Here is a 230686-nt window from a genome sequence, read left to right as displayed (position 1 = left end):
ACAGATATTGAACGTGAACGACTCAAAGCATTAAATATTTTGCTTGTCGATGATTCCTCTATTGCAAGAAAACAACTCGCTGATGCTCTTGATAGCATTAATATTTCCTATCAAATACGAAACAATGGCATTGAAGCACTTGAACTGATGAAAGAGGAAGCAGAGCGTGGGCAGCCTATTCAGCTATTAGTGAGCGATATTGAAATGCCGGGACTAGACGGTTACGAGTTGGCCTTTGAAACCCAAAGTGAGCAGCAACTGAGTAACGCTTACATCATTCTTCATACCTCACTATCGAGCGAGATCTGTGTGGACAGAGCACGCCAAGTCGGCGCACATGAAGCCCTTGAAAAGTTTAATGCTGGGGATTTAATCAAAGCTATGCTGAGAGGTGCTGCCAAGCTTGAGTCCGGAAACCCAACAGAGCGAATCGAAGTAGAAGTTTAACCTACTGGAAGTTTAGGTTTGATGAGTTTCACTGAATTCGACTTATCAAATCTATTAAATATTCGAATTTTATTGCCATTAACTCAAGCATCTCAGAAACAAATCCGCTAATCTTAAGTTAATTGGTAGTTAACGCAGAATGCTAATAAACAGATGACCGACGATTTTAAAAAATCAACCGCTAATTTAAAAAAAGCTGTCCCACTCATGATGCAAAATCACGTAGCCGCAACACCTGCTAACTACGCGCTATGGTACACCTACGTCGAAAATGCCATTCCTCAGATGAACCGTGAGCTTGAAAACATCATCGAGAATTACGGAGTATGCCCCCCGCAGCTGGTGAAATGCTCTACAACAATTATGTTGCGAGCAGAGCGGAAACAGACATAAACGACTTGCGCGCAAACATTGAAGTGCTAGTGAGTCAAGTCGCATCCTCCATGACGGATACTCTCGCGGATACCTCTCACTTTTCTCAGGTAATCGATAAAAGCTTTGAGAACCTAGAAAAAGTCGATGACGAAGCGATGTCCATTGATGAAGTGATGAAAGTAATTCGTCAACTGGTTGCGGAATCTAAAGATATTCGCCATTCGACAAACTTTCTTAACAACCAACTTGAAACAGCAACCAAAGAAATAAAGAACCTAAAAACTCAGCTAGCCGAAGTCCAACAGGATGCTCTGTTTGATGGATTAACCAGTTTGTACAATCGGCGTGCCTTCGATAATGATTTAGATACCCTCTGTCGCTCAGAGCAAAAAATTTGTTTAATTCTGACTGATATCGACCACTTCAAAAATTACAACGATACTTACGGCCATCTTTTTGGCGATGCGGTTATCAAAGGCATCGCCAAACGCCTTCAGATCAGCAGTCGGGATGGTATTCATGCTTACCGATTTGGCGGTGAAGAATTTGCTTTGATTATGCCAAATAAACAACTAAGAATTGCTCGCCAATTTGCAGAGAGTTTACGGCGCTCAATCGAAAAATTATCAGTGAAAGACCGTCGTTCTGGCAAGCAGGTGGGAAATATCACCGCATCCTTTGGGGTTGCTGAATTACAACCCGGTGAAATGCCACACTCAATCATCGAGCGAGCGGACAAACTTCTTTATGAAGCGAAGCAGCTCGGCCGCAACCGAGTAATGCCAATTTAACTTTCTGAACCACGTAAAAAGGAGCCCCATTAAATCAAGGGCTCCTTTTGGGTTGGGATGAATTTATCCATCGGAAGTGATCGCTTGAATCAACTCTTTTTGCACAGCATCCGCTTTATCATTATCAATCTGGCAAGTTCCAGCGGCCTTATGTCCACCCCCGCCATACTTTAGCATTAGCTCACCCACATTCGTTTTTGAGCTTCTGTCAAATATCGATTTACCCGTAGCAAATACAATATTCTGTTTTTGAAATCCCCACATTTTATGAATTGAGATATTACACTGAGGGTATAAGGCATATATCATGAATCGATTACCAGCGAAGATTGTTTCTTCTCCAGTAAGATCGAGAAACACTAAATTGTCATACACTGTGGCACAACGCTGGATCTGCTCTTTGAATAAGTTCTCGTGCTCTTTATAAAGATCAATACGTTCTTTGACATCAGGATGCTCAAGGATTTCTTCTATCGAGTGAGAAGTACAATACTCAATCAAATCCATCATCAGGTTGTAGTTTGAAATTCTGAAATTTCTAAAGCGCCCTAAACCTGTTCTAGCATCCATCAAAAAATTAAGTAGATTCCAACCTGTTGAGTCGAGAACTTCATCTCGGCTAAACTGCGCCGAATCACCTTTATCAACTGCCTCCATCATTGCTAGCCAGTCAGAGGGAAAAGTCTCTTCTCCACCATAGTACTCCCAAACAACACGAGCCGCGGAGGGGGCATTTGGGTCAATAATATGATTTGATCGATCTCCTTGATTGCGAATCATTTCCGACAGGTGATGGTCAAACACAAGGTGAGCCTGCTCAACATAGGGAAGATTCGTGACAATATCTTGAGGGGTAATATCTATAATGCCATCTTGCATGTCTTTTGGATGAACAAACTTAATATCATCAATAAGGTCAAGTTGCTTAAGAAGTACGGCACACACTAGTCCGTCAAAATCACTTCGTGTCACTAAACGATGTTTCTGTTTCGACATCTTAATATCCTTATCTTTTAACAGCACAAAGTACTTCATCTGAATAACTGGTACTGTTACTTCAACAGTCGTTTCATAGATAGGCGCTATGAGTACATTTTTAATTTTAGACACCTTCGATCTTTTAACAAACTTAAGGCAATGTTTTTTATCTACTCTTCTAAACTAAGTGCGCCACTAACTGATTATGATGGGAAAATAAAATGAAGGAAGTCACTTGGGGTCTGATATTAACCGCTATCATCACACTTGCAGGTTGTGCTGCTGAACCGGACAAATATGAGGTAAAAGGTTACACCTCTATCGCTAACCCTGCGTCAGTCTACTGCGTTCAGCAAGGTGGAAAGCTAGAAACAGTGAGCGAAAACGAGCAACGTATCACGTATTGTGTCCTTAGCTCAGAGAAGCGAGTCGAGGAATGGGAATACTATCGCCAGAACCATCATTCACCTGCATCTTGATTCTCTAAGTTGACTGCATGGCGGCCATTTCTGGGTCCAAATGCCTATTTAGCCAAGTAAGGTTATGATGAAAGCGAGCCAATGATGAACGTAATGTTGCTCCATCCACGTCGGAGGTTGTACTGAGTACAATCTCTTTCAAGATAGTTAACTTTTCCTGCACCTCGTCTGAAAGTTTAAGTGCATCTAATTGCGAAAGTGAGCGAAGCGCTAACTCCGCCGGTAAACATCGAACTCCTTCTAGAGGTCTTCGAAAAGCATTGTTGGTCGCCCCCTCTAAATACACTCGATAGGTCGTCAGTTCATCGACCAGCAGAAATGCTTCAGCATTGCCTTCTCGGTGCGGGTACTCGACACTACAATGGTGACGAATATCCATATCTATCTTTATGTCCAATCCCGCACTATTGCAGCGCTGTTTAAGTGCGCGAAGTAGCCCTTGCTCATCCATTAATTGCTGAACTTCAAAGATACGCTTCAAATGATAATCGTTAGACACCAAGGTAATGTCGATTGGCTGACGATTCAGCCCCATTTGCTGTAGTTTCAGCGCGACATTGTGAATATTTTGTACTGTGTTTTGCGATTCACTTTCCAAAATAATATGGCTTTCTTTCAGACGAATCTGAGATGCGCTTTGGTGGTTAAAATACTCTCTCATTGCCACAGCTTCAGAAACGGTTTGTCCTGGGGTTACACCACCACAAAATACTAAGGCAGTTTCATCAGCGTTAAGAGAACTGAGTAATGCGGGCAATGCTTCAACACGAGAGCGGCCTTCTTTTGTGAGTGTGTCGTCCACCAGCCGCTTACCAAGAACAATAACCACATTACGAATGTTCATTATTTACTCACTTCTCAATTATTAATACTAACTTGCCGAAGTCCTGTACAAACATCTTCTTTATAGATAGCGTTAGCAAGGTTAATGTTTTGTTAACTATATTTAAGTAGAGTCTGACCCACAGGCCATATCACAGGAAGTTAGTTTATGCTGTCGATTTTCGATATTTTCAAAGTCGGAGTTGGGCCATCCAGTTCCCACACCAACGGGCCAATGCTGGCCGGTTATCATTTCACGCGCTTGCTCAGTGATTCCTTATCCAAAGTGGATCGGATACAGGTTGATTTGTATGGTTCGCTATCCTTAACCGGCATAGGTCACCATACGGATCGTGCTGTGATCTTAGGACTTATGGGTAATAGGCCTGACACAATAAAAATTACCAGTGCCAAGCAAGCTTTACAACAGACACTGGATAATGAATTGTTGCTGCTGGCAGGCGCCCATACCTTAGCATTCCGCTATGAGAGTGACATTATATTTCACAGCGACAATCTACCGTTACATGAAAATGGCATGACAATTACCGCCTATGATAGCTTTGGGGCACAGCTCGCATTTGAAACTTACTATTCTATCGGAGGTGGGTTTATTGCCACAGCCGCCGAGTTGGAAAATGGCAGCAGTGAGCAGCCCGTCGATGTGCCCTATCCATTTACTTCTGCTGACGAAATGCTAAACATGGCAGAAGAGAATGGCTTCAGCCTTGGCGGCATGATTTTACAAAACGAGGTCTGCTTCTTTGACAGTGATGAAATCGATCGTAAAGCAGAACAGATCTGGAAAGTAATGACCCTTTGCATGCAACGTGGCTTTGACACTGAAGGCATTTTGGAAGGTGGACTCAATGTCACACGACGTGCACCTAACTTATTGAAAAAGCTTGAAGCTAACGAAGCGATTGAAAATGATCCTATGGAAATCATGGACTGGATTAACCTCTTCGCCTTCGCTGTCAGTGAAGAGAATGCGGCAGGTGGCCAAGTAGTTACCTCTCCAACGAATGGCGCGGCAGGGGTTATTCCCGCTGTACTCATGTATTACCATCGCTTTATTAAAGAACTCGACCTTAAACAAATCAAAGACTTTTTAGCTGTCGCTGGCGCAATTGGTATTTTGTACAAAACAAATGCGTCGATATCTGGCGCTGAAGTAGGCTGTCAGGGCGAAGTCGGTGTTTCGTCATCAATGGCCGCAGCTGGCTTAACCGCACTCAGAGGTGGCAGTAACGAACAGATCTGTATCGCAGCTGAGATTGCAATGGAGCATTCGTTAGGCATGACTTGTGATCCCATTGGTGGGCTTGTTCAAGTGCCATGTATCGAACGTAATGCAATGGGGGCGATGAAGGCCATCAATGCCTCACGAATGGCACTAAAAAGAACCAGCAAATGTCTTATTTCTTTAGATAAAGTTATCGCAACTATGTATCAAACAGGTAAAGACATGAATAAAAAATACCGTGAAACATCTCTTGGCGGGCTGGCGGTCATTCACATGGCTCCACCCTGTGAATAATCCAAGCTACTTGTTATCCAATTGGAAAATTGGGTAGCAAGCGGATTACTCGGGTCGTGTTGAAGTAAATAGTGCCCATCTCGACTGGGCACTATTTTATCACTGATTCTCACTAAACTGCCCTGAATAAGATGCTCCTCTACTAGTAGCTCTTTGACCAGCAAAATACCTAGCCCTGATACTGCCGCTTCAATTGAGAGAAGCGAATGATCAAATTGTATTGCAGGCTCCACAATACGACCTGTGAAATGATGATAATCGAACCAGTACTGCCAGTTTTCCTGATAACCCGTAGTGGCTATTTTCTCACTATTCGCTAGCTCATCTAGTGTCTGTATGGAGTTGGATACCACCAATCTTGGTGCTGCAACCAGTACCCAGTTTTCTTCTGTTAAAGCAACGACATCTCCCTCACCCATGGGCTTCGGGCCATTAATGATTTCAATATCCGCAACTTTACTGCCATTGGGATAAGCATTTGACGAAGTAGATATCTTTAGCTCGATATTCGGGTGGTCACGGCGAAAGTCTTCAAGGCGGGGGATTAACCACTGAAAGCAAAAACTTTGCGCAATACTCAAGTTCAACCTGTGACGCTTTTTCCGTTGAAACAGCTGCTCTGTTCCAACAGAGAGTGACTCAAACATTTGAGTCAGCAAAGGTAAGTAGTACTGCGCGTCTTCAGTTAGTTGGAGCTTCGACCCTCTACGTTCAAATAAAGTAGCCTCTAGATAGCTTTCAAGCTGTTTAACGTGTTGACTCACTGCGGCACGAGTGACATTGAGTTCATCCGCCGCCTTGGTCAAACTTTGTAATCGGGCAGCGGATTCAAAAGCTTTTAAAGCATTAAGAGGAGGTATAAAACGCATAGATTGGCAAGTTAATGTTAAAGCGACAAGCATGGCAATTCTGTGTGACAGAGATATTACTTCACCTTGTCTGCTTTACCGGCGGCACCAGCAAGCTTTGATAGCCATTTATCCCAAAAAATTGGTGATTGCTCGTTATCTTCCGCTTCTTCTTTTCGTCTCACTGCATTTCTGACTAACATTGCACCTATCCAACGAATAGGTTCCGAAGGGAACAGACCAAGTGGTCCTTGCGCTAAACCACTTCGTGTCCAATCATTGTTTTCTCCAAGTACAAGCGAAGATAAAATTTTTCCTCCTATCCGAGTTTGAGCAACACCGTTACCGGAATAGCCAAAACCGTAGAAGATGTTTGCTTGACCTTCTAATCGACCAAAGAAAGGTAAACCTGTCACAGACCGATCAGATCCCCCCGTCCAGTTATACGCGAACTTAACCCCTTTGAACTGAGGAAATAACCGAGCGAATGATCGTGCCAATAAAGGCAAATATCGAGTTGGTTGATTGAACATCTTATCCACTTGATTGGCATAAGAAAAACGATTCCCCCCCTTGCCTAGCATCAACCTCCCTTCTTGGGTATCACGATAGTAATGGACGAAAATACGTGAATCGACCACCGCAGCCCCTCTGTCAATTCCACATTCATTAAGTTGCGATTCGATAGGGTCCGTAATGACCATGTCAGAGGAAACCACGACAATACTGCGTTTCAACTGTTTAAAGTGCTTAACCATCCAAGCATTAAGCCCTAATACCACTTTATCTGCTGTGATAGTCCCATTAGGCGTCTCTATCAGGGCTGGATGACCAAAATTAAGTACTTTCATGGGTGTATTTTCAAAGACTTGGACCCCCATTTCTATCGCGACTCGCCTTAGCCCCCTTACCAATAAAGCTGGTTGCACACTGCCAGCAGCAGGTGAATAGAAGCCTTCCAAGTGTCGATGTGAGCCCGCTAATCTCGCAATATCTTCAGGACAACATGACTGCCAGCTATTGATATTTAATCGGCTCAACTCTTCCACTATGGGACTCATCGAGTCTTTTTGAGCAGTATTGGTTGCCGTGTAGTAAGCACCATGACGACGAAGCTCGGCATCAATATGATGTTGATGGCAAAACGCTTCAATCTCATATATCGCTGCTTCGGATTCTTTGACTAACCTTTTAGCTTCATCCTCCCCAAACAACCGCTTCATCGTTGGGAATTTCGTTGACCAAGTCAACATACAGCCACCATTCGCGCCTGAAGCTCCACTACCGCACAGACCTTTATCAATCACTGCAATAGATAATTTAGGCTGCTGCTCTTTAAGGATGATGGCCGTCCAAAGGCCTGTATAACCACCACCAACAATAGCAACATCCACTTGAATATCATCCATTAAGGTAGTGGTATTCAGCGGCTGTTCTCGCTCCAAAGCTTGCTTAAACCAAAATGAGGGATGTTGTGACATGATTGAATACCTGTTGTTTTCGATATTCAAAATGTAATCGGATCCGTTTGATGTACATAGCGAGGATATCTGACGCTTAGCGTCAACATAACTAACGCAATGAAAAAAGCGCAGACTATTCTGCGCTTCTTGTACTTGAGCTCACTCTGGTTATATTTTATCTGACACCGCCAGAATAGCGGACAAGGTGTCCTCACCGAATTTCACACTTCTTTCCGGCGACCAGCCATAAAGTGGATCTGGATAATCATTGTTGTCCTTAAACGGCATTTCAACAGTGTAAGACAAGCACTTAAATTGCTCCGCTACCCAGTTAGAGCCGACTGTTAGATTAGCCTTGCCTGGTTCATCTTTGTCATAACCAAACTCATCTTGGAACTCAGGTGTCACTGTGTGTAGCGCCTGTTTAAATGCAACTTCCAGTGAAGCCAGTCGCTCGTCATAAGAAGGGATGCCCTCTGAACCAGCAACAAAGTTGTAAGGAATAGCTTCATCACCGTGTATATCAAGGAACATATCCACGCCAATTTCAAGCATCTTATCTCTTACAAGAAGGACTTCAGGGCTCTTCTCCATACTTGGAGATTGCCATTCACGATTCAGGTTTACACCCACCGCATTGCAGCGTAAATGCCCGCGAATACTACCATCAGGGTTCATATTTGGCACAACGTACAGCACCGCTTTTTCCAGCAAAGCACGCGCTGCCGTATCTTCGTCATCAATAAGGCGTTGGATCATACCCTCCATAAACCATTCAGCCATGGTTTCACCCGGGTGCTGTCTCGCAATCACCCATATCTTTTTCTTACCATCACTAGGCTCACCAAAAGTCAGCAAACTCATATCATTACCATCAAGAGTATGACCTAATGTTTCTAAGTTGCAGTGATGGGCACTTTGGGCAGCATGCAGTAAATCTTGATGGCGATCGTAGCTATAAGGTGCAAAGTAGGCAAAATAGACAGATCCGTGCTCCGGAATCAGCGTAAAGCTCAGCGTATCACCATCAAATTCTGCTGGAATACGAAACCACTCTTCTCGGTCATACGACGCAACAACATCATAGTCTTTCCAACCTTCTGGATAAGCGGAGTTTTTCAGGTCAACAATCTGAATCGAGTGTGACTGCTCTGCTTCGGTTTCCAAACGAAAATGGAACCACTGATAAAACTCAGACTGATTATCATTAGGAATCTTAAGCTGAATTGCGTCTTTATTATCCGCGTTGACGACTTCAATACTACCACTTTCGAAATTGCTGAAGATCTTCATTGAGTTACTTTCCTTATCAATAAAAACAACTTTATAAACAGGCTAACACAAAGGTTAGTACGCAAAAATGAAATTGCAGACTCCTGACAAAAGGCTTGCAAATCGTGCTTATCCAGCGCAAACGTTTTAGATCAATTTCATTATAAAAAGTTATGCGAAATTTAGAAAAAATCGTGCATGGATTATGTTTTCTGCGATAATTGTTTCAATTTATAACAAACCAAAAATGATATAATTATCAGACATTAATTCTATATCACACAATTATGCGAGACTATTATGTGGAACAAACTCAATAAATCAATGATGTTCTGCCAAGCAATGTTTGGCTTATCATTCTACGGTGTGATGGTTATCTTGACCCGATTCTTCTTAGAAGATCTAGGGTACAGTGAAGCCGACACCATGATGGTTGTCGGGGCTTTCTCTTCTATTGGCCCACTTTTCGCCATTGCGGGTGGGTTCATAGCGGATAAATTCCTCGGCGCCTATCGTTCGTTGACCATTGCTTACGGTACATTCGCAATAGGATACACCTTACTCGTTTTAGGTGCTTCCACCACGAATGTTCCGATGAGCTTAATCGGTATTGCCTTGGCTAGCTATGCCCGTGGGTTGATGTCTCCTTCTTATCCCAGTCTTTACAAGCGCACTTTTTCAACAGAAGAAGACTTCGAAAACGGCTACCCAGTCAACTATTCTGTTAACAATGTAGGCGCTCTGCTCGGTCAATATCTATTCCCTATGTTTGTGTTAGCGATAGGTTTCCACGGTAGCTTTATGCTCTCAGCAGTAATGGCTGGCTTTGCTTTTATCATCTTAGTTATCTTCAACAAACAATTAGTTGGCGTGGGTGCCGATATTGACCAGACCCCTGTCAGCATAAAAAATTGGCTCTCTTTCTTTGCGTTATCTGCCTCGATGGTTGGCTTGGTGTTTTTCATGTTCTCGAACATGGCTATCGGTAAAAACATCGTTTACGCCATTGGCGCAGCCGCGATTCTGTACTTCATTACTCTCATGATTAAGTCTGGCAAGTCGGACGCACTGAAAATGGGCACGATTCTGATCATGACAGTGCTGACAACCTGTTTCTTTGTTTACTATGGCCAGATGATGACATCGATGACGATGGTCACCATCAATACGATGCGTGGTGATTTGTTCAATATCATCCCTATTGCCCCTGAAGCCTCAATGGCAATGAACCCGCTTTGGTGTATCGTCGCAGGCCCGGTGATTGCCATGGCATTCTCTTCACTCGAGAAAAAAGGGATTAACTTCTCTACCGCGACAAAGATTGGTTTTGCCTTTATCTTCACTGCTATTGCCTTTGGTATCTTAACGATGGCGGTAATGAATATCGGTGAAGACGTAGTGATCCGCCCTGAAATCTTCCTGGCAATTCACTTCTTCCAAGCGTTTGCAGAAGTCATCGTCGGTAGCTTAGTCGTTGCCTTTATTCTATCGGTGGCTCCTAAACATATTGAAGGCTTCTCGGTGTCTTTGTTTTCCGTCGCAATGGCACTGAGTGGAATTGTTGGTGCGGTTTTCTCTACTTCTATAGCGCTCGAAAAAGGCCAAGAACTGACCCAAGAGATTGTTCAAACGGTTTACGGTGATTACTTCCAACTGCTGACTGTATTAGCTGTCTTAATGGTCGTCATCGCACTAGTCTCTTCATTCATTATTCGCAAGATGCTCGATGCGGCGCATGCTGACGAGCAACCCACAATGGTGGAAGTGGAAAGCTAATAATCCAGAAATACATATAAAAAGCCCCAGCGAGGAAATCATTGGGGCTTTTACTCGCTGCAGGCTAGAGGTTTAGCTCTCATCGATTTTCGTCGTAAAGAGAATAATACAAAGCATGTTGATTAGCGCAATTAGGCTACCGTCAAAACCAATCCAACTAAAATCAATATTGTTCCTATCAGTCGGGTCATTAAGAATTTTTCTGATAGCCAAATGATCCCAAAAACCATACCGAACACAATACTCAGTTGACGCAAGGCAACAACATAACTGACGTTTTCTGTCATTGTCATGGCATATAGCACTAACCCATAAGTTGTTGACATCATTGTGCCAGCTAATGCTGAAGGCTTTTTAATCGCCCAGGCCTGTTTAAAATCGTCACCCTTTCGTGCAATAAGCAAATAGAGGGTGATGCAAAGCGCAATAGACCAAAACTGTATACCAAGATAGAAAATAGCAGAACTTCTGTCACTAACCACGTTTTGAAATGTACTGGCTAAAAGCAGCAAGGCTTCTTTATCAAGAATGGAATAACCTGTGGTTCCAAAAGCGGCAATCAATGCCCATAGAACCCCCACGTTGAGATAATCTCTAATATTGAACTGACTAAATGACTCTAAAGGCACAAATAAACAGCCAAGAGTGATCAACGTAAAGCCAATCCAGCTGTTGATGCTCAGCTCATAGCCCAATACAACGGTTACTAATCCAACCATCAAAACAGGCAGTGCTCGTGCGATAGGATAAATCACGCCGATATCCGCCTGCTTGTAAGCAAAACCAAGTCCCAGCAGATAAATCATCTGCGCAATACCGCTGACAATCAGGATTAGCCAAAACGTCGTCGGAAAGAAAGTCATATCAACTTGGTTAAGATACCAAATCACATAAGGAGTCAGTAGTATTGCGGCGGCTGAACTACTGGCGAGAAAAAATGCGGGCCCTGAAGCCTTGTTGCTTTTACTAAGCAGATTCCAACCAGCGTGAAGGAAAGCGGAGATCACGACCAGTGTGATGGCCCAAAGTGACATAGAAAATCCTTGTGAAAAAAGGCTTCCTGTCGGAAGCCCATCCATAGTAAAGAGCAGGTTAACGGTTTAGCTCAGCAAGGGATTCAATACTGATAGCATCATGACGCCAGTATTCAATGTCACAATCAATAAGCTCTCCATGCTGGTTATAGTTAATACGCTCAACCACCATTGCAGGCGTACCTGAGGTCGCTCTCAATGCTTGTGCGGTATCGCCAAGCAAACTGCTGGTACTGATTCGGTATCTGATCTTTTGATACACCATGCCAAAGTGATCACGATAAATATCCGTGAGTGACTGAGACAAGTCAAAATCGAGTAGGTTCGGAAAACATTCAGGGCGAATGTAGTTAGTCACAAACACGACTGGGCGACCTTCTAAGTAACGCACTCTATCTACCTTGTATACATCGGAAAAAGGCTGAAGCCCAAGTAAACTCGCTGCCTGCTTATTAGCCAAAATGCCTTTGGCGGCAACCAGCTCCGTCAGAGGTGTTCGCTTCTGTGATAAGGCCATATTAGTAAAGTTCAGTGTTTGCGTCGGATCGTATCTAAGTGGCTCTGGAGATATAAACCAACCTCGACGATCTTCTCGGTAAATACGACCTTCTGATTCCAGTAGTGACAGCGCCTCGCGTAAAGTCACACGGGTTGTATCAAAGGATTCTGCTAACTTGCGCTCTGCGGGTAATTTTTGTCTAGGTGACAAAAGACCTGATTCTATTTGTTCAACAATGGAATCTTTAATTTTTACGTACTGCACTCGTTGTCCTTACCTTCTGCGCCACGCTTGCGTTCTATTTTCCAACCATTTCCCTAACGTCATGTGCACCAATTTTGCCACAGCAGCAGAAATCATAATCATGACTGCCATCGCAGCAGCTGCGCCTGTTTGCCCAGCATCATCCATATTTAGTACAGATACTGAAGCAGGAATGGTTTCAGTTGAATAAATGAATACTACCGCAGAAGTGGTCGTTAATGCATTAATAAACAGATAGGTAGCGATATCTAACGTTGCAGGAACACACACTGGCAAAGTCACTTTGAAGAACAATTTGTACTGAGGCAGCTTCACCGAGGCCGCCGTGGCTTCAATCTCTGCAGGGATTTGCTTTAGTGCCGTCAAGGCAGTCATATGCCCGACCGTGTAGTAATGCACAACCGTATTAATCACCAAAAATGCCATCGTACCGTAAAGAAAACTCAGAGGATTGTTGGAGTCATTAAAATAGAAGATGTAACCCAAGCCGAGCACCATACCAGGAACCGCCATAGGTACCACACTTAACATTTGCATTGCCTGCCGAATAGGTGCAAACGCTCGACCTTTTTCGATGCAGTAAGCTCCGACAAAAATCAGTGCAGTACCAATAATCGCAGCCCATGTAGCCAAAGACAATGAGTTAAAATAAGGTTGCCATCCGTAAGTACTCATCTCGGCAAAATTATAGTTATTTAACGTCAATGCTTTATTCCATGGCCAGAAGGTAACTAATGATCCATACACCGCCATACCAAGCACGGCAAGCACAGCTAATGAAATGACTGAGCAATAAACAAAACAAGCGCCATCGCGCAGAGTGTTTGGCTCCGGCTGATAAGGCACAGAGCGAGTATCAAACAAACTCTTTTGCTTCTTCTGTACCCAACGGTCAGCAACAAACGCTAATAAAGCAGGGATTAACAACAAGATGCTGGTCACCGCCCCCATCGAAAAGTTCTGCTGTCCTACCACTTGCTTAAAAATATCAGTCGCAAGGACGTTGTAACTCCCTCCAATGACTTTCGGCACACCGAAATCGCAAACCACCAAAGTAAATACAACGATAAGCGTGCTTATCAAACCATATTTGGCAGCAGGTAATGTCACCACAAAAAAGGTTTTCAGTGGCGATGTTTTAAGCGCCCGCGCGGCTTCATAAAGACGCGCGTCAGACGTTCTGAGTGAGGTGGTTAATATCATCAGCGCATGAGGAAACGTCCAGAAGATCAAGCCTAGAGAGATACCAATCAAACCATAAACCGAGTGCCCACCGAGGATTTCTTTGGCAATACCTTGATTACCAAACAAGAAGATCAAACTAATTGCAGGTAATAACGACGGAGCAAGAATCGGCGCCGCCCCCAACACATGAAACATGGCTTTAAATGGCATACAGGAGCGTGTCAACGCATAGGCATAGCCAAATGCCAATATCCCGACAACGCCAGTCACCAGAATGCCGACTGTGAACGTATTACCCAAAGACTGCCACAAACTTGCTTGGGAAAAATAATTAGCAAAATTGGCTAAACCAACAAACTCCCCTTCCGCACCTTGAACGCTTTTTTCCAGCATTGCCCACAAGGGCATGACGATAAAAAGCACCAATAGTGTGAAAAGAAAAGCAAGTAAACCAAATAAGACGACATTGTCGCGGCTTACTCGTTTTAACAGGCCAGCGGGCCGAGCTTTAAGGGCATTCATCGTCGGGCTATTCATTGTGTTACTTTCCATTAATCTATCCCTAAGCCGCAATCGCTTTATCACCCGTAGGGCTCATCACTGGGTAGGCTCTTGCCCCATGCTCAGCAAATTGAATGTAGCGAATATCACCAATTCGAAGTTTCATGTTTTGCGCTTGCTCCCCAGACACATCAATAAAGATGGGCTGTGCATGTTTGTCATGCTGCAACTCACACTCATATCGCCAGAAAGCCCCTAGAAATTCATAGGTACGAATACGCACCGGCAACGCATTTTTAACCTCATCAGAGAAGCGAATATTCTCTGGACGGATAGCTAAATCAAAGTGATCACCACGAACCAAATCACGATTTTCCAATATCGGCGCTTCAATCAATGACTCTGCAATTCTAAGCTGGCTGTCAGTTGCAACGGAAGCGTTGATAAAGTTCATGCTACCAACAAACTCCGCGACAAATCTGGTGGCTGGCTGTTGATAGATCTCTTGTGGCGTTCCAACTTGTTCAATAACACCATGATTCATAACAACAATACGATCAGCCATGGTTAGCGCCTCATCCTGATCATGGGTCACCATAATCGTGGTAATTCCCAGCTTACGTTGGAGCTTGCAAATCTCATCGCGAAGGTGCACTCGAACCTTAGCATCCAAAGCTGATAAAGGTTCATCAAGAAGCAGCAATCCTGGAGATAAAGCCAATGCACGAGCAAGCGCAACACGCTGCTGCTGTCCTCCAGAAAGTTGGTTTGGGTACTTTTGTCCTGATGTTGCTAGCCCTATCATATCAAGCCAGCAATCCACTTTTTCTAAGGCTTCCTGATTCGTCATCCCCTGATTCTTCAAACCAATGGCAATATTTTCTTGGACGGTTAAATTGGGGAATAAGGCATAGGATTGGAAAACGATACCAAAGTCGCGCTTCTCTGGGGGGAGAAAAGTCGTCTCCTCACCATGTTGAGATATGGAGCCAGAAGTCGGTAAATCGAGACCAGCAATGGCTCTTAGTAAGGTCGTTTTTCCACAACCGGATGGCCCAAGGAAACAAACAAACTCACCTTTTTCAATGGATAGCGAAATTTGTTTTAGTGCTGTGAACTGTCCGAATTGCTTCACAACATTTTCAATCTGTAGATAAGGTTGGTTAGTTGGCATAACACACACTCCAAATGGTATATACCAACTGTAAATATGGTTTATTTCAGGCACATTACAAATTTATAGAGCAAAGATGACAAAAAAATGAATAAGAGATTCATATATCCAACACCGCTAGTGCTATTGGATACCAGCCTCTTGTGTAACTTTTTATCTGCTCACGCCAATATTGATAAAAATACCTTTAGCTGATTAGAAAACAAAAGGGAGAACCTAAGTTCTCCCTATGGATTAACCAAATTGTGTATCACTAATTACGATTTTGGCTCAGACTTTGCGTCAAATTTCGCAGACCAAGTAGCCAAGATATCAGCTCGCTTGCTACCCATTTGCGCAAAATCCATCTCCGCCATATTTTCTTGTACATTCGGGAAGTTGGACACTGTTGCTTTCACTTCTTTATGACCAACCACTGGGTACATTTCTACGTACAGTTCATTAGCACTCTTAGAAATGGACCAGTCAACCACACGTTTCGCTGCGTCAGACTCTTTTACCAAACCAACCGCTTCTGATTCCCAACCAATACCTTTAGGCGTAATCACCGCAAGTGGCGCACCTTGAGTTTTCAGCTTAGCGCCACGACTTGCCATTGAGATACCAATCGCCACTTCTCCCATACCTGCTTGAACACAAGGTTTAGAGCCTGAATGCGTGTAATGAGCAATATTTTTATCCAGTGCTTTCATGTAATTCCAGCCCTGGTCCTCACCCATGCTTTGAAGCCACGCTGACACCTGCATATATCCAGTACCAGATGACGCTGGGTTTGGCATTGCAATATGGCCTTTGTAAACCGGATCCGTCAGATCTTCCCATGACGATGGTTTAGGTAGGTTCAACTGTTTTGCCACAGCTTCATTGAAACAAACTGCATTGAAATATGCGTCATTACCGAACCAAGCTTGATTCGACTGAGGGTCGTTGAGGTTGGCATGTAGAGACTCAGCACCTTTTGGTGTATATGGCTTAAGCAAGCCTTGCTCTTTCAGCAATGCCATTGAAGAGCCCGCAAGGCCCCATACGACTTCCGCCCGCGGGTTGTTTTTTTCAGCAAGGAGTTTTGCTGTCATTATACCCGTAGAGTCACGGACCCACTTAATTGTGATGTCTGGGTTTTCTTTTTCAAATGCCGATTTATATTTTGCAAGAATGTCAGTTTCAAAAGCGGTATAAACCGTCACTTCCTCAGCGGCCATCACATTAGTCGCTAGAACAGAGACAAGCGCAGCCAGCGATCCTTTCATCAAACGGTTCTTCATCATTTTCTCCAGTTAAGACTCTATCGTTTGAGACCAATTCACTTCCCTTTGGGCAAAATACATTGGTCTGTACCAGTTAATGACATACACCCTAAATTGGCTTTGTGACGATTCTATGAATAAAAAATGGCACTTTTTATAAACCTGTTCAAAAAATTCTCCTTCATCACGGACCTAATATTTTCGATATGAAAGTTTTATGAATTTCAGTTTTTGTCTATTTACTCATCGTTTCCTCGCTTGCTAGAGTAAGCTTAAATTCTGGTGTATACCAAAAAAACAAAATGGATATTAGGATGAATAACGAATACCTACTGCTTACTCCTGGACCTCTATCAACTTCTGCTACTGTTCGTCAAGCCATGCTCAAAGACTGGTGTACTTGGGATAATGATTACAACAGAGATATCGTCGAAGTGATTCGAGCGCAACTGGTGAAGTTAGCCACTCATCACAGCGGCTATACAAGCGTATTGATGCAAGGCAGTGGCACGGCGTCTGTCGAAGCAACAATAGGCAGCGTTATTAGCAAAAAAGGCAAGTTGCTGGTCATCGATAATGGAGCATATGGTGCTCGAATCGCACAAATCGCACAATATTTGGACATCCATTGCCATGTCGTTTCCCCTGGCGAAACATCACAGCCAAACTTGAACGAGGTGGAAACGGCATTGGCAACGGATCCCGATATCACACACGTTGCTGTCGTTCATTGTGAAACGACAACCGGCATGCTTAACCCAATTCAACCCCTGACTAAACTCGCGAAACAATATGGCAAAGTCGTCATCCTAGATGCAATGTCGAGTTTCGGGGGTATCCCAATGGATATTGGTGACATGGGTATCGACTTCATGATCAGCTCAGCCAATAAATGCATTCAAGGCGTACCTGGTTTTGGCTTTGTCATCGCTAAGAAGGAAGAGTTGGAAAAATGTCAGGGTCGTGCACGTTCTCTTAGCTTAGACCTCTATGACCAGTGGCACTGCATGGAAAAGAATCACGGTAAATGGCGTTTCACGTCACCAACTCATACTGTGCGTGCTTTCTACCAAGCTCTACTAGAGCTGGAACAAGAAGGTGGGATCGAAGCGAGGCACCTGCGCTACCACACCAATCAGACCACGCTGGTCGCTGGTATGCGCTCTCTTGGTTTTGAGCCTTTGCTCAACGACGAGCTTCACTCGCCAATCATTACTTCCTTCTACTCACCCACCCACGAAGATTATCAGTTTAAGACCTTTTATGAACGTCTTAAAGAACAAGGGTTTGTGATCTATCCAGGTAAAGTATCGGATGCAGATTGTTTCCGAATTGGCAACATCGGCGAAGTCTACCCACAAGACATTGAACGCCTGATTGGGGCGATAAAAAACGCCATGTACTGGCAAGAAACAGCAACGGTAGCTTAATGCCATGAGTCAATCAGTCAAACCCACTCACTTTCGTAGCGAAGGGGACGTGAACACCACCTCTGCACGACAAGCTTGGAGCGCTTCTTTGAAAGATGAGCAAACGCAAAGCTTACTTCAACGCGATAGTGATGTGTTCGTGCATCAGGCAATGTCGACCCCTTGTTTAGACGCGCTTGAAAGTGCTGAAGGCATTTATCTGCAAGACGCATCGGGCAAGAAATACATGGATTTCCATGGTAACAATGTCCACCAGTTAGGTTACGGCCACCCTCATATCATTAAAAAAGTCACGGAGCAAATAGCAAGCTTGCCATTTTCTCCTCGTCGATTCACCAATGAAACGGCCATCAAATGTGCAGAAAAGCTCACTCAAATCTGTGGCGGAGAGCTAAATCGAGTGCTCTTTGCCCCCGGTGGCACTTCGGCCATAGGAATGGCACTCAAATTAGCTCGCCATGTCACGGGAAACTTCAAGGTGGTATCACTTTGGGACTCGTTTCATGGAGCCTCGCTTGATGCCATTTCCGTTGGAGGCGAAGCTTGCTTCCGAGAAGGTATGGGGCCTTTAATGGCTGGTGTAGAACGCATTCCACCTGCTGTTTCTTATCGGGGGGCATTTCCCAATACCTCTGATGATGTTCACTACGCCGATTATCTAGAGTATGTCATCGAGAAAGAAGGCGGTATTGGTGCATTTATTGCCGAGGCAGTACGAAACACCGATGTTCAAGTCCCGAGCAAAGCCTATTGGAAACGTGTACGTGAGATTTGTGACAAACACAATGTCATGTTGATCATCGACGATATTCCTAACGGTATGGGGCGTAGCGGTGAATGGTTTACTTATCAAGCTTACGATATAGAACCGGACATTTTATGTATTGGTAAAGGCTTTGGCGGAGGCCTGGTTCCAATTGCAGCTATGGTCACCAAAGACAAATACAACACCGCTGAGCAGATCTCTATGGGTCATTACACCCATGAGAAGAGTCCAATAGGTTGCGCCGCCGCTCTCGCGACCATGGAAGCTATTGAGCAAGAAGGTTTGCTGGAAAAAGTAAAAGACGATAGCAAATTTGTACGTAAAAAATTGCTGGAAATGAAAGAGAAATACCCAGTAATTGGAGACATTCGTGGCATTGGCCTGCTCTGGGGAATAGAGCTCGTTACCGATAAACAAACAAAACAGCGAGCGTACGATGAAGCAGAGTCAGTACTTTACCAATGCCTCAACAATGGGCTGAGCTTTAAAGTCTCCCAAGGTAATGTGATTCAGTTGAGTCCTCCACTGATCATTTCACGCCAACAACTGACCGAAGCACTAGCGATCTTTGAAGAAGCAATCGCTAATGTGTGTAATGAATACAACTATTGATAACAAGGTATCAATTATGACTAATTCACCAATCCAAGCCGTTATCTTTGACTGGGCTGGGACCATAGTAGATTTTGGTTCATTTGCTCCAACCAGTATTTTCGTTGAAGCCTTCAAACAAGGTTTCGATTTCGACATAAACCTTGCAGAAGCCCGAGAGCCGATGGGACTGGGTAAATGGGATCACATCCAAGCGGTAGGCCAGCTGCCATCTGTCGATAAACGCTGGAACGAACAATTTGGTCGTTCAATGAACAGTGACGATATTGACCGTATTTACGCAGCCTTTATGCCGCTGCAAAAAGCCAAAGTGGCCGACCACGCAGAACCAATTCTCAATGCCATTGAAGTGGTCGATAATCTAAAAGCTCAAGGTATCAAAATTGGATCCTGTTCAGGTTATCCTCGTGAAGTCATGGATGTGCTTATTCCTGTCGCAGCCGACTATGGCTACAAACCAGACTATGTCGTAGCAACGGATGACCTTCCTCAAGGTGGTCGCCCTGCCCCCTACATGGCACTAAAAAATGTTATCGAACTCAGTGTGACGGATGTTAAGGCATGCATCAAAGTTGATGACGCTGCCCCAGGAATTGACGAAGGGCACAATGCGGGTATGTGGACTGTTGGACTGCTACTATCCGGTAATGAAGCCGGGTTAACTTTCGAAGAATATCAATCTGCAGATGAAGATACGTTGAATCAAGCACGTGAGAAGGCCAAAGCAAAACTCATCAAAAGCGCCCCTCATTACCTCATCGATACGATTTCTGAGCTACCAGACGTGATTAAAGATGTCGAGCGCCGATTAGCAGCCGGAGAGCGCCCATAAACGGTGACAGCTACAGCGAGTATCAGCCAGCTACCACAAAGTAGCTGGCTGCTTTTTAAAACAAAAGCATCACTTGCAACTGAGACAAAAACTCTAAGGTTGTCATCATTCCCTCTTCTGTTAGCGTCCAGCAAAACAGAGTAAAGTTTGCTAGTAGTGTCACCCAAAATAGACTTTTAAAGCCTATATCACTGTATTTATGATGCAGAACAGACTGAGCCAACAACGCTCCGGGCCAGCCACCAAAAACATTGATGATATGAAAAGTGACCGATGGTACTCGCCAACCACCAGTATGAAGCGCATGTTTATCTAGTGCGTACACCATATATGCAATGGTACTTAGCGTAATGTAGAGAACAAAAGAAAGCGGTGGATAATCAAGCAGAAAAACACTCGCCACAAGAGTGCTGAAAAACCAAATGGCTATTGAAAGCGTAAAATTTAAGACTACCTGACGCTCTATATTAACAGCACGTATCCCTCCATGCGCATCCTTAGCTAAGCGAAATTGCACTCGTTCACTGATGCGAGGAGGATGACCATACGCTTCCAAATCAAATAGATGGAACTTAATCTGTGCTTCCTGATCATCAACCGAAATATATCCGTAGCCTTTACTATCATGCCACTCACTAATGGTGCCTTGAATAGCCATAATGATCCCTCACTTCCTTGAACGTCCTACTCAAGGATACCTAGCCCAACCAGTCTATTATTTATTTGCACTGCTACGAATAGTTTAGCCCATAAACAACAAGTTGCTTAATAACATTATAATAATGCTTCAAGTAACCCCAGTTTGGACTCAACATCATTACTGACAGTTTCTGACACTCCACTGCCATACACTCACTTTGAACTTAAAACAAAGTCAAAAGGAGTAACACAATGGAAAACGTTATTGAAATGGTTAGCTTTAAACTATTATCAGGTACAACACCGGATGAATTGGTAGAAGCAGCCAATCAAAGCCAGAAGTTCGTCGCCAATTTAAAAGGCTTTCAATATCGTTCCTTGAGCCATAACGAGGAGAACAACACATGGACAGATGTCGTGTATTGGGACTCAATGGAAGATGCTAAAGCCGCTGGTGAGCAGTTTGTTAACTGTGCTGACTGTCAACCTCTAATGGCACTGATTGACTCCGAATCGGTGAACATGCAACATCAGATTCTCCGAATGAGCGATCTAGCAGCTAAGTACCAGTAATATTGATTTAACGCCTCGCTAAGGAGAACATTTCGATGTTCTCCTTTTAATCAACAAGGAAAGAAATGAGTAAATCGGAAAGATTGTTTGAGCTACTAACCTTGCTGCGTTCAAAGCGCTATGCGGTGACAGCAGCAGAGTTAGCTCAGTCAATGGAAGTCAGTGAACGAACCATTTATCGTGACATTCAGTCGCTGATGAACTCCGGTGTCCCGATTCAGGGGGAAGCTGGTGTGGGCTATGTCCTACAAGCTGGTTCGCATTTACCTCCCTTAATGTTTTCTGAACGGGAAATGATGGCTCTCGAGCTAGGTATGAGGATGGTACGCGCTTGGTCCGACAGCGAACTCGCTGATGCTTCCACAACAGCGTCTACAAAAATTCTTTCCGTATTACCAGACAAACGAAAGCAACAAGTTGAAAGTTTCCCCATTCTAGTCCCAGATTTTTACACGCAAACAGAGTCTGCCCGACATGGACAAATGCTGCGCCATGCGATTGATGTAAAACTGAAAATAGATATTGATTACACCGCAGAAAGTGGCGCTAGAACGCAACGAAGGCTGCAACCACTTGGACAAATGTTCTGGGGAAAAGTGTGGACGCTGGTCGCGTGGTGTGAACTCAGAAATGCCTATCGACATTTCCGGTTAGATAGAATAGAAACACTGAGCATATTGGATCAACAGTTTGAAACTACAGCAGATAAATGCCTAGAGCATTACATCACGATATATGCTCCGAAGGACTAATCGACAGTTAAAAATGTCGGACAGATGTTGGTTGCCATTTTGCATCCATTCATGTCACACAACACATCAAACTCCACATGTTCAGTCACAAAAGGAGGTCCTTCATCACGGCTCATATCTCCAATATGAAAGAAAATGTGCTGAGTGGGTGAATTTTGTGACGATATCAAACCATAGCCATGTTTTGCATTCCATTTTACGATGACTCCTAACATGCGCTAACCCTCATTCATAATCTTGAAGATTGTACTGACAGGTATCGCAATAAGATCACCTTCAAGCCAATAATATTTCTTTCAATTCAAATAAAGAACTGACGGTGTGATTCGGGACAATGCCTTCCACGTCATCCAGTTTGGCACAATTCAACCAACAGGTTTCAATACCAAAGTTGATACCGCCTAAAATATCGGAATGTGGATTATCGCCCACCATCAGGATTTTACTTTTACATGGGCTGCCCATTTTCTCCAACGCATGAGTGAAAATACCCACATCTGGTTTAGCAATACCTACTTCTTCTGAAATGATCACATGCTCAAAATAATTGGTCATTCCGGTACGCTCTAAGCGGATCGCCTGTAGCTCAGTAAAACCATTAGTGATAATCCCCAGCTTCGCTTTTCCCTGTAACGCGTCCATTAGCTCTTTTGCCCCCGGCAGCAAGGTACAAATATCTGCCATTGCATCAAGAAACGCGCTGTTTAGCTCTGAGGTCGTCGTTTCAAGCTTTGCTGCCCACTCTTCAAAACGAGTGTGCTTCAATTCATGGGCGGAGATGGCACCGTTCTGATAATCAACCCACAGTGGCTTGTTCACTTTTTGGTAGTGGTTGTAGTCATCCTGTGTAAACTCAACCCCTTTACGAGAGAACATCAACTGCATCCCTTGAAAGGCATCGAAGTGGAACAGGGTTTCGTCAGCATCAAATAAGATCCAATCGTACTTCATTTTTCTCTCCTCAAAATTCGCTGCCAGTGTAGATTGTTTTCCTTAAGATGATAATCTACCAATCAAGAAACTTATTGTTTACTATTACTCAACCAATGCAAGCATACTCGTCCATACCTATTTTTGTTGCCGTCGTAGAGAGCGGAAGCTTCTCAACAGCGGCAGAGAAGCTCCATATAACAAAATCAGCCGTCAGCAAGCGAATTAACCAGCTAGAAGATGAACTGGGGATTCGATTGTTGAACCGCACGACTCGAAAGCTCAGCCTCACGGAAGCCGGACAACGCTACTATGATTACGTAGCTCAATCACTTAGCTTGGCCCAACAAGGGATTGATGCTGTAACAGAACTGCAAGGAAAGCCAACTGGGAAGCTAAAGATCACTGCTCCAATGTCTTTTGGTGTTCTGCATATTGCCCCTCTAGTGGCTGAGTTTTTGAATCTATATCCTGATCTAGAAATTGACTTGCAGCTTGAAGATCAGATGGTTGATCTCGTCCAAGGTGGTTTTGACCTGGGAATCAGAATCGGTCACTTACCTCTTTCCAACTTAGTTGCGAAAAGACTCGCAACATGTCGCAGCATCTTATGTGCCTCTCAGCAGTATCTCGATGCATTTGGAGAGCCCGAAAAACCCAGCGATCTTAGTCATCATAATTGTTTACGCTACGCCTATTTTCGTGGTGGAAGTGAATGGACATTTGAAAGTGCTGCAGGATCTTTCAGTGTGGTACCAAAAGGAAAATTAGTCGTCAATAACAGCGAAGCCATTCGACGCGCTTTACTTGAAGGGCTTGGCATCGGCCAACTGCCGACTTTCATTGTCGCTAAAGATATTGCCGCAGGTAACCTCAAACCTGTACTGTCAAACTATGACCTACCTATTCATGCCGTATATGCCGTATTCCCAGAAAGAAAACATCTACCACTGAAAGTTCGAGCTTTTGTTGACTTTATCGCCGAAAAATTTGGCTCCGATATCCCCTACTGGGACTCGATTTAAACAAGTGAACGTCATCACCATAAAAACGTGACTGTGTCCTCACTACCAAACTATCGGACAATTTCGAGGTCAATTTCATGATGTAAGACAAAAGTTAATCAACTTATCAAGACCACAATTAGACCAATCCCAACGCGATGAATCTAGAGGTTTTATGAAACGATTTTTCCCCTCGAGTGTGATGCTCACTCCTTTTGTCGTCAAATATTATTCTGAGCCAGAACAAGATGATAGTGACATTGATACTGATGATGACTCGAACGCCGTGTCTCAAACTGATGAGAAAGAATGCGACTCACTTCCGGTCTAAAGTATTTATTTTCATCTACCCTATGCAACGTCAGTTTGATAAGGAAATAAGTAATGAAGAAAATCGCAGTTATCCTCAGTGGCTCAGGTGTATTTGATGGCGCAGAAATTCATGAATCAGTTCTCGCCTTGCACGCGATTGAAAAGCAAGGAGCCAGTTGGCACTGCTTCGCTCCAGATATTGATCAGCTCCATGTGATTAATCACATCACCGGAGAAGAGATGCCGGAAAATCGAAATGTCTTGATCGAAGCGGCTCGTATCGCACGCGGTAATATTGAAGATGTGGCGAAACTAAATGCTGAGGAATTTGACGCACTCGTTCTGCCTGGTGGTTTTGGTGCCGCAAAAAACCTGACGGACTTTGCTATTAATGGCGCAGAATGCAGTATCAATACACATGTCGCTTCAGCGTGTCGAGCTTTCGCCCAAGCAAGAAAACCAGCCGGCTATCTGTGCATTGCACCAGCCATCATTCCGATGATTTACGGCAATGGCGTCAAGGGTACAATCGGCAATGATGAAGCCACTGCTTCTGCATTCAGTGCATTGGGAGGTGAACATATCAATTGTGAGGTGGGCGACATCGTCTTCGACGAAGAGCACAAAGTACTTTCAACACCTGCATATATGTTAGCGGGCAGTATTTCTCAGGCAGCCAGCGGCATCGATAGACTAGTGAGAAAACTAGTAGAAATTGCTTAATTTCCCGATTCGACACCACAGCTCTCTGCTCAATCAGAGGGCTATTTTTTCATTTTCACACAAAACCATCGCTGAACAACATTACGACGATCACGGTTCCTGTTGAATAAACGGTTGCGGTAACCCACTAATATTTAACATTATTATCAGGCAAACTCGGCCTCTCTGACCAAGCTCACAAATCTAGAGCATATATACCACTTTTGGGTAGGCAAATTGTTTGAGATCAAAATTACAAGGCCTCTGTATGTGCCAATCTATTTGTAGTTTTTATTCTAAATATATTCGGAGCAAGTCGATGACAAGTGCATTTTTTATCCCTACTGTAAACTTAATGGGTGCTGGCTGTTTAAAGGATGCAGCAGACAGTGTGCAGTCTCAGGGCTTCAAAAAAGGTCTTATCGTTACAGACAAGATTCTTAACCAAATCGGTGTAGTAAAGCAGGTTCAAGATCTGCTAACAGAACGCGACGTCCAAACTGTAGTGTTTGACGGCACTCAACCTAATCCAACAATAGGAAACGTAAACGACGGCCTGGCTCTACTCGCCGACAACGAATGTGATTTTGTTATTTCTCTAGGCGGCGGGTCTCCACATGATTGCGCAAAAGGAATTGCGCTTGTCGCTTCAAACGGTGGCAAGATCGGCGATTACGAAGGCGTTGATCAATCAGCCAAACCCATGTTACCTCTGATTGCAATCAACACCACTGCTGGAACGGCATCTGAAATGACCCGATTCTGCATCATTACTGATGAAGAACGCCACATTAAGATGGCTATTGTTGACAAGCACACCACTCCGCTAATTTCAGTCAATGATCCAGAACTGATGCTAGCAAAACCTGCATCATTGACAGCGGCAACAGGTATGGATGCCCTTACACACGCTATTGAAGCGTATGTTTCTATCGCTGCAACTCCTATCACCGACGCCGTCGCCATCAAAGCTATTGAGCTTATTCAGGCTCATCTGCGCACCGCTGTCGAAAACGGTGAAGATATCGAAGCTCGCGAACAAATGGCTTACGCGCAATTTATGGCCGGTATGGCGTTCAATAACGCTTCTCTGGGTTATGTCCACGCTATGGCTCATCAGCTGGGCGGCTTCTATGATCTACCACACGGGGTGTGTAACGCCATTCTGCTTCCACATGTACAACGATACAACGCGCAGGTGTGCCCTGAACGTTTACGTGATGTTGCGAAAGCGATGGGAGTAGATATTGAAGGTATGACAGCGGAGCAAGGCGCAGAAGCAGCAATCGATGCCATAGTGACACTGGCGAAAGATGTGGGCATTCCTGCGGGCATCAAAGAACTAGGTGCGAAATCAGAAGACATTCCGACACTCGCAGATAACGCACTGAAAGATGCGTGTGGCTTTACCAACCCGAAACAAGCAACTCACGAGGAAATTTCTTCCATCTTCGAAGCCGCTATGTAATTCCGTTTTTCTTTTCCTAACTCAAGCCTCTTTCGGGAGGCTTTTTTCATAGCAGCAATCTAGTAAGAACGAGTGATCAAGCCTAGTATCGAAGCATCGGTTTCGCCAAAATATAACGTCACTGACTTGGTTTTACCTTGAGCAAAGCTGCCGTCTTGCTCAATTTTAGTAGGGGTTAACGTACTTTCATTAATGAGTGAGGATTTCATTGAGAAGTTTACAAGGTGGGCTTCGCCCTAGACGCATTGTTCCAGGAATTCAGAAATGAAAATGCCAGTAACCTTAGTTACTGACATTGTGCTCAATCAATTAATACAAGTGGTTTAGTTTACTGTGATGAAGCGCTATCAGTCACAACAAAAGGCTCAAACTGATGCACGTTGATCAATTCATTCACACCTGCCATCTTAACCTCAGTGATCGTTAACTCTGCTGATTGTTCTGCACCTTGTGGAAGTTTCAAGCTGATCGAGCCTAATTTAAGCTCTCCTTCTTCTGTCACACCATGGAAGAGCTCACCAGGGGTATCACTTTTGGCGTAGAGCAATACGTACCCTTCATTCTCACCAGTCCAAACGATACCATTCTGGCTACCTTCGCTATCTAAAGGTTCAAACTTCCCGACCCCATCTACGTATGAGCCAGCTTCATCTATAGTCCCTTCAACGTTGAAAGCAATTTTAGCATTGAGTAGACCACTATGATTAGGCATGGTAAACGCGAACGTAGCAAAACTGTCTACATTCCCTGATGTATCTGCTGATGTTGTTATACCTTCAGAGGCAATGGCAAAGACTTGCTCAGTGAGCCCTTCAACCACCAGTGTTGATTCAGCTGTGTGGCCATTGTCACTACTCGCTACAACTTTTGCTGTACCGTAATCCAGCGCCTTTAACTTGATAGAAGACCCGTCTTGACTTACTGAAGAAATCTCTAAGATTGACTCATTACTTACCGACCAAGTGATTGGCCCTTCTTCGCCCGTGTTAACTGCTGAAATATCGTACGTCATGTTTTTCTCAGCATCCCATAACTCTTCAACATTTAAAGAAAGGTTTCCTTGTGACGCATCATCTGATGAACCAAGGTTACAGCCAACTAAACTCAAACAAACGGTGACTAGTGCGGCTTTGAACAAAGTGTTGTTATTTAGCATATTCATATTCTCGTATTGTGTTACTTATGCATATCGAGCTTGTTGTAAACAGACATAAAGTCTTTCATATCAATAACCTGAGCACCGCTATCATTAGGTATATCAACGAGATTGGCATTCCCTGCGTTCCAACGAATATGGTGCCAATATGGATCGCTAGGTGCGTTTGTGGAATGCATATAACGCTGTACCATTGCCAAATCAGCTAAGTTAATTTTAGTGTCACTAATAAATTCACCGGCTGTCGGATCGCCCGCAATATCCCCTTCAGGGTAGACTGCTTTAAACGCGATACGATCTTTAGTCATCATTGCATGTGTCGCAGTTTGCCCAGAGCCAGTGACGTCTAAACGGGTGATTTCAAATTCCGTGTAAGCGTCATCTTTACTTGCTTTACCTGTTGAAACTTCTGCATTAGTTGCAAACTTAACATTCACTACCTGCTCTGTTTCGCCTGTACCTGAAGAACAACCACCTTTCATGACACACTCTAGTACTACGGTCACCTCGACTTGAGCACCAGGCATAGGCTCTCCACTTTCATCGAACAGAGGTTCATACGTATACTGGGCCCCATCTTGGTCTACAACCTTGAAGCCTCCCTTGCCTTCGATAATCCCAGTATCGATATACACGCTATCGGTCACTTCAACCTTATCGTCTTCGATGGTCTGGGTATGCATGGTAAATTTAAGTTCGATTTGTTCAATGTCATCCAACGCTGACATATCAACTCCAAACTCGACCATTTCCCCTTCTTCAGCAAACGCAACATTGTCTTCATTAACAATATCCAACGCGTATACATTGTTCACCGCTTCCGTCACTTCTACAGTAATGGGGTTAGACCACTGTTCAGCAGATCGCACACGGATCTCGGTTTCACCCGGAGCAATGGCGGTCAAAACGGCTTTACGTGTGGTGGAGTCAACATCAAGCTTTGCTACGCTGTCATCGGCAACGATCCATTCCAAGTCTTTTTGATTGTTGATCTCAACTTCCGGTGATGCCTTAGCATAAATGGTTTCATAAGTGCCCGCTGGGAGTGACGTTTCTGTCTTGGTCAGCCACTCATTACCGCCATAATTGTCTGGATCGTCGTACTCTATTCTTATGTCGATCTTCTCAATGGTTTGAGGGGCTTCTTGGGCGAATCTAGTGCTAAAGTTAATGTAATCATCATAGTGATTCCATTTATCAGTGAAGTAACCTTCAGTGCCAACGGTATAGTCCCCATCCCCCTCTAGCTCATCAATATGCGGTGAATATGAACGGTGGGAAATCTTGTTGTTGTCAAAATCAATATCAAGAATTCTCAGGTAACCTTTACCACTCTTTTCACCACAGTTTTCTGGGTACACATCACTACAAGTTTCGTCGTCTTCATAAAGATTTTGATAATCGACAAGCACCTGATTTACCGGCAATCCATTGTCGTTAGTACGAACAATGTTATAAGCGCCGTTAGTTGGCGCAGGAGAAGAGTGACCATTGATCGTCAAAAAGATTTGATCTTCTTTGCTAATAAACTCGTCCCACATTTGAATCGGGTCATGAGTCAAAAAGCCTGAAAATACATTGTTAGTAAAGCCAATGTCTCCGTTTTCCCCTACCAGTCGATGGGTAACAAGAATCGTAGGGACATTCGGATGATCATCCAATACCTTACGTCCCCAGTCCAAATCTTCATCCGTCGGATCAATCACCATGTTGAGCACGATTATTTCCTGCTCATTTAACTGATATTTGAACGCTGTAGAAAGACCGTTTGGGGAACTTGCGATAAAGTTTGGCATATTCTCAAAGCGTTCAGGTCCATAATGTTTAAGATAATTCACTGCATTGACCAGCTCCCATGATGATGCCGATTTATCTACATCATGGTTACCTAACGTTGTGCTGTACGGGATATTTGCGTCATCAAGTATCGCCATTGCACCATTAGCATGATCCCATTCCCAGTCGTTTTGACCTTTTTGGACAATATCCCCCACATGGATGACAAACTGAATATTTTCATTATCAACATTCTCTGCGAGCCAGCGGGTTTGCTTCTCGTAAATTTCTGGGTAATTAAATGTCAAATATTGTGTATCAGGTAATATCGCTATTTTGATATTCTCGCCAAGATCGATACTTCCATCATCTCCCGTGGCAAAGGCTGTTTGCACAGACAAGCCTAAAAGAGATAAGACCAGCCCCTGCTTAGCCGTGTTTCTTGCGCCCATTATTTACATTACTCCTAGTTTTTATGGTATTTCCATTGAGGCGCTAGGTTATAAAATGACTTTATTACATTTTTAAAAAGGTAACATTTCAGTCGTATTTCATTTTTATTTAAAACCTTAAACTCGATCAACACAACAATCAAGCTATTGATAATAAAGTAAAAATAAAAAAGCACAACTAAATAAAGAACGAGCTATAATAATAAATAATCACATAAAAAATAGATAATTAACAAAGACAAATAACCAATAGTAATGATTTCAATTAAGATATAAAAAGCCAAAAGAAACATAACTCACTTAAATTAAACTGCATTTACAATAATTTGACTATTAATTATTTATAAGTAGCCATCACTATAGTTAACTTTAAGGAATATAATATATTTACATTATGATAGAAGAATGGATATCAAAGAAAAATATAAGATAGAATACCTTTTCAGCATTTAAATTAAAGCCTCAATATTGGTAATCCATCTTGGTAAATGTAGGTTGAACCAGTCGATATACTTGCAGAGTTGGGGCTTTTTACGCTTATAAAGAAGGTTGGTTACTTCAATGACCAGCCATGCTTTCGCAATAATAAGCTGTTTCAGCAACGCTTCTCGCGACATAGGCTGATGCACACTCAGATATGTATCAACAATACGTAACATATCGCTTTTATCCCCTAGCCCTTTAACCAAAGGTGCTAAGTCAATTGCTGGGCTACCCGTGCTAAAGCGTTCCCAATCGAATAATACCCATTCACCGTTTTCTCTTCTGCCCCAATTGCCGTCATTGGTATCACCAGACAGTAGAGTGGGGTTTTCAAATATCACGTCACTCTGTGAGTGTAACTTACCAAGAAATTTTTCATGCTCCGCAGTAAGAGAGAGCATAGCCAGCGATGTCTCCATCGCATTATCACTCCAACAGTGCGACTTAAGTTGCCAATCAGGACAGACTGGCGTTTGATGTATAGCGGCTATCTGCTTAAATGGTTCACTCGCATTAACCAACTCTTCCAGCGTTACCGAATGAGGCACATATTCGATGACAATCGAGTCCTCGTCGGCGGTGATAAGACGTGGTGACTTAACACCTTGTTGACTTAGAACCTCAGCGGCGCTTAGGTAGAAGCTTCTCTCAATAGCGTTTACCCCTTGTTTTCGAATGTATTGTTGTCCTTGCTTTTCAATCAAATGCACCTTAGCTGCGCCCATTTGCGCCATTTCTTGCTCTGTTTTCATGCATCCTCCACCATAGCCAATCTCAGTCAACACCATAAGCTAGCGGAGTTTTGGTGTGAAGAGAACAAAAAAAATGCCCTATAACTTGGTTACAGGGCATAAGCTAAGGTTATGATGCGGAGTTATGGCGCAGAGTCAACTTCAACAGGTAAGTAATGCTTAGGCTCCAGCTTTAGCCACTCCGGCAATACCGTCCCTATCGATATCGAAGACCAAGTACCAGAAAGAATGCCGATAAACATTGCAATCGCAAACCCTTCAAGCGCATTGCCCCCCATGATCCATAGTGCTGATACTGTGAGTAGCGTGGTGCCGGACGTAACCATGGTTCTGGAGAATGTTGCAATAACTGCTTGATCGTTTATCTCATCAGTAGGTGTAGTCTGTTTGGCCACTAGCAGTTCACGAATGCGGTCTGCAATAATGATAGAATCATTTAACGAGTAACCTAATATTGCCAGAATAGCGGCGAATACAGTTAAATTGAACTCCATCTGAGTAGCAGCAAAGAAACCCAGTACCAAGACTACATCATGAATAAGGGCCAGCAATGAGCCACTTGCCAATCGCCACTCAAAACGGAAGCACAGATAGCCCAGAATGCACATCATCGAGATCAGCAACGCCAATCCACCTTGGTCAACCAAATCCTGTCCGACCTGAGACCCTACCATGCTGTTACTCACTATATTCACTTGATGTGATAACCCAGACAATACTGATGGAATATCAGGTGTGCTTTCCCCTTCATCTGGGATTGGGTAACGAATTATCCAACGCCCCTCTTGATCAGAATGCGTCACAGACGTGAACTCTCCCAGCGAAGGCTGTAGAGCTTCGAGCAAATCGCTGTTGTTCAGGGTTTTATCTACCTGAACTTCTGTCACCATACCACCAGTGAAGTCTAGGCCCATATTTAAGCCTTTTACACCGAAGGCAATCAGTGAGATGGCCATCAATCCAACCGAAACAAAACTTGTGATATATCGGATTCGACGGATATTTTGTTTTAGATACTCAACCATAATTAAACCCTTACATCACGACGGCTATCGCGTCCCCAAACTAAATTAATAATTGCGCGTGAAGCGAAAACGCCACTGAACATACTAGTTAACAACCCGAGGCCTAACGTCAGAGCAAAACCTTGGATCGGACCGTTACCGATAGAGTAAAGGACCACCGCCGTGATCATAGTGGTAATATTGGCATCCAGAATGGTACTCAATGCACTGCCAAAACCTAAATCAATTGACTGAGCAAAAGTTCGCCCCTCTGCCAACTTATCTTTTATTCTTTCAAATATCAGAACATTCGTGTCCACCGCCATACCGACAGTCAATACAAGCCCTGCAATGCCCGGCAGTGTTAAAACCGCCCCCGGTAATAACGCGATTAGGCCCAGCAAGCTAATCATGTTGACGACAAGTGCCACATTGGCAACCCATCCTAAGCGTCGATACCAAAGCGACATAAAAATCAATGTCATCGCCATACCAAGCGCTAGTGCCGCAAAACCATTTTCAATGTTTTCGGCTCCGAGTGAGGCACCAATGGTACGTTCTTCAACGATAGTGACGGGCGCAGTTAGTGAACCAGCACGAAGCAGTAACGCTAAATTTTGAGCTTCATCCAAAGTACCTGCTCCAGTAATGCGGAACTGACTACCAAGTTGCGACTGAATAGTGGCAACACTGATGACCTTTTCACTGCGCTCGGTTTCGCCGTTAGCATTGGTCGTGTACTCACGGTATACCGTCGCCATTGGCTTACCAATGTGTTTGCCGGAAAAATCACTCATTGTTTTACCACCAGAGTGATCCAGTGAAATATTCACCTCGGAAAAGCCCATTTTGTCGACACCAGCGCGAGCATTAACGATGTGCTCCCCCGTTAAGACCGGACGTTTTGACAGCACTACATCACGGCCATCATTGTCCTTCAGAACAATGTCACCATAGGAAACTCCTTCAGATGGCGATTTTGCTTCATGAAACGCAAGTGTGGCTGTTGCACCTATGACATTCTTTGCTTGTGAAGGATCTTGCACCCCAGGTAGCTCGATCCGAATGCTGTGCTCTCCCTGTCGTTGTACCAGCGCCTCTGTAATCCCAAGCTCTTCGATACGATCGCGCATGATCTTAAGGTTTTGCTTTATCGTGACGGTTTGGAAATCTGATTTGTTCTGCGCTGTTGGTTTCACTGCTAAATAGTCAGAATGACGCTTAATCTCCCAACCCGAATAATTTTGATAGATATAGTTCGCAGACTGAGTTAACGCTTCTCCTGAGTTACTTTTCAGATCAAAACCATCCACGCCAACTTGGGCAAATTTAACCCCGCGAATATGCTCCCGACGCAACATATCTCGCATTTCATCCACAATGGTATTTCTTTGTTCTTCAAATGCTTTGTCTACATCTACATTAAGCAAGAATTGCACACCGCCTCGAAGATCCAGCCCAAGTTTAATTGGGCTAAAGCCCATGTCAGTCAACCACTTGGGTGCAACAGACACGTACGAAAAAGTAATCGAGTCTTGTTTACCTAACAAATCATTCAGCACTTCACGCGCTTGGGTTTGAGCGGTTTCGTTATCAAACACCAAAATGGTGGTGTTATCTTCCTGAGTAATCTCATTCGCGTGGATATTTCGTTGTTCCAAGTAGCGATTCAGTTGCAAGGGATTATCAAGAACTTCATTTTTTTGTGACGTCGTCACTTGAATGGAGGGCAGCTCCCCATACCAAGTTGGGATGGCACTGAGTGCAAGAACGACCACTGTTACAAGCAGCACAACATATTGCCATGCCGAGTAACGGTTCATCACTCTCGCATGTTTTTTATTAGGTGTATTTTTCTTCATATATTTATCTTTTACATGCAATACCTAGTCACGGCTGTAGCCTGATAGGTATAGAAAGTCGTCTGAACCTCAAAGAGGTCAGTCTTAAACTTGTTGATAGAATCTGAAGTGGGACAACAGTGACGTATCGTCCATTTATGCAGCGAATTTACGCTACATTAAGCGCCATCAACAGATTACAGGAAGGCGTTCAAGCGAACTGGCTATTGAGTGCAACGTACAGGGCATTGGACTCTTTCCAGCCCGAGATACGGTGGTTTGAGGAAAACGAATGTGTAACCCAATAGCCTTGACTGGCTAAGGGGTAAAGATAAAGCGAATGAAGAGGAAGCTGTGCTTGACCGGAATAATGGCCATCACTGGCCCCAGGCGCTTCTCTTTCCTCAGTGTGGCGATCAGATAAGCTCCAACGACTGAGTGGGAGAATCGCCACCACATCAACACCAACTTCAGACTGAGATATGGGTTGTTGGGGCGTATCTTCCTGCTGGGACTCTTCAAACAGAGTCTGATAGCCCGCTTGGCACTGAGGTAAGATCTGGGTCGTATGGCGGCTTAAGCGTGCGCTTGCATCATTTTCTGCTTGCGTGAAATACGCCATTGCCTGCGTTGGAAGAACCATCGCAAGCAATAAAAACCAGAAAAAGTGGATAAAACGTTGAGCCATTCACAACACCAATACAAAAAGACAGCTGGATGTTAAGTCCAAGCCTATCTATAAACAACTAAAATTATCTAAAAGCTAATATTCCACATTTGAACAGTAAACAATGTCAGATAAAACCAGTAAAAACCTGAGTCTTCACTGGCTATCGATAGAAGATCTCTCCCGACTGCACATCGAGGTAAACTTTGTTGGCTTGCTTAATTCCTCCACAATAGACAAAGTACACGTCCCTTTGCTCAAACGTCAGTGACCGAATCCAACCACTGGTTTCTTCAAAATCTTCAGGCACACAGGTCTTCTCCTTGAGTAGTTGATCGGTTTTCTGTACAAACATCTCAAAGTGAAGTTTAAAGTCATCAGATTCTTCTATGTAACTGCTGACTGTTTCTACACGTTCTTCTTTAGTAATGGTTGGCGCTACTTCTAGTAAGGCTTCCATTGGCACCCATTCGGCCACTTCTTCCCCTCCTTCCTCGTAAACATAATAAGGAGAGATACGCCCCCACCCATTTTTCTTCTCCAGAATATGCAGTTTGTCGCCACGGTAAACAACGCTTTCCACGAACGCTTCATATTGGGGATATTCTCTAACGCCGAGTTTCGCGGGGCTAACGTAAAAATCTGTCACTTCTGGCTTAGGCGGTGGTGCTTTCTCTTCTTTCACTGGCGGGGGCGGCGGCTCCTTATTCGCCTCCATCATCGCCGCTGCTGCTTCTGCATCTTGCTGCGGCTTTAAGTAGAAGATGTAGTAGCCACCACCAGCACAAGCTATACCGAGTAACAGCAAAACAACCATGATTATCTTTTTCATATTGAGTCAGCGTCTTTTCTATACTTAAGCCATCTTTCATGAACAATATAGCTAATATGAAATGGCACGGGCTATATGTCACTGTAACGGCATTTATATTGATCACTTTACCAATTAAAGGTTTTGGTGAGCATTGCCGTGCAGATACGTGGAATAAAGCCCTCAAATCTCAGCAAAAAGTTGAAGACTGGTATAATACCAAAGCCGAACGTTTCAATCAGTTACTCAAGCTACACCACCAACAGACATTTCTACACAAAGCCTTCTCTGAACAAGAGATCACCAGTTTTTGGAAACCGGAAAAGCACGCTTTACATTACAAGATGAATCAGCAGATACGTGCTGCCAACACGGTGGTCCAATCACTCAATCAAGAAGTGGATGCACTCACTAGTGAATCTGCCATCATTGATAACGCAATCTCAATGTGGGAAGGTATTCACCGCCACTGTAAAGTTGCCCAGTACAAGCTTAATAGCTTTTCTAGCCTGACATACATACAGCTTAATCAGACGTTAAGAAATGACACTCAAATCTTGCTTAGAAAAATAGAGCGGGTCCGACGTATTTATCAGCAAGAAATCGAGGCCCTGGAAAAGAACAAACCATAAACCCCAATCTCCACATTTTGCTAGCGATGCAGTTGCTGTTCGATGGCAATAGCTAAAGCGACAGTCGCTCCCACCATCGGATTATTACCCATTCCAATAAAACCCATCATCGCAACGTGAGCTGGCACAGAAGAGCTGCCTGCAAACTGAGCATCGGCATGCATTCTTCCCATGGTATCTGTCATCCCATAGGACGCAGGGCCGGCGGCAACATTGTCAGGATGCAAGGTTCGCCCAGTGCCACCTCCTGACGCCACTGAAAAATAGTGTTTACCTAATGCGTTACATTCTGACTTGTAGATACCTGCGACCGGATGCTGAAATCGCGTTGGATTGGTTGAATTCCCTGTAATACTGACATCGACTGATTCTTTATGCATGATAGCAACGCCTTCACGTACCTCATCAGCACCGTAACACAAGATATCGCCTCGTGCGCCTCCAGAGAACCGCTTGCGTTCGACTTCGATCAGTTGATTGGTCTGGTAATCAAATTCTGTTCGAATATAGGTAAAACCATTAATGCGCGAAATAAGATATGCCGCATCTTTACCCAAGCCATTTAAAATGACCTTAAGAGGTATTTGACGAGACTTGTTGGCATTAAGCGCTATTTTAATCGCCCCTTCAGCAGCAGCGAACGACTCATGACCAGCCAGAAATGCAAAGCATTGGGTTTCTTCACTAAGCAAACGAGCAGCAAGAGCCCCGTGGCCTAAACCGACTTCTCGCTGCGCGGCCACACTGCCCAGTTTACAATATGCCTGCAAGCCTTCACCGATGATATTCGCCGCATCTACTGCAGTCTGAGCTTTTCGATTAATGGCGAGTGCAGAGCCCAACGTATAAGCATCACAGGCATTGTCAAAGGCTATGGGCTGAGTCTCCAGTACTACTTTTTTAGGATCAATACCGAAACTCATACAGTATTCATGAGCTTGCTCGATAGTGGATAAGTTCATCTCTTGGAGTAATTGAGTCATTGATTCATTCATAACGGCAGCCTCCTACGCATTACGGGGGTTGATGACTGTACTGGCTTCGTCAAATCGGCCATAGCAGCCCGTTGCGCGCACCATTGCTTCATTCGCATCCATACCTTGATCAAGGTCCGCCATCATCTTGCCCAAGTTCAAATATTGATACCCTATCACTTCGCTGAATTCATCTAAGGCAAGCTTGGTCACATAGCCTTCTGTTAACTCCATATAACGTACGCCTTTTGCTATGGTTGAATAACTCGTTCCTACCTGGCTGCGTTGTGATTTCCCTAAGTCTTCGAGTGCTGCACCAATTTCTAACCCTCCTTCAGAGAAAGCCGACTGTGTCCGCCCGTAAACAAACTGTAGAAAGATTTCGCGCATCGCTACATTAATGGCATCGCAGACTAAATCAGTATTCAGTGCCTCCAAAATGGTTTTACCTGTGAGGATTTCCGCCGCCATTGAGGCAGAGTGAGTCATGCCCGAGCATCCAATAGTCTCAATCAAGGCTTCTTCGATAACACCTTGCTTCACATTGAGCGTAAGCTTTGCTGCACCTTGTTGTGGAGCACAAGTCCCAACTCCGTGGCTCAAGCCCGAAATAGCGATGACTTCTTTTGGACGTATCATTTGGCCTTCAACAGGGATAGGTGAAGAAGGGTGTAATTCTCCACGCTGAATCGGACACATGGATTCAATTTCACAAGAGTATTGCATGGTGTTTTCCTCTTATCGGAAAACAAGTGGAAGTGGGTCGTGGATTTTCACTACTACAGAACCAACAACCTGATTTGATCAGATTACCTTTCGACGAATCACTTGTTTTCGTATTCTGTAGGAGTCATCAGCCACAGTGGCGGTTAAATAGGTGGAACCCCATCACCTGCGTAATTAGAGTAGATCCAAGTCGCACATAATAACAAGACCTCTTTTAGAACGATTATGTATTAAAAGAAACTACGTTAGATCAACTCAAACCATCATAAAAAGAAAGACTGCATTAAATGCAGTCTTTAGAATTATACGCATCGCTTACTTGAAACCGTCACAGGCGCGTCTTTAATCCCTGCATAAAATACAATGATTTCAGCGGGCTCATTACCTTCGTTACGACCATAATGACAAGTGTTAACCACTTCAACTAGTGAATCTCCCGCCTTCATTTCTAACACCTTTTTGCCCTTTACCTCATCTTGAGTAATGACTGTTAACTGACCTTTAGTCAAAACACCAGCGTTGATTGCAGGGTGCTCATGCAAAGGAAGCTGTGCCTTAGGTGGAATAGTAATTTTCAGGACGGTGATTTCCGGTATGCCTTGGCCGTAGCTTGGGAGTTCAGAACCTTCCCAGCTTCGAGAAGATTTCGCTAACTGTTCCACTTTAGGTGTCATTTTATCACCTAAACTTTGCTCTTCATTAGCAAACGACTGACCTGATAAAGAAACGGTAAGGCATGCCGCTATAAATAGTCTGTTCATCATATATCCTGTAGTTCTGTTATTTGAATGGTTGTGAATTTAAAGTGGTATTAAATTTAAAAAATAAATGTATTTACAACCACTATACCTGTCAAACCTCTAAGATAAATCTTACTAATATTTAATTTAAATTAACTTAGATTGTCAGTTAAAGTAAAATAATAATTAATACTTACTCATCGTAACGGAGAGTTGAAAATCATATAAATGACAACACCTTTAAAAAACATTAATATCACTAATAGAAATTATTCAGCATTGCTACTCTCAGTTTATTTAAATAAATCAAATTATGATTTAGGATTAATTAACCACTTACTGATGGAAAATCCATTAAATGATAATGGTAAATCGATATAGGATAAGGGCGACAATAAAGGTGGGATATGTTCAGTGAGATAAAACGGCCTGAAGCAAAACAGAGGAAAGCTTCAGGCCTTTGTGGTTAATCTTTCAATTTATCGCATTTCGCTGCACAGATGAAATCGTTACGGTGCAGGCCTTGGATTGAGTGGCTCCACCATGTAATAGTTACTTTACCCCATTCCAATAGTATCGAAGGGTGGTGAAACTCATCTTCAGCCAATTCGGCAATCTTATTAGCAAATGCCCACGCTAACTTAAAGTTCTTAAATTTGTATTCCTTCTCTAGCTGAGGAATACCATCTCGCTCTATTAGCATCCAATCGTTAAGCTCTGTAAGCAGCAATCTTTGCTCTTCTTTGTTCAGTGCAATCGCATCACTGCTGCAGGCTTCACATCGTAATTCATTAAGCATGGGTGATTTCCTTTGGTTCAAATAGCGGAGGTAGCAATCCCGCGTTCATTGCCTGATGTACATGAGACATCAGATCCGTTTTACTTAGCTTGTATAACTGCCTAATATCTTCGAGCAGAAAATATATTGGTTGCATAATATCAATGCGATATGGCGTCCTCAGTACAGTATGAAGATCAAACCCTTCTCTCAACGGGCGCTCGTCATCTAAGGCATACAGTGTTTCTCCAGGAGACGATAAAATCCCTCCCCCATAAATTTTGCATTCTTGGCCTTCTTTCACCAAACCAAACTCTACAGTAAACCAGTAAAGCCTAGCTAAATACACCCGTTCTTTACTTGTCGCGTCTTTACCAAGTTGACCGTAAATATGCGTGAACTCAGCAAATTCCGGATTAGTGAGCATTGCACAATGGCCAAAAATTTCATGAAAGAAATCGGGTTCTTGTAAGTAGTCAAACTCTTCACGTGAGCGTAAGAAGGTGGCCACCGGAAATTTCTTATTTGCCAGTAGAGCGAAAAAACGATCAAAGTTTATCAATGCAGGAACAGGCTCGACTTGCCACCCGGTTTCTCTTTGTAAGACTTGATTAATTTCAGGCAGTTGAGGGACTCTATCGAGCGGTAGATTGAGTAACTCAAGACCACGAAGATATTCCTTACAAGCACGCTGATTAACTAAATCTAACTGACGTGAGACAAGATCATGCCAGATCTGATCTTCTTCGCTGCTCCAGTCGACAAATCCTTGTTTATTAACAGGTTTAGATACGTACTGAGTCATCACATTTCCTTTTAACAACTCTTTTACATTAAGCCTATCCCCTCACGAAATCGGTGACAATTCGTCCACTTACATCACCGCCACGACCACTGTAACATTTATTTTACATTTTCATTTTTTTTGCTTATTTATCAGCGATATGTTTATTGGCGGATTGTTTGACATTGGCTATTTTTGCAACAAAACTTAGCCATAGTTATGGAAAAGTGTGTAAGACGAGGAAGTCATGTCCACTCAAAAGTCAGTTGAGCCACTCCCACTTTGGGAGCCTAGCCAAGAAAGAATGGCCGCATCCAATCTGTATCAATTTATCCAGCATATCAACATGCAGGGAGAGGCCATTGAAAATTATAGTGATTTACACCGATGGTCTGTAGAAAATAAAAAACATTTCTGGATGGAGATTTGGCACTTTTGCGATGTAATCGGATTCAAAGGTGATTGCATTCATGGCGAAGGAATAGCGCGTTGGGAAAAGTTCTTATCCAATCGCGACACTATCTGGTTCCCACAGTCTCAGCTAAACTACGCTGAAAACCTTCTCTCCTATGCATTTCAAGAGCCTGAAGGCGTGGCTATCTGGTTTAAAAATGAGCGCGGCCAAAGCCGTAAGCTCACTTGGCAACAACTGTGCGATCAGGTGTCTATTGTTCAGCAATGGTTAAAACAAAACGGTGTAGAAAAAGGTGACGTGGTCGCCGGATACCTACCCCATATGCCAGAAACGGTCGTCGCTATGCTTGCGACAACCAGTTTAGGCGCCATATGGACATCCACTTCCCCTGATTTTGGGGTGGAGAGTGTCAAAGAAAGATTTGGACAGGTTCAACCTAAGATTTTGTTTTGCTGCAACGGTTATAGCTTCAACGGTAAAACATTCAACATGGATGAAAAAAACAACCAAATTGTGAAGGCTATATCCAGCATTCAAAACACCTGTCACATTGATTATTTGCAGATTGGGCAAGAAGGACCTCACAGCAATGAAAAGTTTTCTGACTGGGAGTCGATTTTAGCCAGCTACATCCCTCGTGGAGTGCGATACCAACGCGTCGGATTCAATGACCCACTGTTTGTCCTCTACTCCTCCGGCACAACCGGCAAGCCTAAGTGTATCGTCCATTCCGTCGGTGGCACGATACTTAACCATTTGAAAGAGCATCAACTACATTGTGATATTCAGCCAAGTGATCGCGTGTTTTATTACACTACCTGTGGTTGGATGATGTGGAACTGGCACGTTTCAGCCCTCGCTAGTGGTGCGACTCTCGTCATTTTCGACGGCAGCCCTATGTATCCAATGCCAAGTGTTTTATGGGAATTGGCCGAAGAAGCACAAGTCAGTTTATTTGGCACATCAGCTAAGTATCTCGAAGCACTGCAAAAAGCAGAGTTCAACCCGAGTCATTACTACCGCCTAGAAAGCCTTAAAACTCTTTGTTCAACTGGTTCCGTACTCTACCCACAGCAGTATGACTACGTCTATAGCTGCATCAAGGCAGATGTTCACTTGGCTTCTATCTCCGGTGGCACTGATATTTGTGGCTGTTTTGTTCTCGGAAACCCAATTTCTCCGGTATATCGCGGTGAATGTCAGGCGGCGGGACTGGGGTTAGATGTCCGAGTATTCAATGAGCGAGGACAGCCCGTCGAGAATCAGCGCGGTGAACTCGTTTGTCTTAACAGCTTCCCGAATCAACCCGTCGGCTTTTGGCATGACAATGGTGAACGCTACCACAACGCTTATTGGGATAAGTACCACAACACATGGCACCATGGTGATGATGTGGAAATAACAGACAACGGGGGAATGGTTTTCTATGGCCGTAGTGATGCCACCCTCAACCCCGGGGGCGTTCGGATAGGCACAGCGGAGATCTACCAGCAGGTTAACCAGCTTGAAGAAGTCAAGGATTCTATCGCTGTTGGTCGGGTCACAGACGGTGATGAGAAAGTGGTGCTGTTCGTTCAGTTAAATGACAACCGTACACTTAACGATGAACTCATTTCAACCATCAAGTTACAGCTAAAAACTCAATGCTCACCTAGGCATGTACCCGCTGAAATCTACCCCATTAGCGAAGTACCAAAAACCAAATCTGGTAAGTTAGTGGAGCTGGCCGTCAAACAGGTCTTACACAGTAAAGAAGTCCTGAACAAAGGGGCAATAGCTAACCCTCACGTATTGGATGAAATTGCTCAATACGCGACTCAAGCGGTGTCTTAAACAAAAAGCCCGAACAACAATCGTTCGGGCTTACAAAATTTTGAAGTTGGCGTTATTTCTTTGCTATCGCCATCAGTACTGTCAACTTACCTTGCGGCGTGTCTATACTAAACGGCGTTGTGACTTCGACCTCATCAAACCCAACACTGCTCAATACCTGCAAAACATGTGTTGGGGTCATTCCACCTTCTTCGTCTTTCTCAGATAACCAGTCCCAGTGAACAAAGTGGTTTCCTTTATTAAGCAAGCTATAGACAATATCGACAATATCAGAGTAGTTAGGTAGAAAACTGCAAACAGACGATGCGACAACGAGATCAAACTGATTGCGAAACGCTGGATGCATTGCGACCAAACCACGAGACAAGTAGTCAACAACAGGTTCAACATTATTCAGCTCTTTCATGTCCAGTTGCTCAATCATGGCTTCTGAACTGTCTAGCGCGACAATATCTTTCGCGAGAGGAGAAAGTTTCTGGCTTAGTAATCCTGTACCACAACCAAAATCGAGAATACGCTTCCCTTGGACATCGACAATTTCTTGCAGAGAGTCGAATGCTTTCTGTGCATACAAGACTGCTGAAGGTTCGCTTTCCCACTCTGCTGCGTAATCATCCCAATTTGTAGCCATCATGATCTCCCTGTTACCTCATTCATTTGGCGTCCAGTAAGAGTATCAAAACTGCATAAAATTCATAGCTTTTGCCACCAGAAAACAGACAAGCGTAATGTATTCTTATAACATTAGCTTATATAAACACCAATGACGTGAATTACTCAGATGAACCTATCGCAGATTGAAGCCTTTTGTACTGTTGCTGATACTGGGTCAGTATCCGAGGCCGCCAGGCAACTCGAATGCAATCGCACCAAGCTGAGCATGTCCATTAAAGCACTTGAAAAAGACCTTAATATTGAACTATTTGTGCGTACAGGTAATCATGTATCTCTATCTGAGGCTGGCAAAGCCATCTATAAAGATTGCCAGAATTTACTGGTAACGGTTTCCCGTATTCGTCAGACCTGCGCGCAAGTTTCAGGCGAATTCAACGCCGAGGTCTGGATAGCACGTGATGACTCACTACCAGACGACATGTGGCAAGAACTTTCTCACCGATTGAACAATAAGTTTCCAGCGACCTCATTCAACATTGTGCTGGCATCCAGTGGAGATTTAGCCAATTTAGTCACGACACAGCAAGTCGACTTTGCCTTTGGTATCGACTACGAGCGTATTGACGATCCACACATCAGCTATCACCCTTTAGGTAAAATAAGGCTGATGTCTGTCTGTAAGGCCGATCATCGTCTTAGCCAACTTCGACGTGTTTCAGACGAAGAGCTTCGCAACGCAAATCAAGCGGTGATGGTGTATTTGAATGAAAAAGATAATCCAGAATTGCAACCTTTTTCTCTGCGCCATATTGGCTTTTCCAGCTTTGATTACATACTCAAAACCATTCTTACAGAAGACGCCTGGGGAGTGCTCCCTGAACCCCTCATACGCCATCACTTGCGCAAGCAAGAACTGGCGGTCATTAAACATACCTATGGCCTGACTCAAGAGGACTACTGCATGTTTACCGCCGCAGGCATGGCAGAACACCCCGGCATGTCCTGGTTAGCTGACAAACTTAACGAATATCTGTTTGATTTTTAACTGCCGCCTCGATTTAAAAACCAAGCCCTAGCTTTAAAATGATAGATTCCGTTTACAACACGACAGTCAGTGCCAATTTAACTGACACCAGAAATGACAACTAATCCATTGATTTAAAAGCACTTTAATTTAAAGCAAAGAACATTGTCTATTTTAAAGTCAGATCGAGTTTGTCAAATTCTCTCAGTATGAGAAGAATAAAGGTATGTATAGCGAAGAGAAAACTCTATGTGTGCCAGGACAAGCTTAAATGAAAAACGAATACTGACTTTCTCAGCCCTTTTAGCTTCAGGCTTTGCAGTAGGCGGATTGGTACTCGGGCTGCTTGTTGGTTCATTAGTCATTGTCTTTGATGGGGTTTATTCTTCAGTTAGTCTGCTGCTAACTTTATTGTCGCTCGCTGTATCTAAGTACATTCAAAGCCCATCCCGGAGTCACTTCCCCTTTGGTAAAGCAGTCTTAGAGCCTGTTGTTATCGCAACTAAAGGTAGTGTCATCCTTCTTATTGTTGCGTACTCACTTTATTCTGCCATTATCGCAGTGTTCAATGGTGGACGTGAAGTCGATGCCTCTATCGCTACCTTGTTTGGTGTAGTCAATGTTCTAGGCTGTGGTTACGCGTGGTGGCACATTGCTCAAAAGTCCAAGCGTTTTTCATCTGGTTTAATCGAAGCGGAAGTCAAACAATGGCAAATGGACACATTATTAAGTGTTGCCGTCACTTTAGGCTTTATAGCTGCATGGGTAGTTGCCTTATCTCCACTTGCTGAATATTCGGTTTACGCTGATCCTATGATGATGATTCTGATGTCATTTTACTTTATCAAAGTACCCTATGAGATGCTTAAAGAAGCGGTTCGTGAACTCCTGATGATGCCTCCTAGTGATGAGATCTGTGACGCAGTTGATCAAGGTGTATCGGCACTGGTTAAAGAAGTAAAACAACAAATTGAGTTAACGGCTGTCACTAAAGTGGGTCGTGAGCTTAGAGTGAACCTTGATGTCCATTCAACAGAGAAACAGGTGGCTATCGCAGATATTGAGAAAACACGTCGCATTTTGAAAGATAAACTCTCTAAGCTACCGCTCGACCTCAGACTTAATTTGCATATTGCGGGTTAATTAACCCATTGTTAAAACATTAGAAATCTCCCTCTGAAGAGGGAGATTTTGTTATTAATCCTACCAAATGCGCCAGCTCGTTCTATTATTATGTATATAATTTCATAAAAGACATCTCCAATCTCAAAATGGAGAGGCAGTAACACGAGCACATCAAGGTTGGCGCCTATGAAGAACCCGTTTACGTCATTACTGGCAGACAAACAGCCAAAGAAAGCATTACCACAACGTGATGACAGCATTAAAACCAGCATTTTAGATCTGCTATCTGATGGTATGGTGATATTTGATGGCCAAGTAGGCTCCAATGCCATTTTCTATGCCAACCCTGCTTTTCTCAAATACTACCAACTCCCTTCTAACCAAGTCATTGGCCGTAATATCATTGAGTTTTTCTCACATTATCTCAGTGACGATCATATCGCTGGTCTTCATAGCGCAGTCCATGCAGCCACATCCCACACCAGTGAAATTTGTATCAATCAAGAAAAAAAGCAAGGTTGGCTACGTATCAACTTGGAAGCAATGAGAAAAAAAGGAGGCGGTAACCACTACCTCATTCTCAGCCAAACTGACATCAGCCAAATGAAACAAGTTCGTCAAGAGCTCAAAAAGTCCAATCGTAAACTTCAACAGTTGGTCTCTAACCAAAATCAGCGTATCAATGAGCAAGAAGTCCAAATGGGGGTCATGTTCGAACAGGCCGTCGATAATATGCTGCTGCTCAACTCTGAATTGAGAATACTCGACGTCAATGACTCGGCACTCTCTCTTTTTGAGCATGACAAAACCGCTCTGCTCGGCTTGAACCTCACCTCGCTCCTTTATGAGTTTTCAGAAAACAGCATCGAAAGTAAGCTTTCCAGTGTGGAAATGTACCAAGAAGTGCCACTAGATGACGTCATAAAAGTCAATCGAACTAATGACGTTCTCAGCATGCTCGGTTCTGTTCGATACATAACAATGAAATCGCAAAAGTACATCGTTTTGGTTTTACGTGACATCAGTAAAGAGCAAATAGCTCAGAATGAACTCAGAAAAAGCCAAAGTGAGCTTGAGGAGGTAGTAAGGAGCCTAAATTTAGCAACTCAAGCTGGGGGGATAGGAATATGGAGCTGGGACTTTAAAAGCAATGAGCTCTCATGGGATGAACGTATGTACGAGATATATGGCGTAGACCCTGACAACTGTAAGAACAACTACGCTATGTGGCAAGAACGAGTATTAGAAGAAGATGTATACAGCGCGGAGGAAGCCCTTAACAAAGCCCGAGAAAACCTCACTCAATTTAACTCTGAATTCAGAATACAATTACCTGACGGGAATATACGCTGGGTTAAAGCCGCTGCAGATGTTCTCTTTGATCAGGATGGAACCACCCCTATTGGTATGGGTGGTGTTAACATTGACATCACGAAAGAAAAAAAGGCACAAGCTAACCTCAGGCAAGAAAGTGAAATCGCATTAGCCGCCAGTGAAGCAAAATCTATGTTCCTAGCGAACATGAGTCATGAAATACGAACTCCGATGAACGGTGTTGTCGGAATGTTGAGCCTTTTGAGTGAGTCAGAGCTTAACGGTGAGCAAAAAAGTATGGTCACCACCATCAAAGATTCCGCTCTTACCCTACTTCATATTATTAACGACATTCTAGATTTTTCTAAGATAGAAGCTGGTCAAATGTCTTTGGAAAGTGTCCCTGTTGAGCTGCAAAAACTCATCGAAAGGACACTAGATGTTCTCTGCTTACAGGCAAACAATAAGGGAATTGAGCTTTATCTCACCTATGATGCCAGCCTACCGAAAGTCATCATGAGTGATAGTGTTAGGCTCAGTCAGGTGTTACTCAACCTAGTTGGTAATGCCGTCAAATTCACCGATAGCACGGATGAAATGAAAGGTAAGGTGTGGGTGTCTGCAACTCTTAACCAGCATGAAATCGCGCCCTACGTCGAAATCATCATTGAAGACAATGGAATTGGTATGACTGAGGAGCAGGTTGAAAAACTATTCAAAGCCTTTAGTCAGGCAGACACCAGTACTACTCGACTCTATGGTGGAACGGGGTTAGGCCTCTCTATCACCCGCTCCCTATTAGAAATGATGGGAGGCGATATCAAGGTAGACAGCAGGTTTGGTGTGGGTAGCCGGTTCTCTGTTGAACTCCCTTTCATAGAAGTAGAAGAAAGCCCTCAAGACCCAACGCCAAACTATGTTAATGGCTCCAGAATCCTTTTCGTCACCAATGATCAAAACATTTCTACCTTCTGTGATATCAATCTTGCAAACTTTCGTTGTAAAACCAATTGCGTTGCCACCATTCAAAGAGCGATTTCCGTACTCGACTACGCAAGTAATGCCGGTGCGACCATCGATCTCATTATCATTGGCCCTGATCTCTATCATTATTACGAAGAAAAACCACTGTCTGAGTTCAGATCTCCTCTGCTGGATAAACAAAAATTCATCTTTCTGACTCGTAATCCAACCGCAGAATCCGGCTTAACCAAACCTAACAGCTATGTAATGCCATATACGCCTTTTAAGCCAAGCGAGCTCACTACCGCTATCGGTGTCATGCGAGGCCTTATCAGTTGTGAAAAAAACATCAAACAACTTGAGAATGACACCAGTAAAGGCATTCCCAAAAGCAAAACAGGCATCATTTTAGTTGTCGATGATCAACCCACCAACCGAGATGTTATTCAAAGACAGCTCAGTCACCTCGGTTACCAATGTGAAATGGCCGTGCATGGACAAGAAGCCCTCCACAAGTGGAAGCATGGACAATTTGATTTGATATTGACGGATTGCCACATGCCGGTAATGGATGGTTATGAACTGGCGAATCAAATCAGGAACATAGAACGTCAAGACAAGAATCGAGGCCATACGCCAATCGTCGCCATTACCGCCAACGCGATGGTTGAGGCTTCGGAGCAATGTATCGCATCAGGGATGGACGATTATTTGACCAAACCAGTTGAGCTAAAAACTCTCGATCAAGCAATAGAGAACTGGATGAAGCTCTCCCCTATCCCACTGGGGGATAAATCTGCCAATCAACCTGAGACTGCGCCAGAAAATACCGAAATCCCCGTAGAAAAATCAGAGCAAGCCCCTATCAGTATGTCTACTTTGGAGCAGCTTTTAGGCACTAAAGAGATAGCGGTTGTTGGCCCTTTACTAGAAGGCTACTGGGAGTCCGTTAATGAAGATATAGAAAAAGTAGAGCTTGCAGTGACTGAGCAAAGCGATAAAGAACTTCAACAAATTGCCCATGCTGCAAAGGGAGCCGCCCGCTCTGCGGGAGCTGATGAACTCGCCAATACATTTGAGATCTTACAAAAAACCGCACATCAAAAAAACTGGTTAGAACTATCGAACACTTTAAACGACGCCAAAGCAGAACTGATACGCTTAAAGAACTACCTAATTGAGCATTCAATCATCGAAGATACGGAAGTGATTTATGAGTAACTATGACCCAGCCGATTTTACGATTCTTATCGTTGAAGATCACAAGTTCTCTCGCCAAACGCTCGTAGGGATGCTAGTGAGAGGTGGTTACGAAAACTTACTCTGCGCTAAAGACGGCATGCAAGCCATGAAAAAATGCGCAGAGAACAAAATTGATTTAATTATCACAGACATCAACATGCCCAATATTAATGGACTGGAGTTGATTAAAACCATAAGAACCAACCAAGCCCAAATTGCCTGTGACACACGAATTATCGCTGTCACAACCCTGTCTGATACCTCCACTATTTCAGCTTGTATGGCGATGGAAGTCGATGCTTTTCTAGTCAAACCCATCAATATAAAGTCGGCACAAGAAAAAATTCAAAGTGCAATATCAGAACCTAAGCGTTTATATCAACAACACTTTTACCAAGAGGTCGACACCCACATTGACTTAACTCCTCAAGAAAATCCGCAAGAAACAACACAGCGTATCCGGTCTATAGACAGTCGTGTACGCGAACTGTCACAGCTTTCGGAACTCAAAGAAGGTATGACCCTAGTTTATGATATTAATGCCGTCTCGGGTGGTTGCTTGCTTCGGGCTGGCACTGTGCTCAACAAAAAGCTCATTTTACGCTTATTTGAGCTCAGTAAAATTGTTGATACAAATAGCATCGTGGTTAGAGAAGACAAAACACAGATGGCTGTCTAAGCCACTTTCTCAGATTAAGAATCAAACTGAGAACACCTCAAACTTTCCAATATTGAGAGACAAATTAGGGTTCAATTCTAGCATCCAACATATTCAATCAGTAAACATATCATTGATTTAAAACAAAAATAATCAGATGAACTGGAATAGCCAGTTATTGGTTCGATATTTGCAGAACTCGTATAATTCGAGCAACGCTACTCTCACATAGTTACAAGGAGAGGTTTATGACAACATTCGAACCTAGAACATTTACCATTCTTGTTGTAGAAGACAATAACTTGTCTCGCAAATCACTCATAGGCATGCTGTTTAAAAGTGGTTACGAAAACATTCTGAGCGCAGCAGACGGCCAAAGTGCAATAGAAAAAATAGCACAAAGCCATATTGATTTAGTCATCACAGATATCAATATGCCTCATATTAACGGATTAGAATTGATTAAAGCTATTCGTATGGGGAATACTAAAACCCCGCCAGAAACCAGTATTATCGCTGTTACAGCGCTCTCGGACACCAAAACAATATCAACCTGCATGCGTTTCGAAATCGACGCATTTCTGTCAAAACCGATCAAAGTCAAAGACACCCGAGAGCAAATCGAGCAAGCGATCACCGCACACTCAGAATTGTATCAACAGCATCAATACCATGATGTCGTAACCGACATTAATCGAGAGTCCTCGAATGCGACAACACCTCATGCTACAACGAATTCCAACCAATTTATTACACTCGCGAGCCTGGCTGAGCTACAAGCAGGAATGACGTTAGCAGGCGATATATTTGCAAATAATGGCGGGTGTTTATTGAAAGCGGGAACATTACTCGATAGCCGCCTAGTGAATCGGCTCAAAGAGCTCAGCTTAATCATTGACAAGCACCCAATTCGAGTTCAATTGGAAGATATGCAACCGGAAGGTGTCTGAATCTAGCAGACATCTATCCACTCGCAAAACCCTACTAACAGGACTGCTTTTTTTGTTGCACCAGAAAAAAACCATCAGTATATTCAATCGCGATTTGACGATTATCAATTAGTATCACTCATATGACTAACCAATGTAACTTAGCAAACCAGCGAGCATTCTCAACAACAGATGCTGAAATCGCACTAGAAACTGCATTTGCTCTCCAAGCAAAAGCACTTTCTCACCCTGCCCGCGTTAGAATTCTTAAGATTTTAGTAACATTGGATAACCTTGGAGGCTGCCTAAACTGTGATCTGGTATCGCAGTTAGAACTGGCACAATCAACCGTATCTGAGCATTTACGTATTCTAAAACAAGCTGAGTTTATTATTGCAGAGCCGAATCCCCCTAAGGTGTGTTATAGAATCAATCGCCATGCTATCGCAGATTTTGAGCATGTATTTAATCATCTCTTTAATTGAATGCCTTAGCGATTAAGCGCTCAGCTCATGCAAACTTTTCATACTGATCATCAATCGGGCGCTACCGACTTCTTTTCTTTCTGCGTTCTGCACAACGTACTAGCACAGCGCGTTTTTCCTCATCCGTATAAGAGCGCCACTCCAATATCTCATTGAGCGTTCGAAAACACCCTAAGCAAATGTCATCACCATCAAGGCAGCAATTTCTCACACAAGGGATGGGCACCTTTTCAACGACAGTCTTCATCTTCACCCTCTCATGTTAACACTAGCGGTTGAAGATAGAGCTGTCGAATAGAAGCGTTTTAGGCACAAAAAAGAGAGCCTCAGCTCTCTTTCTCCTCGTCTTTCTTTGGCGGGAACCTCTCTTCATAGAGTTCCATAAAGTCTTTTCTGATTTCCTGCTCTAGATGAGTCGCCTTATCAGTCGGGCAAAAAATCATGAAATGAACCACTTGCTCCCCTGTCGCGCCGCTATTGATATGAATATGAGGTTCTGCCCCCGGCAAATCAACACCAGCGTGCTTCTCGATCATGGCGTTATAACGTGTTGCAACATCGCTGAAATAATGGCAATGCTCTTCGATTTTCTCGATCATTATCGGCACTAGTGGGTACAAATTGACAAACTCAGCCAAAACAATCGAAAAATTATGATAAACATAACGTTTCATGAAGTTGAGGTTTTTCACCGGATAAGTAAAAAACATACTATTGGGGAGGGTCGCGGTTTTCCCCGTGTAGTGGTACTGGCCATGGTGGAGGTCGATTTCCTGAATGACAGTAGCCATCATGTTGTGCTCAATCACTTCACCACAAAGCTTACCAACTTCAATCCAATCACCAACTCGAAATGAACGAGAACTGGCTCTTTGAATCGAGCCGGTAAAACATAAAATAATTTCTTTAGATGCCACAACTATCGCCACGGCAATCGCCGTTACCGAAAGAGCGAATTCATTGATCTCAGACTTCCACAGAATGAAAAGTAGCAGAACGGTCACGGCAAATGCACCATTCTTGGTGCGTGACATCCAGTTACGTTGTTTCTCAGACACAAAGGCAACATCGCCACGTATCTTCGATAAAATGATGCGGCGGATTACGACTACACATACCATAATCAGCGCTGTGAAAATGAATTTATGAGTCAGAAGAAAATCGATGACAACTTGCACTTTCTCCATTCTCGGCTCCTGTTTTTGTTATATAAGAAAGGGGCAAACGCCCCTCATACAAATCTATACATGCTCAATAATAACTTCCCATACTTGTTGAGAAGGATCCAGTTTACATTGCTATAAATACAGGCTATGTGCTGTGAGACACTATTTAAAACGCGCAGAGGTGATAAATTCACCAAAGGTTTCACACCAAACTATCACCGTATTATATTCTGCTAAACTCACATCACTCGGTAAATCGAGAGTAAAACGGTCAAATGTCTTCACGTCACCGACTTTCACCATGGTCTGTTTTTGTTGATTAAAGTCAGCTTCGGTTTCGACAAACTGTGGCGATAAATAAAGCTTATAATCCGGCCCCGGAGCTAATTCACCAACAAAAGCGATTTTGTCCTGACTGATAGACACTGATCCTTCGCCCCAATGCAAAAAATCACTGTCTTTCCTATCACGCTGGAAGGTCGCCGTATAAACGGCATTGTTAGTGACATTCTCTACTGAGCTCATCGAAGGCGAATCAGGCTGGATGAGTATAGGTAAGGCATAGATGCCAATTGCAAAACCAACACCACCACACATAAGATGTGTAAACAGTAAAAAAATCCTTTTCATCCCTGAAACCTCTGTTTATCGAGCATACTCTAATAAATGTACACGATAATCAATGAGATAACAGGAATATATCAAGATTTTATCTATAGCTCAGTGCGGTTCTTTCTGACAAGGTCATAATGACTTTAACAGCCTGCTCCATAGCCTCAATACTGATAAACTCATGAATTCCATGAAAATTATAGCCACCAGTGAAGAGATTAGGACAAGGTAACCCCATGAATGATAACCTTGCACCGTCGGTACCACCGCGAATTGGCTTAACGTTTGGTTCGATATCACAGGCGATCATCGCTTGTTTTGCTAGCTCTATGATATGAGGGTGCGGCTCAACCATCTCCTTCATATTGAAGTAGCTGTCTGTCAGTTTAAGCTCTACTCGACCTTTGGTTAGCGTTTCATTGAGCTCGTTCACTTTGCTCTGCATAAAAGCCTTGCGTTGCTCAAGTCCATCACGTTCAAAATCCCGAATGATATAACCTAACTCGCAACGTGCAACGGTCATTTCCGCAGATTTCAAATGGTAGAAGCCTTGATATCCTTCCGTTGCCTCTGGCGTTTCATCAGTAGGCATCAACAACTGGAACTGAGCTGCAATGTTCATGGCATTCACCATTTTATTTTTTGCCGTTCCTGGGTGTACGTTGACACCATGGCAAATGACATCGGCACTGGCTGCGTTAAAGTTCTCATACTCCAGTTCACCGGCAGGACCACCATCAATCGTATATGCCCATTGCGCGCCGAATTTCTTCACATCAAACAAGTCTGCTCCACGACCAATTTCTTCATCTGGTGTAAACCCAATACAAATATCACCATGTGGAATACTTGGGTTCGCTTGCAATTCAGCGATAGCGGAAATAATTTCAGCGATGCCCGCTTTGTTATCCGCACCGAGAAGCGTTGTACCATCTGTGGTGATAAGGTTATGCCCATGAAGTCGGTGCAGCTCGGGGTACTGAATAGGAGAAAGCACTTCATCCCCCTTACCAAGTGCAATATCCCCCCCCTGATAATCCTCAACAATCTGAGGCTTGACATTTTTTCCTGACGCATCAGGTGCGGTATCCATATGAGCGACAAAACCTATCGCAGGGACATCATAATCGACATTACTTGGCAGTTTCGCCATCAAATACCCATTTTCATCAAGCGAAACATCACTTAACCCCAGTTCTATTAACTCTTGTTGCAAAAACTGGGCGAACGTTCTCTGTCCTTCACTACTTGGACATTTGGAACTTGAAGGATTGGATTGTGTGTTAAAAGTTACGTAGCGCAAAAAACGTTGAATCAGCTCATTCATAGCGGTATCTCTTATTATTGTTGGAAATCTCCCAGACGGGATGCTCCCATCCTACGCCTACAACAAATCGAAACGTTGCTATAAATCAGTTTTGGCTCAAATAGATAAGTAAAGCCCAGCTTCATAAACTGGGCTTTGTACTTCTTTTATAGATTTTAGAATCTAGCGATGGGTTAAAGCAGAATGAAAATCCCCGCTAGGCATGCACTCATTAGGTTCGCCAGTGTACCAGCAAGTACTGCTTTTATGCCTAAATTAGCCACTTCAGAGCGGCGCTCTGGCGCAATCACACCAATAGAGCCAAGCTGAATAGCAATCGAACCTATGTTGGCAAAGCCACACAGTGCAAATGTGACGATCACTTGGGTGTGTTCAGAGAGTAGCGCTTTGTGCTCGACAAAGTCGATGAAAGCCACAAACTCATTCATGACAATTTTCTGGCCAATGTAAGAGCCCGCCATCAGCATTTCATTTGCCGGCACGCCAATCACCCATGCCAGAGGAGAAAACAGGTAACCAAACAGCGTTTGCAGCGTCAATCCGCTAAAGCCCGCCACGTCACCCAAACTTTCCAGGCCCGTGTTGACCATGGCAATCACGCTCACGAACGCAATCAACATGGTACCGACAGCAACGGCGACCTTCATACCATTCATTGCACCACTTGCTAGGGCATCAATCACATTGCTGTCTTGCGCTTTGTCCATCTCAATATCAGATTGGTCGCTTGGTGTTTCACGCTCAGGCACAATGATCTTTGCCATCATCAAACTACCCGGCGCGGCCATAAAGCTCGCGGCAATTAAGTACTTCAGCTCAACGCCCAACCCAGCATATCCACCCAGCACACTACCGGCTACAGAAGCCATACCACCGGCCATCACAGCGAACAGTTCAGAGCGAGTCATACGCGAAAGGAAAGGTCGAACAAGAAGTGGAGACTCACCTTGAGATAGGAAGATGTTACCGGTAGCAACCAAAGACTCAGCTTTACTCGTCCCTAGGAACTTTTGGATACCACCACCGATAAACTCGATAACCTTTTGCATAATACCAAGGTAATAAAGTGCAGAAATTAGCGCACTAAAGAAAATAATGATAGGAAGAACACGAACCGCAAAGATAAATCCTGTATTGGCTAAATCACCAAATAAGAACCCAATGCCTTCATCAGCAAAGCCTAATAGACTAGAAACACCATTACTTAAACTGGTGAGTGCGGTTTGTCCCCAAGGGAAGTACAAGACTAAAGCGGCAAAACCGACCTGAAGTAACAAAGCGCGAGAGACTGTTTTCCAGTTGATTGCTTTGCGACTCTCTGACAACAACACAGCACACAATAATAGTGTCGCAACACCGATTAATCCGAATAGGACATTCATTAAAGATAACCTCTACAAGCATTGAAAAATAGCTGGTCCGGTCCGTGGGGTCATTCACCATTCCATGTGACGGCTTGTATTGGTAGAGCTGTCGCTCTTAACCGGGCGGTAAGTATAGCGAACATAATGAGAGATTCATCACATATTTTCACGCAAACGTTCAAGCGCTCAATCTATAAGCAATACTTTCACCCCTGATAAGATTGACCAGGGAAACTAGGAGCAAGTGTATAAATTGTGCATTTTGTTGCTATGAAATAATGAACCAAGATCACAATAACTAATATGTAACCAAATTCATTTACGCAAAAAGTTTGGCAATTCACGATTTGCCATCTAGGTTTATAAAAGTATCAACTAACGTACTAGTGGCAAAAGAATTCTCTAACAACGTCAGCAAGCTAATAACGCAAACACAACTGCATATTGCCCCACCGTTTGGTGGGGCTATTTTATTTGGAGCAATTTAGAGCGCTGATTGGGAACTTCATGCTAAGCAGTAACTCAATTAGAGCTAGATTTATGCCACTAGCGGTATAGAATAATCGCCCCTTTAACAGATGCCAGAGATCACCATGCAACGCGATTACACCCTCTCATCCCTACAAGCTACCCCAAGAGAAGAGCTGGAAGAACTGAGTCTACGAATGATCCACCGCCTGATCGCAGAAGAATCGATGACGGAGCTGTTTACGTTCGATGCCGATGAGACGGAATCCAAAGACAAACTGCAAGAGGCGCAGTTTGATGCCATGTTAAGGATGAGTGCGATCGCTCTGAGTGAACTGCCAGCCCTTTTCAGCGAATCAGACAATCAACAGCAAAACACGCTACGCATGCAACGTTTACTGCTTTGGCATTTCTATTCGGTTTCGTTTCACCTTGAACAGGCAATACCTCTTGAAGTCCATTGTCAACATGTGGAAGTGCTGCTTAAACAAGCCCCAACCAACGCATTAGAGTGGGTCACAACGTTAACCGACTTACTGCGCCAATACGCGGCCATTAGCCAAAGTCGCTAATTCGAACTCGGTAGAACTGCGATCGCCCAACCTCACATCATTGTGAGAATCGCCACTCGGATACTGAGTGTGAAAGGTAAGCAAAAACCAGACTAAGGTATGTCAGTGCTGCTTCACAGCCGCTGAAAAGGCCGGGATGTCCCGGCCTGATTATTTTAATCGTTAGTGAGAACGACACGAGCATTCTGTTTTTGAATTGGGCGGTTGTTGTTACCCATCACCATCTGCATTTGTTTTGCCTGTTCCGTCGTTAAGGTTTGCGCAGATTTAAGCACAAACCAGCGTACGCCTTCAGAACAAGGTGGCGTCGTCAGAGAGCCATTAAAGCGGTAGTACTCTCCCGTTGCAGGCAACATATCTTTTACCGCAAACGGCGTTTGTAGCCTCACGGTTTGACCGGGTTCAGGCATGGTCGCCGTCAACTGTGTGATCTGGTTGTTTTCCCCTGGTGCTGCGTTATACATCACAGCAACAACCGCTAGGTTGCCATCTTTATCCGCATTGACAAAGTGCGCTTCCAAGGGAAAGTGTTGACCACGAATATGGTTTTCTGAAGGCGTATGGAAGTGGAACTGCGCCAGATTAAACTCAACTCCATCTACTGTCACGGCGTTATTCCCCTCAACAACCGCTTGAAGTGTATGTCCGTTATTCGTCAGCCCAGTCACCATCCCCTGATATTCAATGTTGAGTGGCATCAGCTCCGCGTCAACTACATCCTTGATATCAATCGGGCTTTGGTTTTTGCCAGTGGCACACTCTTTGGCAACATCTCCCCAATGTTCAGGCCCTTTATCCCCTTTGTAACCCCATTCCGAGGCCTGAACCGTTCCCGCCATCGCAATCATCAAACTTGCGGCAATCAATGTGTTTTTCATGTTATTTCCTTATTATCGTCACCAACGGAAGATCGGCCACCATCATAAGTCGATGACCAAATTCATGAGTAGTAGGAAAACTTTGATTACCTGCGAATTTTGGAACCGGATACAAAAAAGTGAAAGTTTCTTTTTTGTCAATTTCACTGGAGGCTGTCGGTGTTTGACTAACATTGCCAGTTTGATCTTGCCCTACAAAAAAGGCGACAGTTTAACCTGTCGCCTTTTACTATTCAGAATCTAGATTCCATTATTCCCAGTCGAGAATCACTTTACCTGATTGGCCGCTACGCATTGCGTCAAAGCCTTTCTGGAAGTCATCAACCTTAAAGTGGTGAGTGATGATTGGCGTCAAGTCTAAGCCCGATTGAATCAATGATGCCATCTTGTACCAAGTTTCGAACATCTCGCGGCCGTAGATACCTTTAATCACCAGACCTTTGAAGATCACTTGGTTCCAGTCGATACCCATGTCTGATGGCGGAATACCTAGCAGTGCAATTCGGCCGCCGTGGTTCATTGTCTTCAGCATGGTGCTGAATGCTGCCTGAACACCCGACATTTCAAGGCCAACATCAAAGCCTTCCGTCATACCCAGCTCTTCCATTACGTCTTCAAGCTTCTGTTCCGCAACGTTAACTGCACGGGTCACGCCCATTTTACGTGCAAGATCAAGACGGTATTCGTTCACGTCTGTAATCACAACGTGACGAGCACCTACATGCTTAGCGACTGCCGCCGCCATGATACCGATTGGGCCAGCACCTGTGATCAGTACGTCTTCACCCACAAGGTCGAAAGACAGTGCCGTGTGTACAGCATTGCCGAAAGGGTCAAAGATTGATGCTAGATCGTCTGAGATACCTTCAGGGATCTTGAACGCGTTAAACGCTGGAATCACTAGGTATTCAGCGAATGCACCTTCACGGTTTACACCCACACCAATGGTATTACGACACAGGTGAGTGCGGCCGCCACGACAGTTACGACAGTGACCACAAGTGATGTGACCTTCGCCAGAGACACGGTCACCGATTTCAAATCCGCGAACTTCCTGACCAATGGCAACCACTTCACCCACGTATTCATGACCAACGACCATAGGAACAGGAATCGTGTTCTGAGACCACTCATCCCAGTTGTAGATATGAACGTCTGTACCACAAATCGCGGTTTTCTTAATTTTGATCAGAATGTCGTTATGGCCAACTTTCGGTTTTTCAACCTCAGTCATCCAGATGCCTTCTTCAGGCTTTAACTTAGATAGCGCTTTAATTTTCATTACTTAATGATCTCCATGTCACGACCCACTTCGATGAAGGCATCGATGGCGCGATCAAGTTGCTCGCGCGAGTGTGCCGCCGACATTTGTGTACGAATACGTGCTTGGCCTTTTGGTACGACTGGGAAAGAGAAGCCAATAACGTAAATGCCTTTTTCTAGGGCGCGCTCTGCAAACTCAGCCGCGACTTTTGCATCGCCAAGCATGATTGGAATGATCGCGTGGTCAGCGCCACCCATAGTGAAACCAGCGGCTTCCATACGAGTGCGGAAATGTGCTGCGTTTTCCCATAGACGGTCACGTAGGTCACCACTTTGCTCAAGAAGATCAAGAACTCGGATAGAAGCATTAACGATCGCTGGTGCTACCGAGTTTGAGAACAGATATGGACGAGAACGCTGACGTAGCCAATCAATCACTTCTGCTTTACCTGAAGTATAGCCGCCTGATGCACCGCCCATGGCTTTACCTAACGTGCCTGTGATGATGTCGATACGATCAACCACATCGTGGTACTCGTGAGTACCTGCGCCTGTTTTACCCATGAAACCCACCGCGTGAGAGTCATCGACCATAGTCAGTGCGCCGTACTTATCAGCAAGGTCACAAATAGCTGGCAGGTTAGCGACTACACCATCCATTGAGAATACGCCGTCTGTGACGATAAGGATGTTACGAGCGCCCGCTTCTTTAGCTGCGATTAGCTGCTGCTCAAGCTCTTCCATGTTGTTATTTGCGTAACGGAAGCGCATCGCTTTACACAGACGAACACCATCGATGATTGAAGCGTGGTTAAGTGCATCAGAGATGATCGCGTCTTCTTTGCCCAGAATCGTTTCGAACAAACCAGCATTAGCGTCAAAACAAGAGGTGTATAGAATTGTATCTTCTTTACCAAGGAACGTAGAAAGTTTTTGCTCCAGCTCTTTGTGAATGTCTTGAGTACCACAAATGAAACGAACAGACGCCATACCAAAGCCGTGCTTATCCATACCCGCTTTACCCGCTTCAATCAGCTCAGGGTGGTTAGCTAGGCCAAGGTAGTTGTTAGCACAGAAGTTAAGTACTTCTTCACCTGTAGAGATTTTGACAGCCGCTTGCTGTTGAGAAGTGATAACGCGCTCTGACTTGTAAAGACCTTCAGCCTTTACTTCTTCAATCTGTTGTTTGATCTGTTCGTAGAATGCAGAAGACATTTCAAATTCCTTCCTAGTTATTATGTTAAGCACATTGCTTATTCATCACCTTCGTTTTTTCGAAGGCGTAAAAAGTTGCCTTAAGTGTAATTCAAGCACGTTACTTTCATTATCCCATCAGGTGGAAAAACATTCGTGAATCACAGGCACAAATAAGGTTTTTTTATGATAAAAGTCACAGTCCATCTTTCCGATTAGATATAAAATTGCTGTCTAACAGTAATCAAGATTAGACACTTATGGATGTATAGGTGGATAAATATAGTGTGCTGTGTAGCTATGGGAATGCATTAAAGACTGTAAGAAACAAAAACAGGCGTTGGTTGCTTTGACCTACCCGCCTGTTTTGATGACATAAATGTACACGCGTGTTACTTTTCTAACACTAAGGTGACTATGGTGAGCAATACGACTGCGAATGCGGCCAGCAAGATATCTTGCATCATTGATCCCAAGTCAAGAAGAAAACCTGGTTCTTGCACTTTGAGTACCTCTTGCTGTTTAACATTTGACCACCTTATCGATACAACAAATTATTAACAACCGATTTAATTCTCAATTTAAAGACATATCACGGTTTCAACTTGGTTAATTCAAAACTTATCGCTTTGCTCCCAGATCTTGCATCCTTCATTTTGATCGTTGATGAAGGTAGCTTTACAGCCGCTGCCAAAAAGCTCGAAGTGACCCCTTCAGCACTGAGTAAATTGATCACTCGGCTTGAGTTTGCACTATCTGCAAAGTTGTTCGAGCGTACCACCCGAAAACTGGTGATCACGCCGACAGGACAGCAGGTATACGATCAAGCGATCGTGATGGTAAACGCCGCCCAGCAAGCTTGGGAACTTTCAACCACTGATCACAAACAAGCAACAGGCTCTCTTACCATTGCAGCGCCAGAGGCCTTTCTCAACTCTGTTTTGCAGCCTTTTGTCGTGCCTTTCTTAAAACAGTACCCAGACATTCAGCTCAAATTGCGGGTGGCTGATGGTGAGATCGATCTACTCAGAGACGGGATCGATGTCGCCTTCAAACTCACCGATAGACCCGATGAAAACTTGGTGCTTAAAGAAATTGGTAAAACGAATCTGGTGCTTTGTGCAAGTCCCGCATACATCGAACGGCGCGGGATGCCCTTACACCCTACCGACCTACAACAGCATGATTGTCTATATCTAGCTGAAACAGAACGAGATAACATCTGGGACTTCTTCAAAGATGACGAATTCCATTCAATGACGGTGTCAGGTCGCTATGCAGTAAACCACTCTCAAATGAGACTCACTGGAGTAAAAAACGCACTAGGGATCGGCATATTTCACGACTTTGTTATTGCAGAAGCCGTTGAAAAACAACAGGTTGTGCCTGTACTCCCTGATTGGACCATCAAAAGTAATTACCATGGTGCCATCGCCATGCAGTACCCGCAAACCAAATACATGCCCGCTCGTCTGCGTGTTTTTATCGACTACATTAGCCAAGCGTTAGGCGATAAACTCGCCAGCCATTAACGAGAACTCCTATGTTTAATACAATTCATCACGTAGCGATTATTTGCTCTGATTACCCAGTGTCTAAGCAGTTTTATACTGAGGTGTTGGGGCTGAAGGTCTTGGCAGAAAATTATCGAGAGGAGAGATCTTCTTACAAACTCGATTTAGAGCTCCCAGACGGCTCGCAAATTGAGTTGTTCAGCTTTCCCAGTGCACCGAAAAGGCCGAGTTTCCCAGAAGCAAAAGGCCTACGTCATTTAGCTTTTGCGGTAGATAGCGTTGAAGAAGTCAAAACATACTTAGAAGGTAGAGGGGTTGCCGTCGAAGCCGTACGTATTGATGAGTTCACCGGCAAGGCCTTTACCTTCTTTCAGGATCCAGATGGTTTACCACTGGAAATTTATCAGACTGAGTAAATCCTTGTTATCGCCGATTAGTCATGATGAATCCACGGAACCTTTGCTCAAGAGACCAGATAAACACTTTCTCAAGCAAACTGCGTCGTACTCGCTTTTTAATCGGCTTAGTATCACTCATTCTGCGCTTCTCCCCTAGCTTTTGGTGGCTGTACGACTTTTTTACTGCGTTGATACCAATCTACCTTTCTGGTGATAACCATAACGAAAGCCAGGATCACAAAGCACAATACTGTCCCCATCAGGAGTGCGTAACTTTCTGCCTCAAGTAACCCGAAGAGTAATCCGTATAGACACAATAAACTCGCACCAAATACTGCCCCCTGCCTGGTGTTGTCTAGCATACCGCTGACGTAGACACTCAAGAGGCTGGTCGAAGCCAAAACAGAAATGACGTAAGCCCAGTTAAAACCAGTATGTTCACTGAGTGAGATCAGTAATAGATAGAACAACGCCAAAGCAAGGCCAACAAAACCATATTGAACAGGGTGAACAGGGCGAGCCTGAAACAATTCAAGCAAGAAGAAGCTGGCAAATACTAAGGTGATGACAAGAAGAGAGTAATTAATAGCACGGTGTGATTTAAGGTAATGATCAACCGGGTCAATGAGGTCAACCCCCATTTGACGTTGCTCTAACTCATCACAAGACGAGGCTTCTTCCATGCAGTTCTTAAACAGTTGCGTAATATTGGATGAAAAGTTGCTGCTAGCCCATTTTGCACTAAAGCCAGATTCTGACACATCCGACGCTACTGGCAGATAGTCACCGATAAAACTCGGGTGTGGCCATTTTGATGACAGCGTTACTGAGGTGGTATTCCCAATTGGTGTGACTTGAAGTTTCCCCATCCCCTGTAATAAAAAACTCAGATTAAAATCAAGAGATTGGTTAGGATCTAAATGAACCAAATCAAGTGAAGTATGAAAACCTTGAGCCAGTTGTTTAATACCTGTACCCGGCACTACATTAAATGTCTTACTGCCCAGCTTCATTGCATCTAACTTAACTAAACCTCGGCTATCTTTAATACCAACTACCATAGTTACTTTTTTGATCTGATGTTGCTTAAGCTTATTTAGCAACGAAAGATCGAACGATCCTTTGAGCGCACTTTGCGCTTTGTATAAGCGAGCTTTGTAGATGCCTCTATATTTCTCGAAGCTGTCTAAATGAGCTGTCATATCAAAAATATCTGGCAAAATGTAAGCCTGCCGCTCAACCGTATAAGTCCGTTCTTCACTGCTAACCGTTTCGGTGAAGTCTACCGCAATGAATGGACCTATAATACGTTGCTCACCACTGCTACTGCGTGCGATTTCCTCTCTCACTTCTTGCTGACGGTAAGCGCGCTCGGAAACAAGGCCACTCACCATAGAAACCGGGATTTGTAATAAGACAAACAAAAGCAGCACAAAGCCAAACTTCATGCCAAGCTGATTATTAAAGATTTTTTTCATCTGTTTTCTCCTTAACTGATGTGGCTAATGTAAAACAGCCACTTGGAGAAGAGATGGAGCGTTTATGGAGTTTTTATGGAGAAGGAAAGCTCAAAGTGACTTTAACACCTTGGTCGACATTCTCAATCAGCAATAAACCCTTATGCAGTTTGGCAACTTGCTCAACAAAATTCAGCCCAAGCCCAGTACTTTTCACGCCATTTTGGCGAGCAAGAGAATAAAATCGCTCTGTAAGCCTTGGCATCGCGTAATCTGGAATACGTGGCCCGTCATTAGATATCGACAAAGCAACTCGATCACCTGATTGTGAGTAACACCAACGAATCGCGCCATTGCAATCCACAAAATCCAGTGCATTATCCATAAGGTTGAACAGGGCCTGCTGGAACATAAAGCGATCACCAACGATCTCAAAATCAGACTCTATAACGACTTCACATGTGACTCCTTTAGCATTGAGTCGAGCATCGGAGGCCGCTAAAATCTCATTAAGCATAGTGTTGATGTTGATCGGTTCCTGCTTATCCAAATGTGGTTGCTTCTCCAGTCGAGCCAACTCCAATAGTTTGTCGACCAAAGACTGCATCCTATCGCTCTCGCGCTCGATGTTTGTCGCAAAACGCGCTACTTTTTCATCGGATAACGGCATCTGTAATATTTCGCTTGCTCCCTTAATCGCTGAAAGCGGGCTTTTGAGTTCATGCGTCAATGTTTGCACATACTCTTCGACATACTGCTTACCATCGAGTTGATTACGCATGTTTTCTAATGCGTTACTCAAAGTCCCATATTCATAAAACACGCGAAAGCTTGGTTTAGTGACCTTCTCTCCTTGGCCCATTTTTACCGCGTAATTTTCCAACTTATTCAGCGCCGAGTGAATACGCCATGCGAACAAAGCCCCAGCCAGCAATACTAACCCGCTCATCCACACCATCCAAAACAAGACATTTCGCTTCGACAGGTCAATAAATGGCTGAACCGAACGGTTGGATTTAGCCACCGTCACGCTGCCAATAATTTCACCCTTATGATAAATAGGGGCTGCGACATGCATCACTGTTGATAGAGGATCATCTGGATCTTCAGCAGTACTTCTCGCCCCGTATTGGCCACGTAACGTGAGATAGACATCGTTCCATCTCGAATAATCTTCTCCGACATCCTGTTGCCACGAGTCCGCAATCACAACCCCATTTTTGTCTGTGATGTAAATGCGATGATTGATCGCTTTCTTACCGATTTCCCAGATACGAGCTTTGGGCTCTCTTAAGCCATATGCAGTAAGAAGTGTTGAGAATCGACTCTCTGAAATTTGGCCATTCGCCACGTCTTCTTCCGCAAGCACAGCCAAGAGGTTGGCCATATCCACCAGCGTTTCTTCGGTCGTTTGTCGAACCGTCGGTTTAAGCTCCTGAATCACCGTAGTGCTCACGGTATAGGCCGTCAGACCGACAAGAACAAAATATAAAAAGAACAGTCTTAATCCGAGTGGGATCTTAGGCCATTGCATCGTTACTCATCCGTTTGTTCGTAGTAGTAACCGAAACCACGCTTAGTGCAAATACGATCATTCATGGCAAAGGGCTTGAGCTTGTTGCGTATCGCTTTAATGTGGGAATCGATATTACGCTCATAAGACGTATGCGGTGTCATATCAGCCGCTTGCATCAATTGCTCACGGCTTAAAACACGACTGGATACAGCAATAAGTTTGCTTAAGATCTTAAACTCAACGGCAGTCAAACCTAATGATTGGTCACCAACGCTGTAATCAAAGTTGTCCGCTTTTAACTCACTCTCATGTTCTTTCGGCGGTTGGTCTAAGGTGAAGCGTGATTTGATACGCAGCTTGATTCGTGCCAGCATTTCTCTTGGGCTAAAAGGTTTAGTGACGTAGTCATCGGCACCAATCTCCAACCCCACCACACGATCGATTTCCTCATGTCTCGCAGTCAGAAAAATAATCGGCACATCAGAAAACTCTCGAATGGATTTACAAAGTTCAAATCCATTCCCATCCGGTAAGCCAACATCAAGCACCACTAACGCTGGTTCGCTCTGCTTGATGAAGGCCAACCCTTCTCTCGCGGTTGAAAACCATGCAGTCTGATAGCCATCCATTTCGATAACATGAATTAAGTTTTCGGCAATGGCTGGTTCATCCTCAATGATGACGATCGTTGTTTTATCGCTCAATGTGCTAACTCCGTACAACCGTATTTCTGTTATATGACGAATATATAATTACAGACAATCATTGATGGGAATAGCTTAAAGGCCAAAGAAGCGCATAGGCCAAGTCACTTGGCCCATTTCAATCAAGTCATAAATGGTGAAAAACACAGCACAGATAACCGCCAACTTCAAAAGACGATAAACGATGAACATAAACACTTCCTCAAGCGTGGAAAAAGCCGCCAATGCGGCTTACAAAGCAACTAGAAACAAGGCTACGTTATACCTTTTACTTATTGAGATTTCGAGCATTAAGCTCAAAACATTTTCTACTCGAGTTAGATTACATTTCACCACTAACCATGATATGCATCAAGATTAATAAACTTACTCCATCCAAGACAACTTGGTTTCGTCCGTTTTAACCGTTTTTTAACCCTCGCCTTCCTAGTATCCCATCTATTACTGCACACAAGGAAGAAAGCGATGAAAAAGCAAGCGTGTTTATTCGCCCTGACGTTGGGGCTAGCATCCCAAACAATGGCGATCCCTATCCCCGATGATCTGGATACAGAACTACGTAAACTGATTGAGCAACACAGCCTGACTGGGGAGCCCAACAAAGGTTTTGAGATACCCAGTGTGGATTCAGAAGAAGTAAAACTAGGCAAACTGTTATTTTTCTCCAAAGCACTGAGTGGCAATAAAGACGTCGCTTGTGCCAGCTGTCATCACCCCTACCTTGGTGGTGGAGACGGGTTATCACTTCCAGTCGGTACACTGGCTGAGAATGAAGATGTACTGGGTCCAGGCCGAAAAACGACGACTGGCCAATTCTACGTAGCACGCAACACTCCAACGATCTTCAATGCAGGTTTATACAAACGCAGTCTGTTTCGCGATGCACGCGTAGAGTTTGTTGATTGGCTTGATCCCTCAAAAGGGATCAGCACCCCCGATGTGGCGTTTGGTGAAGCTGACCCAAACGCAGGTGATACCTTGTTAGCAGCTCAAGCTCGCTTTCCACCGGTCACAGCCTCAGAAATGCGCGGTTTTGATTTCATGCAGGATGCCTCTAATCAAGCTGTAAGAGCACATCTCACGGCAAGAGTTGGCGACTATGGTGACGCGAAAGGCGAATTGTTTCGCAATCACTGGGTAGAAAAATTTTCATCCGTTTACGGGGAAGACAAATCACCTCAAGAGCTTGTGACGTTTGCCAACATTACCCGAGCACTCTCTGCGTACCAACAATCAATGAATTTTACCGACAATGCTTGGAACCGATACGTAAAAGGGGATTTATCTGCGCTCACCCTTTCACAAAAGCGCGGTGCATACCTATATCTCTACATGCCGCCCCCTCCGTCTGATGGTGGTAATGAGCCAGACTTCTTACCCACCCAATGTATTGGTTGCCATAACACGGACACCTTTAGCCAAACAAAAGATTCAAACTATCATCGCCTTGCCTTCCCACAAATTGGCCCCGGAACTGGAGAACCAGGAATGGAAACCAATGACTTAGGCCGTGCCCATCGTAATGAAAGTGAAGACGACATTTATAGCTTTCGCTCTGGTACGCTATTAAACATCGAAGTCACCGGACCATTCGGCCATGCTGGAAGTTACGACACACTCGAACAAGTAATTGATCATTATGATGATTATCATCAGATACTCGATCAGTACATCGATGAGCTAGGCTGGTGTGAACAACCGCAGTTTAAAGACATTGAACATTGCAATAGTCTGTTCCCAGAGACAAGAGAGAATACAAATAAAGCCGCCAAGATCATTGATGATGAAATTGCCGACGGTGCCCCTGTGCTACAAAAACTCAACTTGTCAGATCAATCGAAAACCGATTTGGTTAACTTTATGAAAGCACTCACCGACCCTTGTGTGAAAAGCGCAGAGTGCCTGCAAGCTTGGCTTCCTCAGCCGGAGGAGTCAGATCCAGATGGGCTTCAACTGCAAGCAATCAACTATCAGGGGGTACCTCTTTACCTGCCTTCCAAGTGTTCGGAGGGTGAAACCCTACAATCCGGTGAAAAGCTAACAAGAGATCAAGGCGAGTGTATCACTGGTTTAACTGAGCACTTTTATTTTGATGTTCAGAGAAATAACACCACTGTCTACCTGAGCAGTCGCGATGGTCAGGGTGATCTTAAACTCTACTATCACCCAACAACTTGGGCATCTGAGGAAAATGCGCTAGCTGAATCAGTGGGAGAAGGCACAGAACAAGTCCTGATCATCACCCTAAATCGGGGACGCCACTACCTAAGTGCCATCTCACAACAGGGATACCAAGGGGTATCTATCGCATTGGGCGAACACCAAGCAAATAAAGAACCTGGAGAGCAGCCTAAAGTCATCTCAGACCAGTGTGCTGTTTCTGCTCCTATCTCCTTTAGCGAATTGCAGAGTGGTTCTCCCGTCTGTACTGCACAAGGTGACAACTATTATTTCATCAAGGTCACCCAACACAACAGTACTCTGGAAGTTAGAACACAACACGGTAGCGGTAATACGGATTTGTATGTCAGTCCTTATTGGCCAAGTATCAACCAATTTGAGTTTTCCTCTCAAAACCTTGGTAGTAGTGAGTACATCAGAATTGACTCTCCACCTCCCGGTTGGTACTTCATCCTAGCGGCTGGCGATGGAATCAATCATGGTACATCGATACAACTTGATGTCTCCAAACAAAGATAACTCGCTTTCTCAAGAAAAGGGAACATTGTTGCCAAGCCATCACTGGCTTGGCTTTACTTCTATTGGATTTCACTAAGGTGCCCATGATCCACACAATATTGGTTGAAGACGATACTCGGCTAGCAGGCAATATCATAGATTTTCTTGAACTGGAAAACATTACATGTGATTTCGCCAGTAATGGTATTACAGCCCTCAACCTGATAGAAAATAATGATTATCAGGTTATTATTCTGGATATAAATCTCCCACGACTTGATGGCTTTAGCGTTTGCGAACAGCTTCGCTCTCAAGGAATCGGGGTTCCAATTATTATGTTAACTGCCCGAAGTCAACTTGAAGACAAGCTGACAGGATTTAAGGTTGGCACTGATGACTATCTCGTAAAGCCCTTTGCAATGGCAGAATTAGTGGCAAGAACGAAAGCACTGGTGAATAGAAAAAGCGGCCAACTCACTCAGTTCAAGGCGGGAAACATAATGTTTAACTCGCAAGAAAAACAAGCGTATGTTGATAATCAACCGCTCAAGCTCACGCCGACAAGCTTGACTATCTTAGAGCAATTAATGCGTGCTTACCCGCACTCAGTCACTCGTCAATCTCTTAATTTGGCGATCTGGGATGACCGATTGCCCAACAGTGACTCCCTTAAAGTCCACATACATCACCTGCGTAAGGCATTAGCTTGTCATAACAGTTCGGCCTCCATCATTTCTATCAATCGACAAGGCTTCAAGTTACAAATTACAGAGTTGGTGACCCCATGATCAGCGAGATACCAAGCTTAAAACGTTATACTCTAATCGTGCTTCTCACCTCCGCTGTTATATTGGTAACACTGATGTCTGCTCTCTGGATGCTTCATTTTTTTAGAAGTCAAGACAACATGATTAAGGGCGCTCTACTCGAAGTAGCCCATAGGAGCGAATCAGACCATCTTGAGGCAAATTATCGATTCTTAAAAGCCAGCAATTGGCATGACCTACCTATCGAGATTCGCCGTCATTTCACTCGTGAACAACTCATCCCAGATCAACTCTATCAAAAGTCAGATCGAGACAGCCTGTTCTCTAGGCCGACCGAATCCGTGTTTTTGCTCTCCCTAGCAAGGCCCAATGGAGAAATCCATTATGCTGCCCATCATTTCAAAGAGCCTCCGAACATCCCCGCCCCACACTGGTTCACATCACCTGAAGTTCAAGCAGTTTTTCTTGGACTTTGCGCATTGAGTTTCTTTTTCATGGTATTGCTAATGTTTATGAACTCAGTCACTAAACCGATTAAAGAACTGTATGGCTGGGCTAGAGAGCTGGATGCCCAAAATTTAAGTGCCGCACCGCCAGGGTTCCGATACAAAGAGCTGAATACACTCGCTCAAATTATCCTCGATAGCGTACGTAAAACGAATGCCTCACTTGAGCGAGAACAGGAGTTTGTTCAGTATGCCAGCCATGAGCTACGTACACCGATTGCCGTTATTCGTAGTAGTTTGGAACTAATGGAAAAAGTCGAACAGCGATGGGAGGTCAAGAGTCATCGCGCAATGCAGAGAATTAAGTATGCCAGCCATTGCATGGCTGAACTCTGCAATACGTTGTTATGGCTAAATAAAGCCGAAGATTCTCAGCTATCCACTCAACCCGTGGATCTATCATCGCTACTGCATTCAGAAATGGAGAACCTGAGCTATCTGACACAAGGAAAAAGCATTGAAGTGCAAATCCGTACTGACAGTTATGAGGTCAACCTACCCTACGCGGCTGTACAAATGATAATCGCTAACCTATTGCGTAATGCCGTGCAACACACACATGAAGGTATGATTACTATTGATCAGCGTCAGGGAACCGTTCAGATCATTAACCGAGAACGGCAGGAAGATCATGAATATTGTGCGGAGCACTCAGGTTTTGGGCTAGGTCTCATACTGGTGAGGCGTTTATGTCAGCAACTGGGGTGGAGTTTCAGTTTTGAAAAGAGGCACGATCAATGCTGTGCCTCTTTATTTATTGAAAAGCCGAACTTTAGACTAGCTAACAGATAAGCAATTAGAGCGCCTGAAGGCTAAACAAGGCCGGTACACTGATAAAAGTCCCCTTACGCGTTCACACCCTTCATGCCTTCAGGGGTGTAACGCTCACCTACTGGCTTAAAACCATCGATGGCTTTTTCCAGGATAGCCTCGTCCTGAGGTGTTAGCCTCACGTTCACCGAACCAAGATTATCTTCCAAGTATTTCAGTTGTTTAGTACCTGGAATAGGCACAATATCGTCCCCTTGCGCGAGTAACCAAGCTAAGGCGATCTGTGCGGGCGAACACGCCTTCTCCATCGCTAAGTGCTTCACCGCATCGGATAAAGGTTGATTAGCCTTTAAGTTTTCAGACGTGAAGCGTGGCAGCGCTTTACGAGCATCGTTGTGGGAGAAATCCTTTTCTGACTGGATACGTCCAGTCAGAAAACCACGCCCTAACGGTGAATATGGTTGTCTATACACTCAGATTTCGAGAACTCAAGATAAATAACAGTAGTCGCTGAATTCTTGAGCGAGTTAGTTTGGACTAATCAGAAGTGGTTGCAACTTGGGGAATAATAAGCAATACATATAAGGTAACCAATGTAATACTCAGCACATATACTCTCATTTAGTTAAAACAACCACGTTTTTGGGCATATTTTTATAGTACTAACCTTTATCATTCTCACAGAGAACTACTGTGAGTCACAATAACTATGAGTAACAAAAAAAGTATATTTCCAAAACATCGATGGCATATGAAGCAGAACAAAAGTCAACATCTGTTATATACAGATGCTGATGAAAATACTTTTTCCCTAATACATCGATCGCTTATGAAAATGAAGTTAAATCAACTCGAGTTACACCTGGTGTTGGGAAAGGCTTCCTACCCCCATTAAAAAAATCAAATCACTTCCAAGCCTCGGCAAAACAAGCGAACACAGCAAACATTACGCCTGATAAAATGTACTGGCCTCCGTACAACTTTACAGCAGGTGAGTATATAAATACTAAAGAGTTCCCAGACAATGTTCTGAGAAGCCAATTAGAAAACAACCACAAAGAAGTCATGTTTCTTACCTTAGAGGAAGCATTTAGAGTACTTCAAGGCTGGGGGTGGAAAAACACTCAGGATACTTGGAAATCAATCACAGTATCAACCGGGGCCCAATTAATGATTAATTATGGAGTTAACGATAAAGATGTTGTCACTACTTCCATGATAATCGCACAGTTTAATATCCATGGGATAAAGGCAACCAAGCTAGGGTTAAAAGCCACATTTGGTATGCGTATGTCCACCGAGTTTAATAAAATTGGGACTGAGATGATTAAACTAACTGGTCATTCAGGACTTAGACGAATATTAACTGCTTCATATTATAGGTTGGATAACCCCAAAATTGTACAGCTAGGTATAGGCAAATATGGCTTAGCTAACTCTATAAAATCCGGTACTGTGCTAACAATTTATATCGCTGCTGGTTTTAGGATTCTAGATTACGCTCTGAATGATGAAGTATTTTTGACTGACTTAATTGGTTATTTAGCAACTGACCTAGTTAAAATTGGCCTTTCCTCAGCTGTCGCAGCTGTTGTTGGCACCGCTGCCTTATCAATAACTTCTCTTGTTGCTGCACATTTAGCAGTAGTTGTTGTAGCTGGCCTAATAACCTCAGCGGTGTTAAATGAACTAGATGCTCACTACGGAATAACTCCAAAAGTAATTGATTTTCTTGAAAGATCCCAGCAGGAAGCTGTTGAAAAAGGACGCGAATTGCAGAAAGATATCTCTGAGAGTATTTTGGATCTCACAGAAATGTTCCTAGAAAATGCACTTGAAACGGGTAAAGAAGTAATAGAATCTGAGATAAAACGTTTCGTCAAAAAGTCAATTAACGAGCTAGTCCTAAAACCATTATGAAATTAACCTCATTAGTAAATCAAATTAAGCGAGCCTACATACTCGCGTTAGGTACAATACTTTTCGCCACTCTTGCTATTATTTCTTTTTACTTGGGCTGGAACAATGTTCTAGAATTTACAAAACCTGTTGGAGAGGTCGCGACATATTCTCGGTTCAACTTTGCTTTAGTGCCAATGGGTATTACCATGACTTTAGTTTTTCTATTAAGTACGTACTTTATAATTACAGGGCAGCGTTGGGAAGACAAGCATGGCTTAGGATTATCCTACTCCGTAGTTGGTTCGTTTATCTTAGCTATTCTGGTAACACTGATTACGCCATCTATTTATGAGTCTAAATATGAAAAAGCAGGGCTTAAGCAATGTAGCGGAATACATGTTAGTTACCTGCCTTTGTTTGGGAAGAAATTTGCTGTCGACCCATCTCTTTGTAGACGAAAATAGTCTGAATATTCCATTTATTGCTTAACAATAAAAATGTAAGAAGCCACCAAGAAGGAGGCTTTTCTTTAACAAAAGCAGCCAGTTCCAAATACTAATGCACTGGCTTATCGGTTTTCGAATAAAACTTACCGAAGTACTGCTCTAGGATCTCTGGTGTTAGCTCACCAGCTTCTTCGAGTTTTTTTAGCTCTGCTGCGATAGCTTTTTGCTCTTCAAGTGATGGAAGCGCTACTTCAGGCTCATCACTCATTTCCTGAGACATTTGCTCTAGCTCTTTTTCAAAATCACTCATGCTATTTACTTACCTAATCAATATAAAAACTGGGGCTAAGTTTACCTACTTAGCCCCAGTTATTCTAGCTTACGGACAGTTTTATAGCTTAAAGCTACCTACCATACGATCTAGACGTTCCGACAGCTCTTTTAGATCAGAGCTGGCGGCCGCCAGTTCCTCGGCAGTACTGGTTGTCACTTCATTAATGGCGTTAATTTCTTCGATATTTTGGTTGATAGTATGCACAACCGTTGACTGCTCTTCCGTCGCCGTTGCCACCTGAGTGTTACGGTCAGAAATGTCGTGGATGCGTTCGGAAATGTTCACCAACACTTCTACCGCTTCATCTGACGATGATACGCCTTCATGCGTTACAGACTTACCAGCTTCCATCGCCGTTACAGCATCTTTTGCATCACTTTGAAGCTGGTTGATCATTTTCTGGATCTCTTCCGTCGAATCAGCCGTTCGACTGGCCAAGTTTCTTACTTCATCTGCGACCACAGCGAAGCCACGTCCCTGTTCACCCGCACGTGCAGCCTCAATTGCTGCGTTCAATGCAAGTAAGTTGGTTTGCTCGGAGATATCACGGATAACATCCAGAATAGAGCCAATTTCTTGCGTTGTAGATGCCAGTTGCTCAACCACTTGACCTGTGTTTTCTATGTCCATCGCCAAACGACTGATCGCGTCCTTAGCTTTGTTGACGACGCTCTGGCCGACCTGAGTGTTGTCTGAAGCTTGGTTCGCGGTTTCCGCTGCGGTGGCCGCATTCGAAGCAATTTCGCTGATCGTCGCGCCCATCTCGTTAATCGCGGTCACCACTTGAATGGTTTGGTCACGTTGAATCTGACTATTGTCATGAGTCGTGTTAGCTTTGTGAGACACACTGTCAGCGGCCGTTTGCAACGCACCACTGGTTGACGCTACTTCTTTCATTGACTCGTGTATTTTCTCAATAAAGCCGTTAAAACCTTCAGAAAGCTGGCCAATCTCATCGCTACTCTGAACTTCGATACGTTGTGAAAGGTCGCCATCGCCTCGGCCAAGGTCGGTAAAGCGAGCAGCGATCGACTTAATAGGGCGTGTGATGCTATTAGCTAAGAATAGACCCATGAAGATAAACAGAGCAGCAACCACAATCGTCGTAAAGGTCATTTGCTTGGCAACATGGTTAAGGTCAGCAAACACTTCATCAACCGGGGCTACACCAATAACAAACCAATCCATAGAAGGAATATACAGGCTTGAAACAAACACCTGTTCACCTTCATAGTTCGCTTCTATCAAATTAAAACCCGATTTATTAAGAAGTTGAGAGGCTTCCCCACCATAGAGCTGTGATAACGTCGAACGTGCTTTGTCTTTCTGACGGTGAATTTGAACTTGACCTTGTGCATCGGTCAGAAATACAAAGCCGGTGTCTTCGATTTGAAAGCCATTCAACAACCTAACCATATCATCCATTGATTTAGACAGGCCAGACATACTTAACCCATTAACAAACTGGAAGTTGGCGAACATTTTTACTTCACCCGTCGACTCTTGGAACATGCTTACCATGGTCGGCTGACCAGATTGGGTAAAGCCAAAGAACCAGCCATCTTGTTGTTGGTTCAACTGGCGCAAAAAGCCATTTTGGTTCCAATAGTAAGCCGTTTCACGGTTCGCAACAGAAGCATCATTCAAACTGTATTGGTTACGAACGTTGTTAAGCTCTTTAATCAGCTTAGCTTCAACCTGAGGGTCAATATTGGTCGTGCTAATCGCATCTTTAATAAATTCATTATTTGCTATCTGCTCTGCTGCTCGCAGTAGCTGAGTCACATCGTAGTCAATTTGTCCCTTGATCTGGTCTAGCATGGAAGGCGGTTCAATATCTACCAGCCTATGCTCCAGAACTTCGCGTGCCTGACGCTGTGCCATGACTCCAACAATAATTGTTGAAGCGAGAACAGCAAAGGTAATACCCGCAACAACCTTTTGCTTAATACTGATCGCGTTTAGTTTCATCATTCGAGTTGCCTTTTAGCGCTTTGTCATTATGAAAATTCATCATCACCACTGATTTACTAGCTCCAGAAAGGGGCGAGCCAAGCTAAATTGTGACGCATCTTTTTATATCGGATGTAAATTACATTTCTTTACTGAATAAGTCATCAATTTAACCCTGATTTGCAAACCAATTTTTCGATATTGAGCACTTGCATGAGGAACGAAAATCCCCATATTGTAAACAACTGAAATAATAGCACTTATGTTGTACTGCTGCGTTGAGTAGTAAATAAGCAGCCGAACGACAATAAAGTCAAAATGGATGAACTTTTTCATAGCTCAAACCACTAAGTGAAAAAGTGAGGAGATAGACACTGATGAACTCTCAGTCATTGCACCACCTACAGCAATATTTAGAAGGTCAGGTTATTGGCCAACAAGAACTCGTCAAGCAGCTTTTAGTTGCCTTACTGGCCGACGGACATATTTTGGTTGAAGGCCCTCCGGGGTTGGCCAAAACACGAGCTGTGAAATCATTGGCTGACTGTATTGAAGGCGATTTCCACCGCATTCAGTTCACTCCTGACCTACTGCCTGCAGACTTAACTGGCACCGATATTTTTCGTCCAGAAACAGGCGAATTTACTTTCCAACCGGGGCCGATTTTTAACTCACTGATTCTGGCCGATGAAATCAACCGTGCTCCTGCTAAAGTGCAAGCAGCAATGCTTGAAGCGATGGCAGAAAAGCAAATTACGGCCGGTCGACAAACCTACCCATTGCCCGATTTGTTTTTGGTCATGGCAACACAGAACCCCATTGAGCAGGAAGGTACCTACCCACTGCCTGAAGCTCAGTTAGATCGCTTTCTACTGCATCTCAATGTTGACTACCCAAATGCGGAAAGTGAACTGGAAATTTTGCGTCTTAACCGCGGCGAAGCCAAAGGGGTAGAAAAAGTCACACCACCAGTTCTCTCTCAACAAGATATTTTTTCTGCTCGTCAGGAAGTGTTGAACATTCATATGGCCGAAGGGGTTGAGAATTATATTATTCGTCTTGTCATGGCGACGCGTCAGCCCGCTCAATACGATGATACATTGAGTAGTTGGATAGAAATGGGAGTAAGTCCACGTGCCACAATCGCTTTGGATCGCTGTGCTCGAGCACACGCTTGGCTGTCTGGTCGCGATTATGTTTCTCCAGAAGATGTACAAGCCATGGCCTTCCCCGTTCTCAGACACCGCATTCTGCTTAGTTATCAGGCGCAAGCCGAAGGCATCTGTGCTAATCAGGTAGTGAACCGTCTTCTGTCTTTGGTGGGCAGCGCGTAAGGGTTACAGATGGATAAACAATTATCCCCATACTCTGACGGTGTAAACCTGTGTCTTGATGAACTGCTTTACTATAAGCAACAAGCGATAAAGTGGTTACCTCCTGCTAAGAGTTTGTGGTCTCAAACGCTGGGACAGCATCAGAGTAAGCAACTAGGGCGTGGTATGGACTTTGCTGAAGTCCGCCAGTATCAAGCTGGAGATGATGTTCGCAGCATCGATTGGCGTGTAACCGCTCGAACCGGCAAACCTCATACGAAACTTTTCACTGAAGAACGAGAAAAACCCATCATAGTGTACGTGGATTTCAGTGCCAGCATGATGTTTGGTTCTCAGCTGATGTTTAAATCGGTCTTAGCCGCACACATAGCAAGCCTGATTGCTTGGCTATCTGTCGCGCAGCGCGATCGCATCGGTGCAATTATCGATACTGGCGATCAGCTGACCGAGTTAAAGCCGACTAGCCGTAATCAAGGACCGTTAGCATTCATTCAGCATATGGTGAAGCTTCATCAGGACAAACTGCGCTCTGCACCCACGCAAGCATCACCTGATATGATGAACGGGTTACAAGCTCTTAATCGACTTTGTCCCAAAGGCAGTGAAGTTGTTATTATCAGTGACTTCCTGCGCTTTTCAGAGTCCAACCAGTCATTACTCACTAGGTTGCGTTCCCACAACCGAGTTAGGCTGGTGCATATTTCCGATCCTTTGGAAGCCGGTATCACCAATTATCGTGGCGTCGAGCAAGTTTCCGACAAACGTCAAACTTTGTGGATGGACTTTTCTTCACGAAAAGCGCGCGATCAGATCAAGTCGGTTTTTGAACAAAAACAGCAAGATCTGAAAGACTTATCTATTAAACACGGCTTGAGTTTTACCCGTCTCTCCACCCAAGAGTCACTACTACAACAATTATCTGGACGTACTCAATGAGCACCAATAATAAGGATTCATTACTCCCACTCAACCCTATGCATTTACCGGAAGTACCTTCGTGGTTTCCATTAGCATGGGGCTGGTGGGCAACCGCAGGAGCAATGGTGTTCGGCGCATTGGTCATTTGGTTAGTCTATCGCTGGAACAAAAAGCGCTTGGCCCCCAAGAAAACCGCGTTGAAACTCATTCAAGCAGGTGAAAAGCCTGCGGAAGCCATTGAATTACTTCGTCAAGCTGCCCTGTGCTACTACCCAAGAGAAGAAGTTGCACAGCTTACAGGTAAAGAGTGGTACGCCTTTCTTGATACTCAGGTTAAATCCCCTGTATTTCTAGACAATTACGAACTCTGGCAAGAAGCTTTGTATTCGAAAGAGCCTATCGGAAACGCAGCCGAATTGGTAACACATTGCTCACGATGGGTAGACGAAGCACTTCCGCCAAAAAGAAGGAGAGCCAAAGTTGGCTAACATCGAATTTGTATGGTGGTGGGCATTTTTGCTACTGCCGCTACCCATACTGATTTATTTTTTACTGCCGCCAGTTAAGCAGTCATCTCCTGTTTATATGCCTTACCTGCCTGACTCTGCGGCAGGTAGCGCACCAAGGAATTTATTGGCTAAAATTCTGGCTGGTCTGATTTGGGTTTGTCTGGTTACCGCAGTCGCAAGACCGGTTTGGTATGGCGACCCGGTCACGACACAACCGAAGCACAGAGACATGATGCTGGTTGTCGACTTGTCTTACTCGATGAGTAAAGAAGACATGCAATTTAACGGTGACTATATCGACCGTTTAAGTGCAGTAAAACAGGTCTTATCAGACTTTATTGCCAAACGTCAGGGAGACCGACTCGGCCTAGTGCTGTTTGCCGATCACGCTTATCTGCAAACACCATTAACGCTTGATAGGAATACTGTTGCCGAGCAACTCAATCAAACAGTGCTGAGATTGATTGGTACCAAAACCGCCATAGGTGAAGGTATAGGACTGGCGACGAAGACCTTTGTCGATAGTGATGCTCCACAACGTGTCATGATTTTACTCAGTGACGGCAGCAATACTGCTGGTGTACTTGACCCGATAGAAGCCGCCAAAATTGCTAAAAAGTACAATGCGACCATATACACCGTCGGTGTTGGTGCGGGTGAGATGATGGTCAAAGAGTTTTTCATGACGCGCAAAGTCAATACGGCACAGGATCTGGATGAGAAGTCACTGATGGAAATTGCCAAGCTGACAGGAGGACAATACTTCCGTGCCCGTGACAGTAAAGAACTGGCGACCATCTATGACACCATAAATAGCCTAGAGCCTGTGAGTCAAGCGACTCAAACTTGGCGACCACAGCAAGAGTGGTTCGGGTTTCCGCTGGCAATATCACTAGTAGGCTTCTTTGCCCTTATCATCATTAGGAGGAATCATGTCTGATTTTCGCTTCCTCTACCCAGAGTGGTTATGGGTGGTTATTCCACTCTTAGGGATAGTTTTCTGGCTCTCGAAACGTAGTCGTAACCAAACATTGATCGCACCTCATTTAGCAAAAGCAATGGGCATTAAGCATCAATCAGCACGAACCGCGATAACCAGTATCATCGCTTTCAGTGGCTTTATTGCTATTATCGCCCTTTCTGGGCCGAGCTTCACCAGTTCTGAACGACCGAGCTTTAGCAATGACAATGCGCGAGTGCTTATCATGGATATGTCGATGTCAATGTACGCCACCGACATCAAACCGAATCGGCTCACTCAAGCTAAGTACAAAGCCACTGATCTGCTCAAGAAATGGAGTGAAGGGACGACCGCCCTGCTCGCATACTCTGGCGATGCATATACCGTGAGCCCGATGACTTCTGATACGCGGACTATTCAAAACCTGATACCAAACCTCTCACCTGAGTTGATGCCCTACCCCGGGGCCGATGCAGTTAAAGCGGTTAAGTTGGCCATCGAGATGATGAAAAATAGCGGGTTATCCCGCGGTGACATCGTCCTTTTCAGCGATGACTTAGATGATGAAGAAAGCCAAGGCATTCAGGATCTTATTGCTAACACACAATGGCGTCTATCCATACTTGGGATCGGAACTCGATCTGGTGCACCAATCCGGCTCAGTGACGGGACCCTACTCAAAGATGCAGGGCAAACCGTCGTTGCGAAATCGAACTTCAGAAATATGAATCGCCTTTCCAACTCTGTTGGTGGCTTCTTCACGCCTATTCAACTTAATAACAGCGATATCGACGCGATTGCCAATCGCACTAGCAAAATTGATCACACAGGAAAACTCAATCAATCACAACAAATCAGTGATCGTGTCAACAGTGGTATTTGGTTATTACCACTTTTGATTATTCCTGCACTTTTACTGTTCCGTCGCGGCTTTTTGTTTGCTTTAGTAGCCTTAACTTACCCGCTACTTTCCCCCGAACCCGCATTGGCCTCCGCTTTTCTAAACAGTGATCAACAAGCCAAACAACTCTACGACGTGGGGCAGTATAAAGCCGCCGCTGAGCTGTTTGAGAATAGAGAATGGCAAGGTATTGCGCACTATCAAGCGGGCAACTTCCCTGCCGCCATTGAAGCCCTTAAAGAGTCTCAAACACTCCACGGAAAATACAACCTTGCTAACGCCTACGCTCAAAACCGAGAGTTGGAGCAAGCTATTGAGCTTTACGAGGACGTGCTTAAACAAGATCCGAATAACGAAGATGCCAAAAAAAACTTGGAGATAGTCAGACAGCAACAGCAACAGCAACAGCAACAGCAACAGCAACAGCAACAGCAACAGCAACAGCAACAGCAACAAAAGTCTGAACAGGATTCGTCATCAGAGCAAGAGCGCTCCTCTCAATCTGAACAAAACTCTGGTTCAGACAAACAGCCCTCTGACAAGCAACCAGAGTCTCAGCAGTCTCAGCAGTCTCAGCAGTCTCAGCAGTCTCAGCAGTCTCAGCAGTCTCAGCAGTCTCAGCAGTCTCAGCAAAATGAGAGTGAAAGCGAGCAGCCAAATCAACAAGCTTCCCACTCCCAAGCTGAGCAAAAAGACCAGCAAGAGGAACCATCGCAAAGCACTTCAAAAGCAGAGCAAGTGCCTCAGCAGGAGAACCAAATTTCAGAACAGCCACAAGGTGAAGCACAACAGGAGCAAAACCTAGAACAGATAGATCCTGCGCTTCGCAAGCTAGAACAAGTTGAGAGTGCACGCGATCCTAGCCGTTTACTCAAAGCTCAGATGATGTTGCAAGCTCAGCAAAAACAACCACCGCAGAATACAGGTAAGAAGTGGTAACTATGAACCGACAAATAATAAAACTGATTAGCTTACTGGCGCTGGCTTTTACTTTTGTTAGCCCATCGGCATTGGCAGCCAATGTTTGGGCTACCGTTAGCAAAAATAAAGTCGTTAAAAATGAAGTATTTCAGCTTCGCGTTGTGGTTGACGAAAAAGTCTCTTCCGATGCTATAGATTTCAGTGCACTGGAAAAGGATTTCTATGTGGGAAGGCCTAGCTTTGGCTCTTCAATTAACATCGTCAATGGTGATCGCAGCACACGCAGCGAGTGGAACTTAACACTCGCTGCTCAAACCCTAGGGGTTGCCAAGATCCCCGCATTTACTATCAATGGCGCCAGTTCAAAACCCATTGCTATTCAAGTCACAACTGATAATGATGAACCTCAAATCTCTGATCTCGTTGAGCTGCAAAGCTCACTCGATAAAACAACGCTTTACCCAAATGAAAGTGCCTCACTACGAACTCGCCTGGTCATTAAAGCGGATCCAAGGCGCCTGCAGAGCCCTAACGTTATTCCGCCTCGCGTTGAAGGGCTAACATTAGCTCAGATTGGTGAACCAAATCAGTACCAAAGTGTACTTGATGGGGTAGAGGTAACAGTGCTTGATCAAAGCTATCGCGTTACCGCCAATCAGCCCGGTGACTACACACTGACTGGCGCTGCGTTTAAAGGTTCTGTTGTCTATGGCAACGATCGTACGGGCACCACTAAACTCATTTCCGTTGACACCCCAGCTAAAACTTTTGAGATTAAAGTAGAAGATAAGCCCGAAGGCTACACCGGCGTCTGGTTGCCAACTTCCCAACTTAAATTAACTCAAACTTGGACAGCAGCCAACGGTGAGAAGATAACCTCTTCTTCAGTTCATGACACCAAAGTCGGAGACTCAATTACACGAGAAATTACTCTTGATATTGAGGGGCTTTCTTCCGATCGCTTCCCTAATATCAAGATCACCTACCCTCAAGGCATTCGTGTCTATGCAGAAAAGCCTCAGTTCACGCAACTGAACAATGGCTTGACCCGCATGACATTGAAACAGGTGCTCATTCCCCAACAAACCGGTGATGTTGAGCTATCAGAAGTGAATCTAAATTGGTGGGATAGCCAGAATAAACAGCAGAAAGCCGCTCATCTTGATGGTTTAGCACTGAATGTTAGCCCCGGTGAGAGCTTGAATATTCCGGTTCCAGCCTCTCAATATACAGCCCCCGCAGAAGTCGAAACGATCACCGTCAACGACCCAGGGTTCTGGCCTTATTTAACTGGACTCTTTGCATGTCTTTGGATCGCCACAACCATTTTGTGGCTAAAGAAACGCACTCCGATTGAAGCGCCAAATCACCATGATGCCAAAACACCAATAAAATCAAGTGACAGTTTGATCGCTGCGCTAAAGGCTGGCGATCATTTTAAAGCGCAGCACTGTGCTTCAAAATGGCTTCAGGAGGCACAAATCAGTGATAAATCTCTTCTCTCTGACATCCAAAATGAACTGGATGATATGCAAAAGTCACGTTTTTCTCAGCAAGAAACTAGCTGGAACGCATCAAAATTGCTTAAACTGATTAAAAAGGTGGACAAGATGCCTCGGACAAAAGATAAGCCGAATGAAACTTTAGCGAAGCTTTAATACATAGAGGCATTGGTCGCGTCCACGTTGGTGTACCAATGAATAACTGGAGGAATGATGTCGGCAATAGAAAAGCCAGATCCCAGTACTCATTATGTGATCCTCTATTTTGACGGCTCTCAAATGGCTTCATTTGAAGTCGATGCAAAAAGTCGTTATGAGGCGATAGAGGCGTTTAAAGATCTGGGTTTTGCGGAGTGTGATATTTTCTCTATTTCTCCCTGATGAAACCGCCTAAACTCGAAAGGTAGCTTTGCAGCTACCTTTCTGTTTTTTAAGCGAGCTGAAAGCAATGATTGAGATTGCAATTCGAGTAACCCTCATACTAAGCACAATAATTTTCGTCTGTAGCGCCAATGCATCCGTCGACTTGGTCACCGTCGACAAGTCCAAACGTCGTATGTACCTCATCGACGATGGTGAGGTGGTTAGAGAATTTCGCATTGCACTTGGCAAACACCCACGAGGGCATAAAACTCAAGAGGGTGATAACCGCACACCAGAAGGCCGTTACTTCCTAGACTTTGTCATCAACGATTCAGAGTTCTACCGTTCGATTCATATCAGTTACCCAAACCCTCAAGACATTGCATACGCAGCAAAGCTTCGGGTTAATCCTGGAGGAAATATTAAGATTCATGGCTTAAGGAACGGGGAAAAGCGCCCAGCAAATTTCGTACAGAGCTTTGACTGGACCAATGGATGCATTGCCATCACTAATGAAGAAATGGATGAGCTGCTCACTCTAGTGAAATCTGGTACACCCATTGATATACGCTGGTAATGATTAATCATTACATGTTTGAGGCTCCGCTGGCTCAGCCTTTTTCTCTCTTGTTACCCACCAGCACAGTAATGAACCGACTGTCACTAGCGCAACACCTTGTAAAAAGGTATCGGTGAGCACAAGGCCAAGGATCACGGAAGAGATAATCGTTGAAAGAACGGGAGTAAAGTAAGACAAAGTGGCTAAAAGCACCATATTCCCGCCTATGATCGCGTAGTTCCAAAGCGCATAACCACTGCCCATTGCAATCCCCGTAATGAGTAACAATCCACCAGATTCAAGATTTAAGCTCAAACCTGTTTCATTGCTGATGGCATACTTCATCCATAGAGTTACCGCCGTCATGATGAAGAACAGCGTGATCGGGTTTTGCCCTTTAGATATTCGCTTAGTCAGATTGCAATATATTGCCCACAGGAAGGCGCCGACAAAAGCCATAGTGTACGTCAGCGGGTTCGTTGCGACATTCGCAGCAATCTGAGAGAAAGAAAGCCCTTGTTCTCCGGTAATACTCCACGCGACACCAAAGAAAGCTATCGCTATCGCAGGGTAAACGAGGATATTGGTTTTCTTCGGGCTGAACATTACAGCCAACAAGACGGTTAGAGCGGGCCATAAATAGTTAATCACCAACATTTCTACAGCTTGCTGACGAGAGTTTGCCATCGCTAATGCCAGAGCCAAACAGATTTCGTAAGCGACGAATAGCCCGCCCCCGAACAGCACATAAGTCATTGAATAACTTCGAACCTTAGGCAGCCCCATGACCATAACTAAAAACAGAGAAGCAACGCTATAGATTGATGCTGCACCGCCAATAGGGCCTAAAAACTCGGTGACCGTACGAGCTAACCCCATAACACTGCTCCAAAGCAGGATGGCTAGTACACCGCACAAAGTAAATTTATGTTGGCTCACACTATTCTCTCAAATTGACAATAAAAGAGCTTAAGCTAGCGTTAACTGTTATTCTCTGTCAAATGTCTTATCAAAGTCGCTGGGGTGCCACCATATAGGCTGTCAGGCAGTACATCTCGTGTCACCACCGAGTTAGCCGCAATCACACTGCGTGCACCTATGGTCACACCTTGATTGATGACCACATTACCACCAATCCAAACATCATCCTCAACCGTGATTGGCAAGCAAGTCGTTTCCCAACCTCGTCGACAACGGTAATCCAAAGCATGGCCTGCAGTGTAGAATTGAGTGTTAGGGCCGATAAGCACATGATTGCCTATCTTAATCTCAGCTCCATCCAACATGGTCACGTTCATGTTAATGAATGTGTTATCCCCTATCGATATGGTTTGACCAAATTCACAGAGAAATGGTGAACGAATCATGCTTGACTCACCAACATGATTAAGCAATTGGCGGCAGATGTCTACACGCTGCCCATCGCTGGTATTGTGATTCAATTCTTGCAAGAGGCGAGTGGCTTGCTCACGAATACGATTGATGCTGCCATCTGACCCATCAAACAACTGGCCAGCGATCATTTTTTCAAACTCTGTCATAACGCCCTCCCATTAACGGCTTGAATAAAAAAGATAAAGTAGCGCGAATAGAGAATTGTAAAAAGGGAAAGCTGACAGAGGATCATTTCCGTAATTGACAAAAAAAGCCGAGTTGTAAACCTAATGCCGATCGTTTTAGAGACTTGAACGATCCTGAGATCGTATGATAATCCCCACTAACAAAGTTAGTGGGGATTTTTTATGTTTGCTCAAGAGCTGCTTTTGGCACATGAGACTATCGAGGATGGTAAAAACTATGAGTCTGTAGTTAATGCCATTCAGCTTGAATGGATAGAACAAGCTTTGCTTGATACGTCTAAAGCAAGCATTAGAAGGCGACGCTTACCAGCGCAACAAGCCGTCTGGCTCGTCATTTGGATGGGATTGCAACGGAATAAATCAATCAAAGAAGTATGCAGTTCTCTTGACCTAGCTCTCCAACCTAAGCCTCAGGATTCTTGGTCTCGTGTTGCACCTAGCGTACTTACTGACTCTAGGCGACGTTTGGACGAAGCTCCTCTCGCTGCTTTGTTTAAAACCTCTATGGCGGCATGGGAGAGCGACGCGCTAGTAAAGGATAAGGCGCTAGGGCTAAACATTATGGCCGTGGATGGTACCACTTTTCGTTGCCAAGATTCAGAAGACAATGCGCAAGCGTTTGGATTCATTTCTCAAAAACATAAACCTTATCCTCAACTGCGCTTGGTCGGTCTGATGGCTACCGAGACACGTTTTATGGTAGGGGCTGCATTCGATGCTTGTCAGGTCGGTGAGACAACACTGGCACGCCGATTATTAGGAGACGTGCCAGCAAACTCACTCACATTGTTTGATCGTTGCTACTTTTCTGCCGACCTATTGATATCGTGGAATGCTGCTGCCTCCAATAGCCACTGGCTAACCCCTGTGAAACGCAAAGTAAGATATGAAGTTTTGGAGCGTTTTGCTGAAAACGACATGCTTATCTCTATGCCTGTTTCACAGCAAGCTCAGCGCAATAACCCTAATTTGCCGACTCATTGGCAAGCACGCCTCATCCTCTACAAAGACCCAAAAGGTGAAATTGAAGGCTTTATAACTTCACTGGTTGATCCTGAGAAATACTCATTAGAAGACTTATTGACTGTCTATTGGCAACGCTGGGAAATAGAAGAAGGTTACGGTGAGATAAAACAAACTCAGTTACAAAATGAAGTCACCTTGAGAAGTCGTTTTGCTGCTGGTGTTAGACAAGAGCTCTGGGGAATATTGCTGGCGTACAATTTGGTGCGCTTAGAGATGGTTCATATTGCTAAAGACGCTGAGGTAAGGCCAACTAGAGTGAGCTTTACAGCGGCAATAAATTTGATAGATACCCAGCTACGTTGGCTAGCGCTTAGCCCTGACGGAACTCTACCGAGCAAACTCAAGCAAATGAGGGAGAACATAAGTCACTTCATTTTACCGGATAAAAGGAAGGACCGAACGTATCCACGTTCAGTCCTTTTTGTCCCACCCAAATACCCATTTAGGTATAAGCGTTAATGCTTATCCGAACGGCATTAGAGTTGTAAACCCGGCTTTCCACGTTTTATAGTAAGCTATACTATGTCCCAACTGTGGGTCATTTCTACGCCTTCACCTAGCATCAGGCACACGGAACAATACTTTTCTAGAGAGTCTGCTGTTACTTTTGCGACAACCTCGGCATCCAAATTTTCACCAGACACCTCAAAATGAATATTTACTTTGGTGAAAATTCTAGGCGCGGTTTCACGACGCTCAGTCGACAGTTTTGCCGTGCAACTTGTTACCTTTTGCGCCGCTTCTTTTAGCCCGTCAACAACATCGACTGAGCTGCAGCCACCCGCCGCCATCAGAACCATCTCCATTGGGCTTGGTGCTGTTGCACCGCCATTACCATCCATGACCACAGAGTGACCAGATTGAGAGTGACCAAGAAACTTAAACTCTTCAATCCACTTAACTTCAGCTTGCATATCTTTCTCTCTTATACGTCTGCCGGGAATATTACGCCCGTTTGTTTACGAATTTCTGTCAGCAATTTAGCCACAATCAGCGAGCGCTTCATACAGTCTTCGTCCATTTTGTTCGTTTCAAATTGCTTAGCAAAAACCAAGGCTTCGTAATACATTGGGTTCGGATCTTGTTTCACACTCAAATCTACTCCAACACTGCCTTTTGTAATCTTGGTCAGCTTTTTACCCGTAGAAATCATCTCCATCAAAAGCGCGCCCTCTTCGCCTTGAATTTCGCTTGGTAAATAGGAGTCACTGGTTTTAGAGTGCTGAAGCACGACTTCAAAGCCATCATAACCCAAAATCACACTTCCACTGCCATCCACACCACTGTCCAGCAGCTGGGCGTGAGCTTTCACACTGAGTGGTTCGCCAAATAACTCTACCGCAGCGCCTACACAATAGTAGCCAATATCCATAATTGAGCCGTTTGCAAAAGCAGGATTAAACGTATTTGGGTTTTCACCCGCCAGATACTTAGGATAACGCGATGAATACTGACAGTAAGTAATCAATGCTTTACGAATTTTACCGATGTGGCGGCTATGCTCTTTCAATAATTTAAAGTTGGGAGTATGTGGTGACATAAATGCTTCAAACAGCACAACATCATTTGCTAATGCCGTCTGATACATCTGTTGCGCTAACGTCTCATTGGCAGCCAGCGGCTTTTCACAGATCACATGTTTCCCTGCTTCTAGTAGCTTTATCGCTTGTGGGGCATGCAGTGAATTCGGGCTGGCAATGTAAACCACATCAATCTCTGTTGAAGTGGCCAATTCGTCAAAATCATCGAACAGAGCTGGTGAATCATATTTCTCGGCAAACGCTTTCGCTTTTTCAATAGAACGGGAATACACGCCTGCTAAAAGATACAGATCGGTTTTTAATGCGGCCTCAATGAATTGGTCTGTGATCCAGTTTGTTCCGATAACAGCAAGTCTAATCATCCTTTCTTCTCCAATCATGACAAAAGGAGCCAAGGGCTCCTTTGTTATCTATTCTCATATGTATTGAGTATCTTACACTGTCATGACGACTCGCACCGCTAAAAAAATCAACACGGCACCTGACAAACGATCAATCAATTGTGCTCTGGAGCGAATTTTGTCTAGCAAACGGGGGCTAGAGAGTAAAAAAGTAATCAGGGTGTACCACAGACCATCGACAACGAAAGGGGTTAATACAATCAGAGCTTTGGCTGCCAAGCTATCTCCAACGGCCACAAATTGGCTGAACAACGCGATAAAGAACAAGGCAATTTTCGGACTCAAGATGGAGATAAGAAAGCCCTCTTTTGCCGACTGCCAAGCCGTTGTGTGCTCTCCTGATTCTAACTTCGCTGCCACGCCACCTTTTGAGCGCAGAGCGTTGTAGCCAAGATAAGCCAAATACGCCGCCCCCGAATAACTGATTGCTTTGAATAGCAGTGGGGACTGTTGCAGGACAACGGCAAGACCAATCAGGGTAATAAAAGCATATATACCGATACCAAATGCATGCGCCCATGCCGTTGCCAAACCATTTCTACGACCACCAGCCAAACTATGCTTGGCCACCATCGCTAGGCTTGGTCCGGGTGACATCGCCCCTAAAATGCAGATCGTGAAAAGTGATAGCCAGATTGTGAGTGTCATTATTTTTTCCTGAAACTAGAGTCATACCATTAAGTTATCGCAGCGAAATAATGATTTGAAATCAAAGTTTATTATATTAGCTATGACTTCAAATCATACTAATAGAATACCTTGAGGTGCGGATCGCATGAAGCACCCTCTCACGCATCCACTGATGGGCTTTATCTTGATCATACTTAGGGTGCCACATAAGCCAATACTGATGCGCTTCCGTGTCAAACGGTAGCGGGCGATATTCCAGATCGTGATTGGCGGATAAGTTCAACGCAATGTGTTCAGGCACTACCATTAAATAATCACTAGAAACTAGCGCATTCACGGCAGCAAAGAAGAAAGGCACTTTCAGCGCTACCCGCCTTTCATAACCTAAATTTTTCAATACCGTGTCAGTGCTGGAATCTTTGTCTCCCCCTCCGGTGACTTTCAAGTGCGGATAAGCGATTAAATCTTCTACCGTCAGTGTGCGTTTAGACGATAATGGATGAGAGCGATGCATAAGGCAAACTGACTTGTCTTCCCCGAGCTTCACACTGGTTACATTAGCAGGTTTCTCTGGCTGCATGGTTGACGCTAAGTGGATACCCGTTTCGCCAAACTGCTGAAGATAATCAGGCTGCCAAAGTCGATAAGCCAAGTTGACGTTAGGGGCTTGCTCCACCATTACCGCAACAACATCTGGCACTATGTACTGAGCAACATAATCACTGGAAGACAAAACGAACTCCTGCTTCCAAGTTTTAGGATCGAATGGTTTGTCATGCAGCAGCTGTTCAAACTCGCCCAAAAGCAAATTGAGTTTTGTCTGCATTGCGAGCGCTCTTGGGGTCGGAACCAAAGCATTACCGTCACGCACCAATAACGGGTCACCACATAAGTTTCTTAATTGGGCGAGCTGGCGACTCACTGCAGATTGGGTGATGTTAAGTCGTTCTGCAGCCTTACTGACATGACATTCCTCTAGCAGTACCTGCAACGAGCGCAATAAATTGAGATTGATATGATTAAGAGACATGACGGGTATTAAAAAACTCCGTGAGTACAGTGTGGGTCATTAGGTGACGTAACTCCGGAATCGTTTGTAATTCATCGCGAACTGCATTAAGCCTAGCCATGCTAGGCGCTTCAACAAACAACATCATATCCGTCTCCCCTGTAATGGCGTGACACCACTTCACTCCCTCGATCTTATAGATCTTCGCAGCGTACGACTCACAATAATGTGACGACGCAGACATATCGAATTTTAAGGCAATGTAGGCCTGTATCGACTCCGGCTCGTCTTGGGCAATATTGGCGTGATAACCAAGAATCACTTTCTCTTGTTCCAGTTTTTGAATTCTTGCAGTAACAGCTGAACGTGACAAATTGACCTGTCGAGCAATATCACTGACCGATGCTCTGGCGTGGTGTCTTAAAATATCGAGAATTTGATTATCGAACTTATCCATATTACTTCCTGTCATACCTCAACTTATCCTGTTGATTTCAGGTAATGTGACACAAAAAGCCGTTGGGCGAAAGAGTGCAATCTGCCTATTTACCTCCCTCAGTTCCGCCAAAGTGACATATAAATCCGACAAATTGTTTGCTGTGTTTCTCTTAATGTTTGAGTAAGCTATCAAAAAAAATTACGGGAAAGGAACCATGGGGCAGCTAAAACAAGAAATCACATTATTATCAGGCGTTGGGCAACTCTCAACGACCTTGCTGGGTACTGGCCTTTTTATGGTCCCCGCTATTGCAGCTGGCATCGCTGGTTCACTTTCTCTTTGGGCGTGGCTCATTCTATTTATTGCGATATGTCCGATTGCGCTGACCTTTGCTCAGTTAGGTAAGCGTTACCCGAACGCAGGTGGAACCGCGTATTTTGTACGTCAAGCATTTGATAAGCGCCTTGAAAAAAGCGTGGCTTGGTTATTTGTCAGTGTAATTCCCGTCGGTGTACCTGCCGCGGTGGCACTCGCCGCCGGATTCTTACAGCAGTTACTGCCTAAAGCGCTGGACTCATCTATTTTCGCTCAACTTCTAACGGTGTTTCTTCTAATAATTGTCAATTTGGCCGGAACGAAATCATCCGGACGGCTACAGACATTTATCGCGCTAAGTATTTTCACTCTGGTTGCTGCCTTCTGGTGGAAAGGCGATATTGGCGGGCAAGATCTGACGATGCCGGCACTCACCTCCGAATCAACCTGGAGTATTGGGGCTGCACTAGCCGTTATGTTTTGGTGTTTTGTCGGGATAGAGGCTTTCGCACACATGGGAGAAGAGTTTAAAAATCCGCAAAGAGATTTCCCCATTGCGATCATTATCGGTTGTTTTGTCGCTGGAGCCGCTTACTGGGCCTGCTCCGTCGTTATTTTAAAGTTTGGTGCCTATGGCAGCAGCGAATTCGACAGCGCTTCCATACCTTGGTTATCAGAAATGCTGTTTGGTGAACAGTTTAAACTGCTCATCAGCGCCCTTGGGTTTGCTGCCTGTTTTGCTAGCGTCAATCTATACACACAGAGTCTCTCAAGAATGGTCTGGGCGCAGGCACGCGAATATAAACCTAAAAGCGCCTTAGCCAGAGTCTCCATTCGCGGCGTTCCGGCCAACGCAACTTTGGTAGTCGGCGTGGTGCTAGTGCTTTCATGTTTGGTCGGGGAAATTTCAGGCCTAGATCTTGAGTTTTTTCTAAAGCTGGCCAATGGCATTTTCGTTCTGGTTTACCTTTTGGCCATGCTTTCAGCCTATAAGCTCCTGACAGGTACAAGTAAATGGATGGCTGGCGTGGCATTGTTTATATGTACTGGCGTATTTATCTGCTTAGGTTGGTCAATGCTATATGCCGTCACTATTTTCGCCGTTCTTTCTCTCCCATGGGGAAAGCGACGCTCTCTCAATCAAAGTCGGGCTAAATAGCATGATAGGTTACGGCGTCACCCTTTATAGACAAAATACTTTGCGCAGAGACTTTTCTCCAATCAGCGCTTTTTTCCAACGGCTCTGATGCCAGAGCAATGTTTGCGCCATCTTGTAGAATGAAGACGGTTGGCGCATCATTCGCTGAGCTATAACGCACGACCCAAAATTGCTCACCATCCGAAATACAAATCGATGCTTTCAATGGTTCTTCTATTCCTCTCGATGTCGCCAGCTGGCCTATATCCTTGAGAGTTGTACGAATCGCTTCAACAGGCTGCTCACGTAGGCCATTTTGTAACATTAAAAGAAAGATAAGCTCGCTATCCGTTGTGCCCATGCGCTGGAGGAACAACGGCTCCGATAACTTCTTATGTAACTCATATTTTATTTGTTCAAAGCCCCCAATCTGACCATTATGCAAAAACATCCAATTATCGATGATAAACGGATGACAATTAGAACGAGAAACCTGAGTCCCTGTGGAAGAGCGAACATGGGCCATAAATCGATGGGAACGAATGTGGTGAGTTAATGAGCGCAGGTTTTCATCTCCCCAAGCCGGTAAGACTTCGTGGAACTGCCCCGGAGTATTTCGCTCGGTATACCAGCCGAGCCCAAAACCGTCGGCATTCACGCGCGTGACTGCTTTTCTTGCATCAAGACTTTGGTGCACCAAGGAGTGCTCAGGCTCATAGACTAATTCGTCTAAATAAATGGGTTCTCCTTGATAGGCTAACCAGCGGCACATAAGCTTCCCTCAATTGATGATATTTCATTCAATACAATCACGATTCAAACAATCGGGCAAGCACTCGTATTCTCGGTTCTAGCTCTGACAAGGGCGTATTACCAAAACCAAGCACAACAGATCGCCAAGTGCGGTGACTTGCCGCGGTATGCTCGTAGTAGCTCAACGGGCGCAGTACTATGCCTTGCTTTTCGGCCCTTGCCACCCACTCTTGCTCATCTATTCCGCCGTTCCATTTGAGCGTGACATGCAATCCTGCCGCTTGGCTGATGATTTCCACCCTTCCATGAAAATAGTCGACAATGGCTTGGCTGACTATTTCATGTTTCTGTTTGTACAACCGGCGCATTTTCCGAATATGACGAATGAGATGACCTTCAGCAATAAAGTCAGCCAAAGCCTCTTGTGTATGAGAAGGAGAATCCCCGCTCATGGCATCTTTGATTTCAAGACAGCTCTCAATTAAACTATCCGGCACCACCATATAACCTAACCTTAAGCCGTTAAACATCACTTTACTCAATGAGCCAATATAGATCACGTGCTCATCTAGCCCCATTTGTCCTGCTAATCCCTGTAGACTGGTATAAGGCCGGTGCGCAAACTGAAACTCACTGTCATAATCATCTTCAATGATCCATCCTTGATTACTCGCCGCCCATTCAATCAACTTCAGGCGATTTTCAGTGTTGATGGTCGTTCCCATTGGATATTGGTTACTCGGGGTGATGTATAGCGCTCGTGCCGTACTTTTCAGGACATCATTCAACTCAAAGCCTGTTTCTTGATGCACCGTCAAAGGTTCCAGCTGATATTGGTTGAGTTCAAGCACCTTGGTCATTTGGGCATACCCAGGCTGCTCCATTAGAACTTTTTCACCTTGTGCCAGAGTCGCCGCCATCGCAATGGTCAAAGCCTGTTGAGCACCAGAAGTCACAATGATTCTCTGTGCCGAGCAGTGAACGGAGCGGCTTGAAGACAAGTAATCAGACAGCGCCGCTCTAAGCGCTTCACTGCCCTGAATATTTTGATTTCCCAGTAACACTGGGCGTAGAACATGCCTTTGCAACAATCGCTGCCATTTACCAAGTGGAAACTGTGAAAGATCTGGAACGCCAGGTGCAAATGACGAATTGATATCAAAGCAGTTGGACTCGACCGAAGACGTACCCTGAGTCACGGTCGCTGGCACATATTTATCCGGTAACTCAACCGCAACGTAGAACCCCGAACCTTGCTTACTTTCTATGTAGCCTTCCGCCAACAGCTGCTCATAAGCAGCCGTCACTGTATTACGACTTACATTGAGTTCACTGGCGAGCTTGCGCGTCGAAGGCAACTTACCCTGCAATGGCCACAAGCTTTTCACTATTTTTGCTCGAATCGCATGAAATAACTGCTGTTGTAAGGTGCTCGCCCCACCTGAGAGAGTCAGATCTCCAATATCAATCAACGCCATTAACTGGACCTATAACTTTGTCAAAACTGGCTCTCAATAACATACCAGTTAAACATTAGATTGGAACCATAAATTACAAGCCAATGGAGAAACGCAATGCTATCAAACACAGAAAGGACCCAAATAAAAAAAGGCGCACACAAAGCCGTGTTCGAGGACAAGCATCTTGCACAAATAATTGATGAATCATTAATCGCCCATATCTCGATTAATGACGCTAATGGCCCTATTGTGATTCCTATGTTGGCATGGCGTGTTGATGAACATGTGTATATACATGGTGCGAACAACAGCCGATTGCTGCGCTCATTAAAACAAGGCCACCAGACCTGCCTGACATTCACACTATTCGATGGCTGGGTTCTAGCGAGATCGGCTTTTCACCACAGCGCGCACTATCGCTCAGCAGTCGTGTTTGGCCAATTTGAAGTAGTTGAAGAGAAGCAGGAAAAAGATCGTCTGCTCAATCATTTTATTGAGCAAATTGCCCCCGGAAGAACGGAGCAGGTCAGATTAAGTAGTGACAGAGAACTCGCCGCGACAATGGTGCTTAAGATGCCTTTAAGCGAAGCGTCAGTCAAAATCAGTCGTTTTGGTGTCAACGATGATGAATCCGATTTGGACATTCCAGTGTGGGCTGGCGTCTTACCCTATCGGACGACAGTTGGCCCACTTGAGCCAGTAGAAGCATCCACACATTTGGAAGAACCCGATTACAGCAGTGCTTATGGTGAACGCTGGTACAGACCAGTGAACTAACACTCGATAAAAACCTTAAAACGAGCCCCACCCAATTCGCTCTCATCTATTGAAATACAACAGATGAGTCGTTTGGCGGATTCTGAAACAATAGTCAGCCCTAACCCCAAGCCGTCGCTATGGCGGCTTTTATCAAGCCTAGAGAATGCTAGAAAGATCTCATCGTATTTATCTTTGGGGATACCAGCACCGTCATCTTCGATATCAATCACTAATGTGTTGTCAAAACCGATTAAAGTGATCGCGACCGCAGCATCTGCATAGCGGAATGCGTTTTGAAGCAGATTATCAATCACCAAATTAGCTAAAGTTTCCAATACATCCAAAGCTGGGGTGGGCTCAGTCAAAGAGGCGTGAAAGCTGATTTGTTTGTTATAATGCTCTTGCCTGTCAATACGCTGCTTAAGCCAGTGCTCAGGGAGAAGGTTTTGTGTATCGAGCAATTCGCTTTCCGTCAAACCTCCTACCCGGGAAATTTGTACCACGCTGGCAGTCAGCGCGGAGATATCGTCAACATATCGGTCAATATCATCAAAAAACGGTTCTTGCTCCTCAACAGCATTGCGCCTAGCCATATCGCTGGCTAACTGAATTCGACTGAGCGGCGTTCTGACTTCATGAGGAATAGCCTGCGTGTAGATCTGACTCTGCTTTACATGGCCTTCAATGTCATCTGCCATGTAGTTGAAGCTTTCCGCCAGTTCTTTGAGGGGAAGTCGGAAGTTGTCACTGTCAATACGTGCACTAAACTCTCCGCGTCCAAAGCGACGAGACGCACGGTTAAGCTGATTAATTTGGTTGTGTAGATGGCGAATAGGGACATAAACAAATACGCCTAAGCTGACAAATATCCAAGCAACAAGGCCAATGACAAACATTACTTCGGAGTCTTCGTACCATTCAAATTGAGGTTCGAAAAAATCTCGGTTCTCACTGAACATGAGACTTTTCGCCGAGTTCGGTAACGGAAACACCGCCACATACAAGTTATCTTCAACTAGATAAATGGGAATCGACTTCAATCGATACAGCTCGCGACAATCTGAGCATGGCAGCGTCTCAGGTTTTACGTTAACCAATGATAGATTAAAGATGTAAAACTGCTGCTTCCCCGTGTTGGTCAACTCTTTATAAAGGGAGTTAGGCTGACCACGTTGTTCGATGTATTGATTAACGAAAAACTGCCCATCATTGAGGAATATCTCGACTTCAGTTTTTCGCATAAAGTCAGAACCCAAAGTGAGAAATGCAACAACAGTGATTACAAGCCCTGTTGCCAGACTAATGTATGCTTTGGTAAAAGTGGAACGAACCATATCCGATTATGCCACTGTGAGCATATAACCCTGATTGCGAATGGTTTTTATCTGAGCGTTGTTCACATCCGCTCGGGCTAATTTTCGTCGTAAGCCCGAAATACGCATATCAATGGAGCGATCATTGAAGGTGTATTCTATCCCACGGGATGATTGGCAACAGAGATCTCTTGATACCGCTTTGTCGGGAGATTGAACCAGCAAAAGAAGAATGTCGAACTCCGCCTGAGTTAAGTCAATGTTTTTGCTGCGATAAAAAGCCACTTTACGTAAAGGGCACAACTTAAACCCATAAGCTTCGTAGTTGTGCGTCGATGGCTCCTGCCCCGCTGCCGCATAACGACGTAAATGAGCTTCAAGACGAGCAACCAAGATATGACCACGAATTGGTTTAGTCAGATAATCATCGGCGCCCAATTTTAGTAAACTGACTTCACTCAGCTCCTCTTGAACTGCTGTTTGTACAATCACAACACCCTGATAGAAGGTTCGTAGCTTTTTAAGAACCGTCGCACCATCTTCCCCCGGTAACATGAGATCCAATAGCACAACGTCAGGCTGGTAGCGCGTCACCGCATCTACCGCTTTATCACCTGAATACACCACCTCAACACCATATCCTTCGGCTTCAAGGTACATTTGAGTCAGTCTTGCGATTTCCTTATCGTCTTCAACAAGAAGCACTCTGTAATTCACAATCTACTTTCGCAACCATTTATAAATTGACGCAAATTATATATTAGACGATTACTTGCTCAAGCGAGGAAATTGAGATTGCGCTCCCTGCCACACTGGATTTTGTAAGAGTCTACTTACAATCAATTACAATATCCGCTTTACCCACTCGATTAGATGCCGTTAATAGCCTCATTCTAGTGTTCGTATCGTGGACATACTGTGTTCTCAAGGCACATTTTTCTGAGCTGAGTGTTTATGCTCTTACAAATCGCAGTGGACCTATTCGACAATCTAGTTACTCTCTTTATTATTCACCAAAGTTATCATTCAATAAGTAAATAATGAAATGAATCCTAACCGCTCTCTTCTTCTCTCGACGTTCACCGTCGCTTTACTATCTGGCTGTAACAGTGATGATACGAATCCAACATCAACAACGGCCAATGCCGTTAATGTCTACAGCTCAGCACCCAACTGCAATGTCCAGACTGGCGCAAATGCTTGCCAGTTCGATAAAGGCGTTTATGTCCTTAGCATTGGGCCAAATGTTTCTGAAACGCAGCGTGCTCGGGTACAAACCCAAATTAACAACCTGACTAACTGGGCGCACAGTGATGTGCAAAAACAATTCGCTCAAAAAACCTTGGTCATTGGCGTCATAGAAAAAGAGCCAACGGGCAGTGCTGATTATGAAACCTTCGTCCTTAATTTGGCTCAACAGGTCAACACCTCCTCTGGTATTGACGGTATTGAGCTTGTTTACACCAATAACGGCGGTGGTGACGAAACACTAAAAAACACCTCATACCAAAAGATGCTGCAGCTTTACGACTACTATGTCGATGAAGACGTGTTAACCACACAAGGCGCCGAAGTCACCAGTGCCTATCAAGAATTCCAGCGCCTTCTGTCATTGCAAACTGGCGCGACTAAGCTTGAATACGACCCATGTAACTACGGAAACGGTCAGCTCGCCGCCAATACATGCCCTGCCCCAGATGACAAAGGGGACGAAGACCCGATCCACACGGTCAGCAAGGATCTTAACCCAGGCGCTCTATTGGGTTCGATGTATGAATACAAAGTTGACCCAAGCCTAGGCACCTATCCCGGTGAGCTGAAACCTTCATTTACAGCAACCGGGGATGTGGCTAGCCAAGATTCAAACGCAACAGATAACCCTCTTAACTGGACGCATAGAGCGTTTGCGCCACTGAACAACTTCCTCAATAGCTGGTTTTTCGTCAATAAGAAGTAAATAGATATGAACAAACACCTACTCGTTAGCGCTATGGCGCTTGCCCTTACCGCTTGTGGTAGCACCGCTATCATGGATAAATCGGCCGCTGTCAAAGCTCAGCCAGAGATCAACATAAAGACCGACAATAATTTATGGAAGCTCGGTCGAGAAGGCACTTTTGATATCGCTGGTATGTATAAAGGTAAGTACTCTCGCAGCGCCTCTTCATCAACGTGGTTCAACAAACTGTCTTTTAAAGATGGAGAAATGGCGGCAGAAGTGACTCGTACCAGTGATGGAAAAACATGGGTGTTGACCTGCACAGGTGGCGGTGTCTCATACAACTACATGGGCGTAGAGTTCGGTGGCAACGATCCTTATACCTGCACTATCAGCTCAGATGAGAAAAGCGTTGGTGAGTACAAAATTGAGCCTGATGCAGGTGTACTGGATATCGGCTTCGATAAAACAGAGAAAGGCTTGGTAAGAATTGGCACCACCCACTTTAATGTGAAAACTATTCATACTGGTGAAGGCCTACTTGTGCCAATCGACACACCGCTTGGCTACAGTTTTGAGCGTGGAACACAAGAAGTCGCAGCAGTGCAAACTAATGGCGCACTCACAATCCAGATGCTTGACTCACTGAACGATGATGAACGAGACACTTTAGTGGTTGGCGCAATTGCTAGCGCGCTCGGTTGGCGCCCTGAAGAGTAGCGGACTGAAAAGCGCCATTACGGCGCTTTTTTTGTTCTCTGCGCCTAAAGGTAGTAACGCTGTACGTATTGGTTTGGCGTTAGACCCCGATGTTTTTTAAACATGCGATTAAAGCTAGCGATATTCTGATATCCAAGGCGTTGAGCAATATCGTCAATCTCGATACCATGACGCATCATCTCTACCGCAATGTTACTCAGAACATAACCACTCACAGTGGTGAAGTTCATTCCTAGATTACGCAACCGACGTTGAAATTGCTGCACTGAGAGCCCGAGTAAGCTAGAAACATTTTCTACCGTTGGCAGCCCATAATGGCGGCTGTAGTTTAGAATTTCATAAATCACTTTCACTTCATCTTCTGGGTCAGGCATATTAAGCAATTCGTCCAAGTCAGCAAAATTCATCGCTAGTCGCCCTTTCTGCAGCCTCGCTTGCTGCTTGGTAGCTAAACGCAGCTCCGAATGAAACCATATCTCCGTGGACGAGTGACTCCATTCTACCTCACAGCCAAAATATGCTTCATATTTAGCTGTACTCTCGCGAGAACCAGACAGTTGTACTCTGAGTGGAGAAAAATCCTGACCAAGATAAGTACGTAAAACCTTAGTGAGTGCCATCGCCATACGAACACTGTCGTGAACTTTACATTCAGGTTCGATCATCGGGTTCCGATACGCCCATTTGATCAATGAGCCACTCAGGGAAGCAGACAGAAACGCCCCACTTTGCAGACTGCTAAATCCATAATTCACACGTCGAATGGTCGATGCGAGATCACTACCAGAAAGAAGCCAGTGAGAAATAACACCTATCTGCCCAACATCAACATCACGGTTGATATCAAGAATCACATCGGGATTATCAGTAACGTCCTCTAATTTTTCAAACCAGCGATTCACTTCAACCATTGGGATCAGCGTCATCGGATTGCGAAACGCGGATTCTGGAATCACCAGTTCGCCATCATCAATTTGGTAGCGCGACCTCGCTTCCTGATGAATATGTCGAATTCCCAACACACGCATAAAGCGCACTTTATCCATATGCAGATCACATCAATTGGCTATTTAATATGAATCAATCTGTCACATACTAAGCTAATTTTCAAATCCGAAACACAATACTGATCCTTATTAATAAAGGAGCCTTGAATGAGTTTATTAAGTGTCCCGTTCGTTGGAACCGGTGCAGACACCGCATTACATGTCGTCGCAACTATTGTCTTGATTGCGACTGTCGGCGCTGCTCTGTTTGGATTCTGGAAGTTTCACGAACTACCAATCAACAAAGCCCATAGTAAAGACCATCATCAAATAGGACTAATAACGGCGTTGACATGGATTGGTTTCATCTGGCACTGGGTTTGGGTTGTCGCAGTCATTGTCGCTTTTGTCGATATGGACAAAGCCATTGTCAACCTACGCGACACTTGGCGTCACGCACCCAACACAAAAGATAAACAGGAGGAGGCTTAATGTTAGAAGGTTTAGCTGTCTGGGCGCTTTTTATTTATCTGCTAAGACTGGTGGGTATGCCCTGGAATACCGCGACCAAGTCATTCGCCTATTTAGGTGGCGTTTCTTGGCTGATGTTTGTTTGGGTCGGTTTGATCAACTATACGCCAATGGATCTATCTGGCGGTTCGGTGGTGCAATCCCCTCATATCCAGTTACGCCCCGATTCTCCTAACGTAACAGGTAAAGTCGACAAGATTTACATTGAACCCAACCAAAAGGTAAAGAAAGGCCAACTGATTTACGAGATCGACCCGACTCAATACCAAATCGCCTATAACCAAGCGAAAGTAGAAGAAGAGTCCGCGATGGTGGAGCTTGAAGTGGCATTTGAGGATGTTTCAATTTCACAAGCAACGTACGAGTCAATGGTTCAGGATTTGGAGACTACAGAAAGCCAACTTGCTGCTGCCAAAGCCGATTACAGTTTGCAGAACAAAATGTTAAAGCGTTACAGAGAGCAAAACCGTGTCGTGAATAACACCATCACTGCGAGCGATATTGATAAGCAGGAAACAGCCGTCACTAAGGCACGACACAACGTCTCAACCATAGAATCAAAGCTAAAAGCAAAACAGGTGGACACTGAAAAAGCCAAACTTGCTATCGCGAAATCAGAATTAGCGGTTAAATCTAAACATGCTGATTGGAAAAAGTCACAAGAGAAACTCGCAAAAGCAAAATGGGAGCTGAACAGCACCAAAGTTTATGCACCTGCAGATGGCTTTGTGACCAACTTCATCTTGCGCGAGGGGCAGCGTGTCTCAATGTTACCTAGGCTGCAAATGTACACAGATGAGAAATACGTGCTAATGCGTGTCAATCATCAGGCGATTCGCAATGTTAAACTAGGACACAGTGCTGAATTTTCTTCTTCAGTCTACCCAGGTAAGATCTTTTCTGCTCAAGTTGAGGGGATAGTTGAAGCCACGGGAGAATCACAAAGCAACTTATTGGGCTTGGACGAATCGGTAAGAGTAACGACAGGAAAAAATGTACAAAATAAGCATCACTTCGTGCGCTTGAAAATAGAAGAAGCCGAGGGCTATGACATCCCCGTCGGTTCTGTTGGGCTCGCTTGGGTTAGCGGAGACAAACCAATCGGCTTTATGGCCTTCCTCGATGTTATCCGTGGCATCATCATTCGTATGAAGTCCCAGCTCTACTACTTCTATTCTATTTAGCCCATACTACCTACAGCCCGGTGAATCCGGGCTTTTGCTTTTCACTAACATAACCATAAAACGATCGCATTCGCTGTCAATTTCTATAGCTTTATCATACATGTCACTCAGCACAGCTATTTCAGCCAATATATTGAAATAGTAAACATAAAAAAGCCAACATTCTCATCGTGCTAGCACTTTTCATTTCTTTGTTATCTCCAGTACGAATGAAACAGAAACTCAATCTCAAATATAGTGTTACTCTGAGCTTAGCAAGGTTTTCTAAACAAGAATAATAGGAAAGTGATGTAATGAAAGTCTTAAAGTGTGTGAAATATCATTAGCAATAACGTTTTAATTCGCAAAATGCAAATGCACATTGCAATTGAAAGTCGAAAAAATGCTATATTGCGCCCAAATGCTAGGCAATTACGCTCTATAAAAGTTGGCACATATACTGCATTTATTAAGGTGACCCTTCTTAAGCCGAGGGTCACCTAGCCAACTGACGTTGTTAGTGAACCAAATTTGTTCACACTTATTTAAGCCAATCTTACTTATTGAGGTTGGCTTTTTTTCTGTCTACTGCCAACACATCTATCATGGTTCGTCATTGCTACATTGGTGTGTCAGTTCAATGATCATCACATGGCACTGATACGCTCAATAATTGCACGCTTTCTCTTTTATCTTGTCTATTAAATTTCTTACGATTTAATGTGATAAATAACCACTATAGACTTTCTTCATTGCCAACGCCTCAAAATCAGACATTAGTTGATGCTTCCACACCAAAAATACTCAAAATCACGTCAACAGACGTTTGAAACAGAAACTTGGTGAAGCCAACGTATAAAGCCATTCTTACAGACACGCATTCATAACAAACTTATTTAAATCTATTGGACTTACCTCTAAAAGTATCATTTAGAAACCGATTACATCATCTTTAATGTTTTTTTTATTAAATTCATAATAAAACTATCTTTTTGTTTTATAAAAAATTAATTACAACCAATACCAAGCAAACGTTAAACCTTATGGATTTAGATTGACCAAGTGATATTTATCACCATAATAACGGCCGTTTATCTATAATTTACTCACTTAAGTTTGTTTTATCTATTTGTGGAGGTGATAGATGTCCGAAGATAACAACTACAGTCTGGGACCCGTTCCAACAACAGCCAGAAAAGGCGTCATCTCACTCACGATGGTGATGTTAGGCTTAACCTTTTTCTCCGCAAGCATGTGGACAGGAGGCTCACTCGGTACCGGCCTTTCATTTAATGACTTTATTCTCGCAGTCCTAATTGGCAATCTTATCCTCGGTATTTACACTTCTTTCCTCGGCTACATCGGGTCTTCTACTGGTCTCTCCACTCACCTTCTCGCTCGATTCTCATTTGGAACTAAAGGCTCATGGCTTCCTTCAGCTTTACTTGGTGGCACACAGGTCGGTTGGTTTGGTGTAGGTGTTGCGATGTTCGCTATACCCGTTCAAAAAGCGACAGGCATTGATACCAATACATTGATCATTGTGTCCGGTCTTCTAATGACAGCGACGGTTTACTTTGGCATTAAAGCGCTGATGGTGCTTTCAGCGATTGCTGTTCCTGCTATTGCGATACTAGGCAGCTATTCAGTATCCATGGCCGTCGATAGCGTGGGTGGATTTGAACAACTCAAGCTTATTCAGCCAGAAACGCCTATGGATTTCTCTGTCGCACTAGCAATGGTCGTAGGCTCATTTGTCAGCGCAGGTACACTCACCGCAGATTTTGTTCGCTTTGGTAAAAAACCAGCTGGCGCCGTGCTGGTCACTATGATCGCCTTCTTTATCGGTAACTCACTAATGTTTGTCTTCGGCGCCTCAGGGGCAGCAGCGACGGGTATGGCAGATATTTCGGACGTCATGATTGCTCAAGGCCTACTACTACCTGCCATCATCGTACTTGGGCTCAATATCTGGACCACCAATGAAAATGCTTTATACGCTTCAGGGTTAGGCTTTTCTAACATCACCGGACGCTCAAGTACTATGATGTCTATTATCAACGGTATCGTGGGCACCATCTTCGCATTGTGGCTGTATAACAACTTTGTTGGCTGGCTAACGTTCCTATCGACTGCCATTCCGCCGATTGGTGGCGTCATCATTGCGGATTTCTTGATGAATAGAAAACGATACCAAAATTTCACTACGACAGAATTCAAAGACGTGAATTGGGCTGGTATTGTAGCAGTGGCAGTAGGTGTTGCAGCAGGTAAGTTTATACCTGGAGTTGTACCAATCAATGCCGTATTGGGAGGCGCACTGTGTTACGTCGTGCTCAACCCACTTTTAAACAAGAAAACACTCGACACGCAATCCGCGTAAGGACGCATAATGACTAAGATATTGATCAAAAATGCAAAACTACAAGATCAAGAAGGATTGAAACAGATCCTGATTGAAAATGGTCAATTTCAACAGATCCTAGATAACGACATTGCTGTTAATCACTCTGGTGACATTTTAGATGCAGAAGGTGGACTCGCCGTTGCGCCATTTTGCGAGCCTCACATCCACTTGGACACAACTCAGACAGCGGGAGAGCCGAGCTGGAATATTTCCGGTACACTGTTCGAAGGCATTGAACGCTGGGCTGAGCGCAAAGAAATGCTGTCTGTGGAAGACGTTAAAGCTCGTGCAAAACAGACTCTTAAATGGCAAATTGCCAACGGTGTTCAACACGTTCGTACTCACATTGACGTATCGGACCCGACGCTTGTCGCTTTGAAGGCGATGGTTGAAGTGCGTGAAGAGATGAAGGAATGGGTCGAGATTCAGATCGTCGCGTTCCCACAGGAAGGTATTCTCTCCTACCCTAATGGTAAAGAATTACTCGAAGAAGCGGTAAGGCTTGGCGCTGATGTTATTGGTGCGATTCCACATTTCGAATTTACACGAGAATATGGTGTTGAATCTCTACACTATGTTTTCGAACTGGCAAGAAAATATAACCGCTTGATTGATGTGCACTGTGACGAAATTGACGACGAACAATCTCGCTTTGTCGAGACCCTCGCCGCCCTCGCGCACAAATATGAAATGGGAGATAAAGTAACAGCTAGTCACACAACAGCGATGGGGTCCTACAACGGCGCTTATGCGTCGAGGCTTTTCCGCTTGCTAAGAATGTCAGGCATTAACTTCGTCGCTAACCCACTCGTCAATATCCACTTACAAGGACGCTTCGATGAGTATCCAAAACGGCGCGGAGTCACTCGAGTTAAAGAAATGCTCAACGCTAATATCAACGTGTGTTTCGGCCATGATGATGTGTTTGATCCTTGGTATCCATTAGGCACCGCAAATATGCTTCAAGTGCTTCATATGGGACTGCACGTATGCCAAGTAATGGGCTATGATCAAATCAACAACTCCCTTGATTTGATCAGTACCAACTCAGCTCGTACTTTGAATATCCAAGATAGATACGGTGTCGAAGAAGGTAAGCCAGGAAACTTATTAATTCTACCCGCTGAAAACGGCTTTGATGCCGTTCGCCGTCAAGTTCCAGTCCGTTACTCAGTACGTCACGGAAAAGTCATCGCACAAACTCAACCTGCGGTTACGTCGATCCATTTGGAGAGTGAAGAAAGCATAACTTTCCGTCGTTAGCATCAACTGAATGAATAAAGGGAAGCACTGCTTCCCTTTCTATTTATGACCTAACGGTTTCTGCTTTGAGCTTAAATGGCCGAATCCGTTTTATTCGAACCGATTGCTTTTTCTTGAGTCGGATATGACACAGTTCTAATACTAAGCCAAACGCCATTGCAAAATAGACGTATCCCTTATTCACGTGGATAGCAAAACCTTCTGCCATCAACAATCCGCCAAGCAGCACTAAAAATAATAATGCCAATGTTTTAAACCCAGGGTATCGGCTCACAAGGTGATTTATCTTCTCTGCTGTTAACACCATAATCACCGCCGAAGATAAAATAGCCGCTACCATAATTGGGACTTCACTCGTCAAACCAACCGCCGTGATGACAGAGTCCATAGAGAACACCGCGTCAACAGCAACAATCTGTAATAGTACGACTGCTAACCCAGTTCGAACGTGGGTAGAATGCGTTGCCTCGCTATGTACAAGCCAAGACCACAGCTCTTTTGCACTTTTCAATAATAGGAAGGCGCCGCCAGCAATCATAATGATGTCACGTCCAGTAAAGCTCGTAGACATTATTTCCAAGACTGGATGTGTCAACGACATAACCCACGATATAGAGAAGACCAGCACGATTCTCGCGGCCACTGCTAGGGTTATACCTAGGTTGCGAGCAAGCTTTCTCTGATGTGCAGGAAGTCGTTCACAAAGAACGGAAATAAACACAACATTATCGACGCCGAGTACCACCTCTAGTGCGAATAACGTTGCGAAAATAACCCAGGTTTCGGGTTGCATGAAAAGTTCTAACATAAAAAAGCCTCCTCGGATGAAGAAGCCGGAGAATGAATCAGTCGACTAAAGGGGTCGTCCATTTTAAGTTATTTACCTCTGTTACTTAGAAGCGGCCAGTTAATCATTCAATGAAATCATGCGCAAAGCTCTATTTGTAACAATTAGTAAAAAAGAAAACCCCACCAAGCTCTCACTTAGTGGGGTTTATTCTTACTCGCAGCAATCCGGCTACTATAGGTGCTCCCTGCATCTATTCCATGATAGTTCGCTGATTCCTTCAGCACTGTCCTTATCATCGCCTTCCTAGCGGTGTCCTCGGCAATCCAGCCCGTTAGCTATCCTCGCTAACTCTCATCACTTTATCCTTAAGCGGTGTCCCTGAATCTATCATCCTGATAGAAATTGCCTTAGTCCTTTAAGCGTCCATTAACCTTCCTTGATGTAACCATCCTAGTTACTAGCCTCCAGCTAATGTCCTTCGCTTTCCTTGCCGACTGTTCATCCTGAGCAATCGAATCTTCGTCCTGAAGATGACCTGTCCATGGGTCTTTCCTGTTCCGTGTCCGCATCCTGCTGACCACTTAAGATTATGCCCCTCAGGTATTTTAACAATGGTTAATTTCTCACATTGAAAGCGAAGCTGACGGGCAAAATCCAAAAAAAACTTAAAATACAGTCACTTAAAATAAAAATTCTACAATTATCGCACCGCTTATAGTCATTAAACTTACGCATTTGTAAGAGATCTCGCACAGAATCCCGAGCCATTAGTACCAAAGCCACCCCTAATTCGACTGATAATATGTGATGCGAATCACTATAAAAAGCCAAAGGACACACCTACAGAGGCTAACGCTCAGAATTTTACTGGACTATCTATACCGAAATTAGGATATTATTACCTGATCTCTATCACACTACTTTTTCCCCTATACAGGGTTTGCTTCCTAGAGGAATGACTGAATGATTTCTAAATGGGCACAACGCTTTTACCAAATGGCTGTTCTTGTCGGCTCATGGAGTAAAGATCCTTCCACTCAGGTCGGTGCTGTCATCACAAAACAAAATCGTATCGTTTCTGTTGGATTTAATGGCTATCCACATGGCATTTCTGATAGTGCCATGACCGATGACAGAGAGATGAAATACCTCAAAACGCTACACGCAGAAGAAAATGCAATCCTATTCGCTAAACGCGACTTAGACGGCTGTGAAATTTGGGTGACACACTTCCCTTGCCCTAATTGCGCTGCCAAAATTATCCAGACTGGCATCTCCGCGGTTCATTGCCCAGAGCAAACAGATGATTTCCTATCTCGCTGGGGTGACAAGATCAAAATCAGCCAAGAAATGTTTCTCCAAGCCGGTGTGAAAGTAAACTGGTTACCGCTGGAAGATTTAAAGGACAACCTGTAGTCGTTCAAACGTATCGAATAGCTGCTGAGACTTATAAGGTTTAGGTAAGTAAGCATCCATCCCGGCGGCAAAGCAGCTATCTATTTCTTCAGGTAGGACACTGGCCGTTAAAGCAATGATCGGTGTTCTGCTTCTTCCCTGCTCTATCTCCCACGCACGAATATTCCGTGTTGCTGTCAGTCCATCCATAACTGGCATCATGCAATCCATCAATATTGCGGTGTACTGCTGCCCAGACTGAAACATATTGACTGCCTCTGCACCATTACTGGCAATCTGGTAGTTCATTCCAATCTTGCTGAGGAAGAAACTCGCTATTTTTTGGTTCATCAAATTATCTTCTACGATCAACACACAACGGCTTTCATTTGAGCGAAGCGATTGATTTTGTATTGGTTCAGCATGATTGCTATTCAGTTGAATAGAGTTGAGAGCTTTCGTAACCGCAGTTTCAAATCTGCTGCCGAGGAAGGGAAGCGTCAAATTAGATGATACCAGTGCTTCAGAATCTGGCAGCATAAACAGATGGTGCTGTAAACCAATGATTTCCGAGAAATTAAATCGTGCTCTAAGTGAGGCCAGATCTCTACGCGAACTGTGATGCGCATGATAACAATAAAAAATCAAATCGAATTGCTCATCTAGCTTTATACCTTCATTGGCATTTTCTAAAGTCGTTACCATCAAACCAAAGCGTTGTGATTCGCTCTCGATCAACGAGGTGTATCGACTGTTATTGGTGATAAGCAACGCTTTGCCTTTGACTTTGTCCCTGCTTGACTCAACGACAGAGTTCGCAGGAATAGAAACGCGAAAACAACTTCCTAACCCCAGAGTAGAGCTGGCCGTGATACGTCCTCCCATCAATTCTGTAATCTGACGACAAATTGCTAGTCCTAACCCAGTCCCACCATATCTTCGAGTAATACTGCCATCTTCCTGAGTAAATGGCTGGAAAATCTCCTCCAGTTTTTCTTCATTAATGCCCACGCCGGTATCCGTGACACAGCAATCTAAATATGCTTGTTGTCCTTCATTGAGCATGGTGATCGTGACCGAGACTGTGCCATCTTGAGTAAATTTCACCGCATTGCTGAGTAAATTCATCAAAATTTGTTTAAATCGAAACTCATCAATATACAAACTATCTGGAATATTGTCAGAAAGCGTTGCTATGAGTTCTACCTGCTGTTTAAGTGCTTTAGTGCTGACCATATTCATTGCTTCAAAAGCGGATTCACGAATATCAGAATGACTTGGCGATAGGGTTAGATTTCCAGATTCAATCTTCGATAAATCGAGAATATCGTTGATCAGAATAAGCAGTGCATGTGAAGACACATCGATATCGCTAAGAATATCTTTTTGCGAAGAAGTTAGATGGCTGTCGGACAAGATCTCCGTCATACCTATGATACCGTTTAAGGGCGTGCGGATTTCATGAGACATATTAGCTAAGAATAAGCTTTTTGCTTGATTCGCCGCTTCTGCATTTTCTTTCGCAATGACGAGCTCTTGCTCATACTGTTTTTGCGTCTTAATCACGTAATTCACACTGTGAGCAAACTTAGAAAATTCATCTTTACCATCTACGGGGATCAGTTCTACACTGCCACTATTTCGCATACTCCCCATCACAGAAAGTATGTGCGCCAATTTAGAATTGATTCTGTATAAGGTACTGGTCCCCCAAAAAAACATTCCCGCAAAGAGCGTGAATCCCCCGATGGCTATCGCCAATAATGTATGTTCACTTCTCTTAATACTTATTTGAAGTTCTTCATGAAGTTTGTCTGAAAACACACCTAGCTGTTTTTCTACTAGAACATTACGTTGCTCAATAGCAGAGGCAAAGCCTTCTAATTTATCTCGCTGACTGTCACTAAACAGCATGTGTTGCTTGTAGTAGCTCCCGCGTTGAAAATCTCGACTAGCAAAAACATTCAGTAACGTAGTGACTTGCTCAGAATCCGCTCCTAAATTGACAAATTGGTCTAGGTAGAACTGCTGCCTTTCACTGATCTTAAAGTACTCACTGGCGTATTCCGCATATGAGAGACCCATAGCTTTGATTTCCTGCGCAATCCAAGCTTCTTGTTCCATCCAAAAATACAACCAACTCAAATCACTTAATACGAGATCCAGTTTATGTACTTTTAGCTCTGCACTATGACTCTCTATCGATTGAACGTCACTATAGAGATCGTATAAGACTGTGTAGATAAGACGACCTAATTCTAAGCTTCCATCGGAACTGACTGTAGCGAGCTCGGGGATAAGCTCATTAAGCTCCTCAATGTAGCTTAATGTATGATTAGAATCTCTAATGCCGTGATGTACATGCTCTTCGGTATGCGCTACCTCCGCGGCTAAATTCAATGATTGCTGGGCCATATCCAGAACTAAAGCCGCATTCTGTCCTTCCATGCGATGGTTAAGCGCTTGATACACATACTTAGAAAATGCAGACAAATGCCTGAGTGTTTGGTTTTTTTCGCTAATGACAGCGTAGCTGTGAAGTCTGTCCTGAATGCGAGTGACCGCATTGGCGCTAAACAGAATTATGACTAATGTAGGTATAAGGCATAAAATCAGCAACCGACTTTTTATAGATATATTAGTGAGTAGCATTGAGACTCGTTCCTTCGAATCATTTTTTAACCACTAGACCTATAATATTAGTTCATATTAACTTTGCTTCTTATTAACAAGGCTAAAATTAAGGTAATTTTTTGGGCTTCAAGGGGTATTCTTGCTTAAGCATCTGACAACCTTAACATTGCAACTTTTCTGTTTTCAGTCGCTGGCATGCAACTTTGCTATCGTGACCCTGAATACAGATATTCAAGCACTGCGATCCAACCAAGTAAAAATGCTCTATCGAGGCCGAATATCGAGTATCGAAGGGTACCCAATCAGGTTAATGGACCTGCCAAAACATTCAGAATATCGCCAAGACTTTTATCATTCCCTATTGAACAAAAGCCCAACTCAAATGAACGCAATCTGGGCACGTCAAACCTTCTCAGGAAAAGCGCCTGCACCGAGTGAAATTACTCAAGTATCAATAAAAGATATTACTTGGTGGCTAGATAATCACCCAAATGGCATAGCTTATGTTCCGATCAACTTAATTCCAGAACAAGCTCATGTCCTCTTTAAACTCTGTAATAAAGGCTAGGATTATGGAGATTCAACAAAGATCCTTACTGATAATCGCACTGATAAGCCCCCCTACCATAGCCCAAGTGCAACTCACTAATGAGTTAAGCCTGAGCGGCTTTGGTACCTTTTCTGCAGCCAAGAGTGACAACAATACTCCCGTGTTTTATGGCCGAGATATTACGCATGACTGGTGTTTTGACTGCGATAGCACACTAGGTTTACAGTTAGATTGGCAACTGCTTCCAAACCTACGATCCGTACTACAAGGCCTCAAACGTCCCCAAGATGCTTTCTCTTCGCCAACACTCGAAAGGGCCTTTCTCGAGTACTCCGCGGCAGATCATCGAATCAAGGTAGGTCGACTCCGTTCCCCCATGTTTATCATGTCTGAGTATTACTATGTTTCAAGCACTTACCCTTGGTTACGTCTTCCCGTAGATGTGTATGGTGGGCAGCTTGGCATTACCCATTTTGAAGGCACGTCTGTTGAACTAAATTACGAGTTTCTTAATCAATTTTATCTCAGCCTGACACCATTTTATGCATTAGCTAACGAGGAGGAATATGAACTATATGGGCAGTCTTTCACCTTGGATGTTAAAAGTGCTTATGGCCTTGGTGCCGACTTCTACTTTGAAGACAGCCAACTTCATCTGTCCTATACCGATGTCGAAGCACAACAAACATTTACTAACCAACATGAAATTTTCTTCAACATACACCTCTTTAGTTTAGGGGTTAGCCATACAATCAATGCTTGGCATTTTCAGGCTGAAACCCTGCTGTCTAATGAGCTCTATTCAAACTGGTATGCAGGAGTCGATTACCGCCTCTCAAAGTGGACACCCTATATCCAATACGGACAGTCCCGAAAATCCAAAATGAGCAACAGCTATCTATTCGGTGTTAGGTATGATTTCACGCCTCAAATTAATACATCTCTAGAATGTCAAAGGATAGAGGGTCAAAAAAACGTGATCAGTGGACAATTCACTCAACCACAAAACTCGAGTGATACGTTTGCTTCTAAGGTCGACCTGATATCCATAGGTTTATCGTTTACTTTTTAAGTAGTAATAGTGATAAAAATTACATTACAAAGCAAAACATAAACATAAATTACACTAATTTTGTGTTGTGAGTATTTTTTGTCGAAAAAAAAGTTAGGTAAATAAAAAATGTCAATAGGTCATATTGACAGAATATTTCCCATTCTAGTGGGCCATATCAGCGAGTTACTCTACAATTATTTTTTCTAGCAGAATAAGATATTAAGCATTACAATCCTGCCGCATAAAAATTACATAATTAAAACACTTTATTATCTCTACTCGCTCCCCCTACACAGTGAAGTAGAGTCAGTCCTCAAAACGTGAAAGGTCCAAACAAACAATGAGTCCAGAGAAACACCTTCTTGACTGGCAAACTAGCCAAACGATTGCGGAAACTATCTCTCCCCTACTAGGTCAACTTTATCGCGAAAAAGGCGTAGAAGTTCTACTGTTCGGTAAAACTCTGGTTAATGCAGCGACCATTGATATCATAAAGACTCACCGTCTTGCTCGCCGCTACACTGGAACACCTCTTTCAGCGGAACAAACACTGCCACTCATCAAAGCGCTGTCTGAAATGGAGCTATCGCCATGCCGTATTGATGTAGGCCAATTGGCGCACCAATTCTGGAAAGGTCGCGATGACGATCACGGTGTGAAAGACTTCCTGCATTCTTCTCTCATGGGCGCAATGAATGGTGAAACGGTCACTGAACCTCGTGATGTCGTACTTTACGGTTTTGGCCGAATTGGCCGCTTGCTAACTCGCTTATTAGTCGAGAAAAGTGGCCCAGGCTACCCACTGCGCCTTCGGGCTGTTGTAGTACGTGGTGGTAAAAAAGGTGACCTAGAAAAACGTGCTAGCTTACTTCGTCGTGACTCAGTACACGGCCAGTTCAATGGAAGCATCATCGTAGATGAAGAACGTAAGGCTATCATTGCAAACGGTAATTACATTCAGTTTATCTACGCCAATAAACCAGAAGAAGTGGATTACACTAGCTACGGTATTAACAACGCGCTTGTTGTCGATAATACCGGTGTATGGCGTGATGCTGAAGGGCTGAGCCAGCACTTAGAATGTAGCGGTGCCGAAAAAGTCCTCCTAACCGCTCCGGGCAAAGGCGATATCAAGAACGTTGTATTTGGTGTCAATGACAATGTGATTGATGCAGAAGACACCATTATTTCTGCGGCAAGTTGTACAACTAATGCCATAACGCCAATTCTGAAAGCAATGAACGACAAGTATGGCGTTGTTTCTGGCCATATTGAGACCGTGCATTCGTTTACTAATGACCAAAATCTGATCGATAACTTCCACTCTGGTGAACGCCGTGGTCGTAGCGCTTCCCTCAACATGGTTCTCACTGAAACGGGTGCAGCGAAAGCAGTTGCAAAAGCGCTTCCTGAACTTGCTGGTAAGCTTACAGGTAACGCAATCCGAGTTCCTACTCCAAATGTCTCAATGGCGATTGCTAACCTCAACCTAGAAAAAGGGACAGACAAAGATGAGCTAAACGCTTACTTACGTGAAATGGCGTTGGCGTCTGAACTATCGGCACAAATTGACTATACAGAGTCAACAGAAGTGGTTTCTACGGACCTAGTCGGTTCACGTTTTGCTGGTGTAGTCGATGGGGCCGCAACCATCGCTCAAGATAACCGCTGTGTTCTATATATTTGGTATGACAACGAATTCGGCTACAGCTGCCAAGTCGTCCACTGTATGGAACAAATGATGGGTGTTCGTTACAAAACTTACCCGTCAAAGTAACCAAATATCGCCCCTGAAAACGCTCAGGGGTAAACCTCCACAACACAACTATAAAGATACACCCCCGTACTTGCCGTTTTCATTCGAAAGCGGCTTTTTTGTTGATACAGGTTTTATTCATCTTTGATTCATTTCCTTTCGTTTAATATTCGTATTAAAAGAGAGGTATGAGTTATGAATAGAATGATTTCGAGCGCACTTGCGCTGTTTATTGGATTCTTTACCATTATTTTTGGCCTGATCCTCGCGATTCCCCTAACAATCGTGGCTCTGATTACCGGCAAAAAAATTGAGAAAGCGATAAAGAAAAACGCTACTGCGTATCAACAACCATCAAAAGGCTCTGTGTTGGAGGGAGAGTATGAAGACGTGTCAAAATCAAAGTAAAAGAGAAAAACTTGAATACATGATGCGTAAAAAAACAGCTTTGGTCTTTTATTTTGCAGCCGCTGTGACGGCAGGTCTAGTTGGCTGCAGTACTCCTTCTAAAGACCCCGCCTATGACAAAGCTGACATACTACCAAACTATCAACAAAGTAGTTTTGAAAGCTACCTAGAAGAGACCAAAGCTTGGTTAGCGGACAACCGTTTGTTCATGACCGATGACCAACAACAGGAGTTGGACCAAGTCCTGCCGCATGAATATATTCCAAATCAGCCAAACGGGCAGGGAGTACTCTTAGTTCATGGTTTGGGTGACTCTCCCTACTCTTTCATTGATGTCGCCACCCACCTCGCAGAACAAGGCTATTTGGTAAGAACAGTCCTACTTCCTGGCCATGCTAGCAAAGTGGGCGATCTGCAGTTATCCACCCTTGCTGATTGGCAAGGCGTTGTAAAACACCATATCGAACTGCTTAAGAAAGACACGGATTCTATTTGGGTTGGGGGCTACTCGACCGGTGCTAATTTAGTCACGTCTGAAGCGTTGAGCGACAAAAGCATCAATGGTGTGCTTCTTTTCTCTCCAGCATTTGAACCGGGCTCTTCCGCTGTCAAATTTGCTGAGTTAGCAAGCTACTTCATTACCTGGGCAGATCAGGATCCTGAAGATAACCCCCTACGTTACAATTCTTTGCCGATGAACGCCGCAGCGATCTACTATCAGACTTCTTCCGATGTCAGAAAAAAACTCGCGTCAGCAAACTATGACAAGCCCGTATTCATGCTTATGAGTGAGGGGGATAGTGTTATCAATACTCAGTATTCTATCGATATGTTCTCGCACCGAATGACAAACCCTAACAATCGTTTAGTTTGGCAAGGGGAACACGATCTGAATGACCCTCGTTCGACACGTTTTAGTATGATATTGCCAGAACAGCGAATTTCAAATGGCTCTCATATGGGGTTACTCTTCTCTCCGGATAATCCCAACTACGGAGTCAATGGCGCTCATCTTATCTGCTCCAATGGTCAAGAGGAAACAGATGCAGCAAAATGCGCTGAGGGTGAAGAAGTATGGTTCTCCGCATGGGGCTATACCGAACCCGGTAAGATTCACGCTCGTTTAACGTACAACCCCTATTTTGAGCAAAGCATGAAAATCATGGACTCGGTCATGACGCCACGTACCTGATCCTATCTGCTTCTTCCGCCTCTGTTCTGGCTGCTTCTGTTTCTGGGGCTAAAGCCATTTTTCGACTAAGCTGGAATTATTGATTGCAGTTTATTGAAGTGTTTGTTAATAGTTTTAACAAACACATAAAAACGAAGGATTGACAGATGAGTAATGGCCAACGCGATATAACACTACGCTTTCTAGCTGAGCCCGGAGATGTCAATTTTGGTGGCAAAGTCCATGGTGGCGCTGTCATGAAATGGATTGACTTAGCAGCGTATGCCAATGCTGCTGCATGGAGTGGCCAATACTGTATCACAGCTTACGCTGGTGGCATCCGATTTGTAGCGCCGATACACGTTGGCAACCTCGTTGAGGTAAGTGCAAAAGTGATATACACGGGAAAAACGTCCATGCACATTGCCATTGACGTTCAAGCCAGTGACCCGAAAGAGCTAAAAAACCGCCTAACAACGCATTGTATTGTCATTATGGTTGCGGTAGATGGAGAAGGTAAGCCTTCTCCAGTCCCTGAATGGATTCCAGAAACCAAAGAAGATATTGAGTTAAGAGACTCAGCGATTCGTTTGATGAACATGCGTAAACAAATAGGCGAAGAAATGGAAGCACATGTAAAGTATTTGAAATAGTCACTATGTCCTACAAAGAGGCTGAAAAGCCTCTTTTTTCAACTTTATTAGTCAGTTTTGAGCAAACGCAACCTCTCTGTCATTTTTCCTTCATCTTAATTTGATTAAATCCGCAATCGATTAGTTAGAAGGAAGGACACGGTTTGAACCTTAGCCACACCACTCTCAGCGAAACCACACTGGCCAACCCCAAAGCCGTAGAGTACCAATGGGTTCGTACGATGTATGTGGAGGGCTATGCCGATGATGAGATTAATCATTACATCCAAACCTGTTTTGGCGGTGATGATACCTTCGCTGATCTATTTCGTAGGGTTGCTCTTTCTCAGGAAAGTATTTACGTGCTACTCCAGTATTTAGGCTGCGCGCCTTCTAATCGCGAATTTTAACCCAAACGACACTGACTATTTAGAAATCCAGAGTTTGTAAAAATCGCTATACCCTGTTGGCCTAATTTGCACGCCACGAACTTGCTGCACTTTCGTTACTTCCTCTTTCCCACAAAAAAGCGCTACACAACGTTTACTCTCATATAGCTCTTGCTCTATTTTCTGTAACTCGACAAGAGGCACGTGTGCACTCACTGCTTGACGAATTCTCTGTTGATGATCTTCCATGTCCCGTTCATTTAATGCAAAACGTAGTCCCGTCGAGATAGATAGCCATTCAAATAGACCGTATTCAAGAGGCGCCTCGACTATCTCTTCGATCAACATCAGATCAGCATGTGCCGTGGCTGCCTCAGGATGACTAATGTCTTCGACAATATGAACGTCAAGTTCTAGCCCCGTTGAACGGATCAGTCTATGTAACCATTTTGCATTACGAATTAAACTAGGAATGGTCCAAATAGGCTCTGCAATCACCACTCGACCTTTAAGTTTTGGAGGTTCAACCGGCAACATATTTTCCGATAATTGTTGGAGGTCTACCCCCTCAACAGCGTTATCTTCATCATAATCGTATTTACTTTGGGCAATGTAGTTAGCTAACGCATCCCAAGTAGCTGGGCTTATCTCACTGTCGGCGCGCTCATGATAGGTGAGATAAGAGAAGGCATTGATTGATTCTACTTCAACTTCGCCCACTTCCTGATTAAAGCTAAGCGCATTTTCAATGATCTCTGTGTTGTGAGACAGCGTCACCTTTTCTATCAAAGCCCGTGCAGCGTAATAATCATTGTGAGCTTTGAGAGAAAGGCTTTCTTCATTCCATCTATCAACCTTATACGGACCGGTTCCGACATGACAGGTATAACCATTACCGAAACATAGTTGATCTCGACAAATAATAGACGCGTAGGGCATTGCCAAAGCGTAAATAAATAATTTATTGGGAAAGTTCAGTGTAATCTCGACTTTATCGGAGGCAGTAATATCTATTGTTTCAATACCACTCACCAGATCTCGAACCGGGCCAGAGTAATCACGTAGGCGCTCCAAGCTCCAAACCACATCCTCTATTGCAAGCAACTCACCATCATGTCGGTAAATCAATGGTCTAAGCCACAAACTGATCACATTGTCATTCTGTTCCCAATGATGGGCTAACCCAGGCATTAGGCTGCCGTCTTGGTCTTGCCTTATCAAAACATCGTAAACACTTTTTATGACTTGCAACTCTGAGGCGCGATAAGTTTGGGCTGGGTCAATGGTATTGACCCAAGGATAGGAGGAAATAAATACTGAGTTAACTTGCTCGTTTCTCTCGTTAAACTCTTCAGCAGCGACACTGAGTGCTCGAATCGCAACTAATCCATAACTTTCAAGCAATTTCGTAATGACTTTAGACTGCGCTTGTTCGAGTTCATAAAGAAAAACAATGGAGAGAACTTGTTGGAGCGATTTTTTTACCTTAAGTTTACTGCTCTTGCCACGCCCTACTGCAGGCTGCCAATACACCCAGCCAATATTCGCTAACTTACCCATAACGGTTGAAACATTGCGTCTTGAGGTACAAAGCACAGTCTCAAGTTCACCAAGACCAACTGAGTAAACCTGATTAAGCTGGTACTTTTTAAGTAGCAACTCAAGGTATCTTATATTCACATCGTTCACGAATACTCCAGAATTCAACGCCCCTGTTTAAGAAGACATAAGGAGCTCTAAAAATAGAGCTCCTTCGTTTCATGGCTAGAAGTGATAACTTAAACCTAGTGACAGAGTGGTAATATCTGACTCTACACTCAAGGTTTCGTTACCAATTTTAACTACCTCAAGCTCAGGCCTAATGTAATCAAGCTCAGCACTCAGCTTGATATTTTTAGAGATTGCAAACTCAGCGCCTGCACCATACATTCCTGTGATAGCCTCATCAGAAACTGTAGCATAGCTCGTTTTGAACTCAGCACCAAAGTAAGCGATCCCCCCTTTCACAAATAGATTGAATCGATCACCAATTGGCAGAATACCTTTAGCTTGTGTTGCCAAAAACGTCATATCACCAATAGACACATAAGAGCCATCGATAGCATCATAGCCACCAAGTGAGCCTTCTATCGCGAAATAATCATTGAACTGATAACCAACAAATAGCTTCGCTGCCGTGCTGTCATCATCTTCCAAGTCTAACTTGTATGAGCCGTTTCCAAATAGAGTGGTGTTGTAAGAAGAGTAAGTGTCTTTAAACTTAGCTTGACCTACTGCCACACCAAGATAAGGGTTTGCGTTTGCAACCGAACATATTCCCGCAAGTGCGATCACTAAAATTGATTTTTTTAACATTGTATCTACTGCCTATCTTATTGAACTTTCAGATTGACACTTCCCTATGTAGCCAATGTTTTCCCTACCATTGGGTTTCGAAACAGAACTGATAATAGAGCTTTGCTTATCAATAAAACACGCAGAATATTTTCGTAAATTTTCTACTTTTTTATTCACTACTCAAAATAAAGGTCACTTTTTATTTCATTTCTGTATGTAATTAAGCAGAGAATGGGCCCCGTTTTCCCTTTAAGAACCAGTGGCACGCCACTGACATACTATTTCTGTAAGTAACTACATTTCATTTAAATTAAACGATAAGTAAGACTGTTGCCGAATGAATACGTAGTGAAAAGATATAAAAAAACCCGAGTAAACTCGGGTCTTGGTTACAAAAACTGTTAGTAGTGAAATAGTAAGGAATCTAAGCTAACAGCCAGCTATGCGTAACGCCAGTTTTGCTCCCTTCTTAACTGATCGGCGGCCAAACCAAAAGTGTTAAGTCGAGAAACAAAATGGGCGACCTCGCAGTCGCCCTTATCTTTCTTATTAGCCTTTCACACCACCGGCGGTTAATCCTCCGACCAACCAGCGCTGCGCAAGTAAGAATACGACAGTAATTGGTAGTGCAGATAATACTGCTGCTGCTGCGAAATCTCCCCACAAATAGTTCTGAGGGTACAGATACTGCTGCATACCAACCGCTAATGTGTATGAGTCTACATCAGAAAGTAGCAAAGATGCCACTGGAACTTCACCCACTACCATAATGAATGACAAAATAAACACCACTGCAAGAATCGGCACCGACAAGGGTAATAGTACCAATCGGAACGCTTGCCATGGGGTTGCACCATCCAATGCTGCCGCTTCTTCTAGAGAGTTATCAATGGTTTCGAAGTAACCTTTTATCGTCCATACGTGCAGTGCGATACCACCTAAGTAAGAGAAAATTAAGCCGCCGTGCGTATTGAGTCCTAAGAATGGAATATACTGACCTAGCTTGTCGAATAGAGCATAAATCGCTACTAGGGCTAGTACGGCTGGGAACATCTGAAAAATCATCATCGCTTTAAGGATGGTGTTTTTACCCTTGAACTTCATACGTGCAAACGCATAAGCAGAAGTTGTCGAAAGCGACACAATAAGAATCGAGCTGATGCCAGCCACTTTAACTGAGTTCCATAACCATGTCAGAACCGGGAATGGAGGTGGGGTCACCGAACCATCCGCATTCGTCACAGAGAAACCTAATGCTAACTTCCAGTGCTCCAGCGATGGATTCTCAGGAATAATACTGCCGGTTGCGAAGTTACCCTCACGGAAGGAAATCGCGATGATCATCAACAATGGGAAGATGATCAGTCCTAGAAACGCCCACATTGCAATATGAGTAGCCCAAACACGGTATTTTAATGACTTGCCTTGTACCATTGCCATTATATTTCTCCTTAATCCTGAGCCACTTTTGTTACACGTAGGTTCAATAGCGCTAGTGCGCCAACCAACAAGAAGATAAGCGTTGCGATTGCACTCGCTAAACCAAAGTCCTGACCGCCTGCACCTTCAAATGCGATGCGGTAAGTGTAGTTAACCAATAGATCGGTATAGCCAGCAGGCTCCGACGTACCAATCATGTTCGGCCCGCCTTGAGTCAGAAGCTGAATCAATACAAAGTTATTGAAGTTAAACGCAAAGCTAGCAATAAGTAGTGGCGTCAATGGTTTAATCATCAGTGGTAGCGTGATACGACGGAAGTTGTCGATAAAGTTCGCACCATCGATAGCAGACGCCTCATAAAGGTCATCAGGAATCGCTTTCAAGAGACCCATACACAGAATCATCATGTAAGGGAAGCCTAACCAAGTGTTCACGATGATGATCATCAGTTTTGCCAAGAACGGGTCAGAGAACCACGTTGGGCTGATGCCAAACATCGCCTCCAAAACCATGTTCACTTCACCAAAGCTCTGGTTGAACAAACCTTTGAAAATAAGAATCGAGATAAAGGCAGGAACAGCATAAGGCAGAATCAGCAGTACACGATAAATTGCTCGCCCTTTCAGCTCTTCCCATTGAACTACGCTTGCCAGAACCAAACCAATCAGAACCGTTAGAGCAACACTGACCGCTGAAAACACAATCGTCCAAATGAAGATGCTAATGAAAGGCTCTTTAATGCCATCGTCTTTCCAGACGCGCTCAAAATTATCAGTACCAATCGTTACAATAAAACCTGGTGAGACAGTTGAACCTACAAATTGACCATTTTCATCAACGGGTTGGTAAAAGCCGACTTCATTGTTAGGACGTAGGTTCTCTTGCGTTTCATTGTTGTAGAGCGTTTCTCCATCTTCCTGCAACGTGTAGAGCGGGACAACTGCCGCAAACTTGCGCAGACCGCTCATGCGGATGTCTTCGCCTGACGGCATGTGTAGGTCTACAGCGCCAAGAACAGATTTGTTCTTGATGATGGCTTTAATTTTTTCTTTTTCACCCTCTACCTGCTCAACAGGAGACAACGACATATCACCCGACAACGTAGCGAGGTTAAATTCTTCCGTTGCCAGCAGTTGGTCGCCTTTCTTCACAGAGATGCGGTGACCATTCTCTGTCTTGATCAGAGAAAACGGGTAGCTATCACCACTCTGATAAGTACGATCAAGCAAAACAGACTGAGCACGTTCAAAAGAAAGCTGATTTTTCGCACTGTAGTTCGTGAAAGCAAGACCAACCGTATACGCCAATGGGAACAGAATGAATAAGATCATGCCTGCGATACCTGGATAGATATAGCGATGCGCGTAAGTCTTTTTACTACCAAAAATATAAAGAGCGAGTGCGGTTACGATAAGAGTAAGAAGTGCGAACGCAATCTCACCCCGTGAATACATTAGAATCGTCGCGTAGCCATTAAGAATACCGACTGAGCCAAGAAGCGCCCACTTTATGAATACATTTTTACTTGAAGGCAAGCTCGTTGTTGGTGATGTCATAGCATCTGTACCTTGAACTGACTGCATAAAAGAACCTGCTAGCGATAATAAAACAAAGAAATGAAGGAGGGGTTACCCCCTCCTTAAAAAGGTCGACAATTATTTTGTCATTTGTTTTTCTGCGTCAGCCAGTGCTGCATCTACAGACTGACGACCATCAACGATGTTGATGATAGCGTTCTTAGCACTGCCCCAGAACGCGTTCATTTGTGGGATGTTTGGCATGATTTCACCATTCATCGCGTTGTCCATTGTCGCTGCAATACGCTTGTCTGCGTCTAGCTCACGCTGGAAAGAGTTTAGAGCAACAGCACCAAGCGGCTTGTCATTGTTCACTTTACGCAGACCATCGTTTGTCAGCAGGTAGTTTTCAATGAATTCAACCGCTAGGTCTTTGTTTGGCGACGCAGTGCTGATACCTGCAGTCAAAACACCAACGAATGGTTTAGAAGATTGGCCATTAAATTTAGGCAGAGTGGTTACACCATAGTTGATACCAGATTTCTCGATGTTGCCCCAAGCCCATGGGCCGTTGATGGTCATCGCTGTTTTGCCTTGGTTGAACGAAGATTCAGAAACAGAGTAATCCATATCAGAAGAGATCACACCCTTGTCTACCAGACCTTTTACGAAACTCATTGCGTCTTTTACGCCATCGTTCGCGATACCCGCATCTTTGATGTCGTAACCTTCAGCACCGTATTTGAACGCGTAACCACCGTCAGCCGCCATTAGTGGCCATGTGAAGTACGGTTCTTTCAGGTTCCACATGATGGCAGACTTGCCTTCTTTCTTCAGCTTGGTGTCGAGTGCTTCAACTTCTTCCCAGCTCTTAGGTGGGTTTGGCACTAGGTCTTTGTTGTAGATAAGAGACAGAGATTCAACCGCGACTGGGTAACCGATGATTTTGCCATTGTATTTAACCGCATCCCATGCAAAGTCTACGATACCTTCTTTGATTTCTTTAGACGGTTTGATTTCACTTAGAAGACCTGCTTCAGCGTAACCACCAAAACGGTCGTGAGCCCAGAACACAATATCAGGACCATCACCGGTCGCTGCAGTTTGAGGGAACTTATCTTGAAGTGCATCAGGGTGAGCAACGGTGACTTTGATACCCGTATCTTCTTCAAACTGTTTACCTACTTCAGCAAGTCCGTTGTAACCTTTATCGCCGTTGATCCAGATAGTTAATTGACCTTCTTCGATAGCAGCATTTGCACCAAATGAGCCAAGAGCAACTAGAGTACCTAGTGCCACTGTGCTTAGGGCGTTTTTCATGTTCATATCCTTTTTATATTTGTGTTGTAGGGCTCCACCGTTCAGAGGTTTCACCGTATTTCGACATACATTTTTAGCTAAACTGTCAATTAGCTCATCCTCCTACTCCCTACGCCCTCGGTATTATGGACTATTTTCGTGATCATCATCCGTCGGCTAGGCGACCAGAATCACAAAATTGACCCTTAACGTGACCAAGTTCACCATCAAACCCCATATTTCTTTGAACTCGATCTAACTCCGTGCAATCAGCCCTACTCTCCCTACTCCCTGCCTACTACCCCTTTAAAAAAGTTCATCGGGAGGATGTAGCAACAGTGCAATAAAGCCAAACTACAGTCATCCGAGAGTGGATGGTAAGAACCCTTTCCAGTACGTTTTGAATTGCTTGGCAATCGAACGAAAAGCTGGTTTGCAATGCCGCAAGGTTCGCTGTAATGAAGTAAATGTTCGTAGTAATTCTGGTGTCATTACCAGTTTGGATTCAACGGGGGAGACAGTTACTTTCATACGGGGGAAGCGAACTTTCATTTGGCTTTGACGGGTGATGCGATTGAATCCATCACCCTTATTTTCTTACACTTCGATTCACCTTACCGAATTCCTACACTTACTGCTCGCGCGATAATTCATATAATGATGGGCAGTAAAACAAAAATATTGATCGAGGACGAGCTAGATGGCGAGTGTCACGTTAAAAAATGTATGTAAAGCTTATGGCGACGTTTTAATTTCAAAGAACGTTGATCTGGACATTCAAGAAGGCGAGTTTGTCGTCTTCGTTGGTCCGTCAGGCTGTGGTAAATCAACTCTGCTACGTTGTATTGCTGGTTTAGAAGACATTACTTCTGGTGATCTTTACATTGGTGAAGAACGCATGAACGAAGTGGAACCTTCTCAGCGCGGTGTAGGTATGGTCTTCCAATCTTACGCGCTATACCCACACTTAAATCTCTATGACAACATGTCATTTGGTCTCAAGTTAGCAAAAGCCGATAAAGGTGAAATCGATAAGCGCGTTGAACACGCAGCTGATATTCTCCAACTTAGTCACTTGCTGGATCGCCAACCTAAAGCCCTATCTGGTGGTCAACGTCAGCGTGTGGCGATTGGTCGTACTCTGGTTTCTCAACCTAATGTTTTCCTTCTTGATGAACCTCTATCAAACCTAGACGCAGCGTTACGTGTTCAGATGCGTTCTGAGATCACTAAGCTTCAGCGTAAACTAGGTTGTACCATGATTTACGTGACTCACGATCAGGTAGAAGCCATGACCATGGCAGATAAGATCGTGGTATTGGACGCAGGCTATGTTGCTCAGGTAGGTAAACCACTTGAGCTATACCATTACCCTCAAAACCGCTTTGTGGCTGGTTTCATCGGCTCACCTAAGATGAACTTTATGAGTGTCTTCATTGAAGCTGTAGAAGACGACCGTGTCATGGTACAGCTAGCAAATGGCACAACTTTCTGGATTCCGGTTGATGGCCGTACTGTAACCCGTGGCGAGCGTATGTCGCTGGGTGTGCGCCCAGAGCACTTGCTTCCTGCCGATCAAGGTGACGCTGCTATTGAAGGTGAAATCAACATCGTAGAGAAGTTGGGTAACGAAACGCAGGTATACATGCACATTGACGCGGCTGACGCGGATATGATCTACCGCCAGCCAGACACGCTAGCGGTCGAAGCCGGCGACAAACTGATGGTAGGTATTCCAGCGCACCGCTGTCACTTATTCCACAGTGACGGTAAAGCTTGTCGCCGCCTATACAAAGAAGCAGGCGTCGATTTCGAAGAGTAATCGACAATCGATTAAAACAGCGCCCGGCTCAATGCCGGGCGTTTTCATTGCCGTTAACTGATACTATTTTGGCATTGGATAGCTTTTACTGACAAACTCAGTTTCAACGACCTGGTGAATCTGGTTAGTATAAGAAGCCAGTGTATACATGACGTTCGCTAACAAATTAGCATATCGAAACAAAATTGGATCCGGTGATTTTTTACCTGCATGTTCAACAGCCACGAGTGCACGTACAACTTTCTTTGCTTGCGTGCGGCACAGATGCAATTCAGCCGAAATAGGATGCCCTCCGGGCAGTACAAAGCCTTTAAAACCTCCGTCTAGCTTTTCACGCAGCGTATTATAATCGCTATAGAGTTCTTGCAGGTTTTCCTCAAAGATTGCCAGTTTCCCTCGTACCGAACCATTCAAATGATAAACATAAGGCTGGATTCGTTGCAGAACATCCCGACTATAATCATCCAGAGCCATCGTCAGAACAAGACCGATCCGTGTGCATAACTCATCCGCTGCTATCTCAAAGTCACACACAGGACTATCTTCATAAATAAAGGGATAACAAATTTCCCCATGATCCTTGCTTACAGGTTTCACGCTTTTCCCTTTCAGATACAACAAAGGGAGCCAGTATAGCTCCCTTATCAGACAGTTTTCGACCTTAATTGAGCAACTTAAGCGCTTTCTACCTGCTTATGCCCTTCTTCAAGGTGGACAAAATCAACCAGATCATCACCCGATACCTGATAAGCCTGACCAAAGCCTTTTACAAACAGACCTTTCTCAGCTTTCAGGTTGAATAGAACAAAGTCTTGCAGTTGGCTCAGGCCATCAATGATTTCACCGAAGCGTTCTTTCATCTGACCCACAATTTGTTGCCATTGTTCAGACTCACGATCAACGACACTTGCTACCGCATCAAATGTCAGACGCTTACGCGCAAACAGCTGCTTTGACGTATCTTCGTCTTCGATCATCATGATGGAAACATTTGGGTTAACCTGAAGGTTACGAGCGTGACGCGCAATTTCCGAGATCAGGATGAAATAACCTTCCTGGTTTTGAACAAATGGCGCATAGCTCACATTCGGTTGACCATCAGCATCAACGGTGGCTAGTTGAAGCGTGCGACGCTCTTGGCGAAACTCTTTGATTTCCGGACCAAGACGACCTTGAAGACGCTCTTGTTTTACTTGTGGATCCATTTTGAACTCCTGACTTTTCAATACTTTTTATTTCTAATAATCCTGGCTTCCGGCATAACCTGTCATGCCGGAGCTCCTATTTATTTACGTAGCTCTTGCTGCCACTGCTTGAATGTTTCTACCTGTTCAGCGATCAGCTCACGCTTTTCGTTGCGTCCTAGATAGATTTTAAAAATGTTATTCCCTTGTTCACAGAAGAAGCCAAAGTAGTGACTCTCACGTCCCATGAACGGTTTGCTAACTAACGCGATATTTTTCACGTTGTCTAACTTAAGGTGACCATGAAGCTCGCCTTCTTTACCCATCAGGTTGTAGTAGCCTCTAGCAACTTTGCCTTTCGGAAATGGAGCCTTCACTTCAAAGATTGAACCGAACGAATGAACAATGGTTGTCACTGGGCCAAAACCGACCAAGTTTTCCAAGACAGACTGAGCCTGCTCTCCCGGAGCCAAAGCAATCATCTCTTCTGGTAGAGCCGCTACTGCTTCGAATTCAGACACCTCTAAACGCTCTGCAATTGCAGCAGGTAGAAGTGTCGGTTCTTGCTCTATCAGTTGAGCGACTTGTTGTTTTAGTGCTTCCATAATAATTCCACTTAGAGTGCCACTTTGTGTGACGCGGTTACTTCACAATGTGTTTTTTGCAATACTTGAATGCAGGCTTGTGCCAGACTGACTGCCCAGAAGCTGCCAGCTAAAGTCAGCACTAGATAATCCCCTTCAATACGGGCTAAGCCTTTGTTCTGCCATACTTCAAACAGCGGCATAAAGAACTCAAACGTATCTTCACCTGCTAATAAAGGTAGTTGACGACGGCTAACGACACCTTTGTCGAAACCAGACTTAATCGCAGCAAACAAAGGCTCCAGCGCATGTTGCTTGGTCATCATCGCGACGACTGAACCACCAGACTTCATCGCGTTCATGTAAGTGTCTAATGTGCGGTGGTTCATCATTCCATAACCACCGATGTTGCCACCAGCGCCACAACCGATAGGTAATACTTCAGCGTATGTTTTTGCTAGGCTGTTGTACTGGCTGCGCTCTCGATTGTCTCTTGCCCAGTGATTAACACTTAGCTGACGCATATGATGTTTGTCCATAAACGCGACGCCAAGTTCATACATTGATGCTTTATCTGGTGTCGTTGCTGGGGGTGGTATCTTGCCTTTTTCAACCAAATTCAGCATCGGCGCGGTTCCACCGACCACAAGCTGATAGAGATCTAACCCGTGAGCGCCTGTCGACATGAAATCATTCAAGTCCTGCTCAAATACATCTAGCGTCTGATACGGAAGACCGTATAGAAGGTCAAGAATGATTGGCGCCTCTTCGGCGGCAGCGAGCTGCGCGACACGCTCCAGTACAACTTCACGATCGTCCAGACGTTTTGCGCTACGGCGGACTTTGGTATCAAAACTCTGAATACCAAAGGAGAAACGGTTAAAGCCACCTTGCAGAGCCCTTTCAAACATTTCGTCGCTGAATCGATTGATTCGCCCTTCTAAGGTGATCTCACAATCTGTAGCAAGCGGGAAGTAATGACGTATGGCTTTACCCAAACGCTCAACCTGCTCCGCCGAGAGATCGGTAGGCGTTCCACCACCAATATAAACCGCATGAAAAACACCGGTCTGTGTCCAAGGCAAAGCGCTCTTCTGCTTGATTTCATTAATCAGTGCTTCGAAGTAGTCATCAACCAGTTTTCGGCTCGCAGCATTTTGGAAGAAATTGCAGAAAGTACATCGGACCCGGCAGAAAGGAATATGAATGTATAGGCAACGCTTTTTGTTACGTTGACCTTGTTGTTCATACAAGGTGTTGAGAAGTGGCACTTTTTGCTCAGGCATGATGGGAGATGCCATACCGTCCGCATGAGCAGAATGCTTTTTGGGGAACGCAAATCGCAACGGATCAGGCGTATCCTCTCCCAAAATTGATTCATCAAATTTATCAATATCTAACATCACATAACATCTCTTAACGCTTATTCCACAAGGGCTCGCGCTAAATCTTTCAAAACTGCCAACGATCATAAAATGGCACAAATGATAATGCAATTGATAATTGATCTTATTTCGATTGTAAGTAATAATCTCATTCCATGTTGTAAAAAATGACTCATTCGTGAGGCTGGTAGTGAACCTAAAAAGATATGCGATAGCAGGAGGCGTTTCCCTTGCTCTTCATACCACAATTCTCTTTGTCGCTGATGAGCCAAAGCTTCATGCGATGCCTGCTGGTGCGCAATCTTCCACGGTCTCTATCAATTTCAAAGCCGTCCCCACTCCACAACCACCAGCGGAACCGGAGCCTGTCGTTGAACAACCCGTAGAAGCACCTGAGCCTCCTAAACCAGTTGAACCGGCGAAAGTCGAACCGCCAGTAAAAAAGCCAGTGGTGAAAGAGAAACCGGTAGTAAAAAAAGGGGCACCTAAACAACAGAAAAAGGTGGTTGAGAAAAAGACTGACCAATCCGTTAAGAAAACAACGCAGAAGAAACCACAAGAACAACCTGTTGCTAAAAAAACTGCAGAGAAGCCAGAAAAGAAAAAAGAGGTTGTGGAACAAACGAAACCTCAACCTGCTGAAGTAAACCAAGGCATTAGCCAAGAACCGGTACTGGTAAACAGACCGAGCTTCTTATCGAAACCGACTCGACCTGTCTATCCAAGACTCGCACAGAAAAGAAAACTTGAAGGCGTAGCTATGTATGAAGTCTGGCTGGACGAAAACGGTGATCAGGTTAAACAAATCTTAATTTCTTCTTCCGGAGCAACCATCTTGGATAACTCAGCTCTGAAAGCCATCAAAAAGTGGAAATTTTCTCCGCACATCGTTAACGGACAAAAAATGGCCCACCGCGTCAGATTACCCGTTCGCTTTAAATTGGATTAACAATGGAACAACTACATCAATTACAAGAACAGCTTGGCCTGATGACATGGCCTTTGATCATTTGTTCAGCATTAACCGTTATGATCATCACCGAACGTTTGTTTCAAGTCATGATCAGTTTGGGCGTGGGTAAGCGCGCTATCCGCAATGAGCTCAACCAAATTTCCCCTTCAGACAAACAGCAACTAGAAGCACTGGCTGAGAAACTCTCTCCGCGCCGGCCGCTGCTATATAAAGGCGTGGCGATGCTGCTAGCTCACCATTCATTTTCCAAAGTTTTACGTGAAGATGCCGCGGGTATGTGGCTTCAGGAAAAGCGTCATCAACTTAATTCTGGCCTTCGCTTGCTGACTCTCATCGGTGTGATCAGCCCTCTTATCGGTCTCTTGGGGACCGTACTTGGCCTTATTGAAATGTTCAAAGGTGTTGCCGCATCAACGGGCAGTATTACACCCAACGATCTTGCAGATGGCCTTGGTTTAGCGATGCGCACAACCGCTGCTGGTCTGCTGATCGCACTCCCTGCCATTGCTGGTGCTCAATTGCTTGGCCTATGGGCCGATAAAGTCATGGCAAAACTAGAACACACACTCAACTACGTTAACTTGTGGTTGGAAGGCATCAGTCTCCAACACGTTTCGCCTCAAGTATCAGCGAAAGCCCCAATACCATTGGCCGAGGCATCATCATGATTAAAGTATCACAAGAGAAGAGTCACTTCGGTCTAACGCCTGATCTTACTCCTCTACTGGATATTATTTTTATTGTCATGGTGTTCCTGATGCTCACCGCCGCCGTCAAGCTCGATTCGCTGGAAGTCGATCTTCCAACAACTGACTCGCAAGCAGTCGCGGAAGTGGATACTAAATCTATTACCGTCAACCTTCTTGCAAATGAGCCTTACTGGGCAATCAATGGCAAAGAATATATTGATTGGGAAAACTTCAAACTTGCTCTTCTGGAGGAGCATAAATCAAACCATCATCCGATAGTGATTGGTGCAGAAAAAACCGCCGACGTGCAGTACCTCGTCAAGCTACTCGCCTTCTTACAAGAAAACGGTATTCAGGCGACACAACTGCTTACGGAAGAATTAAAACAATAGAGTCTATTATGCTTAAGAAAACATTGATCAAAGGAATTGCCGCCCTATCCCTTTCTACGGTTGCTGCAACAGCGATAGCAAATGAACGTATCATCAGTGCGGGTAGCGCGGTGACCGAACTTATCCTCGCCTTAGAGCAGCAAAACCAGCTGGTTGCCGTCGATGTCACCAGCGAACTGCCGCAAAACTTAACCCTCCCGAAGATCGGTTACCATCGTAATTTATCCTCTGAAGGCTTGATGGCACTTAACCCAACACGATTGATTGGTTCCGATGAAATGGGGCCAGAAACGAGCCTGAGTCAACTCAAAACTGCTGGTGTTGAGGTCAATATCGTCAATACCTTACCTACTCCTGAAGGCTTGCTGGAACGTATTGATGAAATCGCAGCGCTAACCGATAGCCAGAAAAATGCTGAAGTGCTCAAAGCGGAAGTAAACCAACAGATTTCGAGCCTTGAGAAAAACAAAGCAAAAACCAAAGAAGCCCCAAAAGTCCTGTTTCTGCTGATTCATGAAGGACGCCCTGCCAACGTTGCTGGCGCTAACACAACACCTAACGCCATCATTGAGTTAGCGGGAGGCATCAATCCCGCAGCAAGTAAGCTGGATTCATACAAGCCACTATCCACCGAAGCTATGCTCGAGATGCAACCTGATGTCATTCTGGTAAGCGGCCGTAGTTATGAAAAAATGGGAGGAGCCGATGCCATTTTAGCCAAAATGCCACTGCTGGCCGCAACGCCTGCGGGTCAGTCAAAAAACATCATCACAGTGGATGGACACGCTCTTGTCGGTGGCTTGGGCCTAAAAAGTCTCTCTGAAGCTGAACGTTTGAGCTTACTACTGACTACCATGGAATAAATTTCGCTCATGTTGTTACGTCGTATCCCTTTATCTGCTGCACTAATGCTGTTTAGCTCCGTTTTAGCGCTGACTGCGTTAGCATCAGTGACCGTAGGTCCAATGAACATCAGTTTTATGGACAGCTTTTATAGTCTCGTTATCCGCTCAAATGAGCTGGCACCTCACATCAATATGGTTATCCATGAGATCCGCTTTCCTCGCACAGTCTTATCTATGCTGGTTGGTGCCATCTTGGCGATGTGTGGCACCGTTATGCAAGGCTTGTTTCGCAACCCACTGGCCGAACCCGGTATTATTGGTGTTTCTGCCGGTGCCTCTTTGGGTGCTGCTTTTGCGATGGTGATGTTTGCAACATTCAGCATCGACTACCCACAGTTGATGAATTTCGCCGCCGTGCCTTTATTCGCCTTTTTCGGCGGGGCATTGACAACCGTGATGGTCTACAAACTCGGTACTAGTAAAATGGGGACGTCAGTCACCATCATGCTACTGGCAGGTGTCGCGTTCAATGCTTTATCTGTCGCAGGCATCGGTTTTATGAGTTTCATCGCCAATGACCAAATGCTTCGTGATTTATCATTATGGCAAATGGGCTCCCTAGCTGGTGCCAACTGGACCAGTATAACCCTATGTGCAGTGACCTTACTCCTTCTAATGATTATTTTTATGCGTAAGGCTATGCCTCTCAACGCATTGTTGCTCGGAGAAGCCGAAGCAAACCATCTTGGGATTCCCGTTCAGAAACTTAAGCGCCAGCTCATCCTCCTAACCGCAGTTGGTGTTGGTGTGACTGTTAGTGTATCAGGCATGATAGGCTTCATTGGTTTGATTATTCCTCATTTGGGGAGAATGCTGTCTGGACCTGATCATCGTAGCCTACTGCCAATTTCAGCACTGATGGGCGCTCTGCTCCTCACCATTGCTGACATGTTCTCTCGAGTCGCTTTCGCTCCAGCTGAGCTCCCTGTAGGTATCGTCACTGCTATCATTGGCGCGCCATTCTTTATCTATTTGCTGTTCAAACAAAAAGGGAAGATTCTGTAATGGGTAACGTTGCACTATCCGGAAAGAACATCTCAATAGACTTTGGCGATCGCAAGGTTCTGGACAAGATCGACATCGAAATAAAGTCAGGGGAAGTGACCGCCCTTCTTGGGCCTAACGGCGCAGGCAAGAGCACATTACTTAAATTGCTATGTGGTGAAATCCCATCCAACAATAACATTCAGTACTTTGGTAAGCATCGAAAAGAGTGGCAAGCAGGCACACTGGCCAAGCACCTTGGAATGCTGCCTCAACACAGCACTTTGAACTTCCCGTTTTTGGCACATGAAGTTGTTGAGCTTGGTGCGATTCCACTTAACTTGCCCAACAAACAAACTCAAACGTTAGCAAAACAATACATGGAGAGGACGGATGTTGCACACCTTACCGAGCGCCTCTACCCTTCTCTATCTGGTGGTGAAAAACAGCGACTGCATCTTGCACGCGTGTTAGTTCAATTGTCTCACTCAGGTGATAATAAGATTTTGATGCTCGATGAGCCGACATCCGCACTCGATCTTGCGCATCAACACAATACGTTGAAGATTGCCCGCCAACTTGCAGACGAGCAAAACACCGCCGTAGTTGTGGTCTTGCATGACCTCAATTTGGCTGCTCAATATTCCGATCGCCTTGTTGTACTGCATGATGGAAGGCTGGTGTGTGACGCCACACCTTGGGAAGCTCTGACATCTGAAATGATTGAATCCGTCTACGGCTATAAGCCTTTGGTAGACAAACATCCATCTCTGGATTTCCCCATGGTTTACCCAGTGGCATAGCCGAAAAGGAGCGCAACCAGCGCTCCTTGCTCATTACCCACCCAACGTGTTCTCCGCAACGAACCGACGATCTTGCATTCTTTTAGTACTATACGAAAACAACACAAGCAGTAATAAAGCAGACACCACAGCCGATAAACAGACATAGAACGCACTGTAATAACTATACATTTCACCAACCAGTCCAACCGCTAAGCTAGCCACTAACATGCTCACATTGAGCAAATTGGAAAAAAGCGTCGATGCCGTTCCCAATCTATCGCGCATCATATCTTGTAAGACGACCATACCTAATGTCGCACAACTACCAATAAAGATACCATTGAATATCTGAGCTAAGATCAACGTGGTTTTATCCACCGCCATCAACATCGTCAGAAAAAACACACATCCACTAAAAAGCCCTACACACATGATACGTACCGCGCTATATCTGGCGGCCAACCTTCCGGCATAGAACATGACTGGTATTTCGCATAAGGCAGCAACTCCAAATAGTACGCCCAACCAGTTCGCTTCGACCTTGACCTCTTGAGATAAGTATAAAGGCATACTAACGATGTATAGGTTGTTGGCTGTAAAAGCGAACACCACGACAAAAGCGTATAACACCGTCAGAACATTCACTGACGAGCCGAGTAACCTGCTATTTCTTTCATTCCCAGAAGCCTTTGTAACACCACTAGGCAGGTAGCGTGTAATGACAACAATCGCAACGCTCACTATGATCGCGGACACAGCAAATGAAGCACTAAATCCAAACTGAGCTTTAAGAACAAAAGCAATAGGAGGCCCGAATACCCATGCGATGGCAATCCCGGCTCTCATGATAGAAAGAAAGCTAGTGCTATCTTCGAATTTACTATCACCGTATTCTCTTCCAAGGGCAAACAGTTGACCAAATGCAGCACCGCTCACGCTACCAAACAAAGTGACAACAAGGATGGCCAACCAGTACTCTCTGATAAAAATAAAACTGACGACCGTAATGAAATAGCAGCTCAGTGAGGTCACCAGAATTCTTTTTCTTTGCCAGCCTTGGTCAGAATATCGAGCGATGATCTGTGACACAATCACTGAACTTGTCACGGCTGTCACCATGTAAGCTGATAACATCATAGGTGAGGCGCCTAATGCTTCAACAATAAACAAACTTGAAAGTGGATAAAAAAAGGCACCGCATAAGCCTGAAACAAAGGCAGTAATAATAAATAATATCGCAGTTTGATCTTTATACATTTATCTACTCTTTATACCTAATGGACGAATTGTGCTCATCTGTGAGATCCGCTCTAGTCTAATCAATCAATGGCGGCTAAATTAATGGTATTCGACCTAACTCTGATACTTTTCCATCAATAATGACATTTTCAATGACAGCTTTTAGCTAGTTTTCTGAATTTAGGATTACTTTAGTAAGGACTTTTCTCTTGAAGCCATTTATCGAAAATATTCGTCATACATCCAATTTCAATTGGCTGGTAAAACACTTTCGCAGCCCAGTACCTAAGCTCGAATACGCCTGTGCTTGGCACTATCATGCAGAGTACGAACTGGTGTTATACCTTGATCCACAACGGGTATTCGAGGGCAATTATTTCGCAGGTGACAGCATTGGTAAAATCAACCATCAATCAATGTTTTTGTATGGCCCAGGGCTACCTCACATGCTCGCTGGTCGTTTATCGGGAGTAGAGGAAAGCGCGCACCACACCGTAGTAATATGGCTTAAACATCAGTGGCTTGAAAGGATACAAGAGCTGATCCCAGAAGCTCGCGAGTTAAAGCGATTGTTAAACGACTCAGCCTACGGGATCGAATTCAGTAAGGAAGTGGCTGAGAAAGTAAGTGTGCTTGTGGATCACTTTGATGATTTACCTCCACAGCGCCAAGTATTAAAGGTAATAGATATAATCATGCTGTTACTCGAAGATGACAACAAGCGTAGGTTGTCGGCGTCTCCTTATTATTTACACCAATTTAAAGATGACAAAGAGTCTTACCTGAGAATAGAAGAAGCTCGTAAGTACATCGAAACCCATTACCATCAGCCCATCAAAGTGTCTGACTTGTGTCAGCTTCTTCACATGAGCGAAAGTTCTATTTACCGTATGTACGAAAAACACTATGGCGTCAGCTTTTCAGAACACTTAAAGCAATATCGCATCGGCAAAGCATGTGAGTTATTAGCAAGCTCGACCAAGCCAGTTTCACTGGTTGCCGAACTAACAGGTTTTCAAAACCTTTCAAACTTTAACCGCCAATTTAGGGCAATGAAAAGCACAACGCCTTCTGCGTTTCGTAAGCAATTTAAGCCAGTCTAAGCCCGCCTCCCCCTTAAGATGAACACTACAAAACACAAAAATGATATGTTATAACATAACCATTTAAATTACAGCTGAATTTACCATGCCAGTTAATCGTCTAGCCCTGATCCTGATTGCTATCACCTGCTTTACCACCGCCGCACTCATCCAAATTGAACACACCGAAACAATGCCCTCCACCACTCAACAAATAACGAAAGTCATGTATCAGTCACTTCCAGGTGCAATCACTCCAGATATCCAGCCAATGAAAGTACATTACATCGTAAAAGTTGGGGATACATTAAGCTCTATCTTCTCTGAATGGGGGTTGCCTTATCAGACATTACAGGAGGTACTGGAAGCGGATTTAACTTCACTTAAGCTAGATACGATAAAACCAGGTGACCACTTAGAATTCGTGATTGATAGGGATAAGCGGAAATTGCTATCTCTGATTTTTCACGAGAGTCTAGTAGAGCAAGCCATTTATGAACAAGACAGCAGTGGCCAGTTCACCTATCGCTTCGATGAACAACCCAGCCAATGGCGCTCAACGCTTTATTCCGGTGAAATCAACGGCAGCTTCTCTATCGCAGCGCATCAACTCGGTTTAACAACCACACAGATTGCAAATATCACGCGTATATTGAGAGATAAAGTCAACTTCGCCCGGGATTTACGTACCGGCGATAGTTTTAACATTCTGGTCAATGAACAGTTTTTGGACACACATAAAACTGGAAATGCAGAAATCGAAGGCATAGCGTTGTCGCTAAGAGGAAGAGAGGTCGCTGCTTTTCTCGCGGAGGATGGGCGCTTCTATGACCGTAAGGGAAATAGCCTAGAGCAAGCATTTGATCGATACCCGATAACCAAAGCCTATCGCCGTATCACCTCGCCTTTTAACCCTAAAAGAAGGCACCCGGTCACAGGCAGAATTTCACCTCATAACGGCACCGATTTCGCAACGCCGGTCGGCACTCCTATCTACTCAACGGGAGATGGAAAAGTGATTGCGATAAGAAACCACCCATATGCTGGTAAGTACCTAGTGATAGAGCACAACAGTGTTTATAAAACACGATACCTACACCTAAGTCGCTTTTTAGTAAAGAAAGGGCAGCAGGTTAAGCGCGGCCAGAAGATAGCTCTATCTGGTGCAACTGGTCGCCTCACTGGACCACATCTTCACTTTGAAGTACTCGTACGAAATCGAGCCGTCGACCCAATGAAAGCGAACTTACCTCTAGCCACATCCATTCCTAAGAGCTTATCAAAAGCATTTGCAGGTAAGGTGGCCAGTTTTGATGAAAAAGTTGCCGCTCGGCAAAACAGTACAGAGAGAGAGGTATAAAGCAACCTTTGGTAAACCGCGCGTTTTATCAAAATGAAAAACGAAAAAGCCGCTGTAAAAACAGCGGCTTAATCTTTGAATGTGGCGGAGAGATAGGGATTTGAACCCTAGATACGCTATTAACGTATGCCGGTTTTCAAGACCGGTGCTTTCAACCACTCAGCCATCTCTCCAATGCGCAGGCAGTTTAGATTTTGGCATGAATTTTGTAAAGAATTAATTTGTAGTCACTGAGTTAAATGACGATAAATCAACCACCTGATTTTGTGTTTTTATCGCTGAAAACGCCAAAAACCAACGCATTTTGAAGTGTAAATACTCTAAAGTGCATTTTCTAATAAAATAATGTTTTATTAGAAAGATACTGATTTTTAAAAGAAATAGCACTTTGAGATAACATATGTACGCCCGAAAATCATTGCGCATAATTGTGAAGTGTTTCAAAATTAGTGGGTTGACCTATATCAATGAGAGATTTCTGAGGTTGTTATGAAAGTCGCAGACCTATTTAAACATCGTGGTGATAAACAGCATTCTGAATTCATGCAGTGGATGTCCCCTGCAGTACGTGAATATTGGGATGAGCTTTTGCACAAAGCCAATAACCGCCACTTGTTTAGTCGCCTCAGAGATCTGCAACGCCCTGCTGTAAACGATGAAGTTCAACCACATGTTGAGCCTACGGTAACAAAGCCAAAGTCTATTGAACTCAAGCCAGAAGCGCAAAAACTGTTTGACGAGCTTCAGGAAAAATTAGGCGAAGTTATTCACACTGGTGATTGGTTGGATATTTCTCAGGAGCGCATCAATCAGTTTGGGCAGGTTACAGAAGACATGCAATGGATCCATACCGATCCAGAGCGTGCTGAAAGTGAATCACCATTTAAAACAACCATAGCACATGGCTTTCTAACACTAGCTCTACTACCTAAGTTAACTGACAGCGTGGATCCCGATCATTCGTTGTTCCCTACAGCCAAAATGGTTGTCAACATTGGTCTTAACCAAGTCCGCTTTCCATATCCAGTCAAAGCTAACAGCCGAGTTCGAGCGGTAAGTAAGCTTTCTAAGGTGACTCCGATTAAGAAAGGATTGGAGATCGAGCGTGAAATTAAAGTTGAAATTGAAGGTGTTCGTCGACCTGGTGCCATTGTGGTTTCGGTTATTCAATTGCATTTCTAGTAGTACATTTATTATCAAGGAGAGCTACTTGAGCTCTCCTTTTTTGTTTCTGCTACTGACTGATTGGCGTATAACCGTATTCGCGGATTAAAGTTTGAGCCTCTTTACCTTGCAGGTATTGAATGAATGACTGGGCATCTTTATCAAGTTCCGCTTTCTTATAAAGTACAAGGAATGGGCGAGACAGTTCATATTTACGTTCAGCAATGGTTTTGCTATTTGCATCTACTCCCTCAAATGTGATGGCTTTAATTGAGCTATCAACAGATCCTGTAGAAATAAATCCAATCGCTTGTTTGTTATGGTTGACGATGGTTTTCACCATGCTGTTACTATTAACCACTAAGTTATCTGGATTGATATCTGAAACCTGACGTCCATTTACAATTTTCGTAAGGCCCAGCAGGCTTTCAAAGCTATAACGTGAGCCGGATGACGCTTCACGTGTCACTACAGCAATTTTTTGATCGGCTCCCCCCAACTCTTTCCAGTTGGTAATTTTACCTTTATAGATATCGAATAGCTGCTCACGACTGACATTTTGGACCGGATTAGATTTATTGACGACAACAGCCAAGCCATCAAATGCCAAAGGGGTGACCGTTAACGTTTCATCCTGCTCACTTTCTGTCAGGTATCGTGAGCTCATACCAATATCTGCTACGCCTTTCTTTAAAAGGGTAATACCTGCAGTTGAACCGATACCTTGTACTGCAATGTAGGTTTCAGGGTGGGCCGTATTAAAGTTTTCAGCCAATACATCCATAACACGTGCCACCGATGTAGAACCGGACACATTAACTTCACTCGCCAGCGCAGGAAAAGTAAGTAAAGAAGAGGACAACATTGCCACCAGCGCAATACGAATCATAATAATCTCCAATCTGATGCGGATAAGTAAACTCGCGCTATCATATTTCGATTACATGACATTTTTGTGAAAACCTATGCAGACTCCTCATATTCTTGTACATACTATGGGTAGGTTAGCGTTAATGATGGAGCCGGTATGGGACTGGTCAGTTTGCTGCAAAAACAAGTAGAAAGCCGCGCGCAGGTAATCTGTGAACAGCGTAATAAAAGCTTACCTGCAGAATTAGGTAAAGCGAGCTATGACGTAACGGATAATGGAGTGATATTCATCAAGCAACATTTTCTGCTTGATTCAGCGCATTGCGATTACATGATGCCTGTTGCCAAGGTGCAATGGAACCAAGAGCGCAGCTCTTGGCTGCTATTTATGCCTGACGAACTCAATGAAGAAAATTGGCTGCCCTATCCTTACCTTGCGCAAAGTCATGATCTGACGGCGATTATGCGCGAAGTAGACAAAGATCCTAAATCCGTATTTTGGCAAGACTAACCGAAAAACAACGCAAATCAGCCTAAATTTCAAGCACAAACTGAGCATTAAACATACTGAAGCTTGTGCTTAGAGATTTATACCTAAGCGATAGTTTTACCCTTAGGGAGTCTTAGCGGTTTGATTCTTAACCGGATTGGCATAGCTTGCCACTAAGTAAGGTTGCGCACCCTCGGGTAACTGGCTCAGCTTGTCGGCCATGATGTCTTTGACTGTTTGATCGACCTTTTCGTTACCTGCAGCCAGCTCATTTATAGGGAACACTTTGTAATTGTCATGGATCTGGCGATCAATCTCTTCTGCTAACGCTTCTGGTGTTTCTAAGTCATCATAAATGACATCACCAAATGCCACATGTATACGACCTTTATCACCTACAATGCCTTGAATGATGCTTTCAATATCTTCAAATTCGCCTTTTTCGTAAGAACCACTGGTGGCTTTTTCAAATAACTCACGGGCTTTAGCGATATCACATGGATCATTTTCATAGGAAATAGAAACCGGGACGATACGCAATGATTTAATGTACTCTGAAAACTCTATTTTCTGCTTACGCCCTTCCACATGGAACATTTTAAGGATCGCCGGATCGGTAAAATCATTACCATCTTTCGCGCGCCCTTCTTTTTGCGCGATCCAGATAGAGTTACCCGTATCGAGCGAATGTTTGATGTAGCTAGACAAAGTGCCTAGCGCTTTCATCATTTCACGTGGGCCTTTCGCCGAACGTTTTACGATGAAACTCTTGTTAAGCTTCATCAGTTCCGTCGCACAAGGCTTTTTCAAGAGGTTATCGCCAATGGCAATACGAACCGTTTTATGATCACTCTGATGAAGGCCGTAGTTCACCAGTGCTGGGTCCATCGCAATGTCACGGTGATTGGACACAAATAAATAAGAGGTTTCTTTATCTAGCTTATCCAGTCCCGAATAAGTCACACCCTTTGTTGTTGTGCTCAAAGTTTGCTCAAGGTATTTTTTTACTTCCATCTGAATGGTTTCGACAGAGTTAAGCTTTGACCACTTCATTTTGAGGTACACTTTGACAATCGGTGACATCAGCGTTTTAAACCAACCGGCATGGTTAGCAAATCGATGCTGTAAAATTGCACTGATAAACTCTTCATCGTTAATCAGGCGGTCGATAGCCGCTGGAATTTCTTCGTCATTATAAGGACGGATTTCAACAAAAGGGTCGTTTTTAGAAGTCATTTCTTATTACATCTGATAAAAAGCTGGCCTATTCTACGCAGAGATTAGGGGATTGACAGCTATACTTCTCTCATAATCAACAAGGTCAGACCAGAATAAAATCACCGATTAAGTGGAAAGTCGGAGTTAAGTTGGTTTTTTCTGCAAGAAACGTTAACCTTATCGCCCCTTGAGTACCCAAGAACATGAGCAATTCAATGCACTACGCTATTTCGCATGACTATCGCGACTTTCAATATCTGACTATGACACCACGTAAAAAGAGCATCAAGCATATGCTACTTAAAGTCGAGCAAGGTCTGACGCTGTTGAAACTCGGTAAAACAGAATATGCGATTGAAGCGGGCCAGGCAGTTTGGGTCCCATTTGATGCCCTGTGCGCACTCACCTTCTTCCCGCAGACACAAGTTCAACAAATTGAAGTATCTTCACGTGTTACTTCATTCCTCCCTAAACAAGGTGGCTTTGTAACTCTCAATGAGCTCACAAACGCTTTATTGAATAGGTTAAAGGTGATGGAAGATCGACACGATGCGAAAAAAAATCTCCTTACTGTTTTACAAGAAGAGCTTTCAAGCTTCAAACCTCAGTTGAAGGAAAGCAAACTGACTCAACAAATAAACCAATGGGCCCCTAACATCGACAGCAAACTATTGGCAGAGCAACAACTCGTTTTGAACGTGCGAGAGGCCTACAAACGAATGCAATCTGGACAATCACGCCGCCAGGTTGTTGCCGAGCTGTTCGAAGGCAATGAAGCAATGTATTCACAAATTGAAAAAACAATTCGAGGTGAAAAGCAGAAAACTTGATTAAGTTACTGGCTGATTGTTCATTTCATAACTATAAATCTATAAATATCCTCTATATTTGTAGATAAAATAGGAAGGCGAATATGAAATTCAGCCATAAAATTGTGGCAGCATCCTCTCTCCTTTTACTGGCCACAGTAACATTGCTTACCCTACAGCAGTACTACACCGTTCAAACAGAAATTAAATCTCAAGTCACTTCCAGTGTCGCCGAGATTGTGGATGGCGTTAGAGATACAACCGCTGCTGAGATAAACAGTAGAAAAGCGATTGCTACCTATGCCACCAGTATGCTTGAGTCCAACCTAGATCTGGATGCGATGGAAACCGTCATTACACGTCCCATCGTTAAAGAAACTTTCCTATTAGCTGGATTAGGGTTTGAGAAAGATGGTTCAAACATCAATAACGATCCGTCTTGGAATCCCGGACCAACATGGGATCCACGTGCGCGCCCTTGGTATATCGACGCTAAAAACGCAGGCAAACTCATTATTACGGCCCCCTATGCTGATTCTGCGACAGGTGAAATTCTGGTTTCCATAGCCACTCCAGTCAAAGACAGCGGCAAGTTTATCGGTGCTATCTTCTACGATGTTAGCCTGGCAGGTCTTGCCGACCTTGTTAACAAGGTGCAATTGTTTGATGCAGGTTACGTGTTTATCGTCGCAGGTGACGGCACAACCATTGCTCACCCTCAAACAGACTTCAATGGTAAACCGATGAAAGATTTCTTGGGTAATACAAATATCCAAGATGACCCTCAACAAGTCTCTATTGACGGTAAAGATTACACTCTCGACTTTTCTAAAGTGCCTGGTGAAGATTGGTATATCGGTGTTGTCCTCGATGAAGAAATTGCTTATCAGTCACTAGCAGACCTACGTAACAGTTCCATCATCTACACTGTCGTGGCCCTAATCATCAGTATTGTTATTCTTCTTGTCTTGATGACGGCTCTAATGAGGCCACTTGTCGCCCTCAACAGTGCCATTCAGGACGTAGCTTCAGGTGAAGGCGACCTTACCCAACGCCTCGACACCAATACCGACCAAGAGTTTTCATCATTGGCAGAAGGATTCAACTCCTTCACCAGTGCGCTTCAACAGCAAATCACTCAATCAAAAGCGATTGGCGAAGAGATTCTACGTGGGTCTGAAATGACTTCGATGGGCTTACAAGAATCAGCGGCGGCCATGCAAGATCAGCTGAGAGAGTTAGAACAGCTCGCTACAGCCATGCACGAAATGGCTACAACCTCCGGTGATGTTGCCAACAATGCACAAGGCGCAGCTTCGGCAGCAAAAGAGGCTGATGAAGCAACTGAAGTCGGTACACGGGTTGTTGGCGATACAACTGGTGCCATCACTGAACTGTCACAACGTATCGATGAAGCAGTTGAAGAAGTGAAAACATTAGAATCTGCTACTGACAACATTGAAACCATTTTGAAAGTTATCAATGACATTGCGGATCAAACCAACCTACTCGCATTGAATGCCGCCATTGAAGCAGCTCGTGCTGGTGAGTCCGGCCGTGGTTTTGCTGTGGTCGCCGATGAGGTGCGCACACTGGCGCAAAGAACTCAGGAGTCTACCACTGAAATTCGAAACATGATTGAGCAATTGCAATCAGGAGCAACCGCAGTCGCCAATGCAATGAATATGAGTAAAGAAACCGCCAGTGGCGCGGTATTAAGAGCAGAAGAAGCGAACGCCGCTCTTAACAGTATTCGTGATGCAATCCAAGCCATCAGTGATATGAACATTCAAATCGCATCTGCAGCAGAAGAACAAAGTTTAGTGGCAGAAGAGATTAACAACAACACAGTGAAAATTAAGGATCTTTCTGTTCAAGTGGCGGATGCCGCAGAAAATGCCAACATAGCCATGCAAGCACAAACTGAAAACATCCGCGAACAAGATGCAATACTCAACAAGTTCAAAGTGTAATATTTTCGGCCCTCCCTCTGGGAGGGCTCTTAACTCTTAACTAACATTAAACTCTCTTCACCAGCCACGGAGATACTCATAGTACCTCGTTGACTAAGGTAATGCTCTTCAGACAGTAAATCCAACCACTTACCACTCACCGCAATCTGTACTCTCTGTGTTCGCTTGGATTTATTGATGATAACGATACCTTCATCACCACGAGCAAATATTAAGAGATCGTCAGATGCTTCCATCACCTGCATAGTTTTACCATGCATGAGATTATAAAAACGAATACGCGATGTCATCCGCTTATCATTCCAAGCATTCAGCCATCGAGGTCGACCATCAGAGCCTTTCAGCCCACAAGTATCAAGATCCGTGTAGATCAATGGCACACCACCATCTCTACCGAGAATATAGCTGTATGCTAACCACTCTGTTTTTTCTGGCATGACCAAATTAGCAAACACATTATTGTTTGGAATGTCATGGGTTATGGCAAACGTAATCGCCCTGCTTTGTGAGAGCGCTTGCCCGAAGCAATATGGGTTAACCAAACTCTTTAAGCTACCTTTAGCTTCTAATGCATCAAACATAGTTTGAAACAACGGGAAGTCATAAGCACCCAAGCGAGTTTCCGCCAAGAACGGCTCAAGGAATAAATCATATTCAAGCTTTGTAGCGCCACCATCGGTGATGATCTCACCAAAGATATGGACGTCTTCACAGATCTCTTTACTCCACACTTTTTGCAAATGTTCTAGTGACATGTGCTTAGCTGCATCAATTCGGAACCCTTTCACACCAAGAGATTTCAGCGAACGCAAATATGCCTGCTGCTGCTTGATAACATGCTCATGAACACGCAAGGTCGGTAAGCCCGGATCGGCAGGACCACCAGTAATTCGTCCATTTTGGACTTGCCATTTATCCTGCCAGTCTTCAATCCCAAATGCTTCGACGAAATCGTTTTCAACAAACAGTGGCTCTGACAAGTCTCCGAACAATTTGATATTTTCATAGTAGTCAGTATCTAACTGATAGGACTCTAGGACGCTTTGATCGGGATACTGAAGGTCTAATCTACTCTGTGATTCATTCGCCATGTGGTTAAAAACCACATCTGCATAAACATAAATTGAACGTTGGTTCAGCGCTTTAACCATGTCTTTAAAGCTTCGTGTATCACCGAGCTGGTTATCAATCACACGATAATCCTGTGGTTGGTAGCGTTGCCACCATTTTGTACCCTGTGCGTGTTTTAAAGACTTCATTGGAGGAGAAACCAGCACAGATTTATAACCCGCCGCTGTAATTTCATCAGCGCGTTGAGCAACCAATGCGTACGGCCAGTCGAAGGCATGAAGAATGACGTTGGCTGTTTTAAAAACGTTCATCTCTTGTTCCTTTATCTCAAATTCCATAATCACCTGACTGATTGCAGGTGAAGGCTGGCTGCCATTATAGACACAAGCCAATCTTTTTCTTCCCCCCTAGAAAGCGGAATGGGTGTAGTAGATCTAAGGCGTAGAATTTGAACTATTTATAAAATTAATTATTCTCACTCACTATAATGAAGTAGTAAGTAAAGAAAGGCGTCAATCATGAAAAATGTTCGGATAGACATAGTGTCAGATGTGGTTTGCCCGTGGTGCATCATCGGGTACAAAAGACTGGAGCAAGCTTTAATGACACTATCAGACACTATTGAGGCAGAGATTCACTGGCACCCATTCGAGCTTAACCCTGCAATGAAGCCGGAAGGGCAAAACCTACGAGAGCACTTGGCGGATAAATACGGCACGTCTTTAGAAGCGAGTATTGCCGCTCGTCAAACCATCACTGATTTAGGCCAAGAATTGGGGTTTGAGTTTAATTTCACAGATGAAATGAGAATTTATAATACTCGGAAAGCGCATCAGCTCTTACTTTGGTCACAATCGCAAGGATTACAACTCGACCTAGAAATCGCCATGTTCCACGCCTACTTTACAGATGGTAAAGATGTGAGTGACACAGAGACTTTGTTAGATATTGCTGAATCCCTTGGACTAAATAGAGTCACCTGTCAGGCTGTACTTTCAGACACGAGTTGGAAAGAGACCGTATCCTCAACAGAGCAGCAATGGCTTGAAGCTGGAATAAACGCAGTACCAGCGATCATCATTGATCGCAAACACTTAATTTCAGGTGCTCAAAGCAGTGAAATGCTGGTTGAAGCACTGCAAGAAATCACTCACCAGCAAAACAATGTAGAATAAATGGCTAACTACGTCGAAGAAGCTTTCCAATGACACCCCATAGAAGTACAAGCACCATACCCGCTAGGACACCAATCAGGCCGTTGAGAATAGAAGGGAAAAGTGCTTTCGCTAAGGTTAAACTTGGCAAATTGAGTAATACTGGCTCAATCCAATGGTGAACGACAGGCACGTTGTGAACAACAATCCCACCTCCCACTAAAAACATCGCGGCAGTACCCACTACTGTTAAGAACTTCATTAACTTTGGCGCAAAGATAATTAAACCTCTACCAATCCATGCCATGACACCTGTCCCTTTTGAAATACGGTTAAGATAAAAGCCAAGATCATCCAATTTCACAATACCTGCCACAAGGCCATAAACACCAATAGTCATTAAAACCGCAATTAAGCTGACCACCATTATTTGGGTCAACATGGAATGTCCTTGAACCGTTCCAAGGGCAATAACGATAATTTCCGCAGATAAGATAAAATCGGTTCTAATTGCGCCTGCCACTTTATGCTTTTCATACTCTGCAACAGAACCCGTCGGTAATTCATCACCTGTATCAGCTTCTTCATTTGAATGAAAAAGCTTCTCAGCCAGCTTTTCCGCGCCTTCACAACAGAGAAACAAACCACCCAAAAGAAGCAATGGCATAATAAGCCAAGGGGCAATAGAGCTCATCAAGAGTGCTGCTGGAACTAAAATCAATTTATTTCTAAACGAGCCTTTAGCAACGCTCCATACGATAGGAATTTCACGCTCTGCAGCAACACCAGATACTTGTTGTGCGTTCAACGCCAGATCGTCCCCTAGTACACCAGCAGTTTTTTTCGCTGCTACTTTGGACATCAAAGCGACATCATCCAACACCGTAGCGATGTCATCTAACAGGGTTAACAGACTCGCACCCGCCATTTGTTTTCTCTTAGAAATAAGACATGTAACTAAATGTAACATTGACCACATCGAACTTAAACCGAATTCTCGTCAGTAATGCGTCAATAACAACACCCCGGTTATTGGCTGAACTTATATTGATTGCTTCCCCAAAATGGGCGTTTTATGCTGTCGCCCACATCCCATAACAAACATAGGCAAAGTAATGCATAGTTCTTACTCTTACCCTATCGGAACACCAGGCCAAAAATGGCAAGAATCAGAGCGTCAAGCTTGGCGTGAAAAAACCAGTATCAAACGAGAATACCAACAAGAAGTGGTTCCAAAGATTCAAGCCCTACAAGAAAGGTTCGATATCGAACAGTATGGTGCTCTCTCCTACGACCCAAGCCGCTACCCACTTTTTTGCATTAAAAGTAAAAATTGGGACAGTACAAAACCCGTTGTTCTGGTGACAGGTGGGGTTCATGGCTACGAGACCAGCGGCGTTCATGGTGCACTCAAATTTGCTGACACTCAGATGGAAAAATACGCTGAGCACTTCAACATCATCGTCGCACCATGTGTCAGCCCATGGGGTTATGAGACCATCAATCGCTGGAACCCATTAGCGATTGATCCAAACCGCTCTTTCTATGAAAACAGCCCGGCAGAAGAATCCGCCAATCTAAGAGCGCTGGTAGCCTCAATAGGACAAGATGTATTAGTTCATATTGATTTGCATGAAACGACAGACACGGATGAAACCGAGTTCAGACCTGCCCTGGCCGCACGTGATGGCATTGAGTATATCGAAGGTATGATTCCTGATGGCTTCTACACAGTAGGTGATACTGAAAACCCTCAACCTGAGTTTCAGGCAGCGGTGATTGAGTCAGTTAGAAAAGTGACTCATATTGCTCCCGCTGATGAAAAAGGCGAAATCATCGGCTCAGCCATTGTACAGGATGGCGTCATCAACTACCCGATGGTAAAACTTGGCCTGTGTGGCGGTGTAACCAACTGCACTTACGGCACGACTACTGAAGTCTATCCTGATAGCCCGAAAGTGACCGATGAAGAGTGTAACGACGCTCAAGTTGCGGCCATCGTAGGAGGATTGGATTTCGTAATCAAAAAGCTATAACAGCTTACTCTTATACTGCTCCGGGGTTTGCCCGGAGTATTTTTTGAACATTGCGATAAACGGGCTGGCTTGATTGTAGCCCAAGGTTAATGCCACTTCTTTTACTGAATGCCCTTTGCGCAACAAGTCCATCGAATACAGATAACGTACTCTCAGCCTCCACTCTGTAAAGCTCATTCCCAGTTCAGACTGACAATGGCGTGCTAATGTGCGCTCAGTGGTATGAACCTTCTCTGCCCATTCAGAGAGGCTGGTATTATCAATCGGGTTCTCTTCTACTGCCGCCAATATTCTCGCCAGATATTTGTTGTCTGAAGAAGGCAAAAAGTGATGCTGAGTATCACGAGTTGCCAATTGATCTAAAAGAACTTGCACAAGACGCTTATCTTGATCCGTTCGGGCAACATTAATGTCTCGTTGACGAAAGTCATCGACAATCGATGACACAATCGGCGTAATTTTGATCAAGCTAGTACAGTCTGGAAAATGCGTAGTAAGTTCCTGAGCGATATTCAAGGAACAGTAGGATAGTGGCTTTCTGTTGTAACTAGTGTGCATCACACCTGCTGGAACCCAGATGGCTAAATGGGGGGGAGCAAGAAAACGAGTTCCTTCGGCCTCCATTTCAAGAATACCACCACTGATCAGTTGCACCTGCCCCCATGGGTGGCTATGCATTCGCGTCTCTGTATTGGATAAGAAAGCTTCAAAATTCATAAATACATCTGATGGAGCTTTATCTATTGATAGAGATGGGTGAAGGTGTTTGGCCGATTTTCTCAAATTTGTCTTCCTGTCGCGCCCGATGTCTTTTAAGAAATATCTACAATCATACAGACCTGTCAAACTCACTTCTACTGTTCACTTTGAGATGAGGCTCACATGATCTACTTACTTCCACTACTTACCGTTTTCATCTGGGGAGGGAATTCGATCATCAACAAGATGGCAGCTTCCGTTATCGAGCCTAGTGCGATGAGCTTCTTTCGTTGGTTTTTTGCCATGCTAGTGCTCACGCCTTTTTGCTTACCGAAAGTGATTAAACAATGGCCTATCATCAAACCGTATTTAAGCAAACTCGCATTTCTAGCCATGCTAGGTATGGTGTTAAACCAATCGCTGGGTTATTACGCAGGCCTTACTACGACTGCATCTAATATGGCTTTGATCACCTCATTAGTACCACTTCTCAGTGTATTTATGAGCGTGCCGTTACTCGATAAAAAAGTCTCTCTTCTAAGCATCATTGGTGGTGTCATTTCACTTGCAGGTTTATCTTTTATGCTCGGACAAGGGGACATAGCTTTCTTTTTACATCAAAATGTGACTCAAGGTGATGCATTGATGGTTTTAGCGGCTTGTTGCTACGCAGCTTACTGTGTACTGATAAAACGCTGGAAGATGCCTTTGTCTAACTGGACACTCATCTATATGCAAGGGATCTTTGCAGTCATCATGCTAGCGCCTCTTTGGCTTTCTAGTAATCATCTCACTCCTACAAAGGGAGCCTTCTCCCTTATCGCCTACGCCTCCATTGCCGCATCGATTCTCGCGCCTTGGATGTGGGTAAAAGCGATTGATGCTATAGGTGCGGATTCGAGTGCGATGTTCATGAATTTACTGCCTGTCGTCGCCGTATCATTAGCGGCTACTTTGCTAGGAGAAAATATTCAGAGTTACCACCTGATGGGCGGTATTATGGTGATCTCTGGCGTCATCCTGTCACAAGTAAAACGAAAGCCGAAGGTAGAACAAAGCCTGCAAAAAGTTAAGCCAGTATAAATGTTCGCCAAAAACCAAAAGCCACAATCGCAACCGAAGCACCCAACTCAAAAATGGATCATTTTTATGTTCGTTTATGTGAACATTTTCTTAAAACGAACCTTAATCAGCCAGTTCCGCTCATAAATCATTGCTTTGCGTTCCTCAAACCGTAGAATTGCTCTATTCCAACAGACAAGGATATTGTTAGTGAAAGCCATCAAGCGTCACCAAGAAATCATCGAGCTGGTGCAAACTCAAGGTTTTGTTAGCACTGATGAGTTAGTCGAGCGTTTTGACGTGAGTCCGCAAACCATTCGTCGTGATCTCAACGAACTCGCTGATGAAAACAAAATTCGCCGAAATCATGGCGGGGCGACGATCGCCTCCAGTTCCGAGAACTCCTCTTATCAAACTCGCCAAATTTCCTATCAGAAGGAAAAAGGCCAAATTGCGCTGGAACTGGTCAAGCACATCCCTGATGGCGCAACCTTATTCATTGATATTGGTACGACCCCGGAAGCAGTCGCCCGTGCCCTGCTAGGAAAACATCATAACCTACGCATCGTAACCAACAATATCAATGTAGCAACAATTCTAATGTCTAAGCCTGATTTCAAGGTTATTCTAGCCGGCGGTGAAGTTCGCGGTAAAGACGGAGGTGTCACAGGTGAAGCAACCCTCGATTTCATCTCTCAGTTCCGCCTAGATTTTGGCATTCTAGGTATTTCAGGCATTGACTATGACGGCTCATTACTCGACTTCGACTATCACGAAGTTCGTGTCAAACGTGCAATTATTGAAAACAGCCGCTCAGTATTTCTAGGCGTAGACCACAGTAAATTTGGCCGTAATGCTATGGTAAAGCTAGGCACTATCGCTGATGTTGATCTCATTATTACCGATAGAAAACCACCAAAAGAAATAGAGTCCTACGCCAAAGAAAACGACACTGTTCTTCAAGTTGTAAAATAAAGAAAAGGCGCATATCGCGCCTTTTTCTATTCTTGTCACTAATATGCTTAAAAATTCCCCACTCTCACTTTTAACGTGAGAAAAATATTACATAACTCGAATGTAATTTGTTATAAGTAATAAAAAGCGGCGTTAATAGCACTAAATGAAAGAAATTTTACGTCTGATAGATAACTACCAAACCATTGATTCTATTGACTCAATGGTCAGATTACTGGATCAGTTAAACACGATTGTAAACAGCGAGTATTTTGTACTTGGTGTATCGTTTGACCCACATATTAAAAATGGTCGATTTATCGTTGTAGATAACTTTCCGGATGAATGTCGTAAAGATTCATGCAATCTTGAATTAATGTATGTTGATCCTATTTGCAATTTTGGCGCATCAAACTGTATGCCTAGCGTTTGGGAATCAGCCAAACAAATAGATGTTCACAGCCAGGCGCTTTATTCCTTATCGCATATTCAAGGAATAGAACAAGGTATCAGTATCCCCATTCATGGATTAAATGGTGAAGTGGGTATTCTTAGTTTCGCCACATCAGACGTTATTGCTCACCCCGCCAACCCTGATGCATTACTGTTTACTCAGTTGATTATCCCGCTCATTGTACAGAACTTACCGCACTTGCCTTTGACTTCACAAACTAAGCACTCTCAAGCGATGTTAACTAACAGGGAAATTGAATGCCTGACTTGGGCCGCCGATGGAAAAAGTGCTTTAGAAATTGCAGAGCTCGTTGATTGCACTGAACGAACCGTTAAGTTTCACCTGAGTAATGCGTGTAAGAAACTCGGAGCGACCAATCGCTGCCAAGCGGTGACAAGAGCCCTACTCGGTGGGCATATTAAACCACATCAATAAGGGAAAGTAGTCTCCTCTACTTTCGTTCTAAATAATCAGAGCCGATTTGATTGGCTATGTCTATATTTTTCGCTCTAATCCACCATTTAGTATCAAGTTTAATACAAAACCTGTCCGATCGGACAGTTACACTATCCTATTGTTTTTAATATCATTATATCACTGAGTTACGACACGTCAGTTGGCTCAGACTGATGAATACGATCCAAATACAAATGAAACAAAGTATTCACACTAAAAAAAGCCCCGAATCATTGATTCGGGGCTTTTACCTTTTATAGAGCTAGGTTTAGTTCACCACTTCAATATCCGTTTCAGGGATACAACAACATGCTAAAGCAACACCCATGTTTTTTTCGTGATCTTGTAGTCCTGGAACATCAGGTTGGTGAACTTTGCCTGACTCAACCGTCACCTTACATGCACCACACAAACCAGCGCGGCAGCTATGAGCAATAGCTATCCCGGCATCTTCCGCTTGCTCTAACAACGGCTTTTGGTTATTGCCGGTAAAGATGTTGCCATTAACACTTAACTGAAGCTCTTTAAGTGGTTGCAGATTGGTTTGAGAAACACCGAACGCTTCTTGGTGATAGCACTCCTCCGGTAACCCTTTCTTCAGCAAGAGAGTTTTCGCCTGTTCCATAAAGCCATCAGGTCCGCATACAAAGACCTGCCTTTGCTCAACATTTTCGATCTGCTTTAAGTGCGCGCTAGTCAAACGCCCTTTTAAGCCGAACCAATCCACTGGCGGCTGAGACAATGCGATCAAGACTCTCAATCCAGGGTGTTGACGTTTGTAGCTATCCAACTCTTCTTTGCATGGGATATCTTCAATGCTACGACACTGGTGATAAAAGGTGACATCATTAGCCTGATCGTGATCAGAGAGGTACCTCAACATGGACAGCATAGGGGTCACACCACTCCCCGCAGACAAGAGCAAAATGGGTTGATCGTGTTTGTCTCCAAGGTGGAAGCTGCCATCAGGGTTTTCACACGCTAACGTATCACCGACTTTCAGATTGTCGTTCAGCCAGTTGGAAACTCGCCCACCATCAATACGTTTGACAGAAATAGCCAACCGCCCAGGCCTTGAAGGACTGGAAGAGAGCGTATAGCGACGCGCGACTTTTTCACCATCGATATCAACTGAAATCGGTAAGTGCTGACCGGGTTGGTAGACAGGAGCCGTGCCGTGTTCTGGCTCTAGCCAAAATGTCACAAAGTCACGAGCAATCTCTTCACGTTCAACACACGTCATCACCAATTTTTCCGGAGTGTTGTCTGGATAGAACTCTTTCTCTTTGTACTCAAGGACTTCCACCACATCTCCCTGGCGAATCATACCTTCATTCTTAGCGACTAAGTTTTGACCGAAGAAAACGCCACCTCGCTCGTTCGCTCGAAACTGAGACAGTGTGTTGAGTGGCTCTTTGCTTGGTCTGAATTCACCTTTATCGACATCAACCGTTGTCAGGATGCAGCGTTCACACGCTTTAACCGCTTCAAACTCCACTTCTCCAATACGGATTCGCTTCCAGCTATCTTCCTCAAACGCCTCAGTCGTAGAAACAATCAGGTTGGCACGGAATTGGTTCATTGAGTGATGTTCAGGGCTGCGGCGGTTTAGTTCGTCCAAAGAGCCCTGACCAATCACAAGCATTGGATAACCGTCGGCAAAGCTGACATTACCCCCAACTTTCTCTCGTACTCGGTTCGATTGCTCGCCTGAAAACAGCAACTCTACCCTCTGTTGTAATACGTCGCTGAACCAGTCATCCGCTTTGTCCGTTGTGGTATAAGCGGTGAAGTTATCTTTCCATACCTGAGCAGGAGCTTCCTGCATTTTGAAATCTGAGTACTTTAAGCGAAGTGGCGGTTTGCCTTCAGCAACAAAAATTAAACCGTCTGGCGTCAAGCTCGACGGAACTTTAACCATATGCGGATACTTACGCGCCGTCACCATGGAACCATCAGCCAAAGCAAGCATAAAACGACGGTCAAACATCAGGCCTTGCTTTTCTACCCAAGCAGAAGATTGGCTGATACCGCCTAAGGATTTAACTGGGAAAACGTTGATTTGAGAAAGAGTTGGAGCTGACATTGCTAATCCTGAGCTTTGTTATTTGCTGCGATTATACCCGACTCTCTAACGAGATGTTTCATGAAGATGTCAGTTCCAATCATAAAATTCACTTCAAACTTTGTGAATCCGATAATTAACTCGAAACCTCATCATAAAGCGTATCGAAATATGTCTTTGTCTTGAAAACTGTTAACACCCCACTCCCTTATGTAAGAATCCATTAAATTAACTTGTTCTAATGTACCACCTCGCTAGTATGGATTTACCGCATTATCCCAGGTGCGGTACTCCAAACATTGTTGTGTTGTATAACGGATTATGAAAATCCGATATTTCAGGGTTAACGGATTAGCCCTTTTCTTTCATCCAACCCACTTCAAAAGTAAAAAACAGATGCATTAAAAGGCACTTTGCACTATCATCCTGTCGCCTAAGCGTAAGCGTTTGCCTTCACAGTTTTCGTTGATGCTTAGGCTCCAATCAGACAACTTATTATTATGGTGGGAGCAATAATGACAACACTTACGATCACTCGTCCTGACGACTGGCATGTTCACTTACGCGATGGTGATGTTCTAACAGATACTGTCCGCGACATCAGCCGCTACAATGGTCGAGCGCTAATCATGCCAAACACAGTCCCACCAGTTACTGACACTGAAATGGCACTCGCTTATCGTGAGCGCATCATGGCAGAAAAACCAAGCGAACAATTTGAGCCCTTGATGGCGTTGTATCTGACGGATAACACTTCACCCGATGAAATTCGCAAAGCGAAAGCTTCAGGCAAAGTGGTGGCAGCCAAGCTCTACCCTGCTGGCGCAACAACCAACTCTGATTCTGGTGTGACTTCTGCTAAAAACATCTACCATGTGCTTGAAGCAATGCAGGAAGTCGGCATGCTGCTTCTGGTCCACGGCGAAGTGACGACTCATGATGTCGATATTTTTGACCGTGAAAAAGAGTTTCTAGATACGGTTTTGGCGCCCATCGTCAATGATTTCCCAGAATTGAAGATCGTACTTGAGCACATCACAACGGCGGATGCGGCAACTTTTGTTAAAAACGCTAACGATAATGTTGCAGCAACCATCACAGCTCACCACCTGCTATACAACCGCAATCACATGTTGGTTGGTGGAATTAAACCTCACTTCTATTGCCTGCCGATTCTTAAGCGCAACACCCACCAAAAGGCGCTGATTGAAGCAGCTACGAGCGGTAGCAAGAAGTTTTTCCTAGGTACAGATTCCGCTCCGCATGCAAAAGGGATGAAGGAAGCAGCGTGTGGCTGCGCTGGTTCATATACTGCTCACGCAGCGCTAGAGCTTTATGCAGAAGTGTTTGAGCTAGAGGGTAAGCTAGAGAACCTTGAAGCATTTGCGAGCCACAATGGCCCCGACTTCTATGGTCTACCGCGTAACTCAGATACCGTGACGCTCACTAAAGAAGAATGGGCAGTTGCAGAATCAATGCCATTTGGTCAGGACATTGTCGTGCCAATTCGCGCTGGTGAGACTATCGACTGGTCAGTAAAGTAACCGAGCCATACGTGAATCAGGCCACCAATAGGTGGCCTTTTTTGTTGTGGTACTAGGCTGCTGACGTTTCCACTTTCTGCCGGAAAACAAACCAATCAATCACACCAAAGAGCACGATAGTCACCGCTGCTAGCGGGAAAAAGACTGCAACCATAGCGAGTGTAATGGCTCCTACCTTCCAGATACCATCACTTTCAAAGCGAGGCGGAATACCGACTCGAGTCTTGCCTGATGGCCTTCTGATCCACCACATCACAATACCAGTGATGGAAATAACGATGAACGCCACACAAAACAAAACATTGAGTATCTTGTTAACCACGCTGACATCCCCTTGGTGCAAAGACACGCCTGCTGCCATAAATTTAGCGAACAAACTGTAGTCTTCCCATGTCACATCCACCAACACTTCACCTGTGTACTGGTCTATGTGAGTGGTTTTGTCTTTTCTCGGATCGCTAATGTCGCCCGCCATAGAATTCGCTGCTAGCGTATACACACCCGTTTCAGACTGAGGTAAAAAGAGATTGAACTGAGTAAAACCAAGGCGTTGTGCTTGCTCGACTATCGAATCGATGCTGATACTCTGACTGATATCATACGAGCTATGTTCATGATGAGCATGATCTTCGCTACCATGAGCATGCCCCGTAGATTCAGGTAACGGAGCCTGTTCTAAGTTCCATGGCATTTCTTCCTCACTACCGTGGTTGAGGTCAGCGTGAGTCAGCAGTGACTCTGGCTTATCGCCCCAAGTGTAGTAAGTAGGAAACGTATTCCACGCCTGAACCAGCTTGCTGCCCCAAACGCCCGCCCAAGCCAAACCTGAGATGACAAAAAACAGCAACACAACCGACAACACACCACCCAAGTTCGCGTGCAGATCGCGCATCAAGATGCGTGTACCCGATGTAAAACGCACTTTCAGAAATCCCGCTTTACTTGCCTTGTCCCGTGGTAACCATAAATAGATGCCCGTTACCAAAAGTAAGATACTCAAGCTAGCAGAGACTTCGATTAAGTAATCACCCCATTGACCAACCAACAAGGTTCCGTGGATTTCATTCGCAAGCTGATACCAGCTGTCACTGCGATCTATTTCACCTAATACCTGACCACTATAAGGGTTCACGGTGGTAAACACCGAGGTACCATCTTCAAGACGCACACTGAACTTATTGACCAAGTTGGCTGCAGCGGCAGGGATATACTGAGTAACCTGCCCAGATGGATAACTAGCTTGAACGCTTTCTAGCTGCTGAGACACAGGAACTTTTGAAGATTCGGGCATAACGATCAACTCATCCTGATATCTGGCTTGTTCGATTTCATCATCAAACAGCATGACAAGCCCTGTCAGGCTGAGCATAAGCAAAAATGGGATGACATAAAGACCTGCATAAAAGTGCCAGCGCCATGTCATAAAGTAGCGTGATTTGATTCGAGCCTTCTCTGAAGATAGGCGTGAAGGTTCCTTAGGTGAAGTCTGAGTTTGACTACCCAACATTACAATTTCCTTTTTATTGCGCGCAGCAAAACCATTCGGGTTCAATCCGAATGGATCATTCAATAGTGTTTGCTGAACGTAGACTTTACAGTGAGGCGCTATGCCTTATTTAATAATTTTATTTTTATATCAAGCAATAAACAAAGGCGGCGCACGTGGGAGTGCAAGCTGATAGCGAACGCTTAGAGCCAAAAAAGCATACGCTTCATCACGCACATACAACTGTCGTGTAAAGTAAGGTGGTGTTGGAAGTGAATCCTGATGGAAAGAGGAAAAGTGACTGAATGGACAAGGCTTGCCGTGCTGAGTTTCCGGTTTACCTTCTTCGACCTGAACCAGCTCGAAACCGTTGATGGTACATAACGTTGCCCAAACTCCAGCGTTTGAGCCATGCGCATTTATGACCGGCATCAGAGAAACGAGCAGCCAACTCAGGGCACTCGCCAATAACATCGTCCGGTTAAAATTCGTTGCGCGTAACATGATCACTCTCGATTTGTTCGCTGTAACTATATAACGTGAAATTAACAAACTCAGCCAGTTGTGCTGCAAAACATAAGCTTAGTCATAACTTTTCTACAAAAAGAACAATAACTAACCGAAACGAGTCCAATCAATCATGTGACACTATTCACGAAACACTCACTAACCAACTCGATCTAGGAAATTTTCCTAATCCGCCTAGGAGCATCTCTCAAGCCACAACGCACCACGATGAATACACTTAGCGCCATCGATTTACTCCTGACTGCCTGTCAGCTAAATCAACCGAATTTTTTATTTGCTTTGCCCAACGGGCTAAACTGGGCTCTAAGGATTCACTATGTTGAAATTTCTAGAACAAGTGCGTAAACCAACGCTGGACCTGCCAGTCGAAGTTCGCCGAAAAATGTGGTTTAAACCCTTTTTACAATCTTACTTAGTTGTATTCATTGGCTACATGACCATGTACCTGATCCGTAAGAACTTCAATATCGCTCAGAACGATATGATCTCCACTTACGGCCTATCAATGACCGAGTTAGGTATGATTGGCCTTGGCTTTTCGATTACTTACGGCATTGGTAAAACTGTGGTGTCTTATTATGCCGACGGCAAAAACACCAAGCAATTTCTGCCATTCATGTTGATCCTTTCAGGCCTTGCCATGCTGGGTTTCAGTATGAGCATGGGAGGCGGTAGCATCAGCCTGTTCCTCATGATCGCATTTTATGCGTTAAGTGGTTTCTTCCAGAGTACTGGCGGCCCTTCTAGCTACTCAACCATCACCAAGTGGACACCACGTAACAAGCGCGGCTCATACCTTGGTCTGTGGAATATGTCGCATAACGTTGGTGGTGCGGGCGCGGCAGGTGTCGCTTTATTTGGCGCGAATTACCTATTCGATGGTCACGTGATTGGTATGTTCATCTTCCCATCTATCATCGCTTTGATTGTAGGTTTTATTGGCATGCGTTTTGGTAGCGACTCTCCAGAAGCCTATGGTTTGGGTAAAGTGGAAGAGCTATTCGATGAAGCTGTCAGCGAAGAAGACAATGCCGCGGAAGAGCAGCAAATGTCTAAGCGAGAAATCTTTGTTGAATATGTACTGAAAAACAAAGTGATCTGGCTACTGTGTTTCGCCAACATTTTCCTTTATATCGTGCGTATTGGTATCGACCAATGGTCAACGGTTTATGCCTACCAAGAGCTTGGTCTATCTAAAGAAGCGGCAATTTCTGGTTTCACCTTATTCGAAGTGGGTGCACTGGTCGGTACATTAATGTGGGGCTACTTGTCAGACTTAGCTAACGGTCGCCGTGCGCTTGTTGCTTGTGTATCACTTGGCTTGATTATTGTGTCACTCGAGTTCTACCAACATGCCACCAGCGAGTTCATGTATCTAGCGTCACTGTTCGTATTAGGCTTCCTTGTATTTGGTCCTCAGTTGCTGATTGGCGTTGCAGCCGTTGGCTTTGTACCGAAGAAAGCCATCAGTGTTGCTGACGGTGTGAAAGGCACATTTGCGTACCTGATTGGTGATAGCTTCGCGAAACTTGGTCTGGGTATGATTGCAGACGGCACGCCTATTTTTGGCCTGACGGGTTGGCAAGGTACTTTTGCTGCACTGGATACTTCTGCGGCTATCTGTATCGGCTTACTTGCTTTTGTCGCCATCGCTGAAGAGAAGAAGATTCGTAAAGCTAAGAAACAGCTCGCTCAAGTAAACGCTTAATACCCCCAGTTAGCGCTATCTAATACTCGCTGTTTAGCCTGAATCAGTGAGATATAGATGGCGCTTTCTTTAGTTCCAAACGCTATTTGCCTATTAGTACACTTAACGGTACCTTACCCCGCATTCTACCTTGCTTTGGATAATTGCCATGATTAATGTTGCTCTCGTTGATGATCACGTCATCGTTCGATCCGGTTTTGCCCAGCTTCTAAGTCTGGAAAGTGACATTAACGTCGTTGGTGAATTCAACTCAGTGTCCGATGCCAAACAAGGCTTGCCAGGCAGCGGTGCTAATGTGTGCATTACCGATATATCAATGCCTGATGAAAGTGGACTGAGTTTACTTGAGTCGCTCCCCTCTGGCATCGCCTGCGTCATGCTGAGTGTCCATGACTCGCTAGCGATGGTAGAAAAAGCCCTTGAAGCAGGGGCTCTTGGGTATTTGACTAAACGATGTAGCCCGGAAGAGCTGGTTCAAGCTGTGCGAACCGCATCCACTGGCGGCTGCTATTTAACCCCAGAAATCGCCTTGAAGTTGGCCTCTCCTAAAGAAGCAACCGCTTCATTAAGCCAGCTAACTAAGCGGGAGAAACAAGTCTGTGAACTGCTCGCGACGGGGATGGATGTAAAGTTAGTGGCCAACCAGCTCGGCCTGAGCCATAAGACGGTTCACGTCCATCGTGCCAATGCGATGGACAAACTCGCGGTCAAAAACAATGTTGAATTAGCTAAGCTGTTCAGTCAGGAAATCCCGCTCTAATGCGCAACTACCTGATCACTTCTGTCTGTGCTTGGTTTATTACCCTGTGTAGTTGGTTTTGCTTATGGGTCATTTCTTATTACTTCGTTAATGATGCTGAGCTGGCAATTCTCTTTTTCCCCTTCGCCTTGCGACTGGGCGTGACATTACATACTGCCAAGAAGCATTGGCCTGCAATTTATGCAGCAGAATGGCTGCTAACGATATCTCTTGCGTTATTGTTAGACCAGCCTCAATGGCTTACCGTTTTAGCGGCCAGTGCCGCCAGTATTCCAGTCACCGCGATGGCGATGCGATTTAACTATGGTGCGCAATCTCAGCGATTGCTGGTTCAAGCGGCTGTGATTATTGTGTCGTCACTGATCAATGTTGCTGCTGTGAATAGTCACGTTGAGTCAACCAGCTTAGTTTGGCTGGTTAGTGTCACTGGTGGACTCATGCTGGTCCCGACCTGCTATCTGGTCTGGAACTACCTGTTTCAAAGTACTTGGTTACCTCTAACCTCCAATTTGATCAGTCAGCCGATTCAATTCAATATAAAGCCGATTATCCTATTTATCGCCCTTTTCTCTGTCAGTATTGCCCTACAAATAGGACTACCCGATGAATTGCGACGCTTTGCCCCGTTTTGTTTGGCAATCCCCATTATCCTGCTGGCTTTTCGTTATGGCTGGCAAGGCGCTATGCTGGGTACCTTACTCAACAGTATTGCTTTGATCGCAGCACGTAGTGGGGTTTCTCAACTTGAAATCACCGACCTTCTGCTATCAATTACAGCACAAACACTAACGGGGATCTTGCTAGGCGTCGCTGTACAGCGCCAGCGAGATTTAAACCAAAAATTACGCCATGAATTAAGCCGCAACCAGAATTTATCGCGCCAACTCGTCAAAGCGGAAGAGTCCGTACGTCAGGAGGTCGCACGCGAACTACATGATGAAATAGGCCAGAATATTACTGCTATCCGCACCCAAGCCAGCATCATTAAACGAGTCGAAAATCCACAGATGAGTGCCAATTGCGCCACCACCATCGAATCTTTATCACTGAATGTTTATGACACCACTAAAGGGCTGTTGACTCGCCTCAGACCCAAGGCACTGGATGATCTTGATCTGGTCGAAGCTCTGCAACAGTTAGTTCGCGAAATGGAGTTTGAGCAGCAAGGCGTTGACGTCTCGTTCAAGCTAGAAGGTGGGCATGTATCTACGTTAAGCGATGCGACCAGTGCAACCTTGTATCGGATATGTCAGGAAGCCCTCAATAATGCACAAAAGTACGCTCAGGCAAGCCGTTTAGAGATTGATATCAAACTGGGAAACGAAGTCGAACTCAAGATTCAAGACAACGGCATTGGATTCAAACTACAGGACAGCCAAAAAGGCTTTGGCTTAAAAGGTATGCAAGAGCGTGTGCAAGCACTAGGTGGGCGATTTAATATTCGCAGCCATAGCCAGCCTGAATCAGAGCAGCATGGTACTTCTATCCGTGTCGAACTACCGGGGATTTGAGGTGTAGCTTATGTCCGACTCTATCGCTCAACCTAATCACACTACCCACGAGATGCAATCGACTTACCAGTACTGGCGGCTGCATATTATGGTCGGTATGTATCTCGGCTATGCTGGCTTTTATTTCACCCGCAAGACTTTTAACTATGCGACCCCTGCTTTAATCGCAGACCTAGGTTTAGACAAAAGTGACATAGGTTTGATGGGCACGTTCTTTTATCTGACCTACGGCTTGTCTAAGTTCATTTCCGGCATCGTTTCAGATCGGTCTAATCCACGCTATTTCATGGGGCTTGGATTAATTGCGACAGGCATCATTAACATTCTGTTTGGCTTATCCAGCTCACTCTACGCGCTGTTTACGCTTTGGGTACTCAATGCCTGGTTTCAGGGCTGGGGTTGGCCTTCCTGTTCAAAACTTCTCACAACATGGTATTCACGCTCTGAACGCGGTTTCTTCTGGGCTATCTGGAATACGGCTCACAACGTGGGCGGAGCCTTAATCCCTCTTGTCGTCGGTTATATGGTGCTGCATTACAGCTGGCGAGAAGGCTTTGTTATTCCGGGGATTATTGGTGTCATCATCGGGCTGTTCCTCTGTTGGAGACTGAGAGACAAACCGATCACCATGGGGTTACCCACCATTGGCCGATGGAAAAACGACAAGCTTGAGCTGGCACAAGAGAACGATGGTATTGGTCTGAAACCCCACCAAATTCTACGTACCTATGTCCTAAACAACAAATATATTTGGTTGCTGGCATTTAGCTACGTGCTGGTGTACATCGTTCGAACAGCAGTCAATGACTGGGGTAATCTCTACCTTACCGAACAGCACGGTTTCGACTTGATCAACGCAAATGCCGCTTTATCCTTGTTTGAAATCGGCGGCTTTATCGGTTCTTTGGTTGCAGGTTGGGGGTCAGATAAATTGTTCGGTGGTAATCGTGGCCCAATGAACCTGATTTTTGCGATGGGAGTCTTCTTGTCAGTGGCCGCTTTGTGGCTAATGCCAGTGACGAATTTTGCTTTTCAGGCCGCTGGATTTTTTGCCATTGGATTCTTTGTGTTTGGACCACAAATGCTGATTGGTATGGCCGCTGCAGAGTGTTCGCACAAAGACTCAGCGGGTGCAGCAACGGGCTTTGTCGGGCTATTTGCTTATATGGGAGCAGCATTGGCAGGCTACCCTATGGCTATCATCATGGAGCATTTCCACTGGACTGGTTTTTTCGTCACCATTTCGATCTGCTCAGCGGTTATTGGACTGTTACTTCTGCCCTTCTTGCAGGCACAATTCAGCAACAGCCCAAATCAAACATCAATTTAGCCGAATAGCTTACTCCAGATGCCTGGGTTACGTTTGTCGTGATATTCAATGCGAAGCTCATCGACCTGACGTAAAGACTCTTTTGCCGACGCCATATCGCCAGCGTCCAATTGCGCTTCTACCTTATCCAACGCACCTGATAGCTTATTGAAACCTTCAAAGTAGATATCAAACTTTTCTGGTGGGTAGTCACCACGCTTTGATTGCTCTACCAGTTCAGACAGGTTAGTCACCGCTGTCTTCATTTCGGTAATTTCAGTTGCTGCAGCAGCGTGTTTAAATTCAACTTTCATTTGCTTCATTGTTGCTTTCAGGTCGAAATCCGACGCAAAAGCCTGTACCGATACCATCAGTGCCAGAGCTGGAATTAACTTTCTCATTGTATTGTTCTTATCTTGGAATAGGAGGGGAAAGTGTACTGAATTCAGTCAGCACACTTGAGATGAAAATTGTATCAACTTATAAATTGACGTAGTCCTCGATAGGAGCTCGGCCTCTCAGCTCAAGGAAATTGAGAAATTGTCGAGTAGAATGGGTGATCACTTTCTCTTGATCTATACCAATCGTATCAATCAGTTGCGACACTAGATCTAAATTACCAACATCCTCGCAGAAATGAGCATCACTACCTGTGGTAAAATACACTCCCAGCGCCTTGCCAATTTGTGCAATCTCATGGCAACGTTCAACACTTCCCACTCTGCTGTTACCTTTCAATGTGGTGTTGTTGATTTCGATTGCTACGTTGTGCTCTCTGGCACACGCTAGAACCGATTCAAAATCAAAGTCGAAGTTCGGATTGCCTAGATGCCCCAGAGCATCAACTCGACCGCTGCGAATAGTATTGATGAGGGCTTCAGTGTGCACTTCTTTACTAGAGGGACGAAATACAGGCTCATGGAAGCTGGCGATAGCCCAATCAAGATTGGCCTCTGTAGAAGGATGAATATCGACTTCACCTTGAATGTTGAGGATATTGGATTCAACACCACGAATAACCGCAACGCCTTCAATGAATCGAGGCAGCACCCGTTGATTTGAGAAGAACCAGTAATGGGGAGCTCCCGGCATAGATTCAGCGTGATCAGTGGTACAAAACATGTGTAGGCCATTTTTCTTCGCCAATCGAGCATTCTCAATCAAGGTGCTATAAGCATGACCACTGGCATACGTATGAGTATGAGTATCAACAACAAGCTTCATAAAGACAATTTACCTAAGTCTCGTAAAAATTTGCTCTACTTTACCAGCCTACGGCTTCTGTTGCTCACATATTACTTTTATCAATGGTAATGCTTTTTGCCAGCCACTATTGAACATGCTGACAAAATCAGGATGAGTTTCAATTGTCACTTTCAGTAATACTGAGTTTTCCAGAGGTGTAATCTGATAGCTTTCTTTACTACCAATCCACTTTTTGGCCGAATCACTGTCTATATCTTGAATATGCTCCGGGTTAAAGATTGCAATATGATGATATTCAATTACTTTGTGCTCTTCGATCCGATCTATGACCGCTCTTGTCCCACCTAATTCAGGGTCAAAAAACGAGACATGACTCCCTTCTAACCACTCACCTTCAAATTGAGACTGGGGTGAAAATGCCCTTGCCCATTGTGAATACAGCTCCACCTCTGTGAGCACTTTCCAGATAACGCTTGGCGTTGCCGCCACTTCTATCTGATAGTTTAATGTTAACATCCCGCTTCTTCCCTCAATTACACCTCTAATAGTTATAGTCGATTCAGTGATATATTACCTTTATAAATCATAAAACTAACGACTGCCCTATCACTAAATTAACGACAATTTTTGCATGATTCATATATTGACCAATACTTAATAAGTGATTTGTTATTGGGTGATACATGAAGAAACGTCGCTATTCGTTAAGTATCCATATTACGAGCTTATTTTTAGTCCTGACGACTTTAGTCGGTACTGTGCTCATTGCCATAAGCTATCGCCACTCTCAAGAGCTACTCACCGTCAGCGCCAAAGAGCTGAGTAGCGAAAATAGCCGTAAGCTAGAGTCAACTTTCAAGGTACGCGTAGGGCCAATCCTTACTACTCTAGACTTTATGGCTCTCAGCGCAGCCATTGATCAACGACAAGCCCCGATTAAAGCTAAACGATTCCTTTCATCGTTAGATCTAATATTCAAAAGAAATCAAGGTGTTGTTGCGCTTTTCTATGCTAACGAACAAGGTGAATTCACCATGCTTCGTTCTCTTCGTGATGATAAAACACGAGAACGATTTGGGGCGCCACCGACAACCAGCATGATGATTAACTTTACTAAGCCAAATGGTTTAAATGAGCTTCACTTTTTAGATAGTAAGCATAGGAAGGTCGGCTATAAAAAGACCCATGATAATGAATTTGATCCTAGAGTGAGACCGTGGTTCGTTAATGCAGACCCAGATGGCGATATTCGCCTCACTGAGCCATATTTTTTTTACTTTCTCAAAACCAACGGCGTGACTTTATCGCGCCGCTCTGCGGATGGAGGAAAAGTCGTAGCGGCGGACTTCACACTTTCTTCTCTATCACAACAACTTAGTGAGATAGGCTTTTCCGACAAAACGAAACTGATCCTGTTTGACAACCAGTTCCGAGTACTCGCCCAACACCAGACGAATGTCGACCTAACTCAAGAGAAGGACCAAATACAGACACAGCTTGAAGACAGCTTGTTTGCCCCTATCTTAGACCGCCATAGTAGTCAAACTCTCTACGAGCCCGTCGTCCATGACGGTAAAAACTGGTCAGTGACACTCACCCCTGTTGTGCTCAACGAACACGTGCGTCTTTTATTGGCAGAAGCTACACCACAGGAAGATTTACTAATGAATCTTCTTTCCATGCGCGACAGGCAAATCACGGTCGCAATGGCGATGCTCGCACTGAGTTTTATTGTGGTCTGGATTGTTGCCAACAGATTGGCGACACCATTACAAAACTTGGTGCTGCTGACAGATAACATTGCACGCTTCGATTTCAAAAAAACTCGCTATCCTAAGAGTGTTATCAATGAGGTCGCAAATCTTACGGAATCCATCGAACTGATGGAGCATACTCTGCATGATCTGCTGAGATTACTCAGAGAGACAGCAAGTAATCAGGATTTCTCTCTCTTAGCAAAAACCATTACTCACCAAAGTTACCTTGTCACACGAGCCGAAACCATCATTCTGTACACGCACTCTGATAAGAAAAATACCTTCGACATGGCCGCAAACCACGCCATTATTCCTTTTAAAATTGAGCTGAATGAGTTTCTGACTGAAACCGCTTGGTTAGAAACAGATTTACGCCGAGGTGAAATCGTGCACCTCAACCGAAGTGATAACGCTCTCAGCCCACATAAGGATATTTTCTACAACTCTGATATTTACTTCTTCCCGCTACTTAATCGGGACAAACAACTAGTGGGTATTCTGCTACTCGGTTACGAAAGAGCCATCACCAAGGAACAGAGTGATAAACACGCTTTCCTCAAAGAGCTGTTAAGCTTTGCAGAAATCGCCAAGGAAAACATTGATCAAATGCAACAGCAAAAAGATATGCTGAATGCGTTTATCGAGCTGATTGCCTCATCAATAGATACCAAGTCTCCATATACAGGTAGCCACTGTCAGCGCGTCCCAGAGCTGACTAAAATGCTCACTCAGGTTGCTCAGGGTGATGACCATTATTTCCCCCAGTTTGAAATGGATAAAAAGCAATGGGAAGAGCTACATTTAGCCGCATGGCTGCATGACTGTGGCAAAGTGACAACACCAGAATATGTCATCGATAAAGCGACCAAGCTAGAAACCATTTATGACCGTATCCATGAAATTCGAATGCGCTTTGAGCTCCTTAAAACACAAGCTGAAGTTGACTACTGGCAAGGGCTGTATAATGGCGGCAGTGCGACCGAACTAAAGCATACGTTGAAGGAAACACATAGAACCTTAGACGAAGAGTTTCAGTTTATCGCTAACTGCAATGTCGGCAGTGAGCAGATGGAAGAATCGGCCATTGAGCGTCTTAAGACTATCGCTCAAAGACAATGGAAACGCACCTTAGACGATCAAGCCGGTGTTTCTTGGGTCGAAAAACAACGAGCGGGCGAACCCGCTGTATTACCCGTTATGGAGCCCTTATTAGGTGATAAGCCAGTTCATCAAATCCCATGGACTCAGGGCGAAAACCCGCAAGATATTTGGAAAGAGAACTTTGTCCTTCAACCAGGAAAACTTAAATACAACCGCGGTGAGCTATATAACCTTTCTATTCGCTATGGCACTCTAAACGATGAAGAACGATTTATCGTCAACGATCACATCATTCAAACCATTACCATGCTTGGCCGTCTGCCTTACCCAGAACACCTCAAAAACATCCCAGAAATTGCAGGCGGACACCATGAACGTATGGATGGCAAAGGCTACCCCAGAGGTCTCAGTGAAGAACAACTCTCTATCCCCGCTCGAGTTATGGCTATTGCCGATGTTTTTGAGGCCCTCACATCCAGCGATAGACCTTACAAAAAAGCCAAAAGCCTCGCTGAGTCACTCAATATCATGACGCACATGGCAACCTCAGGCCATATTGATCCTAAGCTCTATTTATTATTCTTAGAGCATGAAATCGATCAAAGTTACGCTGAGAAGTTCTTAGCGCCAGAGCAGATCGTTCCCGTTGAGCGTGAAGAACACATCCAAACCGTCAAAGCGCATCTGAAAACCTTGTTCTAACGCAGCAAGAAACCTTGCAATAACGTCTTAAAATTAGAGTTTTAACTCCATGCAGGAGTTCTTCTCACCATTCCCAATAAGTTATATATAATCAATGACCTAGCATTATTATTAATCAATATTTAATCGATTGCCTTCACAAAGGTTGATGTATATCAAAGACTCATAGACAATACGCTGCCGAATTGAGATTTATCTCTATAGCTCAAGAAGGTTAAGGTTTTGGCTATCAAACTAATAGACATCACCAATTATCAATTTTGAAGTCCCGTTGATAGGGTTGGCTCTTCCAAAGGCCAGCATTGACGGCACATGATAACTACCTCGTTTCTAAGGGAAAGATGATGGTAATACCAGAAAACAGCAGCATCGTTATTTTTGGTGCTTCGGGAGACTTAACGTATCGTAAGTTAATCCCTGCTCTATACCACCTTTATGCGAGTAAGCAGCTTCCACAAAACTTCGCCATTCTGGGCGTCAGCCGCACAGAATACAGCGACGAGTCTTACCGCGAGAAACTGAAGCACTCACTTCAGGAAATGGAAAAAACTGAGCCTGCAACGCTAGATGCATTCATTAATCACCTGCACTACCAAGCGATCAATACCTCTGATACCGCAGACTACAGCAAACTGGTTACCCGTCTTGACCAATTGTCGGAGCAATACAACTTCGAACAGCGCAACACTCTATTCTATTTAGCAACACCACCGAGTTTATATAGTGTGATTCCAGCCAGTCTCGCAGCCCATGGTTTAAATAATGAAGATGAAGGTTGGAAACGTCTAATCATCGAAAAACCATTTGGCTATGATCTTGAATCAGCACAAAAGCTCGATAAAGAAATTCACGAACACTTCCAAGAGCATCAAATCTACCGTATCGACCACTACTTAGGTAAAGAAACGGTTCAAAATTTATTGGTTTTCCGCTTTTCTAACGCAATGTTTGAGCCGCTCTGGAACCGCAACTTCATTGATTACGTTGAAATCACAGGGGCGGAATTCTTAGGCGTTGAAGAACGTGGCGGCTACTACGATGGCTCTGGTGCGGTGCGTGATATGTTCCAGAATCACTTACTGCAAGTCCTCGCCATGGTAGGGATGGAGCCACCAGCACAGATCAATGCTGACTCTATGCGTGATGAAGTCGTCAAAGTACTGCAATGTCTTAAGCCCTTAGATGAAGAAGCACTGCGTAATGACCTAGTGCTTGGTCAATACACTGCTTCTGACGTTCGTGGGGAGCATCTTATTGGTTACCGTGAAGAGAATGGCGTCGCTGATGATTCACGTACTGAAACCTACATCGGCTTGAAAGCGTACATTAACAATTGGCGCTGGAACGGCGTACCATTCTATGTACGTACTGGTAAACGATTGCCAACACGCGTAACAGAAGTGGTTATCCACTTTAAGAACACACCGCATCCAGTGTTTGGTCAAAATGCACCTGAAAACAAGCTCATCATTCGTATCCAACCGGACGAAGGCATCCAGATGAGCTTTGGCCTTAAGGAGCCAGGCGCTGGCTTTAAAGCCAAAGAAGTGAAAATGAACTTCTCTTACAATGATTTGGAAGAGACTCAGATGCTAACCGCGTATGAGCGTTTACTACTTGATGCTTTGAATGGCGATGCTACCCTATTTGCACGTACTGATGCGGTTGAAGCCTGCTGGCAATACGTTCAGCCAATTCTCGACTTTAAACAAGATCCACAGGCACTATTTGGCTATGCCTGTGGTACATGGGGCCCTAAAGAAGCGGATGATCTACTTCAGCGCGCTAACCGAGCTTGGCGTTTCCCATGTAAGAACCTAACAGATACGGACTACTGCGAACTATGATCAACCATAAGATCTTCCCAACAGCAGAACAGGTGGTAGAGAGCTTAGCGAACGACATGAAAGCGTTCAGCGAACTAGGTCGCCCTGTTCATATTTCACTGTCTGGCGGCAGCACACCTAAGATGCTGTTCAAGCTACTAGCGACAGAAACATACGCAACCTCAATCGAGTGGAACAACCTACACTTCTGGTGGGGTGACGAGCGCTGTGTCGCACCTGACGACGCTGAAAGTAACTTCGGTGAAGCAAATACTTTGCTTTTCAGCAAAGTCGAACTGCCAGCAGACAACATTCACCGCATCCGTGGTGAAGAAGAGCCAAAAGCAGAAGCAGAGCGCTTCGCGAAAGAAATGGCAGATGTGATTCCAACTGAGAACGGCACACCTGTTTTCGATTGGATTCTGCTAGGCGTCGGTGCAGATGGACACACAGCATCACTGTTCCCAGGTCAAACTGATTATCAAGACGAGAACCTAGCGGTATTGGCTTCTCATCCTGAATCAGGCCAGATTCGTGTTTCTAAGACGGCAAGAGTTTTAGAAGCCGCTAAACGTATCAGCTATCTTGTACTTGGTGCAGGCAAAGTTGAGATCGTAAACGAAATTCATACTACTCCGGCAAGCGAGCTGCCATATCCAGCTGCGAAAATCCAGTCTAAAGCTGGTGAGACCGAGTGGTACTTAGATTCAGACGCAGCAGCAAAAATCGCGTAATGCGAGCGTCCATTTTTAGAGAAATTGGAGAGAAATAATGAAAGGTGATATCGGTGTAATTGGCCTAGCGGTAATGGGTCAAAACCTTATCCTGAACATGAACGATCACGGCTTTAAAGTGGTTGCTCACAACCGTACTGCTGCGAAAGTAGACGAATTCCTAGAAGGCCCAGCAAAAGGAACTAACATCGTTGGTGCTTACTCTCTGGAAGAGCTAGTAGAGAAACTAGAAGCGCCACGTAAAGTGATGCTTATGGTTCGTGCTGGTGCTGTTGTAGATGCGTTCATTGACAACCTAATCCCGCTTCTAGACGAAGGCGACATCATCATCGATGGTGGTAACACTAACTACCCAGACACAAACCGTCGCGTGGCACATTGTCGTGAAAAAGGCATTCACTTCATCGGTACTGGTGTATCTGGTGGTGAAGAAGGTGCTCGTTTCGGTCCTTCAATCATGCCTGGCGGCTCTGCGGAAGCTTGGGAAGCAGTTAAGCCTATCTTCCAAGGTATCTCAGCAAAAACTGACGCTGGCGAGCCTTGCTGTGACTGGGTTGGTAACGACGGTGCTGGCCACTTCGTTAAAATGGTTCACAACGGTATCGAATACGGCGACATGCAGCTGATCACTGAAGCGTACCAGTTCATGAAAGATGGCCTAGGTATGTCTGCAGACGAAATGCAGGCAGTATTCGCAGATTGGAACAAGACTGAACTAGACAGCTACCTTGTTGAAATCACGGCTGACATCCTTGGTTACAAAGATGAAGACGGTGAGCCTCTAGTTGAAAAGATCCTAGACACTGCTGGCCAAAAAGGTACAGGTAAATGGACGGGTATCAACGCACTAGACCTTGGTATTCCTCTAACGCTTATCTCTGAGTCTGTCTTCTCTCGTTGTCTGTCTGCTCTTAAAGATCAACGTGTTGAAGCTGAATCGCTATTCGGTAAGACAATCACTCCAGTTGAAGGCGACAAGCAAGAGTGGGTTGACGCTCTTCGCCAAGCTCTCCTGGCTTCTAAGATCATCTCTTACGCTCAAGGCTTCATGCTAATGCGCGAAGCATCTAACGAGAACGGTTGGGATCTTAACTACGGTAACGTAGCGCTTATGTGGCGTGGTGGTTGTATCATCCGCAGTGCATTCCTAGGTAACATCCGTGATGCGTACGAAGCGAACCCAGACATCGCATTCCTAGGTTCAGATGACTACTTCAAAGGCATCCTACAAAACAGCCTAAGCGCATGGCGTAAGGTTGCAGCTAAGTCGCTAGAAGCAGGCATCCCAATGCCTTGTACTATCTCTGCACTTTCGTTCCTAGACGGCTACACAACAGCACGTCTGCCAGCGAACCTACTTCAAGCTCAACGTGACTACTTCGGTGCTCACACTTATGAGCGTACTGATCGTCCACGTGGTGAGTTCTTCCACACGAACTGGACTGGTACAGGCGGCGACACAGCGTCTACTACTTACGACGTATAAATCTGCTTAAAGGGGCTTAGTACGGTATTTTGTAATACCCGAAACTCCTACTACAATTAAGACGTTATGGAGGATGTTAGCCTAGCTCGCATCCTCTATTTTTTGAAACCTACAACAAGGAGTCGTGTGAGTTTACACAACGACACTGGTGAATTGCTTAACCTGGATGGTTTATAACAATCTAAATTGAGGTTCTTGAAATGACTATTAATAAGTACTTTGTCTTTGTTCCTTCTATTGAAGAAATTAAAGCGAAAAAGGAAAGTGAAGTGGTAAAAACTAAGGAAGCTCAACGTCAGGCATTAGTAAAACAGGCGCAGCAACAGGGCGGACTGTAAAGGCTAGGTTTCAGTAAAAAGAGCGCCGTTGTGGCGCTCTTTTTTTAATTCTGACTCGTAACGTATTTTAGGAGCTCAACGACATGCTCTGGTGATTCCGCCCACGCCATTGCCGCAGCATCAACCTCTTTAAGCGGGTGAATCAAAGACTCATCGTGAAGCGTTATATACGGCTTATCAAGTGCCGCTAACATGCCTGCATCAAATGCGGCATTCCACTGGCGATATTTATCACCAAAGCGCACCACGCCAATGTCACACTGTTTGATAAGAGTAGACGTTCGAATGGCGTTGACTTTGGACGATTGGTGGTCACGCCAAAAGCCTGATTCATTCTCTCTAAGTACGTCACCTGCTGCATCGCTGGAGTCGTGATCGGTATTCGCAGAATAGAATTCAATATTCAGATCTAACTTCTGAGCACCTTCCACAATACGCTCGCGCCAATCGGTATGAATTTCACCGCTAAGATAGACTTTCCAAATCATCACATTGTTTCCTTTTGATTGTTATTTTGAGTTTGTTGCTACGACATCCGCACGAATGACTGACTGTTCAACCACTATATCAGCTAACTGAACTCGACTTGCCAGATAGTGCTCAGTTTGTTTATGTTCAGTCAAAGCTTCTTGGCTTTGATAAATCTCGTACAGATGGAAGAGCTGCGGGTCGTTGAGATCTCTGATTACGTCAAATTGTACACAACCCAATTCATTCTGACAGGACGCTTTGGCGTTTTCATTCATGATAGTGATGTAGTTTTCTTCCCTACCTTTCTTTACTCGATTGGAGACGATTATGCAGTACATAATTAGTTACCTTCCTTGATAATGTTCATCATCATTGCAAAACAACCACCACATTGTATACAATTTAATTAAAAATAAAATACAAGGAAGTGTGATTATGGATAGACCTGCTCCATTTAATGGTATGAGACATATTGCTTTAGTGGTTCAGAAATTCGAAGAGTGTGAGGCTTTTTACACTGACATCATGGGTATGACAGTGTTGAGAAGAGCAAGCGACAATCTGGTTTACCTGACTAACGGCTGCGACAACCTCTCACTTGGCCGCGCCCACTCACAACGGGTATGCTCGCCCATCAGCGTCGATCACTTTGGCTTTATTGTTAGAAGTAAAAATGAGCTCCATCATTGGTATGAGTTCATGCAAGAGAAAGGAGTCACACTGCTCGACGCGCCTCATGATCACAGCGATGGTGCGAGAAGCTTCCATTGCCGCGATCCGGAAGGTCACGTCATCCAGCCTCTTTATCATCCCGAGATTTCACACCAGACCATCATTTAGTTTTGTTCAACCCCAATGCTTTGAGCTTTCGATAAACGGTGTTCCGGCTGATTCCCAGCACTCGGGACACCTTGCTGACATTACCATTGTGCGCACGGTAGGTATCGATCAATGTGCTATTAAGCGTTGATTTCAAATCCTGTTCTACTATCTCACTTTCTACCAGAGTGTTTTCTAACAATGGCTGGGCAAAGTGAGTAGGCACATGCTCAATACTGATTTCTTCTACATCGCTAGCAATCAAGCTGGTGACTTTGAGAAGGTTATCCAACTCTCTCAGATTGCCTGGCCAACGATAATTGAGCAATAACCGCATTAGTGATGCCGAGATTTGCTGGGAGTTTTGTTGGTGTTTTGCGTGAATTGTCCGAATCAAGGCGGCTTTGTCCTCGCGCTGATACAGTGAAGGTAAAGTAATCACTAAGCCATTCAATCGATAATAGAGATCCTGCCTAAAGCGCCCCTGAGCGACCAGTTGGTTTAAATCCTGATGCGTTGCGGCAATCACCTGAATGTCCACTTGATAAGATTGAGCCGAACCCACAGGCATAACCACTTTGTCTTGCAGGACAGATAGCAAACGGCACTGCGCATCAAGCGGCATTTCTCCGATTTCATCCAGAAATAAGATACCTTTATCCGCTTGTCTCACCCGCCCTGAATAGCCGTGCTTACTCGCCCCGGTGAACGCTCCAGACGCATGACCAAATAGCTCAGATTCAATCAAATCTTTAGGTAGTGCCCCACAATTAACGGTGACAAGCGGCTGCTTACATCGGGCACTGTGTTTGTGTAGCGCTTTGACGAATTCGCCTTTACCTACCCCTGTTTCTCCGAGAATTAACAAACTAATATCACAACCCAGTACTTTATTTGCCTGTTGCCACGCCTGTTCAACTTGGTGATCACCATAGTGAAGCTCACTCGATACGCTGAGCCATTTTTTCTGGACCGGCTTATGGCCTAAGGTCCGTTTTTCAAAGACGAACTGCGCGCTCCGCTCTGGCTGCTTGAGAAGGCTCTCGACATGCTCTCCGACAAGTGCTGCCTTAGGGATAAGTTGAGTGGCAACCTGATTGTGTGCCACCACCTGACCATTTTCATCAGCAATCACTATGCCTTGCCAACCACTCTTCAAAACTGACTCATTGTGCGCAAGGTTGATTTGCAATACTCCCTCAGGGATTTGCGTCAACAGGTAGTTTTCAATCAGCTGCACCATGTTCTGGACCAACAGCTGCGTAGTCACATCATGTTTGCTTTGTTCACTAGTAATATCGAGAATGCCAACCAGTTCACCATGATGGTTAAAGAGCGGGCTCGCTGAGCAACTAATGAAACGATGCTGTTTGATAAAGTGCTGCTCACCAATAATAGACACTGCTTTCTTTTCGAACAGTGCCGTTCCAATCGCATTCGTCCCTTTCAGCCTTTCCTGCCAGCAACTGCCTGAATCCAGCGCTATCGACATCAACTTTTCTCGGAATCTTTCCTGCCCCCAACTCGCAAGAATGACCCCTTCATCATCCGTCAAAATCAATCGGCTATCTGTTCGAGAAAGAACTTGATTAAACAAAGGCAAAGCACACTGCTCCACAGCCTCAATCACGCCTTGAGCTTTATAACGTCGCTCTTTGAGCAATGCGTTGGACACATTAATGTCTTCAGGTTTCTTTATCTGTTTGAGGCCCGCATTAGTACTTCTCTGCCATGAGGACATGAGCCAGCTGTCTGGTTGATGGGCTTGTAGTTCCATACCTGTTCCACTCTTGAGCATTTGGGGTGTGCCATTTTGGAACAGGTGAACATTTTGTTAACACCCCATTCCATCGCCATGCGTTTAAAACAACACAGTCTAAGCCTTGAACACTCTAGCGCCAGAACAAAGTCACAACAAGTTTTTAACAATTGGTCTGTGATTTGCGTTAGTTAGATGAATGGTAACTGAAGTGTTCACCTGTTGGTGACGGCTTCAAACATAACTTGAACGAGAAAATAATAAGGATATTTCTATGATTTACGCACAACCAGGCAGTCAGGATTCGGTGGTTAACTTCAAAACCCATTACGACAACTATATTGGTGGAGAATGGGTGAAACCCGTATCTGGCGAATACTTTGACAACACTTCACCAGTCAATGGGCAAGCTTACTGTAAGGTGGCTCGTTCAGGTGAGGCAGACATCAACCTGGCACTTGATGCGGCTCATAATGTCAGAGCGAGCTGGGCAGCCACGAGCGTCACAGAGCGTTCCAATATTCTCCTCAAGATTGCTGATCGCATTGAGCAGCACCTTGAAGAGCTTGCCGTGGCAGAAACATGGGAAAACGGCAAACCAGTGCGCGAAACTCTTGCGGCGGATCTTCCTCTTGTAGTCGACCATTTCCGCTATTTTGCGGGCTGTATCCGCGCTCAAGAAGGCAGCGCAGCCGAGCTTGATGTGAATACCGCGAGCTACCATTTCCCGGAACCTATTGGTGTTGTCGGCCAGATCATTCCATGGAACTTCCCTATGCTGATGGCAGCTTGGAAACTGGCTCCAGCGCTCGCGGCAGGTTGTTGTGTGATTTTGAAACCGGCTGAGCAAACCCCAACTTCTATCTTGCTTTTGATGGAAAAGATCGGCGATCTCATTCCAGCAGGCGTGGTAAATGTCGTCAATGGATTTGGTAGTGAAGCGGGTCAAGCACTAGCCACCAGTAACCGTATTGCCAAAATCGCTTTCACAGGCTCGACTCAAGTCGGTAACCACATTCTTAAATGTGCAGCCGATAGCCTAATTCCTTCAACTGTGGAACTGGGCGGTAAGTCACCTAACATCTATTTCCCGGACATCTTCGACCATGAAGACGAATACTTGGAGAAGTGTATCGAAGGTACGCTATTGGCCTTCTTCAACCAAGGCGAAGTCTGTACCTGCCCTTCACGTGTATTGGTGCATGAGTCCGTGTACGACAAGTTCATCGCCAAAGTGGCCGAACGTGCAAAGAGCATCCAGCAAGGTAACCCGCTGGATACAAACACTCAGGTAGGTGCACAAGCTTCTCAGGAACAATTTGACAAGATCCTGAGCTACTTAGAGATAGGCCGCCAAGAAGGTGCGAAAGTTGTGTTCGGTGGTGAAGTCGCTCAGCAAAAAGACGATATCGAATCGGGTTACTACATTCAGCCAACGCTTCTTGAAGGTAACAATAAGATGCGTGTCTTCCAGGAAGAGATCTTTGGCCCAGTCATCGCCATTACTAAGTTTAAAGACGAAGCCGAAGCACTGGCCATTGCGAACGATACCGAATATGGCTTAGGCGCAGGTGTCTGGACGCGAGATGCCAATCTAGCCTACCGCATGGGTCGCAACATCGAAGCGGGTCGTATTTGGGTGAACTGTTACCATGCCTACCCAGCGCACGCTGCCTTCGGTGGTTATAAGAAGTCAGGTATTGGCCGTGAAACGCATAAGATGATGCTGGATCACTACCAGAACACTAAAAACTTACTTATTAGCTACGACGTTAACCCACTCGGTTTCTTCTAAACATAAAGAGCGCCCTAGGGCGCTCTTTTACTGTCAGGCTTCTTCGTGTTTGTCGCTTTCTTTACGTTTGTCATTCCAATACAACATGCCACTGGCGATCAACGCTACCACTGAAACGGTGAACAAAGCTGGCATCTTCAAAATCCAGGCAAAGGTTGCCGCCAGAAAAGCAATAAATGTTACCATTCTGCTGCCTGACATCACACGACCTAGTTTTCTGTCCATAACTCCTCCTACCAAGAGAAAAGAAAGGGAAGGGAAAAGGTGAGGTAGGTAGAGCGCGCTTTTTCTACACAGTCATTGTGGCATTAACGGACAAAAATTAACCTAAATAGTTATCAAAGACTCTCACTATGTGATTTACAACATCCTCATTTAGGGCAACATACATCAACGGGAATCTGCACAAATATAAGCTGAACATTACTCATATTAGGTAAATGTCACAGAAGAAATACACGGTCATCACGATACTCGATAACGCTATGAAACCTTTAATGTAGTGTTGAGGTACATTACGCGATACCCGAGCAGCAATATATCCACCTAAAAGCGTCCCGAGCATAACGGTACCCCCACGCGACCAGTCAATGGAATCATCAATAACAAAAACTAAAATGGCCGTCAGAGACACACAGGAAGAGATAAGAAGCTTAAGGCCGTTCATCTGATTGATGTCTTTGTATCCCGCTAATACCAGATAACTCAACACGATCACCCCTAAACCAGCATTAAAAAATCCACCATAAGCTGAGACCAAGATTAGGCATGCCGCCAGCGCCACAATTGACCACATTGGATGCAAACAAACACCTTGAGCGATTTTTCCTGACCACTCACTAACCTTATAACCAAATAGAAAGAGCAATGTGGCAACCAATAATAACCAAGGAATGGCTTCAAGAAACAAAGACTCCGAAATGCTCAATAGAAGATAAGCGCCTAACGCTCCACCAATTAGACTCAGGATCACTGTAAAGGATATGATTTTAGGGTCTTTACCTATGTCCTGCCTAAACCCATAAGCCCCACTCACATACCCGGCACAAACAGCGAATGTGTTCGTTGCATTGGCGACAATAGGGGAAACGCCCACAAACAACAAACTCGGAAAAGTGATGAAACTCCCTCCGCCCGCGACACTGTTTAGAATGCCGCCAAGCACCCCGGCAACAAACAATAGAATCCATTCCATCTTTTTGATTAAGTTGAGAATTATTAATCCAATGTAGCGATATTCAGCATCAAGGTAAACTTAAAGGGGCAAATATTTTGCCCCTTTGATGCCCTTAAAAACAAACTTTCTACTACTGAATATCCATTGCGATATTTCGCCAATCACGTAATTCTTGACGGTAATGCGCGGTTTGCCTGTTGGTGACAGAGTTAATGATTTTAACCAAATACTTATCCGCTATTGCTTTGTTGTAGTCTATTTTTTCTTCTAACTCGGCTGAATAAAAGCTCGCAGGATTAAACATCAATTGCTGGAAGTGTGGTTGAAAATATCCCGTCTGCATACGATTAGTCAGCAGCGTATTCATTTCTATACGCATTTTCGTTTGGTGATCAATCCAATCATAAGAAGTAACCACAAGCTGATCTGCCCATTCTTCAATCATATGTTCTTGTTCAGATGTCAGCGAGCCTAACCAATCATCAAAGTTCTCCGTGATCTTGTCTTGATAGTTTGCTCGGATTTCATCTTCAGATAGCGTCTGATATTTCTTTTTATAACGGGTATGACGAACACGTATATTATCCATTAACTCCTCAGCCTGTTCATCTGATAGCTCTCGAGCTAAAGCAAATACTTCCGGAGCGATTTGGCCAACGAGTCTTTTCGTGTGCTCTTGAAATAGCTTCTCTTGGGTTTTGAGGTCTTCCTCTGTAAAGGATTTAGGATCAAGCGCGATCAACTGGTCGAGATGCTCTATATAATTCGGGATTTCCTCTCTTCTGTGCCAATCACTGAGCAACTCGATTTTCTCACTCACCAATTCTTCCTGCTCGTCATTGAGCTCTACGAAGTCTTCCAGATACTCAACCAATAACCAATCCATGTTGTTATAAATAAACTTGGTACTACAACCCGTTAAGGCAAAACAGATTGCTATCAGTAATCCCCATTGTTTCATTGTCCATTCCTCTGCCCTACACTGCTGAGAACATTATAATTGTAGCTCTCACGTGAACAGAGTGTGAGCTGGTTACATTACCAGCAAATTAAATACCAGAATTTGTATTTGAACAATGGAGCCCTGAAATTCCTTTAAATAACAAAAGTTAAATGCTCATGAAGCGTCAATGGCTCATCACGTAGGTATGGTCAAAAGCGGCAACAACATGCCATATCTATAAAGAAAGACTCGCTAGAAAATTGGATCAGATGAAACAGTATTGTGTGACCCGAAAGCTTTTCAAAGACTCACATTAAGGCTTCACAGCAGAAGTCATTCAAATTTTTCTTCTATCTTCTTACAGATGTATTCTCCAATAGGAATCGCTGAGGTCGCTGCTGGGCTAGGAGCATTACACACATGAAGGCTTCGAGCACTCTCAGAAAACAAGAAGTCATGAACAAGCGTACCATCCTCTAGCACTGCTTGGGCACGTACACCCGCAGGATAGGGCTGTAAATCTTCCAATGCCACTACAGGGCAGTATTTATTGACTAATTTGAGATAGCCCGGCTTCCACCATGAGTTTTTTAACTCTTCCAGCCCAGTTTTTAAATGCTTCGCTGAGACACGCCAAAAGCCTTTAAACAGCAGCATTTGTAATGTATCACGTAAGCTGAAGTTAAACCTCGAATACCCTTCTCTCTTCCAGCCTTGAACCGCATTGGGACCAACTGTCACGCTACCATCGATCATTCGAGTAAGATGTACGCCGAGAAACGGTAACTCAGGGTCAGGAACAGGGTAAATCAGATGATTCACGATTTGATTGTGCTTCTCAGGCAATTGATAGTACTCGCCCCGATAAGGAATGATTTGAAAATCAGTTTTAATCCCCAACATTCTCGTCATTCTATCTGCCATTAAACCACTGCAAGTGATCAAATGTCGGGTATTAAGCTGCATTGTTTGCCCATCTGCGACGCAAATAAGCTGAATCTCTTCTTCAAGCTCTTGCGCAGCTACGACTCTCGTTCTCAACCCAATCAAACCACCAGAGGCCGTGAATTCTTCAACCATGCATTTAGCAACTTTTTTGTAATCGACAATGCTTGTCTGTTTAACGTAGATAGCTCCTAAGCCCGTAATGTTCGGCTCTGCCAATTTCAGTTGAGCTTGGTCAAGCAATTCAACGTCAATTTCGTTTTGCTGGCAACGTTCGAAAAGCGCCTGCATTCTCTCTAATTCATCGTCTGTCGTTGCGACAATGAGCTTCCCGCAGTTTTCTACGTCGATACCGTAACGCTGACAGAAGTTGATGGTGGCCTGCACGCCACGCTTACAAAAATCCGCTTTAAGACTTCCTGGCTGATAGTAAACGCCAGCATGAATCACACCGCTATTGTGGCCCGTCTGATGCTGCGCAAAGTCGGCTTCTTTCTCTAGCAGAAGTATTCGTTTAGCTGGGTATTTTTGTTTTAGTTGCCATGCAGTAGACGCCCCCACTATGCCCCCACCAACAATAATATAATCGTGCACGACGTCCCTTGCTCTTAACCCATATCTAGAGTGTATTTTAATCTCAATTATGCTCGATTACGCATAGGTGGAGCACAGTCACAGCAATATCTAATCGTTAAGTCAGATTAATCGTGCGATTTGTGACTTGCTATCCAATATATTGGCAGCAGAAAAGTACTGAACGGATTGAAACATTTGACCAATACCGAAGGAGTTGGTCGTCTTGAATGAAATGTGGGAGTGGCAGAAACAAAAAAGGAGAGCCGAAGCTCTCCTTTTCTTAATCCTAATAACTAACTCTAATTAAAGAGCAGCTTTCGCTTTTTCAACTAAAACTGCGAATGCAGATTTGTCGAATACCGCGATATCAGCAAGGATCTTACGGTCGATCTCGATAGATGCTTTCTTAAGACCGTTGATGAAACGGCTGTAAGATAGACCATTCTGACGAGATGCCGCGTTGATACGTGCAATCCATAGTTGACGGAATTGACGTTTCTTGTTGCGACGGTCACGGTAAGCGTATTGACCAGCTTTAGTAACTGCTTGGAAAGCTACGCGGTAAACACGTGAACGTGCACCGTAGTAACCTTTAGCTTGTTTTAGAACTTTCTTATGACGTGCACGAGCTTGTACACCACGTTTTACGCGAGGCATTATGCTTCTCCTAAACTAAACGATAAATAAACTAAAAAGAATTAAGCGTATGGCATCATACGAACAACTGCAGCCACTTCACACTTAGGAAGGATTGCGTTTGGACGTAGTTGACGCTTGTTCTTAGTAGTACGCTTAGTCAGGATGTGACGTTTAGTAGCGTGCTTGAACTTAATACCACCAGCAGTTTTCTTGAAACGCTTAGCAGCACCTTTGTTGGTTTTCATCTTAGGCATGATGAATAACTCCGCATTGTAGTAGTTTAATAAACATGTAATTAGGGCGAATAAAACCCCGCCGTTTAAAAACGGCAGGGTTTAATTACTTGTAAGCCGTTAATTACTTCTTCTTAGGGGCAAGCACCATGATCATCTGACGACCTTCGATCTTCTTAGGGAAAGATTCCACTACTGCTAAATCAACAGTGTCTTCCTTAAGACGATTTAGAACGTCAACACCGATCTCTTGGTGTGCCATTTCTCGGCCACGGAAGCGAATTGTTACCTTCACTTTGTTGCCTTCTTCAAGGAAACGCGTCAGGTTGCGTAGTTTTACCTGATAGTCTCCAATATCAGTTCCAGGACGGAATTTTACTTCCTTAATCTGAACCTGTTTTTGCTTCTTCTTCTGCTCTTTAGCAGACTTGCTCTTCTCAAAGAGGAATTTACCGTAGTCCATTACACGACATACTGGTGGCTCAGCGTTTGGACTGATTTCTACCAGATCCATACCCGCTTCTTCAGCTGCTGCAACTGCTTCTTGAATTGAAACAACGCCAACTGATTCACCATCAGCGCCAGTTAAACGAACTTCACGAACGCCACGAATTTCACCGTTTAAACGATGAGCATTTTGTTTGGCCGGTACTTGGCCGCGTCTTCCGCCTTTAATAGTTTATTCCTCCAGATTGAGCTTACGGCTTGAAATCTCGTCTTGGATGTATGAGATAAAGTCATCCACTTTAAACTTACCGAGATCCTTGCCTTTACGAGTACGTACTGCAATCTCTCCAGCTTCCATTTCTTGGTCGCCACAAACCAGCATATACGGCACACGCTTCAAAGTATGTTCGCGGATTTTAAAGCCAATCTTCTCATTTCTCAAGTCTGCTTTAGCTCTAATTCCACATTTTTGTAGTTTTTGGGCCACTTCCTGAGCATAATCCGATTGCTTATCAGTAATATTCATAATTACTGCTTGCTCCGGAGATAGCCAAGTCGGGAAGAAACCGAAGTATTCTTCAATCAGAATACCGATGAATCGTTCTAGTGAACCTAGGATCGCACGGTGAATCATAACAGGAACTTGACGTTCGTTGTTTTCATCCACGTAAGTCGCACCTAAACGGCCTGGTAGGTTGAAGTCTAGCTGAACCGTACCGCACTGCCATGCACGGTCTAAACAGTCGTGCAGTGTAAATTCAATCTTAGGCCCGTAGAATGCCCCTTCGCCCTCTTGGATTTCGTATGGAATATCCATCGACTCCAGAGACTGCTTTAGCGCTTCTTCTGACTGATCCCAGATCTCATCTGAACCTACACGCTTTTCAGGACGCGTCGACAGTTTCACGACGATGTTGTCGAAACCAAAAGTTTGGTATGTATCATAGACCATTTTGATACAACCCGTAACTTCGTCCTGAATTTGGCTTTCAGTACAGAAGATGTGTGCATCATCCTGAGTGAAACCACGCACACGCATAATGCCGTGTAGTGCACCAGAAGGTTCGTTACGGTGACAAGAACCAAACTCCGCCATACGTAACGGCAAATCGCGGTAAGACTTCAGACCTTGGTTGAAGATCTGTACGTGGCCCGGACAGTTCATTGGTTTCAATGCGTACTCACGGTTCTCCGAAGATGTTGTGAACATCGCTTCTGCGTATTTGTCCCAGTGACCTGAACGCTCCCATAGAACGCGATCCATGATAAGCGGACCTTTAACTTCTTGGTAACCGTATTCGGTCAGTTTCTCACGGACGAATACTTCAAGATCACGGAAAATAGACCAACCATTATGATGCCAGAACACCATCCCCGGTGCTTCTTGCTGCATGTGGAATAGGTCTAGCTGTTTACCGATCTTACGGTGGTCACGCTTCGCCGCTTCTTCTAAACGAGTTAGATGCGCCTTCAACGCTTTTTTGTCGTGGAATGCAGTACCGTAGATACGCTGAAGCATCTTGTTATCGCTGTTACCACGCCAGTAAGCACCCGCTACGTTCAGTAGCGTGAAGTGCTGACAGAAACCCATATGTGGTACGTGAGGACCACGACACATATCGATATATTCTTCATGATGGTACAAGCCTGGACGATCGTCACGAGATACATTTTCGTCAAGGATTTCAATCTTGTACGTTTCACCGCGAGCTTCAAACGCATCGCGTGCTTCCTGCCAGCTTACCTTTTTCTTGATAACTTGGTATTTGGTCTTCGCCAGCTCTTTCATGCGCTTTTCGATCTTTTCAAGATCTTCTTGCGTCAAAGAGTACTCTAGGTCGATATCGTAGTAGAAGCCGTTGTCGATGGTCGGTCCAATCGCCATTTTTGCTTCTGGGTATAACTGTTTAATCGCATGACCCAATAGGTGTGCACATGAGTGACGAACGATTTCAAGACCATCTACTTCATCTTTTACTGTAATGATCTCAAGACTTGCATCGTCTTCAATCAAATCACACGCATCAACTCGGTTGCCGTTAACACGACCAGCAATGGTCGCTTTCGCAAGACCCGGACCGATAGATTGAGCGACGTCTAGAGTAGAAACTGGGTTGTCAAATTGACGCTGACTGCCGTCAGGAAGAGTAATAATAGGCATTTAACTGTCCTTTACAGTGGTGTTGCACACCAAGCAACACTTGATTTGTTTTGTTTTCTTTATGTAGCAGATAGTTACATGAAGAAAAAGTGAAGATTTATTCAGCTCGGTACACTTTTAGGAACAAATACAGATGAACCTCTCAATGAACCAAGAGCGGATTCTAATGTATTCTAAAGAAAAAAGACACTCACAGAGGCATCTTTTCATCCATTAGTCTGATTTATCTTGCTATACCCTTTATGAACTTGTTACTGACGGAAGGCTTTACCGTTCATCCTTAGGTGAGTCCATGACCACCATAGTGGTGATAGAGTTGACTTGACGGCACTCCCCAAGTACATCTGCATGAATCTTTTTGTAGCTTGGAAGATCTTTTGTTTCCACTCTAAGTAGATACTCATTTGCACCTGTGATGTTGTGGCATTCAACGACTTCATCAACAAATCTGACGTGTTCTTCAAATTCAAGTTGTGCTTGCTTGCTGTGACTCGACAGACCGATAGACACATAAGCGGCAAAGCCAACACCTAACTGGCTGCTATCCAGTACTGCGCGATAACCTTTTATCACACCTTGCTTTTCTAATTCCTGAACCCGGCGTAAAGTTGCAGAGGGAGACAAACCAATGCGCTCAGAGAGCTCAACATTAGAGATTCGTCCGTCCATTTTGAGCTCATGCAATATTCTTTCGTCAAACTTATCCATAACGCCCCCAAATTGTGCAATATCGCCTTAACATTCGAATAAAAACACAAAATTGCGCCTTAATCCACATAATATAGAAGTTGACCGGTCAGACAACACATCCAACGCAACAATCTTGCTTTCTAACAATTACAGGAGCCCATCATGGAAATGGAACAACTTGGCGCACTGGTGCTTTTTGCCTTTGTCTCGACCTTCACCCCTGGACCAAACAACATCATGCTGATGACGTCAGGAGCTAACGTCGGCTACAAACGAACCCTACCTCATATGACAGGGGTCGCTTTTGGCTTTGCTTTTATGGTCATGCTGGTTGGCATTGGCCTAACAGGTATGTTTGAAACCTATCCTGTTACTCATACAGTACTAAAATATATCAGTCTGGCTTACTTGGGCTATCTCGCGATAAAAATTGCCTGTAGTGGTAAAGCAAAAGATGTCGAAGATTTCAAACCAATGACATTTCTCGGTGCCGCGAGCTTCCAATGGGTAAACCCCAAAGGATGGTCAATGGCCCTGAGCTCTGTGACCTTATACAGCAATGGCGGTGGCTGGCTTGAACTCTCGATCATCGCGTGTACGTTTCTATTTGCAAACTTTCCTTCTGGCAGTTTCTGGATTCTTGCTGGACGCGAGCTGCAGCGATGGTTAACAAACAACATCAGAGTGAGGAGCTTCAACCTGCTCATGGCTTTACTGCTGGTTGGCTCAACGGTACCAATGCTTTAACACTGTAAATTTGCTGTCTCACTGATGGAATAACTGCTACTCTAAATGCGAAAGAGAATAATTATCGAGTAGAAATATGAAAAAGCCATCAGCAAGATCACTCATTGTTCAATCGACAGAGTCCGTTACCCCTAACATGCAGCGAATTACACTACAAGGCTCTGGGCTTGCCGATTTTCCAAACGAATGTGAAGGCGGCTATATCAAGCTTTTGTTTAATCAAGAAGGCAGTACGGATTTAAGCCAACTGACTGAGACGGAACGTCCTGTCATGCGCACTTACACGATTCGTCAGTTTGATCCAAAAGCATGTGCAATTGAAGTCGACTTTGTGCGCCATATCACACAGGATTTACAATGTGGCTTTGCCGCTCGCTGGGCAATGGGTGCTAAGGTTGGCGACACCATTTCCATCGCAGGACCGGGTTCTATTTCGACGATGAATTTACAAGCTGATTGGTTCTTTATGGTGGCAGATATGACGGCGCTGCCCGCTTTAAGCGTTAAAGTGAGAAGCCTACCTGAACAAGCGAAAGGTTATGCCGTTATTCAAGTAGAATCTGAAGAGGATATTCAACCCGTTGACGCTCCCAAAAACGTTGAAGTCATCTGGCTTAATGCATCACAATCTTTAGTAGATCAGGTTCGAAAGCTAACTTGGTTAGAGGGGATGGCGTCTATTTGGTCTGCTTGTGAGTTTGATTCAATGCGTCAACTGAGACAGTATTTCCGCAATGAAAAGGAAGTCGGACGAGAAAATATCTATATCAGTAGTTATTGGAAACAAGGCGTTTCAGAAGACGGCCACAAGGTGATAAAACGACAAGATGCTGACGAAAACCAGTAATCAAAAAGCGAAGCCTTTGTGCTTCGCTTTTTGGTTTGTTCAAAGCTCGTAACTCAAACCGAAGTTAATTTTGTAGTCATCTTTCTCGGGTACGACACCGTCCGAGTCAGCTTTAGTTTGTGAAACATGTTCCCAGATAGCTTTAATACTGAACTCCAAATCCCCAACAAGATCAATGTCAAAACCAAGGTCGTTCTTATGTCGCATTCCACCGGCGTCATCACTCGCCCAGTCAAGATTGTAAGTATGACTAAAGTCGATATCCTTTGTCAGCTCGTACTCAAAGTTGGATTCCAAGGTTAAAATCGTACTGCTGGCACTGTCTTCCTCACCGGCTTCTACCGTCGAAAATTCGCTGTACTGCATACCGGGACCAATTGACACATCCCACTCAGCATCTGAATCTGCCACGAAAAAGTAACCAACCTGCATTGAAGCATTCACCTGATAATCCAAGTTCTGAAATTCATCGCTGAGAACGGACAGTTTTACTGGCCTGAAAAACAATCTGTTGTTGAGGTAAATATCGTAAGATCCATTAAATTGGCTCTTCTGTGCCGTCTTCTCATTATTTGACTCTGACACCTCATGGCGAGCACTGAGTTTCGTTCTTGACTCAACCGTATTGCGCTCTGCTTCAACCTCGCCTAGCAGAGAGAACTCTTCCGTATTACCTTTGCTAATGTCCAATCCAAGAAACAGATCTGCCGTCCAATAATCTGAATCCTTCTCTGCACCACGATAGATAGAAACAACCTGATTAACAGGAAAAGAAAACTCCTGATCGCCCTTTTTCAAATACAGTTTATTATCACGAATTGAGAGGTAACCATCATAGATATCCCCACTAGCGGTTCGAATAGTGAAAAAGCTTGCCGTCTCCAAAACCGAAACATCTTCAAGCTCAATTTCTTGATCGCCAAGGTCATCGCTGTCAAACTCAATTTCCTGATCGTATGAGTTCGATTCCTTCTTTACTGTTCCAGTCAGCTCACCTTTTAGCACCTCACCCGATTTTAGCTTTACCCAGTCATCACTTTTATCGATATAAACTGTCTGGCTATTTATCTCTTGCGCATTTTCTTCTGCTGCAAATACGCTAGGTTGGCAAATAACAGTGGCAATAAAAAAAGCCAAAATTTTGAGTTTCATCTGCACCTTTTCGTTTAGTAGGAAACCATCTGATTGCGCAATAAGATAATGAGGCAATCGTGTCTCAATGTCAGAAGCGAGACAGGCGATTGTCAATGTTATTGGGCATGATAATTAAGCTGGGTGATATAAGAAAACTCAAGTGCAGTCTATGAATATTTGATCAACCAAACAGAAACGAATCCTTTGGCCCCCCTTGAAAGTGACGCTCTTTTGCTTTTAAATCAAAGGTTATGACTATTACAGCAGCACTACGACCACTAACCCTTCTCTTCATCAGCTCGTTCCTATTGATGAGCAGTCATGGCCTGAGTGGCATCTTACTTCCTGTCTCCCTTTCCGAAAGTAACATCAGTGTTCAATCGATGGGTTTCGTTCTTTCCATGTACTCCGTTGGTTTTCTTTTGGGGGCAATTCTTGGCAAACGTATTCTACGCAACATTGGTTTGGTAAGAACGTTCGCCATGTGTGGTAGCTTAGGAGCCAGCGCCATTCTGATTATGGGGCTTAATTACGAAGTCTGGATATGGGTGATTATGCGTTCCATTATGGGCTTTTGTATCGCCTGCGCGATGACTACTCTTGACACTTGGTTTAACAGCGTTTCAACTGAGTCCAATCGAGGGAAAATCCTTGCCGTTAATCAGGTTGTCATTCTCAGTGCTATCACTTTAGGTCAGTTTGGCCTTGCCATTGCACCACCCAGTGAAACCACCTTGTTTATTTTGTGTGGCGTTTTATTCAGTATCTCGGTAACGCCTGTGGTTTTCATTTCTCAATTCGAGCCTCAGATCGAACAATCCGATTCCATCCCACTCAAGTCGATTTACGTTCTCTCTCCCTTGGGGTTTGTTACGTGTTTCACTTGTGGCGTTTTGTATTCCACCATTGCCAACATGTTACCCATATACGCTGATGGCGTAGGTATTACTGGCTTTCAGCTTTCTGTTTTCATGGGAGCGGCTACCGCTGGCGGTATCTTATTACAACTGCCAATGGGCTATTTATCTGATCGATTTGAACGACGCAAAGTCATACTTGGAAGCTGCTTTGTACTTGCTATCGTCAGTTTCCTACTTCCCGTATCCATTGACTGGCAGTGGTCAACAACACAATTGCTTTTGGTTGCGATGACGATGGGGCTTGTCGCCTGTTTGTATCCGCTGAGTATTTCCGAGACCTTTGACCGCGCAATGAAAGCCCAGCTAGTCCCCGTATTATCAGGTTTACTTTGCATTTACGCGATTGGTTCGATTGTCGGCCCCTACACTGTGTCAGTATTAATGGCTCAATTTGAGAATAGTGCTTTGTTCACTTTCCTTATCATGGTGGACTTAGGCCTTATCATCTTTACTATTTATCGCATGTCAGTGCGTGAAGCTCTTCCAGTCGAAGACCAAGAAAGCTTCGTGATGCATACACCGACATCGATTCACAGTGAGCTGGACCCTCGAACTGAGTATCAAGAATATTCTCTGTATGTAGAAGAAGCTTTGGAACAAGTCGAAGAACTGGCGGCATCACACCCTTCAAATGCCATTACCTTTATTCGCAGTTTGGCTAACAAGCAGCCTGAATGGGCAGTGTCGATCGCAGAGCGTGCTGCGCAAATCGAGAGCATCGATACCGTTCTGCTTTTCAGAGCGATGACGCTAACCAACCCTGAGCTCTCTGTGGACATTGCGAAACGTCTGGCTGAGTCTGACGATAATCAGATAGAAGCACTCGTAGAGTGGCTGGTTGAAAAAGAGCCGGAAAATGCAATGTCTATATTAGCTGCGATTACCGAATCCATGGACGATACACCAACCAAAGTGATTGAAACACTGGCTGAACACGATCCAGATATGCTTGTTGAAGTCAGCCAGGAGTTAGTGGCAAATATGGTAGAGAACAACAGCAACTTGAGACCCGCCGACCGTGAAGACAGTAATCTCACGGAATCGGTTGAAGAGTGGGTCAACGCCATTTCAGAAACGGCTCCTGAACAAGCCGAAGAGATCGCAGAAATGGTTGAGCAGTCGATTCAGGATGCTGACTTAGAACCTAGTACTCCCACCTAATTTATCGGCCAGAAAATCAATCAACAGACGTACTTTGGGTGACAAGTTTCGGTTTTGAGGATATAAAGCCCAAATCCCTTCTCTGTCACCCCGATAGTCAGACAATACTTCTACTATTTCCCCAGAATCTAGCCCTTCCTTGACGTAATAATCGGGGAGCTGAACTAAACCTAAGCCGCGCTTTGCCGCATCCAATAATGCCGCCCCAGAATTGCAGTGAATACGACCTGAGACACGCAGTGACTTTTCTCGTTTATTTTCTTTGAAGCGCCAATAATCAATAGTTCCAACTAAGCAGTGGTGATTATCCAGCTCAGATAGCGTATGTGGCTCTCCATAGCGGGCTAAATAGCCTGAGCTACCGCACACATAAAGCTGACGGCTAGATAACCGCTTGGCCACTAAGCTAGAATCCTCGAGGCGACCTAATCGAATCGCGACATCGACACCCATTTCAATGAGATCAATCCTTTGATTCGTCAGGTTAAGGTCTAAATCAACCAAAGGGTAAGACTCAAGAAAGTCGAGTAAAAGCGGGGCTAAATGTGTTTCACCATAGGTCACCGGAGCTGTGATTTTGAGTAACCCTTTGGGGGTTGACTGCATTTGAGTCACGGCCAATTCTGCCAACTCTAGCCCTTCAACTAAGTGTTTACACTGCTGGTAGTATACTTGCCCTGCTTCAGTGGCAGAGACTTTTCTCGTTGTCCGGTTAAGTAACTTGACTGCTAACCTTTCTTCCAAGGCAGCAACCCGCCTACTGATCTGAGCCACAGAGGTATCCAGCTTCTTAGCTGCTGCCGTAAAGGACTGCATTTCTGCAACTGCAACAAACTCACTCACCCCATCCCAATTAGCCATTACGCACTCCTGTTAACCCTAAAATAACACCCTACCATTATTACAATAATGTAAAAATCATTTTCAGTTTAAAGGGATTATCTTTACATAGGAAATACCTAGAATGGTGACCAACAAAGTAGAACAGCGAGAAACACCTTCCTCGTCTACGCTTAGAACGTCAAAAAACAATTACATAGAAAGGAAAATCCAATGGCATTAGATATCAAACCAGGTCAAGAGTTTATCAAGTCAAAAGCCGCTGTGGCTTGGGCTGCTGGCGAGCCTCTGAAAATGGAAGAAGTTGATGTACAACTGCCTAAGAAAGGCGAGGTACTGGTTCGCATCGTGGCGACAGGGGTTTGTCATACGGACGCTTTTACTCTTTCTGGTGAAGACCCTGAAGGTATCTTCCCAGCTATTCTTGGTCATGAAGGTGGCGGCATCGTCGAGATGGTTGGCGAAGGTGTCACAAGCGTAGAAGTTGGTGACCATGTTATTCCACTATACACAGCGGAATGTGGCGAATGTAAATTCTGTACTTCAGGCAAAACCAATCTATGTCAGGCAGTCCGTGAAACTCAAGGTAAAGGTCTGATGCCAGATGGTACCAGCCGATTCTCCATCAACGGGGAAACTATTTTTCACTATATGGGGTGTTCAACTTTCTCTGAGTATACGGTTTTGCCGGAAATTTCACTGGCGAAAGTCAACAAACAAGCGCCTCTTGAGGAAGTGTGTCTCCTTGGTTGTGGGGTCACGACCGGGATGGGCGCAGTACTGAACACAGCAAAAGTCGAAAAAGGGGATACCGTCGCAATCTTTGGCTTAGGTGGGATTGGACTTTCCGCAATTATTGGTGCTCGTATGGCAGGTGCAAGCCGCATCATCGGCATTGATATCAACGAAAGTAAGTTTGAACTGGCACAGCAGCTAGGCGCAACGGATGTGCTCAACCCGCAAAATCTCGATAAGCCCATTCAGGATGTGATCATCGAGATGACCGATGGTGGCGTCGACTACTCATTCGAGTGTATCGGTAACGTTAATGTCATGCGTCAAGCATTGGAGTGTTGCCACAAAGGCTGGGGGGAATCGGTCATCATTGGCGTGGCCGGTGCCGGTCAGGAAATTTCTACACGTCCGTTCCAACTGGTCACTGGTCGAGTATGGCGTGGCAGTGCTTTTGGTGGCGTTAAAGGCCGTTCTGAACTCCCAGAAATTGTTGAACGCTACATGGCAGGAGAGTTTGGGCTTCAGGAGTTCATCACTCACACTATGGACCTTAACTCCGTCAACGAAGCGTTTGATTTAATGCATGAAGGTAAGAGTATCCGTACTGTGATACATATGGATCAATAATGCCCGTTTAACCCGTTAATAAGCCGCTGCATCTTATCGTGTGACGGCTTTATCTGAGAGACTAACAATGAGTTTATCCAACATAAGCCAAAACAAAGTCGCAGGTGGCTGGCACAAGCAATACATCCATGATTCCATAGTCCTAAACTGCACTATGCGTTTCGCCATTTTTTTGCCGCCTAACGCAAGCAAAACCTCCCCTGTTCCTGTTTTATACTGGCTTTCAGGCCTCACTTGCACCGACGAAAACTTCATGCAGAAAGCTGGAGCCTTCAAAAAAGCCGCTGAACTAGGAATTGCCATCGTCGCTCCCGACACCAGCCCACGTGGTGAAGGCGTCTCTGATGACGAAGGTTACGATTTAGGTAAAGGTGCAGGTTTCTACCTTAACGCGACTCAGGCACCTTGGTCTGAACACTATCATATGTATGATTACGTCACACAAGAGCTGCCTGACCTTATCGAATCAAGCTTCCCCGTTTCAGGCGTGAAAGCGATCTCTGGTCATAGTATGGGAGGGCATGGTGCCCTAACGATTGGTTTGAAAAATGCTTCTCACTTCAGCTCCATCTCAGCTTTTAGTCCAATCAGTAACCCAATGCAATGTCCATGGGGTCAAAAGGCTTTTAGCGCTTATCTGGGGAACAACGTTGAAAGCTGGAAGGATTACGACGCTAGCGAGCTTCTCAGGCGAGCACCGTCTCCGATACCTATTCTGGTCGACCAAGGCGATGCCGATAACTTTCTTATCGAACAGCTAAAGCCTGAAGCTCTGATCGCCGCGGCAGAAATCCACGGTTCAGATTTAGAACTGCGCATGCAAACGGGCTATGATCACAGCTATTACTTTATTTCGAGTTTTATTGATGAACACTTAATGTTCCACGCGAAACACATGTTCAAATAAACATACAAAGCCAAATAAAAATCCCCTCAGTCACCCAGACTAAGGGGATTTTCCATTTGTTCTGTGGTATCACAGAATTATCATGGGCTAAATATGCTCTAGCTCACACGCTTGCCCCATAAGTGAAGCTAAACTCCTAATTTCCCACCATCGTAACGTGAAATCACAACGGTACTTGAACGAGGCCGCCAAGCTCGCCCGTCATCAGGAGTTTCCGCCGATGCATTCAATGCATCATGTGGCCAGTTCGATGGATGCTGAACGTTAGTAAACATATGACGAAAATCCGGTGTGAAAGTAATACCTGTTGATTCCGCCCCTTTTGGTGCCACTGCAAAGCGTTTGAGGTGTTCTTGGTTACCTACATTGACGACAGGCTCACCATTAGCAGAATGAGAAAGAGCATCAGGTGCCACAGCTAAGATCTGATTATCGACATCAATCTCCTCTTTGGCACCAGAGTCGGTTTGAAGCCATAAAATCCCGCGCTGATCGAAGCTAATTCCATCAACGGAGGAGAACTCATTCTCCTCGGTTAGGCCGGACAAGTTAACACTCGATGCATCAGCTTCAGCTGAAGAACCAAAAGCAAAGATTTCCCACTCAAACTCTGTCGCAACTTCACCTTCTTTCCAACGAATAATATGACCATATTCGTTATACGGACGAGGGTTAGCAGCATCCACATCTCCATCGTGACGATCAGTGTTGTTTGTCAACGCGAGATAAACCAGCCCCGTTTTGTAATCCACTGCAGTCCATTCTGGGCGGTCCATTGGCGTAGCTCCCATCGCATCAGCTGCGCCAATCGTATTGCGAATAATAGCTGCTTGGCTACCAATGGTATCTCCAAGGCGGTTACCATCAAGGTCGATAGCGTTTTCGGTCAACGGCAACCACTCACCTTTGCCCTGCTCATCAAAACGTGCAACATACAATGTGCCATGATCCATATATTTGGCACCAATCGCCATACGATCTGCGCCAGCGGATAAGTTTTCACTCGCGTCACTCTCATCCCATAATGCATCCGATACAAACTTATAAACGTACTCATATCGGCCATCATGCCCACTGTAGAAGACGACAGGTTTACCCGGTTCAAGCACACCATAGGTACAATCTTCATGGCGGAATCGGCCTAGAGAGGAACGCTTAGCTGGCTTAGCGTTTGGAGAATAGGGATCAATTTCAACAATATAACCAAAGCCGTTATCGTAGTTACGAAAATCCTCTTCAGGGCTCGCTCCTAAAACTGAAATATCCCAGCGCTTAAATTCACCTGTAAAATTCTCATCTTGCTGCGGTGGGGAATCCCAGTCTCCGTAAGCTTTGTCGCTTGTCGTGCCATAGCGTTTTTGAACATCGTCTGGCTCAGAGGTAATTTTAAAATGACCAGGCCAGTTTTCTTCACAAGTCAAATAAGTACCCCATGGAGTAAAACCATTACCACAATTATTGTAAGTCCCATGAGTTACGTTCGACTTATTGTTTTCAACAGTGAATTTGGTCGTCAGTAAGTCACCCTCAGTAATCGCGCCAGTGACGTCCATTTCGGTGGATAAATGAATTCGACGATTGTAAGGGCTATCAATCACTACCTGCCAAACACTTTGCTCCAACTTAATATGCACCACGGATACGCCATGAGCGTAATATTCTTTACGGACATAGTTTGGAAGCCGACGGCCCAAATAATCCCTATCGTTAGATTCAAAATCATCTTCATGTAAAGTATTTTGGTTTATAAACTCATGGTTCATACACAAAATACCCTGAGTATCATCCAGTGGGAAATAATGCATACCATCATGCATTTGCCCAACAGAATGCAACTGGTCTATATCGCTATTTGTTCCATCTTGTTTAAATGGTTGAATGAAATCATTATGAGAAGAAACCGAGAATAATCGAGTCCCCCAAGGAGCTAATACCTGCGCAAAATACCCTTCAGGCACAGTAAAGGCATCTTTCGATTTTGCACTCACTGACTCAAAGCCCAATGAGTTGACTCGCTCAGATACCTCCACTGTAGTTTCATCAGTATCACAACCAGTCAGGCCAAAAGAACTCATAGCACCAAAAGCAGCAACACCTCCTGTACCTTTTAACATAGTACGTCTTGATAATGCTTTCGACATCACTTCAGAAAGCGGCGTCTGTTTACTTTTATTGAATATTTTATCTGTAGTTGTACAACGACTCATAATACTGCCTTTATTTCCATCAAAAAATAGAGCAAACTCTCTATAGACAAATATTAATAAACATAAATTGTTAAAGCTTTGTTTAAATAAAAAGACAAAACAATAAATATTACAATTTGGAACAAATACAACAAATCAAAGCCAAAACATTAATAACCACACGAAATAAATAAAGACAAAAATCATCATAATATTATTAATAAATAATATGAGAGGTGCTTACTATATATCGCCACATGAATTAAACATTTATAAAATCACACCGAATTAATCATTATTCTCTTAGAGTTAACCATGGACGTAATCAAAAGTACCTCTTGCCTTTCATAACATTTCTTATCTCATGGTGAACATTGCAGCGCACCTTCACATGACGAAACTGGAAATCACGCCTCAAACAGGTAGAATCTCGCCTTCAGTTTTTCGTCGCAACGGCAAGTTAAAATGCATCAACCTGAACATTTGTTTACTCTTTTCAAAGCACCCATTGATGGTTACAGCTTGCCTGACAAGTTCACCTTTCCCTTTTTCTATCAACCACATCCACTATGTGAGCTTGCGGCTCAGGAACTGCAAGAGCACTTAGTTGCGCAAACGGATTGGCAACATAATTTCGGTGTCGATGGAAACTCAAAGGGCACAGGCAAAATGTTCGGTGTGCTGCTTGTTCAGTCACCAGATGGCAAGATTGGTTACCTTTCAGCCTTTTCAGGAAAAATAGCCGACCAAAACTTGCTACCCGGCTTTGTCCCACCCGTTTTCGATATGCTGACAGAAGAAAGCTTCTTTCGGGCGGAAACCGCTGAAATCATGGCGGCGAATCAAAAGTTCAATCAACTAAAAAGCAACCCTCGTATTGCCGAGCTGACTGAACAGATAAACTTGCTAACTTCTGAGTATCAACAGCAGGAACAATTACAGCGCGACGCAATGATTACAGGCCGAGCTGAGCGCAAAGCACAACGCAAACTGGCTGAATCCTCACTAGCCGGAGAAGCGCTGCAAAACAGGCTTGATGAATTGGCGAAGCAAAGCATCGCTGAAAAAAACGTGCTTAAATATCTCAAGCTGGAGTGGGATGAAAAAATCGCCGTCTTACAACACGAGCTAGATGAATTAAATACCAGCTTGAATGCATTGAAAGAGCAGCGTAAAACCCTGTCTAATACGTTGCAAAATAAGCTGTTTGATAACTACCGCTTTCTAAATATCAGAGGGGAGGAGAAGTCCCTCAATGCGATATTCAAACCGACCAGTGCGCCCGTACCACCAGCAGGCGCTGGCGAATGTGCCGCGCCAAAACTGCTGCACTTTGCCTTTAAGCATGGATTTAAGCCGCTGGCATTAGCCGAGTTCTGGTGGGGGGCCTCGCCAAAATCAGAAGTTCGCCAACACGGAAAGTTCTACCCTTCTTGCCATAGTAAGTGCTTCCCTATTTTGGGCCACATGCTGGAAGGAATGACCGTTGATGATAATCCGCTGGAAGAAAACTGGGCAGAAGGCAAAGAGCTTGAGATCTTATTTGAAGATGAAGCTATGGTTGTCGTCAATAAACCTTCAGGGCTACTGTCTGTCCCCGGCAAAACCATCAAGGATTCAGCATACACACGCTTGCAGCAACGCTATCCAGATGTGGAAGGCCCTTTCGTGATTCATCGACTGGATATGGCGACATCAGGGTTACTGGTTTTCGCTCTAACAAAGCGTGCGAACAAGAACCTACAGAAGCAATTCATTTCCCGCTCAGTGCAAAAGCGCTACGTCGCGCTACTAGAAGGTAAGGTAAGCCAAACCAGTGGTCAGATAGATTTACCAATGCGAGGCGATCCTGATGATCGCCCCCGGCAGCTCGTCTGCTTTGAGCATGGAAAACCTGCCGAAACCTATTGGGAGTTGATTGAAACACGAGATGGCCACTCCAAGCTGTACCTGTACCCCAAAACCGGTCGAACCCATCAGCTTCGAGTTCACTGTGCTCACCACCTTGGGCTCAACTTACCTATGGTCGGCGATGGTCTCTATGGTCAACGCGCCGATCGATTACATCTTCATGCACAACGCCTAGAGATAGAACATCCCTACAGTAAGCAACCCATGGTTTTTGAAGTTGAGAGTGAATTTTGAACTCCCAGAGCACCGTGAATCGGTGCTCTTTTATTAGCTTGAACTTCCAGCGCTCGGGCTTATTGTCACAGATAACCTCAAACTTTCTGGTGATATCCTTATCAGCAACTATTCTTTTATTGAATCTATTTGCATGTTTAAGGAAGAAAAAATGCGCAGCTTAGTTAAAACCTTTTTATATCTGACCTTATCTCTACTTTTTATCAACTTTGCTCAAGCTAACACCGTTAAACTCGCTAATGGCGAATGGGCACCCTATCAATCCAAATCGCTTAAAAATGGCGGCTTCATGACTCAAATTGTTAAAGAAGCATTCGAAGCAGAAGGCTACCAGGTGGAATTTACTTACATGCCATGGAAGCGTGGCTTTGAAGAAGCCAAAGCCGGTAATTTTGATGGTTCTCTTATTTGGAGTAAGAATTCAGATAGGGAGCAGTTTTTCCATTATACCGACTCTGTTATTACGTTAAGCACTGGATTATTCCAACAAAAAAGTAAACCTGTAAACTGGAGCAGCAAAGAAGATCTTAAGAACTTCAAAATCGGCGGTGTAACTGGTTACGCCTATGGAGTCGAAGATATGGAAAAAGCTGGGCTAATCAATATACAGCGTATTGCTAGTGCAGAAAACAATTACAAAAAGCTCAGTGCAGGCCGCCTAGATATCGTATTGGAGGATATGGACGTTGGTATGGAAACCATCACCAAACTCAATTTAACCGACAAAATTGAACCTAATGCCAAGACATTATCAGCAAGAGATTACTTCGTGATCATTTCGAAAAAATCTCCTCGCGCTCAAGAGTTAGTCGATGCCTTTAACCGTGGTCTGGCAAAACTCAAAGCAGAAGGCAAGTTAGATGCGTATCGTGAAGCGTCAATCCGAGGTGAGTATAAATAGCGCTTATTGACTACAGTAAGAATCGATAGTTTTTAAAAGAGATGGCTAACACCATCTCTTTTAGTTTTCTTTACCTTTCACTCCAAAATTCAACTAGCACTATCTCCCATTGCTTTGATGTATCAAGCTTAGACAATCACGATAAACCTCAGCACTCCTAACGCCCTCACCTCAAATATCCAAAAACAATCTCAAGCCCACTTAATGATTATTAATCACCTAGAAAACAATTTATATGCAACTAGATTTAAACTCATGTTCGACGCGTCATGAACCTCCATCTAATTTTAACCAACCTATTCAAACGAGGAACCAATGAAACCTACACTACGAACTCTCTCCGCTATAGCGCTTATTACTGTAAGCTACAACACTGTTGCGAAAGATCTTTACTTAGTCACTAACTACGATGATAAGCAGTATAATGAGCTTCAAGTTCTCGACCTTGATACCAAAACAACAACTAAGTTAGCGGATATTAATTACGGTGGTCGTTTGGCAGTGACAGAGAATTCAATCTACGTGACGACAAGCTCTCCAAGTACTCAAGCCTTATCACGTGTCACTTTGGACGGTCAAAAATACCGGATGGTGAACCGAATTCCTATGGCTGGTGATATTCCGGTTGTGGTCGATAAAGAAACGGGACAAGTATATACCTCCAGTATCACTCAAGACACTGTGGTTGAGGTTTATCCCGACTACACAGACTCACCAGGAGCGCCAATTGAGGGAGAAGATTTCCGGTTTATATTCGGAGATACGATGGAAGAGTGTGGTATTGCCTACTGTGCGAACAACACTGCATTGGCTATCGATAACGCTAACGAACGAATGTATATGGCACTGGGCGTTAACCAAGAAACGGAAGTCATCAGCTTTCCATTAGGTGAACACTCAACTGTAGACAGACGCCAAGAATTATCGGTTGAAGACGGTATCGACCACGACGAGGATTGGCACAAAATCATCGCAATGCATTTGGATCCGAAAGACAAGTTCCTTTACTTTGCTAATGAACATGGCATTTATCGCGCAAACATCAAAGGAGAATCGAGAAAGGTCGAAAAAATCCTTTCAATTGACGAAAGTAACGGATTTGAAGGCGTTGTAGATATGGAAGTCGATTTCGATGCAGGAAAGCTTTACTGGGTACAAATCGGAAAGCCAGAAATCTACTCTGCTGATCTCTCGGGAGAAAACGTAAAAGTCGAGTACGTTACTCAAGGCGGAACCACATTTGAATTAGCCTTTATGGACTAGTACTTTCACGCAAACCAAAAGGCCTAACATATGTTAGGCCTTGGATTGCTTAAGTTAGTCACCCCACACCATGTTGACAAACTCTGGATGGTCAACATACGGGTTGCGGTTACCTTGGAAATTGTACACCGCGTTGTTGCGATCAATTTCCTTCTGGTCAACTGGGTCGTTGGCATGCCAGCGTTTTAACATAGCCAAAACCCAAGGTTCAAATACTGTTGTATTGCTACCGTTGAGCACAGCGTTAGAGTTGTCGCTGTTCCCTTCCCAATTAGCGATCTCGTTTTCATAACGTGTCGCCATGTAGAAATACGCACGGGCCAAATCACCTTTGAACTCATCAATAGGCTCAAACACGGTACCAGAGTAGCCTAGACTAGACGCCGCAGACCCGACCTTTGAGCCATTGGAAGATGTGTATGTCGCACTACCCACTTCACCGAATGGCCAGTTGCTGCGTTTCGCATTCACGTAGCCATCTGTCGCATACAAGTGGTGACCATCCGAGTTCATTGGTTCCACTTTTCCACCAAACCAACTCTTAGGGAAAGAGTGTTCGCGGTTGTAACAATCGCCTTCTTTACTGTACTGACCGCATTGGTCTGTCACTTTAGTAAAGTTAATCGAATCACTGCCGGACACCTTCTCTGAGTAGATATCGAGAATCGTCCCATCCTTCTCATAGTAGTTGTCGATATCAGCGGTTTTGACCAAATCCCAAACGGCAGAGTAGCCTTGCGAGTTGTGGTTATTGATGATGTTGTACAGCGCAGTCTTCAGCGTATAGCCTGTTTTGCCTTCGGCTGATTTGTAGTAGTCACCGAGCACTGGTGGTTCTGGTTCAGGGTCGCTACCACCAAGCGTAAAAGAGTGCTGGGAAGAATTGGTAAAGTCTCCGCCAGACGCAAGAGTTTGCCCGTTGGAGGTTAGCGTGTAAGACCCATTTCCAGAGCTACAACAAATGCCATCGCCATAGGAATCAACGACTTCAAACATATACGAGCCTGATTCAACACACATCGCCTTTTCATAGCTGGTGTTATTGCCGTAGTCAGAGCCAGAGAATAGAGTCTGATTGCTGCTGTTTTTCAGCGTCCAACTTGTTTCAGAGCCATAACTGTCAGTCGTCAGGTTGAGTGTGACTTCATGATTGCTACAAGTTGTCGGAGGTGGTGTTACAGCACCATCAGATGGCTGGAAGTTATCTATGTAGACGACTTCGGAACCATCAAATCCAGACTCGTCATAGAAGCGCAACCCAACGTTTATGCTCTTGGTACTGCTGGCCGTGTACGAATAAGCAATATCCTGCCATTGACCGGTTTGGCTAGGTACGCTGTAATTTTGGTATCCATCCACATACAGGCGTGCTTTAACATTGCCTTCAGTGTGATAAACAGACACAGAAAAGTTATACGTCTGCCCCGACACCACACTTACAGACTGCTGAAAGTCTGTATTGCTTTGCGTACCAGTTTTGACCGTCACCTTTGCTGCATTGCTACCACTTTTTACAATGCTGGTTTCCTGTGACACCGAAATGCCACTGTCAATTGTGTTCCACCCTGTTGGAGAGGAACTGCTCCATTGTTCGAAATCACCATTGGTCATTTCAGCCAGAGCAAGCGTAGGGGTAAGAAATAGAGACGCCAGTAAGACGCTTTTATTCAACGGAGAACTCATCTTGTTTCCTTTTTATTTTATAAGTCCGAAATATAGATTAGATTTTATCCATTGAATTACTAAAACCTGTGTCGCAATTTTAAGCAATAGCACTAATAACAATTCAAGAAAGTTTAATATAAACCTCACTTTCAACAAATTTAACAACAAAGAGCAACGAGAGGTTAATTCCAATTTAATAAGGATGCTGCTCTCTAAATAAATGCCAAGCACAACGAGTCAATTAGCTCGATAACATAGCGCTCATTATTGTTCATTCCTCAGACAAAGTTTCTTTCATAATTACCGACATATTGCTCTGAATAAGTAACACAAGGTGTCAGTGGTTAGCTGAGTTTTGACCTAATGATCCTCACCAATGGCTTAATTACGTCTTTGTCGCTCCAATACCGTGCATGGCTGAATAAATTCCAAGACGACATCAAACCACCTGAATTTATCGGGTGATCTTTAACTATCAAGTCATAAGTGTTACCTAATTGCCTCAAAGGCCAGCCAAGTACATCATCGGGATCATAATAATTATCCCAACGGAATGAGGTTGTCGGCTTTGCAAAACATACTCTATTCTGCAGTCCTGCATTAAACAGAGGAATATTACAACCCGTGGTAATGAGGTTTTCACAAGTTTCTAACTTCATGAAGGATTTCTTGTGGTCATCATCATTATAGTTCTCGAACTTATTAAGATCGTGTTGAGCATCCCATATATAATTCGAAATCACCTGACAACCTAAAGATTGAGCAATGATGATCACCGGTCTACTCGCCTTGTGCCCTATATCTATATACGCATGTTCAAGTGTATTAAAAATAGCCTCCTGAACTGCAAGATATTTTTCGTTTTGCCTGCTGGCACTGTGCTCAAGTGATCCAGCATCTCCGAATCCATATAGAAAGAACTGTCTTAATCGAATGGCATCGAGCTCATTACTCGGTTCTGAGGTCATCGCTTGCCAAAGCTCATCTTCTGGCTGTTGTAAAATAGGTGCATACTGAACGTTTTGAAATGATACCTTAGCCCACTCTGAACCTAGCTCTTCCTTCAAATGTTCCTCAAGCACATCATAGTAATCAGGCTTTATTTTCCCCATGCCGTGAAGTGTGATTAAAGCCACTTCTTTCATTCTGTTTTCCTTCATAAAGAGTCATTAACTGCAGAGGATCAACTCATTAGATAGTACGTTTCTACCGAATAGAGTGACCGGCTAACACACTCTATTCGTCATCAATTACTTTCGAAGATCGGTATCCCAAAACCCAAGATCTGGCTGTTCAAGCTCAACTGGCTGATAGCCTACGATTTTGTCTAGGCGCTTATGTGCTTCATCAAACTTTCGAGCTAACTCGTACAATTTGGCGAGTGACTTAGCGTTATTCCAAATCTGATAATACGTTTCGATTTGTTGTTCCGCATAATCGTTGCAGCTATATTTGTAGAAACCTTTGTGCTCTGAAGTAACATCAGCCCACTCATCACTCTCTAGACATAATTGGAAATCAACAGGCAGTACATCATTGGCGGTTCTGCCTACTTTAATGTTGTGAGTATTTAGGCAAGCAGCAACAAAGTTAGAACAAACAAACGACTCATCCGCTTTTTTACCAGAGAAAATCGTCAATAAATCATATCTTTTCCCTAAGTGGTAAAGTGCATCCATGGCATATTCTGCTCCAACCACTGAATCTTTTGCAGTTGCAGCTAATGTCTTGTTCCGTATTACCATCCAGTCTTCACCAAACTCTTCTAAGATGGATTCGAATGTCACGATGTGGACGCCTTGCTTAGGCATCGCATGAGCCACGATATTTGGCCCTAAACACAGTGCAACATGGCTATAAGCCGCTTCGTTTTTTCTACGTTTAGTCTGAAAAATTTTATTAGGCTTTGATAGCTTACCTACCCCATTTAAAAGCAGCACATCCCCAAAAATGATATCCATCGAATTCCTCTAATTTATAGCAATAGGTACAGATATGTTTGTAACCCCATGAAAAGCATGACTATAACAGACATAAATGAGTGTGCACCTTTCAAAAATCAACCTATCAGAAAAAAGCATTAAGTTGCATATTGAAGTGTGAAATAGAGCAGATTTAAATAAGACTAGGAGAGTTTGTCAAAGAGTATCGAGTTCTATTTAAGCTTGGCCGTGTATTATGCTCCACAGACTATGGCCCTTTAAAAGTATCGGTTGAAGTAAATCCCTACCAGCTTGTCGTAGCTTTTCTCGAAGCGTACACGAATGTCAGCTTTATTACTGATACTAAAGCATGTGTCCCCATACAGGGCAAAGTCCCAGCCATTACCATTCAAACCCAGAGAAGGGACCACTCTCAGGTGTGTTTTCCAACTATCGGACCAGCGATAAAGCACGCCTGCTGGAAGCTGAAGTTCTGAGTCATCGAAGTCAACGAAATCGACCTGTCCACCGAACATAGTGTAGGCTGAAAGGCGATTAAACCGATGTTCAGCCAAGCCTAAATAGCCTTTAAAATACGGGCGGTAACATTCATCATCATGGCACTCACTCTGCTCAAGTGAAAGAGCCAATTGCCATGCTAAGCGATCATTTTCAAACAAATTCACATCATTGGTATTGAGTGAAGCAACATTGAGAAAATCCAGTTTTTTAAGGCGCACCTTATCATCGGTTATATGAAGCTCAGTATCCAAAACAGTAAGAGCTGAATCTTTTAATCGAGCAACATCGATTGACAGAAAATCATAATAAGCAGCAAAACCCCGTAAGCTGAGATATCCACCATAGTTGTCGCTATAGCCTGTCCCTAGACCAAGATTAATAGGTAACTGAGCTAAATGGGGCGGTTTGGCTTTACTCTCCGGCCAATCGACACTAAAGCTGTCTAACTGTAGCCTTGTCAGGAGCAACTGACGCTTTTGCTCCTTGTAGTTGCGCTCAGACTCATCCTCTGTGACCAATAACAGTTCTGTGTACTCAGTTAAAACATCTAGGACTTTAGCTTTTTCATAATCAGAAAAATCATCGGACTGCATAAAGGGGGTCAGCTCTGAAAGATCTTTAGCGATCGTAATTGTTTGCTGCTTTTCTTTATCACTAAGGGCAAGGTACTTATTTTGAATACGGCTGTACTTAGACTGACGCTGGCTAACCGCTTTGACCAAAGGTTGTCCATGATGCATAACATTTGGAAGAGCATGGAATATATCAACGGGCATATCCCATGGCTGAGATCCTGTATTGAGAGGCTGTTCCAGTACGATATTCAAAATATCTTTAAACGCAGTGGAGCAGTTGTCGCTCAGGAAGTAATAGCTGAAATCAACCTCCTGCAGCTCAAACAGGTGCGCTTGTACCAGCGCAACTTCTTGCCTGGTTAGGCTAAGTTCATATTCCCATAACTCCCGCTGCTCATTCTCAGCATAGCTTGCAGTATGAAGATAGTATGTGGCTGTCGTGTAACTAGCACTGTAGCCACCGAATATACCATACAACACATACTTAACCGGATTGTCATCAGGGTGAGCATTCGCCCCGAAGTTAATACCGGTATCCAGCAGTTCAATATCCGTTTTACTGTCACCCTGTCGGTTGAATTTCATCATCAGGTGACCAAAAAATGAGGCCGGATTTCCAAGATAGCCCGTGACATAAACCACACTGACCGACTCAGTTTTACTATGTTGAATCCATTGCTGATAATCGTCACAATCTTGCAAAGACAGCCCAAAATCAGAGCCGAAGTTGTCTTTAAGCCAGATATAGCGCGCAGGGTAGCGGCAATGAACCATTTCTGATGTTCTGGTAAAAGCGTTCACAGTAGCGCTCAGTTCTACTTCAGCATCAAAACGACCATTTTCGGAAAGGAAGAAATCAGGGCTGGAGATGGTACTGCTGCCATTTTTAAAATGCAGCAGTTTGGTCCACTGATTCATCTGTGTTTCACTAAGTGAAACAGAGCCAGAGGCTGGCCAAGGATACATTGACCCTGCAAAGAGTAACAAACACAAAACGGGCGATACACCATAACGCACCACCCGTTTGTTAGTGTGGTTTAAGATGCCGAGCACTGTTGTGAAGCATGTTTGGCCACTATACGGTAATAACTATCAGCCTTTTCGTGATGGGGCATTTCAGCATAGTTATCCTTGGCCAATACTTTTGCGAAATCGCTCCGTACTCCTTGACGTACCAGTTGTTGCTCTGTTTGTCCGCACCCAAGAATGTTCAACATCGCCATCATATGTTCACCTTCCCCCTGTACCGTTTCTCGTTCCAGTTCTGGGTAGGTTCTGTCGATAAATTGAGCGGCAGCATAAAATGGCCCCGAACAAGAGGCTGGGGTGGAATAGTAAGAGATCGATGCCGTAGTACCTAAGTCCCATGTCACGTTAGTAGTGACAGCCAACCAGCCATTTGCAAAACCATTGGCAATCCAGTGCCCCAAGCCACACCCCTTATAGATGCCATCTAGGGAAGCATTGGCGTGTGGCAGGTAAGCAACAGAGCTTAGCAGCAAACCCAATGAAATAAATATCCTTTTCATACTACCTCCTATATTTACTCAGCCGTTTAAATATAGATAAGCAATATTAATATTACTTATTTTTATTGCTCAATTGGTTTTATTACTTTGCAAGGGTTTCCTGCCGCAACGACATTAGGTGGAATCTCTTTCGTCACCACACTGCCTGCACCGATCACACTGTTCTCACCAATGGATACGCCCGGACAGACGATAACACCGCCACCCAGCCATACATTGTCGCCAATGGTAATAGGCGTGCCAAACTCCACCCCCTCCTCCACTCGACCTTTAACATCTAATGGGTGACCAGCGGTATAGATTTGTACATTCGGTGCAAACAATACGTTGTCACCGATACGAACTTCTGCAACGTCTAGCACAACACAGTTAAAGTTGGCGTAGAAGTTTTTACCCAACTTAATATTGGAGCCATAATCACAGCGAAATGGTGGTTCTAAAAAGGCACCTTCAGAGCCAGGAATTAGGGTGTCTATTGCGTCTCGCCATTCAGCCGTATCAGGAATGCTATTATTGAGCTTTTGCAACACTTTGCGACATTCAATACGCTCACCATAAAGTTGCTTGTCCCATGCATCATAGGGCTCACCAGCGAGCATTTTTTCTTTTTCACTTCTCATTACGCATTTACCTTTAACCACAGCACATCGTAGGCTGATAAAACAATCTCATCGCCGAGGAAATACTTGCCAGAAAGCAGATCCTTCGTCTGTCGAGTGCCCAAAATATCGCATATTGATGCAGGGATTGTTTGCTCCATTTCACCAAAATTACACAGAGCGAGAAGTTGCTCACCCTTTGCGTTAGTACGGCAGTAAGCAAAAAGTTGCGAACGATAAGTTTCTAGAATTTCTGTTTTGGCATTCCCTAACTCTGGGTGATTTTGGCGTAAAGCTATCATCTGTTTTAGTTCTTGATTAATACGGTGTTGATAACTCCCTTTTTGCTCAGCAAGTTCAACTGCCGCTGGCGAAATAGCAGGACGATTTACCCAACGTGCATCATCGCGTTTGAACTTATCATTCAAGTAGCTGTGGTCATTTAAAATACCCAGTTCGTCTCCTTGGTAAATCAACGGAATACCACCGATGCTAAGGTTGATGCTGTTAAGCAAGCGGATACGCTTCAAAGCATGTTCAATCGCTTGTGCATCATCTGTGTCTATCGCTTTTTCTAAACCCGCTAGAGATGCTAATGAGCCACACACGCGGCAATCACCCGTCGTCGGGTTTTCTTGGAATGGCACACCTTGTGAGAATGAGCCTTCAAACTTGCCGGTATAGAACTGATTCAAAAAGCGACGGTGATCATAGCCGTTAATACCTTGCTGCTCTGCCACCGCATCATCAAACGTCCAGCCAATATCATCATGACAACGAATGTAGTTGACCCATGAACATTGGTCTGAAATCTCGAAGCTTTTCTTTAGAGATGCTGTCAGTAGCTTGGTTTCACGTGTTGCCAAGCTCTCCCACATCAATGCCATCATCAGTGGGTTGTAGGATAACTGACACTCTTGCTTGTCGATGTACTGTGCCACTTCGTCAGGGTGAACAATCGCTTCTGATTTGAACAACACAGCAGGCGCTGCGATCTGTAAACAGGTGTTGAAACACTGAATCAGCGTGTGTGCTTTCGGCAAGCTTTCACATTGGGTCCATTTCTCTTTCCAAATGAATGCGAGCGCATCAAGACGTAACCCTTCACAACCAATATTGGCGAGGAACAACATTTCATCGGTAATGGCGTTAAACACCGCTGGATTTGAGTAATTGAGATCCCATTGGAAGCTGTTGAATGTGGTCCAAACGTACTTCTCTACATCCTCTAAGAATGTAAAGCTGCCACGACGAACGGTTGGGAAGATCTCTCGGCAGGTTTGGTTGTACTCATCCACTTCCTTTTTATCGGTGAAGAAGTAATAAAAATCTTCAAACTCGGGGTTACCTCTGCGTGCCTCAACCGCCCATTTATGCTCATCAGAGGTATGATTGAATACAAAATCCAGCACCAAACTGATGCCTTCATCACTCAACGCCTCAGCGAGCTGCGCCAGATCTTTCTCCGTACCCAGTTTGGGATCCACTTTGCGGTAGTCCGATACCGCATAGCCACCATCGCTATCCCCTTCGGGCGCTTTGTAGAGCGGCATCAGATGCAGATAGTTAACACCCAGTGATTTTAGGTAAGGAATTTTCTGCTTCAGCTTCTGCAAGTCTCCAGCAAACAGATCCACATACACGGCCATGCCGAGCATCTTTTCACTACGATACCAAGCTGGATCTTTAAGTCGCTTCTCATCCAGGTTTTTCCATTTACGCTTACGACTAGAAAAGGCCTTGGCAAGCACCACCACCAGATTTTGTAGGTGCAAGAAAAAATCATAACGTTCGCCGTAAAGCGTGTGCAGTTGCCCAACCAAAGATGGGAAATGCTGTGCTAGGCGTTCAAGAAACACCTTTTCGTCTTTTTTGGTGAATTTAGGTAGCTCTACTGAATCAAGCACTTGTTGGAGAGCTTGTTGGGTTTGCTTTTCATTTAACATGGCATTTTTAATACTTAAATGGACTACTTAACAGGAGTAGGTGGGAAACCCACCTACTTTTATTCGATCACTTCAATTTCAATATCAAGGTCTGTGGTAACCGTAACGCGAGAGCCAATGCTCTTTGCTTTCGCGGCAACATGAATGTCGACTTGACCTAATGGACCAAACTGCAATTGAGTTATCGCATACTCATCAGCAAGTTTGGGACGAATAACAAGCTTGTTATTCGGAACATCGATCTTAATGCCAAACACAAACTCGATCAGAATGCTGACTAAACTTAACCCTGTCCAACCAACAAAATCACTTTTCGCAGGTGTTCCTTGTTGAATAATCTCTGGAGCATAGTTTTCCCATAACGTTCCTGTCTGAGAAAAAACCTTAGCTACATGGGCAACATGATTGGTGGCGATATCAAATGCAAGATCGTGGAACCCCTTCTCTTCAAGTCCTTTGAGCACCATATAGTTAGTTGGTGCCCATACACCACCACGCCAATAATCGCCAGTTTGTGTATAGTGTTCGCAATCTGCAGACATCGTGGGTATTCGATGCGGTCTTTTGAAACTGTTCTCGTCATTAAGATGAGCAACAAACGGTGCTAATCGCTCATCGGGAACCATATCCGTCAATAGCGCCCAATAAGGAGCAATCGATTTAATCGATGAGAAAGAATCATCACGCAAAGTATCAAAATAAAACTGGCGAGATTCATCCCACATTTTCTCGTTAACAACCTGCTTGAGGTTTTCCACTTCTGCTTCAATATCAGACAGATTCTCATCAGTATTTAACTCTTCCTGCATTTTAAGCAGTAAAGTAGCGGACAAATATTGATGCAAAGTCACATCAATCCACGATGAGTGGCTATGATGTGAATAATCGTACTTTTTCTTATCGACCCTCAGTTGGTTGTCCATACCACATGACCAGCCACATCCCCAATACGTCCCATCTTTCCAAGTACGGTTGTCTGCGATCCACCGATGAAGCGCCAAAATAGGAACAAAAACATCACTTAATCGCTGTTTATCACCCATTTGTTGATAATGTTGCCACTCCGCCCATGGCAAGATATTCGGCCCTGTAGAGCTCGGGTCATGACGGTGAAAATGGTTCTGACCTGTTTCAATTGACAGCTCACGTCCGATAAAACCATCAAGCATCTGCTTAGCATACAGATTGTCTAACGTCCCAATAAAAGGGAATAAATGGTGAGCATATTTACCAAACATGGTAATGAACGCACTGTCCCACATGAACAAATGACCATTAAATGCCGTGTCAATAAAGTTAGAGACAAACCCATTCTCTCGCGTAGGTTGACGCAGGTTACTGAACGCAATTTGCCAAGTTTTCCAATATCCTGCGACCACATCAGGGCTAGAACCCCACTCAATGACTGGTAATTTATCTTGTATCTGCTCAAAACTTGGCAGAGGTCTGCCCTCTGCTTCCTTGCCAATAAAAACATTGTCACCGCGTACTTCAGAGTCAACATACAGCTCCACGAAATTGGTCTGTTTCTGCTCATGAACAATGGCAATGCCTTTTTCTGCTTCGTCCATCCAGCCCATTACACTACCTCTTCAAAGTCAGCTACTTGCATAGTTAACGTATCTAACGCTTGCTCAAGCTCTGATTCAGTGAACTTCGATTTACAGAACAACACCATATTTTTGATTGGGAAGAATGAAATCACCGTTTCTGCGAAGTTCTCGTCATTATCACCAAGATTGAAATCGATCCCTGAATGCTCAATAAAATACTCTATCAGCTCATCAGCATACGCTTTCGTTGCCGGATGAGCACGCAGCTCACCAAAGGTGGTATTGGGATGAACAATAAACGGAATTTTTGTTGTCGACTCAACACTGACGGTTTCCGTTAGTCTAATATCCTGGCATGAGGCTCCAATACGAATATCAAACTGACCACTTTGAACACGCCAGTCTGCTAACTTTTCATCAAAGAAGGCAAAACTACGTTTGTCTAGTACGAAATGCGCCGTTTGAGTCTCGCCAGCACGTAGGCTGAGCTTCTCAAACCCTTTTAATTCAATCTCTGGCCGTAATACTTCCGATTGATGATCTGAGATATAAAGCTGTACCACTTCTTTCGCGTCAATGTCACCACTATTCGTGACATCAACCGACACTTGTAGCGTCTGATCATCACGAATATGACGTTGCGAAAGGCGCAGGTTGTGGTATTTGAAGTGGCTGTAGCTTAAACCATGGCCGAACGGAAATAGCACAGGCAACTTCTTGGTTTCAAAGAAACGATAACCAACGTAAATCCCTTCACGATACGTGACTTCATAGCCCTCACCTGGAAAATACTCATAACTTGAAGTGTGCTCGAGTTTAAGTGGGAAAGTTTCTGCTAATTTGCCACTTGGGGATACCACTCCAAACAATACATCAGCAATGGCATCTCCCCCTGCCTGCCCCGGCAGGTAAGCTTCCAAAATGGCTTTAACTTCGTTGGCGAAAGGCATCTCTACCGGAGCCCCATTGTTTAGTACCACGACAACATTAGGGTTTACTTTAGTGATTTCTGCGATGAACTCTAGCTGCGCTTTCGGCAAGCTAAGGTGTGTACGATCAATACCTTCCGTCTCATAACGCTCAGGTAAGCCGCCACAAATAACTACCTTGTCTTTGCTTGCAGCTAGGGCTTTAGCTTGCTCTAACTTAGCAGCATCACACTTTTCATCATAGATCCCAAAACCTTGCATGAACTCGAGAGATTGCGAGTACTGCTGCATTGAATCCCAAGTGCTCGTGACCTTCGTTGGATTAGTGTGCGAACTACCTCCCCCTTGATAACGAGGTGTTTGTGCAAACTCGCCCAATACCGCGATTGAATCACTTACTTTCAATGGGAGAACTTGCTGTTCATTCTTAAGCAGGACCATACTCTCATGGGCAATTTCCCGAGCAATTTCATGATGACGCTGGGCATCAAATCCTTCGACTTCTGGCAGATTGTATGTGGTACGCAGTATTAGCATCAAAATACGACGAACTGACTCATCAAGCGCTAACATTAGCTCTGCATTACCCTCTAAAGCCGCTTCTACCTTTTTATCGTTGACACCGCCACATGAAGGCATCTCAAGATCCATGCTTGCTAGCAAGCCCTTAATGCGGCTGTTGGTTGCGCCCCAATCAGTTACTACCACACCATCCCAGTTCCACTGCTTGCGTAGTACCTCATTAAGCAGGAACTGACTCTCTGCGCCGTACTCTCCATTAACCTGATTGTAGGCACACATGATGGTATAAGGGTTAGCTTCTTTAACTGCTGTTTCAAAGCTTGCCAAATAAATTTCGTTCAATGTGCGCTGGTCAATTTTTGCATTAATTGTTAAACGTTTGGTCTCTTGGTTATTACAAGCAAAATGCTTCGCTGATGTACCAACGCCTACAGACTGCGCACCTTGAATGTAAGCTGCACCTATGTGTGATGACAGATACGGGTCTTCAGACAAATACTCAAAATTGCGTCCGCATAATGGTGAGCGTTTGATATTCAGGCCAGGACCAAGGATGACATTGACATTTTCCGCACGGCACTCTACGCCAATCGCACGACCTTGGGCATAAGCAAGTTCTCGGCTCCATGACGCCGCTAAACCAGCTTCCGAAGGAAAACAAGTGGCCGGTACACTCTCGTTTTGACCTAGGTGATCTTCTTTTTCACCTTGTTTACGTAAACCATGTGGGCCATCCGTTAGCATTAACTTAGGAATATTTAGTCGATCAACGTTTTGCGAATGCCAAAAGCCCGAGCCTGAAAGCAGCGAACATTTCTCACTGACCGTAAGTTCTTGCATCCATAATTCAACTTGCTGTTGTATGTCGATTTCTCGTGGCGTAATACTCATGCTACTTCTCGCCCTTACAGTGAAATATTTTGTTCAGTTTCCATATCGAAGATATGGCATTTATTCATGTCGATGCAGAATGTGTATTGATTACCCACATCACTTTCCCCTGCTTTTTCATGTGGGATCCGTGCACTACACGGCTGTCCATCAACTTCGAAGTAAATATTTTCTTCAAAGCCCATTCTCTCAAGGGTTAAGATCTCTTCTGTAAAACTGTTTTCTACACATTCAGGGTGCGTTTCCGCATTACCTATGTATTCAGGGCGAGAGCCAAACCATATCTCTTTTCCTACGTGAGTTTGTACTTTCGTAGCTTTTTCGGCTGGCAGGGTGAAACGATGTTTACCAAGTTCAACTGCGATATCACCTCCCTCTTGGACCAGTTTGGCTTTCATTAGATTCATCGCAGGGGAGCCAATGAAACCCGCTACAAACTTGTTGGCTGGGTAGTTATATAAATTCATTGGAGTATCCACCTGCATGATGCGCCCTTGGTTAAGCACACAGATACGGTCACCCATCGTCATCGATTCGACCTGGTCATGAGTCACGTATATCATGGTGGCTGGCTGACCTGATTTCTTTAACTCTCTATGTAAACTGGTAATACGTACACGCATCGAGACACGTAGCTTAGCGTCTAAATTTGATAATGGTTCATCGAATAAAAACACATCGGGCTTACGCACAATGGCTCGTCCGACCGCAACACGCTGACGTTGCCCTCCCGACATTTCTGAAGGTTTGCGATCAAGGAGGTCTGTGATTTGAAGTTTTTCTGCCGCTTCGCGCACCCGTTGATCGATCTCGTTTTTAGGTAACTTCGCCACTTTAAGACCAAATGACATGTTGTCATACACTGTCATATGTGGATACAGAGCGTAATCTTGGAACACCATAGCAATACCACGGTCTTTCGATGGCACATCATTCATGCACCGACCACCAATGTGTAGCTCACCTCCCGAAATACTCTCCAACCCAGCGATCATGCGAAGTGTAGTGGATTTTGCACAGCCTGATGGGCCGACAAAGACCATGAACTCACCTTCTTTGATATCGAGATCAATGCCATGCACGGCCTTAAAACCGTTGTCATACTGTTTTTCAATGCCCTTAAGGGTTACTGCTGCCATAGTTTTACCTATCAATTTTTCTAAGCGTGCCGCCAACTCGCCTCACGCATCAATTTGTATAAAAAGTAGTTAGTACTGGTTACTTCACAGCACCATCGGTAATGCCGCTAACAATCTGACGTTGCATGATCAAATAGAAAATGATGATCGGCACGATAGAAAGCACAAGACCAGCCATCGCTAAACCATAGTTACTGGTGTACTTACCAAAGAAGCTATAAGTCATCAGGGGCAACGTACGATCATCTTGGTGTAGCGTTAATGAAGGCAATAGGTAATCATTCCATAACCACAGCGCATTCAGCACTAACATAGTGGCCGTAATTGGCTTGAGCTGCGGGAAGATAATTTTCCAAAATACCGTAAACTTACTGGCTCCTTCGATCGCACCTGATTCGTCAAGAGACTTAGGGATCTTCGCGATGAAACTGCGATACATGAAAGTAGACAGTGCGACGCCGAAACCGAGATAGAAGTAAACCAATGGTACCTTTCCGTTCAAAAAGCCTATCTTTCCAAATAAACTAACAAACGGGATCATGACCGCCTGAAAAGGAATAATCATAGAACCTACCAACACGTAGAAAATGATGTTCTTAAATTTGCTTGGCTCACGTTCTAGATAATACGCCAGCATCGCAGGGAAAACAGTTAACACCACTAAGCCCAGTAGCGTGATATAGAGCGAGTTACTAACGGCACTCAGAAAGTCCATACGGACAAAGGCTTCAACAAAGTTATCGAAATTAAACTCTGTCGGTAGTGCGAGTGGATTCTTTAAGATTTCGAACTTGGTTTTTAATGAGTTAATAATAAGGATGGCAAAAGGAAAAACATAAATTAATGCCAAAACTAACGTGACAACAAACACGCCTCGAGATTTGCTTTTCATCACTTTAAACCTCTTTCTTCTTGGTGAAGTAGACTTGTGCCAACGCCACAATCACGACCACAACAAATAGCAAGATCGCTTTTGCCTGTGCTGTTCCGTAGTTTTGGTATAGAAATGCTTCGTTGTAGATATTTAATGTCAGTAATTCTGTAGAGCGATATGGTCCACCATTGGTCAGAGCCAAGTTGACATCAAACATCATAAATGCGTTCTTAAGGGTTAAAAACAGACAGATAGTGAACGACTGCATCATCATTGGGATCTTGATAGCACGAAGGATTTGACCTTTACTTGCTCCATCAATGCTGGCCGCTTCAAGCAAAGACTTTTGAACACCCATAATGCCAGCAATGTAGATCAACATCATATAACCTGACTGCTGCCATACACTGACAATCACTAATGCCCAGAATGCTTTATCTGGCTCAGATAACCATGGTTCTAGCAACAGCTCAAAGCCTGTAATATCACCCACCGTGACAAAAATTCGATTAAAGATAAACTGCCAGATAAAGCCCAGCAAAATACCGCCAATCAAGTTTGGCATAAAGAATACTGAACGCAGTCCATTTTGGCCTTTGATTCCTGATGTAATCAGTAATGCTAAGCCAAAACCAATAATGTTAGTAAACACCAAGCAGTAGAGAACATATTTAAGTGTTGTGGTAAAGATCTTGAGAAAGTTTTCATCACTAAATGCATCCACGTAATTTTGTAGGCCAACAAACTCACCAAAACTAAAGCCATTCCAGTTGGTAAAAGTCAGCACAATACCCATGATAAACGGGATAAACAGCACTGTAGTGAAAGCAAATAAAGGGATAAATGCGAAGGTAAAGAAGTCCTTCACACCATCTTTGCGTATGGTGCTAAACAGCATAATAAATGTCCTAAATAAAGCGTAGAAACCGCTTGACGGTAATGACAGGCAGGAGCCCTGCCTGTTTTAACAAGATTATTTAGAAGTCCAGTACTTCTCTAATTCTCCAGCCAGAGCGGGCCGGTCAATCACGTCTCCTAAATATTTCTGCATAGATGCCCCCATAGACGGGAAAGCATCACCTGGATAATACATGTTAATCCAGTTAAGCGTTTCGCCCGCTTGCATTTTAGCTAATATTGTCCGTGACAACTCATCAGCAGGCTCGATTGTGATATTTTCATATACAGGAATGAAATTCATCTTGTTCACATAAGCGTCAATTCCCGCTTCTGATGTAAACAACCAATTCAAAAAGTCTTGTGCTCCCTCACGCTCTGCTTCTGTTGATTGAGCAGCATCAATCGTGAAATACATAGGAACACCAACAGAAAGGGCGTTATTACCTTTGAAGTCTTCGTCATTGTTAACTGGAACAGGTAAAATGCCAAACTCTCCATCGGCATTTAATTCATTCAAAATTGCGTAAGCCCAGTTGCCTTGGAACCACATACCGACTTGGCCTTGTGCCAAAGCCATGGCACTCTCATCATAGGTTGGTGCTAATGGCGAACGCTTCGAACGGTTGTATTCTTTCATCAGGTCAAAAGTGTCCACCCAACCGTTGTAGACATCATTTTTTTGCAGAGAGATTTCACCAGCTTTAATGGCTTCAAGTGCTTCAAGATTAGCAGCAAGCCCATTGCCTTGGTTAGCAAACAGTACATTGGAGAAATGCGCCCCAAGCGACCAATCCATAGGTGAAACACTCACGGCATCAACATTATCTAAAGCCGAGATTTGTTCAAAAAGTTTAGCTAGCTTCTCCTGAGTATTAATGGTTGAAGGGTTAAACTCTCCTCCAACCGCTTGGTCCAGAACCGCTTTGTTATATAAAAAACCAAACGACTCAACAGTGATTGGCACACCCAATACACGCTCACCATCTTTTACTACATCATAGGTGCCTGGATACGCATTTTTAATCAGTTCTGATTGGCTAAAATCCATAAGCCTATCTTTCAACTCTTGGGCTTCTTGCCCCATTACCATAATAGTTGGTGCATTATTTGATGCGTACAAAGCCGTCATTTTTTCATAAGTATTACCATCAATCGGTAGAGAAACAATCTCATACTCACTTTGCGAGGCATTATAAGTCTCCAATGCCTGTTCGAAATGAGGGCCAATCTCAGCTTTAATAGTGCCCAAGATGGTCACTTGTGTTCTATCCGATGACGAAGAAGTATTTTCTCCCCCACATCCGGCCAGTAAAAGAGTAGGAACGAGTAGGACAAGTGCCTGTTTCATAGTTTTGCTCCGTTAGTCTCGATTTTTATCGTTTTAATCTTTCTTCACACTGACGAGTATAACCATATTCCGATGCCATTCTGTGATCTCCAACAAATTACGTAACCGGTTACGTAAAAACAAATCATGGACGTGACAATGATCACACACTCAAATAAGCACCCAGCTTACAACCACTGCGAACGCCTAGTTCAAAGCGTGCTATAACTAGAGCTACCACCAAACGACAACCCATACTTAATATAAGTAAATCAATAGGATAAATAATATTTCAATTGATTTAATGTCACTGTATATTTGACTTAAAAGAGACAGGCTTCTAGCCTTAGGATAGAAAATAGAACGGAGTAATAAAATGAAAGCACTCACAGTGGCGATACTTTTCACCATTTATGCGGGCAGTAGCATATCCACGGAGATCAAGGATATAAAAAATGCTCAACTCCCTCAATTCGCTTACTGCCAAAAACTTGTTCAACATAAACACTACTGGTGCTTTGCCAATAAAGGCATAGTTATAAAAAACAATCCTACCCTAGGTAATAAGTGATTATATTCCTTCCGTTGTATATATCACAACGGAAGGATTAATAGGGTTCGGATATTAGTAAGCTAACCCAAATTTTGCAAAGTAGTTGTTTCCACTAGTATTATTATATGACTTATCCCAGTTATATACTGAAAACTCTGATATTAGTGCAAAAGTATCATTAAGCTTCATATTATATCCAATAATATATTTCATATAATCGCCATCGACATTGCTATCTTCGTGGTCCCCTTGCTGACCAATTTCGACTTTAGCCCAAAGCATTTTTTCACCATCAAAGGTATAAGCAATATTGGGTCTAACGGCAAACTCTGTATAAGTTGCTTCTTGTAATCCATGTGCATAAAATAGCTCAGCACCTATAGTAACATTCTCGCTTATTTCATACATTGGATGAACAATATTTTCATTTACTCCTTCTTTACCTCCATCCCAATGCTTTAAGAGCACTTCACTATAAACACTTACATCATTATCAAACTTCTTAAATAAGAATGGCTTAAACCAATATGAGCTACCATCCTCTCCGACTGAGCCATAAGCAAACTCGCTACCAATATTCAATGAGTCACTTATCGAAATCTCATAGGTGGGTTTTATTTCCAATTCCGTCGCGTGAGTGGTTTCTGAATCAGAAGGATTATTTTGAAAAGTTGCTGCCAGTATACCCATTCTCCAGTTTGTATTTGGAATGGTGACAGCACCATCAATAAATACTTGCTTACTGAATAACTCTGTAGTTCCGTCATCATTGTCGAAGTACTCGAATTCCAGACCGGAAAAGTTATATATGGTTGCAGCTTCTGTTACTCCATCAAAGTTCAAGGTTGCAGAAAAGGTCGAAGAAGAAGTAAGTAATGCTCCCACTGAAAATAATTTTGCTAGAGTTTTTTTATTCACATTATTCATAGTTAATTTATGAGCCTATAAATATAAGTTTAATTTGTTAATATTTAAATATCACGAGTTACAATTTAGGAATTAAGTAATATATGATTTTAATATTACCTTTAAGACAATATAAACCTTCAGGGAGTGTATAAATCCACCGAACTATGTTTGCATTAGAGCGTCCTAATCAATCCAGTTTGCATTTTTAAGTTATCAGAACCACTAAAGTCTGATCTGTGATGATGAACACACAACGTAACCGGTTACTTACAAATAAGTAAATAATGTGACAAAAGTTCAAATTTTAGGCGAATATTTGATATCAACACAGGAAAAAGACAATAAATACGCTCATTTAAATTTATTGTGCTCAAAATCAAGTAATCGGTTTCTCATGATTGTGAAACCGATTACTCATGTTATAGTGACCACAAATTCAGAGCCTTAAAAAGCGGTTATGACTCAAGAACCCAAACTCAATATAAAAAAAGTGGCCGAAATTGCCGGCGTGTCCGTCGCATCTGTTAGTCGATCACTCAATGGCAAAGGTGGTATCAGTGAGTCCACACGACAGAAAGTGCTGGATACCTGTAAAGCTCTTAATTACAACCCAAGTCTAACTGCTCGTAAGTTGTCGAGCGGAAAAGATATCAGTATCGCCATCCTTCTAAGTCGTAACGACACACAACTTTCTCCATACATGACATTGATGTATAGCAATCTACTGGATGAATTAAACAAACGAGGTTTAGCTCCAGAAATCGTCTATCACGAAGAAGTCGATACCATTAAACAGCGTGCTTGTGGGTGCATTGTCATTGATGCGACGGAAGGAGATGAGCGCCTTGCTTCATTAAAACAACAACAAGTGCCTTATGTTAACGTCGGCAAAAAAGTCGATGGGTGGTGGGTCGCGCCAGATGAATACATGGGGATCAGACAAATCACCCTTAACTTGGTAAATAAAGGTAAAAAACGCATTGCCTTTGTTATTGCAAGAGATAATAACCCTGTAGAAGAAAGCTTGCGTTTTCAAGGATATAAGAGTGCTTTGGATAGTGTTGGTCTACCGAGCAAAGCGATTATATTTGAAGGTAGGCATTTCCAAGGAATGCATGCTTGCTCCTATTTTTTCCGCAATCCTGAGTTATTGGATCAATTTGATGCGTTTGTTTGTCATTCTGATGAAATTGCTCTTGGTGTCGCAGAATCAATAAGTACTCAGAATCGAGCTATCCCAGATGACATCGCCATTACAGGTTTTGACGATCTACCAGTGGTATCAACCGATCTGACAACCGTTCGTCAAGATTTGGCTCATATTGCCAGCAAAGCCGTTGAATGCCTCGACTTAGCAAAAACCGGACAAGAGCCTTTTGGCGTTATAAGCCCTGTCGAGGTGATTTCCCGTCTAACGGGTTAGTGATAAATTTTGCTCACTATAGGCTCGAAATACCATGTACAAACTAAAACGCGATACCAATCGGTATCGCGTTTTTTGTATTCTATAACACTTTGTTTAGGCCAGCTTTTGTTGTAGCGAATGTAACGTTGGCAAAACCGTCATAGCCCCTTTCTGCGGCGTCACCAATCACTCAAACTCGGTTTGAAGTCACCTCATTCATACCTTCATTTAGCTCTAACCAAAGCACATCGTAAGCCGCTAGCTCTAACAGGTCGCCAGTCATACGATTACCTGTCAGCTTATCGACAACTTGTGTTTGTTTGCAGCCTTGGTTCTTATCAGCATGTAAGATGTCGCAAATCGAAACCGGCAAAGTTTGCGTATGCTCGCTGAAATTACAAATTGCCAGAAGCTTACTGCCATTTTCATGTTCGCGGCAGTACGCAAACAGATGCGGGCGATAGGTGTCCAAAATTTGCGTTTTCGCTGAACCAAACACTTCGTTGGTTTTGCGTAGTTTGATCATATGGTTAAGATCAGAATAAACACGATTTTGATAAGTGCCAAGAGTATTAGCCAACTCGATCGAATCTGGCGTTATTTCTGGACGATTAACCCAGCGTGCGTCATCGCGTTTGAATTCATCACCTAGGTAGCTGTGGTCATTTAAAATACCGAGCTCGTCTCCCTGATAAATCAACGGAATACCGCCAATGCTAAGGTTGATGCTGTTCAATAGGCGAATACGTTTAAGTGCAAACTCAATTGCTTGTGAATCGTCAGCTTCAATCGCTTTTTCTACGCCCGCTAGAGATGCTAACGAGCCGCACACTCTACAATCGCCCGTAGTCGGGTTTTCTTGGAACGGCACGCCCTGAGAGAATGAACCCTCAAACTTGCCGGTATAAAACTGATTTAGGAAGCGGCGGTGATCATAGCCGTTAATGCCAAGCTGCTCAGCTACCGCATCATCAAATGTCCAACCAATATCATCGTGACAACGAATGTAGTTGACCCATGAGCATTGGTCTGAGATCTCGAAGCTTTTCTTTAGAGACGCTGTCAGTAGCTTGGTTTCACGTGTTGCCAAACTTTCCCACATCAGCGCCATCATTAATGGGTTGTAGGATAACTGACACTCTTGCTTGTCGATATACTGTGCCACTTCGTCTGGGTGCACAATCGCTTCTGATTTGAACAACACAGCAGGCGCTGCGATCTGTAAACAGGTGTTGAAACACTGAATCAGCGTGTGTGCTTTCGGCAAGCTTTCACATTGGGTCCATTTCTCTTTCCAAATGAACGCGAGCGCATCAAGACGTAACCCTTCACAACCAATATTGGCGAGGAACAACATTTCATCGGTAATGGCGTTAAACACCGCTGGATTTGAGTAGTTGAGATCCCATTGGAAGCTGTTGAATGTGGTCCAAACGTACTTCTCTACATCCTCTAAGAATGTAAAGCTGCCACGACGAACGGTTGGGAAGATCTCTCGGCAGGTTTGGTTGTACTCATCCACTTCCTTTTTATCGGTGAAGAAGTAATAAAAATCTTCAAACTCGGGGTTACCTCTGCGTGCCTCAACCGCCCATTTGTGCTCATCAGAGGTATGATTGAATACAAAATCCAGCACCAAACTGATGCCTTCATCACTCAACGCCTCAGCGAGCTGCGCCAGATCTTTCTCCGTACCCAGTTTGGGATCAACCTTGCGATAGTCCGATACTGCATATCCACCATCGCTGTCGCCTTCTGGCGCTTTGTAAAGCGGCATGAGGTGCAGATAGTTAACACCCAGTGATTTTAGGTAAGGAATTTTCTGCTTCAGCTTCTGTAAATCTCCAGCAAACAGATCCACATATACAGCCATGCCGAGCATCTTTTCACTGCGATACCAAGTTGGATCTTTAAGTCGTTTCTCATCAAGGTTCTTCCACTTACGTTTACGACCAGAAAAGGCCTTGGCAAGCACTACCACCAGATTTTGTAGGTGCAAGAAAAAATCATAACGCTCGCCGTAAAGCGTGTGTAGTTGCCCAACCAAAGATGGGAAATGCTGTGCTAGGCGTTCAAGAAACACCTTTTCGTCTTTTTTGGTGAGTTTAGGTAGCTCTACTGAATCAAGCACTTGTTGGAGTGCTTGCTTAGTTTGTAATTCGTTTAACATGTTTTCTCTCCTGCCAAGCTAGATACTTGAACGTTGCGAAGTGCTAGCGAGCCGCTATCCACGCTTAGGGCGACACTTGCTTGCGTCTCTTTGGCATAAACAAGGTTGGTAAAGCTGAATTGGCCAGCGTTGATCAGTAGCTCGACCGAGCCTTTGTCTATCAACACTTCGACTTGGAATTTGTTATCAATCGGTAAAGTCACCCGATAGTCATGTGGGAAGTGCTCATCAATCCGTTCAGTGCCAAACTGACCACGGCGCACTGAACGCACCTCAACCCCTTGCTCTACAAGAACAAACTCAAAGTAAACCGGATTATCTTGGTAAGCATTCAAGTGCAACGTTTGTGTATCTTGTAGAGCCACATCCGCGCTGAACTTCATGACTTCTTGTTGGCTATAGAGGCTAATCGCTTGTTCATCACTTGGCTCTGGCGTTTGTACATCAAGGCTTAACGCCTGATTAAGCTCTTTAACAAAACGTTGTCCTACGCGTAGCCCTGCTTTACCGTCAAACAGGAAGAGTTCACGAGGCATGGCCATCGAACTGCGGAACTGTTGAGTTGGCAGCTCAAGTGAGTACTGATGGTTGCTCATCCATGTGCTGACAATTCGGCGACCTTCTGCTTTGGGGATGTCAGAAAATGACTGAGTCGCGTAGTAATCACGACCGAAATCGAGCCACAATATAGTCTCTGGGTGATTATGATTCACAAAGGTTTCGCCATCAAAGTCACCAACGAAGTACTGCGTTCCTGCACCACCACAGTGTGCGCCCTCACCAATGCCAACCACCAACACCCAACGCGTTTCTTGTGAGCCTTCGATCGGCAGTTCAAACAAGTCTGGGCATTCCCAAGGGCCTTTGCTGTGGGCACCGTGGCGGTAACCAAACTCGCTCACCAAACGCCAGTCCAATAAGTTAGTTGAACGGTAGAACTCAATATGTTGACCGCAAGACACCGCCATCACCCACGCTTGGCTTTGCTCATGCCAAATCACCTTAGGATCACGGAAATCTGGGTTACCACGTGCTGTGATGATCGGTGCTCCATCAGCGTATTTTTTCCACGTTAAACCATCTTGGCTATAAGCAAGTGACTGCTGCTGAATAGGGTCTTCCACTTCAGTGCCATTGGCCAATGTCACTTTAGGTTGAATGAACGACGTGTAGAACGCCAATAAGCCTGGTTTACCCTTCTCGAATAAGCCTGAAGTGTTATGCCAATCAACAATCGCACTTCCCGAGAAACACATGCCAGATTCATCGGGATAAAGCGCAGGCTCAAGCTCTTGCCAATCAATCAGGTTGGTACTGATTTTGTGCCCCCAGTGCATTGGCCCCCAAACGGTGTCGTTTGGGTAATACTGGTAGAACTGGTGATAATGACCATTGAAGAACACTAATCCGTTTGGATCATTCATCCAACCCGAATCCGGTGTCATGTGAAGGTATGGGCGGTATTTTTCTGTCATTTTCCAACCTGTAAAGTCGTTGAATACGTCTGGGTTTGGTTCAAAAAAAGGAGCCGGACAGGCTCCAAACGGACTCAAAGCTGCCAATGTCAGTCCAAAACCAGAAATATTAAATGCAGTGGAAACTCTCCTCCTGAGCATCAGGAGGAGAGGTCATTTTAGAAGCTGTAGTTCACGCCAATCAGACCAAATGGCAGGGTGTTTTCACCGTCTTGACCATCGTCGAAGACTACATCAACTGTTTTGTAGCTGAACTCGCCAAATACGCTCCAGTTTTTCGAAATAGGATAGTTAGCCGACGCACCTAGCTTGACGTAATCCTCAGAGTGCAGGCTGGCCCCAGTACGGTCATTTTCTTTGTCGAACTTGCCGATTTCAGCGAAGAGAGCCGCGCTCCAGTGACCGAAGCTGTACCACATCCCCGGTTTAATGATGGTTTCCGTTTCAACTTCTTTATCGGCGTCACCTTTAGCGTCCCAAACACCTTGCTGGTAGCGGAAGTTAATCCACGCTCCCATGTTTTCTGCGATCTTGAAGCCAAAGCCAGGTTCTAGCTCGTAGTAGTCAAAGTTTCCGAGGTTTTGCTTAATCTCGACGTGATACAGAGCGTAGCCGTGAAAATCTAGCCAATCGTTAATCTGGTATGAGCCAAATACTTTACCTTCAGGCGTGCTTCGCTTATCCGCGCTTTCCTGAGCGTATTTCACACCCCAACCGATGCTGCCATTATCAATGGCGTAAGGTTTATTCAGGTATATCTCTGTAATGTCATTCACTCCATCATGATCGGCACTAAACAGCTCTCCTGAGTAGTTAAACTCTCGAGCCATGTAGAAGCCAAAATCCACACCTGCCCAGTCTTCATGGCGGAAGTTGCCGTTCGCCAGTGAGTATTTGACTTTACCGCCATTGTTCAGCACTTCGCCGTTTTTGACTTCTTTCCACTGCTCGATTTCAACGTTGGTGCCAATCGTACCGTGCAGTTTGCTGTCTTCACGAGGCTCAGCATTCAATGCTGTTAACAACTCAGCTTTCGAATACTCGTTTTCTAGCGCGCTCAGCTTGGCTTTCAGCTCAGCTTCTTCAGGGTTAACTTTTTCGTTGGCGATTGCCACGCCGGAAATTGTGAGTGCAAGAAGTACAGAGGATGCCACTACTGTCTTTTTCATGAGGTATACCTTATTATCTCAGTGTTACTGTCTGTCCCGCGCCAACGGGATAGTTTTTTGATGCCTGCGCCAACAGGCATTAAGTGCACATTCAAATCAGTCGAAAGCTGAATTTTGAATGCAGTAATCCAGAGCCCGCCGCCAAGCGGGCTTTTTTATCGTTGTTATGATTTAGGGGTAACTAGCTGGCTTGCTGAATTTGCGGTGGAAGCGTTATCAGGTCATCAATGGTTTTACCACGCTTAAACGCCAGCCCTTTGCTATCGAAAAGATGACACTTCTCAGCAGGAATTCGGATATTTAGCCTTTGACCGATTTCAACGTGGACAGTCCCCGGCACACGCACCAAGACTTCCTGACCGCCACGAACCAGTGTAGTGTAAAGCAGCGATTCCGTTCCCAGACGCTCTAGACCTTCAACAATAACGCCCACTCCCTGCTCATCGAGGTGGATATCTTCTGGTCTGATGCCCAAAGTCATTAGCGCGCCCTGTGTTGCAGCAGTCGCGTCAACATCGGCTTCAAATGTGTAATCACCCACTTCTACCCTTGCCTGATCGCCAGTCGCCTCAACCAATGTTGCTGGCAGCAAGTTCATTTTCGGCGATCCGATGAAACCGGCGACAAACAGAGTTTGTGGGAAGTAGTACAGCTCCAGAGGCGAGCCGACTTGCTCTACCACACCGGCACGAAGGACAACTATTTTATCCGCCAACGTCATCGCTTCTACTTGATCATGCGTGACATAAATAACCGTCGACTTCAGTTTCTGGTGATATTCCGCCAACTGTAGACGCATGCGAACACGCAGCGAAGCATCTAAGTTTGATAGCGGTTCATCGAGTAGGAAAAGCTTAGGGTTGCGTACAATCGCTCGGCCAATTGCCACGCGTTGACGTTGACCACCTGATAGCTGGCTAGGTTTCTGCTTCAGCAGGTTAGTCAGTTCCAGCATTTCCGCTACCTGACGAACTGCTGAATCAATGTCTTCTTTGCTTTTCTTTGCCAGTTTCAGGCCGAAAGCAATATTTTCGTAGACCGTCATATGCGGATAAAGCGCATAAGATTGGAACACCATGCCGATGCCACGGTCTGTAGGCGAAAGGTTGTTCACCACTTCACCATCTAAGCACATCTCTCCTGATGAAATCTCCTCCAAGCCAGCCACCATACGTAGCATGGTTGACTTACCACACCCTGATGGGCCAACGAATACCGTGAACTCTCCGTCTTCAATGGTCAGGTTGGCATCCTTGATGATGTGTGCACCATCAGGATAGATTTTATTGATGTTCTTCAGTTCTAAACGTGCCATTGTTCTACCTACGTCTTTAATGAGGGCGAGCAAGCTCGCCCATTGTTATTGTTGCTACAGGATTTCAGCCAAAGTCAGCTTGGCAGTATCATCGAAGCGCCATGTCGCGTGACCAACTCGGTCGTTAGGACCAATACCGACAACACGCATTCCCGCTTCTTTTGCCGCGTCTACACCTGCTTCTGCATCTTCAACCACGATGCACTCGTCAGCGTTTACACCAACTTGGCCCGCCGCATGGATGAACACGTCCGGCGCTGGTTTAGAGCGCTGCACTGACCAGCCGTCACCAATCGCATCAAACAGTGGCGTTAGGCCAAGGCGGTGAAGAATAGGACGAGCATTCTTACTTGCTGACGCCAACGCGACTTTGATGCCACGTGCATTTAACTCAAGTAGAAATTGCTCAATACCTGGTAGAACGTCTTTTGCAGAAATCGTATTCAGCAGATCCACGTAATAATCGTTCTTGCGCTTCATCAACTCTGCAAACTTCTCTTCGCTGATCTCTTTCCCGTTCAGGATGATGTTCAAAGACGCCTGACGAGACACACCACGCAGCTGTTCGTTGATTTCGCGGTCGAAGTAGTAACCTTCTTCGTTCGCCATACGTTGCCACGCTTGGTAGTGCAGCTCTGCGGTATCGGTAATGACGCCATCTAGGTCGAAAATGAATGCCTTACACATTGAAAGTCACCTCTGTTGAATCGATAACACGTGGCTCGCCTGCAACTTCGATGTTTAGCGCTTGGCCGTTGAATTCAGGGCGTTCAATACGAACTTGCTCTTGATCTACCGTTACTTCCAAACGCTCACCTTTCCAGTAGATTGGGAAGTTCAGGCTGTCCCACTCTTTTGGAAGGTTAGGGTTAATACGCAGGTTGCCACCTAGCATACGTACGCCACCAAAACCGTAAACTACACACTGCCACATGCCGCCGATAGACGCCGCGTGAATACCGTGATCCGAACTCTTCATGTTCTGGCCGATGTCGATAGATGCAGCCTGTTGGAACAGATCGTAAGACAGCTCTGGGTTACCCACATCTGACGCCAATACCGAGTGCGTAGATAAGCTCAGCGATGAATCGTGTAGCGTCTTCGGCTCGTAGTAGTTCCAGTTTGCTAGCTTAGTTTCAAGGTCGAACTTATCTTCTTGCTGAAGGAACAGCACCATGATGTCCGCCTGCTTAGAAACCTGCATCTCGTTAACCTGCTCTAGGTTGTAGTCCTGGAACAGACCACCGACGAATGGCTGCTCTTTGTACTTAGTCAGGTCAATGATTTCTTTCTGCAGGTAAGTGTCATCCTGTGGAATAACCTTATCTTCTTCACGTGGCTGTGGCAGGTAGATGTTGTCTACGCGCTCTAGCCACATCTTGCGAGCTTCAATTAGGTTTAGCTTGTCAGAAAGCTTAGCCAGTAGTTCTGGGTTAGACGTTTCTAGATCTTCGTAGTAACGAATCGCCAGCTTGATGTTCTCTACTGCCATGTAGTTAGTGAACGCATTATTGTCGATGTGCTCTTTGTACTCATCAGGACCGATAACATTGCAGATGCCCCACATCTCTCGATCTTCTAGCCACTCTAGACGGCTAGTCCAGAACGTTGCTGTGTCGAACATGATCTCGTAGCCCATGTCGTCCATGAACTTCTGGTCACCTGTGATTTGGTAGTACTGCCACAATGCGTAAGTGATGTCACATGTGATGTGCTGCTCGATAAAGCCAGACCAGATCTTAGTCGACTTACCTGTAATGATATCTACCGCGCCCCATACTGGCGTTACTTCTTCACCTGTTAGCGCTGATTCCCATGGGAACTGTGCACCTAGGTAACCGTTGTCTGCTGCTTTCTTACGTGCGCCTCCTAGCGTGCGGAAGCGGTACTCTAGTAGGCTGCGAGCCACTTCTGGCATTGTGTAGATGAAGAACGGAAGCATGAAAACTTCTGTATCCCAGAACGAGTGGCCTTTGTAGCCTTCGCCAGACAGACCTTTCGCACCGATACCGAAACGAGAATCGTGCATTGGCGTGAAGATGTTCAGTTGGTACTGCGCAAAACGAATCGCCAGTTGGTCAAAGTCATTACCACCGATGGTGATGTTCATGCCTGCCCAACGCTTGTCCCACTCTGCTGCACTCTCTTCTAAAAGCTCATCAAAGCTGCGGTCTGCATTGTTTTTAAGGTTAGTCAACGCATGGTCACGCAAAGCCTGAAGTTCGTATCCTTCAACGTCGAACTGCTTATCGCGAGAGGTGTGCACCACACCAACTTTCTCTGTACCGAACGTTTCGCCCGCTTTCAGATCGTGGTGGATGTTTAGCCATACTTTACGGCGGTCCATTTGCAGACCTGGGTCAATCTCAATTTCCTGACCATCCACAAGGTAGCGGTGAGATGTTAGGAATACAAAGTCTACTTTGCTTTCTGTGGTGTGCTGCAGAAGCTCGATAAAACGCTTGTCGTAAATACGCTTTTCACCTTCGTGGAAGTGCTGTGCGCCTGAGTTAGAAAGCTGCGCGTCCACACCAGAGCGGATTTCGATTTTCGCATCGCTGTTTAAAGCTTTAACTTGAACGTCGAATGCCATTAGATGAAGGTTTGCTTGCGAGAAGAAACGGCGGAAGCGCATCTCGAAGCTCTTGCCTTCTGTGTTTGTCCAAGTGAATTCACGGATGAGTTCACCGTTTTTCACGTTCAGACGACGAGAGTAGTTGCTTACCTCGCCTGTTTCTAGGTGAAAACGACGGCCATCAATGAAGATTTCAATCGCACTCATGTCTGCAGAGTTTGGCAGCTCGGTCACTTCGTCTGCGTCAAACTTGTTGTAAGTACCCGCAACAAAAAGGTTGCGAACCTGTCCCACGTATTTTTCTTCCGTTGCACTACGCGCGCCCATGTAGCCATTTCCTTGGCTCATTACTACTTCACATTTACCTTGGAAAGCTGAGTCAAAAGCCGTCTCTTCAACGATCCAGTTTTTTAGTTCGCCTTGACCAGCGTTGTAGTTCATAAACATCTTAAATATCCCCGAAATTTAACCTTTAACAGCGGAAGAAATATCGTTACCCACGAAGTAACGTTGGAAAACCATAAATACAATCAGTACTGGGATTGTTGACAGGAAAGCCCCCGCCAAGATCAGGTTCCAGTCACCTGCTACGCCATAGGCGTTACGTAAACTCAATAGGCCAACAGGAAGCGTGAATGCATCAGCTGGGCTGTTGATCACCACCAGAGGCCAGAAGAAGTCGTTCCATGCCCCTTGGAATCCAAGGATGGTCACCGACAAGATGGCTGGCTTCGCCAGTGGCATAAATACCTTCCAAAGAATCACAGCAGGGCTTGCGCCATCTACGATTGCCGCTTCTTCCAGTTCTTTCGGAATGTTCTCGAAGAACTGTTTCATGATCAGGACCTGACCCGAAGCAACGACCGCCGTAATGACCGCCCATGGCGTATTCAATAAGCCGATATCTTTATAAATTAGGTAGTTAGAGATGAAGGTTACTTGTCCCGGAATCATCATGCTGAACAACATGAAGGCAAACACAGCACGGGCACCAGTGAACTTCAATCGAGCTAAGGCATAACCAGCAGTACATGCAAAGAACAAGGTCAGAATGACCTTACCAATCGCTATGAAGAACGAGTTGATGGTCCAGCTCATGAACAGGCTCTTACCGGTCTCTAAACTGACTGACTCGGTGTACACGCGAACGTAAGACTTAAACACGTAACCAATCACACCCGGTGCTGCGTTATCCCAAGCCGCTACACGACCACGACGTTCCATCTTGCTTGGTGCTAGTGTGCTATCAATCAGAACCTGCCCGCGCGGCGCTTCTACGGTTAGTGGTAGCGTTGCAATCTCAGGACCTTGACCTTGATACTTGATGGAAAATGCCCACGTTTGGCTGTGGCCTTGCTTAGTCAGTTCACGACGACCACGCTTCTCTACAAACGTCACGTTGTCGTTAGTGTCTACCAACACTGGCTCGCTGACTTTTGCGTAATCAGCAGCAAAGTCGGTCACGATAGCCGCAGCCATACCTGTACCAGGGCGACGACGTGGCACTTCAATTTCAGGTATTTTCAGTTCCTTGCCGTCTTCCACCGCGTAAGTCACGGTGAAGTTCACTTCTGCGCCCGGAGCGAAACCACCGAACATTGGCGCATCGTTACCTTCTTTACCGAGCTGGTAAGCCGCGCCCCAGTTACTAGGCTGAACCTGAGCAAAGTTGAACTTAAATGGCTGCTCCAACGGGTCATCTTTCAGACTCGCCAAGAACGCCACCACGAAGGTCCCTAACATCACTGTAGCCACGAGTAGTAAGGCACTGTAAACCCAAGCTACTTTCGCCCAGCGACGACGCGCTTGAAACTTTGAAATCTCTTCCATAGATGCCATAGGTTTTGCATCCTCATGGTTGATTGCTGACATTTGGTTAGCCATCTGCTTTCTCCTTCACTCCAAAGATTTTCTGCAGATAAACCACTGCCAGCGTGATAAACGCCAATACCAATGCCGCTGCGCTTGCCATACCAATTTGCGGAGTGCCACCTGGTGGGAACGCATTGTGATATACGTAGTACGCCAGAGTAATGCGAGACTCTAATGGTGCTGCCGAGCCAAGCAGTGCCACTTGGTCAAACATCTGCAACGTACCAATGATTGAGAAAGTCACGACAACAAATGTCACTGGTGCAAGCTGAGGAATCGTAATGTTCCAGTGCTGCTGCCATTTGTTTGCACCATCAATATGAGCCGCTTCATAAAGCTCACCCGGAATGCCTTGTAAACCGGCTAAGAACAACAACATGAAAGTTGGAATCGTGGTGTAAATGTTCTGAATGACAATTGCCCACAGAGTCAAAGGCATTGGACCGACGTTATCACGAGTGTTGAGCCAGTTGACCTCAACCACGTCTTTCGTCACTTCAATCCAACCCACTGCACTCGCCACAAAAGTCGCTACGCCCGCAATGATGAAGGAAAGTATCGCCCATGCTGGATCAAACCAACCGACAGGCAGACCTTTCATCCGGTCTTTCGTCACCAAGACAAACTGAGTCACAATGGCCACAAGCGCAAAGCAGCTCAGGTGCGGGTAGTGATTGACAACATCCGTCACAAAGCCATTTAAGTAACCGTTCTTTTGGTAGAACCAAATGAAGATCAAGGTGACAGCGGCACTCGACAAAATACTCGGTAAGTAAAATGCCGTTCTAAAGAAGCTTTTGGCACGAATTTTTGAGTTGACTAAAATTGCTAAGCCGAGTGCCAAAACAGTTTGCACACACGTTACAATCAGAGAAAACCAAACGGTGTTAGCCAAAGAAAGTAAAAACAGATCATCGGTAAGCAGTGCTTTGAAGTTTGCCAGACCGACCCAGATTGCATCGCTGAACAAGTCGTACTCAGTAAAACTGAAGTAAACCGTTCTAACCAACGCATAAAGAAAGAACACCACCAAAGTCAGTACAAATGGCCCAGCAAGGAGCCATCCATAAACTTGTTGGCGTAAACGTAAAGAGTTCATCACTCGCCCCGTTACTTCGCTGTCAGTGTATCGTATTTCGCTTGTGCCATTTTGATCGCTTCTTTTTGTGTCATCTGACCAAGCAACACTGAATTCAATGCTTCGTTAATTGGAGTCATCCATGCCGTGCCGTAATTTCCAAATGCGAATGGCTCTACATTTCCTTCAAGAGCACCATCAAACACTTGTTTTGCAAGTTCATTTTCTGCTTTCTGCTGTGCGAAGAACTCTGATTTACCAAGAGCTTCACGACTTGGCAAAGCAAGGCCTGAATCCAATACCCATTCCTGCGCTTTCTGGCTCGTCAAAATTTCTACCGCTTTTTGCGTTGCTTCGACGTTCTTACCATCTGCGTTAACGCCCCAAGCGACAGTGAACAATAAGTTTCCGCGTTCACCACTTACTGGATCTTTTGGCATCAAGGTCGTGCCGTAAGGCAGGTTCGGTGCCTTATCGCGTAAGTAGCCACTGATCCAGTTACCTTCTAACGCAATAGCCGTTTCTTCGGTACCGAAACAACCACCACCCCAACCCTGACCAAGGTCCGTTGCCAGAATACCCACTTTGTCTTCTGTTACTAATCCAGTGTAGAAGTTAAATGCACGTTCGAAGTTTTCATCCAAAATGGTTTTGCCTTCTTCATTGAATGGCTTCCAACCAGTTGAGAGTGCAAAAGGCGCAAAACGGGCATAATCAGGCATGACACAAATGCCTGATACCTCATCCGCTAAAGCATCTTTCACATCAAGAAGTTTTTTACGTAAGTCTTCCCATGAATCTTTATTCGTTGGATAAGCAACTTCCGCATCATCAAAGATGTCTTTGTTGTATTGCAGTGCAATGGTGTTGAAATCTTTAGCGACGCCGTACTGCTTACCTTCGAGAGTAAACGCGGAGTTTAGGCTTGGAATAATGTTAGTACTGACTTTGTCCAGTTGTGGCGCATTAACAGCAACCTTACCCGAGCCAACTAACGCGTTGGCCATTACAACATCGATGTAGAAAGCATCTGGCGCGGTTCCTGCGGAAAGAGAGTTAGTGATGAACTGAGAGAAATCACCTTCCACAGCTTGATACTTAACAGTAAGCCCTGCTTTCTTAAAATCTTCGGTCAGAACTTCGTTCACTAACTTGTTCAGAACCACAACATCGTTACCACCCCATCCGGCGATGGTCACTTCTGTATTTGCGACTACTTTTGCAGAAAGGCCAGCAGCAAGTAGGGATACTGCTAATATTGTTTTTTTCATCGTGCCCTCAAATCTCGTTTCTTTAAATCTGAGAGTATTATGCGCATTTTACGTAAGCGCTTACGTTAAGTTGATCACATTACGCTTTCATGACGTTTAAGAATAAAAAAAGCATGACTTAAGTCATGCTTTTTGAGTGTTCTGTTAATTATTTGATCTATTTTTACGTCGTTTTACCCAATTTTAAGCCTACAGGAACGATAGAACCTACAGGTTGCTCTCGCAAAATCGCTTGTTCTAGCATGCTCGCTACGCGTTCAGCAATTTTATCCGTATCTTGAACAACGGTTGTCAGCTCCTTCGATATCCCCGGTAACCCGTCGTAACCAACTACGGAAAAATCTTCAGGAATCGAGTAACCACGGTCTTTTAATGCCGCAATCACGCCCAAAGCGGTTTCATCACACTCACATACAAAACCTTGATAGCCTTCAAGCTGTTTACGTTCCATTTGCGTAAAGAAGCGATACGCCGCGATTTCTCCCAACGGTTCTGCACCAGTCCGTAGCTCTCTGACAGGTAAAGCGTTGCTTGCCATGACGGACATGTAACCTTGATGTCTAAACTGATAACCATCGCCATAAGTGGTTGGTGTGACGAAGCAAATATCGGTCAGACCTTTATCTACAAGGTGTTGTGTCGCTTCTCGACCACCATTGAAGTCATCAGGTGCAACCCAAAACGAACCTTCACTCATCCCAATACAAACGAAGGGTAATTCCATTTTCTTACACGCTTCAATTCTCGGATCGTCATTGGTGATACCAAGGAGCACCGCTCCGCCAATCTGTTCAAGCTCCACTTCACCAAAGCTGACTGGTAATAGATTCCGACCTGAATTACGAATAGCAGCCGACAATGATGGCCAAAGCATTCCAAGGTAACGAGACGCGTAAAAGTCATGTGGTCCCAGAGAAATAGCAATTGTATTCTTGTGGCTACCGGTAAGTTCTCGCGCCGAGGTACTAGGGACGTAACCCAACTCTTTACATATCTCGAGTATTTTCTTTCTCGTTTTCTCGCTGATTCCGGGTTTGTTATTCAAGGCTCTACTAACAGAAGCTATTGATACACCAGCGATTTTCGCCGCTTCATGTATCGTAGCTTTCTTGAGCTCTGCATCTGTTTTTGGTGCACTCACGGCGCTCTCCCACCATAAAACGTAAACTTTACGTTCATTATCTTCGCGCAAGAGAAAATTTCAAGCTTAATTTACGTAAAGAAACTTGCCGGCAAATAAATGGTCGACAACAAGTTTGTAATGAAGGATGAATAAACTCATCAAGGCGTTGCTAGCGGGACAATCAAGTGTTGACAACAAAAGTAAGATTAGTTGTAAATGTTATATTTTGCTTCACTTAAAAAAGTATGAACCATAAGCATATGAATTATAAAATAAATCCACCAAAATCATTCATTAAACCACCCAATAAAAAATCTATTTAGCGTCGTTACTTTTGGTTATTACTATTTAAGTAAAACGTTAACACTCTGCACTTATTCTCAGGTTCATCTTTTACTGAGGATACAAGGCTATGCAATTACCTACACCTTTGACTTCACTGTTCAATAAACGATCTTTGGTTACCCTATCACTCATGGGTATCCTTGTTGGCTGTGATGAAGACGTTATTGTTGAACAAGAAACTCGTGATCTCGACATTCCCCCACGAGCAACCA

General features: G+C 44.4%; 209 protein-coding genes, 1 tRNA gene, 1 pseudogene and 1 riboswitch (2 of these 212 only partly in view). Of the genes and pseudogenes, 95 read left to right on the top strand and 116 right to left on the bottom strand.

Going from position 1 to position 230686, the window contains the following annotated elements:
• Together CTT30_RS18455 and CTT30_RS18450 are read left to right on the top strand one after the other, a co-directional pair.
• On the top strand, positions 1–447 hold the 3' portion of the coding sequence (locus CTT30_RS18455; protein ID WP_252037419.1) for a chemotaxis protein. It extends 489 nt beyond the left edge of the window; the window shows 447 of its 936 coding nt (coding positions 490–936); the start codon falls outside the window, past its left edge; it ends in the stop codon at positions 445–447.
• Between the two features lie 153 nt (positions 448–600).
• Positions 601–1613, top strand: a pseudogene (locus tag CTT30_RS18450) (GGDEF domain-containing protein).
• Between the two features lie 63 nt (positions 1614–1676).
• Here the strand turns inward: CTT30_RS18450 and CTT30_RS18445 are convergent.
• Positions 1677–2609 carry a DHH family phosphoesterase gene (locus CTT30_RS18445; RefSeq protein WP_252037595.1) on the bottom strand — a complete coding sequence of 311 codons (933 nt, stop codon included), beginning with the start codon at positions 2607–2609 and terminating at the stop codon, positions 1677–1679.
• 203 nt (positions 2610–2812) lie between these two features.
• Between CTT30_RS18445 and CTT30_RS18440 the strand changes: the two genes are divergently transcribed.
• Positions 2813–3070, top strand: coding sequence for a putative hemolysin (locus CTT30_RS18440; protein WP_239836233.1), 258 nt, complete (start codon positions 2813–2815; stop codon positions 3068–3070).
• 4 nt (positions 3071–3074) lie between these two features.
• On the opposite strand, the gene CTT30_RS18435 is transcribed toward CTT30_RS18440, so the two are convergent.
• Entirely contained in the window at positions 3075–3914 is an 840-nt protein-coding gene (locus CTT30_RS18435) for a YdcF family protein (RefSeq protein ID WP_252037415.1), read from the bottom strand.
• Between the two features lie 147 nt (positions 3915–4061).
• Here CTT30_RS18435 and CTT30_RS18430 point away from each other — a divergent pair, with 147 nt between their 5' ends.
• Positions 4062–5432 (top strand): L-serine ammonia-lyase, encoded by a 1371-nt coding sequence (locus CTT30_RS18430; RefSeq protein WP_252037413.1) that lies wholly within the window; start codon positions 4062–4064, stop codon positions 5430–5432.
• Here CTT30_RS18430 and CTT30_RS18425 read toward each other — a convergent pair.
• The 3 genes from CTT30_RS18425 to CTT30_RS18415 form a co-directional block, all read right to left on the bottom strand.
• The gene (locus tag CTT30_RS18425; RefSeq protein ID WP_370689729.1) at positions 5408–6301 is read right to left on the bottom strand and encodes a LysR substrate-binding domain-containing protein; all 894 of its coding nucleotides are present in this window, start codon (positions 6299–6301) and stop codon (positions 5408–5410) included. The genes CTT30_RS18430 and CTT30_RS18425 overlap by 25 nt on opposite strands.
• A gap of 56 nt (positions 6302–6357) precedes the next feature.
• Complete coding sequence (locus CTT30_RS18420; protein WP_252037411.1) at positions 6358–7761, bottom strand: FAD-dependent oxidoreductase; 1404 nt, start codon at positions 7759–7761, stop codon at positions 6358–6360.
• Positions 7762–7911: 150 nt separating this feature from the next.
• Entirely contained in the window at positions 7912–9036 is a 1125-nt protein-coding gene (locus CTT30_RS18415; protein WP_252037410.1) for a M14 family metallopeptidase, read from the bottom strand.
• Between the two features lie 279 nt (positions 9037–9315).
• On the opposite strand from CTT30_RS18415, the gene CTT30_RS18410 reads away from it, so the two are divergent.
• The gene (locus CTT30_RS18410) at positions 9316–10791 is read left to right on the top strand and encodes a peptide MFS transporter (RefSeq protein ID WP_252037409.1); all 1476 of its coding nucleotides are present in this window, start codon (positions 9316–9318) and stop codon (positions 10789–10791) included.
• Positions 10792–10922: 131 nt separating this feature from the next.
• Here CTT30_RS18410 and CTT30_RS18405 read toward each other — a convergent pair whose 3' ends face one another.
• From CTT30_RS18405 to CTT30_RS18385, 5 genes are all read right to left on the bottom strand, one after another.
• Positions 10923–11825, bottom strand: a complete 903-nt coding sequence (locus tag CTT30_RS18405) for an EamA family transporter (protein WP_252037594.1) — start codon at positions 11823–11825, stop codon at positions 10923–10925.
• A gap of 58 nt (positions 11826–11883) precedes the next feature.
• Positions 11884–12588 carry a phosphonate utilization transcriptional regulator PhnR gene (phnR, locus tag CTT30_RS18400; protein ID WP_252037408.1) on the bottom strand — a complete coding sequence of 235 codons (705 nt, stop codon included), beginning with the start codon at positions 12586–12588 and terminating at the stop codon, positions 11884–11886.
• A gap of 9 nt (positions 12589–12597) precedes the next feature.
• Complete coding sequence (locus CTT30_RS18395; RefSeq protein ID WP_370689728.1) at positions 12598–14310, bottom strand: putative 2-aminoethylphosphonate ABC transporter permease subunit; 1713 nt, start codon at positions 14308–14310, stop codon at positions 12598–12600.
• 25 nt (positions 14311–14335) lie between these two features.
• The gene (locus tag CTT30_RS18390; protein ID WP_239836223.1) at positions 14336–15448 is read right to left on the bottom strand and encodes a putative 2-aminoethylphosphonate ABC transporter ATP-binding protein; all 1113 of its coding nucleotides are present in this window, start codon (positions 15446–15448) and stop codon (positions 14336–14338) included.
• A 257-nt stretch (positions 15449–15705) separates the two neighbouring features.
• Positions 15706–16716, bottom strand: coding sequence for a putative 2-aminoethylphosphonate ABC transporter substrate-binding protein (locus CTT30_RS18385; protein ID WP_239836222.1), 1011 nt, complete (start codon positions 16714–16716; stop codon positions 15706–15708).
• A gap of 293 nt (positions 16717–17009) precedes the next feature.
• Between CTT30_RS18385 and phnW the strand changes: the two genes are divergently transcribed.
• Genes phnW through phnX form a run of 3 tightly spaced genes read left to right on the top strand, consistent with a single transcriptional unit; the run spans position 17010 to position 20335 of the window.
• Positions 17010–18125 (top strand): 2-aminoethylphosphonate--pyruvate transaminase, encoded by a 1116-nt coding sequence (phnW, locus tag CTT30_RS18380; protein WP_252037406.1) that lies wholly within the window; start codon positions 17010–17012, stop codon positions 18123–18125.
• Positions 18126–18129: 4 nt separating this feature from the next.
• Entirely contained in the window at positions 18130–19503 is a 1374-nt protein-coding gene (locus tag CTT30_RS18375) for an aspartate aminotransferase family protein (RefSeq protein ID WP_252037405.1), read from the top strand.
• 16 nt (positions 19504–19519) lie between these two features.
• The gene (gene phnX, locus CTT30_RS18370; protein ID WP_239864227.1) at positions 19520–20335 is read left to right on the top strand and encodes a phosphonoacetaldehyde hydrolase; all 816 of its coding nucleotides are present in this window, start codon (positions 19520–19522) and stop codon (positions 20333–20335) included.
• A 55-nt stretch (positions 20336–20390) separates the two neighbouring features.
• On the opposite strand, the gene CTT30_RS18365 is transcribed toward phnX, so the two are convergent.
• On the bottom strand, positions 20391–20993 hold the full coding sequence (locus CTT30_RS18365; RefSeq protein ID WP_252037404.1) for a DUF1294 domain-containing protein: 603 nt from the start codon (positions 20991–20993) through the stop codon (positions 20391–20393).
• 233 nt (positions 20994–21226) lie between these two features.
• Between CTT30_RS18365 and CTT30_RS18360 the strand changes: the two genes are divergently transcribed.
• Positions 21227–21547, top strand: coding sequence for an ABM domain-containing protein (locus CTT30_RS18360; protein ID WP_239864230.1), 321 nt, complete (start codon positions 21227–21229; stop codon positions 21545–21547).
• Positions 21548–21612: 65 nt separating this feature from the next.
• The gene (locus CTT30_RS18355) at positions 21613–22299 is read left to right on the top strand and encodes a helix-turn-helix transcriptional regulator (RefSeq protein ID WP_252037403.1); all 687 of its coding nucleotides are present in this window, start codon (positions 21613–21615) and stop codon (positions 22297–22299) included.
• Here the strand turns inward: CTT30_RS18355 and CTT30_RS18350 are convergent.
• Together CTT30_RS18350 and yjjG are read right to left on the bottom strand one after the other, a co-directional pair.
• Entirely contained in the window at positions 22296–22514 is a 219-nt protein-coding gene (locus CTT30_RS18350) for a cold shock domain-containing protein (protein WP_252037402.1), read from the bottom strand. The two genes, CTT30_RS18355 and CTT30_RS18350, sit on opposite strands and share 4 nt — an antisense overlap.
• Before the next feature lie 61 nt (positions 22515–22575).
• Complete coding sequence (gene yjjG / locus CTT30_RS18345) at positions 22576–23250, bottom strand: pyrimidine 5'-nucleotidase (RefSeq protein WP_252037401.1); 675 nt, start codon at positions 23248–23250, stop codon at positions 22576–22578.
• 95 nt (positions 23251–23345) lie between these two features.
• Between yjjG and CTT30_RS18340 the strand changes: the two genes are divergently transcribed.
• The 4 genes from CTT30_RS18340 (at position 23346) to yiaY (ending at position 26715) form a co-directional block, all read left to right on the top strand.
• The gene (locus CTT30_RS18340; protein WP_239865374.1) at positions 23346–24254 is read left to right on the top strand and encodes a LysR family transcriptional regulator; all 909 of its coding nucleotides are present in this window, start codon (positions 23346–23348) and stop codon (positions 24252–24254) included.
• A 154-nt stretch (positions 24255–24408) separates the two neighbouring features.
• A complete protein-coding gene (locus CTT30_RS18335; protein ID WP_252037400.1) occupies positions 24409–24564 on the top strand; it encodes a hypothetical protein in 156 nt (51 codons plus the stop codon).
• Positions 24565–24617: 53 nt separating this feature from the next.
• On the top strand, positions 24618–25268 hold the full coding sequence (gene elbB, locus CTT30_RS18330; RefSeq protein WP_252037399.1) for an isoprenoid biosynthesis glyoxalase ElbB: 651 nt from the start codon (positions 24618–24620) through the stop codon (positions 25266–25268).
• Positions 25269–25566: 298 nt separating this feature from the next.
• On the top strand, positions 25567–26715 hold the full coding sequence (gene yiaY / locus CTT30_RS18325) for an L-threonine dehydrogenase (RefSeq protein ID WP_239836212.1): 1149 nt from the start codon (positions 25567–25569) through the stop codon (positions 26713–26715).
• 59 nt (positions 26716–26774) lie between these two features.
• On the opposite strand, the gene CTT30_RS18320 is transcribed toward yiaY, so the two are convergent.
• The 8 genes from CTT30_RS18320 to CTT30_RS18285 form a co-directional block, all read right to left on the bottom strand.
• Positions 26775–26924, bottom strand: a complete 150-nt coding sequence (locus CTT30_RS18320; RefSeq protein ID WP_239874734.1) for a hypothetical protein — start codon at positions 26922–26924, stop codon at positions 26775–26777.
• Positions 26925–27043: 119 nt separating this feature from the next.
• Entirely contained in the window at positions 27044–27871 is an 828-nt protein-coding gene (locus tag CTT30_RS18315; protein ID WP_252037398.1) for a hypothetical protein, read from the bottom strand.
• Positions 27872–27891: 20 nt separating this feature from the next.
• Entirely contained in the window at positions 27892–30099 is a 2208-nt protein-coding gene (locus CTT30_RS18310) for a metallophosphoesterase (RefSeq protein WP_252037397.1), read from the bottom strand.
• Positions 30100–30548: 449 nt separating this feature from the next.
• Positions 30549–31334: a phosphotransferase family protein gene (locus tag CTT30_RS18305; protein WP_252037396.1), complete on the bottom strand. Its 786-nt coding sequence runs from the start codon at positions 31332–31334 to the stop codon at positions 30549–30551.
• A 122-nt stretch (positions 31335–31456) separates the two neighbouring features.
• The gene (secF, locus tag CTT30_RS18300; RefSeq protein ID WP_239836209.1) at positions 31457–32359 is read right to left on the bottom strand and encodes a protein translocase subunit SecF; all 903 of its coding nucleotides are present in this window, start codon (positions 32357–32359) and stop codon (positions 31457–31459) included.
• Between the two features lie 2 nt (positions 32360–32361).
• Positions 32362–34200, bottom strand: coding sequence for a protein translocase subunit SecD (gene secD / locus CTT30_RS18295; protein ID WP_252037395.1), 1839 nt, complete (start codon positions 34198–34200; stop codon positions 32362–32364).
• A gap of 190 nt (positions 34201–34390) precedes the next feature.
• On the bottom strand, positions 34391–34867 hold the full coding sequence (locus CTT30_RS18290; protein WP_252037394.1) for a hypothetical protein: 477 nt from the start codon (positions 34865–34867) through the stop codon (positions 34391–34393).
• A gap of 142 nt (positions 34868–35009) precedes the next feature.
• Positions 35010–35678, bottom strand: a complete 669-nt coding sequence (locus CTT30_RS18285) for a hypothetical protein (RefSeq protein ID WP_252037393.1) — start codon at positions 35676–35678, stop codon at positions 35010–35012.
• A gap of 38 nt (positions 35679–35716) precedes the next feature.
• Here CTT30_RS18285 and CTT30_RS18280 point away from each other — a divergent pair, with 38 nt between their 5' ends.
• Positions 35717–36289, top strand: a complete 573-nt coding sequence (locus CTT30_RS18280; protein ID WP_252037392.1) for a hypothetical protein — start codon at positions 35717–35719, stop codon at positions 36287–36289.
• Between the two features lie 20 nt (positions 36290–36309).
• Here CTT30_RS18280 and CTT30_RS18275 read toward each other — a convergent pair whose 3' ends face one another.
• From CTT30_RS18275 to phhA, 5 genes are all read right to left on the bottom strand, one after another.
• Positions 36310–37284: a GGGtGRT protein gene (locus CTT30_RS18275; RefSeq protein ID WP_252037391.1), complete on the bottom strand. Its 975-nt coding sequence runs from the start codon at positions 37282–37284 to the stop codon at positions 36310–36312.
• 12 nt (positions 37285–37296) lie between these two features.
• Positions 37297–37989 carry an iron-sulfur cluster assembly scaffold protein gene (locus CTT30_RS18270; protein ID WP_239864259.1) on the bottom strand — a complete coding sequence of 231 codons (693 nt, stop codon included), beginning with the start codon at positions 37987–37989 and terminating at the stop codon, positions 37297–37299.
• A 111-nt stretch (positions 37990–38100) separates the two neighbouring features.
• Positions 38101–38165: riboswitch (Fluoride riboswitch) on the bottom strand.
• Positions 38166–38291: 126 nt separating this feature from the next.
• Positions 38292–38750: a cupin domain-containing protein gene (locus CTT30_RS18265; RefSeq protein WP_239836202.1), complete on the bottom strand. Its 459-nt coding sequence runs from the start codon at positions 38748–38750 to the stop codon at positions 38292–38294.
• A gap of 445 nt (positions 38751–39195) precedes the next feature.
• Entirely contained in the window at positions 39196–39528 is a 333-nt protein-coding gene (locus tag CTT30_RS18260; RefSeq protein ID WP_239836201.1) for a 4a-hydroxytetrahydrobiopterin dehydratase, read from the bottom strand.
• Positions 39521–40312, bottom strand: coding sequence for a phenylalanine 4-monooxygenase (gene phhA / locus CTT30_RS18255; RefSeq protein WP_252037390.1), 792 nt, complete (start codon positions 40310–40312; stop codon positions 39521–39523). The genes CTT30_RS18260 and phhA overlap by 8 nt, the downstream gene beginning before the upstream one ends.
• A gap of 226 nt (positions 40313–40538) precedes the next feature.
• Between phhA and CTT30_RS18250 the strand changes: the two genes are divergently transcribed.
• Positions 40539–42539 carry an acetoacetate--CoA ligase gene (locus tag CTT30_RS18250; RefSeq protein WP_252037389.1) on the top strand — a complete coding sequence of 667 codons (2001 nt, stop codon included), beginning with the start codon at positions 40539–40541 and terminating at the stop codon, positions 42537–42539.
• A 52-nt stretch (positions 42540–42591) separates the two neighbouring features.
• Here the strand turns inward: CTT30_RS18250 and CTT30_RS18245 are convergent, their stop codons facing one another.
• Positions 42592–43170 carry a class I SAM-dependent DNA methyltransferase gene (locus tag CTT30_RS18245; protein WP_239875113.1) on the bottom strand — a complete coding sequence of 193 codons (579 nt, stop codon included), beginning with the start codon at positions 43168–43170 and terminating at the stop codon, positions 42592–42594.
• Between the two features lie 150 nt (positions 43171–43320).
• On the opposite strand from CTT30_RS18245, the gene CTT30_RS18240 reads away from it, so the two are divergent.
• The 6 genes from CTT30_RS18240 to CTT30_RS18215 all read left to right on the top strand — a co-directional run bounded on the left by CTT30_RS18240 (position 43321) and on the right by CTT30_RS18215 (position 50894).
• On the top strand, positions 43321–44199 hold the full coding sequence (locus tag CTT30_RS18240) for a LysR family transcriptional regulator (protein WP_239864265.1): 879 nt from the start codon (positions 43321–43323) through the stop codon (positions 44197–44199).
• Positions 44200–44427: 228 nt separating this feature from the next.
• Positions 44428–45321: a cation diffusion facilitator family transporter gene (locus CTT30_RS18235; protein WP_239864267.1), complete on the top strand. Its 894-nt coding sequence runs from the start codon at positions 44428–44430 to the stop codon at positions 45319–45321.
• A gap of 168 nt (positions 45322–45489) precedes the next feature.
• Positions 45490–48801, top strand: a complete 3312-nt coding sequence (locus CTT30_RS18230) for an ATP-binding protein (RefSeq protein ID WP_252037388.1) — start codon at positions 45490–45492, stop codon at positions 48799–48801.
• Positions 48794–49501, top strand: coding sequence for a response regulator (locus tag CTT30_RS18225; RefSeq protein WP_252037387.1), 708 nt, complete (start codon positions 48794–48796; stop codon positions 49499–49501). The genes CTT30_RS18230 and CTT30_RS18225 overlap by 8 nt, the downstream gene beginning before the upstream one ends.
• A 227-nt stretch (positions 49502–49728) precedes the next feature.
• Complete coding sequence (locus tag CTT30_RS18220; RefSeq protein WP_252037386.1) at positions 49729–50430, top strand: response regulator; 702 nt, start codon at positions 49729–49731, stop codon at positions 50428–50430.
• Between the two features lie 122 nt (positions 50431–50552).
• Positions 50553–50894, top strand: coding sequence for an ArsR/SmtB family transcription factor (locus CTT30_RS18215; protein WP_252037385.1), 342 nt, complete (start codon positions 50553–50555; stop codon positions 50892–50894).
• Between the two features lie 61 nt (positions 50895–50955).
• Here the strand turns inward: CTT30_RS18215 and CTT30_RS18210 are convergent, their stop codons facing one another.
• The 5 genes from CTT30_RS18210 to CTT30_RS18190 form a co-directional block, all read right to left on the bottom strand.
• Positions 50956–51141 carry a DUF1289 domain-containing protein gene (locus CTT30_RS18210; RefSeq protein WP_239864272.1) on the bottom strand — a complete coding sequence of 62 codons (186 nt, stop codon included), beginning with the start codon at positions 51139–51141 and terminating at the stop codon, positions 50956–50958.
• Positions 51142–51220: 79 nt separating this feature from the next.
• Complete coding sequence (locus CTT30_RS18205; RefSeq protein ID WP_239864273.1) at positions 51221–52081, bottom strand: mechanosensitive ion channel family protein; 861 nt, start codon at positions 52079–52081, stop codon at positions 51221–51223.
• Between the two features lie 141 nt (positions 52082–52222).
• Positions 52223–52690 carry a DM13 domain-containing protein gene (locus CTT30_RS18200; protein ID WP_239836190.1) on the bottom strand — a complete coding sequence of 156 codons (468 nt, stop codon included), beginning with the start codon at positions 52688–52690 and terminating at the stop codon, positions 52223–52225.
• Between the two features lie 79 nt (positions 52691–52769).
• A complete protein-coding gene (pepT, locus tag CTT30_RS18195) occupies positions 52770–53999 on the bottom strand; it encodes a peptidase T (RefSeq protein WP_239874753.1) in 1230 nt (409 codons plus the stop codon).
• A gap of 173 nt (positions 54000–54172) precedes the next feature.
• Positions 54173–55381, bottom strand: coding sequence for a NupC/NupG family nucleoside CNT transporter (locus CTT30_RS18190; protein ID WP_252037384.1), 1209 nt, complete (start codon positions 55379–55381; stop codon positions 54173–54175).
• Positions 55382–55956: 575 nt separating this feature from the next.
• Here CTT30_RS18190 and CTT30_RS18185 point away from each other — a divergent pair.
• Positions 55957–56403 carry an exoribonuclease R gene (locus tag CTT30_RS18185; protein WP_239864276.1) on the top strand — a complete coding sequence of 149 codons (447 nt, stop codon included), beginning with the start codon at positions 55957–55959 and terminating at the stop codon, positions 56401–56403.
• Between the two features lie 155 nt (positions 56404–56558).
• Here CTT30_RS18185 and CTT30_RS18180 read toward each other — a convergent pair whose 3' ends face one another.
• The 3 genes from CTT30_RS18180 to kbl all read right to left on the bottom strand — a co-directional run bounded on the left by CTT30_RS18180 (position 56559) and on the right by kbl (position 59759).
• Positions 56559–57281 carry a carbonic anhydrase gene (locus CTT30_RS18180; protein WP_239836186.1) on the bottom strand — a complete coding sequence of 241 codons (723 nt, stop codon included), beginning with the start codon at positions 57279–57281 and terminating at the stop codon, positions 56559–56561.
• A 250-nt stretch (positions 57282–57531) separates the two neighbouring features.
• Positions 57532–58563 (bottom strand): L-threonine 3-dehydrogenase, zinc-binding type, encoded by a 1032-nt coding sequence (gene tdh / locus CTT30_RS18175; RefSeq protein ID WP_252037383.1) that lies wholly within the window; start codon positions 58561–58563, stop codon positions 57532–57534.
• Positions 58563–59759 carry a glycine C-acetyltransferase gene (kbl, locus tag CTT30_RS18170; RefSeq protein ID WP_252037382.1) on the bottom strand — a complete coding sequence of 399 codons (1197 nt, stop codon included), beginning with the start codon at positions 59757–59759 and terminating at the stop codon, positions 58563–58565. The genes tdh and kbl overlap by 1 nt, the downstream gene beginning before the upstream one ends.
• Positions 59760–60343: 584 nt before the next feature.
• Here kbl and CTT30_RS18165 point away from each other — a divergent pair.
• Together CTT30_RS18165 and gloA2 are read left to right on the top strand one after the other, a co-directional pair.
• Positions 60344–61270, top strand: coding sequence for a LysR family transcriptional regulator (locus CTT30_RS18165; RefSeq protein ID WP_252037381.1), 927 nt, complete (start codon positions 60344–60346; stop codon positions 61268–61270).
• A gap of 11 nt (positions 61271–61281) precedes the next feature.
• Positions 61282–61668: an SMU1112c/YaeR family gloxylase I-like metalloprotein gene (gene gloA2, locus CTT30_RS18160; protein WP_252037380.1), complete on the top strand. Its 387-nt coding sequence runs from the start codon at positions 61282–61284 to the stop codon at positions 61666–61668.
• A gap of 113 nt (positions 61669–61781) precedes the next feature.
• Here the strand turns inward: gloA2 and creD are convergent, their stop codons facing one another.
• From creD to CTT30_RS18145, 3 genes are all read right to left on the bottom strand, one after another.
• On the bottom strand, positions 61782–63128 hold the full coding sequence (gene creD / locus CTT30_RS18155) for a cell envelope integrity protein CreD (RefSeq protein WP_252037379.1): 1347 nt from the start codon (positions 63126–63128) through the stop codon (positions 61782–61784).
• Between the two features lie 73 nt (positions 63129–63201).
• Positions 63202–64641, bottom strand: a complete 1440-nt coding sequence (gene creC / locus CTT30_RS18150) for a two-component system sensor histidine kinase CreC (RefSeq protein ID WP_252037378.1) — start codon at positions 64639–64641, stop codon at positions 63202–63204.
• A 2-nt stretch (positions 64642–64643) separates the two neighbouring features.
• Positions 64644–65327, bottom strand: a complete 684-nt coding sequence (locus CTT30_RS18145) for a response regulator (protein ID WP_239836179.1) — start codon at positions 65325–65327, stop codon at positions 64644–64646.
• A 465-nt stretch (positions 65328–65792) separates the two neighbouring features.
• On the opposite strand from CTT30_RS18145, the gene CTT30_RS18140 reads away from it, so the two are divergent.
• The 3 genes from CTT30_RS18140 to CTT30_RS18130 all read left to right on the top strand — a co-directional run bounded on the left by CTT30_RS18140 (position 65793) and on the right by CTT30_RS18130 (position 70071).
• Positions 65793–68027, top strand: coding sequence for a cytochrome c peroxidase (locus CTT30_RS18140; RefSeq protein WP_252037377.1), 2235 nt, complete (start codon positions 65793–65795; stop codon positions 68025–68027).
• 83 nt (positions 68028–68110) lie between these two features.
• Positions 68111–68794 (top strand): response regulator transcription factor, encoded by a 684-nt coding sequence (locus tag CTT30_RS18135; RefSeq protein WP_252037376.1) that lies wholly within the window; start codon positions 68111–68113, stop codon positions 68792–68794.
• Positions 68795–68868: 74 nt separating this feature from the next.
• Positions 68869–70071 carry a sensor histidine kinase gene (locus CTT30_RS18130; protein WP_252037375.1) on the top strand — a complete coding sequence of 401 codons (1203 nt, stop codon included), beginning with the start codon at positions 68869–68871 and terminating at the stop codon, positions 70069–70071.
• A 53-nt stretch (positions 70072–70124) separates the two neighbouring features.
• Here CTT30_RS18130 and CTT30_RS18125 read toward each other — a convergent pair whose 3' ends face one another.
• Positions 70125–70523 carry an aldo/keto reductase gene (locus CTT30_RS18125; protein WP_252037374.1) on the bottom strand — a complete coding sequence of 133 codons (399 nt, stop codon included), beginning with the start codon at positions 70521–70523 and terminating at the stop codon, positions 70125–70127.
• 487 nt (positions 70524–71010) lie between these two features.
• On the opposite strand from CTT30_RS18125, the gene CTT30_RS18120 reads away from it, so the two are divergent.
• Positions 71011–71970 carry a hypothetical protein gene (locus CTT30_RS18120; protein ID WP_252037373.1) on the top strand — a complete coding sequence of 320 codons (960 nt, stop codon included), beginning with the start codon at positions 71011–71013 and terminating at the stop codon, positions 71968–71970.
• Entirely contained in the window at positions 71967–72416 is a 450-nt protein-coding gene (locus CTT30_RS23480; RefSeq protein WP_252040125.1) for a DUF1240 domain-containing protein, read from the top strand. The genes CTT30_RS18120 and CTT30_RS23480 overlap by 4 nt, the downstream gene beginning before the upstream one ends.
• A 91-nt stretch (positions 72417–72507) precedes the next feature.
• On the opposite strand, the gene CTT30_RS18115 is transcribed toward CTT30_RS23480, so the two are convergent.
• Both CTT30_RS18115 and CTT30_RS18110 read right to left on the bottom strand, forming a co-directional pair.
• A complete protein-coding gene (locus tag CTT30_RS18115; protein WP_006960686.1) occupies positions 72508–72708 on the bottom strand; it encodes a chromosome segregation ATPase in 201 nt (66 codons plus the stop codon).
• Positions 72709–72789: 81 nt separating this feature from the next.
• Positions 72790–74706, bottom strand: coding sequence for a methyl-accepting chemotaxis protein (locus tag CTT30_RS18110; RefSeq protein WP_252037372.1), 1917 nt, complete (start codon positions 74704–74706; stop codon positions 72790–72792).
• A gap of 356 nt (positions 74707–75062) precedes the next feature.
• Between CTT30_RS18110 and CTT30_RS18105 the strand changes: the two genes are divergently transcribed.
• From CTT30_RS18105 to CTT30_RS18070, 8 genes are all read left to right on the top strand, one after another.
• The gene (locus CTT30_RS18105) at positions 75063–76019 is read left to right on the top strand and encodes an AAA family ATPase (RefSeq protein ID WP_252037371.1); all 957 of its coding nucleotides are present in this window, start codon (positions 75063–75065) and stop codon (positions 76017–76019) included.
• A gap of 9 nt (positions 76020–76028) precedes the next feature.
• Positions 76029–76955 carry a DUF58 domain-containing protein gene (locus CTT30_RS18100; RefSeq protein ID WP_252037370.1) on the top strand — a complete coding sequence of 309 codons (927 nt, stop codon included), beginning with the start codon at positions 76029–76031 and terminating at the stop codon, positions 76953–76955.
• Positions 76952–77425 (top strand): DUF4381 domain-containing protein, encoded by a 474-nt coding sequence (locus tag CTT30_RS18095; protein ID WP_252037369.1) that lies wholly within the window; start codon positions 76952–76954, stop codon positions 77423–77425. Before CTT30_RS18100 ends, CTT30_RS18095 begins: the two co-directional genes overlap by 4 nt.
• Positions 77418–78386 (top strand): vWA domain-containing protein, encoded by a 969-nt coding sequence (locus tag CTT30_RS18090; protein ID WP_239836169.1) that lies wholly within the window; start codon positions 77418–77420, stop codon positions 78384–78386. The genes CTT30_RS18095 and CTT30_RS18090 overlap by 8 nt, the downstream gene beginning before the upstream one ends.
• Positions 78379–80247: a VWA domain-containing protein gene (locus CTT30_RS18085; RefSeq protein ID WP_252040124.1), complete on the top strand. Its 1869-nt coding sequence runs from the start codon at positions 78379–78381 to the stop codon at positions 80245–80247. The genes CTT30_RS18090 and CTT30_RS18085 overlap by 8 nt, the downstream gene beginning before the upstream one ends.
• A 2-nt stretch (positions 80248–80249) precedes the next feature.
• Entirely contained in the window at positions 80250–81887 is a 1638-nt protein-coding gene (locus CTT30_RS18080; protein ID WP_252037367.1) for a BatD family protein, read from the top strand.
• A gap of 57 nt (positions 81888–81944) precedes the next feature.
• Entirely contained in the window at positions 81945–82112 is a 168-nt protein-coding gene (locus tag CTT30_RS18075) for a hypothetical protein (RefSeq protein WP_239836166.1), read from the top strand.
• 67 nt (positions 82113–82179) lie between these two features.
• Entirely contained in the window at positions 82180–82671 is a 492-nt protein-coding gene (locus CTT30_RS18070; protein WP_239836165.1) for a L,D-transpeptidase family protein, read from the top strand.
• A gap of 3 nt (positions 82672–82674) precedes the next feature.
• On the opposite strand, the gene yddG is transcribed toward CTT30_RS18070, so the two are convergent.
• Together yddG and CTT30_RS18060 are read right to left on the bottom strand one after the other, a co-directional pair.
• Complete coding sequence (gene yddG / locus CTT30_RS18065; protein ID WP_255906806.1) at positions 82675–83592, bottom strand: aromatic amino acid DMT transporter YddG; 918 nt, start codon at positions 83590–83592, stop codon at positions 82675–82677.
• A gap of 41 nt (positions 83593–83633) precedes the next feature.
• On the bottom strand, positions 83634–84194 hold the full coding sequence (locus CTT30_RS18060; RefSeq protein ID WP_252037366.1) for a sugar O-acetyltransferase: 561 nt from the start codon (positions 84192–84194) through the stop codon (positions 83634–83636).
• Between the two features lie 201 nt (positions 84195–84395).
• On the opposite strand from CTT30_RS18060, the gene CTT30_RS18055 reads away from it, so the two are divergent.
• Positions 84396–85718 carry an IS4 family transposase gene (locus tag CTT30_RS18055; protein ID WP_252034657.1) on the top strand — a complete coding sequence of 441 codons (1323 nt, stop codon included), beginning with the start codon at positions 84396–84398 and terminating at the stop codon, positions 85716–85718.
• A 56-nt stretch (positions 85719–85774) separates the two neighbouring features.
• Here CTT30_RS18055 and CTT30_RS18050 read toward each other — a convergent pair whose 3' ends face one another.
• The 5 genes from CTT30_RS18050 to CTT30_RS18030 all read right to left on the bottom strand — a co-directional run bounded on the left by CTT30_RS18050 (position 85775) and on the right by CTT30_RS18030 (position 89297).
• Entirely contained in the window at positions 85775–86173 is a 399-nt protein-coding gene (locus CTT30_RS18050) for an OsmC family protein (RefSeq protein ID WP_252037365.1), read from the bottom strand.
• A gap of 11 nt (positions 86174–86184) precedes the next feature.
• On the bottom strand, positions 86185–87162 hold the full coding sequence (locus CTT30_RS18045; protein WP_239864312.1) for a Gfo/Idh/MocA family protein: 978 nt from the start codon (positions 87160–87162) through the stop codon (positions 86185–86187).
• Positions 87163–87234: 72 nt separating this feature from the next.
• Positions 87235–87849, bottom strand: a complete 615-nt coding sequence (locus tag CTT30_RS18040; protein ID WP_239864314.1) for a LysE family translocator — start codon at positions 87847–87849, stop codon at positions 87235–87237.
• An 88-nt stretch (positions 87850–87937) separates the two neighbouring features.
• Positions 87938–88861 carry a LysR family transcriptional regulator gene (locus CTT30_RS18035; RefSeq protein WP_252037364.1) on the bottom strand — a complete coding sequence of 308 codons (924 nt, stop codon included), beginning with the start codon at positions 88859–88861 and terminating at the stop codon, positions 87938–87940.
• On the bottom strand, positions 88851–89297 hold the full coding sequence (locus CTT30_RS18030; protein ID WP_252037363.1) for an Lrp/AsnC family transcriptional regulator: 447 nt from the start codon (positions 89295–89297) through the stop codon (positions 88851–88853). Before CTT30_RS18030 ends, CTT30_RS18035 begins: the two co-directional genes overlap by 11 nt.
• A 196-nt stretch (positions 89298–89493) precedes the next feature.
• On the opposite strand from CTT30_RS18030, the gene yjeH reads away from it, so the two are divergent.
• On the top strand, positions 89494–90753 hold the full coding sequence (yjeH, locus tag CTT30_RS18025; protein WP_252037362.1) for an L-methionine/branched-chain amino acid transporter: 1260 nt from the start codon (positions 89494–89496) through the stop codon (positions 90751–90753).
• Here yjeH and CTT30_RS18020 read toward each other — a convergent pair.
• Positions 90746–91504, bottom strand: a complete 759-nt coding sequence (locus CTT30_RS18020; RefSeq protein ID WP_252037361.1) for a class II glutamine amidotransferase — start codon at positions 91502–91504, stop codon at positions 90746–90748. The two genes, yjeH and CTT30_RS18020, sit on opposite strands and share 8 nt — an antisense overlap.
• Positions 91505–91541: 37 nt before the next feature.
• Positions 91542–92963, bottom strand: a complete 1422-nt coding sequence (gene pdxR, locus CTT30_RS18015; protein ID WP_252037360.1) for a MocR-like pyridoxine biosynthesis transcription factor PdxR — start codon at positions 92961–92963, stop codon at positions 91542–91544.
• 96 nt (positions 92964–93059) lie between these two features.
• On the opposite strand from pdxR, the gene CTT30_RS18010 reads away from it, so the two are divergent.
• Positions 93060–93722, top strand: coding sequence for a pyridoxamine 5'-phosphate oxidase family protein (locus CTT30_RS18010; RefSeq protein ID WP_252037359.1), 663 nt, complete (start codon positions 93060–93062; stop codon positions 93720–93722).
• On the opposite strand, the gene CTT30_RS18005 is transcribed toward CTT30_RS18010, so the two are convergent.
• Both CTT30_RS18005 and CTT30_RS18000 read right to left on the bottom strand, forming a co-directional pair.
• Complete coding sequence (locus tag CTT30_RS18005; protein ID WP_252037358.1) at positions 93719–95038, bottom strand: ATP-binding protein; 1320 nt, start codon at positions 95036–95038, stop codon at positions 93719–93721. The two genes, CTT30_RS18010 and CTT30_RS18005, sit on opposite strands and share 4 nt — an antisense overlap.
• A gap of 6 nt (positions 95039–95044) precedes the next feature.
• Positions 95045–95737 (bottom strand): response regulator transcription factor, encoded by a 693-nt coding sequence (locus CTT30_RS18000; RefSeq protein ID WP_286037081.1) that lies wholly within the window; start codon positions 95735–95737, stop codon positions 95045–95047.
• Positions 95738–96062: 325 nt separating this feature from the next.
• Here CTT30_RS18000 and CTT30_RS17995 point away from each other — a divergent pair, with 325 nt between their 5' ends.
• Positions 96063–96974 carry a histidine ammonia-lyase gene (locus CTT30_RS17995; RefSeq protein ID WP_252037357.1) on the top strand — a complete coding sequence of 304 codons (912 nt, stop codon included), beginning with the start codon at positions 96063–96065 and terminating at the stop codon, positions 96972–96974.
• A 6-nt stretch (positions 96975–96980) separates the two neighbouring features.
• A complete protein-coding gene (locus CTT30_RS17990; RefSeq protein WP_252037356.1) occupies positions 96981–97676 on the top strand; it encodes a VV20781 family protein in 696 nt (231 codons plus the stop codon).
• A 44-nt stretch (positions 97677–97720) separates the two neighbouring features.
• Here the strand turns inward: CTT30_RS17990 and CTT30_RS17985 are convergent, their stop codons facing one another.
• The gene (locus CTT30_RS17985) at positions 97721–98722 is read right to left on the bottom strand and encodes an AraC family transcriptional regulator (protein ID WP_252037355.1); all 1002 of its coding nucleotides are present in this window, start codon (positions 98720–98722) and stop codon (positions 97721–97723) included.
• A gap of 108 nt (positions 98723–98830) precedes the next feature.
• Here CTT30_RS17985 and CTT30_RS17980 point away from each other — a divergent pair, with 108 nt between their 5' ends.
• From CTT30_RS17980 to CTT30_RS17965, 4 genes are all read left to right on the top strand, one after another.
• A complete protein-coding gene (locus CTT30_RS17980) occupies positions 98831–99154 on the top strand; it encodes a hypothetical protein (protein WP_006960661.1) in 324 nt (107 codons plus the stop codon).
• Entirely contained in the window at positions 99154–100377 is a 1224-nt protein-coding gene (locus CTT30_RS17975; RefSeq protein ID WP_252037354.1) for an HlyD family secretion protein, read from the top strand. The genes CTT30_RS17980 and CTT30_RS17975 overlap by 1 nt, the downstream gene beginning before the upstream one ends.
• 1123 nt (positions 100378–101500) lie before the next feature.
• Positions 101501–102739, top strand: a complete 1239-nt coding sequence (codB, locus tag CTT30_RS17970; protein WP_239836152.1) for a cytosine permease — start codon at positions 101501–101503, stop codon at positions 102737–102739.
• A 9-nt stretch (positions 102740–102748) separates the two neighbouring features.
• Positions 102749–104026, top strand: coding sequence for a cytosine deaminase (locus CTT30_RS17965; protein ID WP_252037353.1), 1278 nt, complete (start codon positions 102749–102751; stop codon positions 104024–104026).
• Between the two features lie 43 nt (positions 104027–104069).
• On the opposite strand, the gene CTT30_RS17960 is transcribed toward CTT30_RS17965, so the two are convergent.
• Positions 104070–104834: a TerC family protein gene (locus CTT30_RS17960; protein WP_239864326.1), complete on the bottom strand. Its 765-nt coding sequence runs from the start codon at positions 104832–104834 to the stop codon at positions 104070–104072.
• Between the two features lie 945 nt (positions 104835–105779).
• Here CTT30_RS17960 and CTT30_RS17955 point away from each other — a divergent pair.
• Entirely contained in the window at positions 105780–106232 is a 453-nt protein-coding gene (locus tag CTT30_RS17955) for a dCMP deaminase family protein (RefSeq protein ID WP_239836149.1), read from the top strand.
• Here CTT30_RS17955 and CTT30_RS17950 read toward each other — a convergent pair.
• Positions 106215–108863 carry an ATP-binding protein gene (locus CTT30_RS17950; protein WP_252037352.1) on the bottom strand — a complete coding sequence of 883 codons (2649 nt, stop codon included), beginning with the start codon at positions 108861–108863 and terminating at the stop codon, positions 106215–106217. The genes CTT30_RS17955 and CTT30_RS17950 overlap by 18 nt on opposite strands.
• 121 nt (positions 108864–108984) lie before the next feature.
• Here CTT30_RS17950 and CTT30_RS17945 point away from each other — a divergent pair, with 121 nt between their 5' ends.
• The 7 genes from CTT30_RS17945 (at position 108985) to CTT30_RS17915 (ending at position 114826) form a co-directional block, all read left to right on the top strand.
• Positions 108985–109413, top strand: a complete 429-nt coding sequence (locus CTT30_RS17945; protein ID WP_239836147.1) for a hypothetical protein — start codon at positions 108985–108987, stop codon at positions 109411–109413.
• A 4-nt stretch (positions 109414–109417) separates the two neighbouring features.
• Positions 109418–110467, top strand: a complete 1050-nt coding sequence (locus CTT30_RS17940) for a porin (protein WP_252037351.1) — start codon at positions 109418–109420, stop codon at positions 110465–110467.
• Between the two features lie 322 nt (positions 110468–110789).
• Positions 110790–112226 carry a glyceraldehyde-3-phosphate dehydrogenase gene (locus tag CTT30_RS17935; RefSeq protein ID WP_239864330.1) on the top strand — a complete coding sequence of 479 codons (1437 nt, stop codon included), beginning with the start codon at positions 110790–110792 and terminating at the stop codon, positions 112224–112226.
• A 174-nt stretch (positions 112227–112400) separates the two neighbouring features.
• On the top strand, positions 112401–112613 hold the full coding sequence (locus tag CTT30_RS17930; protein WP_239864331.1) for a hypothetical protein: 213 nt from the start codon (positions 112401–112403) through the stop codon (positions 112611–112613).
• Between the two features lie 19 nt (positions 112614–112632).
• Positions 112633–113805, top strand: coding sequence for an alpha/beta hydrolase (locus CTT30_RS17925; protein ID WP_252037590.1), 1173 nt, complete (start codon positions 112633–112635; stop codon positions 113803–113805).
• A gap of 146 nt (positions 113806–113951) precedes the next feature.
• Positions 113952–114437, top strand: coding sequence for an acyl-CoA thioesterase (locus CTT30_RS17920; RefSeq protein WP_239836142.1), 486 nt, complete (start codon positions 113952–113954; stop codon positions 114435–114437).
• A 143-nt stretch (positions 114438–114580) separates the two neighbouring features.
• The gene (locus CTT30_RS17915; protein ID WP_239836141.1) at positions 114581–114826 is read left to right on the top strand and encodes a hypothetical protein; all 246 of its coding nucleotides are present in this window, start codon (positions 114581–114583) and stop codon (positions 114824–114826) included.
• A gap of 15 nt (positions 114827–114841) precedes the next feature.
• Here CTT30_RS17915 and CTT30_RS17910 read toward each other — a convergent pair whose 3' ends face one another.
• The 5 genes from CTT30_RS17910 to malE all read right to left on the bottom strand — a co-directional run bounded on the left by CTT30_RS17910 (position 114842) and on the right by malE (position 121419).
• Positions 114842–116494, bottom strand: coding sequence for an ABC transporter substrate-binding protein (locus CTT30_RS17910; RefSeq protein WP_252037350.1), 1653 nt, complete (start codon positions 116492–116494; stop codon positions 114842–114844).
• A 75-nt stretch (positions 116495–116569) separates the two neighbouring features.
• On the bottom strand, positions 116570–117160 hold the full coding sequence (locus tag CTT30_RS17905; protein ID WP_239874786.1) for an outer membrane beta-barrel protein: 591 nt from the start codon (positions 117158–117160) through the stop codon (positions 116570–116572).
• A 531-nt stretch (positions 117161–117691) separates the two neighbouring features.
• Positions 117692–118582 carry a maltose ABC transporter permease MalG gene (gene malG, locus CTT30_RS17900; RefSeq protein ID WP_252037349.1) on the bottom strand — a complete coding sequence of 297 codons (891 nt, stop codon included), beginning with the start codon at positions 118580–118582 and terminating at the stop codon, positions 117692–117694.
• An 11-nt stretch (positions 118583–118593) separates the two neighbouring features.
• On the bottom strand, positions 118594–120165 hold the full coding sequence (malF, locus tag CTT30_RS17895; RefSeq protein ID WP_252037348.1) for a maltose ABC transporter permease MalF: 1572 nt from the start codon (positions 120163–120165) through the stop codon (positions 118594–118596).
• Positions 120166–120237: 72 nt separating this feature from the next.
• Positions 120238–121419, bottom strand: a complete 1182-nt coding sequence (gene malE, locus CTT30_RS17890) for a maltose/maltodextrin ABC transporter substrate-binding protein MalE (protein WP_239836136.1) — start codon at positions 121417–121419, stop codon at positions 120238–120240.
• Between the two features lie 679 nt (positions 121420–122098).
• Here malE and malK point away from each other — a divergent pair.
• On the top strand, positions 122099–123220 hold the full coding sequence (gene malK / locus CTT30_RS17885; RefSeq protein ID WP_239836135.1) for a maltose/maltodextrin ABC transporter ATP-binding protein MalK: 1122 nt from the start codon (positions 122099–122101) through the stop codon (positions 123218–123220).
• A gap of 63 nt (positions 123221–123283) precedes the next feature.
• On the opposite strand, the gene CTT30_RS17880 is transcribed toward malK, so the two are convergent.
• The 4 genes from CTT30_RS17880 to hutW form a co-directional block, all read right to left on the bottom strand.
• Positions 123284–123817, bottom strand: a complete 534-nt coding sequence (locus CTT30_RS17880) for an ATP:cob(I)alamin adenosyltransferase (RefSeq protein ID WP_252037347.1) — start codon at positions 123815–123817, stop codon at positions 123284–123286.
• A 77-nt stretch (positions 123818–123894) separates the two neighbouring features.
• On the bottom strand, positions 123895–124425 hold the full coding sequence (gene hutZ / locus CTT30_RS17875; RefSeq protein ID WP_239874789.1) for a heme utilization protein HutZ: 531 nt from the start codon (positions 124423–124425) through the stop codon (positions 123895–123897).
• Positions 124426–124505: 80 nt separating this feature from the next.
• Entirely contained in the window at positions 124506–125009 is a 504-nt protein-coding gene (hutX, locus tag CTT30_RS17870; RefSeq protein ID WP_019277742.1) for a heme utilization cystosolic carrier protein HutX, read from the bottom strand.
• Positions 125010–125020: 11 nt separating this feature from the next.
• The gene (hutW, locus tag CTT30_RS17865; protein WP_252037346.1) at positions 125021–126394 is read right to left on the bottom strand and encodes a heme anaerobic degradation radical SAM methyltransferase ChuW/HutW; all 1374 of its coding nucleotides are present in this window, start codon (positions 126392–126394) and stop codon (positions 125021–125023) included.
• Positions 126395–126563: 169 nt separating this feature from the next.
• Between hutW and CTT30_RS17860 the strand changes: the two genes are divergently transcribed.
• Genes CTT30_RS17860 through CTT30_RS17835 form a run of 6 tightly spaced genes read left to right on the top strand, consistent with a single transcriptional unit; the run spans position 126564 to position 131119 of the window.
• The gene (locus CTT30_RS17860; RefSeq protein WP_370689726.1) at positions 126564–127322 is read left to right on the top strand and encodes an energy transducer TonB; all 759 of its coding nucleotides are present in this window, start codon (positions 126564–126566) and stop codon (positions 127320–127322) included.
• Positions 127323–127324: 2 nt separating this feature from the next.
• Positions 127325–128014 carry a MotA/TolQ/ExbB proton channel family protein gene (locus CTT30_RS17855; protein WP_252037345.1) on the top strand — a complete coding sequence of 230 codons (690 nt, stop codon included), beginning with the start codon at positions 127325–127327 and terminating at the stop codon, positions 128012–128014.
• A complete protein-coding gene (locus CTT30_RS17850) occupies positions 128011–128427 on the top strand; it encodes an ExbD/TolR family protein (RefSeq protein WP_239864341.1) in 417 nt (138 codons plus the stop codon). The genes CTT30_RS17855 and CTT30_RS17850 overlap by 4 nt, the downstream gene beginning before the upstream one ends.
• An 8-nt stretch (positions 128428–128435) precedes the next feature.
• Positions 128436–129290: a heme/hemin ABC transporter substrate-binding protein gene (locus CTT30_RS17845; RefSeq protein ID WP_239874794.1), complete on the top strand. Its 855-nt coding sequence runs from the start codon at positions 128436–128438 to the stop codon at positions 129288–129290.
• A gap of 9 nt (positions 129291–129299) precedes the next feature.
• Complete coding sequence (locus CTT30_RS17840; protein WP_252037344.1) at positions 129300–130337, top strand: FecCD family ABC transporter permease; 1038 nt, start codon at positions 129300–129302, stop codon at positions 130335–130337.
• Positions 130337–131119: a heme ABC transporter ATP-binding protein gene (locus tag CTT30_RS17835; RefSeq protein WP_252037343.1), complete on the top strand. Its 783-nt coding sequence runs from the start codon at positions 130337–130339 to the stop codon at positions 131117–131119. Before CTT30_RS17840 ends, CTT30_RS17835 begins: the two co-directional genes overlap by 1 nt.
• Before the next feature lie 33 nt (positions 131120–131152).
• On the opposite strand, the gene CTT30_RS17830 is transcribed toward CTT30_RS17835, so the two are convergent.
• Positions 131153–132358, bottom strand: a complete 1206-nt coding sequence (locus CTT30_RS17830; RefSeq protein WP_252037342.1) for a sugar efflux transporter — start codon at positions 132356–132358, stop codon at positions 131153–131155.
• A gap of 191 nt (positions 132359–132549) precedes the next feature.
• Here CTT30_RS17830 and CTT30_RS17825 point away from each other — a divergent pair, with 191 nt between their 5' ends.
• Positions 132550–133443: an AraC family transcriptional regulator gene (locus CTT30_RS17825; protein WP_252037341.1), complete on the top strand. Its 894-nt coding sequence runs from the start codon at positions 132550–132552 to the stop codon at positions 133441–133443.
• An 85-nt stretch (positions 133444–133528) separates the two neighbouring features.
• On the top strand, positions 133529–134782 hold the full coding sequence (locus CTT30_RS17820; RefSeq protein ID WP_252037340.1) for a peptidoglycan DD-metalloendopeptidase family protein: 1254 nt from the start codon (positions 133529–133531) through the stop codon (positions 134780–134782).
• Positions 134783–134864: 82 nt separating this feature from the next.
• On the opposite strand, the gene CTT30_RS17815 is transcribed toward CTT30_RS17820, so the two are convergent.
• Positions 134865–134955 (bottom strand) — tRNA-Ser (locus CTT30_RS17815).
• Between the two features lie 316 nt (positions 134956–135271).
• On the opposite strand from CTT30_RS17815, the gene CTT30_RS17810 reads away from it, so the two are divergent.
• The gene (locus tag CTT30_RS17810; protein WP_252037339.1) at positions 135272–135964 is read left to right on the top strand and encodes a MaoC family dehydratase; all 693 of its coding nucleotides are present in this window, start codon (positions 135272–135274) and stop codon (positions 135962–135964) included.
• Positions 135965–136016: 52 nt separating this feature from the next.
• Here CTT30_RS17810 and CTT30_RS17805 read toward each other — a convergent pair whose 3' ends face one another.
• Entirely contained in the window at positions 136017–136835 is an 819-nt protein-coding gene (locus CTT30_RS17805; protein ID WP_252037338.1) for a phosphate ABC transporter substrate-binding protein, read from the bottom strand.
• Positions 136836–136973: 138 nt separating this feature from the next.
• Between CTT30_RS17805 and CTT30_RS17800 the strand changes: the two genes are divergently transcribed.
• Complete coding sequence (locus CTT30_RS17800) at positions 136974–137327, top strand: DUF3024 domain-containing protein (RefSeq protein WP_252037337.1); 354 nt, start codon at positions 136974–136976, stop codon at positions 137325–137327.
• 102 nt (positions 137328–137429) lie between these two features.
• Here CTT30_RS17800 and CTT30_RS17795 read toward each other — a convergent pair whose 3' ends face one another.
• Positions 137430–138542 (bottom strand): 1-acyl-sn-glycerol-3-phosphate acyltransferase, encoded by a 1113-nt coding sequence (locus CTT30_RS17795; protein ID WP_252037336.1) that lies wholly within the window; start codon positions 138540–138542, stop codon positions 137430–137432.
• Between the two features lie 197 nt (positions 138543–138739).
• Here CTT30_RS17795 and CTT30_RS17790 point away from each other — a divergent pair, with 197 nt between their 5' ends.
• Complete coding sequence (locus CTT30_RS17790; RefSeq protein ID WP_252037335.1) at positions 138740–139354, top strand: AraC family transcriptional regulator; 615 nt, start codon at positions 138740–138742, stop codon at positions 139352–139354.
• A gap of 83 nt (positions 139355–139437) precedes the next feature.
• A complete protein-coding gene (locus tag CTT30_RS17785) occupies positions 139438–141306 on the top strand; it encodes a methyl-accepting chemotaxis protein (protein ID WP_239874807.1) in 1869 nt (622 codons plus the stop codon).
• Between the two features lie 29 nt (positions 141307–141335).
• On the opposite strand, the gene CTT30_RS17780 is transcribed toward CTT30_RS17785, so the two are convergent.
• Positions 141336–142688, bottom strand: a complete 1353-nt coding sequence (locus tag CTT30_RS17780) for an alpha-amylase family glycosyl hydrolase (protein ID WP_252037334.1) — start codon at positions 142686–142688, stop codon at positions 141336–141338.
• A gap of 207 nt (positions 142689–142895) precedes the next feature.
• Between CTT30_RS17780 and CTT30_RS17775 the strand changes: the two genes are divergently transcribed.
• Positions 142896–143552 carry a DsbA family oxidoreductase gene (locus CTT30_RS17775; protein ID WP_252037333.1) on the top strand — a complete coding sequence of 219 codons (657 nt, stop codon included), beginning with the start codon at positions 142896–142898 and terminating at the stop codon, positions 143550–143552.
• Between the two features lie 4 nt (positions 143553–143556).
• On the opposite strand, the gene CTT30_RS17770 is transcribed toward CTT30_RS17775, so the two are convergent.
• Positions 143557–144459 carry a DUF808 domain-containing protein gene (locus tag CTT30_RS17770; RefSeq protein WP_252037332.1) on the bottom strand — a complete coding sequence of 301 codons (903 nt, stop codon included), beginning with the start codon at positions 144457–144459 and terminating at the stop codon, positions 143557–143559.
• A gap of 187 nt (positions 144460–144646) precedes the next feature.
• On the opposite strand from CTT30_RS17770, the gene CTT30_RS17765 reads away from it, so the two are divergent.
• A complete protein-coding gene (locus tag CTT30_RS17765; protein WP_252037331.1) occupies positions 144647–145567 on the top strand; it encodes a M14 family metallopeptidase in 921 nt (306 codons plus the stop codon).
• On the opposite strand, the gene CTT30_RS17760 is transcribed toward CTT30_RS17765, so the two are convergent.
• Positions 145562–146350 carry an AraC family transcriptional regulator gene (locus CTT30_RS17760; RefSeq protein ID WP_252037330.1) on the bottom strand — a complete coding sequence of 263 codons (789 nt, stop codon included), beginning with the start codon at positions 146348–146350 and terminating at the stop codon, positions 145562–145564. The genes CTT30_RS17765 and CTT30_RS17760 overlap by 6 nt on opposite strands.
• A 99-nt stretch (positions 146351–146449) precedes the next feature.
• On the opposite strand from CTT30_RS17760, the gene CTT30_RS17755 reads away from it, so the two are divergent.
• The 3 genes from CTT30_RS17755 to CTT30_RS17745 all read left to right on the top strand — a co-directional run bounded on the left by CTT30_RS17755 (position 146450) and on the right by CTT30_RS17745 (position 149171).
• Positions 146450–147349 (top strand): DMT family transporter, encoded by a 900-nt coding sequence (locus CTT30_RS17755; RefSeq protein ID WP_252037329.1) that lies wholly within the window; start codon positions 146450–146452, stop codon positions 147347–147349.
• Between the two features lie 189 nt (positions 147350–147538).
• On the top strand, positions 147539–148303 hold the full coding sequence (locus CTT30_RS17750; RefSeq protein ID WP_239836108.1) for a DeoR/GlpR family transcriptional regulator: 765 nt from the start codon (positions 147539–147541) through the stop codon (positions 148301–148303).
• A gap of 145 nt (positions 148304–148448) precedes the next feature.
• A complete protein-coding gene (locus CTT30_RS17745; protein ID WP_252037328.1) occupies positions 148449–149171 on the top strand; it encodes a LuxR family transcriptional regulator in 723 nt (240 codons plus the stop codon).
• Between the two features lie 289 nt (positions 149172–149460).
• On the opposite strand, the gene CTT30_RS17740 is transcribed toward CTT30_RS17745, so the two are convergent.
• Entirely contained in the window at positions 149461–151278 is a 1818-nt protein-coding gene (locus CTT30_RS17740) for a hybrid-cluster NAD(P)-dependent oxidoreductase (protein ID WP_252037327.1), read from the bottom strand.
• Positions 151279–151772: 494 nt separating this feature from the next.
• Between CTT30_RS17740 and pyrC the strand changes: the two genes are divergently transcribed.
• Positions 151773–152801, top strand: coding sequence for a dihydroorotase (gene pyrC, locus CTT30_RS17735; protein WP_006961262.1), 1029 nt, complete (start codon positions 151773–151775; stop codon positions 152799–152801).
• 52 nt (positions 152802–152853) lie between these two features.
• On the opposite strand, the gene CTT30_RS17730 is transcribed toward pyrC, so the two are convergent.
• Positions 152854–154308 (bottom strand): PepSY-associated TM helix domain-containing protein, encoded by a 1455-nt coding sequence (locus tag CTT30_RS17730; protein WP_252037326.1) that lies wholly within the window; start codon positions 154306–154308, stop codon positions 152854–152856.
• 129 nt (positions 154309–154437) lie between these two features.
• On the bottom strand, positions 154438–154791 hold the full coding sequence (locus CTT30_RS17725; protein WP_252037325.1) for a hypothetical protein: 354 nt from the start codon (positions 154789–154791) through the stop codon (positions 154438–154440).
• A gap of 340 nt (positions 154792–155131) precedes the next feature.
• On the opposite strand from CTT30_RS17725, the gene uhpT reads away from it, so the two are divergent.
• The 4 genes from uhpT (at position 155132) to CTT30_RS17705 (ending at position 160124) form a co-directional block, all read left to right on the top strand.
• Complete coding sequence (uhpT, locus tag CTT30_RS17720; RefSeq protein WP_095570861.1) at positions 155132–156523, top strand: hexose-6-phosphate:phosphate antiporter UhpT; 1392 nt, start codon at positions 155132–155134, stop codon at positions 156521–156523.
• Between the two features lie 148 nt (positions 156524–156671).
• Complete coding sequence (gene uhpA, locus CTT30_RS17715) at positions 156672–157283, top strand: response regulator transcription factor UhpA (protein WP_252037324.1); 612 nt, start codon at positions 156672–156674, stop codon at positions 157281–157283.
• On the top strand, positions 157283–158794 hold the full coding sequence (uhpB, locus tag CTT30_RS17710; protein ID WP_252037323.1) for a signal transduction histidine-protein kinase/phosphatase UhpB: 1512 nt from the start codon (positions 157283–157285) through the stop codon (positions 158792–158794). The genes uhpA and uhpB overlap by 1 nt, the downstream gene beginning before the upstream one ends.
• A gap of 10 nt (positions 158795–158804) precedes the next feature.
• The gene (locus CTT30_RS17705) at positions 158805–160124 is read left to right on the top strand and encodes an MFS transporter (RefSeq protein ID WP_252037322.1); all 1320 of its coding nucleotides are present in this window, start codon (positions 158805–158807) and stop codon (positions 160122–160124) included.
• Here CTT30_RS17705 and CTT30_RS17700 read toward each other — a convergent pair.
• The 3 genes from CTT30_RS17700 to CTT30_RS17690 all read right to left on the bottom strand — a co-directional run bounded on the left by CTT30_RS17700 (position 160121) and on the right by CTT30_RS17690 (position 161825).
• Positions 160121–160504, bottom strand: coding sequence for a cytochrome b562 (locus CTT30_RS17700; RefSeq protein WP_252037321.1), 384 nt, complete (start codon positions 160502–160504; stop codon positions 160121–160123). The genes CTT30_RS17705 and CTT30_RS17700 overlap by 4 nt on opposite strands.
• 79 nt (positions 160505–160583) lie before the next feature.
• A complete protein-coding gene (locus CTT30_RS17695) occupies positions 160584–161327 on the bottom strand; it encodes a phosphatase (RefSeq protein ID WP_252037320.1) in 744 nt (247 codons plus the stop codon).
• Between the two features lie 48 nt (positions 161328–161375).
• Positions 161376–161825 (bottom strand): SRPBCC family protein, encoded by a 450-nt coding sequence (locus CTT30_RS17690; protein WP_239836097.1) that lies wholly within the window; start codon positions 161823–161825, stop codon positions 161376–161378.
• A 167-nt stretch (positions 161826–161992) separates the two neighbouring features.
• Between CTT30_RS17690 and CTT30_RS17685 the strand changes: the two genes are divergently transcribed.
• The 5 genes from CTT30_RS17685 (at position 161993) to CTT30_RS17665 (ending at position 169253) form a co-directional block, all read left to right on the top strand.
• Entirely contained in the window at positions 161993–164869 is a 2877-nt protein-coding gene (locus tag CTT30_RS17685; protein WP_252037319.1) for an HD domain-containing phosphohydrolase, read from the top strand.
• A 344-nt stretch (positions 164870–165213) separates the two neighbouring features.
• Complete coding sequence (gene zwf / locus CTT30_RS17680) at positions 165214–166716, top strand: glucose-6-phosphate dehydrogenase (RefSeq protein WP_252037587.1); 1503 nt, start codon at positions 165214–165216, stop codon at positions 166714–166716.
• Positions 166713–167429 (top strand): 6-phosphogluconolactonase, encoded by a 717-nt coding sequence (gene pgl / locus CTT30_RS17675; protein WP_252037318.1) that lies wholly within the window; start codon positions 166713–166715, stop codon positions 167427–167429. Before zwf ends, pgl begins: the two co-directional genes overlap by 4 nt.
• A 37-nt stretch (positions 167430–167466) precedes the next feature.
• The gene (gnd, locus tag CTT30_RS17670) at positions 167467–168915 is read left to right on the top strand and encodes a decarboxylating NADP(+)-dependent phosphogluconate dehydrogenase (protein ID WP_021456736.1); all 1449 of its coding nucleotides are present in this window, start codon (positions 167467–167469) and stop codon (positions 168913–168915) included.
• Positions 168916–169115: 200 nt separating this feature from the next.
• Entirely contained in the window at positions 169116–169253 is a 138-nt protein-coding gene (locus CTT30_RS17665) for a hypothetical protein (RefSeq protein WP_252037317.1), read from the top strand.
• Between the two features lie 44 nt (positions 169254–169297).
• Here the strand turns inward: CTT30_RS17665 and CTT30_RS17660 are convergent, their stop codons facing one another.
• Both CTT30_RS17660 and CTT30_RS17655 read right to left on the bottom strand, forming a co-directional pair.
• Complete coding sequence (locus CTT30_RS17660; protein ID WP_006961278.1) at positions 169298–169741, bottom strand: YtoQ family protein; 444 nt, start codon at positions 169739–169741, stop codon at positions 169298–169300.
• A gap of 21 nt (positions 169742–169762) precedes the next feature.
• Positions 169763–170062 carry a putative quinol monooxygenase gene (locus CTT30_RS17655; RefSeq protein ID WP_252037316.1) on the bottom strand — a complete coding sequence of 100 codons (300 nt, stop codon included), beginning with the start codon at positions 170060–170062 and terminating at the stop codon, positions 169763–169765.
• A 97-nt stretch (positions 170063–170159) separates the two neighbouring features.
• Here CTT30_RS17655 and CTT30_RS17650 point away from each other — a divergent pair, with 97 nt between their 5' ends.
• The gene (locus CTT30_RS17650; RefSeq protein WP_172853281.1) at positions 170160–170564 is read left to right on the top strand and encodes a VOC family protein; all 405 of its coding nucleotides are present in this window, start codon (positions 170160–170162) and stop codon (positions 170562–170564) included.
• On the opposite strand, the gene CTT30_RS17645 is transcribed toward CTT30_RS17650, so the two are convergent.
• A complete protein-coding gene (locus CTT30_RS17645) occupies positions 170557–172320 on the bottom strand; it encodes a sigma-54-dependent Fis family transcriptional regulator (RefSeq protein ID WP_252037315.1) in 1764 nt (587 codons plus the stop codon). The genes CTT30_RS17650 and CTT30_RS17645 overlap by 8 nt on opposite strands.
• A 256-nt stretch (positions 172321–172576) precedes the next feature.
• Here CTT30_RS17645 and exaC point away from each other — a divergent pair, with 256 nt between their 5' ends.
• Positions 172577–174097, top strand: coding sequence for an acetaldehyde dehydrogenase ExaC (gene exaC / locus CTT30_RS17640; RefSeq protein WP_252037314.1), 1521 nt, complete (start codon positions 172577–172579; stop codon positions 174095–174097).
• A 33-nt stretch (positions 174098–174130) separates the two neighbouring features.
• On the opposite strand, the gene CTT30_RS17635 is transcribed toward exaC, so the two are convergent.
• The 9 genes from CTT30_RS17635 to CTT30_RS17595 all read right to left on the bottom strand — a co-directional run bounded on the left by CTT30_RS17635 (position 174131) and on the right by CTT30_RS17595 (position 181926).
• Positions 174131–174322 (bottom strand): hypothetical protein, encoded by a 192-nt coding sequence (locus CTT30_RS17635; protein WP_006961283.1) that lies wholly within the window; start codon positions 174320–174322, stop codon positions 174131–174133.
• A gap of 202 nt (positions 174323–174524) precedes the next feature.
• Positions 174525–175292 (bottom strand): sulfite exporter TauE/SafE family protein, encoded by a 768-nt coding sequence (locus CTT30_RS17630; RefSeq protein WP_252037313.1) that lies wholly within the window; start codon positions 175290–175292, stop codon positions 174525–174527.
• A gap of 112 nt (positions 175293–175404) precedes the next feature.
• Positions 175405–176235, bottom strand: coding sequence for a DUF6279 family lipoprotein (locus tag CTT30_RS17625; protein ID WP_252037312.1), 831 nt, complete (start codon positions 176233–176235; stop codon positions 175405–175407).
• A 315-nt stretch (positions 176236–176550) separates the two neighbouring features.
• Positions 176551–177756, bottom strand: a complete 1206-nt coding sequence (gene lhgD / locus CTT30_RS17620) for an L-2-hydroxyglutarate dehydrogenase (protein ID WP_252037311.1) — start codon at positions 177754–177756, stop codon at positions 176551–176553.
• A 285-nt stretch (positions 177757–178041) separates the two neighbouring features.
• Positions 178042–178395 carry a 50S ribosomal protein L20 gene (gene rplT / locus CTT30_RS17615; RefSeq protein WP_021019837.1) on the bottom strand — a complete coding sequence of 118 codons (354 nt, stop codon included), beginning with the start codon at positions 178393–178395 and terminating at the stop codon, positions 178042–178044.
• 41 nt (positions 178396–178436) lie between these two features.
• Positions 178437–178631 (bottom strand): 50S ribosomal protein L35, encoded by a 195-nt coding sequence (rpmI, locus tag CTT30_RS17610; RefSeq protein ID WP_019275792.1) that lies wholly within the window; start codon positions 178629–178631, stop codon positions 178437–178439.
• A 103-nt stretch (positions 178632–178734) separates the two neighbouring features.
• Positions 178735–179286 carry a translation initiation factor IF-3 gene (gene infC, locus CTT30_RS17605; RefSeq protein ID WP_071881323.1) on the bottom strand — a complete coding sequence of 184 codons (552 nt, stop codon included), beginning with the start codon at positions 179284–179286 and terminating at the stop codon, positions 178735–178737.
• A 3-nt stretch (positions 179287–179289) separates the two neighbouring features.
• Positions 179290–181218, bottom strand: a complete 1929-nt coding sequence (thrS, locus tag CTT30_RS17600) for a threonine--tRNA ligase (protein WP_239864406.1) — start codon at positions 181216–181218, stop codon at positions 179290–179292.
• Positions 181219–181485: 267 nt separating this feature from the next.
• The gene (locus CTT30_RS17595) at positions 181486–181926 is read right to left on the bottom strand and encodes an Lrp/AsnC family transcriptional regulator (protein WP_239836085.1); all 441 of its coding nucleotides are present in this window, start codon (positions 181924–181926) and stop codon (positions 181486–181488) included.
• 144 nt (positions 181927–182070) lie between these two features.
• Here CTT30_RS17595 and CTT30_RS17590 point away from each other — a divergent pair, with 144 nt between their 5' ends.
• Together CTT30_RS17590 and CTT30_RS17585 are read left to right on the top strand one after the other, a co-directional pair.
• Positions 182071–182655, top strand: a complete 585-nt coding sequence (locus CTT30_RS17590; RefSeq protein ID WP_252037310.1) for a LysE family translocator — start codon at positions 182071–182073, stop codon at positions 182653–182655.
• A gap of 76 nt (positions 182656–182731) precedes the next feature.
• The gene (locus CTT30_RS17585; RefSeq protein ID WP_252037309.1) at positions 182732–183502 is read left to right on the top strand and encodes a siderophore-interacting protein; all 771 of its coding nucleotides are present in this window, start codon (positions 182732–182734) and stop codon (positions 183500–183502) included.
• A gap of 39 nt (positions 183503–183541) precedes the next feature.
• On the opposite strand, the gene CTT30_RS17580 is transcribed toward CTT30_RS17585, so the two are convergent.
• Positions 183542–184654 carry a DUF481 domain-containing protein gene (locus CTT30_RS17580; RefSeq protein ID WP_252037308.1) on the bottom strand — a complete coding sequence of 371 codons (1113 nt, stop codon included), beginning with the start codon at positions 184652–184654 and terminating at the stop codon, positions 183542–183544.
• 233 nt (positions 184655–184887) lie between these two features.
• Between CTT30_RS17580 and CTT30_RS17575 the strand changes: the two genes are divergently transcribed.
• Complete coding sequence (locus tag CTT30_RS17575) at positions 184888–186717, top strand: MFS transporter (RefSeq protein WP_239836081.1); 1830 nt, start codon at positions 184888–184890, stop codon at positions 186715–186717.
• On the opposite strand, the gene CTT30_RS17570 is transcribed toward CTT30_RS17575, so the two are convergent.
• On the bottom strand, positions 186694–187578 hold the full coding sequence (locus CTT30_RS17570) for a LysR family transcriptional regulator (protein ID WP_252037307.1): 885 nt from the start codon (positions 187576–187578) through the stop codon (positions 186694–186696). The two genes, CTT30_RS17575 and CTT30_RS17570, sit on opposite strands and share 24 nt — an antisense overlap.
• 192 nt (positions 187579–187770) lie before the next feature.
• Here CTT30_RS17570 and CTT30_RS17565 point away from each other — a divergent pair, with 192 nt between their 5' ends.
• Both CTT30_RS17565 and fghA read left to right on the top strand, forming a co-directional pair.
• On the top strand, positions 187771–188919 hold the full coding sequence (locus tag CTT30_RS17565; protein ID WP_252037306.1) for an S-(hydroxymethyl)glutathione dehydrogenase/class III alcohol dehydrogenase: 1149 nt from the start codon (positions 187771–187773) through the stop codon (positions 188917–188919).
• Positions 188920–188986: 67 nt separating this feature from the next.
• Positions 188987–189826 carry an S-formylglutathione hydrolase gene (fghA, locus tag CTT30_RS17560; RefSeq protein WP_239874829.1) on the top strand — a complete coding sequence of 280 codons (840 nt, stop codon included), beginning with the start codon at positions 188987–188989 and terminating at the stop codon, positions 189824–189826.
• A 128-nt stretch (positions 189827–189954) separates the two neighbouring features.
• On the opposite strand, the gene CTT30_RS17555 is transcribed toward fghA, so the two are convergent.
• Complete coding sequence (locus CTT30_RS17555; RefSeq protein ID WP_252037305.1) at positions 189955–192033, bottom strand: PhoX family protein; 2079 nt, start codon at positions 192031–192033, stop codon at positions 189955–189957.
• 444 nt (positions 192034–192477) lie between these two features.
• Between CTT30_RS17555 and CTT30_RS17550 the strand changes: the two genes are divergently transcribed.
• The 3 genes from CTT30_RS17550 to CTT30_RS17540 all read left to right on the top strand — a co-directional run bounded on the left by CTT30_RS17550 (position 192478) and on the right by CTT30_RS17540 (position 196321).
• Entirely contained in the window at positions 192478–194157 is a 1680-nt protein-coding gene (locus CTT30_RS17550; protein ID WP_252037304.1) for an RluA family pseudouridine synthase, read from the top strand.
• Between the two features lie 151 nt (positions 194158–194308).
• Positions 194309–195058: a substrate-binding periplasmic protein gene (locus CTT30_RS17545; protein WP_239874832.1), complete on the top strand. Its 750-nt coding sequence runs from the start codon at positions 194309–194311 to the stop codon at positions 195056–195058.
• Positions 195059–195373: 315 nt separating this feature from the next.
• A complete protein-coding gene (locus CTT30_RS17540) occupies positions 195374–196321 on the top strand; it encodes a hypothetical protein (RefSeq protein ID WP_252037303.1) in 948 nt (315 codons plus the stop codon).
• A 54-nt stretch (positions 196322–196375) separates the two neighbouring features.
• Here the strand turns inward: CTT30_RS17540 and CTT30_RS17535 are convergent, their stop codons facing one another.
• The 14 genes from CTT30_RS17535 to CTT30_RS17470 form a co-directional block, all read right to left on the bottom strand.
• On the bottom strand, positions 196376–198004 hold the full coding sequence (locus CTT30_RS17535; RefSeq protein WP_252037302.1) for an endonuclease: 1629 nt from the start codon (positions 198002–198004) through the stop codon (positions 196376–196378).
• Positions 198005–198330: 326 nt separating this feature from the next.
• On the bottom strand, positions 198331–199131 hold the full coding sequence (locus CTT30_RS17530; protein ID WP_252037301.1) for a hypothetical protein: 801 nt from the start codon (positions 199129–199131) through the stop codon (positions 198331–198333).
• Between the two features lie 105 nt (positions 199132–199236).
• Positions 199237–199947, bottom strand: coding sequence for a YiiX/YebB-like N1pC/P60 family cysteine hydrolase (locus CTT30_RS17525; RefSeq protein ID WP_239864427.1), 711 nt, complete (start codon positions 199945–199947; stop codon positions 199237–199239).
• A gap of 239 nt (positions 199948–200186) precedes the next feature.
• Entirely contained in the window at positions 200187–201923 is a 1737-nt protein-coding gene (locus CTT30_RS17520) for an Lnb N-terminal periplasmic domain-containing protein (protein ID WP_252037300.1), read from the bottom strand.
• Between the two features lie 119 nt (positions 201924–202042).
• Positions 202043–202534 (bottom strand): DUF3015 family protein, encoded by a 492-nt coding sequence (locus CTT30_RS17515; RefSeq protein WP_252037299.1) that lies wholly within the window; start codon positions 202532–202534, stop codon positions 202043–202045.
• Between the two features lie 62 nt (positions 202535–202596).
• Positions 202597–203154 (bottom strand): sugar O-acetyltransferase, encoded by a 558-nt coding sequence (locus CTT30_RS17510; RefSeq protein WP_252037298.1) that lies wholly within the window; start codon positions 203152–203154, stop codon positions 202597–202599.
• Positions 203154–205079 carry an alpha-amylase family protein gene (locus CTT30_RS17505; RefSeq protein WP_252037297.1) on the bottom strand — a complete coding sequence of 642 codons (1926 nt, stop codon included), beginning with the start codon at positions 205077–205079 and terminating at the stop codon, positions 203154–203156. The genes CTT30_RS17510 and CTT30_RS17505 overlap by 1 nt, the downstream gene beginning before the upstream one ends.
• A gap of 59 nt (positions 205080–205138) precedes the next feature.
• A complete protein-coding gene (locus CTT30_RS17500; RefSeq protein ID WP_252037296.1) occupies positions 205139–206659 on the bottom strand; it encodes an MGH1-like glycoside hydrolase domain-containing protein in 1521 nt (506 codons plus the stop codon).
• The gene (locus CTT30_RS17495; protein WP_252037295.1) at positions 206659–208974 is read right to left on the bottom strand and encodes a beta-glucosidase; all 2316 of its coding nucleotides are present in this window, start codon (positions 208972–208974) and stop codon (positions 206659–206661) included. Before CTT30_RS17495 ends, CTT30_RS17500 begins: the two co-directional genes overlap by 1 nt.
• A gap of 14 nt (positions 208975–208988) precedes the next feature.
• Positions 208989–210113, bottom strand: coding sequence for an ABC transporter ATP-binding protein (locus CTT30_RS17490; RefSeq protein ID WP_239864440.1), 1125 nt, complete (start codon positions 210111–210113; stop codon positions 208989–208991).
• Between the two features lie 79 nt (positions 210114–210192).
• Positions 210193–211005, bottom strand: coding sequence for a carbohydrate ABC transporter permease (locus CTT30_RS17485; RefSeq protein ID WP_252037294.1), 813 nt, complete (start codon positions 211003–211005; stop codon positions 210193–210195).
• Positions 211006–211009: 4 nt separating this feature from the next.
• Positions 211010–211885: a carbohydrate ABC transporter permease gene (locus CTT30_RS17480; protein WP_239864444.1), complete on the bottom strand. Its 876-nt coding sequence runs from the start codon at positions 211883–211885 to the stop codon at positions 211010–211012.
• A 75-nt stretch (positions 211886–211960) separates the two neighbouring features.
• Positions 211961–213235, bottom strand: a complete 1275-nt coding sequence (locus CTT30_RS17475) for an ABC transporter substrate-binding protein (protein WP_239874843.1) — start codon at positions 213233–213235, stop codon at positions 211961–211963.
• 604 nt (positions 213236–213839) lie between these two features.
• On the bottom strand, positions 213840–214685 hold the full coding sequence (locus CTT30_RS17470; protein WP_252037293.1) for a hypothetical protein: 846 nt from the start codon (positions 214683–214685) through the stop codon (positions 213840–213842).
• 448 nt (positions 214686–215133) lie between these two features.
• Between CTT30_RS17470 and CTT30_RS17465 the strand changes: the two genes are divergently transcribed.
• On the top strand, positions 215134–216099 hold the full coding sequence (locus tag CTT30_RS17465) for a LacI family DNA-binding transcriptional regulator (protein ID WP_239864448.1): 966 nt from the start codon (positions 215134–215136) through the stop codon (positions 216097–216099).
• 172 nt (positions 216100–216271) lie between these two features.
• On the opposite strand, the gene CTT30_RS17460 is transcribed toward CTT30_RS17465, so the two are convergent.
• From CTT30_RS17460 to CTT30_RS17415, 10 genes are all read right to left on the bottom strand, one after another.
• A complete protein-coding gene (locus CTT30_RS17460) occupies positions 216272–218251 on the bottom strand; it encodes an alpha-amylase family protein (protein ID WP_252037292.1) in 1980 nt (659 codons plus the stop codon).
• On the bottom strand, positions 218245–219813 hold the full coding sequence (locus CTT30_RS17455) for a glycoside hydrolase family 32 protein (protein WP_252037291.1): 1569 nt from the start codon (positions 219811–219813) through the stop codon (positions 218245–218247). Before CTT30_RS17455 ends, CTT30_RS17460 begins: the two co-directional genes overlap by 7 nt.
• 71 nt (positions 219814–219884) lie before the next feature.
• Entirely contained in the window at positions 219885–220895 is a 1011-nt protein-coding gene (locus CTT30_RS17450; protein WP_252037290.1) for an OmpG porin family protein, read from the bottom strand.
• 181 nt (positions 220896–221076) lie between these two features.
• On the bottom strand, positions 221077–222210 hold the full coding sequence (locus CTT30_RS17445) for an ABC transporter ATP-binding protein (RefSeq protein ID WP_021457425.1): 1134 nt from the start codon (positions 222208–222210) through the stop codon (positions 221077–221079).
• A gap of 54 nt (positions 222211–222264) precedes the next feature.
• Positions 222265–222897, bottom strand: a complete 633-nt coding sequence (gene pgmB / locus CTT30_RS17440) for a beta-phosphoglucomutase (RefSeq protein WP_006961324.1) — start codon at positions 222895–222897, stop codon at positions 222265–222267.
• Complete coding sequence (locus tag CTT30_RS17435) at positions 222890–225232, bottom strand: glycoside hydrolase family 65 protein (RefSeq protein ID WP_252037289.1); 2343 nt, start codon at positions 225230–225232, stop codon at positions 222890–222892. Before CTT30_RS17435 ends, pgmB begins: the two co-directional genes overlap by 8 nt.
• An 18-nt stretch (positions 225233–225250) precedes the next feature.
• Complete coding sequence (locus tag CTT30_RS17430) at positions 225251–226669, bottom strand: carbohydrate ABC transporter permease (protein ID WP_252037288.1); 1419 nt, start codon at positions 226667–226669, stop codon at positions 225251–225253.
• The gene (locus tag CTT30_RS17425; protein ID WP_006961327.1) at positions 226662–227756 is read right to left on the bottom strand and encodes a carbohydrate ABC transporter permease; all 1095 of its coding nucleotides are present in this window, start codon (positions 227754–227756) and stop codon (positions 226662–226664) included. Before CTT30_RS17425 ends, CTT30_RS17430 begins: the two co-directional genes overlap by 8 nt.
• Before the next feature lie 11 nt (positions 227757–227767).
• On the bottom strand, positions 227768–229006 hold the full coding sequence (locus tag CTT30_RS17420; protein ID WP_252037287.1) for a type 2 periplasmic-binding domain-containing protein: 1239 nt from the start codon (positions 229004–229006) through the stop codon (positions 227768–227770).
• 163 nt (positions 229007–229169) lie between these two features.
• Complete coding sequence (locus tag CTT30_RS17415; protein WP_239864453.1) at positions 229170–230147, bottom strand: LacI family DNA-binding transcriptional regulator; 978 nt, start codon at positions 230145–230147, stop codon at positions 229170–229172.
• A gap of 394 nt (positions 230148–230541) precedes the next feature.
• Here CTT30_RS17415 and CTT30_RS17410 point away from each other — a divergent pair, with 394 nt between their 5' ends.
• Positions 230542–230686 carry the beginning of an endonuclease/exonuclease/phosphatase family protein gene (locus CTT30_RS17410; RefSeq protein WP_252037286.1) on the top strand. 1793 nt of this gene lie beyond the right edge of the window, so the window shows 145 of its 1938 coding nt (coding positions 1–145); it begins with the start codon at positions 230542–230544; its stop codon lies beyond the right edge, outside the window.

The sequence above is a fragment of the Vibrio coralliilyticus genome, assembly GCF_024449095.1.
Taxonomy (GTDB): Bacteria; Pseudomonadota; Gammaproteobacteria; order Enterobacterales; family Vibrionaceae; genus Vibrio; species Vibrio coralliilyticus_A.
The sequence above is the reverse complement of the archived record's forward strand: the minus strand, read 5'-3'. Positions and strand labels throughout refer to the sequence as shown.

Excerpts from the sequence above, each read along its gene's own strand:
- yiaY (WP_239836212.1), top strand. The coding sequence starts at position 25,567 with ATGACAAGTGCATTTTTTATCCCTACTGTAAACTTAATGGGTGCTGGC.
- CTT30_RS18010 (WP_252037359.1), top strand. The coding sequence starts at position 93,060 with ATGCTATCAAACACAGAAAGGACCCAAATAAAAAAAGGCGCACACAAA.
- CTT30_RS17745 (WP_252037328.1), top strand. The coding sequence starts at position 148,449 with ATGAAAGAAATTTTACGTCTGATAGATAACTACCAAACCATTGATTCT.
- CTT30_RS18225 (WP_252037387.1), top strand. The coding sequence starts at position 48,794 with ATGAGTAACTATGACCCAGCCGATTTTACGATTCTTATCGTTGAAGAT.
- CTT30_RS17960 (WP_239864326.1), bottom strand. The coding sequence starts at position 104,834 with ATGTTAGAACTTTTCATGCAACCCGAAACCTGGGTTATTTTCGCAACG.
- CTT30_RS17580 (WP_252037308.1), bottom strand. The coding sequence starts at position 184,654 with ATGAAACTCAAAATTTTGGCTTTTTTTATTGCCACTGTTATTTGCCAA.
- CTT30_RS17840 (WP_252037344.1), top strand. The coding sequence starts at position 129,300 with ATGTTGTTACGTCGTATCCCTTTATCTGCTGCACTAATGCTGTTTAGC.
- CTT30_RS18180 (WP_239836186.1), bottom strand. The coding sequence starts at position 57,281 with ATGAAAAACACATTGATTGCCGCAAGTTTGATGATTGCGATGGCGGGA.
- CTT30_RS18235 (WP_239864267.1), top strand. The coding sequence starts at position 44,428 with ATGTGTGCCAGGACAAGCTTAAATGAAAAACGAATACTGACTTTCTCA.
- CTT30_RS18280 (WP_252037392.1), top strand. The coding sequence starts at position 35,717 with ATGAACAATATAGCTAATATGAAATGGCACGGGCTATATGTCACTGTA.
- CTT30_RS17505 (WP_252037297.1), bottom strand. The coding sequence starts at position 205,079 with ATGTTAAATGAAAAGCAAACCCAACAAGCTCTCCAACAAGTGCTTGAT.
- CTT30_RS18035 (WP_252037364.1), bottom strand. The coding sequence starts at position 88,861 with ATGTCTCTTAATCATATCAATCTCAATTTATTGCGCTCGTTGCAGGTA.
- CTT30_RS17980 (WP_006960661.1), top strand. The coding sequence starts at position 98,831 with ATGAGTTTATTAAGTGTCCCGTTCGTTGGAACCGGTGCAGACACCGCA.
- CTT30_RS17795 (WP_252037336.1), bottom strand. The coding sequence starts at position 138,542 with ATGACTTCTAAAAACGACCCTTTTGTTGAAATCCGTCCTTATAATGAC.
- CTT30_RS18055 (WP_252034657.1), top strand. The coding sequence starts at position 84,396 with ATGTTTGCTCAAGAGCTGCTTTTGGCACATGAGACTATCGAGGATGGT.
- CTT30_RS17490 (WP_239864440.1), bottom strand. The coding sequence starts at position 210,113 with ATGGCAGCAGTAACCCTTAAGGGCATTGAAAAACAGTATGACAACGGT.
- CTT30_RS18245 (WP_239875113.1), bottom strand. The coding sequence starts at position 43,170 with ATGGCTACAAATTGGGATGATTACGCAGCAGAGTGGGAAAGCGAACCT.
- CTT30_RS17475 (WP_239874843.1), bottom strand. The coding sequence starts at position 213,235 with ATGAAACAGGCACTTGTCCTACTCGTTCCTACTCTTTTACTGGCCGGA.
- CTT30_RS17700 (WP_252037321.1), bottom strand. The coding sequence starts at position 160,504 with ATGAGAAAGTTAATTCCAGCTCTGGCACTGATGGTATCGGTACAGGCT.
- CTT30_RS17465 (WP_239864448.1), top strand. The coding sequence starts at position 215,134 with ATGACTCAAGAACCCAAACTCAATATAAAAAAAGTGGCCGAAATTGCC.
- CTT30_RS17770 (WP_252037332.1), bottom strand. The coding sequence starts at position 144,459 with ATGGCGGGTGCGAGTCTGTTAACCCTGTTAGATGACATCGCTACGGTG.
- CTT30_RS18390 (WP_239836223.1), bottom strand. The coding sequence starts at position 15,448 with ATGCCAACTAACCAACCTTATCTACAGATTGAAAATGTTGTGAAGCAA.
- CTT30_RS18200 (WP_239836190.1), bottom strand. The coding sequence starts at position 52,690 with ATGAAAAGGATTTTTTTACTGTTTACACATCTTATGTGTGGTGGTGTT.
- CTT30_RS17570 (WP_252037307.1), bottom strand. The coding sequence starts at position 187,578 with ATGGCTAATTGGGATGGGGTGAGTGAGTTTGTTGCAGTTGCAGAAATG.
- CTT30_RS18375 (WP_252037405.1), top strand. The coding sequence starts at position 18,130 with ATGAGTCAATCAGTCAAACCCACTCACTTTCGTAGCGAAGGGGACGTG.
- uhpT (WP_095570861.1), top strand. The coding sequence starts at position 155,132 with ATGTTGAAATTTCTAGAACAAGTGCGTAAACCAACGCTGGACCTGCCA.
- CTT30_RS23480 (WP_252040125.1), top strand. The coding sequence starts at position 71,967 with ATGAAATTAACCTCATTAGTAAATCAAATTAAGCGAGCCTACATACTC.
- CTT30_RS17535 (WP_252037302.1), bottom strand. The coding sequence starts at position 198,004 with ATGAGTTCTCCGTTGAATAAAAGCGTCTTACTGGCGTCTCTATTTCTT.
- rplT (WP_021019837.1), bottom strand. The coding sequence starts at position 178,395 with ATGCCTCGCGTAAAACGTGGTGTACAAGCTCGTGCACGTCATAAGAAA.
- phnX (WP_239864227.1), top strand. The coding sequence starts at position 19,520 with ATGACTAATTCACCAATCCAAGCCGTTATCTTTGACTGGGCTGGGACC.
- CTT30_RS17800 (WP_252037337.1), top strand. The coding sequence starts at position 136,974 with ATGGGACTGGTCAGTTTGCTGCAAAAACAAGTAGAAAGCCGCGCGCAG.
- CTT30_RS17920 (WP_239836142.1), top strand. The coding sequence starts at position 113,952 with ATGAGTAATGGCCAACGCGATATAACACTACGCTTTCTAGCTGAGCCC.
- CTT30_RS18435 (WP_252037415.1), bottom strand. The coding sequence starts at position 3,914 with ATGAACATTCGTAATGTGGTTATTGTTCTTGGTAAGCGGCTGGTGGAC.
- CTT30_RS17625 (WP_252037312.1), bottom strand. The coding sequence starts at position 176,235 with ATGAAACAATGGGGATTACTGATAGCAATCTGTTTTGCCTTAACGGGT.
- CTT30_RS18340 (WP_239865374.1), top strand. The coding sequence starts at position 23,346 with ATGCAAGCATACTCGTCCATACCTATTTTTGTTGCCGTCGTAGAGAGC.
- CTT30_RS17845 (WP_239874794.1), top strand. The coding sequence starts at position 128,436 with ATGCTTAAGAAAACATTGATCAAAGGAATTGCCGCCCTATCCCTTTCT.
- CTT30_RS18190 (WP_252037384.1), bottom strand. The coding sequence starts at position 55,381 with ATGAATGTCCTATTCGGATTAATCGGTGTTGCGACACTATTATTGTGT.
- CTT30_RS17445 (WP_021457425.1), bottom strand. The coding sequence starts at position 222,210 with ATGGCACGTTTAGAACTGAAGAACATCAATAAAATCTATCCTGATGGT.
- CTT30_RS18320 (WP_239874734.1), bottom strand. The coding sequence starts at position 26,924 with ATGAAATCCTCACTCATTAATGAAAGTACGTTAACCCCTACTAAAATT.
- CTT30_RS17540 (WP_252037303.1), top strand. The coding sequence starts at position 195,374 with ATGAAACCTACACTACGAACTCTCTCCGCTATAGCGCTTATTACTGTA.
- yjjG (WP_252037401.1), bottom strand. The coding sequence starts at position 23,250 with ATGAAGTACGATTGGATCTTATTTGATGCTGACGAAACCCTGTTCCAC.
- malE (WP_239836136.1), bottom strand. The coding sequence starts at position 121,419 with ATGAAAAACGCCCTAAGCACAGTGGCACTAGGTACTCTAGTTGCTCTT.
- CTT30_RS18040 (WP_239864314.1), bottom strand. The coding sequence starts at position 87,849 with ATGACACTCACAATCTGGCTATCACTTTTCACGATCTGCATTTTAGGG.
- CTT30_RS17765 (WP_252037331.1), top strand. The coding sequence starts at position 144,647 with ATGCATAGTTCTTACTCTTACCCTATCGGAACACCAGGCCAAAAATGG.
- CTT30_RS18030 (WP_252037363.1), bottom strand. The coding sequence starts at position 89,297 with ATGGATAAGTTCGATAATCAAATTCTCGATATTTTAAGACACCACGCC.
- CTT30_RS17990 (WP_252037356.1), top strand. The coding sequence starts at position 96,981 with ATGAACAAACACCTACTCGTTAGCGCTATGGCGCTTGCCCTTACCGCT.
- CTT30_RS18130 (WP_252037375.1), top strand. The coding sequence starts at position 68,869 with ATGTCTGCTCTCTGGATGCTTCATTTTTTTAGAAGTCAAGACAACATG.
- phhA (WP_252037390.1), bottom strand. The coding sequence starts at position 40,312 with ATGACTCAGTACGTATCTAAACCTGTTAATAAACAAGGATTTGTCGAC.
- CTT30_RS18285 (WP_252037393.1), bottom strand. The coding sequence starts at position 35,678 with ATGAAAAAGATAATCATGGTTGTTTTGCTGTTACTCGGTATAGCTTGT.
- CTT30_RS17635 (WP_006961283.1), bottom strand. The coding sequence starts at position 174,322 with ATGGACAGAAAACTAGGTCGTGTGATGTCAGGCAGCAGAATGGTAACA.
- CTT30_RS17630 (WP_252037313.1), bottom strand. The coding sequence starts at position 175,292 with ATGGAATGGATTCTATTGTTTGTTGCCGGGGTGCTTGGCGGCATTCTA.
- CTT30_RS17790 (WP_252037335.1), top strand. The coding sequence starts at position 138,740 with ATGCACTACGCTATTTCGCATGACTATCGCGACTTTCAATATCTGACT.
- CTT30_RS18290 (WP_252037394.1), bottom strand. The coding sequence starts at position 34,867 with ATGGCTCAACGTTTTATCCACTTTTTCTGGTTTTTATTGCTTGCGATG.
- CTT30_RS18445 (WP_252037595.1), bottom strand. The coding sequence starts at position 2,609 with ATGTCGAAACAGAAACATCGTTTAGTGACACGAAGTGATTTTGACGGA.
- thrS (WP_239864406.1), bottom strand. The coding sequence starts at position 181,218 with ATGCCTATTATTACTCTTCCTGACGGCAGTCAGCGTCAATTTGACAAC.
- CTT30_RS18305 (WP_252037396.1), bottom strand. The coding sequence starts at position 31,334 with ATGAAAACAGAGCAAGAAATGGCGCAAATGGGCGCAGCTAAGGTGCAT.
- CTT30_RS17545 (WP_239874832.1), top strand. The coding sequence starts at position 194,309 with ATGCGCAGCTTAGTTAAAACCTTTTTATATCTGACCTTATCTCTACTT.
- CTT30_RS18120 (WP_252037373.1), top strand. The coding sequence starts at position 71,011 with ATGTACTGGCCTCCGTACAACTTTACAGCAGGTGAGTATATAAATACT.
- CTT30_RS17550 (WP_252037304.1), top strand. The coding sequence starts at position 192,478 with ATGCATCAACCTGAACATTTGTTTACTCTTTTCAAAGCACCCATTGAT.
- CTT30_RS18430 (WP_252037413.1), top strand. The coding sequence starts at position 4,062 with ATGCTGTCGATTTTCGATATTTTCAAAGTCGGAGTTGGGCCATCCAGT.
- kbl (WP_252037382.1), bottom strand. The coding sequence starts at position 59,759 with ATGTCTTCTGCATTCTACGAACAGATCAAACAACAGATTGAAGAAGTA.
- CTT30_RS18220 (WP_252037386.1), top strand. The coding sequence starts at position 49,729 with ATGACAACATTCGAACCTAGAACATTTACCATTCTTGTTGTAGAAGAC.
- CTT30_RS18080 (WP_252037367.1), top strand. The coding sequence starts at position 80,250 with ATGAACCGACAAATAATAAAACTGATTAGCTTACTGGCGCTGGCTTTT.
- CTT30_RS17450 (WP_252037290.1), bottom strand. The coding sequence starts at position 220,895 with ATGAAAAAGACAGTAGTGGCATCCTCTGTACTTCTTGCACTCACAATT.
- CTT30_RS18205 (WP_239864273.1), bottom strand. The coding sequence starts at position 52,081 with ATGGAGAAAGTGCAAGTTGTCATCGATTTTCTTCTGACTCATAAATTC.
- CTT30_RS17930 (WP_239864331.1), top strand. The coding sequence starts at position 112,401 with ATGAATAGAATGATTTCGAGCGCACTTGCGCTGTTTATTGGATTCTTT.
- CTT30_RS17500 (WP_252037296.1), bottom strand. The coding sequence starts at position 206,659 with ATGGGCTGGATGGACGAAGCAGAAAAAGGCATTGCCATTGTTCATGAG.
- elbB (WP_252037399.1), top strand. The coding sequence starts at position 24,618 with ATGAAGAAAATCGCAGTTATCCTCAGTGGCTCAGGTGTATTTGATGGC.
- CTT30_RS17555 (WP_252037305.1), bottom strand. The coding sequence starts at position 192,033 with ATGAGTCGTTGTACAACTACAGATAAAATATTCAATAAAAGTAAACAG.
- CTT30_RS18350 (WP_252037402.1), bottom strand. The coding sequence starts at position 22,514 with ATGTTAGGAGTCATCGTAAAATGGAATGCAAAACATGGCTATGGTTTG.
- CTT30_RS18250 (WP_252037389.1), top strand. The coding sequence starts at position 40,539 with ATGTCCACTCAAAAGTCAGTTGAGCCACTCCCACTTTGGGAGCCTAGC.
- CTT30_RS17595 (WP_239836085.1), bottom strand. The coding sequence starts at position 181,926 with ATGGATAAGTTTGACGAAAGAATATTGCATGAGCTCAAAATGGACGGA.
- pepT (WP_239874753.1), bottom strand. The coding sequence starts at position 53,999 with ATGAATGAGCTGATTCAACGTTTTTTGCGCTACGTAACTTTTAACACA.
- CTT30_RS18410 (WP_252037409.1), top strand. The coding sequence starts at position 9,316 with ATGTGGAACAAACTCAATAAATCAATGATGTTCTGCCAAGCAATGTTT.
- CTT30_RS18355 (WP_252037403.1), top strand. The coding sequence starts at position 21,613 with ATGAGTAAATCGGAAAGATTGTTTGAGCTACTAACCTTGCTGCGTTCA.
- CTT30_RS17480 (WP_239864444.1), bottom strand. The coding sequence starts at position 211,885 with ATGCTGTTTAGCACCATACGCAAAGATGGTGTGAAGGACTTCTTTACC.
- CTT30_RS17855 (WP_252037345.1), top strand. The coding sequence starts at position 127,325 with ATGGAACAACTACATCAATTACAAGAACAGCTTGGCCTGATGACATGG.
- malF (WP_252037348.1), bottom strand. The coding sequence starts at position 120,165 with ATGCAGTCAGTTCAAGGTACAGATGCTATGACATCACCAACAACGAGC.
- CTT30_RS17830 (WP_252037342.1), bottom strand. The coding sequence starts at position 132,358 with ATGTATAAAGATCAAACTGCGATATTATTTATTATTACTGCCTTTGTT.
- CTT30_RS17660 (WP_006961278.1), bottom strand. The coding sequence starts at position 169,741 with ATGATTTGGAAAGTCTATCTTAGCGGTGAAATTCATACCGATTGGCGC.
- CTT30_RS17665 (WP_252037317.1), top strand. The coding sequence starts at position 169,116 with ATGACTATTAATAAGTACTTTGTCTTTGTTCCTTCTATTGAAGAAATT.
- CTT30_RS17725 (WP_252037325.1), bottom strand. The coding sequence starts at position 154,791 with ATGTTACGCGCAACGAATTTTAACCGGACGATGTTATTGGCGAGTGCC.
- CTT30_RS18240 (WP_239864265.1), top strand. The coding sequence starts at position 43,321 with ATGAACCTATCGCAGATTGAAGCCTTTTGTACTGTTGCTGATACTGGG.
- CTT30_RS17810 (WP_252037339.1), top strand. The coding sequence starts at position 135,272 with ATGAAAGTCGCAGACCTATTTAAACATCGTGGTGATAAACAGCATTCT.
- CTT30_RS18005 (WP_252037358.1), bottom strand. The coding sequence starts at position 95,038 with ATGGTTCGTTCCACTTTTACCAAAGCATACATTAGTCTGGCAACAGGG.
- CTT30_RS18100 (WP_252037370.1), top strand. The coding sequence starts at position 76,029 with ATGGATAAACAATTATCCCCATACTCTGACGGTGTAAACCTGTGTCTT.
- uhpA (WP_252037324.1), top strand. The coding sequence starts at position 156,672 with ATGATTAATGTTGCTCTCGTTGATGATCACGTCATCGTTCGATCCGGT.
- CTT30_RS17820 (WP_252037340.1), top strand. The coding sequence starts at position 133,529 with ATGCCAGTTAATCGTCTAGCCCTGATCCTGATTGCTATCACCTGCTTT.
- zwf (WP_252037587.1), top strand. The coding sequence starts at position 165,214 with ATGGTAATACCAGAAAACAGCAGCATCGTTATTTTTGGTGCTTCGGGA.
- CTT30_RS18360 (WP_239864230.1), top strand. The coding sequence starts at position 21,227 with ATGGAAAACGTTATTGAAATGGTTAGCTTTAAACTATTATCAGGTACA.
- CTT30_RS17530 (WP_252037301.1), bottom strand. The coding sequence starts at position 199,131 with ATGAAAGAAGTGGCTTTAATCACACTTCACGGCATGGGGAAAATAAAG.
- codB (WP_239836152.1), top strand. The coding sequence starts at position 101,501 with ATGTCCGAAGATAACAACTACAGTCTGGGACCCGTTCCAACAACAGCC.
- creD (WP_252037379.1), bottom strand. The coding sequence starts at position 63,128 with ATGAAAAAAATCTTTAATAATCAGCTTGGCATGAAGTTTGGCTTTGTG.
- CTT30_RS17925 (WP_252037590.1), top strand. The coding sequence starts at position 112,633 with ATGATGCGTAAAAAAACAGCTTTGGTCTTTTATTTTGCAGCCGCTGTG.
- CTT30_RS17575 (WP_239836081.1), top strand. The coding sequence starts at position 184,888 with ATGACTATTACAGCAGCACTACGACCACTAACCCTTCTCTTCATCAGC.
- pgl (WP_252037318.1), top strand. The coding sequence starts at position 166,713 with ATGATCAACCATAAGATCTTCCCAACAGCAGAACAGGTGGTAGAGAGC.
- malG (WP_252037349.1), bottom strand. The coding sequence starts at position 118,582 with ATGGCAATGGTACAAGGCAAGTCATTAAAATACCGTGTTTGGGCTACT.
- phnW (WP_252037406.1), top strand. The coding sequence starts at position 17,010 with ATGAATAACGAATACCTACTGCTTACTCCTGGACCTCTATCAACTTCT.
- gloA2 (WP_252037380.1), top strand. The coding sequence starts at position 61,282 with ATGTTTAATACAATTCATCACGTAGCGATTATTTGCTCTGATTACCCA.
- CTT30_RS17650 (WP_172853281.1), top strand. The coding sequence starts at position 170,160 with ATGGATAGACCTGCTCCATTTAATGGTATGAGACATATTGCTTTAGTG.
- pgmB (WP_006961324.1), bottom strand. The coding sequence starts at position 222,897 with ATGTGTAAGGCATTCATTTTCGACCTAGATGGCGTCATTACCGATACC.
- CTT30_RS17420 (WP_252037287.1), bottom strand. The coding sequence starts at position 229,006 with ATGAAAAAAACAATATTAGCAGTATCCCTACTTGCTGCTGGCCTTTCT.
- CTT30_RS18215 (WP_252037385.1), top strand. The coding sequence starts at position 50,553 with ATGACTAACCAATGTAACTTAGCAAACCAGCGAGCATTCTCAACAACA.
- creC (WP_252037378.1), bottom strand. The coding sequence starts at position 64,641 with ATGCAATGGCCTAAGATCCCACTCGGATTAAGACTGTTCTTTTTATAT.
- exaC (WP_252037314.1), top strand. The coding sequence starts at position 172,577 with ATGATTTACGCACAACCAGGCAGTCAGGATTCGGTGGTTAACTTCAAA.
- CTT30_RS17655 (WP_252037316.1), bottom strand. The coding sequence starts at position 170,062 with ATGTACTGCATAATCGTCTCCAATCGAGTAAAGAAAGGTAGGGAAGAA.
- CTT30_RS17590 (WP_252037310.1), top strand. The coding sequence starts at position 182,071 with ATGGAAATGGAACAACTTGGCGCACTGGTGCTTTTTGCCTTTGTCTCG.
- CTT30_RS18230 (WP_252037388.1), top strand. The coding sequence starts at position 45,490 with ATGAAGAACCCGTTTACGTCATTACTGGCAGACAAACAGCCAAAGAAA.
- CTT30_RS17940 (WP_252037351.1), top strand. The coding sequence starts at position 109,418 with ATGGAGATTCAACAAAGATCCTTACTGATAATCGCACTGATAAGCCCC.
- CTT30_RS17740 (WP_252037327.1), bottom strand. The coding sequence starts at position 151,278 with ATGTCAGCTCCAACTCTTTCTCAAATCAACGTTTTCCCAGTTAAATCC.
- pdxR (WP_252037360.1), bottom strand. The coding sequence starts at position 92,963 with ATGGCGTTGATTGATATTGGAGATCTGACTCTCTCAGGTGGGGCGAGC.
- CTT30_RS18265 (WP_239836202.1), bottom strand. The coding sequence starts at position 38,750 with ATGAACAGACTATTTATAGCGGCATGCCTTACCGTTTCTTTATCAGGT.
- CTT30_RS17565 (WP_252037306.1), top strand. The coding sequence starts at position 187,771 with ATGGCATTAGATATCAAACCAGGTCAAGAGTTTATCAAGTCAAAAGCC.
- CTT30_RS18395 (WP_370689728.1), bottom strand. The coding sequence starts at position 14,310 with ATGAATAGCCCGACGATGAATGCCCTTAAAGCTCGGCCCGCTGGCCTG.
- CTT30_RS17430 (WP_252037288.1), bottom strand. The coding sequence starts at position 226,669 with ATGGCTAACCAAATGTCAGCAATCAACCATGAGGATGCAAAACCTATG.
- CTT30_RS17645 (WP_252037315.1), bottom strand. The coding sequence starts at position 172,320 with ATGGAACTACAAGCCCATCAACCAGACAGCTGGCTCATGTCCTCATGG.
- CTT30_RS18335 (WP_252037400.1), top strand. The coding sequence starts at position 24,409 with ATGAAACGATTTTTCCCCTCGAGTGTGATGCTCACTCCTTTTGTCGTC.
- CTT30_RS18185 (WP_239864276.1), top strand. The coding sequence starts at position 55,957 with ATGCAACGCGATTACACCCTCTCATCCCTACAAGCTACCCCAAGAGAA.
- CTT30_RS17965 (WP_252037353.1), top strand. The coding sequence starts at position 102,749 with ATGACTAAGATATTGATCAAAAATGCAAAACTACAAGATCAAGAAGGA.
- CTT30_RS17905 (WP_239874786.1), bottom strand. The coding sequence starts at position 117,160 with ATGTTAAAAAAATCAATTTTAGTGATCGCACTTGCGGGAATATGTTCG.
- CTT30_RS18105 (WP_252037371.1), top strand. The coding sequence starts at position 75,063 with ATGAACTCTCAGTCATTGCACCACCTACAGCAATATTTAGAAGGTCAG.
- hutZ (WP_239874789.1), bottom strand. The coding sequence starts at position 124,425 with ATGGATCCACAAGTAAAACAAGAGCGTCTTCAAGGTCGTCTTGGTCCG.
- CTT30_RS17775 (WP_252037333.1), top strand. The coding sequence starts at position 142,896 with ATGAAAAATGTTCGGATAGACATAGTGTCAGATGTGGTTTGCCCGTGG.
- fghA (WP_239874829.1), top strand. The coding sequence starts at position 188,987 with ATGAGTTTATCCAACATAAGCCAAAACAAAGTCGCAGGTGGCTGGCAC.
- CTT30_RS18060 (WP_252037366.1), bottom strand. The coding sequence starts at position 84,194 with ATGACAGAGTTTGAAAAAATGATCGCTGGCCAGTTGTTTGATGGGTCA.
- CTT30_RS17685 (WP_252037319.1), top strand. The coding sequence starts at position 161,993 with ATGAAGAAACGTCGCTATTCGTTAAGTATCCATATTACGAGCTTATTT.
- CTT30_RS17730 (WP_252037326.1), bottom strand. The coding sequence starts at position 154,308 with ATGTTGGGTAGTCAAACTCAGACTTCACCTAAGGAACCTTCACGCCTA.
- CTT30_RS17515 (WP_252037299.1), bottom strand. The coding sequence starts at position 202,534 with ATGAAAAGGATATTTATTTCATTGGGTTTGCTGCTAAGCTCTGTTGCT.
- CTT30_RS17955 (WP_239836149.1), top strand. The coding sequence starts at position 105,780 with ATGATTTCTAAATGGGCACAACGCTTTTACCAAATGGCTGTTCTTGTC.
- CTT30_RS18210 (WP_239864272.1), bottom strand. The coding sequence starts at position 51,141 with ATGAAGACTGTCGTTGAAAAGGTGCCCATCCCTTGTGTGAGAAATTGC.
- CTT30_RS17995 (WP_252037357.1), top strand. The coding sequence starts at position 96,063 with ATGAATCCTAACCGCTCTCTTCTTCTCTCGACGTTCACCGTCGCTTTA.
- CTT30_RS17695 (WP_252037320.1), bottom strand. The coding sequence starts at position 161,327 with ATGAAGCTTGTTGTTGATACTCATACTCATACGTATGCCAGTGGTCAT.
- CTT30_RS18310 (WP_252037397.1), bottom strand. The coding sequence starts at position 30,099 with ATGGGCGCAAGAAACACGGCTAAGCAGGGGCTGGTCTTATCTCTTTTA.
- CTT30_RS18440 (WP_239836233.1), top strand. The coding sequence starts at position 2,813 with ATGAAGGAAGTCACTTGGGGTCTGATATTAACCGCTATCATCACACTT.
- CTT30_RS17755 (WP_252037329.1), top strand. The coding sequence starts at position 146,450 with ATGATCTACTTACTTCCACTACTTACCGTTTTCATCTGGGGAGGGAAT.
- CTT30_RS17690 (WP_239836097.1), bottom strand. The coding sequence starts at position 161,825 with ATGTTAACATTAAACTATCAGATAGAAGTGGCGGCAACGCCAAGCGTT.
- hutX (WP_019277742.1), bottom strand. The coding sequence starts at position 125,009 with ATGGAAGCACTAAAACAACAAGTCGCTCAACTGATAGAGCAAGAACCG.
- CTT30_RS17510 (WP_252037298.1), bottom strand. The coding sequence starts at position 203,154 with ATGAGAAGTGAAAAAGAAAAAATGCTCGCTGGTGAGCCCTATGATGCA.
- CTT30_RS18415 (WP_252037410.1), bottom strand. The coding sequence starts at position 9,036 with ATGAAGATCTTCAGCAATTTCGAAAGTGGTAGTATTGAAGTCGTCAAC.
- CTT30_RS18085 (WP_252040124.1), top strand. The coding sequence starts at position 78,379 with ATGTCTGATTTTCGCTTCCTCTACCCAGAGTGGTTATGGGTGGTTATT.
- rpmI (WP_019275792.1), bottom strand. The coding sequence starts at position 178,631 with ATGCCTAAGATGAAAACCAACAAAGGTGCTGCTAAGCGTTTCAAGAAA.
- CTT30_RS18110 (WP_252037372.1), bottom strand. The coding sequence starts at position 74,706 with ATGATGAAACTAAACGCGATCAGTATTAAGCAAAAGGTTGTTGCGGGT.
- CTT30_RS18020 (WP_252037361.1), bottom strand. The coding sequence starts at position 91,504 with ATGTGCCGCTGGTTAGCCTATCAAGGAGAACCCATTTATTTAGACGAA.
- CTT30_RS18385 (WP_239836222.1), bottom strand. The coding sequence starts at position 16,716 with ATGATGAAGAACCGTTTGATGAAAGGATCGCTGGCTGCGCTTGTCTCT.
- CTT30_RS18070 (WP_239836165.1), top strand. The coding sequence starts at position 82,180 with ATGATTGAGATTGCAATTCGAGTAACCCTCATACTAAGCACAATAATT.
- CTT30_RS18365 (WP_252037404.1), bottom strand. The coding sequence starts at position 20,993 with ATGGCTATTCAAGGCACCATTAGTGAGTGGCATGATAGTAAAGGCTAC.
- CTT30_RS17585 (WP_252037309.1), top strand. The coding sequence starts at position 182,732 with ATGAAAAAGCCATCAGCAAGATCACTCATTGTTCAATCGACAGAGTCC.
- CTT30_RS18050 (WP_252037365.1), bottom strand. The coding sequence starts at position 86,173 with ATGCAAGCTGAAGTTAAGTGGATTGAAGAGTTTAAGTTTCTTGGTCAC.
- CTT30_RS17985 (WP_252037355.1), bottom strand. The coding sequence starts at position 98,722 with ATGGATAAAGTGCGCTTTATGCGTGTGTTGGGAATTCGACATATTCAT.
- CTT30_RS18315 (WP_252037398.1), bottom strand. The coding sequence starts at position 27,871 with ATGCTAAATAACAACACTTTGTTCAAAGCCGCACTAGTCACCGTTTGT.
- yjeH (WP_252037362.1), top strand. The coding sequence starts at position 89,494 with ATGGGGCAGCTAAAACAAGAAATCACATTATTATCAGGCGTTGGGCAA.
- CTT30_RS18260 (WP_239836201.1), bottom strand. The coding sequence starts at position 39,528 with ATGCTTAATGAATTACGATGTGAAGCCTGCAGCAGTGATGCGATTGCA.
- CTT30_RS18275 (WP_252037391.1), bottom strand. The coding sequence starts at position 37,284 with ATGAATGAATCAATGACTCAATTACTCCAAGAGATGAACTTATCCACT.
- CTT30_RS18420 (WP_252037411.1), bottom strand. The coding sequence starts at position 7,761 with ATGTCACAACATCCCTCATTTTGGTTTAAGCAAGCTTTGGAGCGAGAA.
- CTT30_RS17935 (WP_239864330.1), top strand. The coding sequence starts at position 110,790 with ATGAGTCCAGAGAAACACCTTCTTGACTGGCAAACTAGCCAAACGATT.
- CTT30_RS17525 (WP_239864427.1), bottom strand. The coding sequence starts at position 199,947 with ATGGATATCATTTTTGGGGATGTGCTGCTTTTAAATGGGGTAGGTAAG.
- CTT30_RS17975 (WP_252037354.1), top strand. The coding sequence starts at position 99,154 with ATGTTAGAAGGTTTAGCTGTCTGGGCGCTTTTTATTTATCTGCTAAGA.
- uhpB (WP_252037323.1), top strand. The coding sequence starts at position 157,283 with ATGCGCAACTACCTGATCACTTCTGTCTGTGCTTGGTTTATTACCCTG.
- CTT30_RS17850 (WP_239864341.1), top strand. The coding sequence starts at position 128,011 with ATGATTAAAGTATCACAAGAGAAGAGTCACTTCGGTCTAACGCCTGAT.
- CTT30_RS18095 (WP_252037369.1), top strand. The coding sequence starts at position 76,952 with ATGAGCACCAATAATAAGGATTCATTACTCCCACTCAACCCTATGCAT.
- CTT30_RS17520 (WP_252037300.1), bottom strand. The coding sequence starts at position 201,923 with ATGAATCAGTGGACCAAACTGCTGCATTTTAAAAATGGCAGCAGTACC.
- CTT30_RS17485 (WP_252037294.1), bottom strand. The coding sequence starts at position 211,005 with ATGAAAAGCAAATCTCGAGGCGTGTTTGTTGTCACGTTAGTTTTGGCA.
- CTT30_RS17425 (WP_006961327.1), bottom strand. The coding sequence starts at position 227,756 with ATGAACTCTTTACGTTTACGCCAACAAGTTTATGGATGGCTCCTTGCT.
- CTT30_RS18075 (WP_239836166.1), top strand. The coding sequence starts at position 81,945 with ATGTCGGCAATAGAAAAGCCAGATCCCAGTACTCATTATGTGATCCTC.
- CTT30_RS18045 (WP_239864312.1), bottom strand. The coding sequence starts at position 87,162 with ATGATTAGACTTGCTGTTATCGGAACAAACTGGATCACAGACCAATTC.
- CTT30_RS18405 (WP_252037594.1), bottom strand. The coding sequence starts at position 11,825 with ATGTCACTTTGGGCCATCACACTGGTCGTGATCTCCGCTTTCCTTCAC.
- CTT30_RS18270 (WP_239864259.1), bottom strand. The coding sequence starts at position 37,989 with ATGCAATACTCTTGTGAAATTGAATCCATGTGTCCGATTCAGCGTGGA.
- CTT30_RS17780 (WP_252037334.1), bottom strand. The coding sequence starts at position 142,688 with ATGAACGTTTTTAAAACAGCCAACGTCATTCTTCATGCCTTCGACTGG.
- CTT30_RS17495 (WP_252037295.1), bottom strand. The coding sequence starts at position 208,974 with ATGAGTATTACGCCACGAGAAATCGACATACAACAGCAAGTTGAATTA.
- malK (WP_239836135.1), top strand. The coding sequence starts at position 122,099 with ATGGCGAGTGTCACGTTAAAAAATGTATGTAAAGCTTATGGCGACGTT.
- CTT30_RS17705 (WP_252037322.1), top strand. The coding sequence starts at position 158,805 with ATGTCCGACTCTATCGCTCAACCTAATCACACTACCCACGAGATGCAA.
- CTT30_RS18115 (WP_006960686.1), bottom strand. The coding sequence starts at position 72,708 with ATGAGTGATTTTGAAAAAGAGCTAGAGCAAATGTCTCAGGAAATGAGT.
- CTT30_RS17435 (WP_252037289.1), bottom strand. The coding sequence starts at position 225,232 with ATGTTTATGAACTACAACGCTGGTCAAGGCGAACTAAAAAACTGGATC.
- gnd (WP_021456736.1), top strand. The coding sequence starts at position 167,467 with ATGAAAGGTGATATCGGTGTAATTGGCCTAGCGGTAATGGGTCAAAAC.
- secF (WP_239836209.1), bottom strand. The coding sequence starts at position 32,359 with ATGGTTGAGTATCTAAAACAAAATATCCGTCGAATCCGATATATCACA.
- tdh (WP_252037383.1), bottom strand. The coding sequence starts at position 58,563 with ATGAAAATTAAAGCGCTATCTAAGTTAAAGCCTGAAGAAGGCATCTGG.
- CTT30_RS17805 (WP_252037338.1), bottom strand. The coding sequence starts at position 136,835 with ATGATTCGTATTGCGCTGGTGGCAATGTTGTCCTCTTCTTTACTTACT.
- secD (WP_252037395.1), bottom strand. The coding sequence starts at position 34,200 with ATGAAGAAAAATACACCTAATAAAAAACATGCGAGAGTGATGAACCGT.
- CTT30_RS18140 (WP_252037377.1), top strand. The coding sequence starts at position 65,793 with ATGAAAAAGCAAGCGTGTTTATTCGCCCTGACGTTGGGGCTAGCATCC.
- CTT30_RS18135 (WP_252037376.1), top strand. The coding sequence starts at position 68,111 with ATGATCCACACAATATTGGTTGAAGACGATACTCGGCTAGCAGGCAAT.
- CTT30_RS17835 (WP_252037343.1), top strand. The coding sequence starts at position 130,337 with ATGGGTAACGTTGCACTATCCGGAAAGAACATCTCAATAGACTTTGGC.
- CTT30_RS17950 (WP_252037352.1), bottom strand. The coding sequence starts at position 108,863 with ATGCTACTCACTAATATATCTATAAAAAGTCGGTTGCTGATTTTATGC.
- CTT30_RS17460 (WP_252037292.1), bottom strand. The coding sequence starts at position 218,251 with ATGTTAAACGAATTACAAACTAAGCAAGCACTCCAACAAGTGCTTGAT.
- pyrC (WP_006961262.1), top strand. The coding sequence starts at position 151,773 with ATGACAACACTTACGATCACTCGTCCTGACGACTGGCATGTTCACTTA.
- CTT30_RS18425 (WP_370689729.1), bottom strand. The coding sequence starts at position 6,301 with ATGCGTTTTATACCTCCTCTTAATGCTTTAAAAGCTTTTGAATCCGCT.
- CTT30_RS17785 (WP_239874807.1), top strand. The coding sequence starts at position 139,438 with ATGAAATTCAGCCATAAAATTGTGGCAGCATCCTCTCTCCTTTTACTG.